The following is a 225982-nucleotide window of genomic DNA, read 5'->3' as shown; positions in this document are numbered from 1 at the left end:
GTGACGGAGGCGACGGCGGCGCCCTCGCTCCCCAGGACGGCCGGCACGTGCGGCACGGCCGCGGCGCCGTCGTCGGCGCGGCGGGGCCTGAGCCGGCGGCCGTCCAGCCGCGCCCCGCGGACCCCTGCGAACTCCCCGAGCGCCGTCTCCGGCAGGTGCGCGCCGCCCGGCCGGCTCGCGCAGCTCCATGTGCACCGCGTCGCCGCGCAGTTCGCCCTTGAGCCCGTCCGGGGAGCCCTCGGCGACGACCCGGCCGCGGTCGACGACGGCGATGCGCTCGGCGAGCCCGTCGGCCTCCTGCGGACAGTGGGTGGTGAGCAGGATGGTCAGGCCGTCGTCGCCCGCGAGGCGGGTGATCTCCTCCCGCATCGCGGTGCGCGCCTCGGGGTCGAGGCCGGTGGTCGGCTCGTCGAGGAAGAGCACCTCGGGGCGGTGGACCAGGCCGAGCGCGACGTCCAGGCGCCGCTGCATGCCGTCGGAACGGCCGGCGCTGCCACACTGACCCCTATGGCCGCAGCCGCACCCCCGCCCGAACCGTCCCCCCTCCCCGGCCTGGCGCCCGACGAGCAGCCGGCCGAGGAGCGCCCCCGCGTGCTCTGCGCCGACTGCCACCGGCCCCTGACCGCGCACGACGCCCGGCTGTGGGGCCGGGGCCGCGGCTGCCGGCGCAAACACGGGCTCGACGCGGCACCGCGGATCGGACGCTTCGACGTCGAACAGGACCGGCTGCCGGGGATCTGAACCCCCCACGGTTCAGCGCGTGAAGCCCACGCACGGGAACCGGATCATCGCCGCCGCCGTCGGTCTCGCCCCGGCGCGACAGGGCCCCTCCCCAACGTGGGCGTCAGCGCGGGAGGACCGACGGCCCCCTGGCGCCGGGGGTCCCGCCGACCCGGGCGGCCGGGGCCGTACCGGTCGCCCCGGCCGCGAGCCAGGCGGCGAAGGCCGGGACGAACACGCCCTCGACGGCGACCGACAGGGGGCCGTACGGGACCTCCCAGCCCTCCTCGCGACGGCCGGGCAGGCCGACCGTCCGGGCCAGCGCGAAGCCGGCGATCCTGGCGGCACTGACCGCCGCCCCGGCCGCCCAGGCGGTGAAGCACCGCGTTGGCGAGGGCGCAGATCGCCCCGACCCCGTCAGCACGGTCCGATGCGTGCGGGACATGATGACTCCAAGGGGCGGTGCACGGTCCCGGTGTACGCCGCCGGGCGCCCGGATGTTCACCGATGCCCCGTTTCTTGGTGAATTCATTGAGGTCTCATGGCAGGGGCGGGTTTGTGACACAGCGTGGGGAACGCGCCGCGGGCGCGATCGTCGGATCGGCCGTCGGCGACGCGCTCGGCGCGCCCTTCGAGTTCGGCCCGGAGGGCGCGTTCTCCGCGCGCTTCCCGGAACCGGGCGCGGGTGGCGAGATGTGCGGGGGCGGCGGCTGGGATCCCGGGGAGGCCACCGACGACACGCAGATGGCGGTGCTCGTCGCCGACTCCCTTCTGGAACGGGGCACGCTGGACCTGCCCGACGTCTTCGCGCGCTTCGTGCGCTGGGCGGCCGCCGATCCCAAGGACATCGGTCTGCAGACCGAGGCGGTGCTCACCTCCGGCGACCCCTGGGACCTGGCCGCGGCACTGCACTTCCAGACGCATCACCGCGCCGCGGGCAACGGCGCCCTGATGCGGGCCGCGCCCGCCGCCGTCCACTTCGCCGGACACGGACGCCCGGCCTCGCTCGACGCCGCACGCAGGATCGCCGCTCTCACCCACGGCGACCGCGCCGCCTGGGAGGGCAGCGCGATCCTCCACGACCTCGTACGGGTCGCCCTCGACGGCGGCGACCCCGTCGCGCCGGCGGTCGTGTCCGACGCCCTGGCGCAGGTGCCCGAGCCCTTCCACGAGCGCTGGGCCGCCGTCCTCGCGCCCGACTGGCACCCGGGCCTGGCCACGGAGTTCAACGGCGCGGTCTGGCCCTGCCTCGGCTCCGCGGTCTGGGCCGTGCGGACCACCGGAGGCTTCGAGGCCGCGCTGCGCACCGCGGTCGACCTGGGCGGCGACACGGACACCGTCGCCGCCGTCACGGGCACCCTCGCCGGCGCGGCGTACGGCCTCGCCGCCGTACCGGTCCGCTGGACGGCCGCACTGCACGTGCCGATGCCCGGCACCCCGGGTCGCGTGCTGCGCCTGGCGGACCTGGCCGCCCTGGCCGCCCGGCTCACCGGGGACTGACCCCGGGGCCCCGTCACACCGCCGGCAGCGCCTCGGCTGCGCGGCGCAGGCCGGCCAGGTCGCCGTCCGGGCAGCCGGCGACGCGCAGCGCCGCGTCGGCGGTCGCGGCGGCGAAGGCGGCCGCGTCGGGGATCGGGCTGTCGCGCCGGATGAGGATGACGCCCTCGATGAGGCCGAAGACGAGGTCGGCGCGGACCGCGAGACCGGCGGCGGGCAGCGCGGCGCCCGGGGCCGTCGCGGCCAGCAGGGCGGCGTACGCGGCCTTCAGTTCGTCCCGGACGGCACGGAAGCCGCCGAAGCGCCCGGCGCGGACCTCGGGGAGCAGATAGAGCACGCCGAGGTTGTGCGCGCCGCCGCACAGCAGGGCGACGTCCGCCCGGCACAGCGCCCACAGCCGGGCCTCCGCGGGGGCGTCCGTGCGGGCGACGAGCGAGTGCGCGAGGTCGAGGGACGGGCGGACGGTGCCCTCCAGGAGCGCGGCGAGGAGGTCTTCCTTGCCGCCGAAGTAGTGGTACATCGAGGCCTGCCGCATCCCGGCGCGCTCGGCGACGGCGCGGGTCGTGGTGGCCGCGTACCCCTGCGTGGTGAAGAGTTCGGCCGCGGCGGTCAGCAGCTCCTCGCGGGCCGTCAGGCCGCTGTCCGGCCGCGCCTGCGCACGCGGGCGCCCGACACGCCGTCCCGTGGTGGTCACGCCCCGATCCTCGCACAACCGCCCCGGCGCGGTCGGCGACCGGGCGCGCCGCGCGAAGGCGGCGCGCCGCGGTCGTCAGCCCACCGAGGAGTACGCGACGACGCCGCGCAGCAGTCCGTCGACGGCCTTGCGGGCGTTGCGGCGCACCGGGCTGCCCTCGGGGGCGGCACCGGCGATCTGGCCGAGGACGTCGATGAGCTGCTTCGTCCAGCGCACGAAGTCGCCGGCCGGCATGTCGACGTCGCGCAGCACCGCGTCCAGGCCGTGCCCGGAGGCCCAGCGGTGGGCGGCCCAGGCGAAGCCGAGGTCGGGTTCGCGCTGACCGACGCCTTCGGCCTGGTTGATGCGGTGCTCCTCCTCCAGGGCGTCGAGGCGGCCCCAGATGCGGACCATCTCGCCGAGCGCCTGCTGGGCGCCGCCCGACGGCAGCCGCGGCGCCATGGCGTCGTCCGCGGAGCGGGACTCGTAGACCAGCGCCGAGGCGCAGGCGGCGAGGTCCGCGGGACCGAGGTCGTCCCACACGCCGTCGCGGAGGCACTCGCTGGCCAGGAGGTCGAGCTCGCCGTAGAGCCGGGCCAGCCGGCGGCCGTCCGCGGTGACCTTGTCGGCCTCGAGATAGCCGAGGTCGGTGAGCAGGGCGCAGATGCGGTCGAAGGTGCGGGCGATGGTGTTGGTGCGGCCTTCGATGCGGCGCTCGAGCTGCTTGGTGTCGCGCTGCAGCCGCTGGTAGCGCTCGGCCCAGCGGGCGTGGTCCTCGCGCTCGTCGCAGCCGTGGCAGGGGTGCGAGCGGATCTCGGTGCGCAGCCGGGCGATCTCGGTGTCGTCCGCGGCGGCCGAGCGCTGGCGGCGCTGCCGCTGCGGCGCGATGCCGGCCGTACCGGCCTTGGAGCGCATGGCGGAGGCCAGGTCGCGCCGGGACTGGGGACTGCGCGGGTTGAAGGACTTGGGGATGCGCATCCGGTCCAGCGCCTCGACCGGCACCGGGAAGTCGATCTGTGCGAGCCGCTTGACCTGCCGCTCCGCCGTGAGCACCAGCGGGCGGGGGCCGTCGTGGTGGAACTGGTCGTGCCGGTTGTGGTGACCGGGGCTGCGGCCGGCGGGCACGCCCGGGTCGAGGACCAGGGCCAGGCCGGCGAACTTGCCGGCCGGGACGTGGATGATGTCGCCCGGGCGGAGCTTCTCCAGCGCTTCGGCGGCGGCCGCCCGGCGCTGGTTGGCGCCCTGCCGGGACAGGTCGGCCTCGCGGTCCTTCAGCTGCCTGCGCAGCGACATGTACTCGTCGAAGTCACCGAGGTGGCAGGTCATGGAGGCGCGGTAGCCGTCCAGGCCCTCCTCGTTGCGCTGCACCTGGCGGGAGATGCCGACCACCGAGCGGTCGGCCTGGAACTGCGCGAACGAGGTCTCCAGCAGCTCCCGCGAGCGGTGCCGCCCGAACTGGCCGACGAGGTTGACGGCCATGTTGTACGAGGGCTTGAAGGAGGACCGCAGCGGATAGGTGCGCGTGCCGGCCAGCCCCGCCAGGTGGACGGGGTCGAAGCCGCGCTGCCACAGCACGACCGCGTGGCCCTCCACGTCGATGCCGCGCCGTCCGGCACGGCCGGTGAGCTGCGTGTACTCACCGGGGGTGACGTCGGCGTGGGTCTCGCCGTTCCACTTGACGAGCTTCTCCAGCACCACGGAGCGGGCGGGCATGTTGATGCCCAGCGCCAGCGTCTCCGTGGCGAAGACGGCCTTGACCAGGCCCTTCACGAAGAGCTCCTCGACGACCTCCTTGAAGGTCGGCAGCATGCCGGCGTGGTGCGCGGCGATGCCCCGCTCCAGACCCTCCAGCCACTCGAAGTAGCCGAGGACGTTCAGGTCCTCGTCGGGGATGGACTTGGTGCGCTCCTCGACGATGGCGCGGACCTTGGCCCGGTTCTCCTCGTTGTTGAGCCGCAGGCCCGCGTAGAGGCACTGCTGAACCGCCGACTCGCAGCCGGCGCGGCTGAAGATGAACGTGATCGCGGGCAGCAGCCCTTCCGCGTCCAGCCGCTCGATGACCTCGACGCGGCTGGGCGTCCAGATCCGGCGCTGCTGGCGGCGCTCCCGCTCGCGGTCGGCCTCGCGCACCTTTCCGCCGCGCCGGTCGCGGCCGTTGAAGGAGCGCTGGTTCTCCATCCGGGCCAGCCGCACCAGGTCGGGGTTGACGGCGCGCTGCGCGCCCGGGCCGGCGCCCCGCCTCTCCTCGAACAGGTCGTACATCCGGCGGCTCGCCAGGACGTGCTGCCACAGCGGCACCGGGCGGTGCTCGGAGACGATGACCTGGGTGTCGCCGCGGACGGTGTCGAGCCAGTCGCCGAACTCCTCGGCGTTGGAGACGGTCGCGGAGAGCGAGACCAGGGTCACGGACTGCGGGAGGTGGATGATGACCTCCTCCCAGACCGCGCCGCGGAAGCGGTCGGAGAGGTAGTGCACCTCGTCCATGACCACGTAGCCGAGGCCGTCGAGGGCCTGGGAGCCCGCGTACAGCATGTTGCGGAGCACCTCGGTGGTCATGACCACGATCGGCGCGTCCCCGTTGACGCTGTTGTCGCCGGTCAGCAGACCGACCCGCTCGGCGCCGTAGCGCTTGACGAGGTCGGTGAACTTCTGGTTCGACAGCGCCTTGATGGGGGTGGTGTAGAAGCACTTGCGGCCCTCGCCGAGGGCCAGGTGGACGGCGAACTCGCCCACGATGGTCTTGCCGGAGCCGGTGGGTGCCGCCACCAGCACGCCCTTGCCGGCCTCGAGGGCCTGACAGGCCTCGATCTGGAAGGGGTCCAGCCCGAAGTCGTACAGCTCGCGGAAGCCCGCGAGTGCGGTGGCCTGCTCAGCGGCGCGCAGCCGGGACGCGGCGTAACGCTCGGCGGGAGACATCTCGTCGTTCATCTTGAAAACGAGACTACCGGGCCGCACTGACAGTCGACATGATCTTTTTGCCGAAGCAAAACCCACGGCGCGGGAACCGGGCGTGTCGCGGGGACCCGCACCCGCGACACGCCCCGCACCCGCGCCCTGCGGGCGGCTCAGATCATGACGGCGATGTACTCCTCCACCAACGGGACCTTGAAGGCGTCCTTCACCCCGGCCAGGCCGCCGGGCACGCCCTGCTCGGGCTTGACGATGTAGCTCTGGGTGGCGCTGGGCTGCCACGGGTCGGAGAAGTCGAGGGCCGGGCCCAGCCCGGGGTCGTACTCCTTCTGCCGGCGGTGCGCCTCGATGATGCCCGTCCTGCTGAGGTCCTTGGCCCCGCAGGCCGACTTCAGGTCCTGGACGGCCACGGCCATCGTGTTGTGCCCGGTCACCAGGCCCTGGTCCAGCGAGGCCCCCGGGTAGCGGCGCCGGTAGTCCGCGACGAGCTTCCCGGCCTCGGGGGCGTCGCTGCTCAGCGCCGGGGTGGGGGCGACGAGCTCCAGCATCTTCAGCAGCGCGGGCGCCGCGGGGGTCTTCAACAGCCGCGGGTCAAAGCCGACGGCGCTGCCGAGGAACGGCACGTCGAGACCGATCGCGGCGGCGGCGCCGACCGCCGAGGCGGTCTGCGGGGGGCTGGTGCTGATCAGGACGGCCTTCACACCGGACTCGCCGAGTTCCCGCACCTCCTTCGACAGGTCCTGGCGGGTGTCGCCGACCTTCTTCTCGACGAGGGTCATGCCGCGCTTGTCGGCGACGAACCGGGCCCCGCGCCGCGCGTTGTTGCCGTAGTCGCCGTCGAGGTAGAGGTAGCCGATCCGGTCGCCGGGCCCGAGGCCCCGGGTTTCGGCGAGGTACTCGAAGCCGTTGACCATGTCGACGTCGTACGTGGAGTTGATCGTCGTCAGGGTGTGCTGGCCGAGCAGGTTCGAGGAGTAGCCCAGCGACGTCGTCATCACGTCGTCGTTCGTGATGTTGTCGAGCAGGACGTTGATGATCGACGAGCCGAGCAGACCCGGCATCGCGGCGATCCTCGGTTCCATCTCGTTGTACTGGACGACGGCCTTCTCGACGTCGTAGCCGTGGTCGCGGACGAGCAGCTTCAGCTTGCGGCCGCACACACCGCCCTTGGCGTTGACCTGGTCGACGTACAGCTTCTCGGCCTGCAGCACGGAGCGGCCCAGGGGGCCGTACGGGCCGGACAGGTCGGTGAGGACGCCCAGGGTGATGGTGGAGTCGGTGACGCCGGGCCCGGTCGTCACACCGTTCGCGTCGACCGGGCCGTCGTCCGCGGTGGTACCGGTGTCCCCGCCGCAGGCCGTGAGGACGCAGGTGAGGGCGGCGGCGAGGACGACGGTGGACCTGAGGCGCTGTTTCCGGGTCACGGTGTGCTTGCTCCTGGAGGGGTGGGACCGCGGGCGGCCGCCGCGGGCGCGGAGGCCGCCACCGCCGCGGGGCCGGTGGTGCGGAGCTCCATGGGAAGAGACCGCGGCCGGTTCGGCGAGGGGCGGGGGCGTTTCTGGTCGCGGTTCCCAACGGCGGCGGGGCCCGGCTGTGCAGCGGCACCGTCCGCGCTGTCCCGTACGACCGCGTGTTCGGTGATGTGTGGGTTCTGTCCGGATGTCGGTCACGTTTGCGTCACCCGTCTTCCGGGCCGGGCTACCAGCCGGTAGGAATGCCGGAGCGGGCAACCGCCCACCCCGCGCCCGGAGAGCCGAGAGGAAGGTCGGATGGCCAGCCCCGCGCCGACGCGTCCGATGCTCACCGCGGGCGTCACGGGCGCCTCGGGACGGGAGCACCACGACGTGCTGAGAGCCGCCGCGCTGCAGGTGCGCGGACAGGTGGCACCGGTGGCGGCGCACATCGTCGAGCGGATCCGGGACCGGCACCCGGCCTACCGGGAGCCCGCGCTGGCCCCGTCCGGTTTGCCGGAGGAGACCGAGGGGTCGGTCGCCGCCGTCCTCGACTCGCTCGCCGATCCGGGGCGTTCCGCGGTGTCCGCCGAGTACCTGTCGTGGGTGGGGGAACGCCGGGCCTGGCAGGGCTTCCCGCTGGAGCCGATGATGGGCGCCTGCCGTACGGCCGGTGACGCGCTGTGGCTCGCGCTGGTCCGGGCCGGGGAGGGCCAGGGGCCCGAGGGGACGCAGCTGATCGCCCGCGCGGCCGCGGAGGTCTGGGACCTGTTCGAGCGGGACAGCCGGCTGATGGCCGACGCCTACCTGCGCGCCCGCGGCGAGGTGACCTTCCACCGGCAGCGCGGCCGCAGGGCGCTGGAAGGGCTGCTCGCCGGGCGGGTGGACGCCACCGGCCTCGCCGAGGCCGCGGACGCTCTGGGCCTGCCCGAGCACGGCCGCTTCGCGGTCGCGGTCGTCCGCGGCGCCGCCGGGACCTCCGTGCCCGTACGGCGACGGAGCGCGGTGGCCGCCCGGGTGCGGGTGCACCGGGCGTTCCCGCTCGGCGGCGAGGTGCTCCTCGCCGACCTGGGCGTGGGCGACCTGACGCTCGGCGACTTCGCGGCCGCGCTTCAGGTGCCCGCCGGGACGCGGGCCGGGCTGAGCCCGGAGGTGGACCGGCTGGGCGCGGTCGGCCACGCCAGGGAACTCGCCGAACTCGCGCTGCGCACCTGCACCCGGGACGGCGAGGTGGCCGTCCTCGACCGCCGCTACCCGGCCGGGCTGCTCGCCCGCCGCCCGGACGTCGCGAGCGAGGTCGCCGCCGCGGTGCTGGGCGGGCTGCGGGAGGTGGCGGCCGCAGAGGCCGGCGCGCTCCTGGAGACCCTGGAGGCGTGGCTGGACGCCGACGGCTCCGTCGAGAGGGCCTCGGCCGCCCTGTTCTGCCACGCCAACACCGTGCGCCGGCGGCTGCGGCGGCTGGACGAGCTCACCGGCCGCTCCGTGGCCCGGCCGCGCGACGTGGTGCACCTGGCGCTCGCCCTGGACGCCGAGCGGATCTCCGCGGCGCACGGCCTCCGGGGGCCCCGGTGACGGCGCGTCCGCAGACGCAGGACGAGGCGGCCAGGGAGCTGCTGCGGACGGCGGCGCTGCGCATGAAGGAACGCGTCGGCGAGCTCTCGGAGCAGGTCATGGCGCGGCTGCACACCGAGGTCCCCGGCTTTGTGGACCACGTCGACGACCCCGACTGCTCCCTCGACGGCTTCGCGACGATGATCACCATGCATCTGGACCGGCTCGTCGACCCGGAGCGCGACGCGGACGCGGCCCGGTACCTGCGCGAGGCCGGTCGGCGCCAGGCCGCGCAGGGCATGCCGCCGGAACTGCTGACGCACGTCTTCGCCGTGGGCGGCGCGGTCGTGTGGCAGGGGCTCGTCGACACCGTCGCCGCGCACCACCCCGGCGGCATCCCGCTCATGGTGCACATCGCCCCCCGGATGTGGGGGTTCCGCGAGCGCACGACCGCGATCCTGGCCGACGCCTACCGGGAGACCCTGGGCGACGGCACGGCCGGCGGCGGCAGAAGGGCCGCCCGCGTGCTGGAGGCGCTGCTCGACGGGCGTACCGACAGCCTCGGCGTACGCGCCGCCGCCCAGGCGCTGGGCGTGCCGGGCGACGGCCGTTTCGTCGTGGCGGTGACCAGCGTGCGGGCCTCGGCCTCCGGCACGCCCGGCGACGACGCCTTCCCGGTGGGCGCCGGCAGCCGGGTGCTGCGGGTGCCCCGCGGCGCGGGCGAGGTCCTGGTCGTCCTGCTCGGCGACCGCTCGCCCGGGGCGCTCGCCGCGCTCCTGGGCGCGGTCCCCGGACTGCGTGCGGGGGTCAGCCCGGTCGTACACGGCCTGGCCGGACTGCACCGGGCCCTGACGCTCGCCGAACTCGCCCTGCCCACGTGCGCCTTCGACGGCGAGGTGGCGCTGTGGGAGGACCGGATGCCGACGGTCGTGGCCGCCGCGGACCGGCGGCTCGCCGGCGAGCTGGCCGAGCGCGTCCTCGGCCCGCTGCGGGAACTGCCCGACGAGGAACGGGAGTCCCTGCTGGTCACCTTCGCCACATGGATGGAGTGCGACGGCTCCCCCCGCGCCGCGGCCGAACGCATGGACTGCCACCGCAACACGGTCCTCAACCGCCTGCGCCGCCTCGAACTCCTCACCGGGCGCCGCCTCGCCCACCCCCGCGAACTCGTCGACCTCGCCCTCGCCGTCGACGTCCTGCGCTCCGCCCCCGCCGCCTGAACCGGCCCGCCGTCCCCTCGGCCGGAGCTACGGCGCCGCCAGCAGTCGCAGCGCCCGCGGGACGGTCCGCGCGGTCAGCGGCAGGGGGCCGAGGGGCTCTCCGTCGGCGTAGCCGGTGATGCCGTCGGCGGCGAGCGTGATGGCGGCGGCGCGGTGCACGGTCACCACGGGGTGGCCGAGGTGGGTGCCGCGGTAGACCCGGGGGAAGACACGCAGCAGTGTGCCGCGGCTGCACGGGCCCACCACGCAGATGTCGAAGCGCCCGTCGTCGAGTTCGGCGCCGGCACAGATCCGCATGCCGCCGCCGTACGAGGTGCCGTTGCCGACGGCGACGAGGGTGGCCTCGATCTCCTGCTCGGCGCCGTCGTCGAGGGTGATGCGGTACGGGATGGGGCGCAGTGCGGCCAGTTCGGCCAGCATCGCGATGTCGTAGCGGAGCCGCCCGCTGGGCCGCCGCATCCGGTTGCCGCGGTCGTTGACCCGGGAGTCGAAGCCGGAGGCGAGGACCGTGCCGAACCACCGTTCGCCCGCGCGGCCGAGGTCGATCTCGCGGACCGACTCCTCCTTCAGGGCCCGGGCGATCGCCTCCCCGGCGGCCGCGGGCTCGCGTATCGGAAGCCCGGTCGCCCGCGCGAAGTCGTTGCCCGTGCCGACGGCGACGACGCCGAGCGGCGTGCCGGTTCCCGCCACGGCCTGGAGGGCGAGCGACACCATGCCGTCGCCGCCGACCGCGACCAGGGCCCCGGTGCCGTCCGCCACGGCCTCGCGGGCCCGCGCGAGGGCGTCCGCCGCGTCGGTGCCGACGACGGTGCGCACGCCGAAGCCCGCACGGCGCAGTGCGTCGGCGGCCGGTCCCACGGCGCCGGCGCCCCGTCCGCGGCCCGCGGTGGGGTTGGAGACGATGGTGATCTCGCTGGTCACGCGCGGACCCTACCCTGCGGTAGCCGAGCCGTCGAGGTGACCGGCGCCCCCTTCTTGCGCAGGGGCGACCACGGCCGGCGCCCGCCCGCGCGCCCCATGACGAGGGGCCCCGCCCGGATGTCCGGGCGGGGCCCCTTCGGGGTTCCGCGGCGTCAGGTCGCGTCGTCGAAGTCGCCGGAACGGCGTCCGTCCTCGACGGGTCCGGGCTGCTCGGGAACGGAGGCCGAGACACGCTCACCGGGGCCGACCGCCTCCGGGGTGAGGTCCAGCTCGGAGGCCTCGTCGTCGGAGAGATCGGCGTCGGGGTTGCGCCAGCGCCGGCGCCGGTCGTTGAACAGCGAGAAGGCGACCGCGCAGAAGTAGAGGACGACGATCGGACCGGACAGGGCGATCATGCTGACCGGGTCGGTGGTCGGCGTCGCGACGGCGCCGAAGACGAAGACGCCCATGACCACACCGCGCCACCAGCCCGCCATGCGGCGGCCGCTGACCATGCCGACCAGATTGAGCATGACCAGGAGCAGCGGGAGTTCGAAGGCGATGCCGAAGACCAGCACCATGCGGATGGTGAAGTCCAGCACACCGTCCAGCTTCAGCAGGTTGGACGAGCCCTCGGGCGTGAAGCTGATCAGCACCTTGATGCTGACCGGCATGATCTTGTAGGCGAGGAGGGCGCCGCCCAGGAAGAGCGGGAGCGCCGCGCCCACGAACATGTAGGTGTACTTGCGCTCGTGCCGGTGCAGGCCGGGGGCGATGAAGGCCCACAGCTGGTACAGCCACACCGGGCTGGCGCCGATGACGCCTGCCATGAAGCAGACCTGCATCGTGAGGGCGAACGGCGCCGTCAGGGAGTCGAACGTGACGATGGCGCAGTTGCCGCCGCTGCTGACGACCCCGGGGCCGCACTTGGGTACCGGGGAGGCCAGGAACTCCAGGAGCTGCTGACTGTAGAAGGCGGCGACGATCGCCACCACAACGATCGCGAGCACACTCTTGGCGAGCCGGTTGCGCAGCTCACGCAGGTGCTCCACGAGCGGCATGCGCCCGTCGGGGTCCTTCGACGGCTTTTCGCGGGCAGACTTGAGCAACCCAGGTCCTCATCTCACGCGGTGGCCGGCGTCCCCGCCGGCGGCCCGTACCTGTGCCGTCGTGTCAGCTCTGCGTCTGGCGGGGCTGCTGGGTGTCGGAGACCGGGCGGGCGCTGTTGACGTCACCGGGCGCGGCCTGGATGGTCCTCGGCGCGGCCTGGGCGTCGGCGGGCGCGTCGGCCGGGGCTGCAGCCGGGGCGGCCGAGTCGTCCGACTTCATCGCCTTCGCCTCGCTCTTCAGGATGCGCATCGACTTCCCAAGGCCGCGGGCCATGTCCGGGAGACGCTTGGCCCCGAACAGCAGCAGAACGACGACAAGGATGAGGATGATCTCAGGGGCGCCGAGCCTGCCGAACATAAGCTTTACCTTCTCACCGAGGCGGCATGGGTTCTTGAGCAGCGGGCTCCGGGTCCGTGGACACGGTGTCCGCTCTGCCAGCGATCGTAACGTGCGGGGGTAAACGCCTGGCAATCCCCCGGCGTCCTTGCCGTTGCCGCCCCCGCCGCGCTCATCCGGGGCAACCTCAGCAGCGTACCTTCCTGGACGAGGAAGGACGAGAGTGCTCCGTACAGCGCTTTCCCGGTGTTTCCGGGCGCCTCCGGCGGCACCGCTGCGGCGGCGGGGCCGTCGTCAGCGGGACAGTTCGCCGGCGCCGCGCGCCAGCGGCTCCGCGGCGCGCCGCAGGTCCTCGGAGGCCTGCAGCAGCCGGTCGCTGCTGCGCCCCACCTGCCGGGCGAGGCCGCGCACCTCGGCGTACACACGAAGAGCGAGGACACCGAGCACGAGCAGGCCGGCGGTCGCGAGGCCGACGTACAGGTAGAGCCACCACATGGCAGCCGAGCGTAGCGGCTCAGCCGGTGTGCAGCCGCATCGTGCGGACACCGCCGTCGGTGAGGAGCTCCACGATGCGGTCGCCCGCCGGCTTGCGGACGGAGGAGCCGCAGTCGGGGCAGGTGAAGGAGTAGAAGGTGGTGCGGTGGCTGCCGCCGATGGCCAGCCGCAGGGCGTCGGCCGACAACTCGAAGCTGGTGCGGCACTCCGGGCACGAGGCCCGGAAGATCACCTCGGGCGGGGTCGCGGCGGGGTCGCCGAGGCGGCTGACGGTACCGAGGGTGTCGAGCGTGTCGAGGTCGTCCATGCCGGCGCTTCCCTCACTCGCCGTAGGCCGCGAGGGCGCGGGCCGCGGCGTCGCGGGCACTGCCGGCGAGGTCGGCCGGGGACACGATGCGCCCGTCGCGGCCGAGCCGCAGCGCGAGACGGCGCAGCGATCCCGGGTCGGGGGTGCGCAGGGTGATCCGGAGCCCGCCGTCGGGAAGCTCCTCGGCGAGGTCGTGCGGGTAGTACTCGGCGACCCACCGGCCACCGGGGCCGACCTCGATCACGACCTCCGGGTCGTCGCCGGCCGGCTGCACCAGCCCCTGCGACAGGTCGCGCGGCTCGATGCGCGGCGGGTCGCTGGGCGTGTCCAGCAGCCGGATCTCGGCGACCCGGTCGAGCCGGAAGGTGCGCCGGTCCTCCGACAGGTAGCACCAGCCCTCGAAGTAGGTGTGGCCGACCGCGAACAGGCGGATCGGGTCGACCTCGCGCTCGGTGAGTTCGTCCCGGGACGGCGAGTAGTAGCGGATCCACAGGCGCCGGCGCTCGGCGATGGCGCGGTCGACGTCGGCGAAGACACTGCCCTCGGACTCGAAGGTGACCGACAGCCGGGAGGACGCGCCGGCGGCCTCACCCGCCGCGCCCTCGATCTTGGCGGTGGCCCGCAGCAGCGCCTGCCGGTCGCTCTCGCGCAGTCCGGGCAGGTTGGCGACGGCGCGGGCGGCGACCAGCAGCGCGGCGGCCTCGTCGGCGGCCAGCCGCAGCGGCTGCGCGACGTCGTCCACGTTGTGCCACCAGATCCGCTCGCCGTCGGTGTCGATGTCGAGCAGGTCGCCGCCCCGGAAACTCGTGCCGCACAGCGGCAGCACGTTCAGGTCGCCGATCAGCTCGGCCTCGGTGACCCCGAACGCCCGGGCCACATCGCTCACGCGGGCGCCGGGGCGCTCACGCAGGTAGGTGACCAGGGACAGCATCCGGCGCGTCTGGTCGATCGCGTTGGCCATCTCTCCGTACTCCCCCGCTCAGCCCTTGGCGACGGCGCGCAGCCGGTCCACGACATCGGCCCGCAACTCGTCGGGCCCCAGTACGACCACGTCCGGGCCGAACTCCACCAGCCAGGCGTCCAGTCCGTGCCCGTACGGGATCTCCAGCTCGTCCCAGTCGGCGTCGACCGGGAGTGTCTCCACCGCGCGGGCCCGCAGCGGGTACCCGGAGTCGCGGCGCAGCCGGATCCTGGCGGTCGCGGTCGCGCCCTCGCCGGCCCAGCTGGCGACGGCGGCGCGGACGTCGACGTGGTCGGGCACCTCGGTGGTGAAGGCGCCGCCGCGGGTGCGGACCCGGCCGGTGATCCGGGAGAGCCGGAAGACACGCACGGCCGTCCGGTCGCGGTCCCAGCCGGCCAGGTACCAGTGGCCGCGCCAGCACTCCAGCGCCCAGGGCTCGACCTGGCGGGGCTCGGGGCGCACGGCGTTGGCCTTGCGGTAGTCGAAGGCGACCGGGCGGCGCTCCCGGGTGGCGACCATCAGCGGCTCGAACGCCGGCTCGGGGGTGGGGATGCGGGGTTCCAGGGCACTGTGCCCGGACGGCTCCCGTACGCCCTCGTCGCCGTCACCCTCGTCGTGGAAGGGGACGCCCGCGGCCCGCAGCTTCTGCAGGGCGCCGCTGGCCGCCTCGGCGAAGCGCGCCTGCTGCCAGACCTTGGCAGCCAGGCTCAGCGCGGCGGCCTCCTCGGCGTCGAGGGCGATCTCGGGGAGGCGGTTGCGGTCGCGGCGGGCGAGGTAGCCGATCTCGCCGTCGAGGCTCTCCACCGTCTCGATGACCATGCCGAGCTCACGCAGGTCGTCCTTGTCCCGCTCGAACATGCGGTTGAACGCCTCGTCGGAGCCGATCTCGTGGTACGCCTCGATGGACGCCCGCAGCTCCCGCTTGCTGACCGGGCGCCGGGTGTTCATCAGGCACAGCGCCAGGTTCATCAGCCGCTCGGCCTTGGCAATCGCCACTCGACGCAACCTTCTTCCTTCTTCAGCTCTCCGTCGAGACCCTATCGCGACCGGGCCGCGCGCCTGAAGCGAAGGCCGGTTCCGGTGACCGCCCCCGCCGGTTCGGCTGCGTCCCCCCGCACGACGGAGCCCCCGCCGGGCCGGCGATGCCGGTCGGCGGGGGCTCCGGGGCGTGGTCCTGCCGGACGTGCCGGTCAGACGGACAGCAGGTCCACCACGAAGATCAGCGTCTCGCCCGCCTTGATCAGCGGGCTCGGGCTCTGGTTGCCGTAGGCGAGGTGCGCGGGGATGGTCAGCTCACGGCGGCCGCCGACCTTCATCCCCTGCACGCCCTGGTCCCAGCCCTTGATGACCCGGCCGCCGCCCAGCGGGAAGGTGAAGGGCGAGTTGCGGTTCCAGCTGGCGTCGAACTCCTCGCCGGTGCCGAAGGCGACACCGACGTAGTGGACGGTGACGTTCTGCCCCGCCTTCGCCTCGGCGCCCTCGCCTTCCCAGATGTCCCTGATCACCAGTTCGGCCGGCGGCTCACCGCCGGGGAAGTCGATCTCGGGCTTCTCGATGCTCACGTACGTGCTCCTAAAGAGGTGCGGACAACCTGCCTAGTCTTACATCACCGCGAGGATGTCGAGGCTGAACACCAGCGTGGACTTGGCCGGGATGCCCGGCTGCGCCTTGTCGCCGTAGCCGAGCTCCGGCGGCACCACGAGCATCACGCGGCTGCCGACCTTCTTGCCCGCCAGGCCCTCCTGCCAGCCCTTGATCAGCTGCTGCAGCGGGAACTGGGCCAACTGGCCGTTCTTGTAGCTGGAGTCGAACTCCTTGCCGCCGTCCCACACCACACCCTTGTACTGCAGCAGCAGGGTGTCGGTGGGCTTGACCGGGCGGCCGTCGCCCTCCAGCACGTAGTTGGCGACCAGCTTGGTCGGCGCGGCGGTCTTGGGCACCTCGATGGAGGGCGCCTTGCCGTCGGTGTTGGTGCCGACCTTGGGCAGCTTGGCGTCGTTCTGCGCGACGGCCTTGCCCTTGGCGGAGCTCTTGCCGCTGAAGGTGTCCACCACGTCGACGACGAACACCAGCGTGTCGGTGCCCTTGATGCCGGCGTCCGGCTGGCCCTGCTCGCCGTAGCCCAGGTTCGGGGGGATCGCCAGCTCGACCCGGTCGCCGACCTTCTTGCCCACCAGGGCCTTGTCCCAGCCCGGGATGACCCGGCCGACGCCGATCGGGAAGATGGCCGGCGCGCCCCGGTCCCAGGAGTTGTCGAAGACCTTCGCCGTGTCCCAGACCTGGCCGAGGTAGTTCGCCTGGAGGTAGTCGCCCTCGGCGACGGTGGTGCCGCTGCCCTGGATCACCGTCTTGACGGCCAGATCCTTGCTCGGCGCGCCCGAACCCTTGGCGACCGTCGGCTTCTCGCCGAACTTCGTGCCCGCGGTGATGTCCGGCAGCGGACCGTCCACGATCTTCACCGGCGCGGACGAGGACGCGGAACCCGATGGGCTGGCGCTGGCCGCCGGCTTGCCGGACTTGTCGTCACCGCAGCCTGCGAGGGTGAGCAGTCCGGCAGGGACGGCGAGGAGAAGAGAGCGTCGGCGCACGGGGATCCCCATCAGGTCGATCTTGCGTTGTCTGGCGTGCGCGCCACTCTACGGCGTGGGCGGGGCCCCGTACGAACACGTACGGGGCCCCGCGTCGTCCACGCCACCGCCGCTACATACCGGCGATGAGCTTCTCCACCCGGTCGTCCACCGACCGGAAGGGGTCCTTGCACAGCACGGTGCGCTGCGCCTGGTCGTTGAGCTTCAGGTGCACCCAGTCGACGGTGAAGTCGCGCCGCTGCTCCTGCGCGCGGCGGATGAAATCGCCGCGCAGCCGTGCCCGCGTCGTCTGCGGCGGCACGGACTTGGCCTCGAAGATCTTCAGGTCGTTGCAGATCCGCTTGGCCTGGCCCCGCTTCTCCAGCAGGTAGTACAACCCGCGACGGCGGTGGATGTCGTGGTACGCGAGGTCTATCTGCGCGATGCGCGGGTGCGACATCGTGATGTTGTCGCGCGCCCGGTACCGCTCGATCAGGCGGTACTTCATCACCCAGTCGATCTCGGTGCCGATCTTGTCCAGGTCACCGCTGGAGATGGACTCCAGGGTCCGGCCCCACAGTTCGAGGACCTGCTCGATGACACCGCTGCGGATGCCGCGCCGGTCGCAGAAGTCCACCGCCTTGGAGTAGTACTCCTCCTGGATCTCCAGGGCCGAGGCCTCCCGGCCGGAGGCGAGGCGGACCTTGCGCTGGCCCGTTATGTCGTGCGACACCTCGCGGATCGCCCGGATCGGGTTCTCCAGCGTCAGGTCCCGCATCACGGTGCCCGCCTCGATCATGCGCAGCACCAGGTCGGTCGCTCCGACCTTCAGCAGCATGGTCGTCTCGGACATGTTGGAGTCGCCCACGATGACGTGCAGCCGCCGGTAGCGCTCGGCGTCCGCGTGCGGCTCGTCCCGGGTGTTGATGATGGGCCGGGAACGGGTGGTGGCGGAGCTGACGCCCTCCCAGATGTGCTCCGCGCGCTGGCTGACGCAGTAGACCGCGCCACGCGGGGTCTGCAGCACCTTGCCCGCACCGCACAGCAACTGCCGGGTCACCAGGAAGGGGATCAGGATGTCCGCGAGCCGGGAGAACTCGCCGTGCCGGGCGACGAGGTAGTTCTCGTGGCACCCGTAGGAGTTCCCCGCGGAGTCGGTGTTGTTCTTGAAGAGGTAGACGTCACCCGCGATGCCCTCCTCGTGCAGACGCCGTTCGGCGTCCACCAGAAGGCCCTCGAGGATGCGCTCCCCCGCCTTGTCGTGGGTGACGAGTTCCGTCACGTCGTCGCACTCGGGAGTGGCGTACTCCGGGTGCGAACCCACGTCGAGGTAGAGACGGGCGCCATTGCGAAGGAAGACGTTGCTGCTGCGACCCCATGACACGACACGGCGGAAGAGGTACCGCGCCACCTCGTCCGGGGACAGACGCCGCTGTCCCCTGAACGTGCACGTGACGCCGTACTCGTTCTCCAGCCCGAAAATGCGGCGGTCCATGATGAGACCTTACGCCTGATGCGTGGACCTCAAACCGGGTTCGACCGCGGCGATTCGATCTTTTTCCGTCCCGGTTGCCGGCTGCGGGGGCATGAGGTAACGCCCACTGGCCAGGAGAACGGCCAGCGCCACCACCCCGCCGGCCCCCGCCACACCGAAGGCCGCCGCCGCCCCGCCGTACTGCGCGGCCGGCCCCGCGACCGCCGTGCCGAGCGCCGCACCCACCCCGAACGTGGTGACGATCCATGAGAACGCCTCCGTCACCGTGCCCACCGGGGCATGCCGGTCGACCACCACGAACGCGCAGGCCAGCGAGGGCGCCAGGAACAAGCCCGCCAGCACCGCCAGACCGGACATCAGCGGGACGCCCGGCACCAGCGCCAGCGGCAGATACCCCACGGCCAGCCCCGCCATCAGCAGCCGCAGCCGCCGCTCGGGGACCCCCGCCCACTGGCGCGCCCCGTAGAAGACCCCGCCCGCCAGCGCCCCGGCGCCGATCCCCGACAGCACATAGCTGGAGACCATCCCGCCCCCGTACCCGTCGGCGTACGCCACCGCCGCCACCGCGATCGAGCCCAGCGCCAGCCCCACGAAGAAGAACGAACCGACCAGCGCCCGCAGACCCGGCGCGCGCAGCGGCCCCAGCCAGTCCGGCGTGCGCGGCTGCGTCCGCCACGCCCGCGACGGCGGCGAGGTGACCACACTCAGCGCCCCCGCCACACCGACCGCCGCGATCCACAGCAGCGCCGCCGTCTCCGAGAACGCCGCCACGAGCAGCGTCACCAGCAGCGGCCCGACCGCGAACATGACCTCCTGAGCGGCCGCGTCCAGCGCGTAGGCGGCATGGATCCGGTCCTCCCGCCTCAGCACGCCCGGCCACAGCGCCCGCAGCCCGCCCTCCAGGGGCGGGGTGAAGAAACCCGCCACGAGCATCGCGGCGTACGCCAGGGGCAGCGGACGGGGCCCGCAGAGCGCGAAGACGGCCATGCCCACGGCGGAGGCCACCGCCGCCGGGAACATCACCCGCGGCTGCCCCAGACGGTCCACCGCCCGGCCCAGCAGCGGCTGCCCCACGGCGTTGGCCAGGCCGTAGACGGCCGACAGCGCCCCCGCGAGGGCGAAGTCGCCGCCCTGCGCCCGCGTGAGCAGCACGATGCCCAGGGCCGCCGTCGCGTTCGGCAGCCGGCCGACCAGCGTGCCGGTGAGCAGCCGCGCTGCGTGCCGGGCCCGCAACAGGTCCGCGTAACCGGTCCCCATGCCCGCCCCTTCGGAAGTTGTACGTATAACGTCGTGGGTCATACGTACCATGAGCCCAGTCCACCGGTCCAGCCGCACGACCGCGTGCCGACACCCCCCGACCACCCGAGAGAGGCCCCCACGGTGACCGACACAGCGCGCCCGACCTCACGCGACGTCGCACGCGCCGCCGGCGTCTCCCAGGCCACCGTCTCCCTCGTCCTCGGCGACAAATGGCGCGGCCGAGTCTCCGAACGCACCGCCGACACCGTCCGCACCGCCGCCCGCGACCTCGGCTACCGGCCCAACCTCGCCGCCCGCAACCTCCGCCTCGGCCGCACCCGCACCGCGCTCCTGGTCGTACCCACCCTCACCAACGAGTACTTCGCCCGCGTCTACACCGGCGCCGCCCGCGTCGCCGACGACCACGGCTTCGGCGTCGTCCTCTACCCCTCCCCCGAAGGCGTCGGCCCCGCCCGCGACCCCTTCGGCTCGGCCCGCGCAGCCCTCGACGGCATCATCGCCTCCTCCATGGCCGCCGACGCCCTCGCCGCCATCGGCGACGGCGGACTCCCCCTCGTCATGCTCGACGCCGACCCCGCGGAACCCGGCCCCGCCGCCACCGTCAACCTCGCCATCGCCGACGGCATGCACCAGATCACCCGGCACGTCCTCGGCCTCGGCCACCACCCCGGCGACATCGCCCACCTCGCCGCCGACATCGACACCTGGACCTTCCGCGAACGAGCCCAGGCCCTCGCCGACACCCTCGGCACCACCCCGCCCACCGAACGCTCCCCCCTCACCTACCAGGACGCCCGCCGGGCCACCGAACGCCTCCTCGACCGCCCCGGCCCACCCCCCACCGCCCTGATCTGCGACGACGACGTCCTCGCCGTCGGCGCCTGCAAGGCACTGCGCAGCCACGGACTCCGCGTCCCCGACGACGTCTCCGTCACCGGCTACGACGACTCCGCCCTCGCCACCGCCGTCGAACCCGAACTCACCACCATCGCCCTCCCCGCCGACGCCGTCGGCGCCGAAGGCATGACCGCACTCCTCGACACCCTCGCCGGCCGCCCCGCCACCGGCACCGAACTCCCCGTCCGGCTCGTCGTACGCGGCTCCACAGCCCCACCACGCCGCGCCTGAGACGACCGACGCCCCGGCCGCCGAAAAGGCGACCGGGGCGTCGGGAACGGGCCCGAACCCGTCACACGTCCTCGTCGAGCTCCGGAAGGTCGTCGTCCCCCTCGGCCGGAGCAGCGGACGGAGCGGGCTTCTCCGCCTTCTCCGCCGACGACGCCACCCCCTCCCCCTCCAGCAACCGCGACAACTGCCGGCCCAGGATCCGCTTGAACTTGCGCTGCTGCGGCCGCGTACGGTCCAGCACCGCGACCTCCAACTGCTCCGCCGTCAGCTGCCGGTCACTGCCGTTGCTGTCCCGGCTCAACGACTCCACCGCCAGCTTCAGCGCCTCCGCCAGCGTCATACCGTCACGGTGCCGCTGATCCAGGTAACTGCCGATCTGGTCGGAGTTGCCGCCGACCGCCACCGCACCGTGCTCGTCCACGATCGAACCATCGTGCGGCAGCCGGTAGATCTGGTCCTCCGAGGGGTCCGCACCCACCTCCGCGACGATCAGCTCCACCTCGTAGGGCTTCTCCCCCACACTCGAGAAGATCGTGCCCAGCGTCTGCGCGTACACGTTCGCCAGGCCACGCGCCGTCACGTCGTTCCGGTCATAGGTGTAACCCCGCAGATCGGCGTAACGCACCCCGCCGATCCGCAGGTTCTCGAACTCGTTGTACTTGCCCACCGCCGCGAAAGCGATCCGGTCGTAGATCTCACTGACCTTGTGCAGGGCGCGGGACGGGTTCTCGGCGATGAAGACGATGCCGTCGGTGTACTGCAGCACGACGACGCTGCGCCCGCGCGCGATGCCCTTGCGGGCGAACTCGGCACGGTCGGCCATGGCCTGCTGGGGTGAGACATAGAACGGCGTCGACACCGGCTATCCGTCCCTTTCTGTCAGTAGCGAGTGCATCTCGGGCGACCAGCTCAGAGCAACTCGGCCCGCGGGCCGTCCGGCAGCTCCAGCCGCCGCTCGTGGACGGCCCGGACGATCTCCGACGACTCGGCCTCGGTCAGCTTGCGGAAGCCCTCGTCGGTGATGACCGTGACGATCGGATAGATCCGCCGCCCCAGATCCGGGCCACCGGTCGCCGAGTCGTCGTCCGCCGCGTCGTACAGCGCCTGGATCACCAGCGTCGTCGCCTGCGACTCCGTGAGATCCGGCTTGTACAGCTTCTTCATCGAACCCCGCGCGAACACCGAGCCCGAACCCGTCGCCGCGAAGCCGTACTCCTCGGAACGGCCGCCCGTCACGTCGTAGGAGAAGATCCGCCCCTTCTCCCGGTCCGTGTCGTAGCCGGCGAACAGCGGCACCACCGCCAGCCCCTGCAGCGCCATCCCCAGGTTCCCCCGGATCATGGTCGACAGGCGGTTCGCCTTGCCCTCCAGCGAGAGCGTGGCGCCCTCGATCTTCTCGTAGTGCTCCAGCTCCAGCTGGAACAGTTTGACCATCTCCACCGCCAGGCCCGCCGTGCCCGCGATGCCGACCGCCGAGTACTCGTCGGCCGGGAAGACCTTCTCGATGTCCCGCTGCGCGATGACGTTGCCCATCGTGGCCCGCCGGTCACCGGCGAGCACCACGCCGCCGGGGAAGGCCGCGGCCACGATCGTCGTCCCGTGCGGCAGCTCGACGGCCCCCTTCACGGCGGGCAGGGTGCGATTGCCCGGGAGCATGTCCGGCGCGTGCGCCCCCAGGAAGTCCACGAACGAGGACGAGCCAGGCGTCAGGAAGGGAGCTGGTAGACGCCCGGTGCTACGAGTGTTGGCTTCCACACGTTTCCTTCCACGTAGGCGGCCGCCCGCCGTATGACGTCGGGCCGATCCTTGAACTGCCCCAGCGCGGCGTTGCAGCTGAAGCACAGTACGCCACGGACCCTACCCGTCCCGTGGTCGTGATCCACATGTTCGGCCGGGGCGTCCAAACAAATGCAGCAGATACCGAACCGCTCCCCGACCATGGCGTCGCGCTCGGCCTCGGTCATTCCGTACTTGTTCCTGAGGTGACGCGCCCGACCCTCCACTGCACGGCACGTCTTGCAGTAGGTGGTCAAGCCGTCAGCCGCGCTGCTGTTGCGAGTCCACTCCGAGTGCGGCTTGATCTCCCCGCACCGGGGACATCGCTTATGGCCCGGCGGCACCTTGTGCTTCTCGCGAACGGTGCGGCCCCGGGCCTCCTGGCGCTGCCGGTAGTACTCGGCTGAGCACTCCCGGCAGTACGCCTGGAGTCCGTCCCGCATAGACCTATTGCCGGCGAAGGCTTCCCCGGGCAATGTCCGCTTGCATCGAGAGCATTTTTCACTTGATGCAATTCGGACATTTAGGGACTACTCGCCGCCTTTCTGGACAAAGCTTCGAACGAAATCCTCGGCATTCTCTTCGAGGACGTCATCGATCTCGTCCAGCACGGAGTCCACGTCGTCCGACAGCTTCTCCTGCCGCTCCTTGAGGTCGGAGGCGTCCTGCGCGTCCTGCGCGGTCTCCTCGACCTCCTCGGTCGAACGCGTGGCCTTCTGCTGCCCGCCGCCGGTGTCCTTGGTAGCCATGTGTCCCTCACCCCGCTCGGTGTCCATGTCCTACAAGATCAGACCCTACAAGGAGGGTCTGACTTCGGCCCCCGGTATTGCCCAACGTCCGGGGGCCACCCCGATGATTCCCGGTTCGGACGGATTTCAGCCCTGCTCAGCCGCCCGACAGGATCCGCACCAGCTCCTCGGCCGTGCGGCAGCGGTCCAGCAGCTCCTTGACGTGGTTGCGGGTGCCCCGCAGCGGCTCCAGCGTGGGGACGCGCTGCAGGGAGTCCCGGCCGGGGAGGTCGAAGATCACGGAGTCCCAGGAGGCCGCCGCGACGTCGTCCGCGTACTGCTCCAGGCAGCGGCCGCGGAAGTAGGCGCGGGTGTCCTCCGGGGGCTTGCTCACGGCCCGTGACACCTCTTCCTCGGTCACCAGCCGCTGGATGCGGCCACGGGCCTCCAGGCGGTTGTACAGGCCCTTCTCGGGGCGTACGTCCGCGTACTGGAGGTCGACGAGGTGGAGGCGGGCGGCGTCCCAGTCCAGCGAGTCGCGGCGCCGGTAGCCCTCGAGCAGTTCGCGCTTGGCGATCCAGTCCAGTTCGCCGGCGAGGCTCATGGGGTCGCCCTCGAGGCGGTTGAGCACGTCCTCCCAGCGTCCGAGGACGTCCTTGGTCTGGTCGTCGGCGTCGGTGCCGAAGCGGTCCTCGACGTACTTGCGGGCCAGCTCGCAGTACTCCATCTGGAGCTGGACGGCGGTCAGCGTCCGCCCGCTGCGCAGCGTGATGAGCCGTCGCAGTGTGGGGTCGTGGCTGACCTGGTGGAGGGTGCGTACGGGCTGGTCGACGGCGAGGTCGACGTTGATGAAGCCGTCCTCGATCATCGACAGCACGAGGGCGGTGGTGCCGAGCTTGAGGTAGGTGGAGATCTCGGAGAGGTTCGCGTCGCCGATGATCACGTGCAGCCGGCGGTACTTCTCGGCGTCGGCGTGCGGCTCGTCGCGGGTGTTGATGATGGGCCGCTTGAGGGTGGTCTCGAGTCCGACCTCGACCTCGAAGTAGTCGGCGCGCTGGCTGATCTGGAAGCCGTGCTCGTGGCCGTCCTGGCCGATTCCGACGCGGCCGGCGCCGGTGACGACCTGGCGGCTGACGAAGAAGGGCGTGAGGTGGCGCACGATGTCCGAGAAGGGGGTCTCCCGCTTCATCAGGTAGTTCTCGTGGGTGCCGTAGGACGCGCCCTTGTTGTCGGTGTTGTTCTTGTACAGGTGGATCGGCTGGGCCCCGGGGAGCTGGGCGGCGCGCTCGGCGGCCTCGGCCATGATGCGCTCGCCGGCCTTGTCCCACAGGACGGCGTCGCGGGGGTTGGTGACCTCCGGGGCGCTGTACTCGGGGTGGGCGTGGTCGACGTAGAGCCGGGCTCCGTTGGTGAGGATGACATTGGCCAGGCCGATGTCCTCGTCGGTGAGCTGGCTGGTGTCCGCGGCCTCGCGGGCGAGGTCGAAGCCACGGGCGTCCCGCAGTGGGTTCTCCTCCTCGAAGTCCCAGCGGGCGCGGCGCGCCCGGTGCATCGCCGCCGCGTAGGCGTTGACGACCTGGGACGAGGTGAGCATGGCATTGGCGTTCGGGTGGCCCGGGACGGAGATCCCGTACTCCGTCTCGATGCCCATTACTCGCCGTACGGTCATGCGGCCCTCCTTGCCCGGCTGCGGCCCGTGCTGGGCCGGTCGCTCAAGTACCGCTTCGCGACCGGCCCTCGTGCGGTACCGCTGAGCCTAGAACGCGATGGCGGTGGTGGGGAGATCATTACGCGCTTTCCTGGGTGATGCCGGGTGAAATGCTCCGGCTGCGGGTGCCCCTGCGTGGGCACCCGCAGCCGGAGGGTGGTCGCGTGTTACAGGTATTGGCCCGTGTTGGCGACGGTGTCGATGGAGCGACCGGTGTCGGCACCCTGCTTTCCGGTGACGAGGGTGCGGATGAACACGATCCGCTCGCCCTTCTTGCCGGAGATGCGGGCCCAGTCGTCCGGGTTGGTGGTGTTGGGCAGGTCCTCGTTCTCCTTGAACTCGTCCACGCAAGCGGCGAGCAGGTGGGAGACGCGCAGACCGCGCTGGTTGTGGTCGAGGAAGGCCTTGATCGCCATCTTCTTGGCCCGGTCCACGATGTTCTGGATCATGGCGCCGGAGTTGAAGTCCTTGAAGTAGAGGACTTCCTTGTCACCGTTGGCGTAGGTGACCTCCAGGAAGCGGTTCTCCTCGGACTCGGAGTACATGCGCTCGACCACGGACTGGATCATGGCCTCGACGGTGGCCCCGGGCGACCCGCCGTGCTCGGAGAGGTCCTCGCCGTGCAGCGGGAGGGTCGTCACCAGGTACTTGGAGAAGATGTCCTTGGCCGCCTCGGCGTCCGGCCGCTCGATCTTGATCTTCACGTCCAGGCGGCCGGGCCGCAGGATCGCGGGGTCGATCATGTCCTCGCGGTTGGAGGCGCCGATCACGATGACGTTCTCCAGGCCCTCGACGCCGTCGATCTCGGCGAGCAGCTGGGGGACGATGGTGTTCTCCACGTCCGAGCTGACGCCGGAGCCGCGGGTCCGGAAGAGGGACTCCATCTCGTCGAAGAAGACGATGACGGGGGTGCCCTCGCTGGCCTTCTCGCGGGCGCGCTGGAAGACCAGGCGGATCTGCCGCTCGGTCTCGCCGACGTACTTGTTGAGCAGCTCGGGGCCCTTGATGTTCAGGAAGTAGCTCTTGCCCTGGGGCTGCCCGGTGACCTCGGCGACCTTCTTCGCAAGGGAGTTGGCGACGGCCTTGGCGATAAGTGTCTTGCCGCAGCCGGGGGGGCCGTAGAGGAGCACGCCCTTGGGCGGGCGGAGCTCGTACTCCTTGAACAGCTCGGCGTGCAGGTAGGGCAGTTCGACCGCGTCGCGGATCTGCTCGATCTGGTTGCTGAGGCCGCCGATCTGGCGGTAGTCGATGTCGGGGACCTCTTCGAGGACGAGCTCCTCGACCTCGCTCTTGGGGACCCGTTCGTAGACGTATCCGGAGCGCGGTTCGAGCAGCAGCGCGTCGCCGGCGCGGAGGGTGCCGTCCAGCAGCGGCTCGGCGAGCCGCACCACCCGCTCCTCGTCCGTGTGCCCGATAACGAGGGCCCGCTCGCCGTCCTCGAGGATCTCCTTGAGGGTGACGATGTCTCCGATGCGCTCGAACTCCATGGCCTCGACCACGTTGAGCGCCTCGTTGAGCATGACTTCCTGGCCGCGCCGGAGGTCGTCCAGCTCGACGGACGGGCTGACGTTCACGCGCAGCTTGCGGCCGCCGGTGAAGATGTCGGACGTTCCGTCCTCGTTCGCCTGCAGGAACACACCGAATCCGGCAGGGGGCTGTGCGAGCCGGTCCACTTCCTCCTTGAGGGCCACGATCTGGTCGCGGGCCTCGCGGAGGGTGTTCGCCAGCCGCTCGTTCTGAGCGGACACGCCTGCCAGGTTGGTCTGCAGCTCGACGATCCGCTCCTCGAGAATCCTCGTGTGCCGCGGAGAGTCGGCGAGCTTACGTCGCAGGACGGCGATCTCCTGCTCAAGAAAGGCGACCTGGCTCATGGGGTCTTCCGATCCACGAGCGGGTCGGCCGCCACGGTTGATGTCGTCGTCGTGGGCCGCCACGGTCCTCACCTCCTCCAAGGGGAGCTGGACGCTTCCAGACCCTACCTGGGCCAGTAGGGGTTGAAACCCCTAGATCACAAAGACGTCCTGGGTGTGTCCGATCTTCACCCTTGCGCACGTCCTCCCGCCAGGGAGATACCCAGCCATCACCATCCGAAAGCGGCCGGTTGTATCGTCGGTTCGGTCAACGCCCGTCAAGGGCTGTCCCTTCCCGAACGATGAACGGCAGGCGAGGTACCGGTGAGCAACGAAGTCGTCGAGGCGCTAGAGGTCTGGATCGATCAGGACCTGTGCACCGGGGACGGCATCTGTGTGCAGTACGCGCCCGAGGTCTTCGAGCTGGACATCGACGGGCTCGCCTATGTGAAGGGCGACGACGCCGAACTCCGTCAGGCACCCGGGGCGACCGTCCCGGTTCCTCTGCCGCTGTTGACCGATGTGGTGGATTCGGCCAGGGACTGCCCTGGCGACTGTATTCACGTGCGTCGGGTTTCGGACAGTGTAGAGCTGTACGGACCCGACGCGGAGTGATCTGTCACACGCTGTTCGCGAGCGGTCCGGGGATCTCGTAGTAGGTGCCGGACCGCCATTCCCAGCTGTAGTCGCGCTGCTGGTCCGGGCAGCATCGGGGCACGTCGTCGGTGGAGTAGCCGAGGACGGTGGCCCGTACGGTACGGCCGTCGATCCGCAGCCCCTTGAAGCTGCGCTGCTCCTTGGGGTCGACGAGCGTCTCGACGATGCGGGGGTCGGCGCCGGCGGCCGGATCGGCCGACAGCACGTACAGGCCACTGGGCGGGGTGCCGGTCTCGGAGTGGCAGCGGGCGACGGCGACGGTCTCGGGGCGGCCGTCCCCGTCGAGGTCCGCCGAGGCCCGGTCCACGACGTCGACGGGGGCGCCGGCGCATTCCAGGGGGAAGAAGTGGGCGGCGCGGGGGTCCGGGGGCGCGACGGCGGCAGGTGCGGCCTTGCCGGCCTTGGCGTCGGCGGGGCTGCCCGTGGAGGCGCCGGCGGGCTGCACGAGTGCGGCGCTGCCTATGACGGCGGCGATCACCGCGGCGGTCGTGATCCAGTGCACCGAGCGGGCTCGGGTGTGCGGGAGGGCCGGCCCTGCGGATGGCTGCACGCGCCTGTCTCCTGTGGAGTTGGTCGAGCGGGGTGGCCAGCATCGTGCCACAGGTCACAGTCAGTTGGTACGACCGGGGCCCGTGTTTCGGGAGATGTCCGCGGGGTGTGACGAAGCGCCGCCGCCGGTGTGTCCGGCGACGGCGCTTCGGGGTCGGGTGGTTACGCTCCGCCGGTGGCCGGCTTGCCGCCGCCCGGGCCGGTGTAGTCCTCGCCGTACGCGCCGGGCGCCGGGCGCCTGCGCCGCAGGGGGGCCTCGACGCCGTCGGCGAGACGGCGGGCGGTGAGCAGGAACCCGGTGTGCCCGATCATGCGGTGGTCGGGGCGCACGGCCAGGCCCTCGATGTGCCAGGTGCGGACCATCGTCTCCCAGGCGGACGGCTCGTTGAACGTGCCGTGCTCGCGGATCGCCTCGACGGTGCGGGCGAGCTGGGTGGTGGTGGCCACGTAGGCGCAGAGGATGCCGCCGGGGACCAGCGCCTTGGAGACGGCCTCCAGGCACTCCCAGGGGGCGAGCATGTCGAGGATGACCCGGTCGACCTCGGTGTCGCTGAGGTTGTCCTGCAGGTCGCCGACGGTGAGCTGCCACGCGGGGTGCGGGCCGCCGAAGTACCGTTCGACGTTCTGGGTGGCGATCTCGGCGAAGTCGGCGCGGCGCTCGTAGGAGTGCAGCATCCCCTGGTCGCCGACGGCGCGCAGCAGGAACATGCTGAGCGAGCCGGAGCCGACGCCTGCCTCCACGACGCGTGCGCCGGGGAAGATGTCGGCCATCGACAGGATCTGCCCCGCGTCCTTGGGGTAGACCACGGCGGCGCCGCGGGGCATGGACAGGACGTAGTCGGGGAGCAGGGGGCGCAGCGCGAGGTAGGCGACGTTTCCCGTGGTTCGGACAACACTGCCCTCGGGGGCGCCGATCAGCTCGTCGTGGGGGAAGGAACCCTTGTGGGTGTGGAAGTTCTTCCCGGCCTCGAGCGTGAACGTGTAGTGGCGTCCCTTGGGATCGGTGAGCTGGACCTGGTCCCCGACCTTGAAGGGCCCGCGTCGGCGGGCGGCACCGGTCGGTTCGGACATGCGGACAAGCCTACCGTTCATTTTTAAGGGCTCGGTTCGCCTCCGGGGCGCCCTCTGCGCCTGTCGACAGTCGACCATGCTCGGCTACTCGTTCCTCAGAGCCTCCGCGTGCTCTCCCTTTCGACGGGCGCGCGCCCCCTTCGGCTCACTCGCCGCGGCATGCAAGGGCGGCGTCCAGGCCGTCGCGCCCACGGCTGACGGGCCTGCGGTTCATGCCGGGGCACATCGGACTGCCGCCTCGGCGAGTGAGCCGAAGGGGCGCGGACGGTGTCGGTGGGGGCACCGCCCGGCGGTAGCCGGGGGAGCGCGGAGGTCGCGAGGAACGAGTGACCGAGCACGGTCGACTGTCGACACCGTCTTGAGCGCCCCGGAGGCAACCCGAGTCCTCAGGAAGAAGGCCTCGCCATGGCGGCGAGGAAGGCCTTCTCCACGTCGGCGGTGGACAGGACGCCGTAGACCTCACCGGAGTTCTCGACGACGAGGTACTCCGTGGCGGGGGTGGCGCGCAGGGTGTCCAGGAGGTCCTCGCCGGCGAGTTCCGCGGAGAGCTTCATGCCGGGCTTGAGGTCCTGGGCGAGGCCGGAGACGGCGACCCAGGGGCGGCGGTGCTCGGGGACGCCGACGATGGCGGCCTCGCGGACCAAGGCGGTGGGGGTGCCCTGGCCGTCGACGACGACGAGGGCGCGGGCGCCCGCCTCGTTGGCGCGGCGCAGGGCCTCGGACAGCGGGGTGTCGGAGGCGACCGGGAGGGCGCGCCGGGTGAGTGTGCGGGCCTGGAGTTCGGGCAGGTGCTCGCGCAGCCGCGCCATGCGCAGGCTGTTGCCGGCGCCGGTCCAGATGATGGCGGCGAGGATGGCCGCGAGCAGGGCGTCGGTGAGGGAGTCGAAGCCGGTGGCGCCGTCGCCGCCGTCGTTCATGCCGCCGGCGTACGACAGCAGGGGCAGGCCGACGAGGACGGCGATGGCCAGGGCCCTCCCGGTCCATGCGGCGGCGACGGTGCCGGTCATGGCCTTGCCGCTGATCTTCCAGATGACGGCGCGGAGCATCCGGCCGCCGTCGAGCGGGAGGCCGGGCAGGAGGTTGAAGACGGCCACGAGCAGGTTGCTGATCATGAGTCCGGCGAGCAGGACGCCGGGGACGGTGTCGGGGTCGACGCCGTACATGCCGAGGTAGAAGACCCCGGCGAGGACGAGCGAGAGCAGGGGGCCGACGAAGGCGAGGACGAATTCGCGCCCGGGGGTCTCGGACTCCTTCTCGATCTCGGAGACGCCGCCGAAGAACTGCAGCTGGATGCGGCGCACCGGGAGCTCGAAGCGGAGGGCGGCCACGGTGTGGGCGAGTTCGTGGACGAGCACGGAGGCGTAGAAGGCGACCGCGAAGAAGAGCGAGACGAGGTAGCGGGCGCCGCCGAGCTCGGGCAGGACGCGGTCGAGCTGTCCGCCGAACACCCAGGTGATGAGGGCGGCGACGAGGAACCAGCTGGGCGCGACGTAGACGGGGACGCCGAAGAAGCGGCCCATCAGGATGCCGCCGCCGGGTCCCGGGGGACGTTTGGCGGGCCCGTCGTCGGGTCCGGGAGTCCTCTCGCCGCCCGGCGGCGGCTGCTGGCTCTCGCTCACTGGTTCCCCTCGTGTCGCTGACGCTCCGACGTCGATGGTATTGCCCGGTTGCGGGGACCCGACACCGGCTGTCGGCGCCACCCCGTAGGGTCCTGCCATGGGCACCAGCACCGAAGCCGTTCCTCCGAGGCCGCCGTCCTCCCTGTCGCCGTCGCGCGCGGCCGACTTCATGCGCTGCCCGCTGCTGTACCGGCTGCGGGTGATCGACAAACTGCCGGAGAAGCCGAGCCAGGCCGCGACGCGGGGCACCGTGGTGCACGCGGTGCTGGAGCGCCTCTTCGACGTGCCGGCGGCGGAGCGGACGGCGGACCGGGCGCGGGCGATGGTGCCGGGGCAGTGGCAGCGGCTGCTGGAGGAGCGCCCGGAGCTGTCGGAGCTGTTCGCCGCGGAGGACGGTCAGGGCCTGGCGCTGTGGTTGGAGGAGGCGGCCCGGCTGGTCGAGCGGTGGTTCTCGCTGGAGGATCCGACGCGGCTGGAGCCGGCCGAGCGTGAGCTGTACGTGGAGACGGAGCTGGAGTCGGGGCTGACGCTGCGCGGTTACATCGACCGTCTGGACGTCGCGGCGGCCTCCGGTGACCTGCGGGTGGTGGACTACAAGACCGGCAAGGCGCCGCGACCGGAGTACGCGGACGAGGCGCTGTTCCAGATGAAGTTCTACGCGTTGGTGCTGTGGCGGCTGCGGGGGGTGGTGCCGCGCCGGCTGCAGTTGGTCTATCTGGGCAGCGGTGAGGTGCTGACGTACGACCCGTCGGAGGGTGAGCTGCGGGCGGTGGGCCGGAAGCTGGAGGCGCTGTGGGAGGCGATCAGGCGGGCCACGGAGTCGGGTGACTGGCGGCCGCGGCCGAGCCGGCTGTGCGACTGGTGCGACCACCAGGCGGTGTGCCCCTCGTTCGGGGGGACTCCCCCACCGTATCCGCTGTCCGTCGTGGGGAAGAATGGGGAGTCCTGAGGGCGAAGGAGATCTTGTGGCTATTCGCGTCCTGTTGGTGGACGACCAGCCGCTGCTGCGCACGGGCTTCCGGATGATCCTGGAGGCCGAGGGCGACCTTGCGGTGGTCGGCGAGGCGGGGGACGGCCAGCAGGCCCTGGAGCAGGTGCGGGTGCTGCAGCCCGATGTGGTGCTGATGGACATCCGCATGCCGCGGATGGACGGGGTGGAGGCGACCCGGCAGATCACCGGGCCGGGCCGGGACGGTCCGGCGAAGGTGCTGGTGCTGACCACGTTCGATCTCGACGAGTACGTGGTGGAGGCGCTGCGTGCGGGCGCGAGCGGCTTCCTGCTGAAGGACGCCCCGGCGCACGAGCTGGTGCAGGCGATCCGGGTGGTCGCGGCGGGTGAGGCGATGCTCGCGCCGAGCGTCACGCGGCGGCTGCTGGACAAGTACGCGGGGCGGCTGCCGTCGGGCGAGGAGCCGGTGCCGCAGGCGCTGCACACCCTCACCGACCGGGAGGTCGAGGTGCTGAAGCTGGTGGCGCGGGGCATGTCGAACGCGGAGATCGCGGCTGAGCTGTTCGTGAGCGAGACGACGGTGAAGACCCATGTGGGTCATGTGCTGACGAAGCTGGCGCTGCGCGACCGGGTGCAGGCGGCGGTGTACGCGTACGAGAGCGGACTGGTGCGCCCCGGGGCGCAGTAGCGTCCCGGGGCGTGTGTTCGCGTCGTGGCGGGGCCGGGACGGCCGGCCCCAGGAACCCTAGGAGTTCGAGGCGCCCTTCTGGATCTCCCAGAAGCGGAAGACGGTGGAGGGGTCGAGGGTCCATTCCAGGCCGTTGATGTTGTCCCTGGAGACGACGTACTGCTTGCCCTGCCACAGCGGGATGATCGGCACGTCGTCGGCGACCATGTTCTGCAGGTCCTCGAAGTCGGCGGAGGTGGCGGCGCGGCCGGCCTCGGCGGCGGTGCGCGGAAGCAGCTCGCCGGTGATCTTCTTGTTGACGTAGTTGTTGCCCAGGACGTTGCCGTCGCCGAAGAAGGGGGCGGTGAAGTTGTCCGGGTCCGGGTAGTCCGGGACCCAGCCGCGTACGTACACCGCGTACTTGCCGGCTTCGATGTCCTTGGCGTACTGGTCGGCGTCGGTGGTCTTGACGTCCACGTCGAACAGGCCGCTGTCGTTGAGCTGCTTGGCGATCGCCTTCAGCTCCGCCACCGTGCCCGGGCCGAAGCGCACCGGCGTCGCCCACAGCGTGAAGGAGACCTTGTCGGTGATCCCGGCCTGCGTCAGAGCGGCCTGCGCCCCGGCGGTGTCGCCGCCCTCGCCGTAGCGGTCGAAGAACGCGGTGTTGTGACCGGTGATGCCCGCCGGCACGATCGAGTACAGCGGGCTCGCGGTGCGCTGGTACACGTCGCGGATGAACGCCTTGCGGTCGATCAGATAGGCCACCGCGCGCCGCACGGCCTTGTTGCCCACCACCGGGTCCTCGAGGTTGAACACCAGGTGCTGGACCTCGGCGCCGGTGCCCTCCACGACCTGGATCCCGGTGTCGCCGGCTATCGAACTGCTCTGCAGCGAGGCGATGTCGGCCGAGTCCAGACCACGGTAGGCCAGGTCCACCGACCCGTCCTCCACCGCCTTCTTCAGCGTCGGCTCGTCACCGAAGAACTTCATCGTCATACCGGAGTTGCGGATCTCCGCCGACCCCTGGTAATCCCCGTTGACCGAGAACACCGCTTCCTTGCCGGCCTCGTAGGAGTCCAGCTTGTACGGGCCCGAACCCGTCGCCTTGCTGTCGCTGCGCAGCTTGTCCGCCGGGTACTGCGTGTGGTCCACGATCGAGCCCGCGCCCGAGGCGATCTTCATCGGGAACGTGGCGTCGGAGTACTTCAGATGGAAGACCACGCGCTCCGGCGAGGGCGTGTCGATCGTCTTGATCGAGTCCAGCAGGACCGCCGGGCCGTTCTCGTCGTTGATCTTGATGGTGCGCTCGAAGGAGAACTTCACGTCCTCCGAGGTGAGCGCCTCACCATTGCTGAACTTCAGGCCCCCGCGCAGCGTGCAGTCGAAGGTCTTGCTCGCCTCGTCGGTGAACTTGCAGCTCTCCGCAGCCTCCGGCTCGGGCTTGGTGGCGCCCTTGGGGAAGCTGAGCAGCGACTGGAAGACATTGTTGAACACGATCCAGGAGCCGACGTCGTAACCGGCGGCCGGATCGACCGCGGTCACCTTGTCCGTGATGCCCATCGTGAGGGGGTCCCCGGTGGCCTCGCCGTCCGACCCTCCCGTACCACAGCCGGCGACCACGACTGCCGTCAAGGTCGCGGAGAGCGGGAGCGCAAGTCGTTGGACTCGATTCCTCACGAGACTTCCCTCACTGCTTCGTGGTACGGGGCAGGCCCGTGCCGGCCGGACCGCGGGAAATTCCCGGGCCCGGCCGACCGGTGGCTCATCCTGTCACACCGCGACCAATCTCCCAGAACTGGGCGCTGGAAGAGGAGTTGAGGAACCATTCGGCTCCCGTGATGCCGTCGCGGCTGGCGACGAACTGCTTGTCCTGGTACAGCGGGATCATCGGGAGGTCCTGCGAAAGGATCTCCTGCATCTTCCCGAAGTCCTTGTCCGTCTTGCCGCGGTCCGCGGACCGGCGGGTGGACGGCAGGAGCTGGTTCTTGATGGTCTCGCCCTTGTAGTTGAGGTCGAGGAATCCGTCGTCCGCGAAGAAGGGCGCGATGTAGGTCTCGGCGTCCGGGAAGTCGGGGAGCCAGCTGAGCGAGTAGGCGGCGAACTGCCCGGTGGCGGCGCCCTTCAGGAACTTCTTCCAGGTGATCGGCTGGAGGCTCACGTCGAACAGCCCGGTGGCCTCGAGCTGCTTCTTCAGGTTCTCGGCCTCCTCCTTGTCCGGCGTGGAGGGGTGCTCGGTCGGGTAGGTCCAGGTGAACTTGACCGGGGTGCTGATGCCCGCGCCGGACAGCACCTCGGCGGCCTTGTCGCGGTTGGGCTCGCCGTAGGCGTTGAAGTACGAGTTGGTGTGGCCGGTGATGCCGGTCGGGACGGCACCGAACAGCGGGGACGCGGTGCGGCCGGTCACGTCGCGCGTGAGGCTGTCGCGGTCGAGGAGGCGGGCGATGGCCTCACGGACGGCCTTGTCCTTCACCGAGGGGTCCTCGACGTTGAAGAACATGTAGCGGGCCGCAAGACCCGGGGTCTCGGTCAGCTTGACGTTCTCGACGGAGCCCTGCTCGATCTCGTGGATCTGGCCCGACTCGAGGGTGCGGTTCACCAGGTCGACGTCACCGGCGGCGAGCGCCTTCATCATCTCGGTGGCCGAGGGGAAGAAGTGGACCTCGACCTTCTCGTTGTTGCGCTTGCCGATCAGGCCCGTGTAGTTCGGGTTCGCGCTGAGGACGGCCTTGCCGTCCTTCCACGAGTCCAGCTTGTACGGGCCGGAGCCCTCCATCTTCAGGCCCTTGAGCGGCTCGGTGGCGCTGTAGACCTCGCTGTCGACGATGGCCGCGGCCGGGGTCGCCAGCTTGTAGGGGAAGGTGGCGTCGGAGGTCTTGAGGTGGAAGACGACGGTCTTCGGGTCCGGAGCCTCGACGCTGTCGATGTTCACCAGGAGGCTCGCCGGGCCGATGTCGCTGTTGATCTTCAGTACGCGGTCGACCGAGAACTTGACGTCCTCCGAGGTGAGCGCGTGGCCGTTGGCGAACTTCAGGTTGTCCCGGAGCGTGCAGCGGTATGTCTCCGACTTGGTGTCGGAGAAGGTGCACGACTTGGCGGCGTCGGGCTCGGGGGTGGAGGAGCTGCGGGTGTAACCGAGCAGCATCTGGAAGGTGTTGTTCAGGAAGCTGTACGTGCCGCCGTCGTACGCCGTGGCCGGGTCGAGGGGGGAAGGCTGGTCCGCGGACATCTCGAGGGGGTCCGTGGAGCCGATGACGATCGCGTCACCGCCACCGCCACCACCGGTCGAGTCGCCGCATCCGGCGAGTACGGGCGCGGCGAGGCCCAGCAGCGCCGGCAGCACCAGTAGCTTGCGATTCATCCTCGTTGTTCTCCCTCTTCCGGCCCTTGGCCGCGCAGTGTTGAGCGGGGCGACGATACCTGTAATTGCCGGGCACCGGCATTCCGGCGGACCGCCCCCGAACACGAAGAAGTTGAGCCCACGTCACGGGCGGATAACAGGGCGTGGCGCACCGAAATCCGGACAGCGGAACGAACAGCGCGCGGCTCCTCAATCCGGACACAACCCCACCGACTTCACCGCATTTTGACGGACCGAAGCACGCATGGCGCGCGCTGTCGACACCCGCGGATGTGAAAAGTGTCACGCCCCGCCGTACTGGCCGGTAAACAATTCGGCGCTCCGAATCGTCACGGAAAATAGCCGGGCAAACGCCCAGAGTTTCCGTTCAATTCACGGCGACGCTCAGTGAACGGTTGTAATCAGAGAGCGGAGAAAGGGCACGTCGACGCGTTCCAGGGAGGTCACCACGGTCCGCCCGGGGGCCGGTGCGATGGCGGCGATGGACGGTACGGCCACGACCCGGCAACCGGCGGCCTCGGCGGCCGCGACCCCGGTGGGGGTGTCCTCGACGACCACGCACCGTGTGGGGTCGGCGCCGAGCCGCGCGGCGGCGAGCAGGTAGGGGTCGGGGTGCGGCTTGGTCCGCTCGATCTCGTCCCCGGCGAGGGAGAAGGCGAAGTGCCGGGAGCCGAGGGAGAGCATGACGGCGTCGATGATGCGCCGGTGGGAGGCGGAGACCAGGGCGGCGGGCACGCCGTGGGCGGCCAGGTCGGTGAGCAGCCGCCGGGCGCCCGGCATCAGCGGTACGCCGCGGCCGATGAGCTCGACGAAACGCAGGTTGATCAGGGTGGACAGCTCGGCGAGCGTGGCGTCCGCCCCGGTGACCGAGATGAGGTGTCCCAGGCTGCGGGCCATGGGACCGCCGACGACGACCTCGCGGTGGGTGTCGTCCAGGACGTGGCCGAGCTCCGCGAAGACCTCGACCTCCGCGTTCCACCAGAAGCCCTCGGTGTCGACCAGCGTGCCGTCCATGTCCAGGAGCACGGCCTGCAGGCCTGCCTCCCGGGCCGGCCGGATCTCGGTGGCGGGAATACCGCTCGTCATGCGCCCACTCCTCTGCTGCCGGGGGGCACAAAGGCCGGTCGCCTCGCGCCCGGGTGGTGGGGGCGTGCGACCGGCCAGGTGCCGTATCGGACCGTCCAGTGTACGACGTACGTCGGACTACCGCGCGTTGAAGTACTTGGCCTCCGGGTGATGGATGACGATCGCGTCGGTGGACTGCTCCGGATGGAGCTGGAACTCCTCCGAGAGGCGGACCCCGATCCGCTCGGGCTCCAGCAGCTCCGCGATCTTGGCGCGGTCCTCCAGGTCGGGGCAGGCGCCGTAGCCCAGCGAGAAGCGGGCGCCCCGGTACTTCAGGGCGAACATGTCCTCCATCGCGCCCGGGTCCTCCCCTGCGAAGCCGAGCTCCGCGCGGACCCGGGCGTGCCAGTACTCGGCCAGCGCCTCGGCGAGCTGGACGGACAGGCCGTGCAGCTCGAGGTAGTCGCGGTAGGCGTCGGCGGCGAAGAGCTCGTTGGCCGCCTCGGAGATCCGGTTGCCGACGGTGACGACCTGCAGGCCGACCACGTCGGTCTCGCCGGACTCCTCGGGGCGGAAGAAGTCGGCCAGGCACAGCCGGCGGCCGCGGCGCTGGCGCGGGAAGGTGAAGCGGGTCCGCTCGGTGCCGTCCTCGTGGAGGATGATCAGGTCGTCGCCCTTGGAGACGCAGGGGAAGTAGCCCTGGACGACGGCGGCCTCGAGCAGCCCCTCGCTCTGCAGACGGTCCAGCAGCCCGCGCAGCCGCGGGCGGCCCTCGGTCTCCACCAGTTCCTCGTACGTGGGGCCGCCGGCCCGGGACTGCTTCAGCCCCCACTGGCCCTTGAAGAGGGCGCCCTCGTCCAGCCAGGACGCGTAGTCCTTGAGCGGGATGCCCTTGACGACGCGGGAGCCCCAGAACGGCGGGGCGGGCACCGGGTTGTCGACGGCGACGTCGGAGCGGATCTGGCCCCGGTTCTCCTCGGGCTCGGGTACGACGCTCTCGCGTGCGGCCACGCGGCGCTGCTTGAGTTCGGGGAGGGTGGCGCCGGGCACGCCGCGCTTGACGGCGATGAGGGCGTCCATCAGGCGCAGTCCCTCGAAGGCGTCGCGGGCATAGCGGACCTCGCCCGCGTAGAGCTCGTGGAGGTCCTGCTCGACATAGGCCCGGGTGAGCGCGGCGCCGCCGAGGATGACGGGGTAGCGGGCGGCGAGGCCGCGCTGGTTCAGCTCCTCCAGGTTCTCCTTCATGATCACCGTGGACTTGACCAGCAGGCCGGACATGCCGATGACGTCGGCGGAGTGCTCGTCGGCGGCGTCGAGGATCGCCGAGACGGGCTGCTTGATGCCGAGGTTGACGACGTTGTAGCCGTTGTTGGACAGGATGATGTCCACGAGGTTCTTGCCGATGTCGTGGACGTCGCCGCGTACGGTGGCCAGCACGATGGTGCCCTTGCCGGAGGCGTCGGACTTCTCCATGTGCGGTTCGAGGTGGGCGACGGCCGTCTTCATCACCTCGGCCGACTGCAGGACGAACGGCAGCTGCATCTGGCCGGAGCCGAAGAGCTCGCCGACGACCTTCATGCCCTCCAGGAGGGTGTCGTTGACGATCTCGAGGGCGGGCCGCGTCGTCAGGGCCTCGTCGAGGTCCGCCTCCAGGCCGTTCTTCTCGCCGTCGATGATGCGCCGCTGCAGGCGCTCCTCCAGCGGCAGCGCGGCCAGTTCCTCGGCGCGGCTCGCCCGGACGGACTTGGTGTCGACCCCCTCGAAGAGCTCCAGGAAGCGCTGCAGCGGGTCGTAGCCCTCGCGGCGCCGGTCGTGCACCAGGTCCAGGGCGACCTCGCGCTGCTCCTCGGGGATGCGGGCGATCGGCAGGATCTTGGAGGCGTGCACGATCGCCGAGTCCAGGCCGGCCTCGACGCATTCGTGGAGGAAGACCGAGTTCAGCACCATGCGGGCGGCCGGGTTGAGGCCGAAGGAGATGTTGGACAGGCCGAGCGTGGTCTGCACGTCCGGGTGGCGGCGCTTGAGCTCGCGGATCGCCTCGATGGTGGCGATGCCGTCCTTGCGGGACTCCTCCTGCCCGGTGGCGATGGTGAAGGTCAGGCAGTCGACGATGATGTCGCTCTCGGCGATGCCCCAGTTGCCGGTCAGGTCCGCGATGAGCCGCTCGGCCACGGCCACCTTGGCCTGCGGGGTGCGGGCCTGGCCCTCCTCGTCGATGGTGAGGGCGATCAGCGCGGCGCCGTGCTCCGCCGCGAGACGGGTGGTGCGGGCGAAGCGGGAGTCGGGGCCGTCGCCGTCCTCGTAGTTGACGGAGTTGATCACGGCGCGGCCGCCGAGCTTCTCCAGGCCGGCGCGGAGCACCTCGGGCTCGGTGGAGTCCAGCACGATCGGCAGGGTGGAGGCGGTGGCCAGCCGTCCGGCGATCTCGTTCATGTCGGCGACGCCGTCCCGGCCGACGTAGTCGACGCACAGGTCGAGCAGGTGGGCGCCCTCGCGGATCTGGTCGCGGGCCATCTCCACGCAGTCGTCCCAGCGGCCGTCGAGCATGGCCTCGCGGAACTTCTTGGAGCCGTTGGCGTTGGTCCGCTCGCCGATGGCCAGGTAGGAGGTGTCCTGGCGGAAGGGGACGGTCTGGTAGAGCGAGGAGGCGCCCGGCTCGGGGCGCGGCGTCCGGGCGGTGACCTCGTGGCCGCGGACGCGTTCGACGACCTGGCGCAGGTGCTCGGGGGTGGTGCCGCAGCAGCCGCCGACCAGGGAGAGCCCGTACTCGCGGACGAAGGCCTCCTGGGCGTCGGCGAGGCCTTCGGGGCCGAGCGGGAAGTGGGCGCCGTCCTTGCCGAGGATGGGCAGTCCCGCGTTCGGCATGCAGGAGATCCCGACGCGGGCGTGGCGGGCGAGGTAGCGCAGGTGCTCGCTCATCTCGGCGGGGCCGGTGGAGCAGTTCAGGCCGATGGTGTCGATGCCGAGCGGTTCGAGCGCGGTCAGCGCGGCGCCGATCTCGGAGCCCAGCAGCATGGTGCCGGTGGTCTCGACGGCGACCTGGACGAAGAGCGGCAGGTCGAGTCCGGCCTCGGCGAGTGCCTCCTTGGTGCCGAGCACGGCGGCCTTGATCTGCAGCAGGTCCTGGCAGGTCTCGACGAGCAGGGCGTCGGCGCCGCCGGCGACGAGACCGGCGGCGTTCTGCCGGAAGCCCTCCTTGAGGACGGCGTAGTCGACGTGACCGAGCGTCGGCAGCTTGGTGCCGGGCCCGATGGAGCCGATGACCCAGCGCTGGCGGCCGTCCCGGGCGGCGAACTCGTCGGCGACCTCGCGGGCGATGCGGGCGCCGGCCTCGGACAGCTCGACGATGCGGTCGGCGATGTCGTACTCGCCGAGGGCGGAGAAGTTCGCGCCGAAGGTGTTGGTCTCCACGCAGTCCACGCCGACGGCGAAGTACTCGCGGTGGACGGAGGCGACGATGTCGGGGCGGGAGACGTTCAGGATCTCGTTGCAGCCCTCGTGTCCCTCGAAGTCGTCGAGGGTGGGATTCTGCGCCTGGAGCATCGTGCCCATCGCCCCGTCGGCGACGACCACCCGGGTCGCCAGGGCCTCTCGCAGTGCTGCGCCTCGGGCACCGCTCGTGGACGGAAGGGACGGCTGGGCCATGGGTGTGCTCCCTGGAGTGCGACGGCTGTCGGCTTGGTGTGCGCCGGTCCTACTGGTACACACCAGGCCAGCGTAGCCAAGACCCCGGATTCCGCCGCAGGGCATTCCGAGGGGCGGACGGCGGTGCCACACTCTTCTCTGGGATGATGACGGTCGGCATCGTCTGCCATCGTTCAGCATTGTCGAATCATTAATGTCGGCGCGTGGTCGTTTCCTTACGGAGGGGTTGTTCATGCCAGGTCCCATCCAGTCGCTCGCCAGGGCGGCCGCGATCCTGCGCCTGCTGGCCGGCGGAGAGCGCAGGCTCGGCCTGTCGGACGTGGCCTCCTCCCTGGGTCTGGCGAAGGGCACCGCGCACGGCATCCTGCGCACGCTGCAGCAGGAGGGCTTCGTCGAGCAGGATCCGGTCTCCGGCCGCTACCAGCTGGGGGCCGAGCTGCTGCGGCTGGGCAACAGCTACCTGGACGTGCACGAGCTGCGGGCCCGCGCCCTGGTGTGGACCGACGACCTGGCGCGCTCCAGCGGCGAGGCCGTCTACCTGGGCGTGCTGCACCAGCAGGGGGTGCTCATCGTCCACCACGTCTTCCGTCCCGACGACAGCCGGCAGGTGCTGGAGGTCGGGGCCATGCACCCGCTGCACAGCAGCGCGCTGGGCAAGGTGCTGTCGGCCTACGACCCGGTCGCGCACAGCGAGGCGGCCGAGTTGAAGCGCGAGCCGCTGACCGCGCGCACCGTCACCGACGACGCGGCGTTCGAGGGTGTGCTGGATCTCACCCGCGCCCGCGGCTGGAGCGCCGACCTGGAGGAGACGTGGGACGGCGTGGCGTCCATCGCCGCCCCCATCCACGACCGGCACCGCATGACCGTGGGGGCGGTGGCCGTCACCGGCGCGGTCGAACGGGTCTGCGCGGACGGCGAGATCAGGCCCCAACTGGTCGCGGCGGTACGGGACTGCGCGAGGGCGGTCTCCCGCGACCTGGGCGCCGGCCGCTTCTGACGACCGGCCGGACGCGCCGACTCGGAGACCTTTCCGCAACCTGACGAACCCTTGACGGGTCCGGTCACGCAGGAGAACACTCTCGTTCGACGGTCGACATTGTCGAACACCAGCCGACGGAGTCGGTAAGGTGTACGTAACCGTGGGACCGCCGAGGGCCTGGTGACAGGCCCACGGACTCCGGAACGGGACCGGGGTCCGCCTTCCCCTGGACGAAGGACAAAGGAGTCGCGAGTGTCCAGCGACCACATCTTCATCGGCGAGACCATCGGTACCGCTGTTCTGATCCTCCTCGGCGGCGGCGTCTGCGCGGCTGTCACCCTCAAGAGTTCCAAGGCCCGTAACGCCGGCTGGGTGGCCATCACCTTCGGTTGGGGCTTCGCGGTCCTGGCCGGCGCCTACATCTCGGGTTCCCTCTCGGGCGCCCATCTGAACCCCGCCGTCACGATCGGTCTCGCGATCGACAGCGGCGAGTGGAGCAAGGTCCCGGTCTACCTGGCCGGCCAGATGCTCGGCGCGATGATCGGCGCGACCCTGGTGTGGATCACCTACTACGGCCAGTTCCAGGCCCATCTGACCGACGCCGAGATCACCGGCGGTCCGGGGGCGCAGGCCACCGCGGCGGCCGAGAAGCAGACCACGGGCCCCGGCCCGGTGCTCGGCATATTCTCCACCGGCCCCGAGATCCGCAACGTCGCGCAGAACCTCGCCACGGAGATCATCGGCACCTTCGTCCTGGTGCTCTTCATCCTGTCCCTCGGCCTCACCAAGGGTCTCGCGGTCTCCGGTACCGGCACCCTGATGGTCGCACTGGTCGTGGTCGGCATCGGCCTCTCGCTGGGCGGGCCGACCGGATACGCCATCAACCCCGCACGCGACCTCGGTCCGCGCATCGTGCACGCCCTGCTGCCGCTGCCCAACAAGGGCGGCTCCGACTGGCGCTACGCCTGGATACCCGTCGTCGGCCCGATCGTGGGTTCGGTCCTCGCGGCCGGCCTCTACAAGATCGCATTCTGAGAAGCAGCCCCCGACATCCCAAGGACCTGAGGAGCACACCGTGACCGACGCCCACACCGCAGGCCCGTTCATCGCGGCCATCGACCAGGGCACCACGTCCTCGCGCTGCATCATCTTCGACAAGGACGGCCGGATCGTCTCGGTCGGCCAGAAGGAGCACGAGCAGATCTTCCCCAAGCCGGGGTGGGTCGAGCACGACGCGGCCGAGATCTGGACCAACGTGCAGGAGGTCGTCGAGGAGGCGGTCAGCAAGGCCGGCATCACCTCCGCCGACGTCAAGGCGATCGGCATCACCAACCAGCGCGAGACCACCGTCCTGTGGGACAAGAACACCGGCGAGCCGGTGCACAACGCCCTGGTCTGGCAGGACACCCGTACGGACGCCCTGTGCAAGGAGCTCGGCCGCAACGTCGGGCAGGACCGCTTCCGCCGCGAGACCGGCCTGCCGCTGGCCTCCTACTTCGCCGGGCCGAAGATCCGCTGGCTGCTCGACAACGTCGAGGGCCTGCGCGAGCGCGCCGAGGCCGGCGAGATCCTCTTCGGCACCATGGACAGCTGGGTGATCTGGAACCTCACCGGCGGTGTCGACGGCGGGCACCACGTCACCGACGTGACCAACGCCTCCCGCACGCTGCTGATGAACCTGCACACCCTCGACTGGGACCACAAGATCCTGGAGTCGATCGGCGTCCCCGCCGCGGTGCTGCCGGAGATCCGCTCCTCGGCCGAGGTGTACGGCTCCGCCGCCTCCGGAGCCCTGGCCGGCGTGCCGGTGGCCTCCGCGCTCGGCGACCAGCAGGCGGCCCTGTTCGGCCAGACCTGCTTCTCCGAGGGCGAGGCCAAGTCCACCTACGGCACCGGCACCTTCCTGCTGATGAACACCGGCGAGAAGCCGATCAACAGCTACAACGGCCTGATCACGACCGTCGGTTACCGTATCGGCGACCAGAAGCCGGTGTACGCCCTGGAGGGCTCGATCGCGGTCACCGGTTCGCTGGTGCAGTGGATGCGCGACCAGATGGGCCTGATCAAGACCGCGGCCGAGATCGAGACCCTCGCCCTGTCGGTCGAGGACAACGGCGGCGCCTATTTCGTGCCGGCCTTCTCCGGTCTGTTCGCCCCGTACTGGCGCTCCGACGCCCGCGGTGTGATGACCGGCCTCACCCGCTACGTCACCAAGGCGCACATCGCCCGCGCGGTGCTGGAGGCGACCGCCTGGCAGACCCGCGAGATCGTCGACGCGATGACCAAGGACTCGGGCGTGGAGCTCACCGCGCTCAAGGTCGACGGCGGCATGACGGCGAACAACCTGCTGATGCAGACCCTCGCCGACTTCCTGGACGCCCCCGTCGTGCGCCCGCTGGTCGCCGAGACCACGTGCCTGGGCGCGGCCTACGCCGCCGGTCTGGCCGTGGGCTTCTGGTCGGACACCGACGAACTGCGCGCCAACTGGCGCCGGGCCGCCGAATGGACCCCCCGTATGGACGAGGACGCCCGCGACCGGGAGTACAAGAACTGGCTCAAGGCCGTCGAGCGCACCATGGGCTGGATCGAAGAGGAGAAGTGAACCGATCATGACCACCCTGCAGCGCGTCCCGGCTCTCGGGACGCATCCGACCGCCGGCCGCAACCCGGGCCGCGCCGAGACCCGGGAACTGCTGAGCCGCGCCACCTACGACCTGCTGGTCGTCGGCGGCGGCATCCTGGGCACCTCCGTGGCATGGCACGCCGCGCAGTCGGGGCTGCGGGTCGCGATGGTGGACGCCGGCGACTTCGCCGGCGCCACCAGCTCCGCCTCCTCCAAGCTCGTGCACGGCGGCCTGCGCTACCTGCAGACCGGCGCGGTCAAGCTGGTGGCGGAGAACCACATGGAACGGCGGGTCCTGGCCAGGGACGTGGCTCCGCACCTGGTCAACCCGCTCACCTTCCACCTGCCGGTCTACCGGGGAGGGCCGGTCGGGGCCGCCAGGCTCGGGGCGGGCGTCTTCGCCTACTCGGCGCTGTCCGCCTTCGGCGACGGGGTCGGCAGGGTCATCTCCCCGGCCAGGGCGGCGGCCGCCAACCCCGCCCTGCGCACGGAGAACCTCAAGGCCGTCGCCGTCTACTACGACCACCAGATGAACGACTCGCGGATGGCGGTCATGACGGTGCGCGCCGCCGTCGAGGCGGGTGCCGTCGTCCTCAACCACGCCGAGGTCACCGGCCTGCGCTTCACGCACGGCCGGGTCACCGGCGCCGACCTGAAGGACCGCCTGGACGGCACCGAGTTCGGCGTCGACGCGCGGCTGGTGCTCAACGCGACCGGCCCGTGGGTCGACCACCTGCGGCGGATGGAGGACAAGGGCGCCGCTCCCAGCATCCGGCTCTCCAAGGGCGCCCACGTCGTCCTGAAGCGCAAGGCGCCGTGGCGGGCCGCCATGGCCACCCCGATCGACAAGTACCGCATCACCTTCGCCCTGCCCTGGGAGGACCAGCTCCTGCTGGGCACCACCGACGAGGAGTACACCGGCGACCCGGCCGACGTGCGGGCCACCGAGGCCGACATCAGCCAGATCCTGGACGAGGCCGCCCATTCGGTGCGGGACGAGCACCTGTCCCGCGACCTGATCACCTACGCCTTCGCGGGCCTGCGGGTACTGCCCGGCGGCCCCGGCGGCGTGGAGAAGGCCAAGCGCGAGACCGTCGTCAGCGAGGGCAGCGGCGGCATGCTGTCGGTGGCGGGCGGCAAGTGGACGACGTACCGGCACATCGGCCGCACCGTGACGGCCAAGCTCGCCAAGCTGCCCGGCGGTCCGCTCACCGAGGACATGGAACCGCTGGACCGCCTGCCCAGGCGGGTGCCGCTGCCGGGCGTCGCCAACCCCAACGCGGTCGCCCACCGGCTGCTGGTGGACCGCGAGCCGGGTCAGCGCCTCGACCCGCTGACGGCCCGCCATCTGGCCACCCACTACGGCGCGCTGTCCTTCGACATCGCCCGGCTGGCCAACGAGGACCCCGCGCTCGGCGAGCGGATCCACCCGGACGGCCCGGAGATCTGGGCCCAGGTCGTGTACGCCCGCGACCACGAGTGGGCGCAGACGGCGGACGACGTGCTGCGTCGCCGCACCACCCTGACGGTGCGCGGCCTGGACACCGCCGACGTCCGGGAGCGGGTCGAGTCGCTGCTGGCCGGCCGGCGCGACTGACACCCCCGACCCGTGGGCCCGGGCGTCCGGGGTGAGCGGAAGGACCTCCCCGCTCACCCCGGACGCCCGGGCCGCCGCGTTTCCGGCGGGGCGTAGGCGGCCGCCAGATCCTGGGCTTCGGCGTACGAGGGCAGGCCCGCCGGGAGCGGTGCGCCCTCCAGGGCGCGGCAGGCGGTGTCCACGGCGGCGTGGAGCGCGGCGCGGAAGAGCAGCGAGCCGGTACTGACGCGGCTCACCCCGAGGGCGGCGAGGCGGGACAGCCCCGGGCCGCCCGGCGGGAGCAGGACGTTGAGCGGGGCACCGAGGCCGTCGGCGAGCGCGGCGATGGCGCCCTCGTCGGCCAGGCCGGGCACGAAGATCCCGTCGGCGCCGGCCGCGAGGTAGGCGGCGGCGCGGCGGCGGGTCTCCTCCGCCCGCTCCTCCGTCCGCTCCTCCACCGGGTCGTCCTCGGCGGTGCCCAGCCAGTGGGTGTCGGTGCGGGCGTTGACGAAGAGCCCGGGAGCGGTGCGCTTCATCGCTGTGATCAGCTCGCACTGCAGGGCGGGGTCGGCCAGGCCCGCTCCCCCGGGGCGGCCGTCCTCGATGTTGACGCCGGCGACGCCCAGCCGTTCGAGATCGGCGGCGAGTTCGGCGACGTCCTCGGGCGTCGGGCCGAAGCCGCCCTCGATGTCGACGCTGACCAGCACGGGCAGCCGGACGAGGTCGCGGGCGAGCCACAGGGTCGTCTCCCGGGTGGCGCCGGCCGCGTCCGGCAGGCCCGCCGCGGCGGCCACGCCCAGGCTGGTGGTGCCGATCGCGGGGAAGCCGCGGGCGGCGAGGGCGGCCGCGGAGGCGCGGTCCCAGGCATTGGGCAGGAAGAGCGGGCGGCCGGCCCGGTGGAGGGCGCGGAAGGCCTCGAAGCGGTTCATGCGGTGGGTGCCTCCAAGGCGTCGGGCGCGATGCCCAGATGGGTGTGGAGGGCCGTACGGCCCCGCGCGGTGAGCTTCAGGGCCCGGCCGCTGCCGATGCGTACGCACCAGCCCGACGCGAGGGCGTGTCCGCACAGCGCGGCCCCGGCGACACCCGCGAGGTGCGGGCGGCGCTCCGTCCAGTCCAGGCAGGGCCGGGCGAGCGGACGGCGGCCGGTGCGTGCGGCGGCCAGGTCGACACCGAGCCCGGCGAACCACTCCATGCCCCCGTCGGTGAGGGCGAAGCCGGTGCTCTGATCGAGCAGTCCGCGCCGGGTCAGGGCGTCGGTGACGAGGATGCCCAGGCGTCCCGCGAGGTGGTCGTAGCAGGTCCGGGCGCGGGCCATGGCGCTTCCGGCGCCCGCCTGGGCGAGGGTGCGGGGCGCGGCGGGCGGTGGCCCGGCGTGCGCGGCGAGGTCCTCGACGAGCTGCGCGGTACGGGCGTCGGCGAGGCGTACGTAGCGGTGCCGGCCCTGGCGTTCCTCGGCGAGCAGCCCGCCCGTGACCAGCCGGCCGAGGTGCTCGCTGGCGGTCGAGGGCGCCACTCCCGCGTGCCGGGCCAGCTCCCCCGCGGTCCAGGCCCGGCCGTCGAGCAGCGCCAGGCACATCGCCGCCCGTGTCTCGTCCGCGAGGAGTGCCGCGAGGGCGGCGAGGGCACGTCCCGCGTGGTCGTCTCGCACCATGTCCCCAGGATGCGCCCCGGACGTTTCGGCGCGCGCCGAAGTGTCGCGGGCGACCCTGCCGCCGCCCGCGGCTTGACAGGACGTCAGCCGAGACCCCACCCTTTCACCACTTGCTTAGTGAAAGGGTGTTTAGCGCATGGTCGAGTTCCGCATCGACCGCCGCAGCGGTGTCGCCACGTACCTCCAGATCGTCCAGCAGACCAAACAGGCCCTGCGGCTGGGGCTCCTGGAGCCCGGCGACCGGCTGCCGACGGCCCGCGAGGTCGTCGAGGCGACCGCCGTCAACCCCAACACCGTGCTCAAGGCGTACCGCGAACTGGAGCGCGAGGGCCTGGTGGAGGCGCGCCGCGGCCTGGGCACCTTCGTCCAGAGGTCGCTGGGCGCCGGCCCGGCCGACTCGCCGCTCGCGGGCGAACTGACCGACTGGATGCGCCGGGCGCGCACCGCGGGGCTCGACCGCGAGGACGCCGCGGCGTTGTTCCAATCCGTGCTGGACCAGGAGTTCTCCGAGGGAGAGAGATGAACCAGGAAGCGGCCGCCGTCGAGGCGGCCGGCACCGGCTGGCTCCTTCGCGCCCTGTGGCTGAGCGCCGGGGACGAACGGTACGACCCCGCCTGCGCTCCGCGCTGCATCGACCCGGAACTCTTCGACGCCTACGTTCCCCTCCACCTGCAGGGTCGCGCGATGGCGCTGCTTCCCCTCGCGGTCGCGGTGTTCGCCGGTGGCGCCCTTGTCGGCCGGGAACTGGAGCGGGGGACCGCCGCGCTCGCGTGGGTCCAGTCGGTCACCCCCACGCGCTGGCTCGCCGCCAAGCTCGCCGTACCGGCCCTGCTCCTGACCGGCGGCACGACCGGCCTGACGCTGCTCTTCCGCCGGGTGTGGAGCACGGGCCACCCCGAGGACCGCCCCGGCTGGTACGAGAACGACATCTTCCTCTCCACCGGCCCGGCCCTGGTCGCGCACGTGCTGCTCGCCCTGGTTCTGGGCGCCCTGGCCGGGATGCTGATGCGGCGCACGCTCAGCGGACTGGGCCTGGCCTTCTTCGGCACCTCCCTCGTGCTCGTCACGGCGGGGCTCTACCGCTCCGCGCTGTGGCCGAGGGTCAGGACCGGGCTCGCGCACGTCGGTGCCACGGACTGGGCAAAGGAACGCGTGGCCAAGCCCGCGGACGGCGTGGGGTTCGGCGATGCCGAGGCGCTGGTCCACCCCGCCTCGCACTACTGGCCGCTGCAGCTCGTCGGGACCGGCATCGTGCTGGCCCTCGCCGCCCTCGCCTGCTGGGCCGCCTTCGCGCTGCTCCGCCGCCGGACGGCCTGAGCCGGGGCCATAGGGTGATCCGCACAGCATCGTCCCGCCCGGCCCGGAGGCCCGATGACCACGGATCACCTGCCCATCTCCCGCATCCCGCGCACCGGGCTGCCCGCGCACGCGGTCGTCGTGGGCGATCCGGCGCGCTCGGCGGAGGTCGCCGCCCTGCTCACGGACCCACGTGAGGTGTCGCACCACCGCGAGTACCGCACCTTCACCGGTGCCTGGAAGGGCACCCCCGTCGTGGTGTCCTCGCACGGGGTCGGCGGGCCGGGCGCCATGTGCCTGTTCCAGGAGCTGGCGGAGGCCGGCGTCGGCACGATCCTGCGCCTCGGCACGGCCGGCGCCATCCGCGCCGGCATAGGCGACGGCGACCTGGTGATCGCCGAGGCCGCGGTGCGGGACGACGGCGTGACGCAGCAGCTGCTGCCGCCGGAGTACCCGGCGTTCGCCGCGCCGGAGGCGGTGCTGGCGCTGCAGCGGGCGGCGCGGGCGGCGGGGGCGCCGCACCACCGGGGCGTGGTGTGGACGCGTGCGGCCTTCCAGCCGGGCTTCCTGCCGCTGCCCGGCGCGGCGTACGCGGCGGCCGGGATCGCCGCGATCGAGATGGAGCTGTCGGCGCTGCTGGTGCTGGCCTCGACGCGCGGCCTGGTGGCCGGCGGGGCGCTCGTCGTCGACGGCGCCAACGCCGACGACCTGGTCGACGTGGAGGCCACCGGCGGCTACGACCCGCACCGGGCGGTGGTCGCCGAGGGGGTCGCCCGCGGCAGCCGGGTAACGTTGGACGCCTTGCATCTGCTGGCCACCGAGTACGGAAGCGACGAGAAGTGAGCGCTCAGGACGCCGATCTGCTGGTGCACGGCGGCGATGTGCTGACCGTCGACGCGGCGGGCACCGTCGTCACCGACGGCGCGGTCGCCGTACGCGACGGCGAGATCATCGCCGTCGGCCCTGCGGAGGAGGTGCGCGCGGCCCACCGCGCCGCCGAGGAGATCGACGCCTCGGGGTGCCTGGTGCTCCCCGGGCTGGTCAACACCCACACCCATCTGGCGATGACCCTGCTGCGGGGCTGCGCCGACGACGTCGACCTGCAGGAGTTCCTGGCCCGGGTGATCCCCCGCGAGGCCGAGCTGCTCTCGCCCCGGGCGGTGGCCGCGGGCGTGCGGGTCGCCGTGGCGGAGAGCGTACGGGCCGGGGTCACCACGGGCCTGGACATGTACTGGTTCCACGAGGCCGCCGAGGAGGCCGCGCGGGCGGCGGGCTGGCGGCTGCTGGCCGGTCCGACCTTCATGGACGTGCCCGGGCCGCCGGACGGCCGCCCGTACGGCGACCGCATGGCCTGGGCCGCGGCCGACCTGGCCGCGCGCACCGCCCCCGTGCCGGGCACCCGTCCGGTGGTCTTCGCGCACAGCGCCTACACCCTCGACCCCGAGCAGCTCGTCGCGATCACCTCGCTCGCCCGCGAGCACGGCGCGCTGCTGCACGTCCACGCGGCGGAGAACGCGGCCGAGGTCGCGATGGTGGTCGAGGCGCACGGCAAGCGGCCGGTCGAGCTGCTGGACTCGCTCGGCGTCCTCGGGCCCGACGTGCTGCTGGCGCACGCCGTGGACCTGACCGACGGCGAGATAGCCGCCCTGGCCAGGACCGGCACGTCCGTCGCGCACTGCCCGGTCTCCAACCTCAAGCTGGGCTGCGGCATCGCCCGCGTGCCCGAGCTGCTGGCCGCGGGCGTCACCGTCGGCCTCGGTACGGACGGCGTGGTGAGCTCCAACACCCTCGACGTCCTGGGCGCGGTGCGGGCCGCCGCGCTGGTACACAAGGCCGCCGGCGACCCGACCGCCGTCGGCGCGGAACAGGCAGTGCGGATGGCGACGATCGAGGCCGCCCGAGCGCTGGGCCTCGCCGACCAGCTGGGCTCCCTGGAGCCGGGCAAGCGCGCCGACCTGGCCGTCCTGGACCTCGGCGGGCCGCACCTCGCGCCGCGCCACGACCCCTGGTCGATGCTGGCGTACGCGGCCGCGGCGGCGGACGTACGGGACACCGTCGTCGACGGCCGGGTCCTGATGCGCGACCGGGTGCTGCTGACCCTCGACGAACCGGCCGCCCTGCGCGAGCTGGAGGCACTGGAGCGGGAGCATCCCGCATGACCTCCGCCGTCGAACCCACCCGCGGCTTCACCGGGCGCAGCCGTGCCGCCGACCGCGACCCGCGGCTGCCTCCCGGCCAGTACGACGCCCGCGACACATGGCCGGTCCTGTCCGCCGAGGTCACGCCCACGATCACCACCGGGGACTGGACGTTCCGGGTGGACGGCCTGGTGGACGGCCCGCGCACCTGGGACTGGGACGCGGCGCACGCGCTGCCCGGCTCCGGGTACCGGGGCGACATCCACTGCGTGACCGGCTGGTCCAAGTTCGGCGTGCGCTTCGACGGGGTGTCGGTCGACGCCTTCCTCGAGGCCGCGCGCCCCTCCCCCGCCGCCACGCACGTCGTCGCCTGGTCCCACACCGGCTACGCCGCCAACCTGCCGCTCGCGGACGTCACCGGCGGCCGCGCCTGGATCGTCTGGGAGTACGACGGCGCGCCGCTCGCGCCCGAGCACGGCGGCCCGGCCCGGCTGATCGTCCCGCACCTGTACTTCTGGAAGAGCACCAAGTGGATCGCGGGGCTGCGCCTGCTCGACCACGACGAGTCCGGCTTCTGGGAGCAGAACGGCTACCACCACCGGGGCAACCCCTGGCAGGAGCAGCGCTACGCCCATGACTGACCTCGTCGCCCCCGCGCCCGCCCCGGCGTTCGTCCCGCCGGCCCGGTTCGCCGTCCCCGGCCGGATCGCCGTGCCCGAGGCCGCGTCCTCGGTCTGGCGGCGCGCGGTGATCACGGCGATCCGCCGGGAGACCCCGCGCGCCGCCACCTTCCGGCTCGCGGTGCCCGGCTGGGCGGGCCATCTGCCCGGCCAGTACCTGACGCTGCGCCTCACCGCCCCCGACGGCTACACGGCGCAGCGCAACTACTCGGTCGCCACCGCCCCCGACGCCTCCGGCCACATCGAGCTGACCCTCGACCACGTGGCCGGCGGCGAGGTCTCCGGACACCTGCACACCGTCGCCCGGCCGGGTGACGCCGTCGAGGTCCGCGGCCCGCACAGCGGCTTCTTCGCCTGGACCGGGGACCACCCGGCGCTGCTGCTGGGCGCCGGATCGGGCGTCGTCCCGCTGATGTCGATGGTGCGCCACCACCGGCTGCGCGGTCTGGACGTGCCACTGCGGCTGATCGTCTCGGCCCGCACCCGCGAGGACCTGATCTACGCCGCCGAGTACGGCCCGGAGACGAGCGTGCTGCTCACCCGCGCCGAGGGCCGCCTCACCGCCGCCCATCTGGCCCCGCTGCTGGCCGATCCGCCACCGGGCGGCTGGGAGGCGTACGTGTGCGGCGGCAACGGTTTCGCCGAGCACGCCTCGCGCCTGCTGGCGGCGGCCGGGCAGCCGCCGGACCGGATCCGGATCGAGCGATTCGGCTGATCAGCGAGGTTCGGGTATTCTCCTCTTTACCTGATCTTCCGGGGCACCGCTCCGGGGGACCTCACCGGGACGTGGCGCAGCTTGGTAGCGCACTTGACTGGGGGTCAAGGGGTCGCAGGTTCAAATCCTGTCGTCCCGACGGTGATTTCACAGGTCACAGGCCGTGTCCGCAGCAGCGGGCACGGCCTTTGCGTGCCCGGCGTGCCCGGCGTGCCCAGGGCCATCACCGGAGCTGGTTCGTGGTGCCGTTGCGGTGCCACACGTGGGTGTGGCTGCCGTTGCCGATGCCGCGGTCGGCCGCGTCGAGCGAGCCGCCGTCGAACCCGTTCTGCCACCCGTAGGCGTGGTGCCTCCGTCTTCCGCTCGCCGGTCTCCGCGGGTGCCGGCGGGTGCGCATCGCCCCGCCCTCGTCCCGTGCCGGCCCGGCGGCGGGATCCCTTTCCCGCGGAAGGTCACCGGCCCCGGGCGGTGCGGGCATAATGGCCCGATACATCGGATGTCCGGGGAGGCAAGGGGCTCATGGCGGTCACCGACGAGGCGATCGAGAAGATCAAGGAGATGATCGTCTCCGGCGCGCTGCGCCCCGGCGACCGGCTCCCCAAGGAGAGCGAACTCGCCGCGGATCTCGGGCTGTCGCGCAATTCCCTGCGCGAGGCGGTCCGCGCGCTGTCCCTGATCAGGATCCTGGACGTACGCCAGGGCGACGGCACCTATGTCACCAGCCTGGACCCGCAGTTGCTGCTGGAGGCGCTGAGCTTCGTGGTGGACTTCCACCGCGACGACACCGTCCTGGAGTTCCTCGCGGTGCGCCGCATCCTGGAGCCCGCGGCCACGGCGATGGCGGCCGCCCGCATCGCCGAGTCCCAGCTGGAGGCCCTGACCGAGCAGCTGGAGGCGCTGGGGACGTCGCCGTCGGTGGAGGAACTGGTCGCGTGCGACCTGGAGTTCCACCGGGGCATCGTGCAGGCCTCGGGCAACTCGGTGCTGTGCTCGCTGCTGGACGGGCTGTCCGGGCCGACCACGCGGGCGCGGATCTGGCGCGGGCTGACGCAGGAGGACGCGGTGAGCCGCACCCTGCACGAGCACCGGGCCATCCTGGCGGCCCTGCGCGACCGGGACGCCGAGGCCGCGCGGTCCTGGGCGACGGTGCACATCGCCAGCGTGGAGCAGTGGCTGCGCTCCACGCTCTGAGACCCGGCGGGTCCCCGCCGGATCCCGACGGCGGGCGAACCGCGCCGTGCCCGGGTGCGTCCGGTCCTTCGTAAGAGTGATCGAAAAGAGGGATCGGATGAATCCACGCTTCAGGCTGCGCCTGCGCCGCCCCTCGGCCCGTACGCTGCGCCGCGGCGCACTGCTGGTCGTACTCGCCGTCCTCCTCCCGGTGCTCGCCGCCGGGGTCGCCCTGCGCCTGGAGTACACAGGCGACGCCTCCGGCGCCGGCGGCAACCGCGACCGGAACGCGGTGTGGCTGGGGCACGCCTGGATCGACGGGGAGCGCGACGGGGCCGACCTCCAGGCGCTGGCCCGGGAGTTGCGCGGCAGCGGCACCCGGGACCTGTACGTGCACACCGGGCCCCTGGAGTTCGACGGCAGCCTCGACGCCGGCCTGTACCCGGGCGCGCAGGACATGATCGACCGGATGCACACGGTGCTGCCGGGGGTCCGCGTCCAGGCGTGGCTCGGCCAGGTCCTGTCGCACGACGGTTCCGAGGGCCTGCACCTGGACGATCCGGCGACCCGCGCCCGGGTACGGGACAGCGCCGCCCAGGTCCTGGCGGCCGGGTTCGACGGGGTGCACCTGGACCTGGAGCCGATGTACTCCGACGACCGCGGCTTCCTCGCGCTGCTGGACTCGGTGCACCGGCTCACCGCCGCCCGCGGCCTGCCGCTGTCGGTCGCGACCCACCAGATCGACCCGCTGCCCTCCCTGCACTCGGTGAGCGGCCCGCTGTTCAACCACCCCAAGTGGTGGTCCCAGCGCTACTTCGGGGAGGTGGCCCGGCGCGTGGACCAGGTCGCGATGATGACCTACGACACCGCCCTGCCCCTGGAGGGCCTGTACGGCGGCTACGTGGCCCAGCAGACCGCGCTCGCCCTGGAGGTGACGCCGCCGGATACCGACCTGCTCGTCGGGCTGCCCGGGTACCACACGAACAATCTCGGCCGCCATGCCTGGGCGGAGACCGTCACTGCCGCCGTGCGCGGCGCCCGGCTCGGCCTCGCCCGCGAGGCGCCCTCCCGCGAGCGCTTCGGTCTCGCGCTGTACGTCGACTTCGCCGCGACCCCGGCCGACTGGGCCGCGTACCGCTCGGCGTGGAGCGGTGGCTGACCGGACGCGTACCTCCGATGACTCTGGGGATCATCCCCCTACGAAGGCGGCGGCACCTGTCTCGCGAAGCCGTAGGCTGGTGCAGCACGCGAAGGAACGGCAGCCGGCGGGGGTGGCACCATCCCCCTTCCGGCCGGAAGGAGGCGCTGGGTGATCGAGCTCGAGGGGGTTCCCGAGCTGATCGACCCGGTCATGGTGGCCGCGTTCGAGGGCTGGAACGACGCCGGGGACGCCGCCTCCGCCGCGGTCGGGCATCTGGACCGGGAGTTCAAGGGCGAGGTGTTCGCCGCGCTGGACGCCGAGGACTACTACGACTTCCAGGTGAACCGCCCCACGGTCTGGATGGACGGCGGATCACGGCGGATCACCTGGCCCACCACGCGGTTGTCCGTCATCCGCATCGAGACCCCCAAGCCACGTGACCTCGTCCTCGTACGGGGTATCGAGCCCAGCATGCGCTGGCGCTCGTTCTGCAACGAGATCCTGGGCTTCGCCCATGAGCTCGGCATCGAGATGGTGGTGGTGATGGGCGCCCTCCTGGGCGACACCCCGCACACCCGTCCGGTGCCGGTCACGGCCGTCACCTCCGACCCGGACCTGGCGACCGCGCTCAGCCTGGAGGAGTCCCGCTACGAGGGCCCCACCGGTATCGTCGGCATCCTCCAGGAAGCCTGCACCCATGCCGGCATCCCGGCGGTCAGCCTGTGGGCGGCCGTGCCGCACTACGTGTCGCAGCCGCCGAACCCGAAGGCGACCCTGGCGCTGCTCAACCGTCTGGAGGACCTGCTGGACCTGCGCATCCCGCTCGGCGAGCTGCCGGAGGACGCGCGTGCCTGGCAGGTCGGCGTGGACCAGCTCGCGGCCGAGGACAGCGAGGTCGCGGAGTACGTCCAGACGCTGGAGGAGGCCCGCGACACGGCGGAGCTTCCGGAGGCCTCGGGCGAGGCCATCGCCCGCGAGTTCGAGCGCTATCTGCGGCGCCGCGACCCGCAGGCGGGCGAGTCCGACGCGGGCCCCTACCTGCGGGACATGTCGCAGAAGCCCAAGGACGACCGGGACGACAAGGAGGACGGCGCCGACGGGGAGTGACCCGCGCGACGCCGCCCCGAAGAATTGGACAAACCGAAGAAGCCGGAGAAACCTGCAGAACGGCCCGGCCGCCGCCCCGCACAGGGGGCGGCGGCCGGGCCGTTCCACGGGAGGGTCAGAGGGCGACGCCGAGCAGCGCGTCCACGGCGCGGGAGACCAGGCCGGGGGCGCCGGTGTCCGTACCGCCCTCGGTCGCCTGCCGGGCGGCCCAGCGGTCCACGGCGGTGAGCGCGGCGGGGGCGTCCAGGTCGTCGGCGAGCGCCTCGCGGATCTCCTCCACCAGCGCCTCGGCCGACGGGCCGTCGGGACGCGAGACGGCGGCGCGCCAGCGGGCCAGCCGCTCCACCGCGTCGGCGAGCACCGCGTCGGTCCACTCCCAGTCCTCGCGGTAGTGGTGGGCGAGCAGGCTGAGCCGTATGGCCGCCGCGTCCACCCCGTCGCGGCGCAGCTGGGAGACGAAGACGAGGTTGCCCTTGGACTTGGACATCTTCTCGCCGTGCAGCGCGACCATGCCGGCGTGCACATAGGCCTTCGCCATGGGGAACTCGCCGGTGAGCACCTGGGCGTGCGAGGCGCCCATCTCGTGGTGCGGGAAGGCGAGGTCGGAGCCGCCGCCCTGCACGTCGAAGCCCATGCCGAGGTGGTCCAGGGCGATGGCGACGCACTCGATGTGCCAGCCGGGGCGGCCCCGGCCCAGGCTGCCGCCGTCCCAGCTGGGCTCCCCCTCGCGGGCGGCGAGCCACAGGACCGGGTCGACGGGGTTCTTCTTGCCCGGGCGGTCCGGGTCGCCGCCGCGCTCGGCCGACAGCGCGCGCATCGCGGCCGCGTCCAGGTGGGAGACGCTGCCGAAGTGCGGGTCGGAGTCGACGTGGAAGTAGATGTCGCCGTCCAGTTCGTACGCGGCGCCGGCCTGGCGCAGCCGCTCGACCAGCGGGACGATCCCCGGGATGGCCTCGACCGCGCCGATGTAGTGGGCGGGCGGCAGCATCCGCAGGGCGGTCATGTCCTCGCGGAACAGCGTCGTCTCGCGCTCGGCGAGGGCCGTCCAGTCCTCACCGGTCTTGTCGGCGCGCTCCAGCAGCGGGTCGTCGACGTCGGTGACGTTCTGGACGTACTGGACCTGGCGCTTCGTGTCGAGCCACACCCGCTGCACGAGGTCGAACGCGTTGTAGGTGGCCGCGTGACCCATGTGGGTGGCGTCGTAGGGGGTGATCCCGCACACGTAGATGCGGGCGACCGGACCGGGGCTCAGGGTTACCGGGCCACCGGTCGCGGTGTCGTGGAGGCGGAGGTCGCGCCCGGTGCCCGGGAGGGCAGGGACGTCGGAAGCGGGCCAGGCATGCATGTCATGAGATTAACCGCCCGCGTGATCCACAAACGACCGGTGGGTTCACTCGCGACGACGGGCCCGGACCTTCAGATGGGCGGCCAGGGGATGGCGGGCCACTCCCCCGAGGGCTCCGGGTGACGTCCGGAGGCCAGCATCTCGGCGACACGGGTCCGGAGCGCGTCCAGCTCGGCAGGCGTGATGAGTTCCGCCAGCCGGGCGCCGAGGCCTCCGTCGGCGAGCTCCGCGGAAAGCTTGCCGAGGACCTCGGCGGTCTCGTCGGTGAGCGGTTCGCCGGCCCAGCCCCACAGGAGGGTGCGCAGCTTGTTCTCCGTGTTGAAGGTCACGCCGTGGTCGATCGCGTACAGCTGCCCGTCGGCGGCCGGCAGCAGGTGGCCGCCCTTGCGGTCGGCGTTGTTGATCACGGCGTCCAGGACGGCCAGCCGGCGCAGCCGGTCGTCGTCGGCGTGCACCAGCAGCGCGGTGCGGCCCTCGCCGACCTCGGCGAAGCCGACCGCCTTCCAGCCCTCTCCGGGTTCCTCGCCCTCGACGAGGGCGAGGAGGCCTTCGCCGCCCTCCTCCGGGGTCTCGATCCACAGCTGCACCATGCCCTCGCCGTACGGCCCGTCCCGCAGCACGGTCGGTGGCACCAGGCCCCAGCCGGTGGCCTCGGAGACCAGGTAGGCGGCGACCTCGCGCTGGGCGAGCGTCCCGTCGGGGAAGTCCCACAGCGGCCGCTCGCCGGCCACCGGCTTGTACACGCAGTGGGCGCGCACGCCGTCGTGCTCGACCGCGCAGTAGAGGACCGCGTTGGAGGCGTCCCGCAGCCGCCCGCGCACGGTCAGTTCACCGTGCGCCAGCAGCTCGGCGGCTATGTCCCCGTTCAGGCCGTCGCCGACCGCCGGTACCCGTTCTGACGCGGGCATACGTGTCCTTCCGGATCCAGGGGCAGGCTGCACAGCGGGCAGGGCGGGCGGCCGGCCGCGACGACGTCGAGGGCGCGCTTGGCGAAGGAGCGGGCCTGGGCGCCGGTCAGGCGCACCCGCAGCAGCGGGGGTCCGTTCTCGTCGTCCTGCAGGAGCATCTCCTCGGCCGCCTCGAGGTCCTCCTCGTCCTCCGCCTCGATCTCGACCAGCGCCTGGGCCTCCAGGATCATCCGTTCCTCGGCGCCGTCCCAGGCCAGGGCCATGGTGCCGACCCGGAACTCCTCGTCGACGGGGACCTCGAGCGGCTTGTTGTCGAGCAGCTCCGTGGGGGCCACGGCGGGCACGGGGGCGGCGCCGCCGGTGCGGCGCACGACCTCGTCCAGCAGCTCGTCGATGCGCTCGGCGAGTGCCTCGACCTGGGTCTTCTCCAGCGCGACACTGGTCGTCCGGCCGGCGGCGCTCGCCTGCAGGAAGAAGGTGCGTTGGCCCGGTTGGCCCACGGTGCCGGCGACGAAGCGTTCGGGCTTGTCGTAGAGGAACACCTGACGAGGCACGTCCTGCTCCGTTAGTTCGGTGTCTTCGGGGTTCGGTCCACCCTACTGCGGAAGCTGATCACGGTGCGCCCGCACCGCCCCCGACCTCCGCGTCGCCCGGGGCCGCGGTGGGCCGCTCCCTCGGACGCAGGCTTTCCAGGCTGCCGGTGTCGCCGAGCCGGAGCAGGAAGGGCCGCTCCGGGGTGTAGCGGATCGCGGTGACCGAGCAGGGGTCGACGGCGATGCGCTGGAAGAGGTCGAGGTGCATGCCGAGGGCGTCGGCGACGACGGACTTGATGATGTCGCCGTGGGAGCACACCACGTAGAGGGCGTCGGGTCCGTGGCTCTCCTCGATGCGGGCGTTCCACTCGCGCACCGCGTCGACGGCGCGGGCCTGCATCGCGCGCACCGACTCGCCCCCCTCGCCGGGGAAGACGGCGGCCGAGGGGTAGCGCTGGACGACGCCCCACAGCGGCTCGTCGGCCAGCTCGGCGATCTTGCGGCCGCTCCAGTCGCCGTAGGCGCACTCGGAGATCCGCTCCTCGACGTGGAGCGGCACGTCGGGCAGTGCGTCCAGCAGCGGCTGCACGGTCTCACGGCACCGCTGCAGGGGGCTGGTGACGACGGCCGCGGGCGGCAGTCCCGCCAACCGGGCCGCAAGCGCGGCGGCCTGGTCACGTCCGGTCTCGTCGAGGGCGACTCCGGGGAGCCGTCCGGCCAGCACTTTCTCCGCGTTGGCGGTGGACCGGCCGTGCCGGACCAGGATCACGGTGGGCATGACCGCAACCATACGACCACCGGTTGTCCGGTGTGGCGCCGACGTAACGCGGAAGAAGACAGGTGTGATCGTCGACTGCGCCATTTACCGCGACGGGGAGCGCACTGCAGCCCCCGACGACCTCTCCGACGCGCTCGAGGCGGCACGGTCGACGGAGGGGGGTTTCGTGTGGATCGGCCTGTACGAGCCGACGGAGAAGGAGTTCGACCTCGTCAGCCGCGAGTTCGGGCTGCACCCGCTGGCCGTGGAGGACGCGCTCTGCGCCCACCAGCGGCCCAAGCTGGAGGTGTACGAGGGCTCGCTGTTCCTGGTGCTCAAGCCGGTCTCGTACGACGACGAGCAGGACACGGTCACCGCGGGCGAGCTGATGATCTTCGTCGGGGAGGGCTTCGTCGTCACCGTGCGCCATGGCGAGGCGATCGCCCCGGGTGAGATCCGCCACCGCCTGGAGGCGGAGCACGAGGTCCTCAAGCATGGGCCGACCGCGGTGATGTACGCCATCAGCGACACCGTGGTGGACGACTACATGGTGGTCGCGGCCGATCTCCAGGCCGACCTGGAGGACCTGGAGACGGAGGTCTTCGCCCCGGAGGGCCGCAGGTCCGTCGCGCGCCGGGGCGCCGAGAGCACGGCGAGCCGGATCTACGGGTTCAAGCGCCAGCTGCTGGAGTTCCGGCGGGCGACCGCGCCGCTGATGCAGCCGATGATCCGGCTCTCGACGGGCACGGTGCCGCATGTGGCGGCCGGCACACAGCCCTTCTTCCGCGATGTGGCCGACCACCTGACCCGGGCCAACGAGCAGGTGGACAGCCTCGACCGGCTGCTCAGCGATGTGCTGAGCTCCCATCTGACCCAGGTGGGGGTGCGGCAGAACGACGACATGCGCAAGATCTCGTCGTGGGCCGCCATGGCGGCGGTGCCCACCATGATCGCGGGCATCTACGGCATGAACTTCCGCTACATGCCCGAACTCCACCAGGTGTGGGGCTATCCCGCGGTCCTGGCGGTCATCGCCGTGTCCGAGATCCTGCTGTACCGGATGTTCAAACGGCACGGCTGGCTCTGAGCGGCCTCCCGGCCCCGCGCGGGACGCGGGCGCGGGGCCGGGAGGCCGCTCAGACCGCCGGTTCCGCCGCGGGTTCGGGACCACCGAGGGCGTCGCGGCGCTGGGGCATGACGAGCCTGACCATCCGCCGCCAGCCGCCCAGGCGTTCGTACGCGTGGACTCCGTGGATGCCGGCCCGCAGCACCGCGGCCTTCGCCCCGGACCAGCCGAGGATCCGGCCCATGTGGTCCATGACGGCGAGGCTGACGTCGCGGTAGATGCGGATCTCGGCGCGGGCGCACTCGCGAAGGACGCGCTCGATGGCGGCGCCGTGCCCGGCCTCGGCGAACCTCAGCAGTTCCTCGTGGCAGTAGGCGAGGTGGTTGTCCTCGTCGGCGGAGATCATGCGGACCGCCCTGCCGATGTCGGCGTGGCCGGCGAAGTGCCTCGTGAGCAGGGCCATCTGCTCGGAGGCACGCTGTTCGGTGACCCGGCTGTGGGCGAGGTAGGTGACGACGTCCGGCACGGTCAGGGGCTCGTCGCGGCGCAGCTTGTCGTGGGCGAGGCCGATGCCGCCGCGCTCGAGGAGCATGGTGTAGTCGGTGTCCGGGGGGACCGGGACGGGTTCGAGGCCGCGCTTGCGCATCAGGGCGTGGAAGATCCGGCCGTGCTTGTCCTCGTCGGCGCCGTGCCGGGCGATCTTGGGGGCCAGTTCACGCTGGGACTCGGGGACCAGCGCGGCGATCCTGCCGTTCTCCCAGCCGCCCTGCGACTCACCGCTGGCGGCGATCGAGCAGAACAGGCGGAAGGAGTCGTCGTTGTCGAGGATCTCCTGGAACAGACTCCGGGCGGAGAGCATGACGTAACCTCCTGCGCGAATCGGGCATACGCAAAAGACGAGTCAAGTCGCCCGCAAAGCATGCGGCAACAGGCCCGGGCGTCAACTCGGCCGAACGGATGAGGGCCGTACGGGAGCGGAGACGTAACCCCTGGGGCTTCCGGGCGTTGTGTTTGGTGACGGCCGTGGCGGGGAAGACCCCCGAGCCCCCACCACGGCCGCGGAAACCGAGGGGCCCCGCCGCCGGCCGAAGTGCCCGTGATTTCATAGCCCCTCGGAGGGGTTACGACCAAGACATGTTCAGCAAGGCGACGCGCAGCCGGACGACGGCACGCCCCGGAGGCCCGGCGGGATCGGACTGGGCCCCTTACCCACGCCTTGACGACGCGGCACGCGCCTACTTCCTGCACGCCGACGTGGCCCTCGAGGCGATCGACGGCGTCCTGGGCCGGCGGCGGGTCCGCGGTTTCACCCTCGAACGCGTCGTCGACCTGACGGAGGCCGGCACCTCGGTGTGGCAGGAGGCCGCGGTCTGCGACGGGCGGCGGCTCGTCCTGTGGCACAGCGAGGAGGTCGCGGACGAGGACGCCCCGGGCGGGCGGGTGGTGGACTCCTCCGTGCAGGTGCTGCCCCTGGAGGCGATCGGCCACGTCGGCATGCGCACCCTGGTGGGCCGCGACGAGCAGGGCCGGCGGATCGACCGCGGGGTGTACGTGGTGCTGGCCACCGCCATGCCGCACGAAATGAGCGCGGTGCGCGGGGACGCCGACGGCACGGTCGCCTCCGCCCGCTTCCGCCCGGAGTCCTTCCGCTTCAGCAAGTCCCTCGACGACGGCGGGGCCGGCCAGATAGCGCGCCTGATCGCCTTCGGGCGGATGATGGGGCGCCTGGTCCCGGGCTGAGCCGGGACCGGCACCGAAGGCCCGCCGCCGCCGCGGCGGTCCGGCTACTGCGCGAGTCCGGCACGCTCCAGCGCCTCGACGCCCGCACGCAGCGCGGCGACCCGCTCGTCCAGGGTGAACCCGGCCGGGGCCAGGGTCAGCGTGGTGACACCTGCCGTCGCGTAGGCCTGCATCCGGTCGGCGATCCGCTCCACGGAGCCCAGCAGGGTGGTGGAGTCGATGAGTTCGCGCGGGATCGCGGCGGCGGCGCCGTCCTTGTCGCCGGACAGGTACTTGTCCTGGATCTCGGCGGCCTCCTTCTCGTACCCCATGCGCTGCGCGAGCCGGTTGTAGAAGTTCTGGCTGCGGCTGCCCATGCCGCCGACGTACAGGGCGGTGTAGGGACGGAAGATGTCGGCCAGCGCGTCGATGTCCTCGCCGACCGCGAGCGGCACCGTCGGGCAGACGTCGAAGCCGTCCATGGTCTTCCCGGCCTTCTCGCGGCCCGCCCGGATGTGGCGGATCGCGGTGTCCTCCAAGTGGGCGGCGGAGGGGAAGATCAGCAGCGCGCCGTCGGCGATCTCGCCGGTCTGCTCCAGGTTCTTCGGGCCGATCGCGGCGATGTACAGCGGGATGTGCTCGCGCACCGGGTGCACCGTCAGCTTCAGCGCCTTGCCGGGGCCGCCGGGCAGCGGCAGCGTCCAGTGCTCGCCCTCGTGGCTCAGCCGCTCCCGGGACATCGCCTTGCGGACGATCTCGACGTACTCGCGCGTACGGGCCAGCGGCTTGTCGAATGTGACGCCGTACCAGCCCTCGGAGACCTGCGGGCCGGAGACGCCCAGGCCGAGCCGGAAGCGGCCGCCGGACAGGGAGTCGAGGGTGGCGGCGGTCATCGCCGTCATCGCGGGGGTACGGGCCGGGATCTGGAAGATGGCCGAACCGACGTCGATGCGCTCGGTCTGCGCGGCCACCCAGGACAGCACGGTGGGCGCGTCCGAGCCGTAGGCCTCGGCCGCCCAGCACACGGAGTAGCCGAGGCGGTCCGCCTCCTGCGCCACGGCGAGGTTGTCGGCGTCCATCCCGGCGCCCCAGTAGCCGAGGTTGATCCCGAGCCGCATGGCGATCCCCTTACCGATGAGTAACGTCCTTGTTCCCCGGACCCTATCGCTCCGGGCGCGCGCCGGCGCCTGTCGGGTACGTCACTCCTGCCCAAAGCTCCCGGACGACCAGTAATCTCACCCCTCATGGAGCAAAGGCACCTCGGCCGTACGGGACTGCGCGTGTCCAGGCTCGGGCTCGGCACGCTGACCTGGGGGCGCGACACCGGCGAACTCGACGCCGCCGACCAGCTCAAGGCCTTCTGGGAGGCCGGGGGCACGCTCGTGGACACCGCCGACGTGTACGGGGACGGCGGCGCCGAGTACCTCCTCGGCCGGCTGGTGGAGGACCTGGTGCCGCGCTCGGACCTGGTGATCGCCACCAAGGCCGGCAGCGTCCCCGACCCCTACCGCCGCTTCGACGCCTCGCGCGGCCATCTGCTGACCGCCCTGGACGCCTCCCTGCAGCGGCTCGGCACGGACTACGTCGACCTGTGGCAGGTGCACGCGTACGACACGACCACCCCGCTGGACGAGACGCTGCAGGCCCTCGACCTCGCCGTCAGCTCCGGCCGGGCCCGCTACGTCGGGGTGTCCAACTTCTGCGGCTGGCAGCTGGCCAAGGCCGCCACCTGGCAGCAGGCCGTGCCGGCGCGCACGCCGCTGGCCAGCACGCAGATGGAGTACTCGCTGCTCCAGCGCGGCATCGAGCGCGAGGTGCTGCCCGCCGCGCTGGACCTGGGGGTGGGACTGCTGCCCTCCTCGCCGCTGGGCCGCGGGGTGCTGACCGGCAAGTACCGGCACGGGACCCCCCAGGACTCCCGCGGCGGCTCCGAGGACATGGCGCCCTTCGTCGCCCCCTACCTCGACGAGACGGCCCGGCTCATCGTGGACGCGCTGGCCATAGCGGCCGACGGGCTGGCCGCCAGCCCGCTGCAGGTGGCGCTCGCCTGGGTGCGGGACCGCCCCGGCGTCACCGCGCCGATCGTCGGGGCGCGCAACGCCCGGCAGCTCGCTGCGGCACTGTCAGTGGAGACCCTTAGTCTTCCGGATGAGATCTGCCAGGCGCTGGACGACGTCTCTGCGCCGGTGCACCGCTATCCGGACCACGACTGGAGCACGCTGTGATCGGGCCCCGACCGTAGTCCGCCGTACAACGGAGGCCACCGTGACCGAGGACCGCGAAGACCGCGACCGCGAGGACCGCGCCGAGCCGGAGGAGACCGCCGGCGAGGAGACCGCGGCCCCCCGGCGGCCCCGGCCGTCGACCGAGGGCGTCGGTTCGCAGCTCCCCGCCGAACTCACGGACCTGGCCGCGGCGGTGCGGGCCATCGAGCGCGGGGAGCGCCCCGCGGTGCCCGCGAAGAGCGCCGGGCCCGCGCGTCCCGCGGTGTCGCGGCCCGCGGCCGCCCCCTCCCCCGCCCCGGCGCCGGCCGCCGTGGCGCGGCCCGCGCTGCCCGCGCAGCTCAGCGGTGACGCCGTGGCGGCCGCGCGGACGGTGCTCGCGGCGGGCGGGGCTCCGGAGAGCCTGGCCGAGGCCGCCGTGGCGGCGCTGGGCGAGCGGGCCGGGGAGGCGCTGCGCGAGGATCCGTGGCAGATCCTGGCGCTCGCCGGGATCCGGGTGGAGCAGGCCGACGGCTTCGCCAAGACGCTGCTCGGCGGCGAGGGCGGCCCCGGCGACGAGCGGCGCGTGCGCGCGCTGGTCGTCTGGCTTCTGGAGCGGGCGGCCGAGCGGGGCCACACCGCGCTCGAGTGGGGCACGCTCGGCGCGGCGCTCGGGCAGAACGGGGTCGCCGACGCCGAGGAGACCCTGAAGGCCGCCGTCGCCGACGGCCTGGTGCTGGTCTTCCATGTCCCGGACGAGAGCGCCGGCGCCCGTGCGGCGGCCGACGACGAGGACGAGGAGGCCCCGGTGCGGCTGCTCCTCGGCCTGGACCGCTACGCGCTGGCCGAGGAGAGCCTCGCGGACGGCCTGAGCAGGCTCCTCAACACCTTCGACGCGGACGGCTCGCAGGACTGGGAAGGCGCGGCCGGCGCGGCCCCGTCCCCCTCCGCCGCGGCGCTGGTCCGCGCGGCCGCCGGGAGCGGGCTGGTCGCCCACATGGGCGCGGAGGCGGCCCGGACGGAACCGGCGGCGCTCGTTGCGGCCGCCCGCTCCCTGGGACTGCGGGCCTGGGCCGTTACGGCCACCGAGGACGGCAGGCGGCGGCTGGCCGGTGCCGTGGACGCGGAGGCGACCGCCACCCTCGCCGGGCTGCTCTCGGGCCACGAGGGCCCCGGGCGGGACGAGGACGGCGCCCTGGCGCTGGATCTGCTGGCGGTGCTGGACGCGCCGCAGCTCGACGTGGAGACGGCCGCGACCCTGGTCGAGTCCGTGCCCGACGGGGCGCGCCTGGTGCTCTCCGGCGACCCGGCGGTGCTGTGGTCCCCCGGGCCCGGCCGGGTCTTCGCCGACCTGCTGGCGGCGAAGGTGTGCCCGCAGGTCGCCTCGCGCACGCCCGACCCCGGCCCGGTCGGCGAGCTGGTCTCCGGGATCGGCTTCGGCGAGCTGGCCGAGGTCGACGCCCCCGGGAAGGAGGTCGTGATCGTCCCGGTGCGGGACGCCGGCGAGGCCGTGCACCGCACGGTCCAGCTCGTCGCGGACTCCGTCCCCCGGGTCATCGGTGTGCCCCCGGAGCACACCCAGGTGATCACCCCGGGCCACGGCGGCGCCGCCGGCACCCGGGCGCTCAACGCCGCGCTCAAGGAGCGTCTCAACCCCGGGCCCGGCCGCTTCGGCGGCTTCGACCCGGGTGACCGGATCGTGCACGCCCCGGCCGCCGGGACGGCCGTGCCGGGCACCGTCGTCTCCGCCGACGCGCAGGGGCTGCGGCTCGACTGCGGGGGCACGCCCGTGGTGGTCGCGCCCGACGCCGTGCCCGCCGAGGTACGGCACGGCTGGGCCGTCACGGCGCACCAGGCGGCGGGCCGCCGCTGGCCGGCCGCGGTCGTGGTCCTGCCGGGGGACGCCGCACAGGCCCTGACCCGCGCCTGGGTCTACACCGCGTTCAGCCGCGGGGAGCGCCATCTGTCCGTGGTGCAGGGCGTCGAGCAGGCGCTGCCCCGGGTCGTGGCGGAGGTCCCCGCCCGGGACCGGACGACCCGCCTGCGCGACATCCTGCGCGAGCAGGCTGCCGCCGCCGCGGCGGAGTGATCCACGGCGCGGGCCCGGGGCTGCTCCCCCGGCCCGCGGCGAAGCGGCGCCGGCGCCGGATCAGGCCAGCCGGTCCAGCTCGTCCGCGTCGGCCTCTTCGTCGTAGACCGCGCTGACGTCGAAGCGGCAGAGCAGATGCCGCGGGTCCGCCTGGTCGAAGGGCGCGGAGAGCCACTCGCCCGGCTCGGCGGGCCCCGCCGCGGTGACCCAGAGCGTGGAGTCGCCCTCCTCCAGACCGAACTCCTTGTGGCGCTCGGCGATCTCGTCGGGCTCGTACTCCCCGAAGAGGGCACCCACCGCCGCGCCGACGTCGCCGCCTTCGGCCGCGGCGGAGTCGGAGATCCGTTCCGCCTGGCGGCGCAGCCGCTGCGGGTCGGCCACCGTGTAGTCCCGGCGGATCAGGACGCTGATCGCGCCCGGTTCCTCGGGCCCGGAGTACTCGGGGAGGGTGTCCCCGAGTGGCACCTCGAACGGCGTGACCTCGTCATAGGTGTCGTAGAGCAGCTCGTCGTAGGCCTCGGCAGCCGAGGCGAGAGCTTCGAAGGCCCCGTAGACCGCGGGATCGTCCTCCCCGGTGCGGTTCTCGATCGCGTCCAGGTGGCGGTCCAGCGCGGCTTTGACCGCCTCGACGGCGGCTCGTACCTCGGCAACGGTGGGCTGCGCGGCATCAGACATGCAGAAGACGCTATCCGTACCGAGGCGTTCCCCGCACAATAGATGCGATGCCTGAATACGAATTCAGAGATGTGTACGTGCCTCGGGGAGTCTCCCGCAAGGAGGCCCAACGCCTGCTGACCGACCACGCCGAGTACGGTCACTGGGAGCTCGACCGGCTCCGCCTCTACCCGGACGGCAGCCGCCGGGTACGGCTGCGCCGCCGGATCATCCGGCAGATACGCGCCACCTGGTGAGATCGCCCTGTACGCGGAACGGGGCCCCGCGAAACGCGGGGCCCCGCTCGAAGGGGTGAGACCGTGACGCTCAGTTCTTGACCGCGCGGGCGCGGCGGAAGAGCACCGCACCGCCCAGCAGAAGACCGGCGCTGGTCAGCAGACCCGTGGCGATGTCACCGGCACCCGTGCGGGCCAGGGACGGACCGCCGCCGTGGCCCATGGACTGCGGCTGGTTGCCACCGCCGCCGCCACCGCCACCGCCGCCACCGCCACCGCCGCCCTTGCCGCCACCGTTGTTCTCCTTGCCCGGCTTGTGGCGGTTGCCGTGGTGCTCGGGCTTGTGGTGGTGACCCTTGCCCCCGTGGTGGTAGCCACCACCGGTGTTGGCGCAGGTGTTGCCCGCCGCCGGGTTCAGGATCCCGATGACGTCGATGGTGTTGCCGCAGACGTTGACCGGGATGTTGATCGGCGCCTGGATCACGTTGCCGGACAGAACGCCCGGGGAGCCGACCGCCGCGGCACGCGCCGAGGCGCCGCCACCGCTGTGGCCGTAGCCGTCGTCGCCGTAGCCCTTGCCGCCGCCCTTGCCGCCGCCGTAGCCCTTGCTGCCGCCCTGGCCGTAGCCCTTGCCGCCGCCGTAGCCACCCTTGCCGCCGGACTTGCCGCCGTAGCCGCCGGACTTGCCGCCGTAGCCGCCGCTCTCCTTCTTCCCGTAGCCCTTGCCCTGGCCGTAGCCGTGGCCCTTGCCTTGGTCGATGGAGCCGTTGACGCAGGTGTTGCCCGCCGCCGGGTTGAGGAGCCCGACAACGTTGACGGTGTTACCGCAGGCGTTGATCGGAATGTTCACCGGCGCCTGGATGGTGTTGCCGGACAGAACGCCCGGTGAACCGGCGGCGACCCCGGACGCGTGGGAGTCCGCGTAGGCCATGCCGCCGGTGACGGCGAGCACGCCGCCTGTCGCGACTGCCGTGAGCAGCCCCTTTTTCGCGACTTGTCGCATTGAATGTCCCTGCCTCTTGCTTTTTCCGATACGGAAACCGGCGGACTGTCGCCCGCCGGGGGAATGAATGACCCCCCGGGGCCGGATGACCGGTGTCCCACCCCTAGCCGGTGCGGCGGCCCCGGAACGCGGAGATGGCGCATCCGGGACCGCCGGGATCAGGCCTGCAGCAGTGCGGCCCGCCGCGGCGTCAGTTGTTGAAGCAGGCGTTGCCCAGGGCCGGGTTCAGCAGCCCCACGATGTTGATCGTGTTGCCGCACAGGTTGACCGGGATGTTGACGGGCACCTGGATCACATTGCCGGAGAGGACCCCCGGGGAACCGACAGCGGCGGCCTGAGCGCCGGAGTCGGCGACGGCCACGCCGGCACCCGCAGCCACGAGCCCTCCGGTGACAGCGGCAGCAGCGACGACCTTCTTGATCATTTTTCCTCCTTGTTGGCAAAACGGCCCCAACCTCGGACCGCACACGAACCAACGAGCAGGGAGAAGGCGCGCTACTGCCGCCGGGATTCATTCACTCTTTTCGGCTAAGCGGCAAGAAATGTCGATGATGCGAGCGTCGTTTCAGCAGTTCGCGAGAAAACGGTCGAGAACGCGCACGCCGAACTTCAGTCCGTCGACCGGTACGCGCTCGTCCACGCCGTGGAACATCCCCGCGAAATCGAGTTCCGGGGGCAGTTGCAGCGGAGCGAATCCGAAGCAGCGGATCCCCAGGTCGTCGAAGGACTTGGCGTCGGTCCCGCCCGACAGGCAGTACGGCACGGCCCGGGCGATCGGGTCCTCGGCCTTCAGCGCCGCCTGCATGGCCTCGACCAGGGCACCGTCGAAGCTGGTCTCCAGCGCCTTGTCGGAGTGCACGTCCTCGCGCTTGACCCGGGGGCCGAGGATCCGGTCGAGGTCGGCCAGGAACTCCTCCTCGTGCCCGGGCAGGAAGCGCCCGTCGACGTGCGCCGTGGCCTGGCCGGGGATGACGTTCACCTTGTAGCCGGCGCCCAGCATCGTGGGGGCGGCGGTGTTGCGCAGCGTGGCCCCGATGATCTTCGCGATGCCGCCCAGCTTGGCCAGCGTCACCTCCATGTCCTCCGGGTCGAGCTCGGTACCGAGGGCGTCGCCCAGTTCGTCCAGGAAACCGCGGACGGACTTGGTCACCCGCACCGGGAACTCGTACCGGCCGAGCCGGCCGACCGCCTCGCAGAGCTCTGTGATGGCGTTGTCGGTGTTGGTCATGGAGCCGTGGCCGGCGGTGCCGTCCACGGTCAGCCGCATCCAGTGCATGCCCTTCTGGGCGGTCTCGATCAGGTACAGGCGGACGTCCTCGTTGACGGTGAAGGAGAAGCCGCCGACCTCGCCGATGGCCTCGGTCACCCCCTCGAAGAGCCCGGGGTGCCGGTCGACCAGGTGCCGCGCCCCGTAGACGCCGCCCGCCTCCTCGTCGGCGAGGAAGGCCAGCACGATGTCGCGGGGCGGACGGCGGCCGCTGCGCAGCATGTCGCGCACGACGGCCAGGGTCATGGCGTCCATGTCCTTCATGTCGACCGCGCCGCGCCCCCACACGCACCCGTCGGCGATCTCGCCGGAGAAGGGGTGGTGGGTCCAGTCGTCCGCGTTCGCGGGGACGACGTCGGTGTGGCCGTGGATCAGCAGGGCCGGACGGGAGGGGTCCTCGCCGGCGATGCGGGCGACGGTGGAGGCCCGCCCCTTGTGCGACTCGAAGATCTGCGGCTCCAGGCCGACCTCGGCGAGCTTCTCCGCCACGTACTCGGCGGCGGCCCGCTCACCCGGCCCGGAGTGGTCGCCGTAGTTGCTGGTGTCGATCCGGATGAGGTCCCGGCAGAGGTCGACGACCTCGTCCTCTCCGGTGGTCGTCAGGGCGGCCGAGCTCGACTCACTCACGCTGTCTCCTTCGTTCGTCGGTCCCGGCCATCCTCCCCCGCGCCCTCCGCGGCCCGCGAGGGCCCCGGGGCGGCCGTCACGTTCCCGCCACGGGAAGCGTGTGATCGGGGACCTCCGGATGTTTGCTATTGTTTTCCACGTCGCCGGGCCGAGTGCCGGGCGGCGAACACCTTGTCCGGGTGGCGGAATGGCAGACGCGCTAGCTTGAGGTGCTAGTGCCCTTTATCGGGCGTGGGGGTTCAAGTCCCCCCTCGGACACCATGCAGACGCCTGTGGGCGGCACGACCGGGAGACCGGCGGTGCCGCCCACAGGCGTCTGTGGCGTCTGGGCGTCCTCCGCTGTGCTTCGGCTTCGGCTTCCGGAGGCCGGGGCCGTCAGCCGCCGAGGATGGCGCGTTTCTGCGTCTGGAACTCCTCCTCGGTGAGGATTCCCTGCTCCTTCAGTTCGCCGAGCTGCTTGAGCTGCTCCAGCTTGCCCGCCATGTCGCCCGTGGGGGCGGGCGGCGGCGGGGCTGCGGGAGGCGCGGTGGCGGGCGGCGGGGCGGGCGCGGGCTCCTGGACCGGGGCCTGTCCGTAGTCCTGCTGGGCCCATCGGCCTTGCTGCCGTCGCGCCACACGCTGTGAGACCGCGGTGGCCGTGCCCGCGACGACGGCCGTGCGTACCGCTCCACGCAGTAGACCGGGCATGATGCCGTCCCTTCGATGGCTCCTGGGCCTCCATTCGACCACCGTGCCGGGAGTGCCGCACGCCGTGCCGGGGCCGGTGCGCCGCTCCGTTCGGCCGGGCCGTCCGCGAGAGATCGCGGACCTGCGCGTGCCCCTCCCCCAAGACCGGAAGCCCTGGTGACGGGCGCGAGGCCGGGCTTCGGGGAGGCCACCGCGAGCGGGAGGGAGTGACGGGCGATTGCGCCGACTGGTCGCGCCCCGCATGACAGGGCCGGCGCTTCGGGGCAGCGTTGCCTTCGCACCGCTCTCCGCACAGACGAGGACGCTCACCATGGCAGATCTCCGGCGGCACGGCATCCGCGCCGGCGCCCTGTTCCTTCTGCTCGGCGCCGCGGGCTGCTCCGGCCTGACCCCCACAGCGGTGGGCTCGTTGGTGTACACCACCCCCGACAACAAGGTGGTGCAGCTCGACAGCCCGTCGGTGGACGGCTGCCACCATCTGCCGCCCACGGGTGCCAGGTCCGTCGCCAACAACACGCTCAACGACGTGATCCTGCACACCGGCCCCGGCTGCAAGAACCTGGAGGGCACGGAGAGCTACTACCTGGCGACGAAGACCAGCAACCCCGGTATGCCCGACGCGGAGCCGTGGATGAGCTTCACCGTCGTCGGCGGCAACGCCTGACCGGAGGTCATCAGGGGCCGGGCTCCCCGGCGTCCAGGGAGGCCAGCACGGCCTGCACGGGGATCCTGCCACTGGCGACGAGCCTGCCCCCGCCCCGGCGTACCGCGACCGCGAGGGGTGCGGCCCACAGGTTCTCGTAGACCAGGACGGCGGCGGAGCTGCCCGGTTCGAGGACGGCGGCGGCGTCCGCGAGGTCGTCCTCGCCGAGCAGGCCGGAGGAGGCGCCCTGGAACACCTCGAGTTCACCGAGTCCCTCGGCGGTGAGGTCGGCGATCTCCAGGCCGGCGAGGCTCCCGTCCGCGTCCTTGCGGACGAAGGTCAGGTCGAGGATGCGGACGAGCCCGCGGTCCACCAGGTCGAGCAGGAGGGGGAAGGCCTCGCCGGTCATGCGGTTGCCGGGGAACTCGATCACCACGTAGTCGATGGGGCCCATCTCGTCGATTGGGTCGCTCACGGCACTGCTCCCTTCCCCCGTGCGATCCCCCGTGCCATTGGACCACCGGGACGGGGCCGGCGCACCTCGGCCCGGGCCCTGCCCGGGAGCTGATGCGCCGCCAGTCGGCGCGCGCCCTCGGGCTCAGGCGGTGAGCTGGTACAGACTCTTGGAGACCAGCACCAGCCCGATGACCAGGCACAGCCCGATGATCGCCTGGTCCTGGTGGCCGTCGAGCCAGGTGCGCAGGGCGCGCAGCCGGACGCGGGCGGATTGCGGGGCGAACAGGGCGTAGACCTCCATCGTCAGCAGGCCGGCGCTGGCGATCAGGCAGTAGGCCAGCAGCGCCAGACAGGACTCGAGGTGGGACAGGTCGGCCTCGACGACGGTCGCGGCGCCCGCCGCCACCAGGCCCCACGGCTGGAGGAGCACGGCGAGGCCCGCGGACGACCAGGCCGAGACCCGCTCCAGGCGGTTCGCCACCCGGGACGGCCGGTGGGGACGTGCCGCGCGGCGCCTGCGGTGCTCGGCGTAGCCCACCAGCCCGACGCCGACGGCGAGTTTGCCGGCGAGGGCGGCCGTCGAAGGAGCGGACTTCGGCTCCGGGGGCTCTCCTCCCGTCAGCAGCAGCACCGCCGCGACGACCGCGACCAGGCAGGCCAGCCAGGCCACGATGAAGGCCAGGCCCTTCCACACGCCGCCGCGGGTGCTCAGCACCAGTACGAACGCCATCAGCGGGAACGGGAACAAGGTGACGGCCAGCCCGATCAGGACGAGGTCAAGGACCATCGCCGCCCCCCGCCGGGGGCCGGGGGTACGGGGGAACGGCCGGCCGCTTCCATGCGGTCATGGTCACCGGGGCCGCCCGCGGGCACAACTCCACGGCCCCGGGTCCGACTCGCCGGGCCCATGGGCCGGGCTTACGTTTGAGGTGGCCGGCGCACCCGCTCACTCCCGGCGGGGCCGTGCGGCCCGGAGGACGGTGACCGCCATGACCGTGGACGCCCGGTGGCGATCCCCCGGGGAGCGGGCCGCGCACGGCAAGGCGGCCCGCAAGAGGGCGCCGCGTTCCGCGCACGCCGGGTACGAGCCCGCGGCCGACCGGGCCGATCCGGTGGACGTCGTGGCGGAGCAGTCGGAGCGGCGCGTGCCGGAGCTGGTGCCGATCCGCTACGGCCGCATGATCGAGTCGCCGTTCCGCTTCTACCGCGGGGCGGCCGCGGTCATGGCCGGGGACCTGGCGCACACGCCCCGCTCGGGGCTGCGGGCCCAGCTGTGCGGGGACGCGCACATGCTGAACTTCCGGCTGCTGGCCTCGCCGGAGCGGCGGCTGATGTTCGACATCAACGACTTCGACGAGACCCTGCCGGGCCCCTGGGAGTGGGACGTCAAGCGCCTGGCCGCCAGTCTGGTCATCGCGGGCCGCGCGAACGGCTTCTCGGCGGACGAGCGCGCGGGGGTGGTGCGTGCTGCCGTCGGCGCCTACCGCCGCCGGATGCGCGGCTTCGCGGGGATGGGCAACCTGCAGGTCTGGTACACGCGTTTCGAGGCGGACCAGTTGCAGCAGCAGTTCGCGCCGATGCTGGGCGGCGAGGACGTGGCGCGCTGGGAGCGTGCCCGCGCCCGGGCCCGGGCGCACGACACACTGCAGGCCTTCGACAAGCTGACGCGGGTGATCGGCGGCAGACGTCTGATCGCCCCCGATCCCCCGCTGTTGCTGCCGCTGCGCGACCTGCTCGACGGCGACGCCCGCGCCGCCCTGGAGAAGGAGATCGCCCGGCTCGTCGAACGGTACGGCCACACCCTGCAGCCCGACCGCCGCTTCCTGCTGGAGCAGTACCGGCTCGCCGACTGCGCGCGCAAGGTCGTCGGGGTCGGCAGTGTGGGTACCCGCTGCTGGATCCTGCTCCTGCTCGGCAAGGACGACGAGGATCCGCTGTTCCTGCAGGCGAAGGAGGCCGAGGAGTCGGTCCTGGCCCCGTACGCGGGGGCGGGGCCGTACCGTTCGCAGGGCGAGCGGGTGGTCGCCGGGCAGCGCCTGATGCAGGCGACCAGCGACATCTTCCTCGGCTGGGAGCGCCTGTACGGCGTCGACGGGCGTCAGCGCGACTTCTACGTGCGGCAGTTGCGCGACTGGAAGGGCATCGTGGTGGCCGAGAACCTGACCCCCGGCACGATGACGCTCTTCGGTGAGGTGTGCGGCGCCACGCTGGCCAGGGCGCACGCGCGGTCCGGTGACCGGATCGCGATCGCCGCGTACCTGGGGGGTTCGGACGTCTTCGACCGGGCGGTCGCCGGGTTCGCCGAGGCGTACGCGGACCAGAACGAGCGGGACCACCGGGCGCTCGTGGAGGCCGTCCGCGACGGACGCCTCCGGGCGGAGAGCGCCTGACGCCCTCAAGGAGACGCGGGCCCGGGGGCGTTCGCGTCTGCGGCGCTCGTCACGGCCGCGACGACGCGGGACGAGGCGCTCGCCCGGGCGGCGGCAGAGGTGGGATGTCCGGGCCCTGCGGCAGCAGTTCGGCCGCCACGAAGGCGACGACCACCGCGAGCACCACGACCGGCACCGACTCGACGTTGCCGAGCAGGAGCACCACGAGCACCACGCTGCTCACCGGCAGGCGCATCGCGGCGGCGGTGGCCGCCGCCATACCCGCCGCCATCGCCGGTACGACCCCGAAACCCGGCAGCGGGGCGGCCAGGAGACCGGCGGCGCCGCCGAGGAAGAGCGAGGGGAAGATCGGGCCGCCGCGCAGGCTGCCCAGGCACAGCGCGTAGCCGGCGCCCTTGCAGAGCAGCACCGCGACCAGGGCTCCGGCCGGCCAGAGGTGCGGGTCGGCGGCCATCTGCGCCAGCGCCGTCTGCCCGGAGGATGCGACCTCCTCCGGTGTGCGGCCGGTGGCCAGCGCGTACACGGCGGCGCAGGCGCCGGCGGCGAGCGCGCAGAGCACGGTGTGCGGCAGCGGCCGGCGGGAGACGAACACCGCTGCGGCCTTGCCGCCGGTGACGATCAGATGCACGGCCAGCCCGACCACGAGGCCGAGCAGGACGCCCCACACCACGTCGCCCGCGTCGAGCGTGGGCGGGCGGGGCAGGCCGATGTCGAGGTGGGACGTCTTCAGTCCCGTCCAGCGGCCGAAGCCGGTGAACACGATGTCGCCCACGCCGCTGGCGAGCAGGGCCGGCAGCATCACGGCGAACAGCTGCGGCCCACCGACCCCGGCCACCTCCATCAGGAGCACTCCGGCCACCACCGGGTTGCCGAAGATCGTGGCGATCGCCGCCGCGGAACCGGCCGCGCCCACCAGGGCGTTGCTCTGCGGCGGGGTGGCCGGCGTGCGGACCAGGTCGCGGAAGAGCAGCGCCAGTCCGCCGCCGAAGGCGATGAGCGGGGCTTCGGGGCCGAGCACCGCGCCCAGCGGCAGTGCCGCCAGGGCGGCGAGGACCACGCCGGGCAGGGCGGAGGGGGTGAGCCCTCCGGTGTGCAGACCGCCCGCCGGGACGTGGCCGCCGCGGCCGGGCAGGCGGGTGACGACCAGGCCCACGATCGCACCGGCGAGGGTGAGCAGCGGCAGCGGCCACCACCACGGAGGCGCCTGCAGGCCGAACTGCCCCGGCAGCACCTGCCACAGCAGCCGCTGCAGTTCGTGCAGCGCGACGAGGAACCAGAAGGCCAGGAAGGACACCGGGATGCCGATCACCGCGGAGAACACGAGCGTCCTGCGGTACGCCGGACGGCGCAGCAGTTCGCGCAGCTCGTCGGCTTCCTGGGGCTGGCTCCCGGGGTGGCTGATCGCCGGCCTCCTCGCTCGCGAATGGGGCGGAACGGGTGATGTCCGGCGAGACTACCGACGCGGGGCCGCACGGCGGCGCAGGCCACGCTGGACGTTAGGGTGAGCCGACCGCGCGAGGAAGCGCGGCCCCGACGTATCTGGAGGTGCCATGGCCGCCCCCACCTGGGTCGCCGTGCCGGACGACTCCCCCTTCGGCGTCCACAATCTGCCGTACGGGGTGTTCACCACCGCGGACCGTCCGCAGGAACGCCGGATCGGCGTCGCCATCGGAGACCACGTGCTCGACGCGGGCGCCGTCGCCCGCGCCGCCGGAGCGGGAACGGCCGGGCCGGAGGCCGGGCTGCTGACGGCTCCGACGCTCAACCCGCTGCTGACGGCGGGGCGTTCCGCCTGGACGGCGGTGCGGTCGCTGATCACCGCGTGGCTCACCGACGAGGCCCACCGGGCGGCCGTCGAGCCGCACCTGCTGCCGCGCGGCTCCGTCACGCTTCATCTCGCGTTCGACGTCGCCGACTACGTCGACTTCTACGCCTCGGAGCACCACGCCACCAACGTCGGCCGGATCTTCCGCCCGGACGGGGAGCCGCTGCCACCCAACTGGAAGCACCTGCCGATCGGTTACCACGGCCGCAGCGGCACGATCGTCGTGTCGGGGACGCCGGTGGTGCGCCCCAACGGGCAGCGCAGGGGCGCCGGTCTGTCCGCCCCGTCCTTCGGGCCGTGCGAACGGCTGGACTTCGAGGCCGAGCTCGGTTTCGTCGTCGGCGGTCCGACGGCGCAGGGCGAGCCGGTGCCGCTGGCGGAGGCCGAAAGCCACGTCTTCGGGGTCTGCCTGCTCAACGACTGGTCCGCCCGCGACATCCAGGCCTGGGAGACCGTGCCGCTCGGCCCGTTCCTCGGGAAGTCCTTCGCGACCTCCGTCTCCCCCTGGATCGTGCCGCTCGACGCGCTGTCGGCGGCGCGCGTCGACCCGCCGCCGCACGACGTGGGGATCCTGCCCTACCTGGACGACCGGGACGCCGGGACGCCGCCGCGCGGGCTCGACATCGCCGTGGAGGTCCGGCTGCGGGGCGAGGTCGTCTCCCGTCCGCCGTTCTCCACCATGTACTGGACGTACGCCCAGATGCTCACCCACATGACCGTGAACGGCGCCTCGTTGCGGGCGGGCGACCTCTTCGCCTCGGGCACCGTCAGCGGCCCGCGGCGCGCGCAGCGGGGCGCGCTGATCGAGCTGACGTGGAACGGCGAGGAACCGCTCGTTCTGGCGGACGGCACGAAGCGGACGTTCCTGGAGGACGGTGACGAGCTGGTCATCTCGGCGACCGCCCCGGGGCCGGACGGCACCCGCATCGGCTTCGGCGAGGTCGCGGGCCGGGTGGTGGCGGGACCGGTGCTCGCGTGAATTGACCTGCTCACGGGTCTGTCCGAGTCCCGGGTCGGCGTGATCTCCTACGCCTGACGGCGCGGCGTCCGGCCACGGCGCGCCGCGCCGTCGCGTAGGTACGCACGCCCGCACCGAGACGACCCGGACCCGCAGGGGAGCCATGTCCGAGACGCTGCCCTCCGCACCCGCCGAGGACGCCGGCCGCGCGTCCGCACCGCCGCTGCCCCGGCAGGTGCGGATCGGCTACGGCCTGGGGTCGCTGGGCACCGGCACCTTCGGCACGGTGCCGGGGCTGATCCTGCTCTACTACCTCACCAATGTGCTGGCCGTCCCGGCGGCCGTGGCGGGCGCGGCCGTCTTCCTCCCCAAGGCGTGGGACGTGCTGATCAACCCCCTGGTGGGCGCGGCGGCCGACCGCAGCCGGCTGCAGGGCGGTTCACGACGGCCGTTCCTGCTGGCCGGGGCGCTGACGCTGCCGCCGCTGTTCGCGCTGGTCTTCGCGGCGCCGCCGCTGCGCGGTGCCGCGGCCGCCGGCTACGTGGCGGTGCTCTTCCTGCTGGCCGCCACCGCCTACGCGGTCTTCCAGGTGCCGTACGTGACGATGCCCGCGGAGATGACGGAGGACCCGGACGAGCGCGCCCGGATGCTGGGCTGGCGCGTGGGGTTCCTCGGGGTGGCGATCCTGCTGTCGGGGGCGCTGGCACCGGCGGTCGCCCACGAGAACGGCGACACCCCCGCGAGCTACCGGCTGATGGGGGCGGTCGTGGCGGTGCTGCTGCTGGCCGGAATGCTGGGCGCCTGGCACTTCACCCGGCGCGCCCCGTCGGTCGCCCGCAGCGAGCCGGAACCCTCGCTGCGGGCGCAGTTGGCGGCGGCCCGGGACAACCGGCCGTTCCTCTTCCTGGTGGGGATGTGGACGCTGCAGGCACTCGCCGTGGGGATCATGCTGGCCGGGGTGCAGTACTACGCGACGTACACCCTGGGCGCGGCCGGGGCCGTCACCCCGCTGTTCGTCTGCATGATCGGCCCGCTGGTGCTGGTGATGCCGCTGTGGAACCGGCTGGCCCGGGCCCGCGGCGTGAAGTACGCGCAGTGGTGCGCCTCGCTGCTCTTCGTCGTCGCCGCCGCCCTGCTGGCCCTCACCCCGTACGCGGGGCCGGGCCTCGGCTACCCGGCGGTCGCGGCCGTCGGGATCGCCTACGCGGGGCTGCAGTTGCTGCCGCTGACGATGCTCGCCGACACCCTGGCCGCGGACGCGGTCCGCACGGGCCGGCGGCGGGCGGCCACCTTCACGGGGCTGTGGACGGCGGCCGAGACGCTGGCGTTCGCGCTGGGCGCCGGGGCGTTCGCACTGGTGCTGGCGGTGAGCGGGTTCCGTTCCTCGGACGCCGCGCACCACGCCGACCAGCCTGGCTCGGCCCTGACCGGCATCAACGCCGGCATGAGCGTGCTGCCCGCGGTGCTCGCCGCCGCGAGCCTGTGGCTGCTCCACCACTACCGGGAGGACCCCGCCGGTCCCGCCCCGCAGACCCCTGTCCGCACCGACCCGCCCGAGGACACCGACGACCATGCCCAGTGAGCCCGTTCCCTCTCCCGCCCTCCCGCAGGCCAGCCCCGCCGGCGAGGTGCTGGCGCGGCTGGCCGATCTGCGCGCGCAGGACGCCCCCACCCGCGGCGGCCGCACCTTCGCGTACGTCTACGACTCCGGGCTGTCCGGCGTCGACGAGCTGGCCGCTTCGGCGTACACGGAGTTCGCCACCGTCAACGGGCTGGACATGACGGTCTTCCCCAGCGTCGCGCGGCTGGAGAACGACCTGGTCGCCGCCGCCGTGGCGCTGCTGGGCACGCCCGGCGCCCAGGGCACCTTCACCAGCGGCGGCACCGAGTCGATCCTGCTGGCCGTGAAGACCGCCCGGGACCACGCCCGCGCGGTGCGCGGGGTGACCGCGCCCCAGCTGGTCCTGCCCTCCACCGCGCACGCCGCCTTCCACAAGGCCGCCGCCTACCTGGGTCTGGAGACCGTGGTGGTGCCGGTGGACCGGGACACGCTGCGGGCCGACGCGGCGGCGACGGCGGCCGCGATCACCGACCGCACGGCGCTGGTGGTGGCCTCGGCGCCCTCGTACGCCCACGGGGTGGTCGACCCGGTCGCGGAGATCGCCGCCTCGGCGGCCGCCCGCGGTGTGCTGTGCCACGTCGACGCCTGCATCGGCGGCTGGCTCCTGCCCTACCTGCGGCGCGCCGGGCGGGACGTGCCGGACTTCGACCTGTCGGTGCCCGGGGTGACCTCGCTCTCGGTGGACCTGCACAAGTACGGGTACGCCGACAAGGGCGCCTCCGTGGTGCTCTACCGGGACGCCGCGCTCCGCCGCCACCAGTACTTCGCGCACGCGGGCTGGCCGGGCTATCCCGTGGTCAACCCCACCGCGCAGGGCACCAAGTCGGCCGGACTGCTCGCCCAGGCGTGGGCGGTGCAGCGGCACATCGGCGAGGACGGCTACCGGGCGCTCGCCGAGCGCACCGCCGCGGCGGCCGACCGGCTGCTGCCGGGACTGCGTGCCGTCGAGGGCGTGCGGGTACTCGGCGATCCGCAGGCCGGGCTCGTCGCGTTCACCCTGCTCGGCGCCGACGGCGCGCCGGATCTGAGCCTGCTGCTCCACCTCGCCGACGAGATGCGCGAACGCGGCTGGTACCTGCAGCCGCAGCTGTCCTTCGACGGGCTGCCGCCCAACCTGCACCTGACCCTGACCCCCGCGGCGGCCGGGCTGGTCGACGCGCTCCTCACCGACCTGGACGCGGCGCTGAAGGCGGCGCGCGCCCTGGAGCCGGTGACGGTGGACCCGGCGATCGCGGAGTTCGCGGCGGGGCTCGACCCGGACACCCTGGGGCCGGAGGAGGTGGAGGCGGTGCTGGCCTTCGCTGGTATGGGCGGAGGCGCCGCGCTGCCGCGCCGGATGGCCCCGGTGCTCGCACTGCTCGACGCGCTGCCCGTCCCGCTCAAGGAGCGGCTGCTCACGGAGTTCGTCGGGGCGGTCTTCCGCGTCTGACGGCACGGGCGCGTGTCGGCGGGCGGCGCGGGACCCCCGGCGCCTCGCGGCCGTGACGACCGGACGGCGCCCACCGGCCGCCCGGTGCGGTCCGCGTGTGCACACGGCGCCTCCGCGTCGGGGGGCCTCGAACCCGGCCGGTCCGGACCCCATGGCCACTGCCGGGCGATCCGCGATGTCGGCGTGGGAGCCGGCGCGGGAACCGAGTCCTCGGGCACCTCACAGCCGAAGACCCCCGGATGAACAGCACCTGGGAAGGCCGCGCGGTGGGCGAGTTCGCGTGACACGCACGCCTCGGCGGGACCCACGGATCCGACCGGGCCAGGCGTGCGGCGCAGCACCAAGGCCGCACGGATCGCGAGGGGGACGCCAGGGGCCTCAGGTCTCCGCGGCAGAGCAGCACGACGCGCCCGCACCCCCCGCGGGGGCGCCGGCCCTCCAAGAGGTCGAGGCCGGCCACAGCCGCGCAGGCCGCAAGATCGGCGCGGGTCCCTGTCGGCCGGGCGACGCCACCGCAAACCGGGCGCGCCAGGAGACCGGCCCGGTGGACGGGTTCGCGCACGCCTCGGGGGCCCCTTGGAACCGCCCAGGGCGACAGCGCGGCGCACCTCCGCGCAGGGCCGCGACGGCGACGCAGAGGACTGCGGGCCCCTCACGGCCGGGCAGTATCCGGAGTACGTCCGCCGCCGCGAGCGGGGCATCGGCGTGCCGGACGCCCCAGGACGCCGAGACGGTGGGCGAGTTCGCGGAGCGCATACGGCCGGTCAGTGCCCAGCGGGCGTCTGCCGCCGCCGCGCGCGGACCTCGGGAAACCGAACGCGCCCAGAAGGCCTGCCCGGCAAGCGAGTTCACACGGCCGCACGCCTCGGCGCGCCCCATGCAACCGGCCAGGGCGACGCCAAGGGACGCAGGCCACGCGGTCGGCACAGCGCTTACGCACCCGCAAGGTGCGCGGAGGCGACGCGGGTGCGACGCGGGCCCATCGCGGCCGGGCAACGCCCCCACGAACCGGGCGCACCCGGGAGGTCGGCCACGGAACCGGCCCGCCGCGCGGCGCGTCAGCGTTCGCGGCCGCGTGGCTTCAGGGGTGTCGCGGGCATTTCCGGGGCCGGCAGGCGGTCGCCGTCGTAGCCGTGCACGGTGCCGAAGGCGCTCCCGGAGTTCCACTCCTCGCGTGCGCGGGCGATCTCCTCTCCGCTGCGGGCGACGAAGTTCCACCACATGACGAGCTTGTCCTCGAACGGCTCGCCTCCCAGCAGCATCAGGCCCGCGTCGGAGTCCGCGCGCAACGGCAGTGCGGTCCGGCCGCAGCCCAGGTAGAGCATCGAACCGGCCTCCACGGGCACGCCGTCCACGTCGGCCCGGCCGGACATCGACAGCACCGCGTACTCGAAGTCCCGCTCCAGCGGCAGCGTCACGTCCGTGCCGGCGGCCAGGGCGAGGTCGGCGCCGACGATGGGGGTGTGCACGGTGCCGGGCGAGGCCGCGCCGTCCAGCCCGCCGAGGATCACCGTGGCGGTGAGGCCGCCGCCGCCCCGCAGCACCGGCAGGTCGGCGTGGTGCTCGAAGGCGGGCTCGCCGTGCCGTGCGGCCTCCGGGAGGGCGACCCACAGCTGGGCGCCGTGCAGGAGGCGGGCGTGCTCGCGCGGGGACTCCTCCGAGTGGGCGATGCCCCGGCCCGAGGTCATCAGGCCCAGTTCCCGCGGGCGCACGGTCTGCAGGCTGCCGAGGGTGTCGCGGTGCAGCACCTCGCCCTCGTGCAGCCAGCTGACGGTCTGCAGCCCGATGTGCGGGTGCGGGGGGACCTGCATACCGGGCCGGCCGGCGATGTCGTCGGGACCGTAGTGGTCGACGAAGCACCAGGCGCCGACCATGCGGCGGCCGAGGTTGGGCAGCAGGCGCCGTACGGCGGTGCTCTCGCCGAGCGGCACGAGGCGTCCGGTGAGCAGGTCGTGGACGGGCTTGGCGGACACGTCCTCGCGCCCGCCGCACGTGGCGGGCACGGGATGGACATCGAGGTTGCTCATGGCGCGATCATGCCTCGCGGCGCTGCTCGGGGACGAGCACCGCGGGGATGTCGGTCTCCAGCCCGCGCAGGTACTCGCCGAGTCCCTTGGCCTGCGGGTCGGGGCGCGTGGAGGCGGCGACGCCTTCGCCGAGCAGGCCGTGGACGACGAAGTTCAGGGCGCGCAGGTTGGGCAGCTCGTAGCGGCTGACGGGGAGTTTCGCGGCCTCCGGCAGCAGCGCGCGCAGCCGTTCGACGTCGAGCCAGTCGCGCAGCCAGGTGTAGGCGGCGTCGTCACGGGCCCAGAGGCCGACGTTGGCGTCGCCGCCCTTGTCGCCGGAGCGGGCGCCGACGAGCAGGCCCAGCGGGGCGCGCACGGTGGGGCCCTCGGCCGGCCGGCCGGGCGGGGCCGGGGGCTGCGCGGGGACGCGTGCCGACGTGGCGGGCGGGCGCGGCACGGGGATGCGGGTGCCGTCCTGGAGCACGACCTCGGGGTGGACGAGGGCGGCGGGCACGAGGGCCGGCCAGTGCACGCCGTACTCGGTGGGCCTGGGCGAGAAGTGCTCCATGTGCAGACCGGGCGCGGTGGACAGGCCCGTTCCGACGACGGCGCCGAACAGGGCGCGGCCGACCTTGTCCTTGTCGGGGTCCTTGACGGTGAGGGTGAGCCGGGCGCCGGTGGCGGTGGGCTCGGTGCGGAGGTCGTACGTCCCGAAGCCGGACGGGCCGCCGGTCGCGTCGAGCAGGGATGCCTCGGCGAACCGGGCCTTGGCCTCGATGTCGGGGCCGGCGAGCACGAAGGTGGCCGAATTGCGGTAGCCGCCGTGGTGGTTGAGGCACACCTTGAGGGTGTCGGGGGCGGGTTCGCCCCGGGCTCCGGTGACCAGGACGCGGTCGGTGCCCTCCTGTTCCAGGGTCACGGTGTCGAAGCGGGTGACGACGTCGGGGTTGAGGTAGGCGGGGCGGTCGATCTCGTACAGCAGTTGGGCGGTGACGGTGTCGACGGTGACCGCTCCCGCGGTGCCCTCGTGCTTGGTGATGACGCTGGAGCCGTCGGGCCGCAGTTCGGCGATGGGGAATCCGGGGCGCACGGGCCGCTCGATCTCGGTGAAGAAGGAGTAGTTGCCGCCGGTGGCCTGGGCTCCGCACTCGATGATGTGCCCGGCGGTGACCGCGCCGGCGAGCCGGTCCCAGTCGTCCGTGGCCCAGTCGAAGGCCCACGCGGCGGGGCCGACGACGAGGGAGGCGTCGGTGACGCGGCCGCAGATGACGACGTCGGCCCCGGCGCGCAGGGCCTCGGTGATTCCCCAGGCGCCGAGGTAGGCGTTGGCGGTGAGCGGGCGCACGCCCGCGTCGGCGAGCGGGAGTCCGGTGGCCAGGTGGGTGAACGGGTGGCCCTCGCGCTGGAGTCCGGGCAGCCGGTCGAGCAGGTCGTCGCCCTCCAGGTGGGCGACCGACGGGTTCAGCCCCGCCAGGGCGGCCAGTTCGCGGAGTTTGGCGGCCAGCCCGGCGGGGTTCAGCCCGCCCGCGTTGACGACGATCCTGATGCCGCGGTCCAGGCAGGTGCCCAGGACGTCGCCCATCTGGGCGAGGAAGGAGAGGGCGTAGCCGGCCTCGGGGTCGCGCTGCCGGGCCTTCCAGAGCAGCAGCATCGTCAGTTCGGCGAGGTAGTCGCCGGTCAGTACGTCGATCGGGCCGCCCTCGACCATCTCGCGGGCGGCCGAGAGGCGGTCGCCGTAGAAGCCGGAGCAGTTGGCGATGCGCAGGGTCTCACGTCGCTGGGTCATGTCCCTCGCCGTCAGCGGTGTCGGTGTTCAGATGTGGGTGGGGTGGTGCGCGTGTGGGGGGTCAGGCGGCCGTCGCGCGCAGCGACTCGACGTGGCGGCGGATCTCCTGCGGTGAGAGGTAGATGTCGGTGACCTCGAAGTCCTTCAGCGCGGCCGGCCTGCGGGCCTGGAACCCGGTGCGGACGAAGTCGTCGCCGGCGACGGCGTTGAGGAACCACCCCGCGGCGACGCGGAAGCGCGCGGGGAAGGTGCGCAGGGCGCCGAGGTGGTAGCCGCGGGCGACGACCTGGGCGGGGAGGCCGCTGAGCGGGACGCCGAGGGGCTTGGAGACCGCCTCGATCCCGCCGAGGTCCACCACCAGCCCGAGGTCCCGGTGCCGGTAGGGCTGCGGGGGACGGCCGCGCAGCTCGGCGACCACGTTCTCGGCGACGGCCTTGCCCTGCCGCATGGCGTGCTGGGCGGTGGGCGGGCAGACCGCGCCGCCGCCCACGTCGAGATCGGGGACCGCGGCGGCGTCGCCGAGGGCGAAGACCCCGTCGGCGCCGGGGATGCGCATCTCGGCGTCGGTGACGAGCCGGCCCTTGACGGTCTCGGTGCCGAGGGTGGTCACCAGCGGGCTGGACGCGACGCCGGCGGTCCAGATCAGGGTGCGGCAGGGCAGTTTGCGGCCGTCGGTGAAGGTGACCGTGTCGGGGGTGGCCTCGGCGACGGAGACGCCGAGCGAGACCTCCACGCCGCGCTCGCGGACGATCTGCAGTGCCTTGAGGCCGAGCTTCTCGCCGAGTTCCGGCATCAGGCGGGGAGCGATGTCGATCAGGTGCCACTTGATGAGGGCCGGGTCGAGGCGCGGGTAGCGCTTGACCGCCGCGGTCGTCAGGCGCTGCAGCACGGCGGCCGTCTCGGTGCCCGCGTAGCCGCCGCCGACCACCACGAACTGCAGCCGCGACTCCCGCTCGGCCCGGTCCGTGGTGGCGGACGCCAGGTCGAGCTGCGCGATCACGTGGTCGCGGATGTACGCCGCCTCCGCCAGGGTCTTCATGCCGCGGCCGTACTCGGTGAGGCCCGGGATGTCGAAGGTGCGGGTCACGCTGCCGGGGGCCAGCACGAGGTAGTCGTACCGCTCCGCGGTCTCCTCGTCGGTGATCTTCTTGATCACGACGGCCTTGGCGGCCGGGTCGACCCCGATCGCCCGGCCGGGTATGACCGTGGTGCGGTGCAGCATCCGGCGCAGCGGGACCGCGACCGCCTGCGGGGTGAGCACCCCGGCGGCGACGTGGGGCAGCAGGGGCAGGTAGAGCTGGTGGCTCCAGGGCGTGACCAGGTGGATCTCGGCCTCGTCGTGGTCCAGCCGCCGCTCCAGCCGGTGCGCGCACTCCATGCCCGCGAAGCCGCCGCCGACGACCAGGATCCTGGGTCGCTTCATCACTCGCCTCCCGTAGGACCGTTCGGGGCCCGATTCCCTACCCGCGGCGTGTGCGGATACGCCTCCGGCCACGCTCGCACACGCCTCGTCGCGGCGCGAACGGAGCGGGGGCGGCCGCGAGCGGCACGCTACCGGCCCCGGCGTGCGGAGATGAAGGGTTCGGCGGGACCCGGCCCGGGGGCCGGACGCGGGTCAGCCCGCCGGTCGCACCGAGGCACGGGGCGTGACGCGGCAGCGGGCCGGTCCGCGGGCCTGGAGGGTGATGCCGGCGCCGAGCGGTACGTCCTGGTCGACGGCGGTCAGTTCGTGGCCGCGCAGCAGGACGGCGAGGGCGAGCACGGACTCCAGCAGGGAGAAGTGCTTGCCGATGCAGGCGCGGGGGCCGCCGCCGAAGGGCAGCCAGGCGTAGCGGTGGCGGGCTGCCTCCGCCTGCGGGGTGAAGCGGCCGGGGTCGAAGCGGTCGGGCTCCGTCCAGTGGCCGGGGTGGCGGTGGATCACCCAGGGGACGACGATGACGTCGGCGCCGGCCGGGACGGGGTGGCCGCCGATGCGGGTGGCGGCGACCGAGCGGCGACCGATGACGGGCGCGGCCGGGTAGAGGCGCATGGCCTCCTTGAGGACCGCCGTGAGGTGGGGCAGGGCGTCGAGGTCCGCGGCGCCCGGGAGGCGTCCGCCGAGGACGCGGTCGATCTCGTCCCTGGCCCGGGACTGCGCCTCGGGGTGACGGGCGAGCAGGTGCAGGGCGAAGGCGAGCGAGGTGGCGGTCGTCTCGTGCCCGGCGAGCAGGAAGATCAGCACCTGGTCGCGGATCTCGGCGGGGTCCAGGGGACGGCCGTCCTCGTCCCGGGCCGAGGCGAGCAGGGAGAGCAGGTCCTGGCCGTCGCCGCCCTCCGCGCGACGGCGCTCGATGATCTCGTCGCAGACCGCGTACAGCTCGGCGGTGGCGGTCGCCGCCCTCCGGTTGCCGGGGGTCGGCCAGTGGCGGGGTGTCCGCACCGGGGCGAAGCCGCGCCGCCGGACGTGGTCGTTGACGACCGGCATGCAGCGGCCGACAGCCTCCACGGCCGGTTCCACGGCGCCGCCGAACAGCACGCGGGCGATCGTGCGGAGGGTGAGGCCGTGCATCGCCTCCAGGACGTCGACGGTGCCGTCGGGCGCGGCGTGCCAGGCCGCGGCGAGGGCGGTCGCCTCGGTGGTGACGGCGGTCGCGTAGCCGTCGACGCGGCGCGGGGTGAACAGCGGCTGCAGCAGTCTGCGCTGCCGCTGGTAGTCGGCGTCCTGGCTGGTGAGGAGCCCGTTGCCGAGGGACTGCCGGACCTCCTCGTAGAACGGGTTGTCCTTGCGGAAGCCCGCCGCCTCGGTCGCCAGCACCTGCTGGGCGCCCTCGGGCGAGAACACCGCGTGCACCTCGGCGCGGAGCCCCGGCGGGCCGACGATGAAGCGGACGAGGTCGCCGTGGTCGCGCCGCGCGCGCTCGTAGGTGTCGAGGGGATCGCGCAGCAGGTCGAGCATCGACCCGAGCAGCGGTGCGCCCGCCGGGCCCGGCACCTTCGTGTGAGCGGTCGTCATGATTCGATTCTGCGCGCGGTGCGCCGGCGACGGGGTCCCAGCCCGGGAGCTTGGCCGGAACCCGCCCCGGGGCCGATCATGGGGCGCTGTGGACACCACGGGCACCACGGGGCCCGGAACGGACGGGAGACACCATGGAGGACGCTCCGCTCTCGGCGGACGAACTGCTGGACATCGTGGACGAGCAGGACCGGGTGGTCGGCCGGACGACGCGCGGCGAGGCCACCGCGCGCGGCCTGCGTCACCGCTGCGTCTTCATCCTGGCCAGGGACGGCGAGGGGCGGGTGTTCGTGCACCGCCGCACCGCGCAGAAGCTGGTCTTCCCCTCCCTCCACGACATGTTCGTGGGCGGTGTGGTGGGCGCGGGCGAGGCGTACGACGACGCGGCGCTGCGTGAGGCGGAGGAGGAGCTGGGGGTCTCGGGTCTGCCGCGTCCGACGGCGCTGTTCAGCTTTCTCTACGAGGGGACGGGGGCGGCGGCGGGTCACACCTGGTGGTCCCGGGTCTACGAGGTGCGCTGCGACCTGCCGGTCGCGCCGCAGGCCGAGGAGGTCGCCTGGCACGACTTCGTGACGGAGGAGGAACTGGAACGCCTCCTGCCGGAGCGGGAATGGGTGCCCGACGGTCTGGAGGCCTGGGAGCGGCTGCGCGACTGGCGACGACGAAGGTGACGCTGATCAGCAGCGCCCAGGCGCCGAACTTGGCGAGGGAGACCGGCACCCAGCCGTGCTCCTGGTCGGGGTAGCGCCAGGCGCCCACGTAGGTGGCGGCGTTCTCCGCGACCCACAGGAAGAAGCCGATGAGGACGAAGGAGAGCGCCAGCGGCATCCGCAGGCGCATCCCGTCGACCGTGAAGTGCACCCAGGTGCCCGCGGTGGTCCACAACAGCAGGACGGCCAGCAGCCACCGCGCGTCGGGCAGCCAGTGGTGGGTGAAGAAGTTGAGGTACACCGCCGCGGCCAGGATCGTCATGGCCCGGCGGCGGTAGCCGGTCAGGCCCAGTTCGAACAGCCGCCAGGCGGCGCACACGTAGCTGCCGACGGCCGCGTAGAGGAAGCCCCCGTACAGCGGGACGCCGCCGAACTTGGTGAGCGCGGGTTCGGGGTAGCTCCAGGAGCCCAGGTGCACCTTGACGAGTTCGAAGAGCAGCCCGACGGCGTGGCACACCGCGATGACGGCGACGTCGCGGCCGCGCTCCCAGCCGCAGACCCAGAACAGCGCGCTGAGCGCCACCCCGTAGCAGAGCAGCAGGTCGTAGCGGGCGACGGGCAGCGGGGGCAGCAGCCGCGAGCCGGCCACACCCGCCATCAGCGCGACCGCGAAGGCGCAGCAGCGCGCCTCCGTCCAGCCGAAGAGCACGAGTCCGCGGATGCCGGTGACGATCGGTCCCATGGGGAGGGGGACACCATCGGGCGCCGCCCTGGTTCCGCCCCGGTCGCAGGCGGGGCCAGGGGCTGTGCGGGGCGTCAGTCCAGGGAGCGCAGGGCGGTGTCGACGGCGTCCTCGACGAAGGCCCGGCCGAGGCGGGCCCGGCCGACGACGCGCAGGCCCTGGACGAAGGTGGTGAGGAAGCGGGCGAGTGCGACCGGTTCCTTGTCGGCGGACAGCTCCCCGCGGGCCTTCGCCTTCTCCAGCGCCGCCGCGAGGGAGGACTCCAGCAGACGGAGGGTGATCGCGACGCGGTCCACGGTGCCGGGGTCGTCACCGCGCTCGGTGGCGGCGTTGACCAGCAGGCAGCCCCGTTCCGGGTCCTCCAGGTCGGCCTCGACCATCTGCGTCAGGGCGGCGCGGACGACGGGGCGGATCTCGTCCGCGTTCTCCAGCAGTTCGACGATTCCGCCGGCGTACTGGGAGCAGTAGCGCTCGAGGGCGCGCGCGTAGAGCTTGTCCTTCGAGCCGAAGGCGGCGTACAGGCTGCCGCTGCCGATGGAGAGCTCGGTCAGCAGGTCCTGGAGGGACGTCGCCGCGTAGCCGCGGCGCCAGAACAGGTCCATCGCACGGTCGAGGGCCTGGTCGAGGTCGAACTCCCTGGTGCGCGCCATGGCGCGAGCATACCATTTCTGGATCAATTGATACACTATGGCTCCCGCGGACCACCCGCCCACGGCGCGCCCGGCCGGAGGCCGCTCGGTACTGTGGGGCCGTGATCAAGCATGTGCGGGCCGCGGCCGGGGCGGTCGCCCTGTGGTTCGCCCCGGCACGGGTGCGGGCCGAGGGGACGACGCCCGACTACCGCTTCTCGCTCGCCAACGAGCGGACCTTCCTCGCCTGGCTGCGCACCGCGCTCGCACTGGTCGGCGGCGGCTTCGCGGTCGACCAGTTCCTCCGGGACCTGCGCCGGCCGGTCCGGGTGACGCTCGCGGTGGTACTGGTGGTCGGCGGCGCGATGTGCGCGGTCCGCGCGGTGAACCACTGGGTGCGCTGCGAGCGGGCGATGCGCCGCGGGGACGATCTGCCGGTCTCGCGCTTCCCCGCCGCGCTGGCCGTGCTGGTTGCCCTGGTGGCGGTGGCGATGCTGCTCACGGTGACGCTGGGGTGGGCGGGCTGATGACGGCCCCGGTCGGTGGCACGCCCCGGGATCCGGGGCTGCAGCCGGAGCGGACCCGGCTGGCCTGGCGGCGGACCACGCTGGCCTTCGCGGTGGCGGCGCTGCTGGCCGGGCGCGAGGCGGTGCTGCACGGGGGGTCGCCGGCCGGACTGCTGGGGCTGTCGCTCTGCGCGTCGGCGTGGCTGGCGTTCACCGTCGCCGCCCAGCGGCGGATCGCCGCCCTCGGCTCGGCACGGCCCGCCGCGATGACGGCGGGGACGGCGGCCCGGGCGGTGCTGTGCGTGCTGGTGCCGGCCGTCGCGGGCGCGCTGCTGGTCTTCCTCGGCCCGCGCTGAGCCGAGGGCACTGACACTTGAAGACTTCAAGCTAATGATTTACCATCTCAAGCTTTTGAGTACACTCGCAGACATGAGCGCCCCGACCGCCGCGACGACCACGCAGCCCGCCAAGATCGAACTGCTGGAGCTGCTCGCCGCCATCGGCACCGCCCAGTGGCAGGACTTCGCCGCCGCTGCCGCCCGGCACGGGCTGACCTCCATGCAGGCCAAGGTGCTCGCCCAGCTGGGCGGCCCGGTGCCCATGCGCGGCCTGGCCGAGCGGCTGGTGTGCGACGCGTCCAACATCACCGGCATCGTCGACCGGCTGGAGGCGCACGGCTTTGTCCGCCGCGAGGTGAGCGCTGCCGACCGCCGGGTCAAGAACGTCGTGGCCACCGACCTCGGACGCGAGACCATCCGCCGCGTCCGCGACGAGATGCAGGCCACCCACGGGGCGCTGGACACCCTGGACGAGAGCGAGCAGGCGGCCCTCTACGCGCTGCTGGAGCGGCTGCGCCCGGTCATGGAGGCCCGCGGCAAGGAGCGCTGACGCGAGCCGGACCGGCCGCGGGAGACGGCACCGGCACGGGAGCGGGCCGGCGCCAGGCCGCGCAGCGGGGCGACGAGGGCGCGGACCTCGCGCTCCGCGAAACCGGGCTCCCGCGCGATCACCCGCACCAACTCCCCGCGCACGGGCCGGCCGCGCCCCGCCTCGACCAGGGCCAGCGACTCGGCCAGCGCCGCGGGGAGGTCCGGTCCGCGCCAGGGTTCCGCGGCGTACGCGTCGAACCAGCGCGGCGGCGGGAAGGACGGCTGCAGCTTGGCCTGTTCGTCGCCGAAGTACGACCACACCCCCGGATGCAGGGACACCCCGGCGACGTGCCCCGACGGCAGGGACCGCGCCCAGCCGCCCGCGGTGTTCTGCTGCCAGCGCCAGGTGTTCGGGCTGGTCCGCCGGCGGTGCGTGACGCCCACGAAGCGCAGCTTGCGGCGGATCACCGGCCACGGCTCGCGGCTCTCGCGCACCCAGTCGGCGAGGGCCGCGAACAGCGTGTCGTAGGTACCGCCCTCGGCGACCAGGTCGACCAGTGCCACCGGACGGGTACGGCGGGCCAGAGCGTGCGGCGCGAGTCCGGCCGCGGCGAGGTGCTCGCGCAGGCGGGCCGTGTGCGCGGGCGCCGGGTGCGGGCGCAGACGCAGCGACAGCGGCAGGCGCAGCAGCCGCCCTTCCCGGGAGGAGCCCTCGAAGGCGCCGGTCAGCAGGTCGTACATGCTGTCCAGGGAGCGGCCGACGAAGCACAGGTCGGCGCCGCCCGAGCGGGCGAGCACCTTGCCGGTGCACACGGTCAGTTCGGGCAGGTACCACAGGCTGGGGCGCGCGGCGCCCCCGGTCAGGGTGCCCAGCCGGTCCGGCGGCGCTCCTCCTCGGGCACGCGACAGCGCCCAGCGGTACGGCTGGGGCGGCGCGGCCGCCGGTCCGGTCGTCATGATCCCCAGTGCAGCATCCCGGCTCCGCGCCGGTCACCTGGTTTTCGGTCCGCCGAAACGTTCCGCTTGACGTGTCTCGAACATAGAGTCGCCCTGGGCGCCGCGCGGTGCCCGGCGGGGTGAGGAAAGGGCACACGCGGTGAGGTGCGAGCGATGTTCCTGATCACCGGGATCCCCGCGTCGGGGAAGTCGACCGTGGCGCAGGCACTGGCCGAGCGGCTGCCCCGCTCGGCGCACGTCCGGGGCGACGCGTTCCGGCGGATGATCGTCGGCGGGCGGGCCGAGGCACTGCCCGGCGACGGCACGGGGGACGTCGCGGGGCTGACGGAGGAGGCGTTGCGGCAACTGCGGCTGCGACACTCCCTGGCGGCGGCGAGCGCGGACGCGTACGCGGCGTCCGGGTTCACCCCCGTCCTGCAGGACGTCATCCTCGGTGACGAACTGCCGCGCACGATCGCCCTGTTGCGCACCCGGCCGCTGCACGTCGTGGTCCTCGTCCCCTCCCCCGAGGCGATCGCCGCCCGCGAGGCCGGCCGGAAGAAGCGGGCCTACGGCGCGTGGACGCCCGCCGACCTCGACCGCGCCCTGCGGGCGGGCACCCCGCGGATAGGTCTCTGGCTGGACACCTCCCGCCAGACCCCGCAGGAGACCGTGGACGTGATCCTCCGCCACGCCGGACCCACCGGCTGACCCCGTGGCGCCGCCCCCGCCCCCGCCCCGGCCGTGCGGGGGGGCGCGGTCAGGGGGCCAGGACGTCGAGTTCGCGCAGCGCGCCGACGCAGATCTCGCGCATCAGGCGCTCCGCGGACTCCGCGTCGCGGGCGCGGACGGCCTCGGCGACGCGGACGTGGAGGGTGACCGCCTCGGGGTCGGGGGCGCTGAACATGACGTGGTGCTCGGTGCGCCCGGTCAGCACCTCCGCGACGACCTCGCCGAGGCGGGCGAACATCTCGTTGCCGGAGGCGGTCAGCATCGCGCGGTGGAAGGCCACGTCGTGCACCAGGTACTCGTCGAGGTCCGCTGCCCGGCCGGCGGCGGCCATCTCGGCGGCGAGGACGGTCAGTTCGCGGCACTGCTCCGGGGTCGCGGCCACCGCCGCCAGACCGGCGGCCACGGGCTCGACCGCGGTCCGGAGCGTGGTGAGCGAACGCAGCTGCCGGGGCCGGTCCGCGCCGGCGAGGCGCCAGCGGATGACGGCCGGGTCGAAGACGTTCCACTCCTCGGTGCGGCGCACCGTGATGCCGACACGGCGCCGGGACTCGACGAGGTGCATGGCCTCCAGGACGCGTACGGCCTCACGGACGACGGTGCGGGAGACGCCGTACCGCCGCTCCAGCTCGTCGATGCGCAGCACCGTGCCGGGCGGGTGCGCGCCCGAGGCGATGGCGGGGCCGAGTTCCGCCAGGACACGGGCGTGCAGGCCGCCGTGCTCTCCCTGTCGATCCATGGGCCGATCCATGGGCGACAGCCTATGCGGGAATCGCTTCGTATGACGATTTCATTTCGGGCCCTTGAATAAGTAGTACCTATGGCGTTTCCTGGGTCGGTCACGAAGCAAGGCCAGGCACGCGCACGAGGAGGTACCCGTGGTGACCGAGGCAGGCCCGGAGGGCCCGCACCACCCCCTGGTGGTGGTGATGGGCGTGTCCGGCTCGGGCAAGTCCACCGTCGGGGGGCTGCTCGCCGAGCGGCTGGACGTCCCCTACGCCGAGGCGGACGACTTCCACCCGCCCGCCAACATCGCCAAGATGTCGGCCGGGCACCCGCTGGACGACGAGGACCGGGCACCCTGGCTGGACGCCATCGCGGCATGGATCGCCGAGCGCGGCGACCGCGGTGGCGTGGTCAGCTGCTCGGCGCTGCGGCGCCGCTACCGTGACCGGCTCCGGCGGGACACCCCCGGGCTGTTCTTCGTCCACCTCGACGGGTCCGAGGAGCTGATCGCCTCGCGCCTGGCGGCGCGGATGCAGCACTTCATGCCCGCCGGGCTGCTGCGCTCGCAGTTCGAGGCGCTCGAACCGCTGGAGTCCGACGAGGCCGGTGCCGTCGTCGCGATCGACGGCGGCCCCCGCCAGATCACCGAACGCGCTCTGGCCGCGCTCCCGCACTGAGCCCGCCTTCCCTCCTCCCCCACCCCCCACGCACAGTCCCCCACCCCCTCCCCCCACGGAGTAGAACGTGTCTGCACTCAGCGCCGAGTTGCTGGCCGCGGCCCCCGCGGCGACGGAACCGATCACCAGCGCGGGCGACACCCAGCTCGCCCTCGCCGCGCTCGCCGGCATCGCGGTGATCGTGCTGCTGATCACCCGCTGGAAGATGCACGCCTTCCTCGCCCTCACCATCGGCACCGGAGTCCTCGGTGCCGTCGCGGGCGCGCCCCTCGCCAGGACCATCGCCAGTTTCACCACCGGCCTCGGCACGACCGTCGCGGGTGTGGGCGTCCTCATCGCGCTCGGCGCGATCCTCGGCAAACTGCTCGCCGACTCCGGCGGTGCCGACCAGATCGTCGACACGGTCCTCGCCAGGACGAGTGAACGGCGGCTGCCGTGGGCGATGGCGCTCATCGCCGGCCTGATCGGGCTCCCGCTCTTCTTCGAGGTCGGCATCGTGCTGCTGATCCCGGTCGTGCTGCTGGTGGCCCGGCGCGGCAACCACTCCCTGATCCGGATCGGCGTCCCGGCGCTGGCCGGTCTGTCCGTGATGCACGGCCTGGTGCCGCCGCACCCCGGCCCGCTCGCCGCGATCGACTCCATCCACGCCGACCTCGGCACCACCCTCGCGCTCGGCGTGCTCGTCGCGCTGCCCACCGTCGCGATAGCCGGCCCGCTCTTCGGGCGGTTCGCCGACCGCTGGGTGAAGGTCACCCCGCCCGAGCACCTCACCCCCGCCCGGGCCTCGGACGACCTGGAGAAGCGTCCGGGCTTCACCGCCACGGTGGCCACGATGCTGCTGCCGGTGGTGCTGATGCTCGGCAAGGCGCTCGTGGACGTCCTCGTCGACGACCAGGGCAGCCTGGTCTTCCGGGTCTTCGACGTCATCGGCTCGCCGCTGATCGCCCTGCTGTCGGCCGTGGTCCTGGGCATGTTCACCCTGGGCAGGGCGGCCGGCTTCACCAAGGAGCGGATCTCCACGACGGTGGAGAAGTCCCTCGGCCCGATCGCCGGCATCCTGCTGATCGTCGGCGCGGGCGGCGGCTTCAAGCAGACCCTCATCGACGCCGGCATCGGCAACATGATCCTCGGCTGGTCGGACGGCTGGAACATCTCGCCGCTGCTCCTGGCCTGGCTGATCGCCGTCCTCATCCGGGTCGCGACCGGCTCCGCCACCGTGGCCACCATCTCCGCCGCGGGCCTGGTCGCACCACTGGCCGAGGGCATGACCCCCACGCACGCCTCACTGCTGGTGCTCGCCGTCGGCGCCGGTTCGCTGTTCTTCTCGCACGTCAACGACGCGGGCTTCTGGCTGGTGAAGGAGTACTTCGGGATGAACGTCCCGCAGACCCTGAAGTCCTGGTCCGCCATGGAGACCGTGATCTCCGTGGTCGGGATCGTCTTCGTCCTGCTGCTCTCGCTCGTCTTGTAGGCGACGCCCCCGCTTCGTCGCCCGTACGCCCTTCCCTGGTACGTTCCATGCGTCTGACCAGGGAAGGGCGTCAAAATGTCACAGCTGCACACCGAGCACCCGTTCACCGAGGAGGTCGCTCCCGGGGTCCACGCCTACGTCCAGCCGGACGGGGGCTGGTGCCTCAACAACGCGGGCTGGGTGACCGACGGGAGCAGCACGCTGCTGATCGACACCGCCGCCACCGAGCGCCGGGCGCTGATGCTGCGCGAGGCCCTCGTCGGCTCCGGCGCGCCGCTGCCCGCACACGTGGTCAACACCCACCACCACGGCGACCACACCTATGGCAACAGCGTCTTCGCGGACGGGGCCCGGATCGTCGGCCACTCCGCGTGCGTCACCGAGCAGGTCGCGGCCGGGCACCAACTGCACGCGATCTGGCCGGACGTGGAGTACGGCGAGGTGCCGGTGGTCCCGGCGACGGTCACCTACGAGGACCGCCTCACCCTCCACGTCGGCGAGGAGGAGGTGCAGCTCCTGCACCCCGGGGTGGCCCACACCCTCGGCGACACGATCGTCTGGCTGCCGGGGCGCCGGGTCGTCTTCACCGGCGACCTGGTCTTCAACGGCGGCGCGCCGTTCGTCCCCATGGGATCGCTCCAGGGCTCGCTGCGCGCCCTGGAGGTGCTGCGTTCGCTCGACGCCGAGGTCGTCGTCCCGGGGCACGGCGGCATCTGCGACCCCGCGGTGTACGCCACCGTCGAGGGCTACCTGCGCTTCGTGACCGAGCTGGCGGCCGAGGGCCACAAGGCGGGCCGGACCCCGATGGAGGTGGCGCGGGCGGCCGACCTCGGCGAGTTCGCGACGCTGCGCGAGCCGGAGCGGCTGGTCGCCAATCTGCACCGCGCGTACGCGGAACTGGACGGCCTGCCGCTCGGCTCGCCGCTGGACCTGCTCCCCGTGATCACCGACATGGCCGTGCTCAACGGCGGCCGGATCCCGGAGTGCCTGGCCTGAGGGCCGGCCGGGTCACCAGCGGCGGGTGACCCAGCCGGGCTCGGCCTTGCGCATGGCGGCGGCGTCGTCCCGCTCGTGGAAGGTGCCGTCGTCCTCCAGCCAGCGCCGGTGCAGCGCGTCCAGCGCCGCCCGGTCGAGTTCCACCCCCAGGCCCGGGGCGTCGGAAACGTTCAGCCGGCCGCCCCGGAACTCGTGGCGGCGGGTGATGACGTCCTCGGCCTGCCAGGGGTAGTGCGAGTCGCAGGCGTGGTGCAGGCCGGGCACCGTGGCGGCGACGTGCGTCATGGCGGCCAGGCTGATGCCCAGGTGGGTGTTGGAGTGCATCGACAGGCCGACCCCGAAGGTGCGGCAGATCGCGGCCAGTTCGCGGGTGTTGCGCAGCCCGCCCCAGTAGTGGTGGTCGGAGAGCACGATCTGGACCGCGTCCTTGGCGAAGGCCTCCGCGATCTCCGGGAAGGTCGTCACGCACATGTTGGTGGCGAGCGGTACGTCCGTGCCGGCGGACACCTCGGCCATCAGGGCGGTGCCCGCGGCCGGGTCCTCCAGGTACTCCAGGACGTCGCCGAGTTCCCGCGCCACGTGCAGCGAGGTCTCCACCGACCAGGCGCCGTTGGGGTCCAGCCGCAGCGGCTGCTCGGGGAAGGCAGCCGCCAGGGCCCGTACGGCGGCGATCTCCTGCTCCGGCGCGAACACCCCGCCCTTCAGCTTGAACGAGGTGAAGCCGTGCTCGCGCACCAGCCTGCGGGCCTGCGCGACCACCCCGGCCGGGTCCAGCGCGTCGCCCCAGTCGTCCTTCTCGCCCTGGTCGCCGGGGTGTTCGGCCCAGCGGTAGAAGAGGTAGGCGCTGTAGTCGACGGTGTCGCGGACCTTCCCGCCGAGCAGGGCGTGCACGGGCAGCCCGAGTGTCTTGCCGAGGGCGTCCAGGCAGGCCACCTCGAAGGCCGAGACCACGGAGAGCAGCAGCTTGTCGGCGGTCTGGACGCCGCGCAGGCCGCCGGCGTCCACCGCGTCGGTGGTCTCCTCGGGCACCGCGCAGACCAGCGCCGCGAGGGTCGGCAGGTTGTTGAGGTCGTCGACGCGGCAGCCCTGCAGGGCGTCCGCCAGCGGCCTCGCGAGTTCCAGGTAGCGGGTGTCGCCGTAGGTCTCCCCGACGCCGCTCACGCCGCCCGCGGTGGTCACCTCGACGATCAGGCGAGGGGTGTACGGCTGGTGCACGCCCTGGGTGTTGAGCAGCGGCGGGTCGGAGATGAGAACGGGGGTGAGTCTCACCCCGGTGATCGTCAGATCCCTCTGCTGTGCCACTGCACGCCACCCTTCGCGTTCACATATGTGAATTCCATACGTCCACCAGAACGCGACCCTAGGTGGCGTCCGGATGCCCGTCAAGAACGCGCAGGTCGGCGGCGCTACGCCGGTCCGCCGGAGGGCGCCGGGACCCAGTCGGGCAGCGGCTCCAACGCCGCGCGCCAGGCGGGCGGCAGCTCGTCGATCCCGGTACGGGCGGCGATGACCCCGCCTGCGATGGCACAGGTGGTGTCCATGTCGCCGAGCCCGGCGACGGTCTCCCACAGACCGCCCTCCAGGTCGTCCAGGTGCCGCGCGGCGCACCACAGGGCGAAGGGGACGGTGTCCTGCGCGGAGACCCCGTAGCCGGAGCCCAGGACCTCGGCCGCGTGCCGGACCGAGGTGCCCTCGGGGAAGCGGCCCGCGGTGCGCAGCCCGGAGCGCACGTCACTGCCGGGGAGCCGGTCGGCCACCCGCGCCAGCAGGTCCCGCGGGGCCGGGCCGCCGCGGCTGCGGGCCGCGAAGGCGGCGGCGAGCGCAACGGCGACCGCTCCGGCCGCGGCCTCGGGGTGGTGGTGGGACACGGCGGCCTGCGCGGCGGCGGCCTCGGCGGCACCCTCCAGGTCGGCGGCGAGCCACGCGCCCAGCGGCGCCACCCGCATCGCGGCGCCGTTGCCGTACGAGCCCTGCCCGCCGAACTGCCCGGCCACGACGCCCGCCCAGGGCTCCCCGTCGCCGATGCGGCGCAGGACGTCGTGCATGGAGGGGCCGTACTTGCGGTAGGGGTCGGCGGCGTAGGCCCCGGCGAGGCCGGCGGCGAGGGCGTCCTGCCCGACGGAACCGCCGTTCGCCGTCAGGTGCCCGAAGAGCGCCAGCGCCTGGGCGGTGTCGTCGGTCCAGTACCAGGGAACGTCCTCGGGGGTGATCCGGTGCGCGATGGCACCCTCCCGCTCCTCCCGTGGGGCGAAGAACCAGCGGTCGCCGAAGGCGTCGCCGTGGGCCAGTCCGTAGAGCGAGTCGAGGGCGGCGGGCGGGATCATGGGGTCAGTCTCGCAGCGCCGCGAACACCGGTCACCTGCTTTTCCGGCGGCGGGCGGGGCGGCGGACTGGACGACATACCGACTGGTCGGCATGATAGCCGGGACAGCTACGGCGGCGGCGAGGAGCAAGGATGAGCGGGACGGAGAACCCACCGGGACTCGACCTGGAGCGGCTGCGGCGGCACCTCGACGCCGAGCGGCCCGGACTGCCGGCGGGCGCGCTTCAGGGTGAGCTCATCGAGGGCGGCCGGTCGAACCTGACCTACGCGGTGACCGACGGCGTCTCCCGCTGGGTCGTCCGGCGTCCCCCGCTCGGCCACGTCCTGGCGACGGCGCACGACATGGCCCGCGAGCACCGCGTCATCAGCGCCCTGCGCGACACCCCCGTCCCCGTCCCCGGGGCCGTGCTGCTCTGCGAGGACCCCGAGGTCATCGGCGCGCCCTTCTACGTCATGGACTTCGTCGAGGGCACGCCCTACCGCACCGAGCGGCAGCTCACGGAGCTCGGGCCGGAGCGCACCCGGGACATCGTGCTGCGGCTGGTGGACACCCTGGTCGCGCTGCACGCCGTGGACCCGCGGGCGGTGGGACTGGACGACTTCGGCAGGCCCGAGGGCTTCCTGGAACGGCAACTGCGCCGCTGGGGCAAGCAGCTCGACGCCTCGCGCAGCCGCGAACTGGCCGGGATCGACGAACTCGCGGCGCTGCTCGGCACGCGCCTGCCCGCCTCCGCGCCCGCGGCGGTCGTGCACGGCGACTACCGGCTCGACAACGTCCTCATCGGCGCCGACGACACCGTCCGGGCCATCCTCGACTGGGAGATGTCCACCCTCGGCGACCCGCTCACCGACCTCGGGCTGCTGCTCATGTACGGCGAGCTGCGCCCCACCCCGGGCACGCCCGTCTCCGTCACCGGGGGCGCGCCCGGCCACCCCTCCCCCGCCGAGCTGATCGAGCGCTACGCGGCGGGCTCCGGCCGCGACGTGTCCTCGGTCGCCTGGTACACCGCCTTCGCCTACTTCAAGCTCGCGGTGATCCTCGAGGGCATCCACTACCGCTACACCCTCGGCCAGACCCTCGGCGCCGGATTCGACCGGATCGGCGCCATGGTCCCGGCCTTCATCGACAACGGCCTGCGGACGCTTCAGGAAGGCTGAGCCATGGATTTCGCGTACGACGCCAGGACCGAGGAACTGCGCGGGCGGCTGCTCGCGTTCATGGACGAGCACGTGTACCCCGCGGAAGCCGTCTTCCACCGGCAGCGCGAGGCGGCGGAGGGCGAGGCCGTGTGGTCCGCGCCGCCGGTCGTCGAGGACCTGAAGGCGAAGGCACGCGAGCGCGGGCTGTGGAACCTCTTCCTCCCCGGTGAGCGCGGCGCCGGGCTGACCAACCTGCAGTACGCGCCGCTGGCCGAGATCACCGGCCGCAGCCCGCACCTCGCCCCGCCGGCCCTCAACTGCGCCGCGCCGGACACCGGGAACATGGAGGTGCTGGGCGAGTTCGGCAGCGAGCAGCAGCGCAAGACCTGGCTGGAGCCGCTGCTCGCGGGCGAGATCCGCTCGGCCTTCGCGATGACCGAACCCGATGTCGCGTCCTCCGACGCGACCAACATCGAGACACGGATCGAGCGCGTCGGCGACGAGTACGTCGTCAACGGCCGCAAGTGGTACATCTCCGGGGCGATGAACCCGCGGTGCCGGATCTTCATCGTCATGGGCAAGACCGACCCGGTCGCGGAGCGCCACCGCCAGCAGAGCATGCTCCTGGTGCCGCGCGACACCCCCGGTCTCGAAGTACGCCGCGGCATGAGGGTGTTCGGCTACGACGACGGGGACCACGGCGGCCACGCCGAGGTCGTCTTCCACGACGTGCGGGTCCCCGCGGAGAACCTGGTCGGCGAGGAGGGCGGCGGCTTCGCCATCGCCCAGGCCCGCCTGGGGCCGGGCCGCATCCACCACTGCATGCGGCTGATCGGCATGGCCGAGCGGGCGGTGGAGCTGATGTGCCGGCGCGCCACGGGACGGGTCGCCTTCGGCAAGCCGCTGGCGGAGCAGGGTGTCGTCCAGCAGTGGATCGCCGAGGCCCGGGTGGAGATCGAGCAGTTGCGGCTGCTGGTGCTCAAGACCGCCTGGCTGATGGACACCGTCGGCAACCGGGGCGCCCACACGGAGATCCAGGCCATCAAGATCGCGACTCCGGAGAAGGTCGGGCTGATCCTCGACCGCGCCATCCAGTTGCACGGCGCCGGCGGCGTCAGCCAGGACTTCCCACTGGCGGAGCTGTACGCGGCGGCCCGCACGCTGCGGCTGGCCGACGGCCCCGACGAGGTCCACAAGCGCTCCCTGGCACGGCGTGAACTGAAGCGGTACACCCGGGAGGGCTGACGCGGCACGGATGACCGCGGCTCCCCCGGGCTCCTGCCCGGGGGAGCCGCCCTCGCGCACGGCCGGTGTCGCGGGCGTGGCCAAGGTGGTCATGTCGCGGGGCCCGGCACCGGTTGTCCGCGCGGTGTGGATTCCGCGCGACCGGCGGCACGTGACGTCGGGGGTGAGGACCCGCGCCCAACGGCGGGCACGCCGGTCGCCGCGCCGAGCGGGTGACGGGGAGTCGGAATCGTCCGCATGCACGGGGCTTCGCGGGCCGATCTCCCGTGCGGCGCTCCGCGGGTCCGGGTCCGCGGGCGAGGTGCCCCCGGACCCGGATGCCACCGCGGTGGCGATGCCGGCCCTTGACCGCGGGCGCGGCGGCGGCGCTCCGGCTCCGCGCCGTACGCGGGACGCGGTCAGCCGGGCACGACCACCAGGCGGCCGGTCGTCGTGCCGTCGGCGACGCGCTGTACGGCGTCGGCGGCGCCCTCCAGCGGAACGCGCTCGCTGACGAGGGGCCTGATCGCACCCTCCGCGGCGAGGCGGGTGAGCTCCTCGTGGCAGCGGCGCACAGCGGCGGGGTCGTGGGTGTTGTACAGGCCCCAGTGCAGGCCGACGACGGAGTAGTTCTTGACCAGGGCGTGGTTGAGGCCGGGGCTGGGTATCGTGCCGCTGGTGAAGCCGACAACCAGGATGCGGCCCTCGAAGGCGACGCACTTGGTGGACCGGGTGTAGGCGTCGCCGCCCACCGGGTCGTAGACGACGTCGGCGCCGCGCCCGCCGGTGGCCTCCTTGACGACGGCCACGAAGTCCTCGGAGGTCCGGTCGACCACGACGTCGGCGCCCAGCTCCCGCGCCGTCTTCGCCTTGTCGGGCCCGCCGACGACGCCGATCACCGTGGCGCCCGCCGCCTTGCCGAGCTGGACGGCGGCGCTGCCGACACCGCCCGCCGCGGCGTGCACGAGCAGGGTCTCGCCCTCGCCGAGCCCCGCCCGCCGGTGCAGCCCGAACCAGCCGGTCTGGTAGCCGATGTGGAGGGCGGCGGCCTCGGCGTCGTCCAGCGCGGGGGGAGCGGGCAGCACGCCCGCCGCGGGGACGACGGCGAGTTCGGCGAAGGCGCCGCCGGGCAGCGCGGCCGGGGAGATGACCCGGTCGCCCGCCGCGGGCCCGGTGACCCCCTCGCCGAGCGCGACGACCTCGCCGCAGAACTCGACACCCGGGGTGAACGGCAGGGGCGGCCGCACCTGGTAGTGCCCGCGGCACAGCAGCGCGTCGGGGAAGTTGACGTTCGCGGCGCGGACCTTCAGGAGCAGCTCACCGGGGCCCGGCTGCGGGTCGGGGACCTCGTCCAGGCGCATCGCCGCGCGCGGCTCCCCGTTCTCGTGCACTCGCCATGCCTTCATGCGGTCTGCTCCCGGTTCGGTTCAGGGCTGCCGCACGGAGTGCAGCAGCATGTCTGCGAAGTCGGCGGCGACCTGGCCGGCGGACAGCGGCCCGTCCTCCCGGTACCAGGTGCCGAGGTGGTGGACGGCGCCGAAGAAGAAGTCGACGACGAGGTCTGGCCGGAGCTCCTGCCGGAACACGCCCTCGCGCTGCCCCTCCTCGACCAGGGCGCGGAACTTCTCGTGGTAGCGGCGGCGGTCGGCCCGCACCGCCTTCTGCTTCTCCGGGCTGAGCTGGTGCATCGACCGGAAGAAGATCTTGGTGTCGTCGAGGTTGCCGATGCTGGTGACGACGACGTCGGCGGCGGCCTCGACCAGGCGCTCCGCCACCGACGTCGCCTCCTTGCCGGCGATCGCCTCCAGGCGCTGCATCTGCAGCCGCAGCACGCGCCCGTAGATCTCGTGCAGGAGGTCGTCCTTGCTGCCGAAGTAGTGGTAGAGCGCGCCCTTGGTGACGCCGGCGGCCTCGACGATCTCCTGCACCGACGTCCGGTCGTATCCGCGCTCGGCGAAGAGGCGGGTGGCCTCGGCGAGCAGCCGCTGGGGTACCGCGGCCGCGGTCGCCTTGGGTGGGGTGGTGCTCCGTGCCATGGCCTGCCCTCTCTCCGTACCGGTGCGCCCGGACAGCATACCGACCGGTATGTGACTCAATCCCGCCGTGTGCGCAGCTCCCTGCGGAGGATCTTGCCGCTGGACGTCTTCGGCAGCTCGGGCAGGACCTCGATCTCGCGCGGGAACTTGTATGCCGCGAGGCGTTCCCTGCAGTGCCCGATCAGCTCGGCCGGGTCCGCCGCGGCTCCCGGCCGCAGGCTGACGAAGGCCTTCACCGACTCCCCTCGGTAGGCGTCGGGGACCCCGACCACGGCGGCCTCGCGTACGGCGGGGTGCGTGTACAGGACGTCCTCGACCTCGCGCGGCCACACCTTGAAGCCGGACGCGTTGATCATGTCCTTCTTGCGGTCGACGACGTAGAGCCAGCCCTGCTCGTCCATGAAGCCGATGTCGCCGGTGCGCAGCTCGCCGCCGGGCAGCGCCTCCTCGGAGGCTTCGGGCCTGTTCCAGTAGCCGGGCACCACCATGGGCCCGCGGACGGCGATCTCGCCGTGCTCGCCGAAGGGCACGTCGGCGCCCTTGTCGTCCACGATGCGCACCATCGTGCCGGGGCCGGGGACGCCGACCGAGAGCGTTCCGGAGACGGGGTCGACCGGGGCCTCCAGCCCGGCGGGGACGGCGGCGCAGGGCGCGGTGCACTCGGTGAGGCCGTAGCCGTTGCGCAGGTAGTGGCCGAAGCGCTCACGGAAGGCGGCGACCAGCGCGGGGGGAACGGGCGCGCCGCCGGAGTAGAGCAGACGGAACGAGGAGAAGTCCTCGGCGGTGGCGTCCGGCCGGGCCATGAGCGCCATGTAGGCGGTCGAGGGGCCGACCATGTACGCCGGGCGGTGCTCGCGCAGCGCGTCGAGGACGACGCCCGGCTCGAAGCGGTACGCGAGCGCCACGGTGGAGCCCGCGACGATGCCGGCGGCCAACTGGCAGACCATGCCGGTGATGTGGAACAGCGGGGCGAGCGCGAAGAGCGTGGCACCGTCGGGCAGGACGCTGTGCGCGCGCTGCCGGTCGGCGTTGTAGCTGATGTTGCCGTGGGTGTTCATCGCGCCCTTGGGAACGCCGCTGGTGCCCGAGGTGTAGCTGATCAGCGCGATGTCGTCGGCGGTCAGGCCGGGATCGGGCAGCGGCGGGCCGGGGGTGCCCGCACGGGCGGCGGCCAGCAGGTCGTCCGCGTCCTCGTGCGGGGTGCGCCGCCCGGCCAGCACACGCTCGTCGTCCCTGGTCTGCAGGTCGAGTCCACTGGTCGTCAGCGGGATCCGCACCGGCGACCCGGCCGCGGTCGCACGGATGTGCGCGTCCCAGTCCCGGTCGGAGCAGACCAGGGCGGTGACCCCGGCGTCCGCCAGCACGTGGGCGAGTTCGCGCTCCTTGTACATGGGGTTGACCGGCACGACCGTGCCGCCGGCCTTCCAGGCGCCGAGCAGCGCGACCGCGAACTGCGGCACGTTCTGCAGGACGATCGCCAGCCGGTCGCCGCGCGCGAAGCCGCGGGCGGCGAGGTACCGGGCGAGCCCGTCGGACAGCTCGTCGAGCTCGCGGTAGCCCACGCGGCCGTCGAAGTACGCGAGCGCGGTGCGGTCGGGCACGCGGGCGACGACCTCGCGGAACGCGTGCAGGAGGGTGACCGGCGGGTCGGGGAGGGTGTGCAGCTCCTCGTCGAAATGCCGCAGCCACGGTTTGCTCTCGTACGAACTCACGCGCCGGACCCCTCCTCCAGCTTCCGCTGCACCCGGTTCATGCCGCCGATCCAGCGGTCGGTGTCCCCGGCGCGGGCGGTGTAGTAGGCGCCCGTCCCGGGGTGCGGCAGGATCAGGAAACGCTCGTCGGCGATGCCCTGGAACACGGCCTCGGCGACGTCCTCCGGCTCGATGGCGGTGGGGGCGAGCACGAGGTCGCCCGCGGGCCCCGCCCCGCGCAGCATGTCGGTGCGCACGCCCTCCGGGCAGACGGCGTGCACGCGCACGCCCCGGTGGCGGTAGGTGACGGCGAGCCACTCGGCGAAGGCCAGGGCGCCGTGCTTGGTGACCGAGTACGGGGCGTCGCCGACCATGGTCAGCAGCCCGGCGGCGGAGACGGTGGCGACGAAGCGGCCCTCGCCGCGCTCCAGCCACTCCGGGAGCAGTGCGCGGGCGGCGCGCACGTGCGCCATGACGTTGACGTCCCAGACCCGCTCCCAGACGGCGTCCTCGGCCTCGGCCCCGGCCATGGCGCCGATGCCGGCGTTGGCGCAGAACACGTCGACGCCCCCGCCGAGTGCCGCGCGGGCCGGCTCGACGACCGCCGAGGCGTCGCCCGGGACGCAGATGCCCCCGATCTCGTCCGCGACGGTCTTGGCGGCGTCCTCGTCCAGGTCGTTGACGACGACGCGCGCGCCCTGCGCCGCGAATCTCCGGGCCAGCGCCGCGCCGATCCCGCCTCCGGCACCGGTGACGACCACCCGGGCATCGCGCAGCGCTTCCATCGCGTCTCCTTCGGCTCGGAACGGGCTCCCGTCGGCATACTAAGCAGTCGGTCAGAGGTTGGGAAGGGACACCGGGGAGGCGGCGGAATTCCCCCCGCGCGGTGTATGGCCGCATCCGCGCCGGATTGGGATGATGCGACGGCATCGGTCCGGGAGAACCAGGGGGACGGTCATGCCGGGGATGAGTGTCGAGCCGTACTGGGAGATCACCTTCGACGCGGACGGCGACCCCGACCGGGCGCAGCACGACCGGCTCACGGCGGGCGTCGGCGCGAAGGGAGTCACCGACCTGCTGGTCTTCTCCCACGGCTGGAACAGCGACCGCTCCGGCGCGACCGCCCTGTACGACCGTTTCCTCGCCCCCGTCCCCGGACTGCTCGCCGGGCGCGCCCGTCCCGGCACGGTCATGGGCTACGCGGGGGTGCTGTGGCCCTCCATGCGCTTCTCGGACGAGCCGATCCCCGACTTCGGGACGCTCCTGCCCGGCCCGGAGCCGCTGCGGCCCGATCCGGCGCTCGACGCGGTCACCCGTGACGCCCTCGTGGCGGTCTTCCCCGGGCACGCGGACGACATCCGCCGGATCGCAGAGCTGCTGGAGGAACGCCCGGACGGCGAGGAGCCGTTCGCGGAGTTCGCCGCCCTCGTTCGACGGCTGACCGGGGTGCCGCCGGAGGCCGTGGCCGGGCTGTGCGCGGACGACACCTCCGACGCGGCGCCGGGGGCGGAACCGGCCGTCCTGTGCGGCGACCCCGTGGCCGCCTGCGAGGAGTACGCGGCGGCCCTGGAGGGCGGCACCGGGCTGCCGCTGGCGGGCGGCGGCTGGACCCGGCTGTGGAACGGCGCCAAGGAGATGCTGCGCCAGGCGACGTACTACGCGATGAAGCGGCGGGCCGGTGCGGTCGGTGAGCGGGGACTCGGCCCCCTCCTCGGCCGGCTCGCCCGCGCCCACCCCTCGCTCTCCGTCCACCTGGTCGGGCACAGTTTCGGCGGCCGGCTGGTCTCCTACGCGCTGCTCGGACTGCCCGACGGGGTGCGCGCCGTGAAGTCGGTGACCCTGCTCCAGGGCGCCTTCTCGCACTACGCGTTCGCGTCCCGGCTGCCCCACGACGGTGCGCACGGCGGTTCGTTGAGCACCGCCCGGCTCAAGGTGGCGGGCCCGGTGGTGTCCTGCTACTCCCGCCACGACACGGCACTCGGCACGATGTACCCGATCGCCTCCCGGCTGGCGGGCGACGACCGCGGCTTTGGAGCGGACCTCGGCGACCGCTGGGGGGCGGTGGGCCACGACGGCATCAAGGCGGTCGGCGACACCATGGACGTGCCGCTGGCCGAGGCGCTGCGCGGGGCGTTCCCCCGGGCCGGGTGCGTGAGCGTGGACGCCTCGGCCGTGGTGTCCCGCGGGGGGCCGCCCTCCGGGGCGCACAGCGACATCTGCCACCCCGAACTGGCGCGGATCGTGTTGCGCGCGGGCCGGCTCCTGGCCTGAGGCCGTAGGCCGGCAGCCGGCCCGCGCGGGCCGTGCACGACGGGTCAGCGGTGGGCGGGGAACTCCACGACCTGCTGGTAGGTCGGGCGGTTCTGCCAGCTGATCTTGCCGTGCTTGATGCCGCCGAGGGTGCGGTGGATGACCGTGTCGGCGCACCACTGGTCGCCGGCCGAGCAGTTCTCGTCACCCGGGTACACCTGCGCGGGCGTCCGCGCGGCGGCCTGCTTGAGGGTGCCGGTCAGCACATCCCGGCAGGCCGCGAGGTCGCCGCCGCCGCAGTAGGTGCGGGCCAGGCCGCCCCGCACGGGTTCGCCGAGCACCGCCCGTATGTCCTTGTCGACATAGGACCACCAGCCGTACTGGAAGGCGCTGCCGGCGTGCGAGCCGGTCGGGCCGTGCCCGGCCGAGGGCGCCTCGTCCACGGTGAGGTTGGCGGTCAGCGCCCCGTACAGCTCGCTCCCCAGGCCCGGTTCGAACTGGGCCTTGACCAGCAGCGGCCACCACGCGTCCATGATCCGCACCGCGTCGGCGTCGGCGTAGGTGTGCGAACCCGGCGAGGTCTCCCGGCGCTTGGCACCGGCGGTCACCCAGTCGGAGAGCTTGGTGACGGCCGCGGACACCGCGGGATCGGAGACCGTACCGCTGCGCAGCACCTTGAGCAGGTCGGGCAGCACGTCCTCGCCCCGCAGGTCGGTCAGCGCCGCGTCGGCCATCGCCTTGGTGAGCTGCGCCCGTGTGACGCCGCCCGCCGCGACCAGCTTCTTCACCCGGTCGTCCAGGAGGTTGCCGCGGTGCACCGAGCCGTTGCCGAACCCGGCCGCGTCGTAGTCCTTCGCCTGCCGGTTGTTCCAGGACACGTAGTAGTCCTGGCCGACGGACTGCGGGTGCTCCGAGGCGGGCGTGTAGTCGGCGGTGTTGTGGGCGGGGTCGAAGCCGCTCCACTCGTAGGCGGGCTCGGCCCGCACCGGGAAGGTCGGGTCGACGTCGGCGGCCCGCACCGGGTTGGCGCCGCTGTTGAAGTAGGCGGCCTCCCTGGAGTCGGCGTAGAACCAGTTGAAGGTGTAGTTGATGTGCTGGACGGCCTGCTGGAAGGAGGCCGCGTCGGTGACGGCGGACGGGTCGTTGAGCATCTGGAAGCCGACGACCGAGTCGGCCTCGTGCATGTAGGAGCTGCGCAGCGCCACGTAGGCGACCTTCTTGCCGCCGATCGTGGCGCGGTGCGTCACCGGGCCGTACTTGGTGCGGTGGATCTGCATCCGGTAGGAGCCAGCGGCGGTGCCGTCGGCGGTGGTGGGCTTCCAGGAGTTGCTGCGCTCCAGCTTCTCCATGGCCGTGCAGGTGCCGCGGTAGAGGTAGTGCACGTCGTCCTGGCAGAGCTCCACCGTGTAGGTGTCGGTGATGTCCTGGGCCGAGGTGGTCGCGCTCCACGCGTAGTCCTGGCCGCGGCCCAGCTCCACGTACATGCTCAGTCCGGCGAAGGAGGCGCCGCGGGCGCTGATCCCGGGGCCCTGGATCTCCTGGAGCATCAGCAGCTGTGGCGCGAAGTAGCCGGTCTGCGGGCCGAAGACGGCGATCGGGTGGCCGCTCGCGGTGTGCGCGCCGCTCACCAGCAGGGCGTTGGACATGCCGCGGGTGTTCGCGGAGAGGGCGCCCGTGGTGGCGCTCTTCGAGGCCGCGGACGCCTTCGCGGTGCCGGCGCTGCCGGTGCGGTCGTGGACCAGCGGCTCCACCGTCACGCTCCCGGCGTCGGGCAGTGCCCGCCCCTGCGGGTTCTCCGGCCGGACGGCGTAGGGGAAGCTCTCGCCGTCGTGGACGGTCAGGACCGCCTCGGGGTCGTTGCGCTCACGGAAGGACTCCCAGACCCTGGTGCCCTCGGAGACCCCGTACTTCTGCTGGGCGGCCAGCAGGGACAGCGCGTTGGTCACCTCGCCGCCGCCCCCGGTGCCGAACAGCGCGCCGATCACGGAGGCCAGCGCGATCAGGTCGGTGGACTTGAACCTCTCGATGGTGCCGGCGTTGGTGATGGCGTCCTTGTGGCCGGTCAGCACGTACTCACCGGGGAAGTAGCGGCCGCTGTCGGAGGCCGCGATGTAGGCGTTGATCCCGTCGACGTAGGCGTTGACGTCGGCGAGCGCCTGCCGGCCGCGCTCCCCGTTCTGCGTGGCGATCCAGTCGATCTGGGCCAGCAGGTCCTCCTCGGTGTACGGCGCGGCGCGCCAGAACTCCTGCTCCAGCCCCTGGTTGGCGGGGGCGCCGCCGGCGAACGAGGTCAACTGGCCGCGTCCCACGTGCCGGAACAGGTCCATCAGCCACAGCCGGTCCTGCGCCGCGGCGTACCCGGCGCCGAACTCCGTCCCGTACCGGGTCGTGCCGGAGATGTGCGGCACGCCGGTCTTCTTGTCCCGGGTGATCGTCACGTCGCTGCGAGGGGAGGTCGTCGAGGCGACCTGCCCGGCCGGGACCCCGAAGGAGGCGTCGTTGAAGAAGTTGTTGATCGTGGCGTCGGTGAGGTTCTGGTACCCGCCGGCCAGGTTCGCGTACGGCCCGAGCTGGTCCTCCGCGTGCTCCGGCTGGGTGCCGAAGATCTGGTTCAGCAGGATCTGGGCGAGGGTGGCGTTGCCGTTCTCGCCCGGCGGCAGGATGTCCGAGCACCGCCCCTGGCAGTAGTCGGTGACGGGGGCGGCGTGCGCCGCCATGGGCAGCGGCGCGACGAGGCTCGCCCCCAGCGCGAGGACGGCCGCCGCGGCGGCCGTCCTCATTTTTGTTCTGAACCTGCCAAACCTGGATCGCATGACCACTCCTCCCGAAGCGCGGTGTGACGCAGGTTACTTCGAAATATGACCGCCGAGTAAGGTGAACATGCGTCACGTTTCAGCTACGCCATCCCGGCTGGAACTCGCCGCCCCGGGGATGGATCCGGAACGCCGTCCGTTACGTCCATTCGAGAGCGATGCGACACCGACGACGGAGGTGGCACACCATGGCCGGATTCCGGAGCCTCGCCAGACAGGTGCGCGATCCCCGGCGCTCCCCCACCCAGCGCCGCACCTACCTGCGCAGGTGCCTCGAGCGCTTCGCGCCGTACGGGCACCGCGCGACCTGGGACCACCTGTGCACCGGCGCGGGGATCGCGCCCGACGACCGCGAGCCGGACCCGGTCCGGCTCGTCACGGCCCTCGCGGAACTGGAGGAGGCGCGGGCGGTCTGGCTCACCTACGAGCGGGAGTTCGCGGCCCGCCGCAAGGAGGAGAAGTTCTACGGCATCCGGCAGCCCGGCGCCCTCGACGACTGGCACCGGCGCACCTGGGGCGGCAACGGGGTCGCCTGGTGCGAGGACCCCCGCGTCCACCCGGACGACCGGCTGGCGGACGTGCTGCGGCGCCTCATCGCGGCGATCGACGCGGGGCCCGGGGCGGGGTGCCCGGTCTGCGGCGAGGAACGGCTGCGGTGGCGGAACGGGCTCAACCACTACCCCGGGGCGGGGCCCGTGTGCGGGCGGTGCGGGATCGTCGTGCCGGTGCCGGTGCTCGGCGAGTCCGCCTTGGCGGAGGCGCGGGGGGCGCTTGTCCCTTCGGGGTGAGCCTTCGGGGGGCGCCCGTTGTGTGCGGCGCCGTTGTGGTTGCGGTTCGTTGTTGTGTCCGGGTTGTTTGCGCCTGCGGCGGGCGGTTCTCCCGCCCTCCCTCCCGATTGCCCGGCGCGGTTGGTGCGGGCCTGCGCGCGTGCGTGGTGGGCCGGGGGCGGGGCCTCCGGGGCTGCACGTCCTGGACTGGGTTATTTACGTGCATGGCGGGCGGTCCAATTGGTGCCGTCTGTGCCGCACACAAATATCCCGCAGCGTCCAGAACATCCACCCCTACGACCCCGCCCCCTCCGTTTCGTTGGGCGGCCAACGGCCGGTGGGGGGTGATGGGGGGCGCCCCTACCCGCACGGTTGGGAGCTGCCCTCAGCAGGGGTCCTCTGGCCGCAGGCCGAGCAGGGGTGCACGCACCGCTGGCCGAGGGCACCTCCCACGGGACGAGTGACGCACCTCACCCACCGGCGCTCCAGGGCATTGCCTATGTCACGGCGATGCCGAAGGTCGCCAGGCGGCAGATCACGACGATTGCCGATGTAGGCACGCACCCTGACCTCCGGCGGGCGGCCGACCCGCAACCAGATTCAGCCTTGGAACCACACCGACCGCACCGAACCAGCGCGCCCCTGGCCGAAGGCCGAAAAGGGCGGGAACACGCACACGACAACGGGCCGCTCAGCAGGGCGCCATACCGCCGGGCATCAGCCCGAGCACTCCCTTCCGGTCCGATCGCGCCGGAGCCGGCGCGGGCCTCAGCCACCACCCCCATGACCGTGGGCGTTCAGTAAGACGCGTGCGGCAACCCCGGACCGCCCTGTACCACCCTCCGGCCGTCAGTCGCCCGCGATACGGAGGGGGCGGGGTCGTAGGGGTGGATGTTCTGGACGCTGCGGGATATTTGTGTGCGGCACAGACGGCACAACTGGTACCGCCCGCCATGCACGTAAATAACCCAGTCCAGGACGTGCAGCCCCGGAGGCCCCGCCCCCGGCCCACCGCGCACGCGCGAGGCGGTCACTGACCGCGCCGGGCAATCGGGAGGGCGGGCGGGAGAACCGCCCGCCGCAGGCGCAAACAACCCGCACACGACAACCGGCCACAAGGGGCACCCGGCCCGCAGGCGCAACCAACCCGCACACAACAACCGGGCAGCCCGGCGCAGCCGCCCGCAGGCGCAAACAACCCGCACACAACAACCGGGCAGCCCGGCGCAGCCGCCCGCAGGCGCAAACAACCCGCACACAACAACCAGGCAGCCCGGCGCAGCCGCCCGCAGGCGCAACCAACCCGCACACAACAACCGGCCGCAACCACAACCCACCCCGGACCGACAAGCGCACCGCGCGCCACCGTACTGACACCCCCGTCGCCGTGGTGCGACGATGCCACCTCAGGCAACGCACACCCTCGCGCGAAGGGGACGGGACCGGCCCATGGCGGAGCTGCACGATCTGACGGCGCTGGAGCAGGGGAAGGCGATCAGGGCCGGGGAGGTCTCCCCGACGGAACTCGCCGAGCACTATCTGGACCGCGTCGACCGGCACAACGACACCCTGGGGGCGTTCATCACCGTCACCCCGGAGATCGCCCGCAAGCAGGCCGCCGACGCCGAGGCGGAGGCGCTCGCGGCCCGGCGCGACGACCGCCGGCGGCACCTGTCGCCGCTGCACGGCGTCCCGGTCCCGGTCAAGGACCTCAATTTCGTGGCCGGCGTGCGCTGCACCCTGGGCTCGCAGGCGTACGCCGACCACGTGCCGGATGTCGACGACCACGTCGCCGCCAAGCTGCGCGCGGCCGGCACGGTGCTGCTGGGCAAGACCAACACCCCGGAGTTCGGGCTGCCCTGCTACACCGAGAACAAGCTGGCCCCGCCCGCCCGCACCCCGTGGGACCTGGAGCGTTCCGCCGGCGGCTCCAGCGGCGGGGCCGCGGCCGCGGTGGCCGGGGGGCTCGCCCCCCTCGCGCAGGGCAGCGACGGCGGCGGCTCGATCCGCATCCCCGCGTCCGTGTGCGGCCTGTTCGGCATCAAGCCCAGCCGGGGAAGGGTGAGCGCGGGCCCGGTGCAGCACGACGTGAGCGGCCTGAGCGGCAGCGGCCCGATCGCCCGTACGGTCGCGGACGCGGCGGCCCTGCTCGACGTCCTCGCGGGCCCGATGCCGGGCGACCCGTACAGCGCGCCCTCGCTGCCGCAGGGCGAGTCCTTCTCCTCTTACGTCGGCCGCGATCCGGGGACACTGCGCGTGGTCGGGCTGCCCCAGCCCCCCGTGCCCGGGGTCGAGCTGCACCCGGACTGCCGTGCCGCGTACGACGGCGCCGCCGAACTGCTGCGCGGACTGGGCCACCAGGTGGACGAGGTCGAACTGCCCGTGGACGACGCGATCCTGCACGCCTTCACCCGGGTGTGGGGCGTGATGGCCACCGTCTACCCGGTGGCGCCGGAGCAGGAGGAGCTGCTGATGCCGCTCACCCGGCACCTGCGCGCCGAGGGCGGCAAGGTGAGCGGCCCCGACTTCGCCGCGTCGCTGTACGCGTTCCGGGCGCTGGGGCAGCTCATCGCCGACGCGCTGCTGTCCTCGTACGACCTGGTGCTGACCCCGACGCTGGCGCGGCCCCCGGCCTTCGTGGGGAGCGCGGGCCTGCGGAACGACGCGGATCCGGCGGCGGAGTTCGCGGGGCTGGCCGGTTACACGCCGTTCACGCCGATCTCCAACGCCACCGGGCAGCCGGCCGTGAACGTGCCGCTGCACTGGACGGAGGAGGGGCTGCCGATCGGTGTGATGTTCGGCGGCCGCTACGGGGACGAGGCGATGCTCATCTCGCTGTCGGCGCAGCTGGAGTCGGCCCGTCCGTGGGCCGGCCGCAGGCCCGCGATCTGGTAGCGGCTGCGGGGCGCGGCGGCTCCGTGCCGAGCAGCCGCCGCGCGCCGGGCCCCTGGTCGCCGAGGGCGTCGCCGGGATTGGACAGGGCGCAGCGGTCCAGGGAGAGGCAGCCGCAGCCGATGCAGTCGTCCAGGCTGTCGCGGAGCGCGGTGAGCCGGTCGATGCGGGCGTCGAGTTCGGCCCGCCATCCTGCGGAGAGCCGGGCCCAGTCGGACCTGTCCGGGGTGCGGCCCTCGGGCAGGCCGTCCAGTGCCTCACGGATCGCGGCGAGCGGCATGCCGACCCGCTGGGAGGCCCGGATGAAGGCGACGCGGCGCAGGGTGTCGCGGGTGTAGCGGCGCTGGTTGCCGGCGGTGCGGCGGCTGCGGATCAGGCCCTGGGCCTCGTAGTAGTGAAGCGCCGAGACGGCGGCGCCGCTGCGCCCGCTCAGCTGGCCGACGGTCAGTTCACGGTGCTCGCCGGGGATCCTCGCCACGTCCCGACTCTACGGGAGGTCGACGAGCCGTTTGCGGCGCGGGACGCTCGTGCGCCACAACCGGACGCACGAGACGAGCGCGGCGGCGACCAGCAGCGCGTTGCGGACGGCGACGATGGCGGCGCCCTGCCAGGTGGCGGCGGTGACGTCCGCGAAGAACAGCGGGTAGTCGACCGTGGTGACTGCGGTGGCGAGCAGCACCAGCGCGGCGACCGGCCGCTGGGTGGTCTGCCGCATGGTCAGGCAGACCGCGCCGAGGCCGATCAGCCACACAAGGTACTGGGGACTGATGACCCGGCTGGTGACGGTGAACAGGAGCACGGCGGCCAGCGCGGCGTCGTACGGCGTGGCCGGGGTCCAACGGGCCGCCTTCATGCGCCAGATCAGCAGCCACAGCAGACAGGTCCCGGTGAGCAGCAGGGAGGCGGTGGCGATCTCGGCGACGTAGGGGCCGGTGAACTCCAGTGAGCCGTAGTGCGCGACCACGCGCCCCTGCCAGCCGAACATCTCCGCGACGTGCAGGAAGGTGCCGCCGAGGGACTCGATCTCGACCCCGCGGTGGTGCTGCGCGGACAGGAAGCCGAAGGCGCCGCGGAAGGCGGTGCACAGCACCAGCAGCAGCCCGCCGGCGGACAGGGCGAGCGCCGTCCAGGTCTGCCGGGTGGTCCGGCCGCGCGGGGTGCCGAGCACGGTCAGCACCGGCCAGAGCTTGATCAGGGCGGCGATCCCGGCGAGCGCGCCGCCGAGCCGCGGGCGCGCGGGCAGCGCGAGCAGTGCGCCGACGGCGATCACGGTGACCATCAGGTCGTACCGGGCGTAGGGCAGGTGCATCAGCAGCGGCAGGGCGAGCGCCCACAGCCAGGCGCCGGCGGTGCTGCGGCCGGGCCGGGCGGTCCCGGCCCGCAGCAGGAGGAGCAGGACGACGGCGTCGGCGGCGAGCGACAGCAGGACGAAGCCCTGGAAGTAGCTGAGCCCGGGCAGCAGCACCGGGGCGAGCATCACCAGCGCGGCGCCGGGCGGGTACTGCCAGGTCACGTCGCCGACGGGGAAGTCCCCGTGCGTGAACCCCTCGCTCCAGTGGCGGTAGAGGAAGTGCACCTCGCGGGCGATGTCGCCCTGCCCGCTGCGCAGCAGGGCCAGCATGACGACGCGACTGGCGAGCCAGTAGACGCCGAGGGCGAGCCAGGCCTGGGGCCAGGTCGCGGGGCGCAGCAGGGCCGTGCGGGGGGTGGCCGGGGAGGGGGTGCCGCCGCCGTGCCGGACCTCCACCGTGTGCCAGTCGGACGGGCTGGTCTCCGTGGGGGCCTCGGCCACTTCCGTCTCCTCCACCAGCGCTGACAGGGACATACGGAGATGAAAGATAGTCACAAACCGGACGAATGGCCGTTGATACGCGCCGGGTGCGGGGCGTTGACAGGGGTCCGCCGCGGACACCATGCTGAGCAAGCGCTTGGACAGTACGGGAGGCATCACATGGCTCAGCCCAGGATCTTCACCTCGGTCGGCGAACTGAAGGCCGCCATCGGGGAGGACCTCGGCACGACCGGCTGGCTGGAGGTCGACCAGAAGCGGATCGACCTGTTCGCGGACGCCACCGGGGACCACCAGTGGATCCACGTTGATCCGGAGAAGGCGGCCCAGGGCCCCTTCGGCACCACCATCGCGCACGGCTACCTGACGCTGTCGCTGATCCCGTCCTTCACCCCGGAGCTGCTGCGGGTCGAGGGCGTGAAGATGGGCGTCAACTACGGGGTGAACAAGGTCCGTTTCCCCTCCCCCGTGCCCGTCGGCTCCCGCCTGCGGGCCACCGGCCGGATCGCCGAGGTGAGCGAGGTGCCCGGCGGCGCCCAGCTCGTCGTGGCGATCGCCGTGGAGCGCGAGGGCGCCGACAAGCCGGTGTGCGTGGCCGAGACGGTCGTCCGCTTCTACCTCTGACCGGGCGCGTACCCGACCATGCGCAGGGCGAGATCGGCGTACAGCGCGCCGATCCCGTCCGGCGTCCGGCGCCCGCCGGGGTTGAACCAGCGGGCCACGTCGATGCAGAGCGACAGCAGCGCGACGGTGGTCCCCGGGACGTCCGGCACGTCGAACTCCCCGGCCCGCACGCCGTCGTGGATCACCGAGCGGACCGCGGCCTCGCTCTCCCGGCGCAGCTCCACCACCTCGGTGTAGTGCTCGGGGCCGAGCGCGCCGAGTTCGTACTGCACGACGCGGCCCGTGGTGTGGTGCTCCGCGTGCCAGCGGACGAAGGAGCGCACGGCCGCCGCCAGCCGGTCGGCCGGGCCGCCGTCGCCGTTCGCGGCGTCCTGGAGCAGCCCGAGGGAGAGCCGGTGCCCGACGACGCTGATCTGGTAGAGCAGCTCTTCCTTGGTCTTGTAGTGGATGTACAGAGCCGCGGGGCTCATGCCCGCCCGGCCGGCGATGTCGCGCGTGGTCGTCGCGTGGTAGCCGCGCTCCGCGAACGCCTCGACCGCGGCGATCACCAGCCGCCGGGCGGCATCGGGGGTGATGCCGCTCCACGCCTCGGTCCGCTCCGACTGCCCCGCCTCCACGTCCATGGCGGACACCCTACATGGGCACTGAGCAAGCGCTTAGATACCGAGCGGTCGGTCGGTGCCGGCCGGCCCCGTCAGAAGGCCGAGACCCCCGTCAGCTCCCGGCCGATCAGCAGCTTCTGGATCTGGCTCGTCCCCTCGTAGAGGGTCATCACGCGGGCGTCCCGCAGCAGCTTGCCCACGGGGTACTCGTCGATGTAGCCGTAGCCGCCGAAGACCTGCAGCGCATTGTTGGCGCAGCGCACCGCCGCCTCGCTGGCGAAGAGCTTCGCCTTGGACGACTCCGCCGCGAAGGGCAGGCCCCGGTCGATGAGGTCGGCGACCCGCCAGGTCAGCAGCCGCGCGGCGTCGACGTCCAGGGCGATGTCCGCGAGCAGCTCCTGCACCAGCTGGTGCGAGGCGATCGGCCTGCCGAACTGCTCGCGCTCCTTGGCGTAGCCCACGGCCGCGTCCAGCGCCGCCTGCGCGATGCCCACACATCCGGCGGCCACCGACATCCGGCCCTTGGCCAGGGCGGACATCGCGACCGAGAAGCCCTTCCCCTCGGGCCCGAGCATCGCCGAGGCCGGCACGCGCACTTCCTCCAGCACCAGCTCCGCCGTGGCCTGGCCGCGCAGGCCGAGCTTCCCGTGCACCTCGCGCCGGGCCAGACCGGGGCTGCCGGCGGGCACGAGGAAGGCGCTGACGCCCTTGTGTCCCGGGATGTCGTTGGTGCGGGCGAAGAGCAGGACGACGTCCGCCCAGGTGCCGTTCGTGATGAACATCTTGGCGCCGTTGATCACGTAGTCCCCGCCGTCCCGCCGGGCACGCGTGGTCAGGTTGCCGGCGTCCGAGCCGGTGCCGGGCTCGGTCAGCCCGAAGCAGCCCACCGCCTCGCCGGAGGCCAGCCGGGGCAGCCAGTCCCGCTTCTGCTCCTCCGTGCCCCAGTGGGCGACGGACTTCGCCACGAGCCCGAGCGAGACGGAGACGATCCCGCGCACCGAGGAGTCACCGCGCCCCAGCTCCTCGGTGACCAGGCAGTACGCCAGGTGGTCGCCGCCGGAGCCGCCGTACTCCTCGGGAATGGTCAGCCCGAGGAAGCCCACGGCGCCCAGCTTCTCGACGATGCCACGGTCCACGCTCTCCGCCCGGTCCCACGCGGCCGCGTGCGGCGCGATCTCGCGCTCGGTGAACCCGGCGGCCAGCGCACGGACCGCGGCCTGCTCCTCGGACAGCTCAAGATTCACGGCGCACCTCGGTTCGGCTTTAAATTATCACTGCTAGTTTCTTGTGGGCAGCCTCTACTATGTGCCGCATGGCCCGTCCCCGCAAGCCCCTGCTCAGCCGCGAACGCATCGTCGCCACGGCGCTCGCGCTCGTGGACGGGGAGGGGCTGCAGGCCGTCTCCACGCGCCGCCTCGCGGCCGAGCTCGGCGTCAGCGGGCCGAGCCTCTACAACCACTTCACGACCAAGGACGACATCCTGGACGCGGTCGCCGACGCGGTCGTCGGCGAGGTCGACCTGTCCGTGTTCCACGACGGCCGCAACTGGCGGGACGCCCTCGTCGCCTGGGCCCGCTCCTACCGCGCCGCGCTCGCGGCCCACCCCCACATCGTCCCGTTCCTCGCCCAGGGCCCGGGCCGCCGTCCGGCCGGCCTGCGCATGGCCGACGCGGTCTTCGGCGGCATGACCGCCGCCGGCTGGCCCCCGGCCCACGCCACCCGCGTGGGCGCGCTCATGCGCTACTTCGTGGCCGGGTCCGCCCTGGGCTCCTTCGCGCGGGGCTTCGTCGACGACCCCTCGGCGTACGACCCGGCGGACTACCCGCACCTCGGTCAGGCCCACCTGCTCGCGGAACGGCAGCAACAGGTGGACGAGGGCGCCTTCGAGACGGGCCTGCGCGCCCTCGTCGACGGGCTCGCCGTGCAGTTCGCCGCGCTGGGCACCGACCACTGAGGTCCGGGACTCACAACTCACAGGGAGCGGCGAAGCAGACGGGATGCGTGCGCCAGTCCCCGCCGCGGCCGTCCCCGTCGCGGTCACCGCGGCCCGGGTCCGCGTGGTCGGTCCGGATCCTGCCACCGGACCCGTCCTGGCTCATGTCGTCGGTGTACAGCAGCGTCGAGTACGTCGCGGTGTCATCGGCCACGGGGGCGGCGGCGAACGCGGTCGCGGGCAGGAGCGCTCCCCCGGCCACGACGGCGGAGGCGGCGGAAAGCGCGAAGAAGCGGCGGGTCAGGATCATGGGAGTTCTCCTCGGGCGATGGGCCTGAGCGGCCCGTGTGCGGACTCCCTCCAGTAAGCCGCGCGACCCCCTCCGCGTCATGACCCGGCATCGCGTGGCTTGACATGCGCGGGCGGCAGTGGGCTCACCACCTGCGCGACCCCGCCGAGCAGCGCCACGGGCTCCCGGCAGTCGCTCCGCACGCGGAAGGCCCGGCGCCGTCGACACGACGTCCGCCGGGCCTTCGCGCGGAGGTCAGCCCGCGGGGGTGGACTCCACCGGGGCGGCGGGAGCGGGGGCCGGGGCCTCCGCCGGAGCGGCGGGGGCGGGGGCGGGGGCGGCAGGAGCAGCGGCCTCGACCGGGGCGGCGGCGGGGGCCTGCGCCGGAACCGCGGGAGCCACGAGGGGGGGCGCGGGAGCGGCCACGGGCGCGGCGGGCGCCGCAGGAGTCACGGCGGCGGCCGCGGCGGCAGCGGCGGCGGCCTTGGCCTCCTCGACGGCCTTGGCCTCGGCGGCCTCCTCAGCCTCGATCTCCGCGGTGTGCTTGGCCACGAACGCCTCGCCCAGGACCTCGCGGGCCTCCTTGAGGTGGTCGAGCTCCACCTCGCCGTTCTCGGCGACGTGGCCCTCCAGGGCCTCGAACATCTTCTCCACCGGCTCGTGCGAGCCGCCGAGGCGCTGCTCGGCGTAGACCGCGACACCCAGCTTCAGGAAGAGCTCGGCCGTGCGGCGGTTGACGGTGAAGTCGTGGAGGGCGTCACCGCCCGCGTCGAAGCCCTTCTCGATGACTTCGAATGCCTTCTTGATGAGACTCACGCTGTGCTCCCCTGCACGTGCCTGTCGGACGACCGCCCGACTGCGACCTGATCTGACCTGAACTGATTTGAACTGAACTGCCCTGTACCGCAAATGGCCGAGCGAGCCGGTCCGCGCCGAACCCTATGGCAGTTTCCCGGCCGATGCGCAGCCGCCCCGCCGCCAATCCGTGCCCGGCGGGCGGGGCTTGGCGTGTCCGCGGAACCGTTTCACCGGGCGTCCGTGTCCTCCTTCACACGTGGTTCCACACCGCGGAGACCACACGCGAAGGGGGATGGCGATGGGGCAGGTGCGCGAGGGGGCACGGTTGGGGACCTGGGCCGTCGGCGGGGTCATCGGCCTGGCGGTGCTGTACGTGATCGGGGTGTTCGCCTTCGGCGGCGCGGGGTGGATCACCGCCCCGTTCCGCGGCGAGGCGGAAGAGCGCGGGAACACCGTCGGTTCCGGCGAGTTCCGGCAGGCCACGTACGAGGAGTTCTTCGACCTGTGCGAGGCCGTGCAGAACGCCGAGGGGACGATCCAGGCGCTCCGGGAGGAGCGGAAGGCCGCTTCGGAGATTCGCACGACGCAGATCGACCAGTCGATCACCGCACTGAAGGCCACGCGGATCGAGTCGGTCAACGCCTACAACTCGAAGGCCGCCCAGGAGCACCGCGCGCCCTTCCGTGACAAGGACCTGCCGTACCGGCTGGACGCCGCGGCCGAGCGCACGACGTGCACCAACTGATCCCCATCTCGTCCCGGGAAGAGGGCAGCACCGCATGAGGAATTTCGCACGCATGGCCCTGGCCGCCGTTGTCGCGCTCGTCGTGGGCCTCGCCCTGACGTCCTGCACCGACTCCAGCCAGGACAAGGAGAACAGGGCCAAGCAGGACAACTACGACCATCTCGTGGCCCAGCAGCCGGCGGGCCGCATGGAGTACTCACCGACCCGCGAGGCGATCAACCAGTGGATCAAGACGTGGGGGAAGCGGGGCAAACTCTCGTACGTCTACATCCAGAACGCCAACGGCGAGTACGGGTACTTCATCATGAAGGGCCTTCCGGTGCCGCGCTGCAAGATGCTCACTCCGACGGAGCGGGTGGAGACCACCAACCACGGCGTCGGCGTCCTCGCACAGCCCGGCATGGACGGCACCTACACGTCGGGTTCCACCTGCAACGCCTACTACGGTTTCGACGCGACGACGGGCGCGTACATGGAGTTCACGGTCGGCACGAACCAGTCGTTCTTCCTGTTCGACAAGCCCATGACCATGCCGGAGTACGCCAGCGCCAGGCAGTTGGGGCCGACGTCGGTGAAGGACGTCGCCAACCGACCCTGAGCGGGGGCCGGCAGTCACGGCACGTGCGGCGCACCCGGCCGAAGGCCGGGCCGGGCGGGCGGGGTGACCGCCCGCCGCGGGCGCGAACGACCCGTGCGAAGCGCGGCGCCGCGCACCGCAACGACCCGCTCAGAAGACGACCAGCGCCCGCCCGCCCCTTCCGCCCTGCATCGCCTCGAACGCCCCGGGAATCCCCTCCAGCCCGATCCGCCCCGTGACCATCGCCGACAGGTCGAGCCGCCCGGTCCGCACGTGCTCCGCCAGCACCGGCAGGTCCCGCGCCGGGTCGCTGTTCCCGTACACGCACCCGGACAGCGTCCGGCCGAAGTGGAAGAGCTCCAGCGCGGAGAAGGAGACCAGGTCGCCCTTCCCGCCGATGCCCACCACGGTCGTACGGCCGCCGCGCCGCGTCGAGGACCACGCGGCGCGGATCGTCTCGGCGCGCCCGACGCACTCGATGGCGACGTCCGCCCCGTGCCCGCCGGTCAGCGCGCGGATGCGCTTCGCGACGTCCTCCCCCGCGAGGAGGAACTCCGTGGCGCCCGCGGCCCGCGCCAGGGCCTCCTTCTCCGGGGAGACGTCGACGGCCACGACGGCGCCCGCCCCCGCGATGCGGGCGGACTGGAGGACGGCGAGGCCGACGCCCCCGACACCGAAGACGGCGACGGACTCCCCGGGGCGCACCGCGGCGCTGTGGTGGACCGCCCCGTACCCGGTGAGGACGGCGCACCCCAGGAGCGCGGCCTCGATCAGGGGGACCCCGTCCGGGAGCGGCAGGACGGCGCCGGCCGCGACCACGGTCTCCTCGGCGAACGCGGCCGTCCCGAGACCCGGGTAGAGCTCGGTGCCGCCGCCCGCGAGCTTGGCGTAGGGCACGCCCGCCGCCGCGCCCGCGCCCGCGCACAGCCAGGGCTCGCCGAGCCCGCAGTAGTGGCAGGTGCCGCAGGAGGGCGCCCAGTTGAGGACGACGCGGTCGCCGGGGGCCACGCCCGCGACGCCCTCACCCACGGACACGACCGTGCCGGCGCCCTCGTGCCCGAGGACGGCGGGTGCCGGCTGCCGCAGCGTCCCGTTGGACAGCGACAGGTCGGAGTGGCAGACCCCCGCCGCGGCGAGCCTGACCCGTACCTGGCCCGGCCCGGGTTCGGGCAGGTCGATCTCGGTGAGGGTGAGGGGCGCGTTGACGGCGGGCAGTACGGCGGCGCGGACCACGGTGTTTTCTCCTGCGCTCAGGGCTGTCGAAACCAGCGGAACCGGTCAGAACTGGAGGGACTTGGTCTGGAGGTACTCGGCGAGCCCGTGCGGGCCGAGCTCGCGCCCGACCCCGGACTGCTTGTAGCCGCCGAAGGGCGCCAGCGGGTTGAAGCGGCCGCCGTTGATGTCGACCTGGCCGGTGTCCATGCGGCGGGCGAAGGCGACGGCCGCGGCGTCGTCGCCCGCCCAGACCGCCCCGGCGAGGCCGTAGACGGTGCCGTTGGCGATGCGCAGCGCGTCCTCCTCGTCCTCGTACGCCAGGATCGACAGCACGGGGCCGAAGATCTCCTCCTGGGCGATCGTCATCTCCGGGGTGACGTCGGCGAAGACGGTGGGGCTGACCCAGTAGCCCCGCGTCCGCGGCACCTCTTTGCCGCCGGCGACGAGACGGGCGCCCTCCTCGACGCCCTTGGCGATGTAGCCGCGGACGCGCTCGTGCTGCCTGGCGTTGACGACGGGGCCGATGCGCTCGCCGGGCACGTACTTGGCGGCGGCCGTCACGGCGAGGGCCACGGCCTCCTCGTACCGGTCCCGGTGGACGAGCATGCGGGTCCAGGCGCTGCACGTCTGCCCGGTGTTGGACATGACGTTGGCGACGCCGACGCCCACGGCCTTGGCGAGGTCCGCGCCGGGGAGGATGACGTTGGCGGACTTGCCGCCGAGTTCCAGGGCGACGCGCTTGACGGCGGCGCCCGCGGTCGCGGCGATCTGCCGGCCGACGGCGGTGGAGCCGGTGAAGGAGACCAGGTCGACGTCCTCGTGCGCGGCCAGGGCCTGTCCGGCGACCGGGCCGAGACCGGTGACGAGGTTGAACACGCCTGCGGGCAGGCCCGCTTCGTGGGCGGCCTCGGCGAAGAGCTGGGCGACCAGCGGGGTGTCCTCGGCGGGCTTGAGCACGACCGTGCAGCCGGCGGCGAGCGCGGGGGCGACCTTGGCGACGATCTGGTGGAGCGGGTAGTTCCAGGGGGTGATCGCGCCGACCACGCCGACGGGCTCGTGGAGGACGGTGGAGTTGCCGATCCGCTCCTCGAAGGGGTGGGTGGCGGCGAGTTCCGCGTACGAGCCCGCGACCGCGATCGGGAGCCCCGCGTGGACGGCCCGGCTGAAGGCGAGCGGCGCGCCCAGTTCGGCGGTGACCGTCTCGGCGATCTCCTCGCTTCGGGCGGCGAGGACGTCGCGCAGCGCTGCGATACGGGCGGCCCGCTCGGCGGGCGGGGTGGCCGCCCAGCCGCGGAAGGCCGCGCGGGCGGCGCGGACGGCGGCGTCGACGTCGTCGGCGGTGCCGGCGGGCACGGTGGCGAACACCTGCTCGTCCGCGGGGTTGACGACGTCGATCGTCCCCGTGCCGGCGGCGGGCCGCCAGTCGCCGTCGATGTACATCCCGTCGTGCGGCTTCATCCCTTGTCCTCCCGGGCGGACCTGCCGTGGAACGCCCAAACTAGCGCCGATAGTTTTCCGTTTCCAGAGCCGTGCCCCGTGCGGTGGATCACGCCGGGGTGACCTGGACGGGGAATCCGTTCAGGACCGCGGTGCCCGACAGGGGGTCGAGCAGGGTGCCGTCGAGCAACTGGTTCAGGTTGGCGCCCGGTTCGCGGGCCGCGACCGTCAGCCGGGTGCCCGCACGGTCGTGGCCCCAGCCGTGCGGCAGGCTCACCACGCCCGGCCGAACGGCGTCCGTGACCTCGACCGGGGCCTCGATCTCGCCGCCGTCGCCCTTGATCCGGGCGGGGGCCGCGTCGACGAGGCCGAGGCGGGTGGCGTCCTCGGGGTGCACCTGGAGGGTGCAGCGGTTGCTCCCGCCGGTGAGCGCCGGCACGTTGTGCATCCAGCTGTTGTTGGAGCGCAGGTGGCGGCGGCCGATGAGGACCAGCCCGGCCCCGGACGGGCCGGTGACCGCCGCCAGCAGCCGGGGCACGTCGGCGGTGAGCGGCGCGGGCGCCAGCTCGATCGTGCCGGAGGCGGTGCGCAGCACCTCGGGGACGCGCGGGCGCAGCGGGCCGAGGTCGATGCCGTGGGGGTGGTCGAGGAGGCGGCGCAGGGTGAGGCCGCCGGGGTCGGCGCCGAAGCCGTCGCCGTAAGGGCCGAGCCGCAGCATCATGTCGAGCCGCCGCTCGTATCCGGTCCCCCCGGTGAGCGCGGCGGCCAGTTCGGCGGGGTCGCGGCCGTGGACCGCGGAGTGCGGGTCGGCGGTCTCCTTGGTCAGGCGGTGGGTGACGGCCTGCTCGTCGACGAGGGCGGGGTCGGCGTCCGGGCCGAAGCCGCCGACGAGGAGGGCGAGCCGGGCGAGGATCTCCGGTTCGCCGGGCCGGCCGTCCTCCAGGGGGATCGCGGGCGGGCTGTAGCGGGCGTTGTTGCGCACGGCGAAGTTGCCGAACGCGAGGTCGTAGTGGGCGCCACGGGAGGGCGGGGGCGGCGGCAGGACGACGTCCGCGTGGCGGGTCGTCTCGTTGAGGTAGGGATCCACGCTGACCATGAAGTCCAGCCCCGCCAGGGCGCGGTCGAGGCGGGCTCCGTCGGGGGCGGACAGCACGGGGTTGCCGGCGATGGTGACCAGGGCGCGGATCCGTCCTTCGCCGGGGGTGTCGATCTCCTCGGCGAGGGCGGCGGCGGGCAGTTCGGAGGCGACCTCGGGGTGGCCGGAGACCCGGCTGTGCCAGCGGCCGGTGGTGAAGCCGCGTCCGGGTCCGGCCGGGCGGGGGGCGCGCGCGGTGGCCGGCAGCGGGAACATCGCGCCGCCGGGCCGGTCGAGGTTGCCGGTGAGGATGTTCAGCACGTCGATCAGCCAGCTGGCGAGGGTGCCGAAGCGTACGGCGGTGCTGCCCAGGCGCCCGTAGACGGCGGCGCTAGGGGCGGCGGCCAGGTCGCGGGCGAGGGTGCGGATCCGCTCGGCGGGGACGTCGCAGTACGGCGCGACGGCCTCGGGGGTGAAGTCGCGGGCCAGCGCCCGGACCTCGTCGACGCCGGTGACGTGCCCTTCGAGGTGACCGAGGCCGGTGAGTCCCTCGTCGAACAGCACGTGGACGACGGCGAAGAGCAGCGCGGCGTCGGTGCCGGGGCGCGGGGCGATGTGGAGGTCGGCGAGTTCGGCGGTGCGGGTGCGCTTGGGGTCGATGACGGTGAGCCTGCCGCCGCGGCGGCGCAGCGCCTTGAGCTTGCCGGGGAAGTCGGCGGCGGTGGCGAGGCTGCCGTTGGACACCAGGGGGTTGCCGCCGATGACGACCAGGTGGTCGGTGCGGTCCAGGTCGGGCACGGGGACGGCGAGCGCGTCGCCGTAGAGGTGGCCGCACGCCGCCTGCTTGGGCATCTGGTCCAGGGTGCTGGCCGAGAACAGCGCGCGGGTGCCGAGGGCGCGGACGACCATCGGCGGGTAGAGGCCGCCTGCGATGGTGTGCACGTTGGGGTTGCCCAGGTAGACGCCGGTCGCCGCGGCGCCGTGGGCCGCGCGGACGCGGGCCGCGCCCTCGGCGACGGCGGCGTACGCCTCGGCCCAGGTCGCCTCGGCGAGCACGCCGTCGCGGCGCACGAGCGGGCGGGTGAGCCGGTCGGGGTCACCGTCGACCTGGCCGAAGGCGGCGCCCTTCGGGCAGATGAAACCCGCGCTGAAGACGTCGTCGCGGTCGCCGCGGGCGCCGGTGACCCGGTCCGCGTCGATGGTCAGGGTCAGTCCGCACGTGGCCTCGCACAGCGGACAGATACGCAGGGCGGTACGACTGCTGGCCATCGGGCCTCCCGGGGGCAGGGCGCTTCCTCGTGTGCGGTCACCATACCGACCGGTATGCATGTCGGGATAGCACTTGCGGGGACGGCGCCCGCGGCCTACGGCTCCAGAACGCCCGCGAGGTAGGCGCGGAGCAGCACCTTCGTCTCTGCGATGAGCGCGGCCTCGCCCTGCGGGTCGGCGCGGAAGGCCATCTTGAGCAGCGCGTCGGCGGCCTCCACGCCCACCACGAAGGCGGTCCGCAGCCGCCGGTCGTCGGTCACGGCCACGCCGGCGGCGCCGAGCGGGGCGATGAGCAGGGCCCGGAGCCGGTCGGCGACGAGGTGGTTGGCCAGGTCGTTCACCGCCGGGCCGGGGGCCGGGCCGGCGAAGCTGACGAGGGCGAAGCCCGGCACGGTGCGCCGCATGGCGACGTACTGGTCGACGACGACGTCGATCAGCCGGCGCCAGTCCCCGGCGCCGCCTCGGTCCGCACCGAGGGCGTCGAGGCGGTCCGTGACCCCGGCGAGGTACTTGTCGAGGTTGCGGCGGGCGAGGGCGTCGGCCATGGCGCGCTTGTTCGAGAAGAAGCGGTAGACCGACCCGATCGGCACGCCCGCGCGGGCGGCCACCTCGCGCGTGCTCAGCTCCTCGTAGCCGCCCTCGTCGAGGATCGACGCGGCCGCGTCGAGGATCCGGGCGAAGCGTTCGGCGCTGCGCTGCTGGACGGGTACGCGCCGGAGACCGTTGCCGCTGCTGTGCACAAGGTCCATCATGCCGGTTTTCCACAGGGACCGGCCGGTCCCTTGCGGGGTTGATTCCTATGGACAACCATAGGAATCGTGACCAGCACAGAGATCACCAGCACCGACATCCCGGACGGCAAGGACCTCGCCCACCTCTCCGGCTTCGGCAACGAGCACATGAGCGAGGCGGTCCCCGGAGCGGTTCCGGCCGGCCGCAACTCACCGCAGCGCGCCCCGCTCGGCCTGTACGCGGAGCAGCTGAGCGGCACCGCCTTCACCGAGCCGCGGCATCACAACCGCCGTTCGTGGCTGTACCGCATCCGCCCCTCGGCGGCCCACCCGCCGTTCCGCCGGATCGCCAACGGGCGGCTGCGCAGCGCGCCCTTCACGCAGGCCGAGCCCGATCCCAACCGGCTGCGCTGGAGCCCGCTGCCGCTGCCGCAGGAGCCGGCCGACTTCGTGGACGGCCTGGTCACCGTCGGCGGCAACGGTGACGTGCTGCGCCGCGAGGGCATCGGCATCCACTGGTACGCGGCCAACCGCTCCATGGACGGCCGGGTGTTCTCCTCCTCCGACGGCGAGCTGCTGATCGTGCCGGAGCGCGGCCGGCTGCTGCTCCGCACCGAATTCGGCGTCCTGGTGGCCGGGCCGGGCCACATGGCGCTGGTCCCGCGCGGGGTGCGCTTCCGCGTCGAGCTGCCGGACGGCGACGCGCGCGGCTACGTCTGCGAGAACTACGGCCAGTCCTTCCGGCTGCCCGACCTCGGCCCGATCGGCGCCAACGGCCTGGCCAACGCGCGGGACTTCATGGCGCCCGTGGCGGCGTACGAGGACCGCGAGGAGCCGGTGGAGGTGGTGAACAAGTTCGGCGGCAACCTGTGGGCCGCCGAGTACGGCCACTCGCCGCTGGACGTCGTCGGCTGGCACGGCAACCTGGTGCCGTACGTGTACGACCTGCGGCGCTTCAATGTGCTGGGCAGCGTGAGCTACGACCACCCGGACCCGTCGATCTACACCGTGCTGACCTCGCCCTCCGACACCCCGGGGCTGGCCAACGCCGACTTCGTGGTCTTCGCGCCGCGCTGGCTGGTCGGGGAGGACACCTTCCGCCCGCCGTACTTCCACCGGAACGTGATGAGCGAGTTCATGGGGCTCGTCGAGGGCGCGTACGACGCCAAGGCGGAGGGCTTCGTCCCCGGCGGGGCCTCGCTGCACAACATGATGTCGGCGCACGGCCCGGACCGGACGACCTTCGACCGGGCGAGCGCGGCCGAGCTGGTCCCCCAGAAGGTGGACGACGGGCTGGCCTTCATGTTCGAGACCCGCTGGCCGGTGGTGGCGACCCCGGAGGCGCTGGGGGCCGAGCACCTGCAGCGGGACTACGACGGCGTGTGGCGGGGGCTGGAGCGACACTTCAGGCCATGACGACGAGCCCGAGCAGCACCTTCGCCCCCGACTCGCTGGTCCTGAACCGCAAGCTCCCCCTGTGGTACCAGGTCTCGCAGTCCCTGCGCGCCTCGATACTCGGCCGGCGTCCGGACGCTCCGCTGCGGCTGCCGACCGAGGACGCGCTGGCGGGGCACTACGGCGTCAGCGTGCTCACGATGCGGCAGGCGCTGAAGGAGCTGGAGGAGGAGGGGCTGATCAGCCGCCACCGGCGGCGGGGCACGTTCATCGAACCCACCGCGCTGCGCGGGGCGCCGGTGCGGCTGCTGGGCTCGGTCGACGCGATCGTCGCCCAGCAGTCCGGGGACCGCACCAGCGTGCTCAGCCACGGCCCGGCGCCCGTGCCGCCGGAGTTCGCCGAGTACTTCCCCGGGCGGGCGGACACCGTCGCCTACCGCCGGCTGCGCTGCGACGAGTCGGGTGAGCCGACCAACTGGGCGGAGAACTTCGTCCTGCCGGAGCTGGCCGCCCGGATCGACCTGGCGGACCTGGCGCGCTGGCCGATGACGAAGGTGCTCCGGGACGCCCTCGGCGTACGGATCAGCCGCATCACCGACACCGTCGAGGCGCGGCTGGCCGACCCGGACACCGCCCGCCTGCTGCAGGTGCCCCTGCTCAGCCCGATCCTGCACTACACGGGGGTGACCTACGACGACACCGGCCGCACGGTGGACGTCGTGCGCATCCACTACCGGGGCGACCGCTTCTCCTTCACCGTGACCATGGAGGCGCCCTGAGGGCCTCAGTAGCATGCTCACAGTGAGCGATGAAGCGCCGACGCTGGCCGACCTGATGCCGTGGTCCGTCCCGCCCCTGCGCCTGGGGCGGAGCTGGGTGATGGCCCCCGAGGCCGCGACCCTCGCCGCGCGCTGGGACCGGCTGGTGAAGGCCGGGGGCGCCGAGCGCGAGCGGCTGTTCCACCCCACCCGGGCGCGCACCCCGCACACCGCCGTCGCCCAGCTGCCGGGGCACCCCGCGCCCACCACCCGGCTGCAGCGGGAGGACGGCCCGATCGCGGAGCCGGTGCGGGTGCTGCACGGCCCGTACGACGAGCAGTGGCTCATCCCCGACCAGCGGCTGATCGACGCCGCCCGCCCCGAGTTGTGGCGGGTCGCCGACGAGGACCGGCAGCTGTACGCGGTGGAACTCCCGCGCCTGCCGCAGGTCCCGGGGCCGCCGCTGGTCTTCTCCGCACTGCTCCCCGACGGCCACTCCCCCGCCGGCCGGCCGGGCCGGATCCGGCCGCTGTTCCGCCGCCCCGGCGGCGCGGACCCCAACCTCGCGCCGGGTCTCCTGGACCGCCTCGCCGAGCGGCTCGGCACCCCGGTCGACGCGGAGGACGTGCTCGCCTGGATCGCCGCGCTCGCCACGGGCTCGCCCGCCGAGGTCCCGCTCACCGCCGATCCGGCGCTGTGGGCGGAGGGCGTCGCGCTGGGCCGCCGGATGCTGTGGCTGCACACCCGGGGCGCCCGTTTCTCCGATCCGGCGCAGGACCGCCCCGCCGGGCACCCCCGGCTGCCGGGCGGGCGGCGCCCCTACGTCCGGGCGGCGCTCCCCGACGTGCCGCGGGAGGCACCGTCGTACGACCCGGAGGACGAGGCGCTGATGCTGGGGAGCGGGCGGGTGGCGCCGGTGCCGGAGGCGGTGTGGGAGTTCCACGCCGCGGGGACGCGGGTGCTGGAGACCTGGTTCGAGCGGCGGATCCCCGACGGGGCGGCGGAGGGCCTCGACGCGATCCGGCCCGCCGCCTGGCCCCGGGCCAGGACGACCGAACTGCTGGAGCTGATCAGTGTGCTGGCCCTGCTGGCGGAGCTGCGGCCGTCACGCCGCGCGCTCGCCGCCCGGGTCGCGACGGGACCGCGGATCGGCGCCGCCGAGCTGCGCGCCGCGCACGTCCTGCCGGTGCCGGGGACGGCGCGCCGTCCGGCTTCCGTGCTGGACCACCACGAGGAGGGACCGGACGGGCAGTTCGTCCTGCTGTGACCACAAGTCGACATGACAACAGGCCCGGACGGAGTACACCGACGCGCCGCATGAAGCAGCGCGGTGCCGGGACGGTGTACTGCGCCCGAGCCTGTCCGCTGAGGGAACGCCGAGAACGCCTCCGGTCAGCCGCGGCTGCCGAAGAGCGAACGGCGCAGCCGCCGCAGCGGTGCGAACAGCGACACACGCGCCCCGCGGCTGGCGTTCGCGCGCACGTGGTCGCGCGAGGTCAGCTCGCGCATCAACAGCGTGGCCTCCTCCGCCTCCCGCTGCGGCGCGGCAGGGCCGGCCAGCACCGAGAGATGACGGTCGAGACGCGCACTGGACGCGCTGCTCCCGCACGTGACAGCAGGCACTCGCGGCCTGCTCCGCATTGCTATCTGATCCATGACACTCCCCACCCTTTCGAGGGCACCCGGCACCGGGCAGGGTAACCCTATCGTCCTGCGGCGTCACCTATGCATCCGCGTTCCCGGATTCACCTTCCCGTCAAGGGGGTTGACGTCACGAGCCGATCCCCAGTGCGAGCAGGGGAAGTTGGACCACGGTGTCCGAGCTCGGCACCGGGGATCCGCCAGTCGGCTCAACCGTGACGGTGAAGGCGTACGACCACTCGTCCAGCCCACCGGTCACGACCGGCCCGGGCGTGCCGTCCGCCGCCGCATCGGCGCCCAGCACGCCGAGGGAGCGGAAGGACGTCGGGCGCTCGCTCACCAGCCACAACTGGTAGACGCTGCGGCCCTCCAGCCGGGGCAGCCCGTGCACCGTCACCACGGCGCGGCGCATCCGCCGTGACACCACGGCGGTCACCCCCCGTCCGTGGTCGTCGCTGGCGTAGACGGGGCGGGCGTCGGCGGCCGTCAGCACCTCGTTCACCGCACGCGCGTCCCCGCGCTCCCGGTCCAGTTGCGCGGCGGTCCGCAGCAGCAGGGCGCCCAGCACCGCGCAGGCCAGGAGGGCCGCCCCGGCGCCCGCCCCGGCCAGGCGCGTCGCGGACGGCCGGCGCCACGCCTCCCACCACCGGCCCGGCGCCCGACCGTCGCGGGCGTCCTCGCCGGCGGGGCCCTCCGGTCCGTCCCGGTCGTCCGGCGCACCGTCCGCCGGCAGCGGCACCGACGAAGGCGGCGGCACCGGAGGCGGCGCCGCCACGGCGGAACCCCCGGCACCGAGCCGCACGGTGTCCCCGGCCAGTCGCCGCACCCGGTCCGCGCACGCGTCGCAGCGCATCAGATGCCGTTCGAATCGGCGCAGTTCCCGCGGCGCGAGGGTGTCGAGCGCGTACGCCGCGGCCAGTTCGTGCACGGAACCTCTCATGGGTCGCCCCGCTTCCCTCCGCGGTGCGCGCACCGTCCGGCCGGGCCAATATCACGTTACAGCCCTGTGACACAAATTCACCCCGGTCCGCCAATCCGCCGTCCGCACGGCCACGAACAACCCACGCAGGACCTCTTCCAAGGGGGAGGGGCCAGACTCGCGAAGGACCGACGCGATGACCGCACACAGCAGGAACAGGCTCAGGGCCCGCTTCGGGCGATCGCGCACGATCGCCCTGCTGGCCGTGGGTGCAGTGGCCGCGGGGGGACTCGCCGCCGTGGGCGTCACCGGACTGGAGCCGGGGACGGCACAGGCGTCCAGCCACCGGGAGGCGCCGCTGATCTCGGGGCAGCCGCAGTACGACACCACGGACGTCTACGCGTTCGTCAGCCCCGACCGCCCGGACACCACCACCCTGGTGGCGAACTGGATCCCGTTCGAGGACCCGGCCGGCGGCCCGAACTTCTACAAGTTCGCCGACGACGCCCAGTACGACATCCACATCGACAGCGACGGCGACGCGCAGGGCGACTACCTCTACCGGTGGACGTTCCAGGACCACTTCCGCAACAAGAAGACCTTCCTGTACAACACCGGCCCGGTCACGAGCCTCGACGACCCGGACCTGAACTTCCGCCAGACCTACGACATCGACCTGTTCCGGCTGCACGACCAGCAGGTCACCGGCCGCTACAAGGTCGCGAACGACGTGCCGGTCGCGCCGTCGAACGTCGGCAAGGCCTCGATGCCGGACTACAACGTGCTGCGCCGGCAGGCCGTCAAGCACCTCGGCCGCGGCACCACGGCCTTCGCCGGCCAGGCCGACGACCCGTTCTTCCTGGACCTGCGGGTCTTCGACCTGCTCTACGGCGGCAACCTCTCCGAGGTCGGCGACGACACCCTCAAGGGCTACAACGTCAACACCATAGCCCTGCAGGTCCCGACGGCCTCGATCCGCCAGTCGGCGAAGCAGCCGGTGATCGGCATCTGGTCCACCACGCAGCGACGGACCGCGAACGGCGACTGGGCGCAGGTCTCCCGCCTCGGCATGCCGCTGGTGAACGAGGTGGTCAACCCGCTCAAGGACAAGGACCGGTTCAACGCGTCCTCGCCCTGGAACGACGGCCAGTTCCTCAAGAACGTGACGCACCCCGAACTGCCCAAGCTCATCGAGGGCATCTACAAGATCAAGGCCCCGGCCACCCCGCGCAACGACCTCGTCCAGGTGTTCCTGACGGGCGTGCCCAAGCTCAACCAGCCGCCGCACGTCCGCCCGTCGGAGATGCTGCGGCTGAACACGGCCGTGCCGCCGGCCGCCGAGCCCAAGCGGCTCGGCGTCCTGGACGGCGACACCGCGGGCTTCCCCAACGGCCGCAGGCTGGGCGACGACGTCGTCGACATCGCGCTGCAGGTGGTGGAGGGCGAACTGGTCGGGTCGAAGAACGACCTGGGCGACGCCGTCGACGCCAACGACCGGACCTTCGGCGCCGGCTTCCCGTACGTGGCCCTGCCGGCCTCCGGCTCGGACGGCCCACTGGCCAAGCCGGCCACCGAATCGGCGCAGACCGACGGGGTCACCCAGCTCAACGCGGACGGCCTGCTCACCGGCGGCGGTGACGACGACACCGTGCTGATCGCCTCCGCGGCCTCCGGCGGCGCGGGCGTGCTGCTGATCGGTGCGGCGCTGCTGTGGTGGCGGACGCGCCGCCGCCCCTCCGGCCGCGGGGCGCACGGCCGGGCCTGAGGCCCGGCCACCGGCCACCCGGCCAACGGCCACCGCAGGAAGCACACCGCACGGCACCCGGCCGGGGCGCACCGCGAGCGTCCCGGCCGGGCTCCACCCCATCATCCCGAAAGGCAGCAGCCATGGACGTACCGGCCCCGGGCCGACTGCGCGCCGCCGCCCTGTACGCGGCGCTGGTACTGGGCCTCGCGCTGGCGCTCACCGCGGGCGCGCTGGTCCTCGGCGGGCCCTCCGCCCCGCGGGACACCGCGCGGGCCGCGGCGCCCGCCGCCGACGCCCCCCTGGACCGCCTCGCCGAGGGCGACCTCGCGGGCGGCATCGCGGCCCTGCAGACGCATCTGCGGGCCCAGCCCAAGGACGCCGCGGGGTGGGCCGCGCTCGGCGCCGCCTACGTCGAGCAGGCCAGGACCAGCGGCGACCCGACCCGCTACCCGCAGGCGCAGGCGGCGTTCAGCCGCTCGCTGCGGATCTCCCCGCGCGGCAACGACGCGGCTCTCGCCGGGCGTGCCGCGCTCGCCGCCGCGCGCCACGACTTCCGCACCGCCCTCACCGAGGCGGACCGGGCGCTGAAGGTCAACCCCTACGGAGAGCGCGCCCTCGCCGTCCGGGTCGACGCCCTGGTCGAACTCGGCCGCTACGACGAGGCGCTGCGCGCCGCCGAGCACGCCGACGCGGTGCGCCCCGGCATCCCGGTCTTCACCCGCCTCGCCTATGTCCACGAACTGCGCGGCGACCCGGCCGGCGCCCGCCGCATCCTGACCCGCGCCCTGGACTCCGCCGCGACCCCGGGCGACACCGCCTACGTCGCCACGGCTCTGGGCCAGCTCGCCTGGAGCCAGGGCCGGTACCCGGCCGCGCTGCGGCACTTCGCCACCGCGCTGCGGGCCGACCCCGGCTACCTGCCGGCGGTCGAGGGCCGCGGCCGTACGTACGCGGCGCGCGGCGACCGGGAGAAGGCCCTGCGCGACCTGGGCCGGGTCGTCGACCGCCACCCGCTGCCCGCGCAACTCGCGGAACTGGGCGAGCTGTACGAGGCCGCGGGGCAGAAGGAGCGGGCGGAGCAGCAGTACGCGGTGGTCGGCACCTGGATCGCCCTCGCCAGGGCGAACGGCGTCGCCACCGACCTGGACGCGGCGCTGGTCGCGGCCGACCACGGGGACGCGGCGGAGGCGCTGCGCGCGGCGCGGGCCGAATGGTCGCGCCGGCGGACCGTCCACACCGCCGACGCGCTCGCCTGGGCCCTGCACGTCAACGGCCGCGACCGCGAGGCCCTGGCGTACGCCGAGCGCTCCTCGGCCCCGGGCTACCGCAACGCGGCCTTCCTCTACCACCGAGGGGTCATCGAGGCGGCCCTCGGGAAGCACGAGGCGGCCAGGACGTCGCTGACCGCGGCGCTCCGCCTCAACCCCGGCTTCTCCCCCACCGCGGCCCCCGCCGCCCGCCGCGCGCTGGCCCGCATCGAAGGAGACCCGTCGTGATCCGACGCAGGACGGCCGCCGTGGCGGCCGCGGCAGCGGTGGGAGCGGCCCTCGCGCTGCTGCCCGCGGGGCAGGCGCAGGCGCATCCGCTGGGCAACTTCACCGTCAACCGCTACGACGGCCTGGTCGCCGCCCCCGGCGTGCTGCGGATCGACCACGTCGAGGACCTCGCCGAGATCCCCGCGGCGCAGGCCGTGCCCGCGATCGACCGGGACGGCGACCGGGCGCTGGACCGCGCCGAGTTGGCGGACTGGGCGGAGGCGCGCTGCGACGCCGCCGCCAAGGGCGCGCGGGCCGCCGTCGGCGGGCGCCGCGAACCGGTCGCGGTGCGCCGGGCCACGGCGGCCGTACGGCCCGGGCAGGCGGGGCTGACGACGCTGCGCGTCGAGTGCCGGATGACGGCGCGGCTGCCGTCCGGGGAGCCGACGTCCCTGGAGTACCGTCCGGCGGACGTCGCCACCGGACCGGGCTGGCGGGAGATCACCGCGCGCGGCGACCGCGTGACCCTCCACGACGCCGATGTGTCAGGGGAGTCGGTGTCGCGGCGGCTCACCGCGTACCCGAAGGACCTGCTCTCCTCGCCCGCCGACGAACGGGCGGCCGGCTTCCGGCTGACCCCGGGCGGCCCCGCGCTGGTGGCGGAGGAGGACTCCCCCGCCACCGCCGGTGTGCTGCCGCGCGGCGCGGACCGCTGGACGCGGGCCCTCACCGACCTGGTGTCGCGGCACGCGCTCACCCCGGGCTTCGCCGCCCTGGCGCTGCTGACGGCGCTGGCACTGGGCGCGATGCACGCGCTCGCGCCCGGGCACGGCAAGACGCTGATGGCCGCCGCGGCCGCGGCGGGCGGGCGGCGGTCGCGCCGGGACATGGTCGCGCTGGGCGCGTCGGTGACGGTCACCCACACGCTGGGGGTGTTCGCGCTCGGCCTGCTGGTGACGAGCGGTTCGGCCGCGGCACCCTCGGTCATCGGCTGGCTCGGCGTCGCGAGCGGCGTGCTCGTCGCCGGCGCCGGGGCGGCGCTGCTGCGCCGCGCGTGGCGGCTGCGGGACCGGGAGCACGGTCATGGGCACGGCCACGGGGACGGGGACGGTCCCCACGACCGCGGCCCCCACCACCACGGACACGGACACCCGCACCACCACCCCGCGCCCTCCTCCGGGACGGCGGCACAGGCCGCGCCCGCCGCCGTCCTCACCGCCGAACGCCCCGCGCCGCGGCCCCCCGTCCACGCCCACCCGCACCCACACACCCACACCCACGAGCCGCGGCCCACCCTGCGGGGCACGATCCTGCTGGGCTTCGCGGGTGGTCTCGTCCCCAGTCCCTCCGCGGTCGTCGTCCTGGTGGGCGCGGCGGCGCTGGGCCAGGCCTGGTTCGGCTTCCTGCTGGTCCTCGCGTACGGCGCGGGGCTGGCGATCACGCTCACGGCCGCCGGTTTCGCGGTCGTCCGCCTCGGGCGGCTGGCCGGGAAGGCGTCGGCGCTGCGGGTGCGCGGCGGGCCGTTCACGGCGGCGCGCCGGCTCGCGCCCCTGGCCACCGCGTCCGTGGTGCTGGTGCTGGGCTGCGGCCTGGTACTCAGGGCGGCGCTGGCGATGGCCGGTTGAGGGAGCTTTCCGTCGAAAGGGTCCGTTCGGGAGGAAGTTCGGTCATGCTGGGCTGCGGGCGGCACGAAGGGGGGACACGCCGATGACACGGCTCGTGGCGGGGCGCTACCGGCTGATCAGCGAGCTGGGCCGGGGCGGCATGGGTGTGGTGTGGCTGGCCCGGGACGAACTGCTGGGCCGCGAGGTGGCCGTCAAGGAGGTCAAGGCCCCGCCGGGCCTGGAGGACCGGGAGGTCGAGCGCCTGTACGCCCGGCTGCAGCAGGAGGGGATCGCGGCCGCGCGGGTCGAGCACCCCAACGTCATCAAGGTGTACGACGTGGCCATGGCCGAGGGCAGTCCGTGGATCGTCATGGAGCTCGTCCGGGGCGTGACGCTCGACGACGTCCTCGACGCGGAGGGCCCCATGGACCCGCGCCGCGCCGCGGGGATCGGCGGCAAGGTGCTGGAGGCGCTGCGCGCCGGCCATGCCGCCGGGGTGCTGCACCGCGACGTGAAGCCGGGCAACGTGCTGATCGGCAACGACGGCCGGGTCGTGCTCACCGACTTCGGCATCGCCATGATCGAGGGCTCCTCGGCGATCACCCGCACGGGCGAACTGGTCGGCTCACCCGAGTACCTGGCCCCCGAGCGGGCGCTCGGCCGCCGCCCCGGACCGGAGTCGGACCTGTGGTCGCTCGGGGTGCTGCTCTACGTGGCGGCGGAGGGCGGGTCGCCGTTCCGCCGCGAGACGGCGCTGAGCACGATGCGCGCGGTGGTGGACGAGGAACTGCCCGCGCCGCGCCGGGCGGGACCCCTCGCCCCGGTGATCACGGGACTGCTGCAGAAGGACCCGGCGGTCCGGCCCCCGGGCGAGGAGGTGCAGCGGCGGCTGGACGCCCTCGCCGCCGGGCGCACCCCGCCCGGGGCCGGAACGGCCTACGCCACCACCCAGGCCGCCGTGCCGCTGCCGCCGGGGCCGGACGGCACACCGTTCCGGTCGGCCCCGGTCTCCTCGACCCCCGTCTCCTCGACACCGCTCGGGCCGACGGCCCCCGTGGGCCCCGGATACGGCGCCGCGCCCGCGGGCGGTCGCCAGGCCCGGCCGCGCCGCGCGGCGGTGGCGATGGCGGCGGGCGTGCTCGCCCTCGCCCTGGGCATCGGGGGCGTTGCCTACGCCCTCCTCGACGACGACCCGGCCGGCGGTTCCGGCCGCGGCACCACCGCCGGGAACACCCCGGGCGGCGGCCGCACCCCGTCCGCCACCGGCTCGCAGGAGGACGACGGCGACGCGGACGCCAGCGGTTACGAGGCGACGGCCGGGGGCGGTTCGGGGTCCCCGCACACCTCTGCGCCGCACACCACGCCGGCGCAGGTGAACGTCCATGTCACGGTGTCGGCCGTGCGCGACACCTACACCGGGAGCTGCCCGCCGCCCGCCGAGCAGGCACCGTCCTTCTCCGCGGTCGTCACGGTCGACCGCACTCCGGTGACGGTCTCCTACCGCTGGACGTCGAGCGCCGGCGGTTCCGGCCACGCCTGGCAGAGCCTCGACTTCCCCGCGGGGGGCCCGAAGAGCCGCACGGTCCCGTACACGGAGCCGTCCTACGAGCCGGAGGGCACGATCGAGGGCTGGGTCGCGCTCGCCGTTCGCAGCCCGGTGCGGACGGAGTCCGGGCACGTCCCGTTCACGGTCACGTGCCAGGCGCCGAGCCCGTCGCCGAGCGTCTCGGACGAGACGGCTCCGACCCCCTGAGGCCGCCCCGGCACGGGCGAGGGGTGCCGGGCGGTGGCCCGGCACCCCTCGTCTCACGTCGTGCGGGTGCTCCGTACCGTCGTCGTGCCGCGCGTCACGCGGCGGAGGTGAACACCGGCAGGTAGCCGCCCGACTGGCCGGAGGCGGTGGGGTGGTACGACTCGTAGACGGGGAGGGTGAGGCTGTGCAGCCACGCCGAGCCCGAGCAGAGCTCGTGCCCGGTGAAGGTGCCCCGGACGTCGGCGAAGGCGAAGCCGTGGTCGGCCGCGCGCTTGGCGGTGACGGTGTCGAGGAGGTCGGCCGCGTCGTTGATGGCCCTGCGCTTGGTCTCGCTGAGGCCGATGCAGGTGGTGCCCAGCTTGTAGAAGCGCGGGTAGCCGAGGACGACGACACGGGCCGAGGGGGACCGGGTGCTGATGGCGTTGTAGACGGAGTCGAGCCGCGCGGGCAGCTGGTTGTTGGCGAAGTCCCTGGCCTGGTTGATACGGCTGAGGCAGGTGCTGTCGGAGCTGAGGACACAGGTGGTCATCACGTCGGCGAAGCCGGCGTCGTTGCCGCCGATGCTGATACTGACCAGGGTCGTCGAGGAGTTGAGCGGACCGAGCTGGTTGTTGAGCACGTCGGTGGTGGTCGCTCCGGAACACGCGGTGAAAGAGAACCCGGACGGGCTATGCGCGTTCGCCCACAGCCGGGGGAACGCCTTGCTGCTGCGGTAGCAGCTGCCGCTCGCGCTGTCGTAGCTGCCGGCCCCGACTCCGGCGGAGTACGAGTCGCCGAGGGCCGCGTAGACGGGGCCGGCGGCGTGGGCGGAACCGGCACCGAACAGGGCGAGTGCGGTGGTAAGGAGAAGTGCGGATGCGGCTGACACGAAACGGGACAGTCTCATGGAACCTCCCTTAGCAGGATCTCTGCCGCATCTTTCGTACCGCGCGGTAACACGTTCGGGAAGTGTCCATGCCAAGATTTCTTGACATGGACATTTCTGTCAGTCGAGCGATCACCGCCGTGTGCGCCGAATGTGACGCCGCCTCGACCCAGGGGCTGGTCCCCCAGACGGAGCGCGCCCGCGGGGCACCGGCGGCAACTCCGCCCGAACACGACTCCGTTCGAACACAGCACCCCCTCGGGGCGAACAGTTCGACGGAAATCGCCCACATTATGAGGGCCCGTCACCCCTTCGTGGACGGCGGCTGCTTCTGTTCGCCCCTTCCTTGACGCCCGCGCCCGAATTGAGCGACATTGAACTTCTGCATCCGGCGTTTTGGGGGGCAAAGTCGCCAATGCAACCAACGCGTAGAGACAACGCATCCGGTCACCCGATCGGCAACGAATCACTTCCCTTGCTGGCGGGCGCCGCCGTGGGAGTCGGCGGGGTCGGCGCGGTGCTCGCGCTGGCGGACATCGCCTCGCCCGTCAGGGCACCTTTCACCTTCTTCTTCCTGCTGGCCGCCCCGGCGGCAGCGCTCGCCGGGGCTCTGCGCTCCCTCGACCCGCTGAGCCGGGCGGTGGTGGCGGCCGGCGGCACGATCGTGATCGACCTGCTGGTGGCGCAGGGCCTGCTGGCCCTGCACCTGTGGTCGGTCCGCGGGGGTGTCGCGGTGATCGCGGCGCTGAGCGCCGCACTGTTCCTGCTGCCGCTGCTGCGGCACTCCCTTGCCCGGGCCGAGAGAAGGCGGACTCCGTAAAGTGGACATCACCGTGTACCGCCCCGGCGAGCTCACCGCCGCCGACCGGGCGGAGTGGACCCGCGTGCAGGACCAGGCCGTCGCCTCGGGCAGCCCGCAGTTGGGGAACCCCTTCCTGTCACCCGAGTTCACGCTCGCCGTGGCGCACCACCACCGGGGCGTGCGCATCGCCGTGGTCCGCGAGGACGGCGTCCCGGTCGCCTTCTTCCCGTACCAGCGCTCGGCGGCCGGCGTGGGCCGGGCCGTCGGGCTCGGGCTGTCGGACTGCCAGGGGCTCGTGCACCGGCCGGGCTTCCAGTGGGACGCGCGGGAGCTGCTGCGCGCCTGCGGCCTGGCCGTCTGGGAGTTCGACCACCTGATGGAGGGCCAGAAGCCCTTCGAGGAGGGCGCGACCGGGACGTACCCCTCACCCGTCATGGACGTGGAACACGGGTACGAGGCGTATCTCGGCCATCTTCGCGCGCACTCGCCCAAGTTCCTGCGGACCACGCTCGCCAAGGAGCGCAAACTCGGCCGGGACGTCGGCGAGGTGCGCTACGTGCACGACGAGCGGGACGTCGCGGCGCTGCGGCGGCTGATGGCGTGGAAGTCCGCGCAGTACCGAAGAACCGGGCGCAGCGACCGCTTCGCCCGGCCGTGGATCGTCGAGTTGGTGGAGCACCTCTTCCACACCCGCGCCGAGGGCTTCGCGGGGCAGCTTTCGGTGCTGTACGCGGGAGAGCGGCCGGTCGCGGCGCACTTCGGGATGCGTTCGCCCGCCGTGCTGGCCTGCTGGTTCCCGGCGTACGACACCGAGTTCTCGAAGTTCTCGCCGGGTCTGGTGCTGCACCTGCGGATGGCGGAGGGAGCCGCCGCCGACGGGGTGGCCCAGCTCGACCTGGGCCGCGGCCACAAGGAGTACAAGGAGTCGCTCAAGACGCGGGATCTGGCGGTCTCCGAGGGGTGGGTGACCCGCCGGCATCCGGTCGCGCTCGGACACCGCGCCCGGCGCGCGCCGGTGCGCGCGCTGCGCAACGCGGTGACGGCCCGGCCCGCGCTGCGGGAGCCCGCGGACCGATTCCTCAAGCGTGTGGGACGGTTGCGCGCCGGCGCTCAATAACGGACATTGCCGTACAGGCATGATCAATCAGACGACTCCACGGCAATTTCTTAAAACGGTATTCACTCTGTCAGGTATTGCCATAGGGTCTCAATCCTCAATATTGTCGTACATCCACCCGCGGCGACCTGTCATGCACAGCGGCTCAAGGGGAGGGCCAGAGAGTCGCGACAGGACAACCGCGGGGCGCGGTAGGGGGGTGCCGTGCTCGGTCACCGTCACACGTGTGCCGAGCCGCGAACCGCGCGGCCGGTCACGCATGCCCGTTCACCCGGCCGGCCTGCGCTCGGGACACCGACATGCCTGCCATGCGCGGGGTCCCGGGCGGGGTGAGACCAACCCCCCTTTCGAACCGGACACGCCACAGGGCCGCCCGTGCGGGCGGCCCACCGGACGAGAGGGAAACACGACTCATGAGCTCCTTCCTGCGCCCGGCAGCCACCGGGCAGGCGCAGACCGCCGCGGTCCTGGCGCCTGACCATTTCACGCCGGTCTCCACGCACTTGGCCATCGCTCCGCTGGTCAGCGTGGTCATCCCGGCGATGAACGAGGCGGAGAACCTGCCGCACGTGTTCGCCACCCTGCCGTCCTGGATCCACGAAGTGGTCCTGGTCGACGGGAACTCCACCGACGACACCGTCCGCGTCGCCCGAGAACTGCGGCCCGACGTGCGGATCGTCCCGCAGACCGGCAAGGGCAAGGGGGACGCCCTGATCGCCGGCTTCACCGCCTGCACCGGTGAGATCATCGTCATGGTCGACGCCGACGGGTCGGCGGACGGCTCCGAGATCGTCTCCTACGTCTCCGCCCTGGTCGCCGGCGCGGACTTCGCCAAGGGCTCGCGCTTCGCCAACGGCGGGGGCACCGACGACATGACCCCCATCCGCAAGCTGGGCAACCGCGTGCTGTGCGCCGCCGTCAACGCCAAGTTCGGGGCCCGGTACACCGATCTGTGCTACGGGTACAACGCCTTCTGGCGGCACTGCCTGGACAAGATCACCCTGGACTGCACCGGCTTCGAGGTGGAGACCCTGATGAACATCAGAGTGGTCACGGCCGGTCTGAAGGTCCAGGAGATCCCCAGCCACGAGTACGTGCGCATCCACGGCGCCAGCAACCTGCGCGCGGTCCGCGACGGGTTACGGGTCCTCAAGGTCATCCTCCGGGAGAAGAACGAGCGCCGGGCGGCCCGCCGCGAGGGGGCCCGGTGACCCACGAGGACCTCCTCCGGGTGTCCGTGGTCGTCTGCGCGTACACCGAGGACCGCTGGGAGGACATCCTCGCCGCGGTGGCCTCGGTGCACGCGCAACGCCTCCCGGCCCATGAGGTGCTGCTGGTGGTCGACCACAACCCCGTCCTGCTGGCCCGGCTGACCCGCCGCTACGAGGGCACGGCCGTGCGGGTGCTGCCCAACGCCGGGCCCCGCGGCCTGTCCGCCGGCCGCAACACCGGTATCGCCGCGTCGCGGGGCGAGGTCGTCGCGTTCCTCGACGACGACGCCGTCGCCGAACGCGACTGGCTGCACTGGTTCGCCGACGCCTACCGGGACCCGCTGGTCATGGGCGTCGGAGGGCGCACCCGCCCGGTGTGGGCCTCGGGGCGCCGGCCGCGCTGGTTCCCCGAGGAGTTCGACTGGGTGGTCGGCGCCTCCTACCGCGGGCAGCCCGCCGGCCGCGCCAGGGTCCGCAACGTGCTCGGCGGCAACGCCTCGTTCCGGCGGATCGCCTTCGACATCGCCGGGGGCTTCGCCACCGGCATCGGCCGGGACGGCGACCGGCGCCCACTGGGCTGCGAGGAGACCGAGTTCTGCATCCGGCTCGCCCAGGCCAAGCCGGGCAGCGTGCTGCTCGTCGACGACCGCGCCGTGATCTGGCACCGCGTCCCCGAGGCCCGGGAGCGCTTCGGCTACTTCCGCACCCGCTGCTACGCCGAGGGCCTGTCGAAGGCCCTGGTCACCCGGAGCGTCGGCACGGACGCCGGACTCGAGACCGAACGGCGGTACGCCACCCGTGTCCTGCCCGCCGGTGCGGCCCGCGGGCTGCGCGACGCCCTCCGCGGGCGTCCCGGCGGCGCGGGCCGGGCAGGCGCGATCGTCGCCGGCGTCGCGACGACGGCGACGGGCTACGCCGTCGCCAGGTTCCGCACCCGAGGGGAGGCCGGCCCGGCATGAGACCGAGCGCCGCGTCCCCGTCCGACCACAACGCACCGGGAGGTGCCGTCGCATGACCGAGCCGGCCGGGCAGGGGAGCGGTCCCGTGCCGATCCTGATGTACCACGCCGTCACCGACACGCCCGCGCCCGCCACACGCGGGCTGTCGGTGACCCCCGCCGCCCTCGCCGGGCAGATGACGCTGCTCGGCGCACGCGGCTTCACCCCACTCGGCACGGCGGAGCTGGCCGAGGCGTGGCGCACGGGGCGGCCGCTGCCGCGCCGCCCCGTGCTGATCACCTTCGACGACGGCTACGAGGGCGTGCACCGGCACGCCCTCCCGGTGCTGAAGGGCCTCGGCTTCCCGGCGACGCTCTTCGTCTCCACCGGCTGGCTGCGCGGGCCGTACGAGCTGCCGGGCGCCGCGCCGGACGCCATGCTCGATTGGGACCAGGTGCGCGAACTGGCCGCCACCGGCGTGGAGATCGGGGGCCACAGCCACTCCCATCCCCAGCTGGACCAGCTCGGCGACGAACGCCTCTGGTTCGAGGTGCTGCGCTGCAAGGAGGTCCTCCGCGACGAACTCGGCGCGGCGCCGGTGTCCTTCGCCTACCCGTACGGCTACTCCAGCCGTCGCGTACGGCGTGCCGTGCGCTTCGCGGGGTTCACCTCGGCCCTCGCCGTCGGCAACGCCCTCGCGGACCGCCGCCGCCAGGCGCCGTACGCCCTGGCCCGGGTGACCGTGCGCCGCAGCACCGGGATCGAGGAGTTCGAGCGGCTGGTCGAGGGCCGGGCCGTCGCACGCAACTTCGCCGGGGACCGGGCGCTGACCAAGGGGTACGCCCTGGTCCGCAGAGCCCGCCGGTGCCTGCGGAAGGTGCACGAGACCCGTGTCTGAGACGACCGCCACCACGAGCACGACCCCCGCAAACCCCGAGGCCACCGCCCCGCCGCCGCCCGCCGCCACCGGCGGCGGCCCCGTCGGCGGCGGCGCGGGCGGCGGCGCGTCCGCCCGGCGCGGCGGCAACCAGCTGTTCCGCAACGCGTACGCGCTGATGCTCAACACCGGTGTCTCCGCGGTCCTGGGCCTGGGCTACTGGCTCGTCGCCGCGCGCTACTACACCGAGGACGCGGTCGGCCAGGGCTCGGCGGCGATCGCCGCGATGAAGTTCCTCGCCGGGCTCACCGCCGTGACGCTCACCGGGGCGCTGGCCCGCTACATCCCGGTCTCGGGGCGCCGCACCGGCCGGCTGATCTTCGGTACGTACGCCGGGAGTTCGGCCGTCGTGGCCCTCGCGGCGGCGGTCTTCCTGCTGACCCTGGACTTCTGGGGCCCCTCGTACCGGTTCCTGCACGGGCCCGTCAACGGGCTCGGCTTCCTCGCGGCGGTCGTCGGCTGGTCGCTGCTGACCCTGCAGGACGGGGTGCTGACCGGACTGCGCAGCGCGGTGTGGGTGCCGGTGGGCAACACCGTGTTCTCGGCGGCCAAGCTGGCGCTGCTGGTGGGCATCGCCGCGGCCGTGCCGACGGCGGGGGTCTTCGTCTCGTGGGTCGCCGCGATCGCCCTGTCGGTCGTGCCGCTCGGCTGGCTGGTCTTCCGGCGGCTGGTGCCCCGGCACGTCAAGGCCACCGAGGGCAGCACCGAACCGCCCCGGCCGCGCGAGATGCGGCGCTTCGTCGCGGGGGACGCGACCGGCTCCTTCTTCGCCCTCGCCGTGGTGTACCTGGTGCCGGTGATCGTGGCCTCGCAGATCAGCTCCGCGGACAACGCGTACTTCTACATCACGATGACGATAGGCGGCACGATCGACCTGCTGGCGATCAACATGGGTTCCTCGCTGACCGTCGAGGGCGCGCACGACCCCTCGCGGATCGCCGAGAACTGCCGGGCCGCCCTGCGCCGGATGGCCAGGATCATGGTCCCGATCGCCCTGTTCATGCTCGTCTTCGCCCCGCAGATCCTCGGCGTCTTCGGCGAGGGCTACGCGCGGGAGGGCGCGCCGCTGCTGCGGCTGCTGGCGCTCTGCTCGCTGACCCGGGTCCTGATCGAGGTCTACTTCGGCATCCTGCGCGCCCAGAGCCGCACCGGCCTGCTCGCCCTCCTGCAGGGCCTGCTGTGCGTCCTGGTGCTGGGGCTCACCCTCGCGCTGCTGGGCCCGCTGGGCATCACCGGCGCTGGCTGGGCCGAGCTGGGCAGCCTGGTCGTCATCGCGGTGGTCTCGCTGGTCGGGCTGCGCAGGCTGATGTCCGGAGCGTCCGGCGCCACCGCCGGAACCGGGACCCCGCCGGACGGACCGGCCGGCACCGCACCGCAGGCGGCCACGGCTGCGAAGGCGGCGAAGGCGGCCGAGGCGGAGGGCGCCGGTGAGGACCTGGAGATCGTCTACGGCACGCGCTGGGCGCGCGCCGCCGCCCTGGACAGCGACACGCTGCGGCTCGGCGTGCGCATGGACTTCGACCATCCCGAACGGCGCCCGTACGTGACGCCGCCGCAGGGCACCGCCGTACCACCGGCTTTGCCACCGGCCGCGACGGCGCTCCCGGGGCCGTCGTCGTCCGCCGGGCCGCGGGATCCGGGCCCGCCGGCGCTGCCGCCGCCGGAGGAGGGACGGCGCGGCCGCGCCATGCTGCTCGAACTCGGGGTGTGGGGGCTGCTGCTGGGCGCGCTCGGGCTGTACTGGCTTCCCCTGCGTGGCATGGACGACGCCTCGCTGGACGCCATGAACGGACTCGGCCTGATCTCCGTCCTGCCACCTGCGACACTGGCCGGCGCTGCGCTGCTCGTCCTGACGTTCGTCTGCGGCCTGTGGCTGCCGGGGCGCCGGCCGTGGCTCCTGGCCGCCGTCCTGCTGGCGACCGTGGCGTCCCTGCACGCCGTCCCGGCCGTGCTGGAGGAACAGCCGCGGTTCGCGACGGCCTGGCAGCACGCGGGCTTCATCGACTACATCGGCCGGACCGGGGACGCCGCGCCCGACATGGACGCCCGGTTCTCGTGGCCCGGCTTCTTCGCGGCGGTCACGCTCGTCGCCTCGGCCTGCGGGGTCACCGACCTCACCGAGGTGCTGCGCTGGTGGCCCACGGCCGTCCAGTTGCTCTCCCTGGCCCCGCTGGCGCTGCTGCTGCGCTCGGTGCGGGCCGGCCGGCGGGCCAAGTGGTGCGCGGCGTGGCTGTTCGCGCTGTGCGGCTGGGTGGGGCAGGACTACTTCTCCCCGCAGTCCGCCAACTATCTGCTGTACCTGACGTTCGTCGCCGTGCTCCTGGTGTGGTTCCGTGCCGCCGGCCCGCCCGCGGGAAGGCTCATCCCCGGCGAGGCCGACGTACCGCCGGTGGGCCGGAGCGACCGGGCGCTGCTGCTGGCACTGCTGGTGGGGCTGTTCGCCGCCTCCGTCGTCAGCCACCAGCTCACTCCGTTCGTCATGCTCGGCGTGCTCACGGTGCTGGTGCTCGTCCGCCGCTCGACGCCGCGCGGGCTGCCGCTGTTGTGCGGGGTACTGCTGCTCGGGTGGATCTGCTTCGTCGCCGAACCGTACTGGTCGGGTCACTTCGACGAGCTGTTCGGCGGCATGGGCTCGCTCGGCGGCAACGTCTCCTCCAGCGTGTCCGGGCGCATCGAGGGCGGCAGCACCGTCCACAAGCTGGTGCTGTACGTGCGGGTGGCCCTGGCCGGCGCGGTCATGGCGCTGGCGGTGCTGGGATGGCTGCGCCGCCGCTGGGCGGGGATCGGCGACCGGGCGCTGCTGGTGCTGCTGGTCGTGCCCTTCCTGGGCTTCGGCATGCAGTCCTACGGCGGCGAAATGGCGCTGCGGGTGTTCCTCTTCGCCCTGCCCGGAGCCTGTGTGCTCGGGGCGCTGGCGATCTTCCCGCGCAGCTCCTCGGACCGCGGTTGGCGCGGGCCCGTCGCCGCGCTGCTCGCCGGCTGGGTGCTCATCGCGGGCTTCCTCGTGGCGCGCTGGGGCAACGAGTCCTTCGAGCGGGTCCGCACGGGCGAGGTCGCGGCCATGGAGTACGTGTACGAGCACGACAGGCCCACGGCGCGGGTGGTCTGGCTCAGCACCGACCCCGTGGACGACGTCACGCCCAGCCTGCCGTGGAACGCCCGCGACATGGAGCGCGTGACATACGTGCCGGTGCTCGCCCCGCGCGACCCGGTGCTGGTCGGTCCGCTGGTCGAGGCGCTGCGCGACGCCGGGCCCAACTCCTACCTGATGGTGTCGCGCGGGCAGAACACCTATCTGCAGCTCGACGCGGGCTTCTCGGCGACCTGGCCGGACAAGCTGCTGCGCTCCCTCGACACGCGCCCCGAGCTTCGGCCGGTGCTGCGCGACGAGGACGCGACGCTCTACGAGCTGCGGGAGCAGCCCAGCGACTGGGCGGTACCGGAGCCACGGCCGGGACGCGTCTTCCCGGTCGTCACCTGGAACACCTGGACGGCGGCGGGCGTGCTGGCCGGGGTGGCGCTGCTGGTGCTGCTCGGCGCCCGCGAGCTGGCCCGTGCCACGGTGCCCGAGGTGCTGCGGCGGCGCGGCATGCGGATCTCGCTGCTCGCGGCGGTGCCGCTGCTGCTGGTGTTCCTGGCGGCCACGGTCGTGAGGTTCCTGACCCTGCACTGACCGGACGTGCCCCCGCCGGCAGCGGCGGGGGCACGCCGGGGGAACACCTGTCCGGGCTGCCGCGTTCTCGTGGCAGGAGTGAAGGAGGTGGCCCGATGACCGAGGACCAGCGCCCCGACGAGGCCGCACAGGACGAGGCCGCGCAGTCCCGCCGTGCCCGGTTCGGGAAGCTGCCGGACCGGATACGCCCGGAGGACACCTTCGTGGAGACCCCGGCCACTGCCCCGGCCACCGCGAGGGACACCTTCAACCCGGACGAGTGGCTGATCCGCAACGTGGGCTGACCGTGGCGTTCCGCGTGTCCCGGGGCTGTCGCGCCGTCTCACGCCCGGAGGGCGCGAGACGGCGCGACAGCCGAACCACCCACGCCACCGCCACCAACCCCACCCGCCGACTAACCGCGGCGCAGCCAGCGGATGCCGTACGCGGGGAGGTCGAAGGAGCGGCCGTCGACCTCGGCGCCGATCGTGCGGCCGAGGGTGTTGACGACCAGGACGGTGCGGTCGTCGGCGAGGACGCGGACGTTGGGCCGGTCCTCGTCCGCGACGGGGACGTCACGGAAGCGGGTGCCCGGCGGGAAGGCGGCGGCGAAGCGCCGGAGCAGGTCCATCATCGGCAGTTGCTCACCTCCGCCCGAGGCGAGTTCGGTGCTGGTCCACAGGCAGCCGGGGCAGGTGCGGCCGCGTTCCTGGGGGTTCCAGTAGAAGGCGGTGTCGGCGCCGCCGCGGGCGAGCTCCATCATCGCGGTGGCCTGCACGGCGGTGCGGTGGCGCTCGTCCCAGCCGGCGGTGCCGTCGTCGGGCTCCACGTACCACTCGGCCCACCACAGGGGCAGCCCGCCGCTGCGTTCCCTGAGCCAGCGGCCGACCGCCGCGAACTTCTCGGTGGCGGCGAACTCGTCGGGCCGCATGCGGTCGTCGCGGCTGGTGCTGGAGCCGTCGGCGACGATGAAGTCGGCGCCGGCCTTGTGCTCCAGCCAGTAGTCGACGGCGTCCAGGACCCGACGGTCGGCGGCGCCCCAGGGGCCCTTGAGGGTGGCGGAGGCGTCGCCGTTGCCGTCGTCGCCCGGGGCGAAGCTGTCCATGACGAGGTAGGGGCCGCCGACGAGGTTGCCGGGGTTCACCTGCTTCAGGGCCCGGAAGACCCGGTTGTAGAGGTCGGTGTAGCCCTCGTAGTCCCAGCGCTGCCGCCCGTCGTTCCAGAAGCCCTTGAACTCGTTCCAGACGATGAAGTGCCGCACGTCCGGGTAGCGGCGGGCCACGGTGGCCGCGAGCGCGGCGAAGTCGTCGAAGTGCGCGCGGTCGGGGGCCACCTCGAGCCGCGACCAGTCCGTCGTCCCGGCCTTGCCGCCCTTCATCCAGTCCGGGGCGCAGCACAGGGTGATGACGGGCGTGCCGCCGCTGGCGCGGACCAGGTCGACACGGTCGTCGAGCTCCCCGAAGTCGTAGGTCCCGGGCGAGGGTTCGGGGTTGTCGGCGCCCCAGCCCATGATCGCCTGGTTCTGCGGCAGCGGGCGCGTCGACAGCAGCCGCTCCGCGGACCGCTTGGCCGTGCTGCCGCCGTGGTCCGCGCTGTACTCGGTGTGGGTCAGTCCGAAGCCCAGCCCGGTCGTGGGCCTGCCGGTGGGCACGGTCGAGGGACCGTGCACTCCGCCCCCCGCGCCGCCGCTGCCGCGCGCGGTGCTGCCCGCGCCGCCCCCGAGATCGCACATCGCCAGCAGGAGGACCAGGGCGGCCACACCGATGCCCAGGAGCACGGTGACCCCTCGCCGCCCCGCCCCCGGCAACCCCATACGCACGTTCGCATGACGTCCCATCACCCGCCAGGGTAACCGCCCTGATGCCCGGATCGGGCCGGTTTCACCGGCCGTTCAGGGTTTCCGGAGGATTCCGCCACTCCGCAAAAACCCGGTGCGAATGCGGACCTTGTGCCGGATCATGAGCGGCATGCCCGACGCAACGCCCCCGCATCGCGCCCTGTCCATCCGTCTCGGCATGAACGACGACGACTCGCCGTCCGACGCCGTCGACGCCCTGTTCCTCAGCCGCTTCGTCACCGGCGAGCAGCCCTACTCGTGCGGTGCCTCCCTCGACCGGGTCAAGTCGGGGCTGACGCTCGTCCCGGGCGGCGGATCGGTGCTGCGCTCCGCGCGGGACAAGGACCGCGGCGCGACCCTCGCCGAGGGTGAGGGCTGGACGATCCTCGTCTCGCGCTGGCACCGCCGGGCCGACGTGACGGTGACGGCGGTCAGCGAGGAGCTGGCGCAGCGCGTCCTGGCCGAGGCCGTCGAGGACGCCGAGGACCAGCCGGAAGCGCAGCCCGACGACGTGACCATGGGTTTCTGGTACGTCGCCCCGCGCCGCGGGCCGCACCGCATCACGCGGCAGATCAGCGCCGCCCCCTGGGACGACGTACGGGGCAACTACACGGCGCCGGTGGCCGATGCCATGGACGGGCTGATGAAGCTCACCGCCGACGACGTCAGCGGCCGGCTGCTGCTCCTGCACGGCCCGCCCGGCACCGGCAAGACCTCCGCGCTGCGCACGCTGGCCCGTGCGTGGCGCGACTGGTGCCAGGTGGACTGCGTCCTCGACCCCGAGGTGCTCTTCAACGACGTCGGCTACCTGATGGAGATCGCCATCGGCGAGGACGATGCCGAAGGGCCGGGCCGCTGGCGGCTGCTGCTCCTGGAGGATTGCGACGAGCTCATCCGCGGCCAGGCCAAGCACCAGACCGGCCAGGCGCTGTCCCGGCTGCTCAACCTCACCGACGGCCTGCTCGGCCAGGGCCGCAACGTCCTGGTCGGCATCACCACCAACGAGGACCTGGAGCGGCTGCACCCGGCGGTGGTCCGCCCCGGCCGCTGCCTGGCCCGGATCGAGGTGGGCCCGCTGACCCGCGCCGAGGCGACCGGCTGGCTCGGCACGTCCGAGGGCATCGGCCGGGACGGCGCCACGCTCGCCGAGTTGTACGCGCTGCGCCGCGCCGCCTCCTCCTCCGGCGGCACCGCGCTCCCCCACCAGACGACCCCGGCCTCCGCCTCCGGAGGCCTCTACCTCTGATGGCCGGGGGTCCCCCGGCGCGAGGGGGAGGATACGCACCCGCGCCCCGGCCGAAGTACGGCGCGGCCGCCGCCCGCGGTCGCACGGCTGCTGGGACCACCTGTACGCGGCGACACTGTGGCCGCTGCACGGCGCCGACCTGGGGACGCTGCTGCGTACCTGCCACGCGGCCGGCGCGTGCCTGGTCGTCCCCCGCTTCCCCTGGGTGCCGGAGGCGCTCGCTCGCGGCAACGCCCTGCGGCGGCCCGCCTGCGTCCACCGGACTCGGCGATCCTCCGGGCCCGCTGCGGCGGCAGCGCGAGCGCGGGGCGCACGTCGTCGGCGTCGAACTGGCCGACGAGGCCGTACGGCTGGCGGACCTGCCGGCCGCGCGGCGCGCCACGGTCGTCGTGCCGGGGCACGAGCAGCAGGGCATCCCGCCGGAGGCACTCGACCTGCTCGACCTCGCCGTCGAGATCCCCATGGTGGGCACGGGCGCCGGCCTCAACGTCGCGGTAGCCGGCTCGCCGGCGCTCTACAAGCCGGCCGGACTGCTGTGAGCGGGGCGGGCTACGCCTCGTACGCGGCGCGCAGGGCCTCCCCTACGGCGGCCTCGGCGGCGGTCCGGTCGAGACCGAGGCGCCGGACGCGCTGGGCGTAGGCGGACGCGGCGGCGGCCGCCTCCCGGGCGGCGGCGTCGCCCGCGGCCGCGACGAAGGTGCCGTTGCGGCCGCGGGTCTCGATCACGCCGTCCGTCTCCAGGGCGCGGTAGGCCTTGGCCACGGTGTTCGCCGCCAGCCCGAGGTCGTCGGCGAGCCCGCGGACGGTCGGCAGCCGGTAGCCGACCGGGAGGGCGCCGGAACGCGCCTGGTCCGCGATCTGCTCGCGCAGTTGCTCGTAGGGCGCGGTGGCCGCGTCGGGCCTGACGGTGATCTTGAGGCTCACGGTGAGTCGTCCTCCCGGCGGGACGGATCGGCGCTGTTTGTCGCGGCCATTGTGCTGCACGCGCCGGCCGCGAGGGTGACGGCGCGGCCGGGCCCCGCCGGGTCGTGGGCGATCGTGTCGCCGGGCTCGTGCAGGTGCAGCACGAAGCGCTCGCCCGCCCGGTACGCCTCCAGGCCGGCCCTGCAGTAGGCCACCATGTCGTCCGGCAGCGCCTCCAGGGGGAACCAGCCGAGCTCCGAGCACTTCTCCGGCTCGCGGTTGACCGGTTCGTGGACCCCGCCGTCCGCCTCGAAGAACCAGCCGATGCGCTCGCCCCCGCCGGGCGCGCGGTGCTGCATGACGAGGGCGACGGAGAGGTCCGCCGGCCGCAACGCGACACCCACCTCCTCGTGGGCCTCGCGGATAACGGCGGTCAGGACGTCCTCGCCGTCCTCGACGTGGCCGGAGGGGGCGTGCAGCAGACCGTCGGCGTATCCGGTGTCGAGCCGGCGGCCGAGCAGGACCTCGTCGCCGCGGCGCAGGACGAGGTGGACGTCGACGATCTCCGTGTGCCTGCGGGGCTGCTTGATCCGCACGACCGCGGCGTAGCGCTCGTCGTGTACCGGGCGGCCCCACAGCGCGGTGTCGTGGGCGAGCTGCTCGACCTGGGTGTGCTCGGCGAGCGGCCGTACCATCACGGCCAGTTCGGCGGCGCCGATGCCCACGGGCTCCGACTCCCCCCAGCGGCCCTCGACCAGCACCAGGCGTCCGCCGCGGCGCAGCAGCCGGGCCCAGCGTCGCAGCGCCGCCACCGGGTCGGGGAGCGCCCACAGCAGGTGCCGGACGAGCACCACGTCGAACCGGCCCTCCGCGACGGGCGGTTCGGCCGCGTCCCCGAGCAGGACGCGGGCCCCGGTACCGGCCAGCTTCGCGCGGGCCAGCGCGGCCATCCGCGGTGAACGGTCGACGGCGGTCACCCGGTGCCCCTGCTCGGCGGCGAGCCGCGCGAGGCTGCCCGTACCGCAGCCGAGGTCGAGCACGTCCGCCGGGGCGCCCGGCAGCCACCCCCGCAGCCGCGCCCCCCACGCCTCCCGCACGGCGGGCTCCCGCAGGCCGTGGTCCGGCTCCTCGTCGAAGCGGTCGGCCACGGTGTCCCAGTACACGTCACTGCTGAGTTCGCCCACCCCGTGATCCTTCCACCCCCCACTGACAACGCCCCGCGTCTCCCCGTGCGGGACCCGGTGGGCGCGGCCCGCGTGCGGCGCGGGACGCGGCTCGCGGGGGGCGTCAGCTCAGGCCCAGGTTCCGGTAGCGGGTGCGGCGGGCCGCGAGGCGGACGGCACGGGGCCGGGTGCGGAGGGCCGCGAGTTCCGCGCCCAGGACGGCGCCGAGGCGGCCGAGGAACGCCTCGGACTCGTCCGCCGCGTCGGGCGCCTCCTCCACCACGCGGTCGACGATCCCGTGCGCGGCCAGGTCCGCCGAGCGCACCCCCTGGCGCCCGGCCACCTCGTACGCCCGCTCCGTCGTCCGGTACAGGATCGCGGAGGCCCCTTCGGGCGGCAGCGGGGAGAGCCACGCGTGCCGCGCCGCGACCACCCGGTCCGCGGGCAGCAGCGCGAGCGCGCCCCCGCCGGCGCCCTGCCCGAGCAGCAGGCACAGCGTGGGCGCGGGCACGGTCATCAGGTCGGCGAGGGAGCGGGCGATCTCGCCCGCCAGGCCGCCCTCCTCGGCCTCCCGGGACAGCGCGGCACCCGCGGTGTCGACGACGGACAGCAGGGGCAGGTCCAGTTCCGCCGCGATGCCCATGCCGCGGCGGGCGACCCGCAGGCCGGCCGGGCCGAGCGCGGGAGGGCGCCCGTCGCCGGTCTCCCGCCGGTCGTGGCCGAGGACGACGCAGGGCGTGCCGCCGATCCGGGCGAGCGCGAGCAGGAGTCCGGGGTCCCGCTCCCCCGCGCCGGTGCCGCTGAGCGGGGTCACGTCGCGGGCGGCCACGGCCAGCAGGGCGCGCAGCCCGGGCCGTTCGGGCCGCCGGGAGCGCCGGATGGACTCCTCGGCCGTGGGGACGGGCACGGCCGGGGCGTGCACGGGCTCGGCCCCTGCGGGGTCCGGAGCGCCCGCCGTGTCGCCGCACAGCACCCCGAGGGCGCGTGCCGCGGCGTCCGCGAGCCCCCCGGAGGGCAGGACCGCGTCGACGATGCCGTTGGCCAGCAGGTTCTCCGCGACCTGGACGCCGGGCGGGAACTCCTCGCCGTACAGGGCCTCGTGGACCCGGGGGCCGAGGAAGCCGATGAGCGCGCCGGGTTCGGCGGCGGTGACGTGCCCGAGGGAACCCCAGGAGGCGAGGACCCCGCCCGTGGTCGGGTGCCGCAGATGGACCAGGTACGGCAGGCCCGCGGCCTTGTGGTCGGTGATGGCCGCCGTGACCTTGACCATCTGCAGGAACGCGATGGTGCCCTCCTGCATCCGCGTCCCGCCCGAGGCGGGCGAGGCCAGCAGCGGCAGCCGGTCGCGGGTGGCCCGTTCGACGGCCCGTACGAGGCGTTCGCCCGCGGCGACGCCGATCGAGCCGCCCAGGAAGCGGAACTCGCCCGCGACGACGGCGACCCGGCGGCCGCGGATCCGGCCCTCGCCGGTGACGACCGACTCGTCGAGCCCGGTGCGCTCACGTGCCCGGGCGAGGTCGGCGCGGTACCCGGGGTCGTCGAGATACCCGGGCAGAGCGGTCACGGGCTCGTCCCAGCCGTGCCAGGTGCCGGGGTCGACGACGGCGTCGATGAGCTCCAGGGCGGCCGCGCGGCGGCGCGTCGGTTCGGTCATGGCGTCACCCTAGGCTGCCCGCCGAGGCCCGTGGCCAGGGCCAACACCTCACGGAACACGGGGCGGAGGTCACTCGAACGGCCCAACTCCATCACGGCCCGGGGGTCGTTGTGGGGATGTGGTCACAGTCGATCCCCAGAACGCGCCGGGTGCGCCGTCCGGGAGTGAGGTCCCCCGGACGGTCCCGGCGCCCATCCGCCGCAGCCGTCCGTACCGCCCGATGGAGGGCGTCCCCCTCGGGGAATGGGTCTTCGTCCCGGGAACGGCGGGATTCTTCGGTCGGAGTTCGGACGCCTACATCGAGCGCGGCGAGGAGCACATTCCACTCGTGTACTGCTCTTCGGAACTGGAACAGTTCGCCGACGAAATGCTCGGGATCGAGGGGGATTTCACCCGCCGCTGCTCCGGTATCGATCTGGATGCGAGGTATTAGGGCGTGCATTCCCCGTATCCCCCGCCCACGCCCGGCCCCGACAGGAATTCCTTCATGCCGCCTTTGCAGGACCGTTTCCGCTTCGAGAACGACGTGCCGTACGAGGACCACCTCAACGGACAGACCATTTACAGTCCCCGCCAGGCCCCGGACGACACCTCGGGGAACGGCGTCTTCTCCGCCCCGGACTACGAGGTCCTGAACGGGGTGTGGACGTCCGAGGAGGAATTGGCCCAGCTCCTCGAACCCCCTTTGCTGGACGACGTGGACGAGGACGAGGAGGACGACGTCTTCGCCGCGCCCTCCCCGGAGGCCGCGACCCACGAACTGCCGCTCACCCGGCACCGGCACCGCAGGATCCGCCGGGCGGCGCTGCGGCAGAAGGCGGCCCGGACCCAGACGCTCAGCTTCGTCGTCGCGGCGGTCGCGGCCACCATCGTGGCCATGGTGAGCGTGCTCGGCGGGATGGTCGCCCACGACCCGTTGCGCCACATCGCCGCCACCAACGGGGCGTCGGGGCTGGCGGGCTGGTGGCCGCTGCTGGTCTACGGCCCCTGGATGGTGGCCTCGTTGTCGATCCTGCGGGCCGCGCTGCACCAGCGCCGCGCCCCGCACTCCTGGGCGGTCGTGCTGCTCTTCTCGGCCTTCGCGATCCTGTTCTGCGTCGCCTCCGCCCCCCGGACGATCACCGACTGGACCGTCGCCAGCCTCCCCGCCATCGCGGCGCTGTCCTGCTTCCACCAGCTCGTGCGGCAGATCACCCTCACCCACCCGCCGCGCCGCACCTCCCGCAGCCGGCACTCCTCCTGACGCGGCGCCCCCTCCCCGGCCCGTCGACCGGGCCGGGGCCGTGGCGGGCCGGCCGCCCCCGGGTCCGGTGGGGTCCGCGCTCCGGCGGCGCGCCCCGCATCCTCAGCTCCTGCTTAGCGATGCCTTAACGCCGCCATAAAGATCGCCCGCAGGTCCTCCGAACAGGGGTTCCGCCCCGGCGGCGCGGCTAGCGTGCTGGTTCGCCGATGCCCGTCGGCGCCGCGCACGGGGGCGGCTCCGACGGGGTCCCGGCACGCCACGCCCGGGCCACCGCCGAAGGAGAACCCCACCATGACCGCACGCCGCAGGGCCGCCCTGGCCGCCGTCCTCGGGATCGGACCGCTCGCACTGACCGGACTGGCAGCGGGACCGGCGGGCGCGCACGGCACCATGGGCGGCCCGGTCAGCCGGGTGCTGACCTGCTACGCGGAGAACCCCGAGAACCCGGCGTCGGCGGCCTGCCGGGCGGCGGTCGCGGCGGGCGGCACGCAGGCCTTCTACGACTGGAACGGGGTGCGCATCGGCGACGCGGCCGGGCGGCACCGTCAGCTGATACCGGACGGCAGGCTCTGCAGCGCGGGCGACGAGGAGTTCAAGGCGCTGGACCTGGCACGGGCCGACTGGCCGGCGACGCGGATGGCGCCGGGACGGCAGGACCTGGCGTACCGCGTGACGGCCCGCCACAAGGGCTCGTTCGAGCTGTACATGACGAAGGCGGGGTACGACCCGTCGAGGCCGCTGACGTGGTCGGACCTGGACGCGCGGCCCTTCGCGAAGGTCACCGACCCTCAGGTACGGGACGGCAGTTACGTCCTGCCGGTGGACGTGCCGGCCAGGGCGGGGCGCCAGCTGATCTACACGATCTGGCAGCGCTCGGACAGCCCGGAGGCCTTCTACTCCTGCTCGGACGTGGTCTTCGGCGCGGACACCGGCAAGGCCCCCAAAACGCCCGCCGCGCCCGCGACCTCGGCCCCCGCCACGACAGGGGCCCCCGACGCGGCCACGACCGCCCCCGCGCCCACCGCCTCCGTGCCGGACGACGCGCGGATCGCCGCCGGGGCGGACCGGTCGACAGTGCGCCACCACCACGCGCAGACCGCCGCGGACGGCTCGGCGAGCCCGCTCGCGGAGCCGTCCGCGACGGCGGAGACGTCCCCGTCCGGCGCGGACCTCGCGGAGACCGGGAGCAGCAGCACCGGCACGACCTCGCTGATGGCGGCGGGGGCCGCCGCCGTCTCGCTCGGTGCGTCGGTGCTGCTGCTCGTCGCCCGCAGGCGCCGGGCGGGGAACGTCAGCTGAGGCCGTTCGGCTGCGGGTAACGTCAGCTGAAGACGTCCCCGCAGTCGGTCGCCTTGGCGTGCGCCGGGTCGAGGGCGTTGGCCGTCTCGTGGAACACGATGCGGTCGGTCAGCCCGGCGAGGACGTGCTCGGACAGGTCGAGCGGGCACAGGTCCTGCAGCACCACGTTGCGGACGTCGGGGCCGGACAGGAACTGCGAGGTGTACGGCGTCACGACCTCGTCGTACTTGGTCGCGATCACCGTGTAGCGGACGCCGGGCAGGGTGTCGCCGCCGGCGTTCAGCTGGGTGAGGAAGGCCGATCCGGCCATCTGGTCGGTCAGTCCCTGCGGGCTGAGGCGCTCGATGGCCTCGGCCGCCCCGGGGAAGTAGGGCAGCAGCTTGAGCAGCCCGCCCAGGTCGGTCCCGTGGTTGCTGGGCGCGATGCCGACGAGCGCGTTCACCTTGGGGGCACCGCCCAGGAACTTCATGTAGTAGCGCGGCATCATGCCGCCCTGGGAGTGCCCGACGATGTCGACCTTGCCCGCGCCGGTGGACGCGAGGACCCGGTCGACGTAGTCGGCGAGCTGCCGGGAGGACGCGGTGATGGGGCCGAGCCCGTGGAAGAAGGGCACACCGGGCAGTTGGCCGTAGTCGAGGGAGTAGACGCAGTAGCCCCGCTTGACCAGGTAGGGCGCGAGGCCGAGCCAGTTGTCGATGGAGTTGCCGAGGGTGCCGTGGACGAGGACGACGGGCCGCGGGTGGGCGGCGGACGGCTTGCAGGACCAGTTGTTCCAGCCGCTGCTCGCGGTGGCGGTGGTCGAGGCGTTGACGGTCGCGGCGGCCTTGGCGCCGGACGCGGGGGCCTTCGCCAGTGCGGTGGTGGTGGTGTCCGCCAGGACGGGGGTGGCGAAGAGGGCGGCGGTGAGAGTCAGCGCGGAGAGGAGCCGGAGCGCTGATCGCGGTCTGATGGGCAGCATCGAGCGATCTCCTCGCAGGTGGGGGAAGGACTGGCTCCCGTGCACCCTGTGATCCGGATCACTGGATTGCTGAGCTGCCGTCAATTTACGGAGGAGTAACAAACGTCGCCAGCTACCGGTCGGTAAAGAATTCATCACGTCGGCTTCACGCCGATGTGGTAATGGGGCGTCAGGCCGCACCCGACAGCGCCGCGGGCATCAGTGCCCGCGGGCCGAAGCGGGCCCGCGCCCGGTCCGCGACCGCCTCGATCCGGCGCGCCTTCTCGTCCCCCGGGTCCAGGCTGAGCTGCAGCGTCGCGAGGCCGGCGTCCGTCAGCCCCTCCGCGCGCAGCGCGAGTCCGCGCACCCGGGCGCGCTGCAGGCCCAGCCCCTCGTAGAGCCGGTACGCGGCATCGGCGAGGGCGGCGCCGTGGCCGCTCGGTTCGGCCAGCGCGCGGGTGCGGGTGGTCGTGGAGCGGTCCGCGTAGCGGACGGTGAGGGTCAGTGAGCGCGCGACCCGGCCCGACGCGCGCAGCGAGGAGCCCAGTTCCTCGGTGAGCGACAGCAGGGCGCGGCGGTGCCGCACCGGGTCCAGCTCGTCGTGCCCGAAGCGGCGTTCGGCTCCGGCCGAGCGGGCAGGGGCGTTCGGGACCACCGGGGCCGGGTCGATGCCGCGGGCCCGCTCGTGCGTCCTGCGGCCCACCGCGGCGCCCAGGATCCGCTGCAGGGTGCTCAGGGGCGCGGCCGCCACCCGTCCCACGGTGTCCAGGCCGTACGTGCCCAACTGCCGCGCCGTCGCGGGGCCGACGCCGTACAGCGCCGCCACCGGGCGCTCGGCGAGGAAGGCCGCCACGGCCGCGGGGTCGGTGGGCGCCGCGCGCACCGCGCCCTCCGGTCCGCCCTGTGCCGCCATCCGGGCGAGCAGCGGGTTCGGTCCTACGCCGATCGTGCAGTCCACGCCGTGGAGCGCGAGCAGCCGCACCCGCAGCAGCGTGGCCAGTTCCGCGGCGTCGCGCCCGAAGTAGCGCAGCGCCCCGCGGACGTCGGCGAGCGCGGCGTCGGGCGGCAGCGCTTGGACGACGGGGGTGAAGCCGCCGAGCAGCGCGAGGAGTCGCCCGTACAGCGCCTCGGCGGCGTGGAAGTGCACGTACAGCACGTGCAGGTCGTCCGTCATCGTCCCGCGCTCCCCGGGCTGGAGTGCCACAGCTTGCGGCCGGTCGGAGCGCCCTCGCCCGCGGGCCGCAGATCGGCCCAGGGGTGCATCTCGTAACCGGTGGACATCCGGACCCGGCGGCCCTCGGGCGGGGGCGCGGGGAGGCCGGCGGGTTCGCCCGGGGTGTTCGCCAGGCGTGCCGCGACCGCCTCCAGGCCGCCCTCCTTGCGCAGTTCGACCAGCTCGGCCAGGTTCCATGCGGCGGCGCCGACGACGGACAGGCTCTGCGGTCCGCGGCGCTGGACCACCCCGCGGACCAGCAGCAGCCAGGAGTGGAAGACGGTGTGGGCGCAGGCCTCGTGGCTGTCGTCGAAGAAGGCGAGGTCGACCAGGCCGGTGCCGTCGTCGAGGGTGGTGAAGACGACGCGGCGCCCGGAGCGGATGGGCGGGGTCTGGGTGGCCGCCTTGGCCCCGGCCACCAGCACGGTCTCGCCGTGCCGCACCTCGCGCAGCCGGTTCGCCGGGATCGCGCCCAGCTCCTCCAGGAAGGCGAGGTGGTCGTCCATCAGGTGGCGGGAGGCGTCCATGCCGAGGACGCCGAGTTCGGCGCCGAGCCGTTCGCCGTCGTCCATGTCGGGCAGGCCGATCGGCGCGAACGCCGGCTCGCCCGCCCCCGCGGTCAGGGTGAGCTGGCCGTCGTACGCGGAGGCCCGGCCCTGCCGGTGCACTTCGGCGACCTGGAGCAGCATGTCGCGGCGGTTGTCCCCGAAGGGGTCCAGCGCGCCGACCTGGACCAGGCGTTCGGCGGCGGCGCGGCCCGGGCGGGCACGCTCCCACAGGTCCTGGAGGGAGGAGTAGGGCTGTCCGGCGGTGATCCGGGCGACCTCGGCCTCGCTGATGCCGTGGACCTCGGAGAGCGCGAGCCGCAGCCCCCACACCTCCGCACCGTCCCCCTCTCCGGACACCGGTTCGACTCGATAGGTCGCGCCCGACCGGTTGACGTCCAGCGGCAGCACCGGCACCCCGCGCCGCCGGGCGTCCGCGAGCAGCAGCCGCTTGGGGTACATCCCGGGGTCGTGGGTGAGCACCCCGGCGTAGAAGGCCGCCGGGTGGTGCGCCTTGAGCCAGGCGGACTGGTAGGTCGGCACGGCGAAGGCGACGGCGTGCGCCTTGCAGAAGCCGTACGCGCCGAAGGCCGAGACGATCTCCCAGGTGCGCCGGATGACCTCGCGGGAGTAGCCGCGTTCCCGGGCCGCGTCCGCGAACCAGGCCCGCAGCCGCCCCTGCCGGGTCTCGTCCGACAGCGCCCGCCGGGCCTCGTCGGCGAAGCCCCGGTCGCAGCCGGTCATGACGCACATGATGCCGATGAGCTGTTCGTGGAAGACGACGACCCCGTGGGTCTCGCGCAGCACGGGCTCCAGGTCGGGATGCGGGTAGTGGACGGGCGTGCGGCCGTGCCGGGCCTCGATGAAGGGCCGCACCATGTCGGCGGCGACCGGCCCGGGTCGGAAGAGGGAGATGTCCACGACCAGGTCGTGGAAGGTGGCCGGCTGCAGCCGCCCCACCAGGTCGCGCTGGCCCGGGGACTCGATCTGGAAGCAGCCCAGCGTCTCGGCGGAGCGGACCAGTTCGTACGTCGCGGGGTCGCCCTGCGGTATCCGGTCCAGGTCGATCCGGCCGCCGCCGGTCCGTTCCACCTCGTCCAGGGTGTGCGCCATCGCGGACTGCATGCGCACCCCGAGCACGTCGAGCTTGAGCAGCCCGAGGTCCTCGACGTCGTCCTTGTCGAACTGCGACATGGGGAAGCCCTCGCCGCTGGTCGGCACGACCGGTGTGCGGTCCAGCAGCCCGGCGTCCGACAGCAGCACCCCGCAGGGGTGCATGGCGACCCCGCGCGGCAGCGCGTCCAGCGCCTCGACCAGCTCCCACAGCCGGCCGTGGTCCTCCCCCGCCACCTGCCGCAGCTCGGGCAGTTCGGCGAGCGCGGCCCGCGCGTCGCGGGCCCGGATGTGCGGGAAGGCCTTGGCCAGCCGGTCGGTCTGCTCCGGGTCCATCCCGAGGGCGGCGCCCACGTCGCGCACCGCGTGCCGGACGCGGTAGGTCTCGGGCATGGCGACGGTGGCGACCCGCTCACCGCCGAAGCGGTCCAGGATGCGCCGGTAGACCTCCAGCCGGCGGGCGGACTCCACGTCGATGTCGATGTCGGGCAGGGAGGCGCGCCTGCCGGACAGGAAGCGTTCCATGAGCAGGTCGTGCTCGACGGGGTCGGCGGCGGCGATGCCCAGCAGGTGGTTGACGAGCGAGCCGGCGCCCGAGCCGCGCGCGGCCACCCTGATGCCCATCTCCCGCACGTCGGCGACCACCTGGCCGACGGTGAGGAAGTACGAGGCGAAGCCGAGCCCCTCGATGATCCGCAGTTCGTGGTCGAGCCGCGCCCAGTACTCCGGGTCCCGGTCGTGGCCCTCCCGGACCATCCCGGCGGCGCAGTGGGAGCGCAGCACGCGGTCGGCGGTGCGTGCGCCGGCGCCGACGACCTCCGGTTCGGGGAAGTGCACCTGCCCGAGCCCCAGGTCCTCCTCCGGGTCGACGGCGCAGCCCGCGGCGGTCTCCTCGGTGGCCCGCAGCAGCCGGCGGGCGTCGCCTCGGGTGTAACCGGCCGCCTCCATGACCCGCTCGGCGGTGCGCGCCATGTCACCGGAGTCCTTCAGCCAGCGCTCGCCGCTGTCCAGGCCCCCCGCGTCGCGCACGTCGACGGGCACCAGGCGGCGTGCCGAGTCCAGGACGTCGGCCACCTCCCCCTGGCCGGGGTCGGCATAGCGGACGGCATTGGTCAGCACCGGGACGACGCCCTGCTCGACGGCGAAACCGACGGTGCGGGCGGCGAGTCGCAGCGAGCCGTACCCGGTGCCGGTGCGGCCGTGGTGCACGGCCTCCAGGCGCAGCGCGTCCCCGTACACCTCGCGCCAGGGGCGCAGCAGCCTGGCGGCCCGGTCGGGACGTCCGGCCGCCAGCGCGCGGCCGACCTCGGAGTCCGCGCCGAGCAGCACGTACAGCCCCTCCCGCCCCAGGTCCTCCCAGCCGATGCCGCCGTCGGTGTGGGCGGCGCTGACCAGCCGGCACAGCGCGCCCCAGCCCCGGCCGTCCCGGGCGAGGAACACCGCCCGGTCGGTCGCCTCCGGCACGAAGGCCCCGCCGCGCACCGGGGTACGCCGGCGGGCGGGCGGCGGGCCGGCCTGCGGGACGGCGCCCTCCCCCGCGTACGCCGCAGGCACCGCCAGGGAGGCCCCGAACAGCGGCCGCACCCCGGCCCGCGCGCACGCCTTGGCGAAGCGCACCACCCCGGCGACCGTGTCCCGGTCGGTCAGCGCCAGCGCGTCCATCCCCCGTTCGGCGGCGCGCTCGGCGAGCCGCTCGGGGTGCGAGGCCCCGTACCGCAGCGAGAAGCCGGAGACGGTGTGCAGGTGCGTGAATCCCGCCATACGCACCTCCGACCGCTCACGCCTCCCCCGTTCCGAACCCTCTGCCACCCACCATAGACCACTTGTCGAACACATGTACGAAGACGCGCCGGATCCCTGTCCTCCGCCACCCTCCGCGTGGTTTCATGCACACGACGTCACCGACGCTCGCACCCCGACGGGGAGTCGCCATGCCGATGCTGCTGGTCAAGGGCTCTTTCCAGATAAAGAACACCGAGCCGGACGGGGACACCGTGGGCTTCGTCCCCACCCGCCACTCCGACTGGAACCGGGTCAGGGGCGGCCTCGGGCTCGACCTCACCAACTCCTGCCGGGGCAAGCTGCGGCTGGACGCCGTCGACGCGCTGGAGACCCACTACGGGCCCACCTCCGCCCCGGCCCACCAGCCGCTGCCCTTCGCCCACGCGGCCCGGGACGAACTGCTGCGCCGGCTCGGCTTCACCGCCGTGGAGCGCGGGCCCGGCGGCGAGAGGGTCGTCGCCGCCAGTCCCGAGAGCGTCCCCGGCTGGATCCTCACCGGCGGGGTGGACGTGCACGGCCGCTGCGTCGCCCTGGCCGGCCGGGGCGCGCTGCCGGAGGGCACGAAGAGCGGCCAGGAGGTCACGGTCGGCGTGCCGCTGCTGCGCGCCACCGTCAACCACCACCTGGTCGCCGAGGGCCTGGCCTACCCGACCTTCTACAGCAACCTCTACGAGGACCTGCGCCGGGAGCTGACCGACGTCGCCCGGCAGGCCCGGGACGCGGGCAGGGGGCTGTGGCCGGACGACGTGAGCACCACCGGCGCGAAGGTCACCGGACTCTCCTCGCTCACCGACGACGCGGTGCTCGTCCCCAAGCTCTTCCGGCGGCTCTTCGACTACCTCGCGCTCGGCGAGCCCTCCCTCAGCGCCTTCCGCGCCTTTCTGGCCGGGGCGGCCGACACCTACCGGATCCTGTCCTCGGACACCCCGCGCGCGCAGGTGCGGGGACTGCACCACGTCGTCGAGGTGACCGGCGGCCACACCGTGCGGATGACCGTCCCGGTCGAGGACCTGGTCTTCACCGAGGCCTGACGACCGGGGCGAACGCCGCCGCCCACCGCAGCAGTTCCTCGTCCTCGCCGGGGCGCCCGACGGCCTGCAGGCCGAGCGGCAGCCCGTTGGCGGCGAACCCGGCGGGCAGGCTCACCGAGGGGAGGCCCGCGTTGCTCCACGGCAGGCACATCACCGAGTCGCCGGTGCTGCCCAGCCCGAACGGGGCGGGGCCGGTGGCGGACGGTGCCAGCCAGACGTCGACCTCCCCCATGGCCGCCAGCAGCCGCTCGCGGAGGACCCGGCGCTCGCCCACGGCCCGCTTGTAGTCGTCGCGGCCGACGGCGTGGCCCTCGCGGATGGCGGCGACCGTCTGCTCGCGGTACAGCCGGCCGTGCCGGGGGAACCAGTCGGCGTGCGTACGGGCCACCTCGTAGCGGTTCATCACGTACAACTGCCGTACGACCGCGTCGAACTCGCCCGGGCCGGCCATCAGCGGCACCTCGCGCACCGTCCAGCCCGCCGACTCCAGCCGCTTGACCTGTGCCGCGAAGGCCTCCCGGGCCTCCGCCCCGGCCCGCTCCAGGTAGGGGCCGGCGGGTATGCCGAGCACCGGCCGGCCATCGCCCGCCGGCGGCTCCCGCCAGTCGTCGCACAGGACGGACGCGCCGCGCGCCGCCATCGCGACGTCCGCGGCGAGCACCCCGACCGTGTCGAAGCTCGGGGCGTTGGCGATCACCCCGTCCACCGGGACGCGCCCGAAGGTCGGCTTGAAGCCCACCACCCCGCAGTAGGCCGCGGGCCGGACCACCGAGCCGACGGTCTGCGTCCCGACCGCCAGCGGCACCATGCCCGCCGCCACCGCGGCCGCCGAGCCGCTGCTCGAACCACCCGGCGTGTGGGCGGTGTTGTGCGGATTACGGGTCGGCCCCGGCGCGGTCACCGCGAACTCGGCCGTCACCGTCTTCCCCGCGACCAGCGCCCCGGCCGCCCGCAGCCGGTCCACCAGGGGTGCCTGCGGCCCGGCCAGCACCTCCGGCGGCACCGCGGACCCGGCCCTGGTCTCCATCCCGTCGATCCGGACGATGTCCTTGACACCCACCATCACCCCGGACAGCACTCCCGGCGGCGCCTCGGCCGCCTCCGCCGCCAGCCGGCCCCGCCGGTCCGGCTCCCGCACGAACGCCTTGATCCGGGCGTCGAGCCGGTCGATACGGTCACAAGTCCGTGCCACCAGATCCGTCACGGCGGCCACGCTACGCCGAAAAGCCCCTCCCTTCCCCGGGCACGGCGTCATCGCCCCGCCCGCCGGGGCCCGCGGGCGGGGAGGGCGGGCCCGGGGCTCGGGAGGGGTGCGAGGGTACGCGCCCTCCCGGACGACCCAAACACCGCATCGGTGCGAGATTCGTCACGTCCCGGTGTCACGCGGATGCTCCCACGCCCCAGGCGTCAACCCGCGTCACGCGTACGTCACCCCGGTGGCTACTCGGGGGTTGCGTAGGCAAGGGGACGGCACGATTTACTGACCGCCATGACCGCGACCGACACCGTCTCCAGACCCGTGGCGCACCCCGGCCGGCTGCGCATCGTGAGCCACCTGCGCCGCCTCGCGGCCGCCGGTCTGGTGGAGCCGCCGTGCGGCGCGCGGCCCCCGCGGTACCCGGAGGACGAGGACGCCGAGGTCTGGGACGACTTCCGGCACCGGCTGGCGGCCCTGCTGGTCGGCCTGCACGAGGAGGCCAAGGCGCCGCGCCCGGCGCACCGGGCCGTGCACGTCGGCGCGACGGTCATGGCCTTCCCCCTGCACCGCCGGTTCCGCTGACCCCCCGATCCCGGCATCCGCTGACCCGCCGCTCCCGGCCGCCCGGCCCCCGGTGCGGGCCCCCCGGCCGCACACGGCCGGGCCCCGGGCTCCGCCGCAGCCCGGGGCCCGCCTGAACACGTGGACGTCAGCCGAGTCGCGCCCCGACCGCGGCCAGCGCCGTGGTCACCGGCTGGAAGAAGGTCTCCCCGCCCACCTGGCAGTCCCCGCTGCCGCCGGAGGTGAGGCCGATCGCGCTGCCGTCACGGGTGAACAGCGCGCCACCGCTGTCGCCCGGCTCGGCGCAGACGTCGGTCTGGATCAGCCCGGTGACGGTGCCCTCCGGGTAGTTGACCGTCGCGTCGAGCCCGAGGACCGTGCCCCCGTTCAGCCCCGTGGTACTGCCCATCCGGAACACCTCCTGGCCCACGGCGGCCTCCGCGGCCCCGTTGACGGCCAGGGCCCGGCCGTTGCCGAGGTTCACCTGACTGGGCGCCTGGGTGTTCGGGTCGTCGTACGTCACGAGCGCGAAGTCGCCGTCGCCCGGGAAGGTCGCCTGCCGCACGGTCGCGACGGGCGCCCCGCCCTGGCTGTCCGACCAGTTCGCGAAGGCGACCCCGCAGTGGCCCGCGGTGAGGAAGGCCGGGGCGCCGTCCTTGACGACGTTGAAGCCCAGCGAACAGCGCGCCCCGTCGGCGAAAATGGCGTCCCCGCCGGCCAGGAGGGGCTTGAACTCGCCCGCGGACTTCTGGATCCGGGCCATACCGCCGCCCAGGGACCGCACGGTGGACTCCAGGGTGTCCCATCTGCCACCGGTGACGGTGCTGTCCGCGGTGACCAGGATCTGGTTCGTCCGGGGGTCGACGGCCCAGGCGGTACCGGGGATCGTGGCGCGCTGCTTCAAGGTCTGCGCGGCGGAGGTCAGTTCGGCGGCACTGTTCTCGACCGTCCGGGTCGCGGCGCCGGCCTTCGCGGCCTGCGCGGCCGCGTCGCCGCCGTCCCCGGCGACCACGTTCACCACGAGCCGCCCGCTCCCCGCGTCGTAGTACGCCCCCGCGATGGACGGGCCGAACTCCGCGCCGAGTCGTGAGGCGAGTTCCGCGGCGGCCGCGGCGCCGAGCCGCTTCGGCGCGGGGGCTTCCGGGCCCTGCTCGGCGGACTGCGAGGCGTTGGCGTTGGGCAGCAGTACGGCCGCTGCCGCGATGGCGGCGGCACCGGCCGTGGCGAACACGATCTTCCTCTTGGCTATCTGTTTGTGCTTCAACTCGTGACCTCCTGTGGGGGGATACAGGCCGGATCGTCGGGCGCAGGGGGAAGCGTCGTTCCGCCTGACATACGCGGCCCCGCCCCGTTGCGTTCACCGCTGCCGATCCGCTCGCGTCCGGGGTCACGGTTGTGGTGGAATCCGCCCGATGAGCACTTTCGACCCCTCCCTCGTGGCGCTGGAGTACCGCGCCGCCTACGACCGGCAGTTGCGCGCCCGTGTGCCCGCCGACCTCTCGCGGTTCCGCTCGGTGGAACGCGACGGACCGCTGCTGCGCAAGACCTACGAGCACGGGGAGACGGGGTTCCTGGACTACCGCGACCTCGGCGGACTGGACGGCCCCGGGCTCGACGCCCTGATCGCCCGGCAGCGGGACCACTACGCCGCGCTGGGCATGCCGGTGGAGTGGAAGTACCACGCCCACGACCTGCCCGCGGGGCTGCCGGACCGGCTGGTCGCGGCCGGCTTCGTGCCGGAGGAACCGGAGACGGTGCTGGTCGGCGAGGCGGCGGCGCTGACGGCCGCCCCGGTGCTGCCGGAGGCTCTGGCGCTGCGGGAGGTCACGTCACGAGCGGACTTCGAGCGCATCCGGCAGATGGAGGAGACGGTCTGGGGCGTGCCCCACGACTGGCTGCCGGGGATGCTGGAGAGCGAGGTGTCGGGGCCCGGCGACCCCTGCGTGGTGGTCGTCGCCGAGACCGCCGACGGCACGGTGGTCTGCGCCGGCTGGGCCCGCTTCCACGAGGGCACCGACTTCGTGTCGCTGTGGGGCGGTTCCACCCTGCCGCAGTGGCGGGGACGCGGCGCCTACCGGGCGACGGTGGCGCACCGGGCCCGGCTGGCGGTCGCGGCGGGTCACCGCTTCGTGCAGGTCGACGCGTCCCCGGACAGCGCCCCGATCCTGGCCCGGCTGGGGCTGCTGCCGGTGGCGGTGACCGTGCCGTACGTGTGGCGGCCGGACATGCCCCGGGCGGAGGGCGGGCTCAGCTGACCTCGGGGGGCCGCTGCGGCCGGACGGTCTCCAGCAGCGGGTCCGCCGCGAGGGTCTCGCGCAGGCCTGTGGGGAGCTCCTCGGCGGGCTCCGCCGACGGAACGCCGGACTCGGGCAGGTCGGCGGCGACCCTCGGCGCGGGCCCGCGGGGAGGCGCGGCCGCCGCGCGGGGTGCGGACGCCGGTTGCTGTTCGACCGCCGGGTACGGGCCCTGCTGGGCGCGCTCGAGGAAGCGCAGCAGCTCCACCGGGAAGGGCAGCACGAGCGTGGAGTTCTTCTCCGCGGCGACGGCGACGACCGTCTGCAGCAGGCGGAGCTGGAGCGCGGCGGGAGTGTCGCTCATGACCGCCGCGGCGTCGGCGAGCTTCTTGGAGGCCTGGAACTCGGCGTCCGCGTTGATGATCCGCGCCCGGCGCTCCCGCTCGGACTCGGCCTGGCGGGCCATCGAGCGCTTCATCGTCTCCGGCAGCGAGACGTCCTTGATCTCCACGCGGTCGATCTGCACGCCCCACCCGATGGCCGGGCTGTCGATCATCAGCTCCAGCCCCTGGTTGAGCTTCTCGCGGTTGGAGAGCAGGTCGTCCAGGTCGCTCTTGCCGATGATCGACCGCAGCGAGGTCTGCGCCATCTGCGAGACGGCGAACCGGTAGTCCTCGACGTTGATGATCGCGTCGGTGGCGTTGACGACCTTGAAGTACACCACCGCGTCCACCTTGACCGTGACGTTGTCGCGGGTGATGCCCTCCTGGGCGGGCACCGGCATCGTCACGATCTGCAGGTTCACCTTCCGCATCCGGTCGACGACCGGCACGATCATGGTGAATCCGGGGGTCCGCACCCCGCCCCTGACCCGGCCGAGCCGGAACACCACGCCCCGCTCGAACTGCTGCACCACACGGGCCCCGGCCACGAAGTACAACGCTCCTGCCGAGAGCACGGCGGCTATCAACTCGACGACCATCACGGCCCCCTGGGGTCCGGAATCGCAGTACTTCCACGGTACCTCGCGGGTAACCCGCCGGATACGGGCCGGGATGCCCCGTTACGGGTTGGGCGGCGGCCTACCGCGGCGCACCCGCCGCCCGGGCGAGCCGGTCCGCGACAACCCGCAGCCGTTCGGCCAGCTCAGGGGGCTCCCGCACCTCGAAGTCGACGCCGAGCATGCCGATGTAGACGGCGAGCGCGTCGAGGGACTCGGAACCGGTGCGCAGCACGCAGCTGTCCGGCCCGGCGGACTCCACGGTCGCGTACCCGGCGTACTCGGCCACGGCCTCGGCGGGGGCGTGCACGACGACGACGGCCTGGTGGCGGTACGCCCGCGAGGTGACCCCCCGGGCGACGTACGACGCGGCGTCCGCCGGGGGCCGCCGGGGCGCGAAGCGGGGGCCGGTGGGAGACCTGGGGTCGATCCGGTCCACACGGAAGGTGCGCCAGTCCTGCCGGTCGGTGTCCCAGGCGAGCAGATACCAGCGGCGGCCGTGGTGGACCAGGCTGTGCGGCTCCACCGTGCGGCGGCTCGCGGTGCCGCCGTGCGCCCGGTAGTCGAAGCGCAGCCGTTCGTGGTCGCGGCAGGCGGCGCCGATCGCGGTCAGCACGTCCTGGGCGACGGTGCCCGGCAGGGACGCGGGCCGGGCGACCGCGACGGCCTCCATGGCCTGCGCCCGGCGGCGCAGCCGGGAGGGCAGCACCTGCTCCAGCTTGGCCAGTGCGCGCAGCGAGGTCTCCTCGATGCCCTCGACGCTGCCGCCGGCGCCGGTGCGCAGGCACAGCGCGACCGCGATCGCCTCGTCGTCGTCGAGCAGCAGCGGGGGCAGCGCTGCGCCCGCGCCCAGCCGGTAGCCGCCGGCGGTGCCGGGGGTGGCGTGCACGGGGTAGCCGAGGGCGCGCAGGCGCTCCACGTCGCGGCGCACCGTCCGGGCGGTGACCTCGAGGCGCTCGGCGAGTTCGGGCCCCGTCCAGTCGCGCCGGGACTGGAGCAGGGACAGCAGGCGCAGCAGTCGGGCGGAGGTTTCCAGCACGGCAGCAGTCTGACAGGCGTCGCGGACGGTTCCTGACCGCATTCCGGCCTACCGTGACGCCCATGGAGACGATCCCCGAGGGCACCGTCCTGGACCGTCGGACGCTCAACCGCTCCCTGCTGGCCCGGCAGTCGCTGCTGGGCCGGGTGCCCACCGGTGCCGCGGACATGGTCGAGCGTCTGGTGGGACTGCAGGCGCAGGAGCCGCAGGACCCGTACGTGGCACTGTGGTCCCGGATCGAGGCCTTCGCGCCGCAGGAGCTGTCCGGGATGCTCGCGGACCGGCGGGCGGTGCGGATGTCGCTGCTGCGGTGGACGGTGCACCTGGTGACGGCGCGGGACTGCATGGCGCTGCGCCCGGTGGTGCAGGACGTGCTCGAACGGCGCCTGCTCGGGCAGTTCCGGCGGCAGCTGGCCGGGCTGGACCTGGCGGAGGTGGCCGGGGCGGGCCGGGCGCTCCTCGAGGACGGCCCGCTGCCCCCGAGCCGGCTCGGGGACACCTTGCGGGAGCGCTGGCCGGACCGCGAGCGGCTGCCGCTCGCGCTGGCCGTCACGGCGCGGGTGCCGACCGTGCAGCCGCCGCCGCGCGGCCTGTGGCGCACCTCCGGCGCGGCCCTGCAGACCCCGGCCGACCGGTGGCTCGGCCGGGACTTCGCCCTGGCGGAAGGCGCCGCGCCGGACGCGGCTGTCCTGCGCTACCTCGCCGCCTTCGGCCCCGCGTCGGCCGGGGACGTCGCCGTCTGGTCGGGGCTGACCGGGCTCCGCGCGGTCATGGACCGGCTCCGCCCGGGGCTGCGGGTCTACCGCGACGAGAAGGGCACCGCCCTGTACGACGTCCCCGGCGCGCCCTTCCCCGGCCCCGGGACGCCGGCGCCGCCGCGGTTCCTGCCGCAGTACGACAACATCGCCCTCTCGCACGCCGACCGGGCACGGATCGTGCCGCGCGATCCCCACGCCGGGCAGCCGCTGCCCGGCAGCGGCAGCAACCGCGGCTTCTTCCTGCACGACGGCTTCGTCCACGGGCTGTGGCGGATCCGGTCCGCCCGCGACGCGGCCGTGCTCCACGTCCAGCCGCACGCGCCGCTTGCCGCGGGGGCGCGGAAGGCGCTCGCGGCGGAGGGCGAGCGGCTGCTGGGGTTCGCGGTGCCGGAGGCCGCCGCCCGGGAGGTGCGCTTCACGGGGTGACCGGGGCACACGTCCCGGGGGCGGTGGCCGGGGCCGGCTCAGTACACGCCGACCCCGTACGCCTTGAGGACCGCGGGCAGCGGCTGGAAGAAGGTGGTGCCCCCCTCGGTGCAGTCGCCGCTGCCGCCGGACAGCAGTCCCAGGGCCTTGGTCCCGTCGTACAACGGGCCCCCGGAGTCGCCGGGTTCGGCGCACAGGTCGGTGCGGATCAGGCCGCGGACGATGTCGCCGTCGCCGTAGTTGACGGTGTAGCCGAGCCCGGTGACCGTGCCGCTGCGGACGCCCGTGGTGGAACCGTCCCGCTTCACCGCCTCCCCGACACGGGCCCGCGCGGCCTTCGTGATGTCCTGCCGGCCGACCTTGCCGGGCCGCGCGACGGAGTCGCCGTAGCGCACCAGGGCGTAGTCGTTGTACGGGTAGCTGAAGGCCGTGGTGGTGCCCAGCGTCCTGGTCCGGGCGGCATCGCCGTACCAGGTCGTGGCGGCGCGGCCGCAGTGACCGGCCGTCAGGAAGTAGTAGCTTCCGGCGGCGCGGACGTTGAAGCCGACCGAGCAGCGGAAGCCGCCGCCGTGGACGGCGTCGCCGCCGGCGGCCATCCGTTCGAAGGAGCCGCCGACGCGCTCGAAGCGGACCGTTCCGCCGTACCGTCCGGCGGCCTGCCGCAACGCGGTGAGCCCGGTGCGCGTGACGGTGTCGTCGGTGGCGATGACCAGCGCGCCGCTCTCCGGGTCGACCGCCCAGGCACTGCCCGCGACGTCCGCCGACTCGGCCGCCAGGCCCGCCGCGGCCACGTGTGCGGCCGAGGCCCCGTGGGCGGTGGCGGCCCGTGCGTCCGGCACGGCCACCGCGGTCGCGGCCAGCAGGCCGAGGAGCGCCGCTCCGGGCAGCGCGGCGCGCGAGGCGAGGCCGCTGCGCGGAGTGGTGCGCTTGTTCCTCATATGTTCCCCCCTACGAGGTTATGCGGTGCCTCGCGGAGTATTGCGACGATCAGCCCGGCGGACAAGAGGGCCATACGGGACGTGCCCGGCGGCCGTGGGGCCGCCGGGCACATCCGTGACGGAAGGGAGGGCGTGGACCTCCCGGAAGGTCAGAAGACGCTGACGCCGTAGACGCTGAGCGCCTCCGTCACCGGCTGGAAGAAGGTCGTCCCGCCGGTGCTGCAGTTGCCGCTGCCGCCGGAGGTCAGACCCAGCGCGATGCCGCCGGAGGTGTACAGCGCGCCACCGGAGTCGCCGCCCTCGGCGCACACGTTGGTGCGGATCATCTGGTAGACCACGTCGCCGCCGCCGTAGTTGACGGTGGCGTTGAGGCCGGTGACCGAACCGCTGTGGATGCCGGTGGTGGAGCCGTCGCGCAGGACGGCCTGGCCCACGAAGGCGTTGCCGGCGCTGGTGATGTCGGTGTTGCCGGCCGTGCCGCCCTTGGCGATCGAGGTGTTGGTGTACCGGACCAGCGCGTAGTCGTTGGTCGGGAAGCTGTAGCCGGCGTTCGGGCCCAGCACCGTGGACTGGCTGGAGTTGGAGTACCAGGTGGACGCCACCTCGGCGCAGTGCCCGGCGGTCAGGAAGTAGTTGGTGCTGCCGCTGCGCACGTTGAAGCCGAGCGAGCAGCGGTATCCGCCGCCGTAGATGGCGTCGCCGCCGGCGATCAGCCGCTTGAAGGTGCCGGCCGTGCGCCGGAAGGTGACCGCGTCGCCGTAGGAGGCGGTGGCCTCCTGCAGCTTGGTGAGTTCGGCGCCGGTGACGGTGCTGTCGGCGGTGATCTCCAGCCGGTTGGACTTCGGGTCGACGACCCACGACGTGCCCGAGACGTCCGCGGCGAGGGTGGCCTTCCCGGCCTTCTCCAGCTGGGCGGTGCTGTGCGCCACGAACTTCGGGACCGCGCCGGCCGCGCTGACGGCCTGGGCCGCCCTGTCGTTCGTGACGTTGACGACCATGGCCTTGGCCTTGGCGTCGTAGTACGAACCGGCGGTGGAGGCGGTGCCGAGGGACGTGGTGAGCGCGGCCGCGGCCTCGGGGGAGGCCTTGGACGCGGGAGCGGCCTGGGCGGCGGGCAGGGTGAGCGCGGTGGCCGCCAGCAGACCGGACGCCACGGCGATCAGCCGTGCACGTCTCGGGACGGGGGTGTGGGTGGTGCGCTTGATCCTCACGCGTTTTCCTCCTGTGGGGGAACGGAAGTTGACCCGCGTAGCGCGGGCCGGTGAGGCGCAGCGAGGGCGCCGCCGTACTGTGGGGGTGGCGTGCCCCTGACAAATGCTGCGCACACGGGAGTATTCAGAGTCACGCACAAGCGCACAAGGGCGGGTTTCGGCCTCGTCACGCCCCCGAAACGCCCCGACGCCGCCCCCGCGCCCACCGCTGTGACGGTGTATCAGCTGGTGAGCCCGCCACCCCCGCCACCCGTCGGCCGCCCCCGCTCCCCACCCCCGGTTTGGCGCGAACGGGCGGCCCGCACCAGGTCTGACGCCGCCGGGACGCCGCACGCCACCGCGGTGCGCGGCCACGCGATCCGTGTCCGGGGCCCCACAACGACCGCCCCAAGCGGCGTCGAACGGCCTCACCGGGCACGCGCGCCCCGACGCCGCGCAGCCCCCGGCGCAAGCCCACCGCTCGCGCGGGAACACGCCTCCGCAGCGCCGCACGACGCGCCTTCCCCGCACATGACGAGGCGCCGCCACCCCGACCCACCGCACAAGGGCCTTCCCCGACCCCGGCCACACCGAGCACGCCCCGTGGACTGCGCCGCACGACGCGCCTTCCCCGCACATGACGAGGCGCCGCCACCCCGACCCACCGCACAAGGGCCTTCCCCGACCCCGGCCACACCGAGCACGCCCCGTGGACTGCGCCGCACGACGCCGCCGTCCCTTCACGCCGCCCCAGCCCGCCTCCGACCCGTGGTCGAGCGCCCGCGGGAGAGCGACTGCAGCCTGTGGCGAAGACGCGGCCGCTCGCGCGGCCTGCCCCCCCGAGCGCCGAGGCCGCACGGTCCCCGGCCGCGCAGGGCCCGTCGGCCCCACCGGGCACCTCACCCAGCCACGGGCGCCGGGCCGCAGGACATCGCGCCCGCGCCCCGGCGTCGCCGTCGCCCTCGCGGGAACGGGCCGCACGGCCCCTCAGCAGTCGCAGCCGCAGCAGTCGCAGTCGCAGCAGCAGCCGTCACCGCAGCCGCAGTCGCACCCGGAGCAGTCGCAGTTGGAGCACCAGCCTTCGCGCCGTCTGCCGCTCCAGGGGTCGTCGTAGTGGTCCCGGCAGCAGATCTGGCAGGTGCAGCAGAGCCCCGCGAACACCGCGCATCCCGCGAGCAGGCCGCGGCGGGGGCCCTGCTGGTGCGGGGGGCCGGGGGTCAGCCAGGGTGACTGCACCGGCCCGCCGGGGCCGCCCGGGCCCGGGTGGTGGGCGCACGAGGCGCCGAACGCGCGGTCCACGGACCGCCGTAGCTCGTGGGCGAGCAGGACGTGGGCGAGGGCGCCGTCGGTGAACTCGACGTCCCGCAGCGCCAGCCTGACCCCGTGCACGGCGTCGTCGCACAGCCGCCGCGCCTCGTCCAGGCTCGTCCCGGTGGCGGTCAGCGGGTTCCACGCGCCCGCCGCGGCGTCGGCGTCCAGGTCCTCCACGGCGTCCAGCAGGTGGGCGAGGCGGCCGAAGAGCCGGCCCGCCTCCTCCAGCGGGGCGCGGTTGCCCGGGCGCCCGGCCAGCACCGCCGTGTGGCCGAACGCGGCGGCGGTGGCGGTCTCGGTGGGCTCGGTGACGGTCAGCAGGGACGTGCCGGGCCCGGCGGCCGCCTCGACGGCGGTCTGCCGGCCGACGGCGTCGACCAGCACCGCGGTGTCGAAGCCGAGCACCGAACCCGTCACGGCGCCCGCGCGGTCCCAGCGGCCGGCCACCGTGCGCGCCGCCGCGGCGACCGGACGGCGCGCCAGCAGCCCGTCGCCGTCCGCCATGTGGTCGCGCACCTTCGCGGAGGCCAGCACCAGCGAGACCGCCGCGGCCAGCCGTGCGCCCTCCCCCTGGGCGACCGGCGCGGTCCGCATCGCCCGCAGCGGGCACGGCCCGGCGGTGCGGCGTCCGTCCCGCGTCCGCCCGGCCTGGTCCTCGACCAGCACCGAGACGATGAGTCCGTCGTAATTCGTGGCGACCCTGGCCAGTTGCCCGTGGTCATCCCTCAGGGCGAGGCAGAGACCGCACAGATGGGCCGTCCACGATATGGCCAGCTTCTCCGGCAGACGGTGCCTGCACGGTCTGACGATTCCGAACATCGCAATCCCCCGTACGTCATTCGCAGCAATGGAGCACGTCATCGGCTGGTCGTTCTGTACGCCGCCCGTTCGGCTGTCCGGCGGTGCGGCATCACTCTACCGAGCGGGACTCTTTCCGATGATCCGTCAGGAGCCGTATTCCATGGGGCGACTGGGGGCCACTAGTGCGATTTATGCACCAGGTCTGTCACGAATCCACCCCACGGTGGGTATCCGCTTGGCGCATCATCCGCATCATGGACGACCATAGGGGTGCGGACGGCAAACTGACCGCGTGCGAGAGGAGGCGTCCATGGGATCGGTACGACGGGCGAGCGCCTGGCTGGGACTCGTCGACGACAACAGCGCCGAGGAGTACTACGACGAGGACTACGCCGATTACGGCGACGGCGCCGAGACGTCCTCCCCCGACTCCTGGGTCACGGACCCCCGCGTGCGCGTGGCCTCCGATTCGGCGGAGGAGCAGGGCCGCCGGATCGCCACGGTCACCCCGGACGGCTTCCGGGACGCCCGCGGCATCGGCGAGCTGTTCCGGGACGGCGTCCCGGTCATCGTCAACCTGACGGCCATGGAGTCCTCCGACGCCAAGCGCGTCGTCGACTTCGCGGCCGGCCTCACCTTCGGCCTGCGCGGTTCCATCGACCGCGTGGCGAACCGCGTCTTCCTGCTGACCCCGCCCGACTACCTGGTCGTCAACGCGGACAGCAAGCGCGGCGGCGACGGCTTCTTCAACCAGAACTGAACCGCGGCGTCGGCGCCGGGACCCGGCGCCGACGGCCGCGGCTACCGGAAGGCGTCGAGCCCGGTGAGCGCCTTGCCGAGCACGAGCTGGTGCATCTCGACGGTGCCCTCGTAGGTGAGCACGGACTCCAGGTTGGTCGCGTGCCGCATCACGGGGTACTCCAGGGAGATGCCGTTCGCGCCCAGCACGGTCCGGGCCGTGCGGCAGATCTCGATCGCCTCGCGCACGTTGTTGAGCTTGCCGAAGCTGACCTGCTCGGGACGGAGCGTGCCCGCGTCCATGCGCCGCCCGAGGTGGTGGGCGAGGAGGATCCCCTTGTGCAGTTCCAGCGCCATGTCGGCGAGCTTGGCCTGGGTCAGCTGGAAGCCGCCGATGGGCCGGCCGAACTGCTCACGGGTACGGGAGTACTCCAGGGCGGCCTCGAAACTGCTGCGCGCGGCGCCCATGGCGCCCCAGACGATGCCGTAGCGGGCGTGGTTCAGGCAGCTGAGCGGGCCGCGCAGACCGGTGACCTCGGGGAGGACGGCGTCGGCGGGCAGGCGCACGTCGTCCATCACCAGTTCGCTGGTGACGGAGGCGCGCAGCGACCACTTGTGCTTGATCTCGGGGGCGGAGAACCCGGGGGTGCCGGTGGGCACGGCGAAGCCGCGGATGCCCTCGTCGGTGCGGGCCCACACCACGGCGACGCCGGCGACGGAGCCGTTGGTGATCCACATCTTGCGGCCGTTCAGGATCCAGTCGGACCCGTCCCGCTTGGCGTGGGTGCGCATGCCCGCCGGGTCGGAGCCGTGGTCGGGCTCGGTGAGCCCGAAGCAGCCGATGACCTCGCCGGCGGCCATCCGCGGCAGCCAGCGCTGCTTCTGCTCCTCGGAGCCGTACCGGTGGATGGCGTACATCGCCAGCGAGCCCTGGACGGAGACGAGCGAGCGGATGCCGGAGTCGGCGGCCTCCAGCTCCAGGCAGGCCAGGCCGTACTGGACGGCGGAGGCGCCCGCGCAGCCGTAGCCGGTCAGCGACATGCCCAGCGCGCCGATCGAGCCGAGTTCCCTGGCCAGCTCGCGGATCCCGGGCAGCTCGCCGCGCTCGTACCACTCCGCCACGTGCGGCAGCACGCGGTCGGCGGCCCAGCCGCGGACGGTGTCCCGCACCGCGCGGTCCTCGTCGTCCAGCAGGTCGTCGATGCCGAGCGGGTCGTACGGGTCGAACTGCGGCTTTCCAGCGGACATCGTCGTCCTCTCCGGTGATCACTGCGCTTCGCCGACGAAGCTACTTCCGTGGCGGGGGCGGGTAAAGCCCCCGACGGTGTGCTCAGCGCGACACGTCGGCCCCGGCCAGGGCGTGCTCGCGCGGGGACGGGATGCCGGGGACGGCGGGCCGCTGGGCCGCCGTGCCGCACTCCATGCGGCGGGGCAGCCGCAGCGCGGCGACCGCGCCGAGCAGCAGCAGGCCCGCGCTGACCACCAGGGTGATGTGCATGCCGTGGACGAAGGCGTGCCGTGCGGCGTGCCGCAGCGAGGCCCCGGCGGAACCGCCGAGGTGGTCGGAGACCTCGTAGGCCTCGCCGAGCGACTTGCCGGCCGAGGCGCCGGCGTCCGCCGGCACCCCGGGGACCCGGGCGACGCCGGGGGCGTAGGCGGCGTTCATGACGCTGCCCAGCAAAGCGATGCCGAGGCCGGCGCCCAGCTGGTAGGAGGTCTCGCCGATCGCGGCGGCGCCGCCCGCCTGTTCGGCGGGGGCGTCGCTCAGCATGGACTCGTACGCCCCGAAGAGCGTGGTCTCCAGCCCGAAGCCGAGCAGGACGAAGCCCGCGGTGAGCACGCCCGGGCGGTCGTGCTGGCCCATGAGGGTCAGCACGAGCACCGCGCACGCGGTGAGGACGAAACCGGAGCTCACCATGGCTCGCGGCCCGAAGCTGCCGAGCATCCGGGAGCCCAGGAGGCCGGCGCCCATGGCGGCGAGGGTGAGCGGCAGCAGCCGCAGCCCCGTCTGCAGGGGGCTCAGGCCGAGGACCAGCTGCAGGTACTGGACGGCGATCAGTTCGAGGCCGACGAGGGCGAGCAGCGCCAGCACGATGCAGCCCACGGAGGTGCCGAAGGCGGGCCTGACGAACATGCCTATGTCGATGAGCGGGTGCTCGCGCCTCCGCTGCCGGCGCACGAACAGCACCAGCAGGACCAGGCCCACGAGCAGCGGGACCAGCGCGGAGGGCTCGTAAGGGGCCGCGCCGCCGCCGATCCGCTTGACGCCGAGGATGGCGCCGAGGATGCCCAGCGCGGCCATCACCGCGCCCAGGACGTCCCAGGGGCCGTCCAGCTCACCGCGGGACTCCGGCAGCAGCCAGCGGGCCACCGGAAGGATGACGGCCATCAGCGGGATGTTGATCAGGAAGACCGAGCCCCACCAGAAGTGCTCCACGAGGAAGCCGCCGAGGACCGGCCCGACGGCGGCGCCGACGGCCGCGACGGCGCTCCACACGCCGATGGCGACGGCCCGCTCCCGGCGGTCGGGGAAGACCTGCCGGAGGATCGACAGCGTGGCCGGCATGATCATCGCGCCGCCGACGCCGAGCAGGGCGCGGGCGGCGATGAGGACGCGTGGGTCGGGCGCGAAGGCCGCCACCGCAGAGGCGGCCGCGAAGATCGTGTAGCCGAGCAGCAGGATCCGGCGTCTTCCGACGCGGTCGCCGAGGGTGCCGAAGAGGATGAGCAGGGACGCGGCGACGAGCGGGTAGGCGTCGACGATCCACAGCAGTGCTATCGCGCCGGGGCGCAGGTCCTCGCTCACCGCGGGAACGGCGACGTGCAGCACGGTCGCGTCGAGGGCGACGAGCAGCAGGCTGACGCAGAGGACGATCAGCACGGTCCAGCGGTTGACCGGCCGAGTGTGCCGCGGGACGGCGGCCGGCCCGGAAATGCCGGCCGAGGACGTCCCTGTCATGTCCGTACCTCCCAGCGGTGCGCTCGCGGTGTCCCTGGGCAGGACGAGGGGGACGGTCCCGGGGGAACCCAGTGAGACGGGGCGAGTGAAGTCGTCAGACTACGCGAGTCCGCGCCGATGGTGGGTGGCGCAGGTCACGTTCCCACGTGGCCGTGGTCACGTGACGGCCATGCGCCGGAGATGTGCCGGACATTTCCGGTGCCCGCGGGGCGGTCGTCGGGGCGTCCACGCGATGGCGTGTACCCGCCCGCTCCGGTCGTACGCACGGCGGACGCGGGGCGCGCGGATCAACACGTACCCCTGCCGGGTGCGTTCACGCGCCCGCCGATCGGGAATCCGCCCAGGTCACCGGCGTGCGTCCGGACCCGCGACGGGCGGCCGCACGGAACCGGGACGGGCCGGCCCAAGGCTGGGCGAACTCCGGGAGAAGTAACGGCTAATCAAAGATAAACGGGGCGCGCGGAAATCGAACATGCGATTTTCCAAGATCCTCCGGAAGCACTTCGAAACATAAAATCAAGGAGTTCCCGCATTCGGCTCAATGCGCACGTCGGCGCTACCTCCATTGGGCGGAGTGAGACGCAGTCCACATCACATCGTCATTACGAACCCGTCCTTCCGGCCGAACTCCGCCATCACACGCTGTAACGTCGATTGAGTGCGTACCGATGACAAGCTTCGCCTCATGGAGGAGCCCGCGACAGCCCAGGCTCCCCCGGGCATGAGCCGGACACGCGTGCTGCTGTTCGGCTCGACGCTCGTGGCCTATGTGGCCATCGTCGTAGCCGTCCTGACGACGTCCAAGCTCGTGACCCTGGACTGGCAGGTCATGATGTGGCGGCCGTACAAGCAGTGGCCACAGATCCACGCGTTCCTGGACTACTTCGTGGTCCTGGGCCAACGCGGCCCGACGGCCGTGATCGTGGCCTCCTGGCTGGGCTGGCGCGCCTGGCGCCAGCGCACCCTGCACCCGCTGCTCGTGCTGGGCACGTCGCTGCTGCTGCTGAACGTCACCGTGGGTTCGGTGAAGTACGGCCTGGGCAGGCTCGGCCCGCACTACGCGACCAGCGCCGGATCGGCCGAACTCTTCGCCGGCGGCGATATATTTCCCTCCGGTCACACCGCGAACGCCGTGGTGACCTGGGGGGTCCTGGCCTATCTGGCCACCACCCCGTGGGTCCGCCGGGTCACCTCCGTGATCGCGGCGCTGCTGGCGCTGGGCGTCGGCATGACCACCATCTACCTCGGCACCCACTGGGTCAGCGACGTCCTGCTCGGCTGGGCGGCCGGCCTGCTGATCCTGCTGGCACTGCCCTGGTTCGAGCCCCTGATGGCCTCGGCCGAGCAACGGATCACGGCCGCCTGGGCGCGCCGCCGCGGCACCCGCCGGGCGCCGGCCGCGGCCCCCGCCGCGAACACGGCGATGGCCTCCGCGCAGCTCTCCGACAACCCGGACGGCGTACTCGAGCCCGTCGTTCTCAGCGGCCGCGCGACGACGCCCGCGTCGGGGATACCGCACCACCCGGCGCGTCCCCACACCGCCCGCCACGAGCGCACCCCGGTGACCCCGGCCGGCAGCCGCCGCCCGCCCGCCGACCGGCCGGGCCGTCCGGCGGCCGTCGGCCAGGCCGGCGTCACTCGCGGCCGCGGTACCCCCGGCTGACCGCCCGCGGGGCAGGTACGCACGCCTCCCGCCCCGTCCGCACCCGCAGGAAGGCCCCCGCCGCACCCGAGAGGTGCGGCGGGGGCCTTCGTCGTGCCGGGGCCGTGCGGAGGGACCTCAGCCGCTCCAGCAGCGGGTCACCCGGCCGCCCTCGACGGTGAAGTTGAGCCGGCCCACCCGGTACTCCATGGTGATGACGGCGCCCGGCGGCAGGGCGCGCACCGTGCTCCAGCCCTGCTCGGTGGCCCGGCGTTCGGCCTCGTCGGCGGAGAGGCCGACGTAGCTGTCCGGTTCGTCCTGCGGTTGCCGTGCGGCGGTCGGATCGGTTGCCATGTGAGCAACCGTAGGCGCACACGAGCCGTGACGGAAGGCGCGGCCGACTTGATCGTCACACTTCTGTCACAGAATCCCGGACAGTGTTTGGCGTGCACCGTTCACTCTTTGGGGGCGACTTTTCCAATCGCCCGCCGAATTCGCGGACACGACCGGCGAAAACCGGCCGGGCCGGCCGCGGCGGAATTCCGGGAAACGGTCCACACACATCCCTCACATCACGTCCCCAGCGTCGACAGCTCTTCGTCCGTCAGCAGCCGGGACCGAATCAGAAACCGGTTGCCCGTCGGCGCTTCCAGCGAGAAGCCGCTGCCGCGCCCCGGCACCACGTCTATCGTCAGATGCGTGTGGCTCCAGTAGGCGAACTGGTCGCGCGACATCCACACCGGCACCGGGTCGACGCCCGGCACGTCGAGATCGCCGAGGTGCACGTCGGAGTCCCCGGTGAGGAACTCCCCCAGCGGATAGCACATGGGCGAGCTGCCGTCGCAGCAGCCGCCGGACTGGTGGAACATCAACGGGCCGTGCTGGTCGGCGAGACGCCGCAGCAACTCCGCGGCCTCCTCGGTGACGGCGACCCGGTCGGCCCTCGGTGCGGTTGAGGTCATGGGGTCAGAGTGCCCCCGCCGAGCGCCGCCCGCCAGACCCCCCGAGGACATGCCGGCGGGCGGATCCCACCGTCGACTCCGCCTCGCGTTGCGACAGTCCCGTGCTGACGGCGGCTCCGACCATCTCCTCGGCCACCCGGTCCCCGTGCCCGTTCTCGAACGCCCGGCAGGCGGCCCAGAAGAGCCGCTCGTTGCGCTCCCCCACGGACGAGCCGAGCACGAAGCGGATCAGCGGCCCGGCCGTGCTCCCGCCCGCCCCCGGACCCGCCGCCGCGCGCACGGCCCGGCGCTGCGGGGTCGTCAGCAGCAGCCGCAGCAGCCGCTTGGGCACGGCGGCCGGCGGCATCGAGGCCGTCGGCGGGTCCCAGCGGTAGAGGCCGGCCGTGGTGACGGAACCCGGTCCCACGAGGTAGCCGCCGCTGCCGCGCACGTCGATGCCGTTGCCGAGCCGGCGCACGGAGTTGGGCACGACCGCCTCCGCCGGGCCGCGCAGCCACAGGTGCCGGCCGCCGCTCGGAGTGATCACCGTGCGCGTCCACGGCACGGCGAAACCCCACCGGGCGGCCAGGTCCACCAGGTCGGTCACGCCGTCGACGCCGTCCTTGCGGTCCAGGTCGAGGCCGATCAGATAGTGCGGCGAGCGCCCGCACGCGATCCCGTACCCACACGCCCAGGGGGCCGCCGCGAACAGCTCGGCTATCCGGGCGGGCTCGGTGGCGGCGTCGTGCACACCGTGGCCGAGCCGTCCGCACTGGCCGCGGCACATCCCGCGGGCGGTCTCCCCCCGGTGCGGTGAACGGACCGCCGGGAGTTTGGTCCGCGACAGCGGGATGACGGGGAAGCCGCGCCGCGCGGCGGCGAGCGCGCACTCCAGCGCGCGGTCGTGGTCCGGATGCGTCACGGGGTGCCCCCTCGATGCGCTACGGCATGGCCCCTTTATCGTACTTTCGTTCGACGGTCTCCTCAATGCCGCCTCGAACGGCCCGGACGGGCTCCCGGCCCGTCCGGCACCCGGTGCCTGACGCGCCCTCACGCACGTGTTCCCGCAGGGCCGGCCACCCCCATGGTGGCGCGTCCGGCCTCGCCCGTCGACGACGCGTCACGGCCGTCCCGTCCCGTTCCGGCACATGATGGGCCGTCTGCCCGAGACTGTACGGAAGATCGAGTACGGAAGACCGGGTGCCGGCACGATCTCCTACCGCGAGGGAGCGTGCCGATGGGGACCTACGCAACGCAGACCACGACCGGGCGGGCGGCGGCGCCCCGGCGGCCGGGGCGGCTGCTGGTGGACTGGCTGACCACCACCGACCACAAGAAGATCGGCCACCTCTACCTGATCACGTCCTTCGGCTTCTTCCTCGCCGCCGGGTTCATGGCGCTGCTGATGCGCGCCGAGCTCGCCCGCCCCGGTCTGCAGCTGATGACGAACGACCAGTTCAACCAGTTGTTCACGATGCACGGCACGATCATGCTGCTGCTCTTCGCCACCCCGACCTTCGCCGGGTTCGCGAACGAGATCATGCCGCTGCAGATCGGCTCGCCCGACGTCGCCTTCCCGCGGTTGAACATGCTGTCGTACTGGCTGTTCCTCTTCGGCGGGCTCATCGTGCTGGGCAGCTTCCTGACCCCCACCGGCGGGGCGTCCTTCGGCTGGTTCGCCTACGCACCGCTGAACAGCCTGACCCGGTCGCCCGGGATCGGCGCCGACATGTGGATCATGGGGCTGGCGCTGGCGGGCTTCGGCACCATCCTCGGCGCGGTCAACTTCGTCACCACCATCGTGGGGATGCGGGCGCCGGGCATGACCATGTTCCGGATGCCGATCTTCACGTGGAACGTGCTCTTCACCTCGGTCCTGGTGCTGATGGCCTTCCCGGTGCTGGCGGCGACACTGCTGGTGCTGGAGGCGGACCGGCGCTTCGGCTCGGTGGTCTTCGAGCCGGAAAGCGGCGGGGCGCTGCTGTGGCAGCACCTGTTCTGGTTCTTCGGCCACCCGGAGGTGTACATCATCGCGCTGCCGTTCTTCGGCATCATCACCGAGATCATCCCGGTGTTCTCGCGCAAGCCGGTCTTCGGCTACACGACGCTGGTCGGCGCGACGATGGCCATCACCGGACTGTCGATGGTGGTGTGGGCGCACCACATGTTCGTCACCGGCGCCGTGCTGCTGCCGTTCTTCTCGCTGCTGTCGTTCCTGATCGCGGTGCCGACCGGGGTGAAGTTCTTCAACTGGATCGGCACGATGCTGCACGGCTCGCTGTCCTTCGAGACCCCGATGCTGTGGGCCGTCGGCTTCCTGGTGAGCTTCCTGTTCGGCGGCCTCACCGGGGTGGTCCTCGCCTCGCCCCCGCTGGACTTCCAGGTCAGCGACTCGTACTTCGTGGTGGCCCACTTCCACTACGTGGTCTTCGGGACGGTGGTCTTCGCCATGTTCGCCGGCTTCTACTTCTGGTGGCCGAAGTTCACCGGGAAGATGCTCGACGAGCGGCTGGGGAGGATCCAGTTCTGGACGCTCTTCATCGGCTTCCACACCACCTTCCTCGTCCAGCACTGGCTGGGCGTGGAGGGCATGCCCCGGCGGTACGCGGACTACCTGGCGGCGGACGGCTTCACCGTGCTCAACACGATCTCGACGATCGGGGCGTTCCTGCTGGGGCTGTCGACCCTGCCGTTCCTCTGCAACGTGTGGCGGACCGCCCGGCACGGCCGGCGGGTGGAGGCCGACGACCCCTGGGGCTTCGGCCGTTCCCTCGAATGGGCGACCTCCTGCCCGCCGCCGCGGCACAACTTCACGACGCTGCCGCGGATCCGCTCCGAGTCCCCCGCCTTCGACCTGCACCACCCGGAGGTCGCCGCCCTCGACCAGGCGCGGTCCACGGGGCGCCGTGACGCCGTCGAGCCCGGTGCCGGGGGCCACGACTGACGGCGACAAGGCGGGGGCGGTACGACGTCGTACCGCCCCCGCAGCGTCCCGCGTCAGCCCGCCTTCTGCCCGCGCGCCGGGGATCCGGCCTTGCCGCCGCCTCCGCGGAGCCTCGCCCGCACCTTGTTCCGCAGCTTCTTGCGCAGCCGGCGGGCCCGCCGCTTGGCCGCCCGGGCGATGTCCTTGCCCGAGTACGCGGCGCCCACGCCCAGGCCGCCGACGTGGCGTCCGGCCGCGCGCAGCCGGCCCGCGGCGCCCGCCCGGCGGGCGATGAGCTCCTCCAGCAGGGCCTCGCAGGCGTCGGCGATCTTCGCGGGGTCGTACTGGGCGCCCTTCTTCAAGGCCGCCTCGCCCATCCGGTGGCGCAGTTCGTCGTCGTTGATCAGCCGGAGCATCGCCGCGGCCAGCGCGTCCACGTCCCGCGGGGGCACCAGCAGGCCGTCCACCCCGTCGCTGATGATCTCGCCGGGACCGAGCGGGCAGTCGGTACTGACCACCGGCAGGCCCACCCGCATCGCCTCGACGATGGTCATGCCGAAGGACTCCATGCTGGAGGAGACCGCGAGCATCGACCCCTTGGCCATCTCCGGCTCGATCGGCGAGGCGGTGCCCATCATGGTCACCCGGTCCCCGATGTCCAGGCGCGCGATGAGCCGCTCCAGCTTCTCCTGCTGCGCACCCGAGCCGTACAGCCGCAGACCCCAGTCCGGCCGTTCCGCCGCGACCTTGACGAAGGCCCTGATGAGGTCTCCGTAACGTTTCACCGGGGCCAGCCGGCCGGCCGCGACGACGTACTTGGCGTCCAGGGTGCTGGGGGCGACGCCCGGGTCGGGCACGCTGTTCGGCAGGGTGACCACCCGCACCCCGGGCAGCCGCAGCCTGCGCCGGTAGGCGGCGGCGTCGGCCTCGGTGGTCGTGGTGACCGCGTCCAGCCGGGGGTACAGCCGGCGCAGCGTGAGGAGGAGCTGTACGGAGTGGGTCTCCAGCGTCAGGTGCTCCTGCGCGATCCGGACCATGTGGCGCGGGGCCTGCAGGGCGATGTGGACGTTCAGCCCGGGACGCGTGCCGATGACGACGTCGGCGTCGAGCGACGTCAGATGGGCCTTGATCCTCCGGTCGCTGAGCACGCTGTACTGCTCGTAGCGGTTCTCGCCCTTGGGGAAAACCAAGGAGGGCGTCCTGTACAGCGGGTCCTTCAGGTCGCAGGTGTCGCTGTCCGGGCGCAGGTCCACCAGGTGGCGCAGGCCGACACGCGGGTCGAGGGTGAAGGTGGGTTCCTCACGGTGGCGGAAAACGGAGACGATCTCCACCTCGTGCCGCTCGGCCAGGGCTCCCGCCAGGTTGAAAGTCGTGCGGATGGTGCCACCGACTCCGTACGCGTTCTGGATCAGTATGGAAATGCGCATGCGTCCCTGCGTTCTCCTGCTTCCCGCGGACCGGTGTCCGTCCTGGTGCTGGCAAGACCGCCCCCGAGACCCACAGGTTGCCCCCGTTCACCTTCCCGTTTCCTCGTTGTATCCCCGCTGTGATGTTCATGTGAGGCCTCGGGGCATCCTCCCCGGATCCCGTGCCATCAGGCACGGAGCCCCGGCGCGGCGCGGAGGGGCGATCGCGCCCCACACTGCATTCCCCGGATGGCCCGGTCGCCCGAGCCCCCGTTCACGGTGTCACCCCACCGGGCTACGCACGGAGGGCCCACCGGGTGACGGAGGGGCAGTGGACGCGGGCGCCGGGCGGCGGGCCGGGGAGCGGGCCGGGGAAGGGCGCGCTCACGGCGTGCCCGGCGGGCTCACTTCGGCAGGCGCAGCAGTGTCCCGGGGGTGAGCTGCCGGGTCGGGTCGGAGCCGATGACGTCCTGGTTGAGCCGGTACAGCTCGGCCGCGCCGCCGCTGACGTCGAAGCGCCGGGCCAAGGTCTCCAGGGTCTCGCCGGACCGGACGGCGTGCGCCCGGCCGGACAGCCGCAGGCGCTGCGCGCAGGTGGGCCAGGCCTCCCAGCCCTGGTCGCGGAGGATCTCCTCGGCGACGGTCACCTGCTGGTCGGGGGTGGCGCGGTCGGGCCTGGAGGCCATGTCGAGACCGCCGTGCTCGACCCAGGTGGGCTGGTAGATCTGCAGCCCACCGTAGAAGCCGTTGCCGGTGTTGGTCTTCCAGCGGTTGCTGCTCTCGCAGTGCGCCAGTTCCAGCCAGACGGGTGCGTGCCCGTCGGCCTGCGCGACCCCGGGAGCGAGGGCCGCCCACGTGGCGAGCAGAGTGAGCGCGGTCACCGCGAGACGGCGGGGACGGAACATGCGGGCCAGGTTAGGCACGGCGCGGCGGGCGTCGTCGCCCGCCGCGCCGTGTGCGTGCCCGGGCCCACCCGGTCGGAGCACGGCCGCCGGGTGGGCCGGGGAGCGCGGTGGGTCAGACCGACAGCCGCTGCCCCGGAAGGATCAGGTTGGGGTCGGCGCCGATCACGGACCGGTTGACGGCGTACAGCTTCTTCCAGGTCGTCCCGTGGGCGGCCGCGATGCCGCTCAGGGTGTCGCCGCCGCGGACGCTGTAGTTTCCGTGCCCCTCCGCCCGGCTCTGGCCGCGGTCGGGGTGGCCGCCGGTGCCGCGCGACTGCTTCGCCGGCGCCGGTGCGGTGTGCCGCTTCGCCTTCGGCGCGGCCGGGGCGGTGCCGCGGCCGGGCGCGCTCCCGTTGGCGCCGGCGCGGACGGAGCAGGTGGGCCAGGCGCCCCAGCCCTGCGCCCGCTGCACCTTGGTGGCGACGGCGATCTGCTGCTCACGGCTCGCCCGGTCGGCGGTCGCCGCGTACGCGGTGCCGCCGTAGGCGCGCCAGGTCCCGGCCGAGAACTGGAGTCCTCCGTAGTACCCGTTGCCGGTGTTGATGTGCCAGTTCCCGCCGCTCTCGCAGCCGGCGATGCGGTCCCAGACCCCGTTGTCGACGGCCTTCGCGGGCCCCGCGACGGCCATGAGGGCCAGCGGGGTCAGAACGGTGACGCCGGCTACGACTGCGGACCGACGGTACTTGGCTGATACGGCCATGGAATCCCTCTCCACGGACCCGGGGTTCCCCCATGGCGCCGTACCCCTGGTACGGCACCCGACGGACGGGGTCCCCGCGCATCGGGCGCGGTCCCCGCCCCCTTCGCTCGCCGGCCGATGGCGTTCCGATCCTCGGCCGTCCTCCGTGCGAGCCCTCCCGGGCGGTGCTCTCTGCACACGGCGGGCAAATCTAGGCAGGGTCGCGCTCGGTCACCAAACAAATCCCCTACGCTGCAGGCCAGTTGCAGGTTACCGGGAGTAAAGACCTATTTAGGACACCGGATTGATGGTGTTTTTTGCGGCATATACCTACAGCGCATATGCGCCATGTGACCCGTCTCATAGGCGCGGAGGCGTCCGGGGGTGAAAGGTAGGACGAGGAGTGACCGGCTCCGCACGTCCGATCACACTCCGCACGCGGACGCGCGAGCACGCACCAAGAAGGCCGTGACTCCCGCCACAGATCGGCCGTTGTCACTATGTGCCGGGCGAGGCCCGGCAAAGGAGCCCGTAGCCGTACATTTCCAAGGAGGCTTCAGTGCCGCCCATGCTCGACGTCAGCGACGAGGTACGAGCCGAGATCGGCGATGAGGAGGCGGCACGCCTGCTGGCCGGCGACAGCGCGCCCGGCACGTACGACTGCACCTCCTGTCGCACGCCCGGGGACACCGCCATGGAGCGCACCAGCACGGTGCTCTTCGTCGGCGAGGAGACCGCCGTGCTCGCCTTCGCCCATGCGACGTGCATCCCCTCCCAGGTCGTGCCGGTCTCGGAGGAGCAACTGCAGGGCGCGGTGCAGAGCATCGCCGGCGAGGAGACGGCCGGCGCCACGGCGACGGCCGCGCCACGGCAGGCGGTGCTCGGCATCACCTGCGGCCTCGTCCTGGTCAAGGACGAGGTGTGCCCGGCCCTGGTCATCGAACCCACCGGGCCGATCGCCCGCCCCGGTGACAGCGGTCCGGACGACGATTTCCTGCCGATCCTCATCGAGCAGGGCTTCCTCCCCGTGAACGACCTCTCCACGCCGCCGTCCCCGCTGCCCGGCTGGTCCGTGCTGCTGGCCATGGGCCAGCTGCACGCCATCCTCCAGCCCGGCTCCGCCGGCGCGTGGTGGCAGGCTCACCAGCCGCTCGCGGTGAGCGAGGGCTGGCGCCAGGCCGTCCACAAGTCCAACGAGGTGTACGTGTACGCCGCCCCGCACGGCACCATCGGCCAGCAGCCCCGCGAGGACCTGCTGCGCGACTCCCTCGAGCGCGCTTGCGGGCGCGGACTCCTCGTCGCGGCGACGATGCCCCTCTCCGGCACCTGATCCACCGGCTCCGGCCAAAGGCGCGTACGGCCCGCCGTACGCGCCTTTGGCCTATGGCAGTGCATATGCGTGATTCATCCGTACGCCCCGCATCCCTGCAGTTGAGCCGCTCGTTGCCACGACGTGCACACCTTTGACGCTTCCTCACGAGCCCAGTACCGAAGCCCCATTCCCCCCATGCGCACCGCGCAGGATGCGTCCGTGAGTGAGGGCACGCCGATCTACGACGCGCTCTACTCGGAGTACCGCAGGCTCTTCCGCACCCTTCCCGGCGACCGTACCGGCGAGGAGGACCTGCAGTTCAACGGTTTCGCCGACCGCGGTGGCGCCAACTCCCCCTACCGCGTCGCGGGCCGCCATCGCGGCGACCTCCCCGCCCTCCCGCCGGGCCTCGCCGAGAACCGCATGCACGGCGGACTCTGACCCGCCCCGCACGACGAACCGCCCGCCCGATCGCCCCGTGGAGGCGACCCGGCGGGCGGCGCCATGTCCGGCCCCGGCAGGGCCACTTCGCGCGGCCGCGGCCCGCTGCCGCGACTCTCCGGGAAGCGCCCCCGTACCCCACGAAAAACCGCCCGCCCGGCCGCCCCCGCGGGGACGACCGGACGAGCGGCTGCACGCGACCTGCCCGCGCAGGGGCTACTTCTTGCGTCCGCGCTTCTCCCGGACCCGCACCGACACCTGGATCGGCGTCCCCTCGAACCCGAACTCCTCACGCAACCGGCGCTCGATGAAGCGGCGGTAGCCGGCCTCCAGGAAGCCGGAGGCGAAGAGCACGAAGCGCGGGGGCTTGGTGCCGGCCTGGGTGCCGAAGAGGATGCGGGGCTGCTTGCCGCCACGGATCGGGTGGGGGTGGGCGGCGACGAGCTCGCCCAGGAAGGCGTTGAGGCGGCCGGTGGGGACCCGGGTCTCCCAGCCCGCCAGCGCGGTCTCGATGGCCGGGACGAGCTTCTCCATGTGGCGGCCGGTACGGGCGGAGACGTTCACCCGGGGCGCCCACTGGATCTGCACGAGGTCCTTCTCGATCTCGCGCTCGAGGTAGTAGCGCCGCTCCTCGTCCAGCACGTCCCACTTGTTGTAGGCGATGACGAGGGCCCGGCCCGCCTCGACGGCCAGCGAGATGATGCGGGTGTCCTGCTCGGCGAGGGACTCGCCGGCGTCGATCAGGACGACGGCGACCTCCGCCTTCTCCAGGGCGGCCGCGGTGCGCAGCGAGGCGTAGTAGTCCGCGCCCTCCTGGAGATGGACGCGGCGGCGGATGCCCGCGGTGTCCACGAACTTCCAGGTCTTGCCGCCGAGCTCGATGAGCTCGTCGACCGGGTCGCGGGTCGTGCCGGCCATCTCGTTGACGACGACGCGCTCCTCACCGGCCACCTTGTTCAGCAGCGAGGACTTGCCGACGTTCGGGCGGCCGATGAGCGCCACCCGGCGGGGGCCGCCGACGGCGTTGCCGAAGGACTGCATCGGCGCCTCGGGGAGCGCCTCCAGCACCGCGTCCAGCAGGTCGCCCGTACCGCGGCCGTGCAGCGACGAGACCGGGTAGGGCTCGCCGAGGCCGAGGTTCCACAGCATGGCGGCGTCCGCCTCGCCCGAAGGCCCGTCGACCTTGTTGGCGCACAGCACGACCGGCTTGCCGGCCCTGCGGAGCAGCTTGACCACGGCCTCGTCGGTGTCCGTGGAACCGACCTTGGCGTCGACCACGAAGACCACGGCGTCGGCGGCCTCGATCGCGAACTCGGCCTGCGCGGCGACGGACGCGTCGATGCCGAGCACGTCCTGCTCCCAGCCGCCGGTGTCGACGACCTTGAAGCGGCGGCCGTTCCAGTCGGCCTCGTAGGTGACGCGGTCACGGGTGACGCCGGGGCGGTCCTCGACGACCGCCTCACGGCGGCCGATGATCCGGTTCACCAGGGTCGACTTGCCGACGTTCGGGCGGCCGACGACCGCGAGGACCGGCAGCGGGCCGTGGCCCGCCGCCGCGAGGTCGCCCGCGACCTCGTCGAGGTCGAACCCCTCCTCGGCGGCGAGCTCCATGAACTCGGCGTAATCGGCGTCGTCGAGCGCGCCGACTTCGCCGTACTCGTTCTCGATGTCCATGAAAGCTTCTCCGTCGATCGTCAAATGTGCGGGGGCTTGCACGCCCCAGTGTGGGTCAGGCCGGCGCTAGGAGGCGCGGCCCGAGGTACGCCGGGCGTACTCGAGGTGGCCGGTCAGGTGCTTCTGGATGCGCACGGTGGCGGCGTCCAGTGCCGTACGGGTACGGCGCCCGGACCCGTCACCGGCGTCGAAGGGGTCGCCGAAGACGACGTCGACCCGGCCGCGCACCGGCGGCAGGCCGCGGATCAGCCGTCCCGGCCGGGACGTGCCGAGGACCGCGACCGGCACTATGGGCGCGCCGGAACGCACCGCGAAGTAGGCCAGGCCCGCCCGCAGGTCGGCGAAGTCGCCCTCGCCCCGGGTGCCCTCGGGGAAGATCCCGAGGACCCCGCCGCGCTCCAGCACGCCGAGCGCGCCGGTCACCGCGGTGCGGTCGGTGCTGTGGCGGTCCACCGGGAGCTGGCCGATCCCTCGCAGGAACGGGTCCAGCGGCCCGATGAAGGCCTCCTTCTTGATCAGGAAGTGCACCGGGCGCGGGCAGGTGCCCATGAGCACCGGCCCGTCCACGTAGTGCGAGTGGTTCACGGCCAGGATCACCGGCCCCGTGGCGGGCAGGCGCCAGCCCCCGAGCACCCGGGGGCGCCAGAGGCTGTTGATGATCCCGATGCCGAGGCGGCGGCCGACCGCCACGCCCTTCGGCCCCGGAACCGCGGATGTGTCCCTCACGAAGCGGCCCGCTTCTCCTCGATCAGGGTGACGACGCACTCGATGACCTGGTCGAGGGTGAGCTCGCTGGTGTCGACCTCTATGGCGTCGTCCGCCTTCGCCAGCGGGGAGGTCTTGCGGCCGGAGTCGGCCGCGTCACGCCGCACCAGGGCCTCGCGGGTCGCCGCCAGGTCGACCTGGGCGCTGCCGGTGGCCTTCAGCTCGCCTCCGCGGCGGGCGGCGCGGGCCTCCGCGGAGGCGGTGAGGAAGATCTTGACGGTGGCGTCGGGCAGCACGGTGGTGCCGATGTCCCGGCCTTCGACGACGATGCCGCCCGGCGCGCCGGCGGCCGCGTCGCGCTGCAGCCCGACCAGACGGGTGCGCACCTCCGGCACCGCGCTGACGGCGCTGACGGCCGCGGTGACCTCCTGGGTGCGGATGGGGCCGGAGGCGTCCACACCGTCCACCGTGATCGTGGGTGCAGCCGGGTCGGCCCCGGAGAGGATCACCGGCTTCTCGGCGGCGGTCGCCACGGCGGCCGCGTCGTTCACGTCGACGCCGTTGCTCAGCATCCACCAGGTCATCGCCCGGTACTGCGCGCCGGTGTCCAGGTAGCTCAGGCCGAGCTTGGCCGCGACCGCCTTCGAAGTGCTGGACTTGCCAGTGCCCGAGGGGCCGTCGATCGCGACGATCACCGGATTCGACACAGTCGGGGGACCTTCCTTGTGCGTGGAGCAGGTACACGGCTGGCGCAATGCCATCCCCACAAGGTTACCGGCCCACCCATTCGGCTCCGTACCACGAATTCCCCGGCCCCCGCCGCACCCGCCGCGAGCGCCTCCGCGGACAGCCTCGCGAGCTCCCCGGGCTGGACCCGATCCCAGACGCCGCCTTCGCACCGCTCGGCCCCGAGGGTGCCTACCGGGCTTCGCACGGCCGCGCCGGGCTCCGTCCGCCGACCCGCTCAGGCGCGCAGCGACCAGCCGCGCTCCCGCAACGACGCCGACAACCGCGCCGCCGCGGCCGGCTCCACCATCAGCTGCGCCAGACCCGCCTGCTGCCCCGTCGAATGCTCGATCCGCACATCCTCGATGTTGACCCCCGCCGCCCCGGCCTCCGCGAACAGCCTCGCGAGCTCCCCGGGCTGGTCGCCGATGAGGACGGCGACGACGTCGTACGCCTTGGGGGCGGAGCCGTGCTTGCCGGGGACCTTGGCCCGGCCGGCGTTGCCGCGGCGCAGGAGGTCCTCGATACCGGCGGCGCCGTCGCGGCGCTTGGCGTCGTCCGCGGACTGCAGGGCCCGCAGGGACTCGACGGTCTCCGTCAGGTCGGCGGCGAGGTCGGCGAGGACGTCGGCGACCGGACCGGGGTTGGCGGAGAGGATGTCGATCCACATGCCGGGCTGGGAGCCGGCGACCCGGGTGACGTCGCGGATGCCCTGGCCGCACAGGCGCACCGCGCTGTCCTCGGCGTGCTGCAGGCGCGCCGCGACCATGCTGGAGACGAGCTGCGGGGTGTGCGAGACGAGGGCGACGGCGCGGTCGTGGGCCTCGGCGTCCATGACGACCGGGACGGCGCGGCAGAGGGCGACCAGCTCCAGGGCGAGGTTGAGCACCTCGGTCTCGGTGACCGGGGTCGGGGTGAGCACCCAGGGGCGGCCCTCGAAGAGGTCGGCGGTCGCGGCCAGCGGGCCCGAGCGCTCGCGGCCGGACATGGGGTGGGTGCCGATGTACGAGGTCAGGTCGCAGCCGAGCGCCTCCAGGTCGCGGCGCGGCCCGGACTTCACACTGGCGACGTCGAGGTAGCCGCGGGCGAGCCCACGCCGCTGGGCCTCGGCGACGGTCGCGGCGACGTGGGCCGGCGGCACGGCGACGATCGCGAGGTCGACCCTGCCGGACGGGGGCTCGTCGGTGCCCGCGCCGAGCGCGGCGGCCGTGCGCACCATGGAGGGGTCGTGGTCCTCCAGGTGGACCTCGACGCCGCGCGAGGCGAGCGCGAGGGCGGCGGAGGTGCCGATGAGGCCGGTGCCGATGACGAGGGCGGTCCTCACTGGGCGATGTCCTTGCGGAGGGCGGCCGCGGCGCCGAGGTAGACGTGGGAGATCTCGCCCTTGGACAGGCCGGACTCCACGTGGGCGAGGATCCGCACGACCCGGGGCATGGCACCGGCGACGTCGAGTTCCTGCGCGCAGATCAGCGGCACGTCGGTGATGCCGAGCTTGCGCGCGGCGACCGCCGGGAAGTCGCTGTGGAGGTCCGGGGTGGCGGTGAACCAGACGCTGATCAGGTCGTCCACCGCGATGCCGTTGCGTTCCAGGATGGCGGTGAGCAGCTCGGCGACCTGCCCGTGCATGTGCTCCGCCTCGTCCCGCTCCAGCTGGACGGCTCCGCGGACCGCTCGTACCGCCACGTCATCGCTCCCTGTGTTGCTGCGCGCACGTACCTGGTCAGCGTAGTCGCGGTGGACGGGGAGCGGCGGACACGCCCGCCCTGCGAGACGCGGGAGGTGCTGCGGTACACCATGAAGCATGATCTTCCACCTGGTTCCGCTGGACGACTGGCTGCGCGACCCGGACCGTCCGTACGCGCCCTCGTCGCTCGCCGAGGACGGGTTCGTGCACTGCGCGCCCGACGAGGCGGTGGCGCTCGCGGTCGCCGACGCCTTCTACCGGGGCACCCCGGGCCCGCTGATGGTGCTGCTGATCGACGAGGAGGCCCTGGAGGCCCGTGTGCTGTGGGAGGACGCCGATCCGGTGCCGCCGCCGGGGGTACCGCAGGAGACGCGCTTCCCGCACGTGTACGGGCGGGTCAACCGCAGCGCGGTGGTCGGGATGCTGGAGGTGCAGCGGGACGCGGAGGGCCGCGCGGTGGCGCTGGCGGTGTGGTCGTAAGCGCCGCTTCGTCCCGACACGCCCCTGGACGGCGGGGCGGCCGTCCGGTTCGATGGTGACCCGACCGTGCGGCCTCGGGGGAGACGGACATGCAGCGTTCCGGACCGCTCCACACGCTCCTCGCGGGGCTGGTACTCGCTCTGATCATGCTGTCGCTCAACGCGACGACGGAACCGCCGGCGGCGGACGCGAAGGGGGGCGCCCCGCCGTCCTCGGCGGCTCCCTCCGCGCCCCCCTCCTCGGCTCCCCCGGCGCCGCGGTCGCCCGCCCCCTCCGGCACGGCCACGACCACCGCCCCACGCCCCGACGCCGACTACGCGGGCCGCACCGGCGACGGCGCGGCGAGCGTCGCGATCGCGCTGCGCGACGACGGCAAGGCCGTCGCGTACGTCTGCGACGGGCGCGCCAAGGAGGCCTGGCTGCGCGGCGACGTCGGGGACGACGGCGGCATGCGCCTGACCGGTGACCGCGGCGCCCTGCTGGAGGGCACCCTGGAGGGCGGGCGCGTCACCGGCGAGGTGCGGCTGACGGGGCTGGAGCAGCCCTTCACGGCGCAGCGCGCGGTCAAGCCGTCCGGTCTGTACCGGGCGACGGCCTCGGTACGCGGCGCGCGGGTCGTCGGCGGCTGGATCGTGCTGCCGAACGGCAAGCAGGTGGGGATCGTCTCACGCGACGGCGAACCGTCGGCCGCCCCGGCCATCGACCCCGCCACCGGTGCCGTGACCGTCGACGGCACGCAGCTCACCGCACGGCCGATCCCCTGACCGTCCGCCCGCAGGCAGGAGCAGGAGCGCCCCATGAACGTGGACCCGAACGCCGCCACCACGTCCTTCCCGGCACCGCCGCCCCGCCCCGGGCCGCGGGCGGCCGTGTTCCTCGTCCCCGCGCTCGCCGCCGCGGCGGTCGCCGTCGCCCTCGGCGCGTACGGCAGGGTGCACGACCCGGCCGGCACCGCCTTCAACCTCGCCGGCTTCTCCAGCACGGGCGCGGTCAAGTCCTGGCTCGCCACGGCCGCCCTCGCCTTCGCCCTGGTGCAGATCGCCTCGGCGCTGGTGATGTACGGCAAGGTGCCGGGCGTCCGCGCCCCCTCCTGGAGCAGCGGGCTGCACCGCTGGTCGGGCCGCGTCGCGTTCCTGCTGAGCGTCCCGGTCGCCGTGCACTGCCTGTACGCGTTGGGCTATCAGACGTACAGCAGCCGCGTGATGTGGCACTCGCTGCTCGGGTGCTTCTTTTTCGGGGCATTCACGGCAAAGATGCTGCTGCTGCGGGCCGAGCGACTGCCGGACCGGCTGCTGCCGGTCGTCGGCGGGCTGGTCTTCACGGCGTTGACGGTGCTGTGGCTCACGTCAGCGTTGTGGTTCTTCCGAACGGTCGGGGTGACGACATGAAGCGACGCATGGTGCTGCTGTCCACGGCGGCGCTCGCGGGATGCAGCAAGTACGGCGAGCAGAGCGCGCCGCAGGCCGCGGCGACCTCGGCGCCACCGGCCTCGGAGCCCGCCTCCGCGCCGGCGACGGCGTCGGCCACGGCGTCGCCGCCCCCGCAGGGCGAGGTGCTGGTGAAGGCCGCCGACGTGCCGGTGGGCGGCGGCACGGTGATCACGGACAAGAAGGTCGTGGTGACCCAGCCCAAGGCCGGCGAGTTCAAGGCCTTCTCCGCCGTCTGCACCCATCAGGGCTGCCTGGTGAACAGCGTCTCCGACGGCACCATCAACTGCCCTTGCCACGGCAGCAAGTTCCGCATCACCGACGCCTCGGTGGCCCACGGACCGGCCAAGAAGCCGCTTCCCCCCGAGGAGATCACCGAAAAAGACGGCGAGATCTTCCTCGTGTAGCCCGTACGATCCCGGTCCATGCGCGACCACGACCTCGTACGCCGGCACACCGTCTACGCCTGTGTGATGGGCTCGCGCGCCTTCGGGCTGGCCACGGACGGCAGCGACATCGATCGCCGCGGGGTGTACGTCGCGCCCACCCCGCTCTTCTGGCGCTTCGACAAGCCGCCCCGGCACGTGGACGGCCCGGAGCACGAGCAGTTCTCCTGGGAACTGGAGCGGTTCTGCGAGCTGGCGCTGCGCGCCAACCCCAACATCCTGGAGTGCCTCCACTCCCCGCTCGTCGAGCACGTGGACGACACCGGGAAGGAGCTCCTCGCCCTGCGCGGCGCCTTCCTGTCCCGGCACGTCCACGAGAGCTTCGCGCGCTACGCCACCGGCCAGCTGCGGAAGCTGGAGGCCGACGTCCGCACGCACGGCGCGCCCCGCTGGAAGCACGCCATGCACCTGCTGCGCCTGCTGATCAGCTCCCGCGACCTGCTCCGCAGCGGCGAACTGCGCATCGAGGTCGGCGACCACCGCGAGCGGCTGCTGGCGGTCAAGCGGGGCGAGGCCGGCTGGGCGGAGACGGAGTCCTGGATGCTCCGGCTGCGCGAGGAGGCCGACGCCGCCGCCCCGCGCAGCCCCCTCCCGGACGAGCCGGACCGGGCCCGCGTCGAGGACTTCCTGTTCCGGGTCCGGCGGGCGTCAGCCGCCGTCGCCGTCCCAGAGGGCACCGAGGGCGAGTAGTTCGTCGCGGTGCTCGAGCCGCTCCACCCAGGCGTCCGGCCAGGCCGCCAGGCCGTGGTGCGCGCCGGCGAAGGCGCCCGCCAGGCAGGCGATGGAGTCGGAGTCCCCGGAGGAGCACGCCGCCCGGCGGACCGCGGTGACGGGCTCGTCCGGGAAGAGCAGGAAGCACAGCAGGCCGGTCGCCAGCGCCTCCTCGGCGATCCATCCGGCGCCGGTGGCCAGGCACGGGTCGGCCTCCCGGTCCGGGGCCGCCAGCGCCGCGTCGAGGCGGTCGAGCACCCCGAGGCACTCGTCCCAGCCGCGGCGGACGAAGGACACCGGGCCGTGGTCGTGGGCACGCAGCCACAGGTCCCCGAGCCACCACTCGTGGTACGTGTCGCGCTGCTCCGCCGCGTAGCCGCGCAGCAGGCCGGTCAGTTCCGCCGGGGCCGCGCCCTGCGCGAGCAGGTGCACGGCGTGCGCGGTGAGGTCGGAGGCCGCGAGCGCCGTGGGGTGGCCGTGGGTGAGCGCGGACTGCAACTGCGCCGCCCCCGCCCGTTCGTCGGGGCGCAGCCCGGGGACGAGTCCGACCGGGGCGACCCGCATGTTCGCGCCGCAGCCCTTGGAGCCGGTCTGGCTGGCCTCCTGCCAGGGCCGGTCCGGGTGGTCCAGCTTCTCGCAGGCGACCAGGCAGGTGCGGCCGGGGGCGCGGTTGTTGTCGGGCGAGTGGTACCAGCCGACGTACTCCTCGCGCACCGGGCGGGCGAGCCGGGACGGCGTGAGGGGGCCGCGCTCCGTCGCCGTGCGCAGCCCACGCGCGAGGGCGAGGGTCATCTGCGTGTCGTCGGTGACGAAGGCCGGGCGGGGCAGTTCCATCTCCCGCCACGGGCCGCACTTGGCGAGGATCGACGGGATGTCGTTGAACTCCGTGGGGAAGCCGAGCGCGTCACCGATCGCCAGGCCCGCCATCGCCCCCGAGGCCGCGCGGCGCCCGGTCACGGCGGGGCTCACGCGGCGGCCACCCGGGTGCGGACGACCAGGTCGTGGAGGGTGTCGTAGGCCGTCGGCTCGCCGGGCAGCCGGGTGTCGCGCTGCGCGTCGTCCAGGACCTCGTGGAGGGCCTCGACGTCGGCGCGGACGCGGCGCGGGTCGAGGTCCATGGCGAGACCGTGCTCGGCGACCGCCTTCTCGTGGATGAGTTCGCGGACGTACCCCGGGGCGGTGACGTGCTCCAGCAGTGTCGGCAGGTGCGCCTCGACGGTGCCGGTGCGCATCAGGTGGATGCCGGTCAGCAGCACCCTGAAGGTGTAGAGCAGCGGCTTGAGTTCACCGGTCTTCTCGTACAGCTCCCACTGCGTCCGGGCGAAACCCCGGTAGTGGTGGGCGTGGTGGCCGGTGATGACGCCGGGCGCCAGGTCGACGAGTTGGGCGTGGACGCCGCTGGTGTGCACCACGAGCGGGGACAGCAGCTGCTCCAGGACATAGCCGTTGCGCCGCAGCATGAGCCGGGCGAACTTCAGCAGGTCGTGGGTGACCAGGTCGAGCTCGAGGCCGTCCTGCTCCCACATGCGGGTCTGGGTCTCCTCGCCCTCCCGCAGCCCGATCAGGTCGGCCAGCGGGAGGAGGTGGACGCCGCGCAGGTCCACGTCCGAGTCACGGGACGGGAAGCCGTACAGGTGCGCACCGGAGACGGTGGCGAACAGCAACGGTTGTCCCCGCTGGGCGAGGGCCGGGGTGAGTTCGGGCAGCCCGGCCCCGCGCAGGCGTTCGGCGTGGATGGTCATTGCGCCATCCTTCCCGGAACGGCGGCCTCCGGGAAAGTCCTTATCCGTCGGCAGCCCGCTCGGGACACCCTCCGCGGAGCCGACCCGAGCCGGTCCGGTACGGGACGCGTAGCGGACCCGTACCGGCGGGGACCGGACGGCTCAGAGGTCGACCTCGCGCATGAGCATGCCCACCTCGGTGTTGGTGAGCCGCCGCAGCCAGCCCGACTTCTGGTCGCCGAGCGCGATCGGGCCGAAGCTGGTGCGGACCAGCTTGTCGACCGGGAAGCCCGCCTCGGCCAGCATGCGCCGCACGATGTGCTTGCGGCCCTCGTGCAGGGTGACCTCGACCAGGTAGTTCTTGCCCGTCTGCTGCACGACGCGGAAGCTGTCGGCGCGTGCGTAGCCGTCCTCGAGCTGGATGCCGTTCTTCAGCTGCTTGCCGATGTCGCGCGGCAGCACACCGTTGATCGCGGCGAGGTACGTCTTCTGCACGCCGTAGCGGGGGTGGGTGAGACGGTGGGCCAGCTCGCCGTGGTTGGTGAGCAGGATGATGCCCTCGGTCTCGGTGTCCAGCCGCCCCACGTGGAAGAGCCGGGTCTCGCGGTTGGTGACGTAGTCGCCGAGGCACTGGCGGCCCTCGGGGTCCTCCATCGTGGAGACGACGCCTGCCGGCTTGTTCAGGGCGAAGAACAGGTACGACTGCGTGGCGACGGTCAGTCCGTCGACGCGCACCTCGTCCTTGTCGGGGTCCACGCGCAGGCCCTGCTCGGTGACGATCTTGCCGTTCACCTCGACACGGCGCTGCTCGATCAGCTCCTCGCACGCGCGGCGCGAGCCCATGCCCGCCCGGGCCAGCACCTTCTGCAGGCGCTCGCCCTCCTGCTCGGCCCCGGGGAAGGTCTTGGGCAGGTTCAGCTTGGGCTTGCTGTGCCGCTCCCGGTTGCGCTCCTCGATCTGGGCGTCCAGCTCGCGGGGGCGTGCGGGGGCGGACTTGCGGGGCTTGCCGGACGCGCCGCCCGGCTTCCCGCCGGTGCCGCGCCTGGCGCCACCGCCCGCTCCGCCGGGCCCGCCGGAGCCGCCGGAGCCGCCGCCGACGTCGTAACGGCGCTCCTCCGGACGGGGCCGGCCCGCGCGCTTCTGCTGGTCGTCGCGCTGTCCCCCGGTCCTCGACCGGGAGCTGCCCCCATCGGCACCCCGGGGATTCCGGTTGCCGCCACTGTTCCTGCCGCTGCCGCTACTGCTTCGCATCAACTATCCGTCGTCGAGTCCGGGTCGAATGAGGGGACGCCCTCCAGGGAGTCCGCCTCGACGGCGTCCGCCTCCGGGAGGAACGGGGCGAGCTCGGGCAGCTCGTCCAGGCCGCGCAGGCCCATCCGCTCCAGGAAGTAGTTCGTCGTCCTGTACAGGATCGCACCTGTCTCGGCTTCCGTCCCACACTCTTCCACCAGACCCCGCTGGAGGAGGGTGCGCATCACGCCGTCACAGTTGACTCCGCGCACCGCGGAGACCCGGGACCGGCTGACCGGCTGCCGGTACGCGACGACCGCCAGGGTCTCCAGCGCTGCCTGGGTGAGGCGGGCCTGCTGGCCGTCCAGGACGAACTTCTCGACGGCCGCGGCGTAGGCGGGCCGGGTGTAGAAGCGCCAGCCGCCCGCGATCAGGCGCAGGTCGAAGCCGCGGCCCTGGGCGGCGTACTCCTGCGCCAGGTCGTGGAGGGCGGTGGCGATCTCCCGGCGCGGGCGCTCCAGCACCTTCGACAGGGTCTCCTCGGTGACGGGCTCGTCCACGACCATCAGGACGGCCTCCAGGGCGGGGCGCAGCTCCAGCTCCGCCACGGAGAGCAGCCCCGCGGGCGCGCCCTCCGCCGCCCGCGCGGTCCCCTCGACCGTCTCGGACGCCTCGGATGCCACCTCGGTCACTCCGGTCACCTCCGTCACGTCAGCCATCCTTCCCGTCCTTCCCGGCGGCGGGCACCTGGTCGAATTCGTCGGTGACCAGCGGCTGGTCCGGCGCCCCGGCGCCGCCCGTCCAGCGGACCTGGAGCGTACCGAGGGCCTCCTCCTGGTCGAGCGCGACCGCCTTCTCCCGGTACAGCTCCAGCAGGGCCAGGAAGCGTGCCACGACCGTCAGGGTGTCGGGGGCGTCGAAGGTGAGCTCCCGGAAGCTCGCCTCGCCGCGTTCGCGCAGCATCGCGATGACGTGCTCTGCCTGCTCTCGGACGCTCACCAGCGGCGCGTGGATGTGGTCCACGTACACCTGGGGCTTCGGTTTCGGCTGCATCGCCTTGACGGCGAGCTGTGCGAAGCGCTCCGGCCCGATGCTCAGCACCACCTCGGGCAGCAGCTCTGCGTGCTGCGGCTCCAGCCCCACGGTGCGGGGGTGGTGCAGCGCCTCGGCCTCCAGGCGCTCGGCGAAGATCGCGGCGATCTGCTTGTACGCGCGGTACTGGAGCAGGCGGGCGAAGAGCAGGTCCCGGGCCTCCAGCAGGGCGAGGTCCTCCTCGTCCTCCACCTCGGCGGCGGGCAGCAGGCGCGCGGCCTTCAGGTCCAGCAGCGTCGCCGCGACGACCAGGAACTCCGTGGTCTGGTCCAGGTCCCAGTCCGGTCCCATGGCGCGGATGTGGGCCATGAACTCGTCCGTCACCTTGGACAGGGCGACCTCGGTGACGTCGAGCTTGTGCTTGGAGATCAGCTGGAGCAGCAGGTCGAAGGGGCCTTCGAAGTTCGCCAGCCGGACGGTGAACCGGCCGTCGTTCGCGGCGGCGGCGTCCTCGCTGCCCGGCTCGTCGGCGGGCTGCGTCTCGGGCACGGGAGCGGCCCCGTCGTCGTCCACCGCCTGCGGTGCGGGCGGCGGGTCCGCGACGAGCAGTCGCCCCTCGGGCTCCGGGGCGGCCTGCGCCACGGCTTCGGCGGCGGGCGCGGTGTGGCCGAACTCACCCACCGCGTCGCTCGCACCCGGTCCCTCCACGCCCTCGTCGGCCGGGGGCGGCGCGGGGCTCGCGCCGGGGCCGCGGCCGAGGAGGCGGCGGGAGCGCTGCGGGTTTGCGGTGTCGTCGGGGGGCATGGGGGTCCAGATGGTGCTGACGGGGCCGTGCGGAGGACGGCACCGTATCGCGCGGATCGCGTCAGCGGCCGCGCAGGCGGCGTACGAGGATGCTCGCGTCGCCGCGGGACTCGAGGTCGGCCAGGACCACCGCGACCGCCTCGCGGACGATCCGCCCGCGGTCCACGGCGAGCCCGTGCTCCCCGCGCAGGACGAGGCGGGCGTGCTCGAGGTCCATGAGCTCCTCGGCGGAGACGTAGACGGTGATCTTCTCGTCGTGGCGCTCGCGCCCGCTGGGCCGCCTGGGGGCCCGTCCGGACTTGCGGCGCGGTTGCGGGGGCTGCGGCGGCTGCGGGGCCGCCTGGGGGCCTGCGGAGCCCGTTCCGGGGGCCTGCGGGCCGCGCCGCACGGGCGGACCCGCCTGTTCGGGGACGGAGCGGGCCGCGGGGGACGGCGAGGCGCCGGGGTCGGCGCCGGTGTCCCGTCCGCCGTGCTCGGCCGCCTCGGAGGGCGCCGCGGACTCGCGGACGGGCGCCTCCTCCGGCGCCGGCTCCTCGGCGGGGGCCGGCACGGGCCGCAGCGGGCGTTCGCCGGGGGCTCCGGGGTCGGTGCCCGGGCCGCCGCCCGGGCCCGCGCCGGGAGTCTCGCCGTTGGCGTGCTGCCGCGGCGTCTGGAGCCCGCGCCCCCCTGTCGTACGGAACAGTTCGTCGGCCCCCGGGAGACTCACTCGGCGTGACACCGGGCGAGCACCTCCCTGGCGAGCTGGCGATAGGCGGCGGCACCCACCGAGTTGGAGGCGTAGGTGGTGATCGGCTCACCGGCGACCGTGGTCTCCGGGAAGCGGACGGTCCGTCCGATGACGGTGTGGAAGACGTGGTCGTCGAAGGCCTCGACGACACGCGCCAGCACCTCGCGGCTGTGTACCGTGCGCGAGTCGTACATCGTGGCGAGGATGCCGTCCAGCTCCAGCTCGGGGTTGAGCCGTTCCCTGACCTTCTCGATGGTCTCGGTCAGCAGGGCGACACCGCGCAGCGCGAAGAACTCGCACTCCAGCGGCACTATCACCTGGTGGGCCGCCGTCAGGGCGTTGACGGTCAGCAGGCCGAGCGACGGCTGGCAGTCGATGATGACGTAGTCGTAGTCGGGCAGCAGCGGCTTCAACGCCCGCTGCAGCGAGGACTCGCGGGCCACCTCGCTGACCAACTGGACTTCCGCGGCCGACAGGTCGATGTTGCTGGGAAGCAGGTCCATGCCGGGCACCGCGGTCTTCAGCAGCACCTCGTCGGCCGAGAGCCCGCGCTCCATCAGCAAGTTGTAGACGGTGACGTCCAGTTCCATCGGGTTGACGCCGAGTCCGACCGAGAGGGCGCCCTGCGGGTCGAAGTCGACCAGGAGGACGCGGCGGCCGTACTCGGCGAGCGCGGCACCCAGGTTGATGGTGGACGTCGTCTTGCCGACGCCGCCCTTCTGGTTGCACATCGCGATGATCTTCGCCGGGCCGTGGTCCGTCAGCGGGCCGGGGATGGGGAAGTACGGCAACGGGCGGCCGGTGGGACCGACGCGCTCGCGGCGCTGGCGCGCCGCGTCGGGCGCGAGGGTGGCCGCGTACTCGGGGTCGGGTTCGTACTCCGCGTCGGGGTCGTAGAACTGACCGTCCTGCAGCTCTTCTTCGTATTGCGCCATGGGGTTCGCGTAACGCGTCTCGTTGTCTGTGCCGGCCCTGCGCGCCTCGAAGGTCCGGACGGCCACGGAGGCCACCGGTCCGAGTCGTGCGGAACCGTCGGTCTGCACGGTCATTCCTGGCTGACCACCCCCGGGAGCAAATGTCGACTCATTCACAAGTCGTCTTACCTCCTTGGTGACCAGGAAACTTCTCAATAGGTCAGCGTTGCAGCATGCCGACGGTTGGCGACTCTATGGCGTGTCGGTGGTTCACAGCAACACAATCCACCGGACACGGCACGATGTGTCGGCAACCGAACGTCTCGCTGTCAAGGGTGTAACGACGACGCCGGGGATGTTTCGCGGGGGGACGAATCGGCAAAACAGTATGGTTCCACGCGAACGGCCGGGTCTTGGGACTCAAGACCCGGCCGTGCGTACCGGATTGGCGACAAGTTGACGCCGACGCGGAAAATCGATCAATCGACGAGGCGGCCGTCAGCCGAGAACGGCGGCGAGGTCCACCGTGTCCAGGCCGTGCGCCTCGGCGACCGGGCCGTAGACGACCTGGCCCTCATGGGTGTTGAGGCCCTTGGCGAGCGCGGCGTCACGGCGCAGCGCCTCGCGCCAGCCGCGGTTGGCCAGTTCGACGATGTAGGGCAGCGTCGCGTTGGTCAGCGCGTAGGTGGAGGTGTTCGGCACCGCGCCCGGCATGTTGGCGACGCAGTAGAAGACCGAGTTGTGCACCGTGAAGGTCGGGTCGGCGTGCGTGGTGGGACGGGAGTCCTCGAAGCAGCCGCCCTGGTCGATGGCGATGTCGACGAGCACCGAGCCCGGCTTCATCCGGGAGACCAGCTCGTTGGTGACGAGCTTGGGGGCCTTGGCGCCCGGGATCAGGACCGCGCCGATGACGAGGTCGGCGTCGAGGACCGCCTTCTCCAGCTCGAAGGCGTTGGAGACGATGGTCTGCACCCTGGTGCCGAAGATCTTGTCGGCCTCGCGCAGCTTGTTGATGTCCCGGTCGAGCAGGGTGACGTGGAAGCCCATGCCGACGGCGATCTGCGCGGCGTTCCAGCCGGAGACACCGCCGCCGATGACGACGGCCTTGGCCGGGGCCACGCCCGGGACGCCGCCGGGGAGCACGCCGCGACCGCCGGCCGAGCGCATCAGGTGGTACGCGCCGACCTGCGGGGCGAGCCGGCCGGCCACCTCGGACATCGGGGCGAGCAGCGGCAGCTGGCGGTTGGCGAGCTCGACGGTCTCGTACGCGATCGCGGTGGTGCCGGACTCCAGCAGCGCGTCGGTGCACTCGCGGGACGCGGCCAGGTGCAGGTAGGTGAAGAGGGTCTGGTCCTTGCGGAGCCGGTGGTACTCCTCCGCGATCGGCTCCTTGACCTTCAGCACCAGGTCGGCGACGGCCCACACCTCGTCGGCGGTGGGGAGGATGGTCGCACCGGCGGAGACGTACTCCTCGTTCGGGATGGACGAGCCGAGGCCGGCGTCCTGCTCGACGAACACCTCGTGGCCGCCTCGGACGAGCTCGTGCACGCCGGCGGGGGTGATGGCCACGCGGAACTCGTTGTTCTTGACCTCGCGGGGGATGCCGACCTTCACGTCGATCACGGTCCTGTTCACGGGAGTGGAGGGTTTTGGCAGGTCTCCGGACATGTCACCCGATCACGGGGTACGTCGGACCTGACCGCGATGTTCTGCGGTGCGACCAAGTGTAGTGAAGGAAGAGTCACTGTCCAGCCTTACAAAGTGACTACTTTCAGCGAAGGTATTGGCAGTTTCGTAGGTACAGCCCACTTACGGCGCGATCTGAGGGTCCCCCGTGGCCTCTTGGCCCCGGAAACAGGGGCCCTCAGTCCTCCTCGGGCTGCGGAATCTCGTCGGCGGGCAGCAGCCGGCGCGCCGCGGCCCGCTGCAACCGGGCTCCCGCCGGGTCCCCCAGTCGGTCCAGGGTGTCGGCCATGCGCAGCAGCACCGCGCCCTCCAGGCGCCGCTCCTTCGCCTGCCGGGCCCAGTACAGGGCGTCGCGGCAGGTCCGCAGGGCGTCCTCCGGATGCCCCGCGTACTCCTGGACCCGCGCCACCTCGCTGAGCGCGCGGGCCTGCGCGGGCAGGTCCTTCAGCCGGCGGTGCGCGGCGGCCGCGGCACGCCACTCGCGCAGCGCGTGGCCGTAGCGTCCGGCGTAGGTGAACAGGGCGCCGAGCCGGGAGTGCAGCCGCGCCTGGTGGACCAGCTCGCCGCGGGCCTGCCGCAGGGCCAGCGCCCTGCCGTACCAGTCGGAGGCCCGCTGCGGGTCGTCCAGCTCCAGGTACGTCCCGGCGATGGCCTCCAGCGCGCGTCCCTCGGCGTCCCCGTCGTAGGCCTCCCGGGAGGCGACCAGCGCTGCCCGGTAGCGGTCGAGGGCGTCCAGCGGCCGGGCCGCCTCCACGTCCAGGTCGCCGATGTTCAGCAGGGCCGCCGCCTTCTCACGGTGCAGTCCGCGCCGCTCGGCCACGTCCAGCACCAGGTGGTGGAGCCGGTAGCGCTCGGGCGCCGTCGCGCCGCCGTCGGGGTCCGCGGCCAGGGCCCGTACGAGCGCGGCCATGAGGCGGCGGGCCAGGGTGTCGAGTTCGCCGTCCGCGACCGCCAGCCGCGCGGCGGCCAGCAGGACCGGCAGCCGTACCCGCAGCCACCCGGCCGCGACCGGACGGCTGGGGAAGCGCAGCGACTTGGGCAGCCCGTCGGGTTCCGTCTCGCCCTCCAGGCACATCCGGCACGCGTGCAGCAGCCGTACCGTGCGCTCCAGCATCCGGGCGCGGGCGAGCTGCGCCTCGGACGGCTTCTCCGTGCTCTCCAGCAGCGCCCGCAGCGGCGGGGTCAGCCAGCCCGGCACGCGGTACTGCGCCGGCAGGTCGCCGGCCGCCGGCTCGGGGTGGAGCAGCCCGCAGGCGGCCAGGTCCGCCAGCGTGGCCTGCGCGGCCTCGACCGAGCAGCCGCCCAGCGCGGAGGCGGTCTGCGCGTCGGTCAGGCCCGAAGGGGCGAGCGCGAGCAGCCGCAGCATGCGGGCCACGGCGGGCGAGAGCGCCCCGTACACGAAGCGGAAGGCGCGCAGCAGCTCCGGCGCGGGGGTGGCCCGCGGGGTGGGCGGTGGGGTGCTGCTCCCCTTCTCCTTCACCGCCCCGGAGGCCTCGGGGCCGCCGGCCGTCCTCGCGTCCGGGTCGGCGACGGCGCCCGCCCGGCGCAGCACACGTGCCTGCCCGTCCGCGGCGGCCAGGCCGCGCAGCGCCTCCGGAAGCGGGCCGCTGCCCGTGCGGTGCCCGACGTCGGCGCGGAGCATGCCGTTGCCCCGGGTGGCCGCGCCGCCCTCCGAGACCGCGGCGGCGGCCGGTCCCGCCGCGGGCCCGGCGGCCTCGGCGTGCAGCCGGCGGGTGGCCTCGGCGACGGAGGTGCGGGGCTGGGCGGCGAGCCACGCGGCGACGAGCCGCAGCGCCGCGGGGTGGCCCCCGCACTCCTGGGCCAGGCCGTCCGCGGCCCGGGGGTCGTTGGTGATCCGCACCCGCCCCACGGCCTCGGCCAGCAGGTCGACGCACGCCGCCGGGTCGAGCCCGCCCAGGGTGCAGGGGCGTACGTCGTGGACGCCGGGCAGCGGCCCCTCGGCCGTGGCGACGATCAGATTGCCCGAGTCCTTGGGCATCAGGTCCAGCAGCTGCCGGGAGTCGACGACGTCGTCCAGGACGACGACGGCCTTGCGTCCGTTCAGGGCGGTGCGCAGCGCGGCGAGCAGTTCCTCGCGCTCCGCGGCCGGCTCGGCCTCGACGTCCATCGCGCGCAGCAGGGCGCGGGCGGACTGCTCGGGCGGCACGGGACGGCCGTCGTTCTCGCTGAGCCGTACGTAGAACTGGCCGCCGGGGTAGCGGTCGGCCACCTCGTGGGCGAGCCGCACGGCCAGCGCCGTGCGTCCCGAGCCCGGCCGGCCGGCCACGAGGAGCACGCGGCTCCCGTCGGGCGTCTGGCCGCGCAGCGCCGCCAGGCCCGGCCGGTCGATGTCGGCGCGCAGTTCCTCGAGCTCTCGGCGGCGGCCGAAGAATCCCGGCAGGCCGGGGGGCAACGTGCCGTGTGCCGGGGTCTGCGACGCCGGCTCCCACGGGCCGTCGTCAGAGGCCGCCGCCGATGCGTCGGCGTCCAGCACGTGATCCGCCACGGGCCCACTCCCGTTCTCCTACGAACGGCATGAGCCTAGTTCACGCCGGGGGTCCAACCCCCGTACGCGACGCGGTGGATCCAGCCAATGATCACCCTCTCGGACGATCGGATGGTCAGACCGAACGGGTCACGCGGAGAACGGACGCGCCGGCCACTCGGCCTCGGCCTGGCGCAGCGACTCCAGGCCGTCACCGGCCCGGGCGGCCTGCAGCGAGAGCACGCCGACCACGAGGCAGTTGTTGTGCAGCTCCCCCGCGAGGACGCCGCGGACCAGCTCGTCCACCGGGACCCGGGCGAACTCCATGTCGGCCTCTTCCTCCGACACCTCGAAGCGCTCGCCCTCCACCTCGGACAGGCCCCGGGCCAGGAAGATCCGCACGGCCTCGTCGCAGCCGCCCGGCGTGGTGTACACGTCGGTGAGCACCCGCCAGTCCTCCGCCTTGACGTGCGCCTCCTCGTACAGCTCGCGCTGGGCGGCGTGCAGCGGGTTCTCACCGGGGACGTCGAGCAGCCCGGCGGGGATCTCCCAGAGCTTCATCCGCACGGGGTGGCGGTACTGCTTGAGGACCAGGACCCGGTCCCGGTCGTCGAGGGCGAGCACGGCCACCGAACCGGGGTGGACCTGGTAGTCGCGCCGGGCCACGCTGCCGTCGGGCATGACGACGTCATCGGTGCGGACGCTGGTCTTCTTCCCGGTGAAGGGGGTGGCGGTGGCGGTGACCCGCCACTCCTCGGGAGTGTCCTTCAGCATGGTGCCCTCCGTACGCGGTGCGGGGGCGGGCCGTACGCCGGCCCGCCCCCGCAACCGTATCGATCAACCCTTGAGGCGCTCGACCGCGGCCGCGACCAGACCCGCGAACAGGGGGTGCGGACGGGTCGGGCGCGACTTGAGCTCGGGGTGCGCCTGGGTGGCCACCAGGTAGGGGTGCACGTCGCGGGGGTACTCGACGTACTCGACCAGCGTGTTGTCCGGGGAGGTGCCGGAGAACTGCAGACCGGCCTTCTTCTCCAGCTCGCCGCGGTAGGCGTTGTTCACCTCGTAGCGGTGGCGGTGCCGCTCCTCGACGTAGGGCTCGCCGCCGTAGACCTCGCGGACGATGGATCCCTCGGCGAGCTTCGCCGGGTACAGGCCCAGCCGCATGGTGCCGCCGAGGTCGCCCTGGCCGGCGACGATGTCGAGCTGCTCGGCCATGGTGGAGATCACCGGGTGCGCGGTCGCCGGGTCGAACTCGGTGGAGTTGGCGTCCGGGATGCCGGCCAGGCTGCGGGCCGCCTCGATGACCACGCACTGCAGGCCCAGGCACAGGCCCAGCAGCGGGATGCGGTTCTCCCGGGCGTAGGTGATCGCCGAGACCTTGCCCTCCACGCCGCGGTCGCCGAAGCCGCCGGGCACGCAGACCGCGTCGACGTCCCCGAGCTGACGGGCCGCGCCGGCCGGGGTCTTGCAGTCGTCCGAGGTCACCCACTTGATGTTGACCTTGGCGTTGTTGGCGAAGCCGCCGGCGCGCAGCGCCTCGGTCACCGACAGGTAGGCGTCGGGCAGGTCGATGTACTTGCCGACGAGGGCGACCTTCACCTCGTGCTCGGGCTGGTGGACCCGCTTGAGCAGGTCGTCCCACTGCGCCCAGTCGACGTCCCTGAAGGGCAGGTTCAGCTTGCGGACGACGTACGCGTCCAGGCCCTCGGTGTGCAGCACCTTGGGGATGTCGTAGATCGACGGGGCGTCGATCGCGGCGACCACGGCCTCCTCGTCGACGTCGCACATCAGCGAGATCTTGCGCTTGATGGAGGTCGGCACGTCGCGGTCGGCGCGCAGCACGATCGCGTCGGGCTGGATGCCGATGCTGCGCAGCGCCGCCACCGAGTGCTGGGTCGGCTTGGTCTTCAGCTCGCCGGAGGGGCCGATGTACGGGAGCAGCGAGATGTGCATCACAAAGACGTTGTCCCGGCCGACCTCGTGCCGGACCTGCCGCACGGACTCCAGGAAGGGCAGCGACTCGATGTCGCCGACGGTGCCGCCGACCTCCGTGATCACCACGTCCACGTCCTCGGTCGCCATGCGCCGGATGCGGGACTTGATCTCGTTGGTGATGTGCGGGATGACCTGCACGGTGTCGCCGAGGTACTCGCCGCGCCGCTCCTTGGCGATCACCGAGGAGTAGACCTGGCCGGTCGTGACGTTGGCCGAGCCGGCGAGGTTCACGTCCAGGAAGCGCTCGTAGTGGCCGATGTCCAGATCGGTCTCGGCGCCGTCGTCCGTGACGAACACCTCACCGTGCTGGAAGGGGTTCATCGTGCCCGGGTCCACGTTGAGGTACGGGTCGAGCTTCTGCATGGTGACGCGGAGACCCCGGGCCTTGAGCAGTGCGCCGAGGCTCGACGCGGTCAGACCCTTGCCGAGCGAGGAGGCGACACCCCCCGTGACGAAGAGGTGCTTGGTCGTCGTGGATTTGGGCGGCAGTGCCAACAGGGGGCTCCCGTGGTCGCGAGGTGGTGGTCGGGACGGCACCATGGTGGTGAAGAGGGGTGTCGTCGCGGCGGTTCAGTGGTTCAGGCCACCGGCCCACGGGCTACCAGGGTATCAGTGACGCGCACCAGACGGCGCGGACGGCTCTCTGCCGAAAAAAGCGGTCACCGGGAGTTTGGTACGACAAAATGCACCCGACCGGCCCAGCGGGGCGGTCAGGTCTTCCGCACAGCTCGCGTTGACGTCGTATCCTGCTCGGACACATCGATTCGATGCGAGTGAACCGGCACGGCACTACCCCGCCCGCTCCCGGGAAAGAGCTCGTCGACAGATCCACAGACCGCAATCACCGCCCCAGTCCCAAGGGGCGCCGCCGTCGTTCGACTGGGAGACCTACGTGGCCGGGCGTATCGAGGATTACGCACTCATCGGCGATATGCAGACCGCCGCCCTGGTGTGCCGGGACGGCACGGTCGACTGGCTGTGCCTGCCCCGCTTCGACTCCCCCGCGATCTTCGCGGGCCTGCTCGGCACGGAGGAGCACGGCTACTGGCGGCTCGGCCCCGCCCACGCGAACGGCACCCCTGCCCCGGCCGCCACCCGGCGCCGCTACCGGGGCGACTCCCTGGTGCTGGAGTCCGAGTGGGACACCCCCCGCGGCACGGTCCGTGTGATCGACTTCATGCCGCCGCGTGACGGCGCCCCCCAGCTGATCCGGATCGTCGAGGGCGTCAGCGGCCGGGTCCCGATGCGGTCCGCGCTGCGCATGCGCTTCAGCTACGGCTGGGTCGTGCCCTGGGTGCACAAGGTGGGCGAGCGCACCGTCGCCGTCGCCGGCCCCGACTCCGTCTGGCACGACACCGATGTCGAGACGTACGGCAAGGACCTCACCACCTACGCGGACTTCACGGTGTCGCCCGGCGACCGCATCGCCTTCACCATCAGCTGGCAGCCCTCGCACAAGGAGCCGCCCCCGCTCGCCGAGCCCGAGGCGTCGCTGGAGGCCACCGAGGACTTCTGGCGCGAGTGGGTCGCCCAGTGCACCTACCACGGCCCCTACCGGGACGCCGTGGTCCGCTCCCTGATCACGCTCAAGGCCCTGACGTACGGGCCGACCGGCGGCATCGTCGCCGCCCCCACCACCTCGCTGCCCGAGGACATCGGCGGCGTCCGCAACTGGGACTACCGCTTCACCTGGCTGCGCGACGCGGCGATCACCCTGTCCTCCCTGCTGCGCACCGGCTACCGCGACGAGGCCCGCGCCTGGCGCGAGTGGCTGCTGCGCGCGGTCGCCGGCGACCCGGAGAACCTGCAGATCATGTACGGCATCGCCGGTGAGCGCGAGCTCGGCGAGACCGAGCTGGACTGGCTGCCCGGCTACGAGGGCTCGATCCCGGTCCGGGTCGGCAACGGCGCGGCCCACCAACTGCAGCTCGACGTCTACGGCGAGGTCACCGAGGCCCTGCACCTGGCGCACATGACCGGCCTGGCCCGCAACGACTACGCCTCGCTGCTGCAGATCCGGCTCATCCAGTACCTGGAGGACCACTGGGACGAGCCGGACGAGGGCATCTGGGAGGTCCGCGGCCCGCGCCGGCACTTCGTCCACTCCAAGGTCATGGCCTGGGTCGCCGTCGACCGCACCGTCAAGCTCATCGAGTCCGGCGAGGTCGACGGCCCGCTGGAGCGCTGGCGCGACCTGCGCGACGAGATCCACCGCGACGTGTGCGAGAAGGGCTACGACAAGGAACGCAACACCTTCACGCAGTCCTACGGCTCGCGCGAGCTGGACGCCTCGCTGCTGCTCATCCCGCAGGTCGGCTTCCTGCCGCCGGACGACAAGCGCGTCATCGGCACCATCGAGGCGATCCAGCGGGAACTGTCCACCGAGGACGGCTTCGTGCTGCGTTACCCGACCGACGCCCCGCCCGGCGGCGAGAACCTGGACGGCCTCCCCGGCGACGAGGGCGCCTTCCTCGCGTGCTCCTTCTGGCTCGCCGACGACCTCGCCATGATCGGCCGGGTCGACGAGGCCCGCAGGCTCTTCGAGAAGCTGCTGGCGCTCCGCAACGACCTCGGCCTGCTGGCCGAGGAGTGGGATCCGCGGCTGCAGCGGCAGGTCGGCAACTTCCCGCAGGCCTTCAGTCATGTGCCGCTGATCGACACGGCGCTGCGGCTCACGGCGAGCGGCGCGTACGGGGGCTGACCTCGGGGCCGTCGTACGCGGCGGCCTTCAGTAGGAGATCAACTCGTCGTAGATGCTGAGCACTTGGGCGACCGTTTCATCATCGGTCGGCCAAGTGGCGGCCTGTACGGGACCGGCCGCGGCCAGCCCCGCACGCCGTGCCGGGTCCCGCAGCAGACGCGTGACCGTGTCGGCGAGCGTCTTCGGGTTGCCGTACGGCACCAGCACCGCCGCCTCTCCGACGAGTTCGGGCGTACCGCCGACGGAGGTCGCCACCAGCGGTGCCCCTGCGTGCAGCGCCTCCTGCGCGATCAGCGAGCGCCCCTCCCAGCGCGACGGCAGCACCACCACATCGGCGGCGGCGAGGAGTTCGGGCACGTCGTCACGGCGGCCGAGCAGCCGCACCGGCAGCTCCTCGGTGTCGATCCGCTCCTGGAGCTCCGTACGCAGCGAGCCCTCGCCCGCGACGACCAGCAACGGCGCCGGAGCCGGCCCCGCCCAGCCGTGGGCCGCGTCCAGCAACAGGTGGTACCCCTTGCGCGGCTCCAGACGGCCCACGGCGAGCAGCAACGGCCGCTCGCCCACGCCGAATTCGTCCCGGGTCTTCTGCCGGCGCCGCTCCGCCTCCGCCACCGCCTCCACGGACGGCGCGACCCTCGGCGGCGCCGGCACCCCGATCGGCCCGAGCCGGGCGTCCCGGGCCCCGGCCGAACGGGCCCGGTCCACCAGGTCCGACGACGCGCCCAGCACGACCTCCGCCGCCCGGGCCACCCGGCGCTCCAGCAGCCGCAGCACCCGCCCCCGCGCCCCCTCGGCCAGCACCGCGCCGTGCCAGGTCACCACGAGCGGTGTACGGCGCCCGCTCAGCGCCATCGTGGCGAGCAGTCCGGCCCGCAGCCCGTGCGCGTGCACCACGTCCGCGCCGGCGCAGGCCGCCCGCAGTGCCGTCACCACGGCCGCGTCGGCCCTCGGCTGCGAGCGCCGCGTGATCTCGACGGGCGCGAACCGCGCCCCCGCCGCCCCGAATCCGTACCGCTCCTCGGCCTCGCCCGGCCCGCAGACCGTCACCTGCACGCCGCGCGCCACCAACCCACCCGCCACGGAGGCGACATGGGCCCGCGCCGTCTCGCCCAGGACGTGGACGGCGTGCAGCTGCCCGTGCAAGGGGCTCGGTGAACTGCTCACGCGGGGTAGGGCTCCTGACTCGGCATCGTGCGGAGGGCGGCGGGTCTGCTCCCTCAAGGATGCCAGGCCGATAGGCCATCCAGGGAGCGATGCCCCACCCCCACCCGGCCACACGTACGCGGGACCACCCTTACGAGTGCCCCCACTCCCCCATCACGCCGACCCCGTACCCGTAAGCCGGGGTACGCGCCGTCGGGCGTGGCACGCGCGGGCGCACGGCCGCGTCTCGGGACGGCGGTGCCAGCGGCGGACCGGCCACGGACCGACCGGCGGCATCGACGACCGCCTCCCCGCAGCCGTCGGAACCGCGGCGACGACGGCACCCGGAACGCGCTCCGAGTGCGGTGGGCGGAAACCCCCTCCCGGGGCCCGCCGGACGGTGGTCGGCAGGCGGGACAGGCACCCCCGTCACGCCGGGGACTGTGGTCGGCCACCCGCCGCGGCGAAGCCGGACGCCCCCCGGCAACGCACCGCGCCGCCGGGCACACGGGCAGGGCGGCACGCCGCGTACCCCGGTCCCGGCGCGCGTCAGCGTGCTTCGCGGGCGGCGGCCAGCAGTTCCTCGGCGTGGGCACGGCCGAGTTCCGAGTCCTCCAGGCCGGCGAGCATCCGGGAGAGCTCCCGCACGCGTTCCTCGCCCTCCAGGACGCGCACCCCGCTGCGCGTGACGGACCCGTCGTTGGTCTTCTCGACCAGCAGTTGCCGGTCCGCGAACGCGGCCACCTGGGGCAGGTGCGTGACGACCACGACCTGCGCGGTCCGCGCCAGGCGCGCCAGGCGCCGGCCGACCTCGACCGCCGCCTTGCCGCCGACGCCCGCGTCGACCTCGTCGAACAGGTACGTCGGCACCGGGTCCGACCCGGCGAAGACGACCTCGACGGCGAGCATCACGCGGGACAGCTCACCGCCGGACGCGCCCTTGGCGATGGGCCGGGGCGGGGCGCCGGGGTGGGGTGCGAGCTGCAGCTCGACCTCGTCCGCGCCGGTCGCGCCGAAGGCGACCCGGCGGCCGCCGACCTCGATGCCCTCCTCGTCCCCCGTCTGCCGGAGGGCGACGCCGACGCGGGCGTGCGGCATCGCGAGCTGCGCGAGTTCCGCCGTGACGGCCGCGGCGAAGCGTTCCGCCGCCTCCGCGCGCGCGTCGGTGAGGGCCTGGCCGAGGTCGCCGAGCTCGGCGCGCAGCGCGTCGCGCTCCGCCGTGAGCTCCTCGATCCGCTCGTCGTCGCCGTCCAGCTCGCCCAGCCGGGCCGCGCCCTGCTCGGCCCACGCCAGGACGGCGTCGATCGTGTCCCCGTACTTGCGGGTGAGGTGGGCGAGGACGGACCGCCGCTCCTCCACGGCCGCCAGCCGCCGCGGATCGGCGTCCAGGTCGTCGGCGTACCCGGCGAGCTCACCGGCGACGTCGCCGAGAAGGATGCCGATCTCGCCGATCCGGTCCGAGAGCGCGGCCAGCGCCGGATCGTGGGAGCGCACGGCCTCCAGGGCGCGCTGGGCGCCCGCGACCAGCATCCCGGCGTCCACGCCCTCCGGGTCCTCGGGGTTCCCCGCGAGCGCGGCGTGCGCCAGTGCCGCGGCCGACGCGAGCGCCTCGGCGTGGCCGAGACGTTCCGCCTCGGCGGCCAGGTCGGCGTCCTCGCCGGGCAGCGGCTCGGCGGCTGCGACCTCCTCAAGGCCGAAGCGCAGCAGGTCCGCCTCCTGGGCCCGCTCGCGGGCCCGCGTGGTCAGCTCGTCCAGCTCGCCCGCGACCTCGCGCACACGCCGGTAGGCGGCCGCGTACTTGGCCAGCGGCACGGCGACGGCGTCGCCCGCGTACCGGTCCAGCGCCTCCCGCTGGCGGGCCGGCCGCAGCAGGCCCTGCTGGTCGGTCTGGCCGTGGACGGCCACCAGCTCGTCCGCCAGCTCGCCCAGCAGCCCCACGGGGACCGAGCGCCCGCCCACGAAGGCCCTGGAACGGCCCTCCGCCGAGACGGTACGGCTGATCAGCAGCGCACCGTCGTCCAGCTCGGCGCCCGCCTCCTCGGCCCGCACCGCGGCGGGCGCGTCGGCCCCCAGCGTGATCCGTCCCTCGACGGACGCCGATTTCGTCCCGATCCGGACCAGACCGGGATCGGCACGGCCGCCCAGCAGCAGCCCGAGGCTCGTGACGACCATGGTCTTGCCCGCGCCGGTCTCACCGGTCACCGCCGTGAAGCCGGGCGACAGCTCCACCACGGCGTCCTCGATGACTCCCAGCGACCGGATCCGCATTTCCTCCAACACGGATACGACCATACGAGGTTTGCGGGCCGCCGCGCGACGGGCCTCACCCCTGAGGGGAAACTCAGTGCGGCGCGCCCCGCCAGCCCGCCACCGGCAGCGCGAACTTCGCGACCAGCCGATCGGTGAAGGAGGCGTGGTGGAGCCGCGCCAGCCGGACCGGCACCGCCCCCCGCCGGACCTCCACGCGGGCCCCGGCCGGCAGGTCCACCGAGCGCCGCCCGTCGCACCACAGCACGCCGTGCGGGGTCTTCGGCTGCACCTCCACAGCCAGCACCGACCTCGGCGAGGTCACCAGCGGCTTCGCGAAGAGCGCGTGCGCGCTGATCGGCACCATCAGCAGCGCCTCGACCTCCGGCCAGACCACCGGCCCGCCGGCCGAGAAGGCGTACGCGGTCGAACCGGTCGGGGTCGCCATCACCACCCCGTCGCCGCCGAAGCGGGAGACCGGACGGCCGTCGACCTCGGTGACGACCTCCAGCAGCCGCTCGCGCGCCTGCTTCTCCACCGACGCCTCGTTCAGCGCCCAGTCGGTGTGGACGACCCGGCCGTCGTTGCGCACCAGGACGTCGATCGTCATGCGCTCCTCGACCTCGTAGTCGCGGGTGACCACGCGGTCGACGACCTTGTCCAGGTCGTCGCGCTCGGCCTCCGCGAGGAAGCCGACCCGGCCCAGGTTGACCCCGAGCATCGGCACCCCGGAGGCCCGCGCGAACTCCGCGCCCCGCAGCAGCGTGCCGTCACCGCCCAGGACGATGATCAGCTCGCAGTCCGCGACGGTCTCCGGGCCGATCTCCTGCACGCGCTGCACCGCGCCGTTGCCCGGCAGCGTCAGGTCCTCGGCCTCCTCGGCCAGCACCCGGACCCCGATGCCGCAGCGCTGCAGTCCCTGGACCACCCGCTCGGCGCTGCGGATGGCCGCCGGCCGCCCGGTGTGCGCGAGGAGGAAGACGGTGCGGCCGGACGTCCCGTGCACCTCGTGTGTCTCGTGCGTCTCACTCAACGGGGCCCCTCCGCCACAGCGCGTTCGACATCCGCCGGGTCGAGCTCGGGCGCCCCGGCGCGCAGCCACAGAAAGTACTCCACATTCCCCGACGGTCCCGGCAACGGGCTCGCGGTCACGCCCAGCACCCCCAGTCCCAGTGCGGCCGCCTGCCCGGCGACCTGTCGTACGGCCTCGGCTCGCAGCTGAGGGCTGCGGACGACACCGCCGCTGCCCAGTCGCTCCTTGCCCACCTCGAACTGCGGCTTGACCATCAGGACCAGGTCCGCGTCGGGCGCGGCGCAGCGTACGAGGGCGGGCAGGACGAGCCCGAGCGGGATGAAGGACAGGTCGCCGACCACAAGGTCCACCGGCCGGCTGTCGATCTGCTCGAGCGTCAACTCGCGGACGTTGGTACGGTCCTTCACGGTGACGCGTTCATCGCTCTGCAGCGACCACGCGAGCTGCCCGTAGCCGACGTCGACCGCGACGACGCGCGCCGCGCCGTTGCGGAGCAGGACGTCGGTGAAGCCGCCCGTGGACGCCCCGGCGTCCAGCGCGCGGCGCCCCTCCACGCGCAGCCCCAGGGGCACGAACGCCGCCAGCGCCCCCGCCAGCTTGTGCCCGCCGCGGGATACGTAGTCCGGGTCCGAGGCGTCCTCGGCCACGACGACCGCGGCGCTGGTCTCCACCTGCGTCGCGGACTTCGTCGCGGTCGTCCCGCCCACGGTCACCCGCCCGTCGGCGATCAGCTGCCCGGCGTGCTCCCGCGAGCGGGCGAGGTTCCGGCGCACCAGCTCGGCGTCGAGTCGGCGTCGTGCCACGTGAGGTTCAGCTCCTGTTGTCGTCGTCGAGTCTCGTGAGCGTGTCGCGCAGCCCACGGTGTACATCCTCGTACACCTCGACGTGGTCCTCGGTGGGAAGCAGGTCGGCATCCTGCAGGCGGACAAGGACGGCGTCCACCTCGGTATTCCCCGTGGCGTCCAGGACGACGCCCAGCGGGCGCGGCCCCGCGTCGGCGACCGCCTGCGCCGGGGCGGGCGCCCCGGCGGCTGTCCCGGCTTCCGGTCCGAGTGCCGGGACCACGCCCTCGAGCCCGGTCTCAGTCACGTCCCTTCGCCTCCTGCGGGCGGGCCGCCGCCTTCCTGGCGGTCGCGGCCTTCTTGGCCGGGGTTGCCTTCTCGGCCGGGGCCGCCTTCTTGGCCGGGGCCTTCGCGGCGGGCGTCTTCTTGGCGGGCGCGGCCGCAGCGGTGCGGGACGCCGCCGCGGTCTTCTTGGCGGGGGTGGCCGGGGTGGCCTTCTTCGCCGCGGGCGCCGCCTTCTTCGCCGGCGCGACCGCAGCGGTCTTCTTGGCCGCGGCTGTGGTCTTCCTGGCGGGAGTGGCCTTCTTCGCCGCGGAGTCGGTGCCGGAGGCCGCCGCCTTCTTCGCCGGCGCCGTGGTTTTGGCCGGGGCGGCCTTCTTGGCGGGGGCGGTCTTCCTCGCGGCAGGCGCCGCCTTCTTCGGCGCGGGCGCCTTGGCCGGGGCGGCGTTCTTGCGCGCGACCGGTACGGCCCCGGCACCCTCGGTCCTGACCGGCTCCGGAGCCGCAGGCGCCACAGACGCCTCAGGCGTCGTGGGAGGGTGCGCCGGCGCGGCGTTCTTGCGCGCCACCGGGGTGGCCCCCGTGGCGCCCGTCCGCTCGGGCCTCCTCGCGGGCGCGGGCGCCGACGTGTGCCCGTCGACCGGTGCGTGCTCCACCGGCGGCTGCGGCGGCACGTACAGGCCGGGGTCCGGCTCCTCGTCCGCCGCGTCGGCCCAGGCCGGCTCCCGGTCGTCGTCCTCCAGGTTGCGGATGCGGCGTTCCAGGGCCTCCAGGACGACACCGACCTTGGTGACCTCGTCCGCGAGCCGCCCGACCCGGCTCATCGCCTTGTCGATCTCCTCCCGGATGAGCCCCACGAGCAGGTCGCGGTTGGCCCGTCCCGATGCCATCAGCTCGTCCGCGAGCGTCTGTACCTCGGGCGGGATCCGCTCGCCGATGCTCCGCTGTACCGCGTCGACGTCTATCCCGGTCTGGTCGAGCAGTTCCTTCGCCGCACCGACCGCCCGTCGCCGGGTGGCCTCGGTCAGGCCGCCCGCGATCTGCAGACAGGTCCGCAACGCGTCCCGCATACGCCCTCACTCCTCGCCTTCGCCAGTTCCCCAGACTTCGTCGGTCACGACGCTACCGCCTATGGCGCCGCATCTCCCCGACGGTCCGCTGCGGTACGGTCGATCAGCACCAGCACGAGCCGACGTCCGAACGGGAGACGCACAGCCCATGGCGACCATCGAGGAGTGCCGCAGCGCGCTCGAGCGGCTGTCCGAGAACCTCGCCAGGACCGAGGGCGACCTGCACAGCGCGGCCGCGCTCGACCGCTCGCTCAGCTGCCGCATCACCGATCTCGACGTGACCTTCGTGGGACGTCTCGTGGACGGCCGTATCCAGGACGTGGTCACCGTGCAGGGCCCGCCGGCCGAGCGCGCCGAGATAAGGCTCACCATGACCGGTGACGACCTCGTCGCGCTCGTCGACGGCAGGCTGCACTTCGCGAAGGCGTGGGGCAGCGGCAGGGTCAAGCTGGAGGCGGGCTTCCGCGACCTGCTGCGGCTGCGCAAGCTCCTCTAGAACCCCAGCCGGTCCAGCGCCTTCCCCGCGTCCAGGTCGCAGGTGCCGTCCCCGGCCTGGGTCCAGGCCGCCGCGCACAGCGCCCGCAGCCCGTCCATGGGTTGGCCTTCGCCTTCGTCGTCACGGTGCAGCACCAGCGCCCCGTCGCCCACCGAGGCGGTCCAGTCCCCGCAGCGGTACGCGCCCTCGCCGGCGTCCACGACCTCGGGCTGCGGGGTGAGCAGGCCGCGCAGGTCGGCGTCCACATAGGTGGGCCGGTGCTCGGGCGGGGCGGCGAGCAGCAGCGCGGCGGTGGTGACCCCGGTGAGCACCAGCAGCGAGTCGACGCCGCCCGCGTGGGCGCCCTCGATGTCCGTGTCGAGCCGGTCGCCGACCACCAGCGGCCGCCGCGCGCCGGTCCTGATCACCGTCTCGCGGTGCATGGGCGGCAGCGGCTTGCCCGCGATCTGCGGGTCGCCGCCCGCCGCGATCCGGACGACCTCGACGAGCGCGCCGTTCCCCGGTGCCGTGCCGCGCGCGGTCGGGATGGTCAGGTCGGTGTTGGACGCGAACCACGGCACGCCGCGGTTGACCGCGTACGCCGCCTCGGCGAGCTGCCCCCAGCCCACCTCCGGCGAGTAGCCCTGCACGACCGCGGCGGGGTCGTCGTCGGCCGAGTCGACCGGCTGGAGCCCGCGTTCGCGCAACGCCTCCATGAGTCCCTCGCCGCCGATCGCGAGCACCCGCGCGCCCGCCGGGACCTGATCCGCGATCAGCCGGGCCACCGCCTGGGCGGAGGTGATGACCTCCCCGGCCTCGGCCGGCACCCCGAGCCGCGTCAGGTGCTCCGCGACGGTCCGCGGGGTGCGGGCGGCGTTGTTGGTGACGTACGCCAGGCGCATGCCGTGCGCCCGCGCCACGCCGAGCGACTCGACGGCGTGCGCGATCGCGTCACCACCCGCATAGACCACTCCGTCGAGGTCGAGCAGAGCCGTGTCGTACGCCTGGTCAAGAGGCCTTTCACTGCCGGCCGGGCCGGTCCGGTGGTTCATCGGGCGGTCGCTCCTCGTATGTCGTCGATCACTCGGCACACTTCGCGGACATGACCCGCGTAGCATGCCCGGATGAACAATTCCGGACCCGCTGTACGGGGCTTGCGGCTGGCGCCGTTCCGCGCGCTCCGCTACGTCCCCGAGCGGGTCGGCAGCCTGGCCGCGGTCACCTCGCCACCGTACGACGTCGTCGTCCGGCCCGAGGGACAGCGGCACCTGGAGACAGCCGACCCGCACAACGTCGTGCGGCTCATCCTGCCCACCGCCGAGCCCCCGGACGGCCGGCACCGCAAGGCCGCCTGGGCGCTGTTCCAATGGCAGGAGGAGGGCGTCCTGGCCCTCGACCCCAAGCCCGCCCTGTACGTGTACGAGCAGCGCGAGGGCGATCAGGTGCAGCGCGGCCTCATCGGCGCCCTGCGGCTGACCCCGCCCGAGGAACGGATCGTGCTGCCGCACGAGGACGTGATGCCCGGCCCGGTCGCGGACCGCGCGGCCCTCATGCGCGCCACGGCCGCCAACCTCGAACCGCTGCTGCTGGCGTACCGGGGCGACGACGGGGAGGCGGCCGAGGTCGTCGAACGCACCGTCGCGGGCCCGCCCTTGCTGGCCACGACGACCGAGGACGGCATCCACCACCGGCTGTGGGCGATCACCGATCCGCAGGCGATCGCGGCGGTCGACGCCGACCTGTCCCGGCACCAGGCCGTCATCGCCGACGGCCACCACCGCTGGGCCACCTACCTGTTGCTGCAGGCCGAGCACGAGGCGCCGAGCCCGTGGGACTACGGCCTGGTGCTGCTCGTCGACACCACCCGATACCCGCTGCGGGTCCGCGCCATCCACCGCGTACTGCCGCAACTGCCCGTCGCGCGGGCCGTCGAGGCGGTCCGCGACGCCTTCCGCGTACAGGAGCTGCCCGGCCCCCTGCCGGAGGCCCTCGCCGCCCTGGAGGCCGCGGCCGCCGAGGGCAACGCGTTCCTGCTCACCGGCGACGGCCGCTTCCACCTCCTGGACCGGCCGGACCCCGGGGCCCTCGCCCGGGCCATCCCGGGGGACCGCCCCGACGAATGGCGGCAACTGGACGCCACCGTGCTGCACAGCCTGCTCCTGGACCGTATCTGGGAAGTGCCCGACGCCCCCGAGCACATCCACTACATCCACGACACGGAGGCCGCGGTCGAACACGCCGAGCAGTTCGGCGGCACGGCCGTGCTCATCCACCCCGTGCGCGAGAGCGTCGTCCACGACCTCGCCAAACAGGGCGTGACGATGCCGCGCAAGTCGACGTCGTTCGGCCCGAAACCGGCGACCGGCCTGGTGCTGCGGAGCCTGGAACTCGACGGCACCTCCGCCTGACCCCGCACAACGCGAGGGGCGGCATCCGCATGACGCGGATGCCGCCCCTCGTACCGGCGATCAGCCCTCGGTGTTCTTGGAGGGCTCCTTGAACGGGTCGTCGAGGAACGCCGTCGGGTCGGCCTCGTCGGTCAGGTCGACGTCCGGCTCCCCGGCGTCACCGGCCTCGCGGTCCTTGCGGCCCTCGCCGTCCCGGTGCTCGTCGTCCTCGCCGTCGCCGTTCTCGCCCTCGGCGACCCCGGCATCCGCAGTGTTCCCGGTGTCCGCGGTGTCCGCGACGTCGTCGCGATCCACCGCGGCGGCCTCATCCGCCGCCGGCTGCTCGTCGTCGGCGTCGTCCAGCGCGTCCACGAAGGCCACGCCGTCCAGCTGCGCCAGCCGGTCGGACGCGTCCGTGCTGCCGCTCTGGTCGGCCTCGAGCGACTTGGCGAACCACTCGCGCGCATCGTCACCACGACCCGCCGCGAGCAGCGCGTCGGCGTACGCGTAGCGCAGCCGCGCGGTCCACGGGTGCACGGCGTTGGACGCCAGCTCGGGGCTCTGCAGGGTGACGACGGCGGCGTCGTTCTGGCCCATGTCACGCCGGGCACCAGCGGCCACCAGGCGCATCTCCACCTGACCCGCGCGGTCCAGCTTGTGCACCTCGGGAGCGCCCGCCATCTCCAGCGCGCGCTCCGGACGGCCCATGCCGCGCTCGCAGTCCGCCATGACCGGCCACAGGTCGACCGTGCCCGTCATCCGGCGGCAGGCACGGAACTCGGCCAGCGCCTCGGCATACCGCTCCGTGGCGTACGAGGCGAACCCGGCCGCCTCACGCACGGCGGCGACACGGGACGCGAGCCGCAGCGCGACCCTGGAGTAGCCGTACGCCAGTTCCGGATCCTCGTCCAGCAGCCGGGCCACCATGACGAGGTTCCGCGCGACGTCCTCGGCGAGCGTCTTCGGCAGGCTCATGAGCTCCTGACGCACGCTGGGGTCGATCTCCTGACCCGTGACGTCGTCCGGGATCGGCAGCCGCTTGACGGGCTCCCGCTCCTCGCGGCGCTCGTCGCGGCCCCGGGTGTTCTCGAACCGCCCACGCCCCTGCACGTACGGCCGGCGGCCGCCCTGGCCCCGATCGTCCTCACGACGCGGGCCGCGGGGACGCTCGTCCCGGCGGTCGTCGCGCCGGTAACCCCCACGGTCGTCGTCCCGCCGCGGCCCACGGGGCGGGCCGTCACGCCGGTCGTCACGCGGACGATCGTCGCGGGGGCGGTCGTAGCGCGGCCGGTCATCGCGGCGGAACCCACCACGATCGTCACGCCGGTCGTCACGGGGACGGTCCTCACGAGGCCGGTCGTAGCGCGGACGGTCGTCACGGCGGAACCCACCACGGTCATCACGCGAACGATCGTCGCGGGGACGGTCGTACCGCGGCCGGTCGTCACGGCGGAACCCACCACGATCGTCACGGCGATCATCGCGCGGACGGTCCTCACGAGGCCGGTCGAAGCGCGGACGGTCCTCACGAGGCCGGTCAGAACGCGGACGATCGTCACGGCGGAACCCACCACGATCGTCACGGCGATCATCGCGCGGACGGTCCTCACGAGGCCGGTCGAAGCGCGGACGGTCCTCACGAGGCCGGTCAGAACGCGGACGATCGTCACGGCGGAACCCACCACGATCGTCACGCCGATCATCGCGCGGACGGTCCTCACGAGGCCGGTCGAAGCGCGGACGGTCCTCACGAGGCCGGTCAGAACGCGGACGATCGTCACGGCGGAACCCACCACGATCGTCACGCCGATCATCGCGCGGACGGTCCTCACGCGGCCGGTCGAAGCGCGGACGGTCCTCACGAGGCCGGTCAGAACGCGGCCGGTCGTCACGGCGGAACCCACCACGATCGTCACGCCGGTCGTCACGGGGACGGTCCTCACGCGGCCGGTCGTAGCGCGGACGGTCATCGCGACGGAACCCACCACGATCGTCACGCCGGTCATCGCGCGGACGATCCTCACGGGGGCGGTCGGAACGCGGACGGTCATCGCGACGGAAACCGCCGCGGTCATCACGCCGGTCATCGCGACCCCGGTCCTCGTACCGCCCCCGCGGACGGTCGTCGGGCCGGCGGTAACCGCCGCCGGCTCGGTCGCCTTCGCGCCGGGGGCCGCTGCTGCGGTTTTCACCCCGGTCGCCGCCCTGGCGCGGAGCGCGCCGCTCAGGCCGATCCGGCCGTTCCTCGGGCGAGTTGGACATCGACGTGACTCCTGTCGTTCGTACTGCTGTAGTGCCAGTCTCTCGTACCCGTCCGCGAGTTGCGCACCACGCCAAAAACAAAAAGACCCTCGGTCCCAGCGCTTTGGCCAGGACCGAGGGTCCATAAAGATTGTTCGGCGGCGTCCTACTCTCCCACAGGGTCCCCCCTGCAGTACCATCGGCGCTGAAAGGCTTAGCTTCCGGGTTCGAAATGTAACCGGGCGTTTCCCTAACGCTATGACCACCGAAACACCATCGGGTGTTAGGCGAACAAGCACACTTTTCAGTTAAGTGACTGGTTCAACCGGTGCGACCTTTCGCAACCCGGGAACCAAACAGTGGACGCGAGCAATCTGAGGACAAGCCCTCGGCTTATTAGTACCGGTCAGCTCCACCCATTACTGGGCTTCCACATCCGGCCTATCAACCCAGTCGTCTACTGGGAGCCTTAACCCCTCAAGGGGGTGGGAGTCCTCATCTCGAAGCAGGCTTCCCGCTTAGATGCTTTCAGCGGTTATCCCTCCCGAACGTAGCCAACCAGCCATGCCCTTGGCAGGACAACTGGCACACCAGAGGTTCGTCCGTCCCGGTCCTCTCGTACTAGGGACAGCCCTTCTCAAGACTCCTACGCGCACAGCGGATAGGGACCGAACTGTCTCACGACGTTCTAAACCCAGCTCGCGTACCGCTTTAATGGGCGAACAGCCCAACCCTTGGGACCGACTCCAGCCCCAGGATGCGACGAGCCGACATCGAGGTGCCAAACCATCCCGTCGATATGGACTCTTGGGGAAGATCAGCCTGTTATCCCCGGGGTACCTTTTATCCGTTGAGCGACGGCGCTTCCACAAGCCACCGCCGGATCACTAGTCCCTACTTTCGTACCTGCTCGACCCGTCAGTCTCACAGTCAAGCTCCCTTGTGCACTTACACTCAACACCTGATTGCCAACCAGGCTGAGGGAACCTTTGGGCGCCTCCGTTACTCTTTAGGAGGCAACCGCCCCAGTTAAACTACCCACCAGACACTGTCCCTGATCCGGATCACGGACCGAGGTTAGACATCCAGCACGACCAGAGTGGTATTTCAACGACGACTCCACAATGGCTGGCGCCACCGCTTCACAGTCTCCCACCTATCCTACACAAGCCGAACCGAACACCAATATCAAGCTATAGTAAAGGTCCCGGGGTCTTTCCGTCCTGCTGCGCGAAACGAGCATCTTTACTCGTAGTGCAATTTCACCGGGCCTATGGTTGAGACAGTCGAGAAGTCGTTACGCCATTCGTGCAGGTCGGAACTTACCCGACAAGGAATTTCGCTACCTTAGGATGGTTATAGTTACCACCGCCGTTTACTGGCGCTTAAGTTCTCAGCTTCGCCCCACCGAAATGGAGCTAACCGGTCCCCTTAACGTTCCAGCACCGGGCAGGCGTCAGTCCGTATACATCGCCTTACGGCTTCGCACGGACCTGTGTTTTTAGTAAACAGTCGCTTCTCGCTGGTCTCTGCGGCCACCACCAGCTCAGGAAGTAAATCCCCTCACCAGCAATGGCCCCCCTTCTCCCGAAGTTACGGGGGCATTTTGCCGAGTTCCTTAACCATAGTTCACCCGAACGCCTCGGTATTCTCTACCTGACCACCTGAGTCGGTTTAGGGTACGGGCCGCCATGAAACTCGCTAGAGGCTTTTCTCGACAGCATAGGATCATCCACTTCACCACAATCGGCTCGGCATCAGGTCTCAGCCTCAATGAGTGGCGGATTTGCCTACCACTCGGCCTACACCCTTACCCCGGGACAACCACCGCCCGGGCTGGACTACCTTCCTGCGTCACCCCATCGCTCACCTACTACCACCTCGGGTCACCGGCTCGACCACTCCCCATCACTCCGAAGAGATCAAGGGCGGCTTCACGGGCTTAGCATCAGAGGGTTCAGCGCTGGCGCTTCAAAGCGGGTACCGGAATATCAACCGGTTGTCCATCGACTACGCCTGTCGGCCTCGCCTTAGGTCCCGACTTACCCTGGGCAGATCAGCTTGACCCAGGAACCCTTAGTCAATCGGCGCAAGAGTTTCCCACTCTTGTATCGCTACTCATGCCTGCATTCTCACTCGTGAACCGTCCACGACTCCCTTACAGGGCCGCTTCACCCGGCACACGACGCTCCCCTACCCATCACAGCCTCCGTTGGGAGTAATGCTGCAATGACACGACTTCGGCGGTACGCTTGAGCCCCGCTACATTGTCGGCGCGGAATCACTTGACCAGTGAGCTATTACGCACTCTTTCAAGGGTGGCTGCTTCTAAGCCAACCTCCTGGTTGTCTGTGCGACTCCACATCCTTTCCCACTTAGCGTACGCTTAGGGGCCTTAGTCGATGCTCTGGGCTGTTTCCCTCTCGACCACGGAGCTTATCCCCCGCAGTCTCACTGCCGCGCTCTCACTTACCGGCATTCGGAGTTTGGCTAAGGTCAGTAACCCGGTAGGGCCCATCGCCTATCCAGTGCTCTACCTCCGGCAAGAAACACACGACGCTGCACCTAAATGCATTTCGGGGAGAACCAGCTATCACGGAGTTTGATTGGCCTTTCACCCCTAACCACAGGTCATCCCCCAGGTTTTCAACCCTGGTGGGTTCGGTCCTCCACGCGGTCTTACCCACGCTTCAACCTGCCCATGGCTAGATCACTCCGCTTCGGGTCTTGGGCATGCGACTCAAACGCCCTATTCGGACTCGCTTTCGCTACGGCTACCCCACACGGGTTAACCTCGCCACACACCGCAAACTCGCAGGCTCATTCTTCAAAAGGCACGCAGTCACGAGACACCAGCAAGCTGATGTCCGACGCTCCCACGGCTTGTAGGCACACGGTTTCAGGTACTATTTCACTCCGCTCCCGCGGTACTTTTCACCATTCCCTCACGGTACTATCCGCTATCGGTCACCAGGGAATATTTAGGCTTAGCGGGTGGTCCCGCCAGATTCACACGGGATTTCTCGGGCCCCGTGCTACTTGGGTGTCGTACAAGCAAGCCGCTAATGTTTCAGCTACGGGGGTCTTACCCTCTACGCCGGACCTTTCGCATGTCCTTCGCCTACATCAACGGTTTCTGACTCGCCCAGCCGCCGGCAGACGACTGAAGTACGATCCCACAACCCCACATGCGCAACCCCTGCCGGGTATCACACGCATACGGTTTGGCCTCATCCGGTTTCGCTCGCCACTACTCCCGGAATCACGGTTGTTTTCTCTTCCTGCGGGTACTGAGATGTTTCACTTCC

At 73.1% G+C, this 225982-nt stretch carries 203 protein-coding genes, 2 tRNA genes, 2 rRNA genes and 2 pseudogenes (2 of these 209 cut by a window edge); 86 read left to right on the top strand and 123 right to left on the bottom strand.

Translation table 11 applies throughout. From position 1 onward, the window contains the following. Positions 1-486: pseudogene (locus OIE69_RS31395) on the bottom strand (AAA family ATPase); its annotated part reaches 161 nt to the left of the window's first position; the annotation flags it as partial. A gap of 21 nt (positions 487-507) precedes the next feature. On the opposite strand from OIE69_RS31395, the gene OIE69_RS31390 reads away from it, so the two are divergent. After that, positions 508-741, top strand: coding sequence for a DUF6011 domain-containing protein (locus OIE69_RS31390; protein ID WP_326577521.1), 234 nt, complete (start codon positions 508-510; stop codon positions 739-741). A 103-nt stretch (positions 742-844) separates the two neighbouring features. Here the strand turns inward: OIE69_RS31390 and OIE69_RS31385 are convergent, their stop codons facing one another. Further along, entirely contained in the window at positions 845-1165 is a 321-nt protein-coding gene (locus tag OIE69_RS31385; protein WP_326577519.1) for a hypothetical protein, read from the bottom strand. A gap of 113 nt (positions 1166-1278) precedes the next feature. Between OIE69_RS31385 and OIE69_RS31380 the strand changes: the two genes are divergently transcribed. After that, on the top strand, positions 1279-2220 hold the full coding sequence (locus OIE69_RS31380; protein WP_326577517.1) for an ADP-ribosylglycohydrolase family protein: 942 nt from the start codon (positions 1279-1281) through the stop codon (positions 2218-2220). Between the two features lie 13 nt (positions 2221-2233). Here the strand turns inward: OIE69_RS31380 and OIE69_RS31375 are convergent, their stop codons facing one another. From OIE69_RS31375 to OIE69_RS31365, 3 genes are all read right to left on the bottom strand, one after another. Further along, positions 2234-2911: a TetR/AcrR family transcriptional regulator gene (locus OIE69_RS31375; protein WP_326577515.1), complete on the bottom strand. Its 678-nt coding sequence runs from the start codon at positions 2909-2911 to the stop codon at positions 2234-2236. A 75-nt stretch (positions 2912-2986) separates the two neighbouring features. Continuing rightward, a complete protein-coding gene (locus tag OIE69_RS31370; RefSeq protein WP_326577513.1) occupies positions 2987-5818 on the bottom strand; it encodes a DEAD/DEAH box helicase in 2832 nt (943 codons plus the stop codon). 137 nt (positions 5819-5955) lie between these two features. Further along, positions 5956-7224 carry an ABC transporter substrate-binding protein gene (locus tag OIE69_RS31365; protein ID WP_326577511.1) on the bottom strand — a complete coding sequence of 423 codons (1269 nt, stop codon included), beginning with the start codon at positions 7222-7224 and terminating at the stop codon, positions 5956-5958. A gap of 345 nt (positions 7225-7569) precedes the next feature. Between OIE69_RS31365 and OIE69_RS31360 the strand changes: the two genes are divergently transcribed. Next, positions 7570-8823 (top strand): PucR family transcriptional regulator, encoded by a 1254-nt coding sequence (locus tag OIE69_RS31360; RefSeq protein ID WP_326577509.1) that lies wholly within the window; start codon positions 7570-7572, stop codon positions 8821-8823. Further along, on the top strand, positions 8820-10022 hold the full coding sequence (locus OIE69_RS31355) for a PucR family transcriptional regulator (RefSeq protein WP_326577507.1): 1203 nt from the start codon (positions 8820-8822) through the stop codon (positions 10020-10022). Before OIE69_RS31360 ends, OIE69_RS31355 begins: the two co-directional genes overlap by 4 nt. Before the next feature lie 27 nt (positions 10023-10049). On the opposite strand, the gene OIE69_RS31350 is transcribed toward OIE69_RS31355, so the two are convergent. From OIE69_RS31350 to OIE69_RS31300, 11 genes are all read right to left on the bottom strand, one after another. Continuing rightward, the gene (locus tag OIE69_RS31350; protein WP_326577505.1) at positions 10050-10943 is read right to left on the bottom strand and encodes a diacylglycerol kinase; all 894 of its coding nucleotides are present in this window, start codon (positions 10941-10943) and stop codon (positions 10050-10052) included. Positions 10944-11095: 152 nt separating this feature from the next. Then, on the bottom strand, positions 11096-11983 hold the full coding sequence (gene tatC / locus OIE69_RS31345) for a twin-arginine translocase subunit TatC (RefSeq protein WP_326581469.1): 888 nt from the start codon (positions 11981-11983) through the stop codon (positions 11096-11098). Positions 11984-12095: 112 nt separating this feature from the next. Beyond that, positions 12096-12389, bottom strand: a complete 294-nt coding sequence (tatA, locus tag OIE69_RS31340) for a Sec-independent protein translocase subunit TatA (RefSeq protein ID WP_089229034.1) — start codon at positions 12387-12389, stop codon at positions 12096-12098. Between the two features lie 273 nt (positions 12390-12662). Then, positions 12663-12863, bottom strand: a complete 201-nt coding sequence (locus OIE69_RS31335; protein WP_089229035.1) for a hypothetical protein — start codon at positions 12861-12863, stop codon at positions 12663-12665. A 19-nt stretch (positions 12864-12882) separates the two neighbouring features. Next, the gene (locus OIE69_RS31330) at positions 12883-13170 is read right to left on the bottom strand and encodes a CpXC domain-containing protein (protein WP_326577502.1); all 288 of its coding nucleotides are present in this window, start codon (positions 13168-13170) and stop codon (positions 12883-12885) included. A 13-nt stretch (positions 13171-13183) separates the two neighbouring features. After that, a complete protein-coding gene (locus OIE69_RS31325; RefSeq protein ID WP_326577500.1) occupies positions 13184-14131 on the bottom strand; it encodes a helix-turn-helix transcriptional regulator in 948 nt (315 codons plus the stop codon). Between the two features lie 18 nt (positions 14132-14149). Further along, positions 14150-15127, bottom strand: a complete 978-nt coding sequence (locus tag OIE69_RS31320) for a helix-turn-helix transcriptional regulator (protein ID WP_326577498.1) — start codon at positions 15125-15127, stop codon at positions 14150-14152. 194 nt (positions 15128-15321) lie between these two features. Next, positions 15322-15693: an FKBP-type peptidyl-prolyl cis-trans isomerase gene (locus OIE69_RS31315; RefSeq protein WP_326577496.1), complete on the bottom strand. Its 372-nt coding sequence runs from the start codon at positions 15691-15693 to the stop codon at positions 15322-15324. Between the two features lie 39 nt (positions 15694-15732). Then, on the bottom strand, positions 15733-16719 hold the full coding sequence (locus OIE69_RS31310; RefSeq protein WP_326581468.1) for an FKBP-type peptidyl-prolyl cis-trans isomerase: 987 nt from the start codon (positions 16717-16719) through the stop codon (positions 15733-15735). Positions 16720-16831: 112 nt separating this feature from the next. After that, positions 16832-18193, bottom strand: a complete 1362-nt coding sequence (gene pafA, locus OIE69_RS31305; protein WP_018564343.1) for a Pup--protein ligase — start codon at positions 18191-18193, stop codon at positions 16832-16834. Positions 18194-18202: 9 nt separating this feature from the next. Continuing rightward, a complete protein-coding gene (locus tag OIE69_RS31300) occupies positions 18203-19450 on the bottom strand; it encodes an MFS transporter (protein ID WP_326577492.1) in 1248 nt (415 codons plus the stop codon). Between the two features lie 123 nt (positions 19451-19573). Here OIE69_RS31300 and OIE69_RS31295 point away from each other — a divergent pair, with 123 nt between their 5' ends. Continuing rightward, complete coding sequence (locus OIE69_RS31295; RefSeq protein WP_326577490.1) at positions 19574-20581, top strand: LacI family DNA-binding transcriptional regulator; 1008 nt, start codon at positions 19574-19576, stop codon at positions 20579-20581. A 61-nt stretch (positions 20582-20642) separates the two neighbouring features. On the opposite strand, the gene prcA is transcribed toward OIE69_RS31295, so the two are convergent. The 6 genes from prcA to arc form a co-directional block, all read right to left on the bottom strand. Next, complete coding sequence (gene prcA / locus OIE69_RS31290) at positions 20643-21440, bottom strand: proteasome subunit alpha (protein WP_326577488.1); 798 nt, start codon at positions 21438-21440, stop codon at positions 20643-20645. A gap of 50 nt (positions 21441-21490) precedes the next feature. Next, positions 21491-22336 (bottom strand): proteasome subunit beta, encoded by an 846-nt coding sequence (gene prcB, locus OIE69_RS31285; protein WP_326577486.1) that lies wholly within the window; start codon positions 22334-22336, stop codon positions 21491-21493. After that, entirely contained in the window at positions 22288-22800 is a 513-nt protein-coding gene (locus tag OIE69_RS44795) for an endonuclease VII domain-containing protein (protein ID WP_392567592.1), read from the bottom strand. Before OIE69_RS44795 ends, prcB begins: the two co-directional genes overlap by 49 nt. Before the next feature lie 87 nt (positions 22801-22887). Beyond that, positions 22888-23106 (bottom strand): ubiquitin-like protein Pup, encoded by a 219-nt coding sequence (locus OIE69_RS31275; protein ID WP_326581466.1) that lies wholly within the window; start codon positions 23104-23106, stop codon positions 22888-22890. 136 nt (positions 23107-23242) lie between these two features. Beyond that, on the bottom strand, positions 23243-24754 hold the full coding sequence (gene dop / locus OIE69_RS31270; RefSeq protein ID WP_392567591.1) for a depupylase/deamidase Dop: 1512 nt from the start codon (positions 24752-24754) through the stop codon (positions 23243-23245). 206 nt (positions 24755-24960) lie between these two features. Further along, a complete protein-coding gene (gene arc, locus OIE69_RS31265) occupies positions 24961-26727 on the bottom strand; it encodes a proteasome ATPase (protein ID WP_326577483.1) in 1767 nt (588 codons plus the stop codon). Positions 26728-26967: 240 nt separating this feature from the next. On the opposite strand from arc, the gene OIE69_RS31260 reads away from it, so the two are divergent. Then, on the top strand, positions 26968-27258 hold the full coding sequence (locus OIE69_RS31260; RefSeq protein ID WP_089229046.1) for a ferredoxin: 291 nt from the start codon (positions 26968-26970) through the stop codon (positions 27256-27258). 4 nt (positions 27259-27262) lie between these two features. On the opposite strand, the gene OIE69_RS31255 is transcribed toward OIE69_RS31260, so the two are convergent. The 3 genes from OIE69_RS31255 to OIE69_RS31245 all read right to left on the bottom strand — a co-directional run bounded on the left by OIE69_RS31255 (position 27263) and on the right by OIE69_RS31245 (position 30638). Then, complete coding sequence (locus OIE69_RS31255; protein WP_326577480.1) at positions 27263-27850, bottom strand: hypothetical protein; 588 nt, start codon at positions 27848-27850, stop codon at positions 27263-27265. A 161-nt stretch (positions 27851-28011) separates the two neighbouring features. After that, on the bottom strand, positions 28012-28920 hold the full coding sequence (locus OIE69_RS31250; RefSeq protein WP_089229048.1) for a tRNA (adenine-N1)-methyltransferase: 909 nt from the start codon (positions 28918-28920) through the stop codon (positions 28012-28014). 386 nt (positions 28921-29306) lie between these two features. After that, complete coding sequence (locus OIE69_RS31245) at positions 29307-30638, bottom strand: site-2 protease family protein (protein ID WP_405765888.1); 1332 nt, start codon at positions 30636-30638, stop codon at positions 29307-29309. On the opposite strand from OIE69_RS31245, the gene OIE69_RS31240 reads away from it, so the two are divergent. Next, complete coding sequence (locus OIE69_RS31240) at positions 30637-31488, top strand: RecB family exonuclease (RefSeq protein ID WP_326577475.1); 852 nt, start codon at positions 30637-30639, stop codon at positions 31486-31488. The two genes, OIE69_RS31245 and OIE69_RS31240, sit on opposite strands and share 2 nt — an antisense overlap. A gap of 16 nt (positions 31489-31504) precedes the next feature. Further along, positions 31505-32176: a response regulator transcription factor gene (locus OIE69_RS31235; RefSeq protein WP_326577473.1), complete on the top strand. Its 672-nt coding sequence runs from the start codon at positions 31505-31507 to the stop codon at positions 32174-32176. Between the two features lie 57 nt (positions 32177-32233). Here the strand turns inward: OIE69_RS31235 and OIE69_RS31230 are convergent, their stop codons facing one another. The 4 genes from OIE69_RS31230 to metH all read right to left on the bottom strand — a co-directional run bounded on the left by OIE69_RS31230 (position 32234) and on the right by metH (position 40223). Beyond that, positions 32234-33832 carry an ABC transporter substrate-binding protein gene (locus OIE69_RS31230; protein WP_326577471.1) on the bottom strand — a complete coding sequence of 533 codons (1599 nt, stop codon included), beginning with the start codon at positions 33830-33832 and terminating at the stop codon, positions 32234-32236. A gap of 85 nt (positions 33833-33917) precedes the next feature. Next, complete coding sequence (locus OIE69_RS31225; protein WP_326577469.1) at positions 33918-35513, bottom strand: ABC transporter substrate-binding protein; 1596 nt, start codon at positions 35511-35513, stop codon at positions 33918-33920. A 384-nt stretch (positions 35514-35897) separates the two neighbouring features. Continuing rightward, positions 35898-36599, bottom strand: a complete 702-nt coding sequence (locus OIE69_RS31220; RefSeq protein WP_326577467.1) for an HAD family hydrolase — start codon at positions 36597-36599, stop codon at positions 35898-35900. A gap of 117 nt (positions 36600-36716) precedes the next feature. Then, a complete protein-coding gene (metH, locus tag OIE69_RS31215) occupies positions 36717-40223 on the bottom strand; it encodes a methionine synthase (RefSeq protein WP_326577465.1) in 3507 nt (1168 codons plus the stop codon). A gap of 232 nt (positions 40224-40455) precedes the next feature. Here metH and OIE69_RS31210 point away from each other — a divergent pair, with 232 nt between their 5' ends. The 4 genes from OIE69_RS31210 (at position 40456) to OIE69_RS31195 (ending at position 45422) form a co-directional block, all read left to right on the top strand. Next, entirely contained in the window at positions 40456-41220 is a 765-nt protein-coding gene (locus tag OIE69_RS31210; RefSeq protein ID WP_326577464.1) for an IclR family transcriptional regulator, read from the top strand. A 234-nt stretch (positions 41221-41454) separates the two neighbouring features. Then, positions 41455-42237 carry an MIP/aquaporin family protein gene (locus tag OIE69_RS31205; protein WP_089226143.1) on the top strand — a complete coding sequence of 261 codons (783 nt, stop codon included), beginning with the start codon at positions 41455-41457 and terminating at the stop codon, positions 42235-42237. A 40-nt stretch (positions 42238-42277) separates the two neighbouring features. Next, positions 42278-43804 carry a glycerol kinase GlpK gene (glpK, locus tag OIE69_RS31200; RefSeq protein ID WP_326577461.1) on the top strand — a complete coding sequence of 509 codons (1527 nt, stop codon included), beginning with the start codon at positions 42278-42280 and terminating at the stop codon, positions 43802-43804. A gap of 7 nt (positions 43805-43811) precedes the next feature. Continuing rightward, positions 43812-45422 (top strand): glycerol-3-phosphate dehydrogenase/oxidase, encoded by a 1611-nt coding sequence (locus OIE69_RS31195; RefSeq protein ID WP_326577460.1) that lies wholly within the window; start codon positions 43812-43814, stop codon positions 45420-45422. 53 nt (positions 45423-45475) lie between these two features. On the opposite strand, the gene OIE69_RS31190 is transcribed toward OIE69_RS31195, so the two are convergent. Together OIE69_RS31190 and OIE69_RS31185 are read right to left on the bottom strand one after the other, a co-directional pair. Beyond that, complete coding sequence (locus tag OIE69_RS31190) at positions 45476-46330, bottom strand: isocitrate lyase/PEP mutase family protein (RefSeq protein WP_326577459.1); 855 nt, start codon at positions 46328-46330, stop codon at positions 45476-45478. Next, positions 46327-47052: an ArsR/SmtB family transcription factor gene (locus OIE69_RS31185; RefSeq protein ID WP_326577458.1), complete on the bottom strand. Its 726-nt coding sequence runs from the start codon at positions 47050-47052 to the stop codon at positions 46327-46329. The genes OIE69_RS31190 and OIE69_RS31185 overlap by 4 nt, the downstream gene beginning before the upstream one ends. Positions 47053-47188: 136 nt before the next feature. Between OIE69_RS31185 and OIE69_RS31180 the strand changes: the two genes are divergently transcribed. The 7 genes from OIE69_RS31180 to OIE69_RS31150 all read left to right on the top strand — a co-directional run bounded on the left by OIE69_RS31180 (position 47189) and on the right by OIE69_RS31150 (position 52020). Beyond that, positions 47189-47575, top strand: a complete 387-nt coding sequence (locus OIE69_RS31180; protein WP_326577456.1) for a GntR family transcriptional regulator — start codon at positions 47189-47191, stop codon at positions 47573-47575. Beyond that, complete coding sequence (locus OIE69_RS31175; RefSeq protein ID WP_326577454.1) at positions 47572-48369, top strand: hypothetical protein; 798 nt, start codon at positions 47572-47574, stop codon at positions 48367-48369. Before OIE69_RS31180 ends, OIE69_RS31175 begins: the two co-directional genes overlap by 4 nt. Positions 48370-48423: 54 nt before the next feature. Continuing rightward, on the top strand, positions 48424-49191 hold the full coding sequence (locus tag OIE69_RS31170) for a phosphorylase family protein (RefSeq protein ID WP_326577452.1): 768 nt from the start codon (positions 48424-48426) through the stop codon (positions 49189-49191). Beyond that, positions 49188-50507 carry an amidohydrolase gene (locus OIE69_RS31165; RefSeq protein WP_326577450.1) on the top strand — a complete coding sequence of 440 codons (1320 nt, stop codon included), beginning with the start codon at positions 49188-49190 and terminating at the stop codon, positions 50505-50507. The genes OIE69_RS31170 and OIE69_RS31165 overlap by 4 nt, the downstream gene beginning before the upstream one ends. Further along, a complete protein-coding gene (locus OIE69_RS31160; RefSeq protein ID WP_326577448.1) occupies positions 50504-51127 on the top strand; it encodes a sulfite oxidase-like oxidoreductase in 624 nt (207 codons plus the stop codon). Before OIE69_RS31165 ends, OIE69_RS31160 begins: the two co-directional genes overlap by 4 nt. Continuing rightward, positions 51120-51881 (top strand): ferredoxin reductase, encoded by a 762-nt coding sequence (locus tag OIE69_RS31155; RefSeq protein ID WP_326577447.1) that lies wholly within the window; start codon positions 51120-51122, stop codon positions 51879-51881. Before OIE69_RS31160 ends, OIE69_RS31155 begins: the two co-directional genes overlap by 8 nt. 65 nt (positions 51882-51946) lie before the next feature. Beyond that, positions 51947-52020, top strand: a tRNA-Pro gene (locus tag OIE69_RS31150). Between the two features lie 84 nt (positions 52021-52104). Here the strand turns inward: OIE69_RS31150 and OIE69_RS31145 are convergent. Next, positions 52105-52278, bottom strand: coding sequence for a hypothetical protein (locus OIE69_RS31145; protein WP_326577445.1), 174 nt, complete (start codon positions 52276-52278; stop codon positions 52105-52107). 122 nt (positions 52279-52400) lie between these two features. Between OIE69_RS31145 and OIE69_RS31140 the strand changes: the two genes are divergently transcribed. The 3 genes from OIE69_RS31140 (at position 52401) to OIE69_RS31130 (ending at position 55299) form a co-directional block, all read left to right on the top strand. Next, a complete protein-coding gene (locus tag OIE69_RS31140) occupies positions 52401-53072 on the top strand; it encodes a FadR/GntR family transcriptional regulator (protein WP_326577443.1) in 672 nt (223 codons plus the stop codon). A gap of 97 nt (positions 53073-53169) precedes the next feature. Continuing rightward, complete coding sequence (locus OIE69_RS31135; RefSeq protein ID WP_326577441.1) at positions 53170-54210, top strand: glycoside hydrolase family 18 protein; 1041 nt, start codon at positions 53170-53172, stop codon at positions 54208-54210. A 150-nt stretch (positions 54211-54360) separates the two neighbouring features. Continuing rightward, positions 54361-55299: a PAC2 family protein gene (locus tag OIE69_RS31130; protein WP_326577439.1), complete on the top strand. Its 939-nt coding sequence runs from the start codon at positions 54361-54363 to the stop codon at positions 55297-55299. Positions 55300-55414: 115 nt separating this feature from the next. Here the strand turns inward: OIE69_RS31130 and mshC are convergent, their stop codons facing one another. The 4 genes from mshC to OIE69_RS31110 all read right to left on the bottom strand — a co-directional run bounded on the left by mshC (position 55415) and on the right by OIE69_RS31110 (position 58863). Next, complete coding sequence (gene mshC / locus OIE69_RS31125; protein WP_326577437.1) at positions 55415-56644, bottom strand: cysteine--1-D-myo-inosityl 2-amino-2-deoxy-alpha-D-glucopyranoside ligase; 1230 nt, start codon at positions 56642-56644, stop codon at positions 55415-55417. Between the two features lie 71 nt (positions 56645-56715). Next, the gene (locus OIE69_RS31120; RefSeq protein WP_326577435.1) at positions 56716-57552 is read right to left on the bottom strand and encodes an SCO1664 family protein; all 837 of its coding nucleotides are present in this window, start codon (positions 57550-57552) and stop codon (positions 56716-56718) included. Further along, positions 57510-58106, bottom strand: a complete 597-nt coding sequence (locus OIE69_RS31115) for a DUF3090 domain-containing protein (protein WP_078619872.1) — start codon at positions 58104-58106, stop codon at positions 57510-57512. Before OIE69_RS31115 ends, OIE69_RS31120 begins: the two co-directional genes overlap by 43 nt. 58 nt (positions 58107-58164) lie before the next feature. Continuing rightward, positions 58165-58863 (bottom strand): histidine phosphatase family protein, encoded by a 699-nt coding sequence (locus OIE69_RS31110; RefSeq protein ID WP_326577433.1) that lies wholly within the window; start codon positions 58861-58863, stop codon positions 58165-58167. A gap of 64 nt (positions 58864-58927) precedes the next feature. Between OIE69_RS31110 and corA the strand changes: the two genes are divergently transcribed. Next, positions 58928-59929, top strand: coding sequence for a magnesium/cobalt transporter CorA (corA, locus tag OIE69_RS31105; RefSeq protein ID WP_326577431.1), 1002 nt, complete (start codon positions 58928-58930; stop codon positions 59927-59929). A 49-nt stretch (positions 59930-59978) separates the two neighbouring features. Here corA and OIE69_RS31100 read toward each other — a convergent pair whose 3' ends face one another. Beyond that, positions 59979-60767, bottom strand: coding sequence for a ferritin-like domain-containing protein (locus OIE69_RS31100; RefSeq protein ID WP_326577429.1), 789 nt, complete (start codon positions 60765-60767; stop codon positions 59979-59981). Positions 60768-61042: 275 nt separating this feature from the next. Here OIE69_RS31100 and OIE69_RS31095 point away from each other — a divergent pair, with 275 nt between their 5' ends. Then, positions 61043-61648 carry a hypothetical protein gene (locus OIE69_RS31095; RefSeq protein WP_326577427.1) on the top strand — a complete coding sequence of 202 codons (606 nt, stop codon included), beginning with the start codon at positions 61043-61045 and terminating at the stop codon, positions 61646-61648. Positions 61649-61692: 44 nt separating this feature from the next. Here the strand turns inward: OIE69_RS31095 and OIE69_RS31090 are convergent, their stop codons facing one another. After that, entirely contained in the window at positions 61693-62745 is a 1053-nt protein-coding gene (locus OIE69_RS31090; RefSeq protein WP_326577425.1) for an LLM class F420-dependent oxidoreductase, read from the bottom strand. 126 nt (positions 62746-62871) lie between these two features. Between OIE69_RS31090 and OIE69_RS31085 the strand changes: the two genes are divergently transcribed. Next, entirely contained in the window at positions 62872-63852 is a 981-nt protein-coding gene (locus tag OIE69_RS31085) for an aldo/keto reductase (protein ID WP_326577424.1), read from the top strand. A gap of 40 nt (positions 63853-63892) precedes the next feature. Beyond that, positions 63893-65917 (top strand): helix-hairpin-helix domain-containing protein, encoded by a 2025-nt coding sequence (locus OIE69_RS31080; RefSeq protein WP_326577423.1) that lies wholly within the window; start codon positions 63893-63895, stop codon positions 65915-65917. Positions 65918-65977: 60 nt separating this feature from the next. On the opposite strand, the gene OIE69_RS31075 is transcribed toward OIE69_RS31080, so the two are convergent. Further along, positions 65978-66592 (bottom strand): hypothetical protein, encoded by a 615-nt coding sequence (locus OIE69_RS31075; protein WP_326577421.1) that lies wholly within the window; start codon positions 66590-66592, stop codon positions 65978-65980. 47 nt (positions 66593-66639) lie between these two features. On the opposite strand from OIE69_RS31075, the gene OIE69_RS31070 reads away from it, so the two are divergent. After that, positions 66640-66828, top strand: a complete 189-nt coding sequence (locus OIE69_RS31070; RefSeq protein ID WP_026250995.1) for a DUF5703 family protein — start codon at positions 66640-66642, stop codon at positions 66826-66828. Between the two features lie 70 nt (positions 66829-66898). Here OIE69_RS31070 and OIE69_RS31065 read toward each other — a convergent pair whose 3' ends face one another. The 3 genes from OIE69_RS31065 to OIE69_RS31055 form a co-directional block, all read right to left on the bottom strand. After that, positions 66899-67810, bottom strand: a complete 912-nt coding sequence (locus tag OIE69_RS31065; protein ID WP_326577419.1) for a chaplin — start codon at positions 67808-67810, stop codon at positions 66899-66901. Between the two features lie 190 nt (positions 67811-68000). After that, positions 68001-68234: a chaplin gene (locus OIE69_RS31060; protein WP_018559022.1), complete on the bottom strand. Its 234-nt coding sequence runs from the start codon at positions 68232-68234 to the stop codon at positions 68001-68003. A gap of 141 nt (positions 68235-68375) precedes the next feature. Further along, positions 68376-69704: a M20/M25/M40 family metallo-hydrolase gene (locus OIE69_RS31055; RefSeq protein WP_326577417.1), complete on the bottom strand. Its 1329-nt coding sequence runs from the start codon at positions 69702-69704 to the stop codon at positions 68376-68378. Positions 69705-69877: 173 nt separating this feature from the next. Between OIE69_RS31055 and OIE69_RS31050 the strand changes: the two genes are divergently transcribed. After that, positions 69878-69965, top strand: a tRNA-Leu gene (locus OIE69_RS31050). 114 nt (positions 69966-70079) lie between these two features. Here OIE69_RS31050 and OIE69_RS31045 read toward each other — a convergent pair. Then, positions 70080-70391: an SHOCT domain-containing protein gene (locus OIE69_RS31045; RefSeq protein ID WP_326577412.1), complete on the bottom strand. Its 312-nt coding sequence runs from the start codon at positions 70389-70391 to the stop codon at positions 70080-70082. 310 nt (positions 70392-70701) lie between these two features. Between OIE69_RS31045 and OIE69_RS31040 the strand changes: the two genes are divergently transcribed. Then, positions 70702-71055 carry a hypothetical protein gene (locus OIE69_RS31040; protein WP_326577411.1) on the top strand — a complete coding sequence of 118 codons (354 nt, stop codon included), beginning with the start codon at positions 70702-70704 and terminating at the stop codon, positions 71053-71055. A gap of 10 nt (positions 71056-71065) precedes the next feature. On the opposite strand, the gene OIE69_RS31035 is transcribed toward OIE69_RS31040, so the two are convergent. Then, complete coding sequence (locus tag OIE69_RS31035) at positions 71066-71488, bottom strand: DUF6325 family protein (protein WP_392567689.1); 423 nt, start codon at positions 71486-71488, stop codon at positions 71066-71068. Positions 71489-71632: 144 nt separating this feature from the next. Beyond that, the gene (locus OIE69_RS31030; protein WP_326577408.1) at positions 71633-72277 is read right to left on the bottom strand and encodes a GAP family protein; all 645 of its coding nucleotides are present in this window, start codon (positions 72275-72277) and stop codon (positions 71633-71635) included. A gap of 202 nt (positions 72278-72479) precedes the next feature. Between OIE69_RS31030 and OIE69_RS31025 the strand changes: the two genes are divergently transcribed. Then, positions 72480-73880 carry a DUF2252 domain-containing protein gene (locus OIE69_RS31025; protein ID WP_326577407.1) on the top strand — a complete coding sequence of 467 codons (1401 nt, stop codon included), beginning with the start codon at positions 72480-72482 and terminating at the stop codon, positions 73878-73880. A gap of 49 nt (positions 73881-73929) precedes the next feature. Here the strand turns inward: OIE69_RS31025 and OIE69_RS31020 are convergent, their stop codons facing one another. Then, positions 73930-75201, bottom strand: coding sequence for a chloride channel protein (locus tag OIE69_RS31020; RefSeq protein ID WP_326577406.1), 1272 nt, complete (start codon positions 75199-75201; stop codon positions 73930-73932). Positions 75202-75430: 229 nt separating this feature from the next. Here OIE69_RS31020 and fahA point away from each other — a divergent pair, with 229 nt between their 5' ends. From fahA to OIE69_RS31005, 3 genes are all read left to right on the top strand, one after another. Then, entirely contained in the window at positions 75431-76684 is a 1254-nt protein-coding gene (fahA, locus tag OIE69_RS31015) for a fumarylacetoacetase (protein WP_326577404.1), read from the top strand. Positions 76685-76826: 142 nt separating this feature from the next. Then, positions 76827-78245 carry an MFS transporter gene (locus OIE69_RS31010; RefSeq protein ID WP_326577402.1) on the top strand — a complete coding sequence of 473 codons (1419 nt, stop codon included), beginning with the start codon at positions 76827-76829 and terminating at the stop codon, positions 78243-78245. Further along, positions 78235-79713, top strand: a complete 1479-nt coding sequence (locus tag OIE69_RS31005) for a pyridoxal phosphate-dependent decarboxylase family protein (RefSeq protein WP_326577400.1) — start codon at positions 78235-78237, stop codon at positions 79711-79713. The genes OIE69_RS31010 and OIE69_RS31005 overlap by 11 nt, the downstream gene beginning before the upstream one ends. A gap of 1058 nt (positions 79714-80771) precedes the next feature. Here the strand turns inward: OIE69_RS31005 and OIE69_RS31000 are convergent. The 4 genes from OIE69_RS31000 to OIE69_RS30985 form a co-directional block, all read right to left on the bottom strand. Beyond that, positions 80772-81740, bottom strand: a complete 969-nt coding sequence (locus OIE69_RS31000) for a pirin family protein (RefSeq protein ID WP_326577398.1) — start codon at positions 81738-81740, stop codon at positions 80772-80774. A gap of 7 nt (positions 81741-81747) precedes the next feature. After that, positions 81748-83505 (bottom strand): acyclic terpene utilization AtuA family protein, encoded by a 1758-nt coding sequence (locus OIE69_RS30995; RefSeq protein ID WP_326577396.1) that lies wholly within the window; start codon positions 83503-83505, stop codon positions 81748-81750. A gap of 61 nt (positions 83506-83566) precedes the next feature. After that, complete coding sequence (locus OIE69_RS30990) at positions 83567-84928, bottom strand: NAD(P)/FAD-dependent oxidoreductase (RefSeq protein WP_326577394.1); 1362 nt, start codon at positions 84926-84928, stop codon at positions 83567-83569. A 192-nt stretch (positions 84929-85120) separates the two neighbouring features. Next, positions 85121-86497, bottom strand: a complete 1377-nt coding sequence (locus OIE69_RS30985; RefSeq protein WP_326577392.1) for a cytochrome P450 — start codon at positions 86495-86497, stop codon at positions 85121-85123. 134 nt (positions 86498-86631) lie between these two features. On the opposite strand from OIE69_RS30985, the gene OIE69_RS30980 reads away from it, so the two are divergent. Continuing rightward, a complete protein-coding gene (locus OIE69_RS30980; protein ID WP_326577390.1) occupies positions 86632-87168 on the top strand; it encodes an NUDIX hydrolase in 537 nt (178 codons plus the stop codon). Positions 87169-87220: 52 nt separating this feature from the next. On the opposite strand, the pseudogene OIE69_RS30975 reads toward OIE69_RS30980, so the two are convergent. After that, positions 87221-87805 (bottom strand): annotated as a pseudogene (locus OIE69_RS30975) (DUF817 family protein); the annotation flags it as partial. Positions 87806-87963: 158 nt separating this feature from the next. Continuing rightward, entirely contained in the window at positions 87964-88539 is a 576-nt protein-coding gene (locus OIE69_RS30970) for a TetR/AcrR family transcriptional regulator (RefSeq protein ID WP_326577388.1), read from the bottom strand. Positions 88540-88640: 101 nt separating this feature from the next. On the opposite strand from OIE69_RS30970, the gene OIE69_RS30965 reads away from it, so the two are divergent. The 3 genes from OIE69_RS30965 (at position 88641) to OIE69_RS30955 (ending at position 89912) form a co-directional block, all read left to right on the top strand. Further along, positions 88641-89045, top strand: a complete 405-nt coding sequence (locus OIE69_RS30965) for a YidH family protein (protein WP_326577386.1) — start codon at positions 88641-88643, stop codon at positions 89043-89045. Further along, positions 89045-89380 carry a DUF202 domain-containing protein gene (locus tag OIE69_RS30960; protein ID WP_326577384.1) on the top strand — a complete coding sequence of 112 codons (336 nt, stop codon included), beginning with the start codon at positions 89045-89047 and terminating at the stop codon, positions 89378-89380. Before OIE69_RS30965 ends, OIE69_RS30960 begins: the two co-directional genes overlap by 1 nt. Positions 89381-89453: 73 nt before the next feature. Continuing rightward, positions 89454-89912, top strand: a complete 459-nt coding sequence (locus OIE69_RS30955; protein ID WP_326577382.1) for a MarR family winged helix-turn-helix transcriptional regulator — start codon at positions 89454-89456, stop codon at positions 89910-89912. Here OIE69_RS30955 and OIE69_RS30950 read toward each other — a convergent pair. Continuing rightward, positions 89855-90850: a hypothetical protein gene (locus OIE69_RS30950; protein ID WP_326577381.1), complete on the bottom strand. Its 996-nt coding sequence runs from the start codon at positions 90848-90850 to the stop codon at positions 89855-89857. The two genes, OIE69_RS30955 and OIE69_RS30950, sit on opposite strands and share 58 nt — an antisense overlap. Before the next feature lie 153 nt (positions 90851-91003). On the opposite strand from OIE69_RS30950, the gene OIE69_RS30945 reads away from it, so the two are divergent. Then, a complete protein-coding gene (locus tag OIE69_RS30945) occupies positions 91004-91540 on the top strand; it encodes an AAA family ATPase (protein ID WP_326577380.1) in 537 nt (178 codons plus the stop codon). 49 nt (positions 91541-91589) lie between these two features. On the opposite strand, the gene OIE69_RS30940 is transcribed toward OIE69_RS30945, so the two are convergent. Continuing rightward, positions 91590-92297 carry a FadR/GntR family transcriptional regulator gene (locus OIE69_RS30940; RefSeq protein ID WP_326577379.1) on the bottom strand — a complete coding sequence of 236 codons (708 nt, stop codon included), beginning with the start codon at positions 92295-92297 and terminating at the stop codon, positions 91590-91592. Between the two features lie 190 nt (positions 92298-92487). On the opposite strand from OIE69_RS30940, the gene OIE69_RS30935 reads away from it, so the two are divergent. The 3 genes from OIE69_RS30935 to OIE69_RS30925 all read left to right on the top strand — a co-directional run bounded on the left by OIE69_RS30935 (position 92488) and on the right by OIE69_RS30925 (position 95428). Further along, complete coding sequence (locus OIE69_RS30935) at positions 92488-92961, top strand: gluconokinase (RefSeq protein ID WP_326581464.1); 474 nt, start codon at positions 92488-92490, stop codon at positions 92959-92961. Between the two features lie 67 nt (positions 92962-93028). After that, the gene (locus OIE69_RS30930; protein WP_326577377.1) at positions 93029-94432 is read left to right on the top strand and encodes a GntP family permease; all 1404 of its coding nucleotides are present in this window, start codon (positions 93029-93031) and stop codon (positions 94430-94432) included. Positions 94433-94507: 75 nt separating this feature from the next. Then, positions 94508-95428 (top strand): MBL fold metallo-hydrolase, encoded by a 921-nt coding sequence (locus tag OIE69_RS30925; protein WP_326577375.1) that lies wholly within the window; start codon positions 94508-94510, stop codon positions 95426-95428. Between the two features lie 12 nt (positions 95429-95440). On the opposite strand, the gene OIE69_RS30920 is transcribed toward OIE69_RS30925, so the two are convergent. Then, positions 95441-96730 carry a glucarate dehydratase family protein gene (locus OIE69_RS30920; protein WP_326577374.1) on the bottom strand — a complete coding sequence of 430 codons (1290 nt, stop codon included), beginning with the start codon at positions 96728-96730 and terminating at the stop codon, positions 95441-95443. Between the two features lie 104 nt (positions 96731-96834). Beyond that, positions 96835-97752: an ADP-ribosylglycohydrolase family protein gene (locus tag OIE69_RS30915; protein ID WP_326577373.1), complete on the bottom strand. Its 918-nt coding sequence runs from the start codon at positions 97750-97752 to the stop codon at positions 96835-96837. 131 nt (positions 97753-97883) lie between these two features. Between OIE69_RS30915 and OIE69_RS30910 the strand changes: the two genes are divergently transcribed. Beyond that, positions 97884-98909, top strand: a complete 1026-nt coding sequence (locus OIE69_RS30910; RefSeq protein ID WP_326577372.1) for a phosphotransferase family protein — start codon at positions 97884-97886, stop codon at positions 98907-98909. A gap of 3 nt (positions 98910-98912) precedes the next feature. Further along, entirely contained in the window at positions 98913-100136 is a 1224-nt protein-coding gene (locus tag OIE69_RS30905) for an acyl-CoA dehydrogenase family protein (protein WP_326577371.1), read from the top strand. A gap of 398 nt (positions 100137-100534) precedes the next feature. On the opposite strand, the gene OIE69_RS30900 is transcribed toward OIE69_RS30905, so the two are convergent. The 4 genes from OIE69_RS30900 to OIE69_RS30885 are packed head-to-tail and all read right to left on the bottom strand — an operon-like array spanning position 100535 to position 104627. Beyond that, positions 100535-101521: an NADPH:quinone oxidoreductase family protein gene (locus OIE69_RS30900; RefSeq protein ID WP_326577369.1), complete on the bottom strand. Its 987-nt coding sequence runs from the start codon at positions 101519-101521 to the stop codon at positions 100535-100537. Between the two features lie 21 nt (positions 101522-101542). Beyond that, entirely contained in the window at positions 101543-102151 is a 609-nt protein-coding gene (locus OIE69_RS30895) for a TetR/AcrR family transcriptional regulator (RefSeq protein ID WP_326577367.1), read from the bottom strand. A 56-nt stretch (positions 102152-102207) separates the two neighbouring features. Continuing rightward, positions 102208-103863: a long-chain-fatty-acid--CoA ligase gene (locus tag OIE69_RS30890; RefSeq protein ID WP_392567590.1), complete on the bottom strand. Its 1656-nt coding sequence runs from the start codon at positions 103861-103863 to the stop codon at positions 102208-102210. Then, entirely contained in the window at positions 103860-104627 is a 768-nt protein-coding gene (locus OIE69_RS30885; RefSeq protein ID WP_326577365.1) for an SDR family oxidoreductase, read from the bottom strand. The genes OIE69_RS30890 and OIE69_RS30885 overlap by 4 nt, the downstream gene beginning before the upstream one ends. Positions 104628-104808: 181 nt before the next feature. Between OIE69_RS30885 and OIE69_RS30880 the strand changes: the two genes are divergently transcribed. Continuing rightward, a complete protein-coding gene (locus OIE69_RS30880) occupies positions 104809-106113 on the top strand; it encodes a lipase family protein (RefSeq protein ID WP_326577364.1) in 1305 nt (434 codons plus the stop codon). A gap of 44 nt (positions 106114-106157) precedes the next feature. On the opposite strand, the gene OIE69_RS30875 is transcribed toward OIE69_RS30880, so the two are convergent. Continuing rightward, entirely contained in the window at positions 106158-108872 is a 2715-nt protein-coding gene (locus OIE69_RS30875; protein WP_392567589.1) for a penicillin acylase family protein, read from the bottom strand. 221 nt (positions 108873-109093) lie between these two features. Between OIE69_RS30875 and OIE69_RS30870 the strand changes: the two genes are divergently transcribed. Further along, entirely contained in the window at positions 109094-109693 is a 600-nt protein-coding gene (locus OIE69_RS30870) for a hypothetical protein (RefSeq protein WP_326577362.1), read from the top strand. Positions 109694-111121: 1428 nt separating this feature from the next. Then, positions 111122-112567 carry an amidase gene (locus OIE69_RS30865; protein ID WP_326577360.1) on the top strand — a complete coding sequence of 482 codons (1446 nt, stop codon included), beginning with the start codon at positions 111122-111124 and terminating at the stop codon, positions 112565-112567. Here the strand turns inward: OIE69_RS30865 and soxR are convergent. Both soxR and OIE69_RS30855 read right to left on the bottom strand, forming a co-directional pair. Beyond that, positions 112500-113042, bottom strand: coding sequence for a redox-sensitive transcriptional activator SoxR (soxR, locus tag OIE69_RS30860; protein WP_326577358.1), 543 nt, complete (start codon positions 113040-113042; stop codon positions 112500-112502). The genes OIE69_RS30865 and soxR overlap by 68 nt on opposite strands. Before the next feature lie 9 nt (positions 113043-113051). Then, positions 113052-114389 (bottom strand): glycosyltransferase family 87 protein, encoded by a 1338-nt coding sequence (locus OIE69_RS30855; protein ID WP_326577356.1) that lies wholly within the window; start codon positions 114387-114389, stop codon positions 113052-113054. A 126-nt stretch (positions 114390-114515) separates the two neighbouring features. Between OIE69_RS30855 and OIE69_RS30850 the strand changes: the two genes are divergently transcribed. Next, complete coding sequence (locus OIE69_RS30850; RefSeq protein WP_326577354.1) at positions 114516-114977, top strand: MaoC family dehydratase; 462 nt, start codon at positions 114516-114518, stop codon at positions 114975-114977. On the opposite strand, the gene OIE69_RS30845 is transcribed toward OIE69_RS30850, so the two are convergent. Then, entirely contained in the window at positions 114968-115600 is a 633-nt protein-coding gene (locus OIE69_RS30845) for a TetR/AcrR family transcriptional regulator (protein WP_326577352.1), read from the bottom strand. The two genes, OIE69_RS30850 and OIE69_RS30845, sit on opposite strands and share 10 nt — an antisense overlap. A gap of 71 nt (positions 115601-115671) precedes the next feature. Further along, positions 115672-116823 carry an acyl-CoA dehydrogenase family protein gene (locus OIE69_RS30840; protein WP_326577350.1) on the bottom strand — a complete coding sequence of 384 codons (1152 nt, stop codon included), beginning with the start codon at positions 116821-116823 and terminating at the stop codon, positions 115672-115674. 68 nt (positions 116824-116891) lie between these two features. Between OIE69_RS30840 and OIE69_RS30835 the strand changes: the two genes are divergently transcribed. Continuing rightward, on the top strand, positions 116892-117533 hold the full coding sequence (locus OIE69_RS30835) for a TetR/AcrR family transcriptional regulator (RefSeq protein WP_326577348.1): 642 nt from the start codon (positions 116892-116894) through the stop codon (positions 117531-117533). Between the two features lie 10 nt (positions 117534-117543). Here OIE69_RS30835 and OIE69_RS30830 read toward each other — a convergent pair whose 3' ends face one another. Both OIE69_RS30830 and OIE69_RS30825 read right to left on the bottom strand, forming a co-directional pair. Next, entirely contained in the window at positions 117544-117822 is a 279-nt protein-coding gene (locus OIE69_RS30830) for a hypothetical protein (protein WP_326577346.1), read from the bottom strand. 234 nt (positions 117823-118056) lie between these two features. Continuing rightward, positions 118057-118617: a hypothetical protein gene (locus OIE69_RS30825; RefSeq protein ID WP_326577344.1), complete on the bottom strand. Its 561-nt coding sequence runs from the start codon at positions 118615-118617 to the stop codon at positions 118057-118059. A 274-nt stretch (positions 118618-118891) separates the two neighbouring features. Here OIE69_RS30825 and OIE69_RS30820 point away from each other — a divergent pair, with 274 nt between their 5' ends. Together OIE69_RS30820 and OIE69_RS30815 are read left to right on the top strand one after the other, a co-directional pair. Continuing rightward, positions 118892-119344, top strand: a complete 453-nt coding sequence (locus OIE69_RS30820) for a hypothetical protein (protein ID WP_326577342.1) — start codon at positions 118892-118894, stop codon at positions 119342-119344. 34 nt (positions 119345-119378) lie between these two features. Then, positions 119379-119942: a hypothetical protein gene (locus tag OIE69_RS30815; RefSeq protein WP_326577340.1), complete on the top strand. Its 564-nt coding sequence runs from the start codon at positions 119379-119381 to the stop codon at positions 119940-119942. Positions 119943-120071: 129 nt separating this feature from the next. Here OIE69_RS30815 and OIE69_RS30810 read toward each other — a convergent pair whose 3' ends face one another. From OIE69_RS30810 to OIE69_RS30795, 4 genes are all read right to left on the bottom strand, one after another. Beyond that, the gene (locus OIE69_RS30810) at positions 120072-121154 is read right to left on the bottom strand and encodes a zinc-binding dehydrogenase (RefSeq protein ID WP_326577338.1); all 1083 of its coding nucleotides are present in this window, start codon (positions 121152-121154) and stop codon (positions 120072-120074) included. A gap of 45 nt (positions 121155-121199) precedes the next feature. Then, positions 121200-122594, bottom strand: coding sequence for an aldehyde dehydrogenase family protein (locus OIE69_RS30805; protein ID WP_326577337.1), 1395 nt, complete (start codon positions 122592-122594; stop codon positions 121200-121202). Between the two features lie 88 nt (positions 122595-122682). Further along, positions 122683-124917, bottom strand: coding sequence for a molybdopterin-dependent oxidoreductase (locus tag OIE69_RS30800; protein ID WP_326577336.1), 2235 nt, complete (start codon positions 124915-124917; stop codon positions 122683-122685). A 95-nt stretch (positions 124918-125012) separates the two neighbouring features. Next, on the bottom strand, positions 125013-125669 hold the full coding sequence (locus tag OIE69_RS30795) for a TetR/AcrR family transcriptional regulator (RefSeq protein ID WP_326577334.1): 657 nt from the start codon (positions 125667-125669) through the stop codon (positions 125013-125015). 66 nt (positions 125670-125735) lie between these two features. Between OIE69_RS30795 and hmgA the strand changes: the two genes are divergently transcribed. From hmgA to OIE69_RS30780, 3 genes are read left to right on the top strand one after another with little or no spacing between them, the layout of a single operon-like run. After that, positions 125736-127064, top strand: coding sequence for a homogentisate 1,2-dioxygenase (hmgA, locus tag OIE69_RS30790; RefSeq protein ID WP_326577332.1), 1329 nt, complete (start codon positions 125736-125738; stop codon positions 127062-127064). Next, positions 127061-127822 carry a GntR family transcriptional regulator gene (locus tag OIE69_RS30785; protein ID WP_089226210.1) on the top strand — a complete coding sequence of 254 codons (762 nt, stop codon included), beginning with the start codon at positions 127061-127063 and terminating at the stop codon, positions 127820-127822. Before hmgA ends, OIE69_RS30785 begins: the two co-directional genes overlap by 4 nt. Before the next feature lie 13 nt (positions 127823-127835). Continuing rightward, entirely contained in the window at positions 127836-129068 is a 1233-nt protein-coding gene (locus OIE69_RS30780) for a type ISP restriction/modification enzyme (protein WP_326577329.1), read from the top strand. Positions 129069-129193: 125 nt separating this feature from the next. On the opposite strand, the gene OIE69_RS30775 is transcribed toward OIE69_RS30780, so the two are convergent. Beyond that, on the bottom strand, positions 129194-129457 hold the full coding sequence (locus tag OIE69_RS30775; RefSeq protein ID WP_026250983.1) for a hypothetical protein: 264 nt from the start codon (positions 129455-129457) through the stop codon (positions 129194-129196). Positions 129458-129572: 115 nt separating this feature from the next. Further along, entirely contained in the window at positions 129573-130382 is an 810-nt protein-coding gene (locus OIE69_RS30770; protein WP_326577327.1) for an anti-sigma factor, read from the bottom strand. 175 nt (positions 130383-130557) lie between these two features. Here OIE69_RS30770 and OIE69_RS30765 point away from each other — a divergent pair, with 175 nt between their 5' ends. The 4 genes from OIE69_RS30765 (at position 130558) to OIE69_RS30750 (ending at position 136940) form a co-directional block, all read left to right on the top strand. Then, the gene (locus tag OIE69_RS30765; protein ID WP_326577325.1) at positions 130558-132126 is read left to right on the top strand and encodes a DUF4331 domain-containing protein; all 1569 of its coding nucleotides are present in this window, start codon (positions 130558-130560) and stop codon (positions 132124-132126) included. A gap of 122 nt (positions 132127-132248) precedes the next feature. Beyond that, positions 132249-133604 carry a tetratricopeptide repeat protein gene (locus OIE69_RS30760; RefSeq protein WP_326577323.1) on the top strand — a complete coding sequence of 452 codons (1356 nt, stop codon included), beginning with the start codon at positions 132249-132251 and terminating at the stop codon, positions 133602-133604. After that, positions 133601-135208: a HoxN/HupN/NixA family nickel/cobalt transporter gene (locus OIE69_RS30755; RefSeq protein WP_326577321.1), complete on the top strand. Its 1608-nt coding sequence runs from the start codon at positions 133601-133603 to the stop codon at positions 135206-135208. The genes OIE69_RS30760 and OIE69_RS30755 overlap by 4 nt, the downstream gene beginning before the upstream one ends. 82 nt (positions 135209-135290) lie before the next feature. Further along, entirely contained in the window at positions 135291-136940 is a 1650-nt protein-coding gene (locus OIE69_RS30750; protein ID WP_326577319.1) for a serine/threonine-protein kinase, read from the top strand. A 94-nt stretch (positions 136941-137034) separates the two neighbouring features. Here the strand turns inward: OIE69_RS30750 and OIE69_RS30745 are convergent, their stop codons facing one another. Continuing rightward, positions 137035-137826, bottom strand: a complete 792-nt coding sequence (locus OIE69_RS30745; protein WP_326577317.1) for an SGNH/GDSL hydrolase family protein — start codon at positions 137824-137826, stop codon at positions 137035-137037. Between the two features lie 454 nt (positions 137827-138280). Here OIE69_RS30745 and OIE69_RS30740 point away from each other — a divergent pair, with 454 nt between their 5' ends. The 7 genes from OIE69_RS30740 to OIE69_RS30710 all read left to right on the top strand — a co-directional run bounded on the left by OIE69_RS30740 (position 138281) and on the right by OIE69_RS30710 (position 146767). Continuing rightward, a complete protein-coding gene (locus tag OIE69_RS30740; protein ID WP_326577315.1) occupies positions 138281-138625 on the top strand; it encodes a hypothetical protein in 345 nt (114 codons plus the stop codon). A gap of 1 nt (position 138626) precedes the next feature. Next, positions 138627-139724, top strand: coding sequence for a GNAT family N-acetyltransferase (locus OIE69_RS30735; RefSeq protein WP_326577313.1), 1098 nt, complete (start codon positions 138627-138629; stop codon positions 139722-139724). A 413-nt stretch (positions 139725-140137) separates the two neighbouring features. Beyond that, the gene (locus OIE69_RS30730) at positions 140138-140935 is read left to right on the top strand and encodes a glycosyltransferase family 2 protein (protein WP_326577311.1); all 798 of its coding nucleotides are present in this window, start codon (positions 140138-140140) and stop codon (positions 140933-140935) included. Next, positions 140932-141894, top strand: coding sequence for a glycosyltransferase family 2 protein (locus tag OIE69_RS30725; protein ID WP_326577309.1), 963 nt, complete (start codon positions 140932-140934; stop codon positions 141892-141894). The genes OIE69_RS30730 and OIE69_RS30725 overlap by 4 nt, the downstream gene beginning before the upstream one ends. 52 nt (positions 141895-141946) lie before the next feature. Beyond that, positions 141947-142771: a polysaccharide deacetylase family protein gene (locus OIE69_RS30720; protein ID WP_326577307.1), complete on the top strand. Its 825-nt coding sequence runs from the start codon at positions 141947-141949 to the stop codon at positions 142769-142771. Continuing rightward, complete coding sequence (locus tag OIE69_RS30715; protein ID WP_392567588.1) at positions 142764-146483, top strand: lipopolysaccharide biosynthesis protein; 3720 nt, start codon at positions 142764-142766, stop codon at positions 146481-146483. The genes OIE69_RS30720 and OIE69_RS30715 overlap by 8 nt, the downstream gene beginning before the upstream one ends. A 95-nt stretch (positions 146484-146578) precedes the next feature. After that, entirely contained in the window at positions 146579-146767 is a 189-nt protein-coding gene (locus OIE69_RS30710; protein WP_326577305.1) for a hypothetical protein, read from the top strand. Positions 146768-146877: 110 nt separating this feature from the next. On the opposite strand, the gene OIE69_RS30705 is transcribed toward OIE69_RS30710, so the two are convergent. Further along, on the bottom strand, positions 146878-148299 hold the full coding sequence (locus OIE69_RS30705; protein ID WP_392567587.1) for a xylan 1,4-beta-xylosidase: 1422 nt from the start codon (positions 148297-148299) through the stop codon (positions 146878-146880). Positions 148300-148429: 130 nt separating this feature from the next. Here OIE69_RS30705 and OIE69_RS30700 point away from each other — a divergent pair, with 130 nt between their 5' ends. Then, positions 148430-149545, top strand: a complete 1116-nt coding sequence (locus tag OIE69_RS30700) for a DUF5925 domain-containing protein (protein WP_018558960.1) — start codon at positions 148430-148432, stop codon at positions 149543-149545. Continuing rightward, positions 149545-150084, top strand: a complete 540-nt coding sequence (locus tag OIE69_RS30695) for a TrmH family RNA methyltransferase (RefSeq protein WP_326577302.1) — start codon at positions 149545-149547, stop codon at positions 150082-150084. Before OIE69_RS30700 ends, OIE69_RS30695 begins: the two co-directional genes overlap by 1 nt. Positions 150085-150094: 10 nt before the next feature. On the opposite strand, the gene OIE69_RS30690 is transcribed toward OIE69_RS30695, so the two are convergent. The 3 genes from OIE69_RS30690 to OIE69_RS30680 all read right to left on the bottom strand — a co-directional run bounded on the left by OIE69_RS30690 (position 150095) and on the right by OIE69_RS30680 (position 153265). After that, positions 150095-150469 (bottom strand): GntR family transcriptional regulator, encoded by a 375-nt coding sequence (locus tag OIE69_RS30690; RefSeq protein ID WP_326577300.1) that lies wholly within the window; start codon positions 150467-150469, stop codon positions 150095-150097. Continuing rightward, on the bottom strand, positions 150466-151632 hold the full coding sequence (locus tag OIE69_RS30685; RefSeq protein ID WP_326577298.1) for a methyltransferase domain-containing protein: 1167 nt from the start codon (positions 151630-151632) through the stop codon (positions 150466-150468). Before OIE69_RS30685 ends, OIE69_RS30690 begins: the two co-directional genes overlap by 4 nt. A 103-nt stretch (positions 151633-151735) precedes the next feature. Next, positions 151736-153265 carry a carboxyl transferase domain-containing protein gene (locus tag OIE69_RS30680; RefSeq protein ID WP_326577296.1) on the bottom strand — a complete coding sequence of 510 codons (1530 nt, stop codon included), beginning with the start codon at positions 153263-153265 and terminating at the stop codon, positions 151736-151738. A 220-nt stretch (positions 153266-153485) separates the two neighbouring features. On the opposite strand from OIE69_RS30680, the gene OIE69_RS30675 reads away from it, so the two are divergent. From OIE69_RS30675 to OIE69_RS30665, 3 genes are all read left to right on the top strand, one after another. Continuing rightward, positions 153486-153698: a hypothetical protein gene (locus tag OIE69_RS30675; RefSeq protein WP_326577294.1), complete on the top strand. Its 213-nt coding sequence runs from the start codon at positions 153486-153488 to the stop codon at positions 153696-153698. A gap of 54 nt (positions 153699-153752) precedes the next feature. Further along, positions 153753-154508 carry a DUF2637 domain-containing protein gene (locus OIE69_RS30670; RefSeq protein ID WP_326577292.1) on the top strand — a complete coding sequence of 252 codons (756 nt, stop codon included), beginning with the start codon at positions 153753-153755 and terminating at the stop codon, positions 154506-154508. A 291-nt stretch (positions 154509-154799) separates the two neighbouring features. Then, a complete protein-coding gene (locus OIE69_RS30665) occupies positions 154800-155807 on the top strand; it encodes a lytic polysaccharide monooxygenase auxiliary activity family 9 protein (RefSeq protein ID WP_326577290.1) in 1008 nt (335 codons plus the stop codon). A 22-nt stretch (positions 155808-155829) separates the two neighbouring features. On the opposite strand, the gene OIE69_RS30660 is transcribed toward OIE69_RS30665, so the two are convergent. The 3 genes from OIE69_RS30660 to OIE69_RS30650 form a co-directional block, all read right to left on the bottom strand. Further along, the gene (locus OIE69_RS30660) at positions 155830-156765 is read right to left on the bottom strand and encodes an esterase/lipase family protein (RefSeq protein WP_326577288.1); all 936 of its coding nucleotides are present in this window, start codon (positions 156763-156765) and stop codon (positions 155830-155832) included. A gap of 169 nt (positions 156766-156934) precedes the next feature. Further along, positions 156935-157918, bottom strand: a complete 984-nt coding sequence (locus OIE69_RS30655) for a DNA polymerase Y family protein (RefSeq protein ID WP_326577286.1) — start codon at positions 157916-157918, stop codon at positions 156935-156937. Then, positions 157915-161376, bottom strand: coding sequence for a DNA polymerase III subunit alpha (locus OIE69_RS30650; RefSeq protein WP_326577285.1), 3462 nt, complete (start codon positions 161374-161376; stop codon positions 157915-157917). The genes OIE69_RS30655 and OIE69_RS30650 overlap by 4 nt, the downstream gene beginning before the upstream one ends. A 170-nt stretch (positions 161377-161546) precedes the next feature. Here OIE69_RS30650 and OIE69_RS30645 point away from each other — a divergent pair, with 170 nt between their 5' ends. After that, positions 161547-162428, top strand: coding sequence for a nuclease (locus OIE69_RS30645; protein WP_326577284.1), 882 nt, complete (start codon positions 161547-161549; stop codon positions 162426-162428). Here OIE69_RS30645 and OIE69_RS30640 read toward each other — a convergent pair. Then, a complete protein-coding gene (locus OIE69_RS30640) occupies positions 162415-163632 on the bottom strand; it encodes an amidase (RefSeq protein ID WP_326577283.1) in 1218 nt (405 codons plus the stop codon). The genes OIE69_RS30645 and OIE69_RS30640 overlap by 14 nt on opposite strands. A 285-nt stretch (positions 163633-163917) precedes the next feature. On the opposite strand from OIE69_RS30640, the gene OIE69_RS30635 reads away from it, so the two are divergent. Then, positions 163918-164208 carry a hypothetical protein gene (locus OIE69_RS30635; protein ID WP_326577281.1) on the top strand — a complete coding sequence of 97 codons (291 nt, stop codon included), beginning with the start codon at positions 163918-163920 and terminating at the stop codon, positions 164206-164208. A 127-nt stretch (positions 164209-164335) separates the two neighbouring features. Here OIE69_RS30635 and OIE69_RS30630 read toward each other — a convergent pair whose 3' ends face one another. Further along, positions 164336-165451 (bottom strand): S1 family peptidase, encoded by a 1116-nt coding sequence (locus OIE69_RS30630; RefSeq protein WP_326577279.1) that lies wholly within the window; start codon positions 165449-165451, stop codon positions 164336-164338. 148 nt (positions 165452-165599) lie between these two features. Here OIE69_RS30630 and OIE69_RS30625 point away from each other — a divergent pair, with 148 nt between their 5' ends. Then, positions 165600-166442 carry a GNAT family N-acetyltransferase gene (locus OIE69_RS30625; RefSeq protein WP_326577277.1) on the top strand — a complete coding sequence of 281 codons (843 nt, stop codon included), beginning with the start codon at positions 165600-165602 and terminating at the stop codon, positions 166440-166442. On the opposite strand, the gene OIE69_RS30620 is transcribed toward OIE69_RS30625, so the two are convergent. After that, complete coding sequence (locus tag OIE69_RS30620) at positions 166435-167403, bottom strand: slipin family protein (RefSeq protein ID WP_326577275.1); 969 nt, start codon at positions 167401-167403, stop codon at positions 166435-166437. The genes OIE69_RS30625 and OIE69_RS30620 overlap by 8 nt on opposite strands. Positions 167404-167503: 100 nt before the next feature. Further along, complete coding sequence (locus OIE69_RS30615; protein WP_326577273.1) at positions 167504-168460, bottom strand: helix-turn-helix transcriptional regulator; 957 nt, start codon at positions 168458-168460, stop codon at positions 167504-167506. 62 nt (positions 168461-168522) lie between these two features. On the opposite strand from OIE69_RS30615, the gene OIE69_RS30610 reads away from it, so the two are divergent. Beyond that, a complete protein-coding gene (locus OIE69_RS30610) occupies positions 168523-169644 on the top strand; it encodes a winged helix DNA-binding domain-containing protein (RefSeq protein ID WP_326577271.1) in 1122 nt (373 codons plus the stop codon). 38 nt (positions 169645-169682) lie between these two features. On the opposite strand, the gene OIE69_RS30605 is transcribed toward OIE69_RS30610, so the two are convergent. From OIE69_RS30605 to OIE69_RS30595, 3 genes are all read right to left on the bottom strand, one after another. Next, positions 169683-170582 carry a S1 family peptidase gene (locus OIE69_RS30605; RefSeq protein ID WP_326577269.1) on the bottom strand — a complete coding sequence of 300 codons (900 nt, stop codon included), beginning with the start codon at positions 170580-170582 and terminating at the stop codon, positions 169683-169685. A gap of 149 nt (positions 170583-170731) precedes the next feature. Then, a complete protein-coding gene (locus OIE69_RS30600; RefSeq protein ID WP_326577267.1) occupies positions 170732-171793 on the bottom strand; it encodes a S1 family peptidase in 1062 nt (353 codons plus the stop codon). A gap of 966 nt (positions 171794-172759) precedes the next feature. Then, positions 172760-173902 carry a DUF5685 family protein gene (locus OIE69_RS30595; RefSeq protein WP_326577265.1) on the bottom strand — a complete coding sequence of 381 codons (1143 nt, stop codon included), beginning with the start codon at positions 173900-173902 and terminating at the stop codon, positions 172760-172762. Between the two features lie 292 nt (positions 173903-174194). Between OIE69_RS30595 and OIE69_RS30590 the strand changes: the two genes are divergently transcribed. Further along, entirely contained in the window at positions 174195-174644 is a 450-nt protein-coding gene (locus OIE69_RS30590) for a cell division protein SepF (RefSeq protein WP_326577263.1), read from the top strand. Between the two features lie 41 nt (positions 174645-174685). On the opposite strand, the gene OIE69_RS30585 is transcribed toward OIE69_RS30590, so the two are convergent. Beyond that, on the bottom strand, positions 174686-175870 hold the full coding sequence (locus OIE69_RS30585) for an acyl-CoA dehydrogenase family protein (RefSeq protein ID WP_326577261.1): 1185 nt from the start codon (positions 175868-175870) through the stop codon (positions 174686-174688). An 82-nt stretch (positions 175871-175952) separates the two neighbouring features. Beyond that, positions 175953-177581 (bottom strand): MFS transporter, encoded by a 1629-nt coding sequence (locus OIE69_RS30580; RefSeq protein WP_326577259.1) that lies wholly within the window; start codon positions 177579-177581, stop codon positions 175953-175955. Positions 177582-178239: 658 nt separating this feature from the next. Between OIE69_RS30580 and OIE69_RS30575 the strand changes: the two genes are divergently transcribed. Beyond that, positions 178240-179244, top strand: coding sequence for a phosphatase PAP2 family protein (locus tag OIE69_RS30575; protein WP_392567586.1), 1005 nt, complete (start codon positions 178240-178242; stop codon positions 179242-179244). A gap of 117 nt (positions 179245-179361) precedes the next feature. On the opposite strand, the gene OIE69_RS30570 is transcribed toward OIE69_RS30575, so the two are convergent. From OIE69_RS30570 to OIE69_RS30560, 3 genes are all read right to left on the bottom strand, one after another. Beyond that, positions 179362-179577: an I78 family peptidase inhibitor gene (locus OIE69_RS30570; RefSeq protein WP_326577255.1), complete on the bottom strand. Its 216-nt coding sequence runs from the start codon at positions 179575-179577 to the stop codon at positions 179362-179364. 218 nt (positions 179578-179795) lie between these two features. Beyond that, complete coding sequence (locus tag OIE69_RS30565; protein ID WP_326577253.1) at positions 179796-180185, bottom strand: DUF779 domain-containing protein; 390 nt, start codon at positions 180183-180185, stop codon at positions 179796-179798. A gap of 4 nt (positions 180186-180189) precedes the next feature. Next, positions 180190-181086, bottom strand: a complete 897-nt coding sequence (locus OIE69_RS30560; RefSeq protein ID WP_326577251.1) for a bifunctional DNA primase/polymerase — start codon at positions 181084-181086, stop codon at positions 180190-180192. 315 nt (positions 181087-181401) lie between these two features. Between OIE69_RS30560 and ctaD the strand changes: the two genes are divergently transcribed. Further along, positions 181402-183108 (top strand): aa3-type cytochrome oxidase subunit I, encoded by a 1707-nt coding sequence (ctaD, locus tag OIE69_RS30555; RefSeq protein WP_326577249.1) that lies wholly within the window; start codon positions 181402-181404, stop codon positions 183106-183108. A 53-nt stretch (positions 183109-183161) separates the two neighbouring features. Here the strand turns inward: ctaD and OIE69_RS30550 are convergent, their stop codons facing one another. The 3 genes from OIE69_RS30550 to OIE69_RS30540 all read right to left on the bottom strand — a co-directional run bounded on the left by OIE69_RS30550 (position 183162) and on the right by OIE69_RS30540 (position 186137). Continuing rightward, the gene (locus OIE69_RS30550; RefSeq protein WP_326577247.1) at positions 183162-184514 is read right to left on the bottom strand and encodes a glycosyltransferase family 4 protein; all 1353 of its coding nucleotides are present in this window, start codon (positions 184512-184514) and stop codon (positions 183162-183164) included. Positions 184515-184897: 383 nt separating this feature from the next. Next, entirely contained in the window at positions 184898-185398 is a 501-nt protein-coding gene (locus OIE69_RS30545) for a transglycosylase family protein (protein WP_326577244.1), read from the bottom strand. Positions 185399-185510: 112 nt separating this feature from the next. Beyond that, positions 185511-186137, bottom strand: a complete 627-nt coding sequence (locus OIE69_RS30540; protein ID WP_326577242.1) for a LysM peptidoglycan-binding domain-containing protein — start codon at positions 186135-186137, stop codon at positions 185511-185513. Between the two features lie 538 nt (positions 186138-186675). Between OIE69_RS30540 and OIE69_RS30535 the strand changes: the two genes are divergently transcribed. Next, the gene (locus OIE69_RS30535) at positions 186676-187446 is read left to right on the top strand and encodes a hypothetical protein (RefSeq protein WP_326577240.1); all 771 of its coding nucleotides are present in this window, start codon (positions 186676-186678) and stop codon (positions 187444-187446) included. Between the two features lie 201 nt (positions 187447-187647). Next, positions 187648-187869, top strand: a complete 222-nt coding sequence (locus OIE69_RS30530) for a hypothetical protein (protein ID WP_326577239.1) — start codon at positions 187648-187650, stop codon at positions 187867-187869. Between the two features lie 216 nt (positions 187870-188085). Here OIE69_RS30530 and der read toward each other — a convergent pair whose 3' ends face one another. The 5 genes from der to aroH all read right to left on the bottom strand — a co-directional run bounded on the left by der (position 188086) and on the right by aroH (position 192657). Next, on the bottom strand, positions 188086-189543 hold the full coding sequence (der, locus tag OIE69_RS30525) for a ribosome biogenesis GTPase Der (RefSeq protein ID WP_326577237.1): 1458 nt from the start codon (positions 189541-189543) through the stop codon (positions 188086-188088). Between the two features lie 66 nt (positions 189544-189609). Further along, positions 189610-190269, bottom strand: coding sequence for a lysophospholipid acyltransferase family protein (locus tag OIE69_RS30520; protein ID WP_326577235.1), 660 nt, complete (start codon positions 190267-190269; stop codon positions 189610-189612). After that, positions 190266-191009 (bottom strand): (d)CMP kinase, encoded by a 744-nt coding sequence (gene cmk, locus OIE69_RS30515; protein WP_392567585.1) that lies wholly within the window; start codon positions 191007-191009, stop codon positions 190266-190268. The genes OIE69_RS30520 and cmk overlap by 4 nt, the downstream gene beginning before the upstream one ends. 203 nt (positions 191010-191212) lie before the next feature. Continuing rightward, entirely contained in the window at positions 191213-192298 is a 1086-nt protein-coding gene (locus OIE69_RS30510) for a prephenate dehydrogenase (RefSeq protein ID WP_326577231.1), read from the bottom strand. Continuing rightward, positions 192295-192657 (bottom strand): chorismate mutase, encoded by a 363-nt coding sequence (aroH, locus tag OIE69_RS30505; protein WP_326577229.1) that lies wholly within the window; start codon positions 192655-192657, stop codon positions 192295-192297. Before aroH ends, OIE69_RS30510 begins: the two co-directional genes overlap by 4 nt. 118 nt (positions 192658-192775) lie before the next feature. Here aroH and OIE69_RS30500 point away from each other — a divergent pair, with 118 nt between their 5' ends. The 5 genes from OIE69_RS30500 (at position 192776) to OIE69_RS30480 (ending at position 195701) form a co-directional block, all read left to right on the top strand. Continuing rightward, the gene (locus OIE69_RS30500; RefSeq protein WP_089226263.1) at positions 192776-193138 is read left to right on the top strand and encodes a DUF952 domain-containing protein; all 363 of its coding nucleotides are present in this window, start codon (positions 192776-192778) and stop codon (positions 193136-193138) included. Positions 193139-193227: 89 nt separating this feature from the next. Then, positions 193228-193902: a hypothetical protein gene (locus tag OIE69_RS30495; protein WP_326577226.1), complete on the top strand. Its 675-nt coding sequence runs from the start codon at positions 193228-193230 to the stop codon at positions 193900-193902. A gap of 33 nt (positions 193903-193935) precedes the next feature. Beyond that, entirely contained in the window at positions 193936-194526 is a 591-nt protein-coding gene (locus OIE69_RS30490) for a DUF6529 family protein (RefSeq protein WP_326577224.1), read from the top strand. Continuing rightward, positions 194523-194972: a Rieske (2Fe-2S) protein gene (locus tag OIE69_RS30485; RefSeq protein WP_326577222.1), complete on the top strand. Its 450-nt coding sequence runs from the start codon at positions 194523-194525 to the stop codon at positions 194970-194972. Before OIE69_RS30490 ends, OIE69_RS30485 begins: the two co-directional genes overlap by 4 nt. An 18-nt stretch (positions 194973-194990) precedes the next feature. Then, positions 194991-195701, top strand: coding sequence for a nucleotidyltransferase domain-containing protein (locus tag OIE69_RS30480; RefSeq protein ID WP_326577220.1), 711 nt, complete (start codon positions 194991-194993; stop codon positions 195699-195701). On the opposite strand, the gene OIE69_RS30475 is transcribed toward OIE69_RS30480, so the two are convergent. The 11 genes from OIE69_RS30475 to OIE69_RS30425 all read right to left on the bottom strand — a co-directional run bounded on the left by OIE69_RS30475 (position 195660) and on the right by OIE69_RS30425 (position 208805). After that, on the bottom strand, positions 195660-196649 hold the full coding sequence (locus OIE69_RS30475) for an ADP-ribosylglycohydrolase family protein (RefSeq protein WP_326581459.1): 990 nt from the start codon (positions 196647-196649) through the stop codon (positions 195660-195662). The genes OIE69_RS30480 and OIE69_RS30475 overlap by 42 nt on opposite strands. A gap of 38 nt (positions 196650-196687) precedes the next feature. Continuing rightward, a complete protein-coding gene (locus OIE69_RS30470; RefSeq protein ID WP_326577218.1) occupies positions 196688-197464 on the bottom strand; it encodes a nucleotidyltransferase domain-containing protein in 777 nt (258 codons plus the stop codon). Between the two features lie 141 nt (positions 197465-197605). Then, positions 197606-198694 carry a pseudouridine synthase gene (locus tag OIE69_RS30465; protein ID WP_326577216.1) on the bottom strand — a complete coding sequence of 363 codons (1089 nt, stop codon included), beginning with the start codon at positions 198692-198694 and terminating at the stop codon, positions 197606-197608. Next, a complete protein-coding gene (gene scpB / locus OIE69_RS30460; protein ID WP_326577215.1) occupies positions 198694-199392 on the bottom strand; it encodes an SMC-Scp complex subunit ScpB in 699 nt (232 codons plus the stop codon). Before scpB ends, OIE69_RS30465 begins: the two co-directional genes overlap by 1 nt. Beyond that, on the bottom strand, positions 199385-200509 hold the full coding sequence (locus OIE69_RS30455) for a segregation and condensation protein A (protein ID WP_326577214.1): 1125 nt from the start codon (positions 200507-200509) through the stop codon (positions 199385-199387). The genes scpB and OIE69_RS30455 overlap by 8 nt, the downstream gene beginning before the upstream one ends. Positions 200510-200570: 61 nt before the next feature. After that, positions 200571-201227: a hypothetical protein gene (locus tag OIE69_RS30450; RefSeq protein ID WP_326577212.1), complete on the bottom strand. Its 657-nt coding sequence runs from the start codon at positions 201225-201227 to the stop codon at positions 200571-200573. Further along, positions 201212-202285: a ParA family protein gene (locus OIE69_RS30445; RefSeq protein ID WP_018558909.1), complete on the bottom strand. Its 1074-nt coding sequence runs from the start codon at positions 202283-202285 to the stop codon at positions 201212-201214. The genes OIE69_RS30450 and OIE69_RS30445 overlap by 16 nt, the downstream gene beginning before the upstream one ends. A gap of 363 nt (positions 202286-202648) precedes the next feature. Continuing rightward, entirely contained in the window at positions 202649-203764 is a 1116-nt protein-coding gene (gene ald, locus OIE69_RS30440; RefSeq protein WP_326581458.1) for an alanine dehydrogenase, read from the bottom strand. Between the two features lie 250 nt (positions 203765-204014). Further along, the gene (locus OIE69_RS30435; RefSeq protein WP_326577210.1) at positions 204015-206342 is read right to left on the bottom strand and encodes a tetratricopeptide repeat protein; all 2328 of its coding nucleotides are present in this window, start codon (positions 206340-206342) and stop codon (positions 204015-204017) included. Between the two features lie 129 nt (positions 206343-206471). After that, positions 206472-207095, bottom strand: a complete 624-nt coding sequence (locus OIE69_RS30430) for an NUDIX hydrolase (protein ID WP_326577208.1) — start codon at positions 207093-207095, stop codon at positions 206472-206474. A 63-nt stretch (positions 207096-207158) separates the two neighbouring features. Then, complete coding sequence (locus tag OIE69_RS30425) at positions 207159-208805, bottom strand: CTP synthase (protein ID WP_392567688.1); 1647 nt, start codon at positions 208803-208805, stop codon at positions 207159-207161. Positions 208806-209208: 403 nt separating this feature from the next. Between OIE69_RS30425 and OIE69_RS30420 the strand changes: the two genes are divergently transcribed. Further along, the gene (locus OIE69_RS30420) at positions 209209-211017 is read left to right on the top strand and encodes a glycoside hydrolase family 15 protein (protein ID WP_326577204.1); all 1809 of its coding nucleotides are present in this window, start codon (positions 209209-209211) and stop codon (positions 211015-211017) included. A 27-nt stretch (positions 211018-211044) separates the two neighbouring features. Here the strand turns inward: OIE69_RS30420 and OIE69_RS30415 are convergent, their stop codons facing one another. The 6 genes from OIE69_RS30415 to OIE69_RS30390 all read right to left on the bottom strand — a co-directional run bounded on the left by OIE69_RS30415 (position 211045) and on the right by OIE69_RS30390 (position 217571). After that, a complete protein-coding gene (locus OIE69_RS30415; protein ID WP_326577202.1) occupies positions 211045-212181 on the bottom strand; it encodes a glycosyltransferase family 4 protein in 1137 nt (378 codons plus the stop codon). 528 nt (positions 212182-212709) lie between these two features. Then, positions 212710-214452: a DNA repair protein RecN gene (recN, locus tag OIE69_RS30410; protein WP_326577200.1), complete on the bottom strand. Its 1743-nt coding sequence runs from the start codon at positions 214450-214452 to the stop codon at positions 212710-212712. Positions 214453-214501: 49 nt separating this feature from the next. Then, a complete protein-coding gene (locus OIE69_RS30405; RefSeq protein WP_245939045.1) occupies positions 214502-215440 on the bottom strand; it encodes an NAD kinase in 939 nt (312 codons plus the stop codon). Continuing rightward, the gene (locus OIE69_RS30400) at positions 215437-216243 is read right to left on the bottom strand and encodes a TlyA family RNA methyltransferase (protein WP_326577196.1); all 807 of its coding nucleotides are present in this window, start codon (positions 216241-216243) and stop codon (positions 215437-215439) included. Before OIE69_RS30400 ends, OIE69_RS30405 begins: the two co-directional genes overlap by 4 nt. Positions 216244-216250: 7 nt before the next feature. Continuing rightward, positions 216251-216529: a hypothetical protein gene (locus OIE69_RS30395; protein WP_326577194.1), complete on the bottom strand. Its 279-nt coding sequence runs from the start codon at positions 216527-216529 to the stop codon at positions 216251-216253. Further along, positions 216522-217571 carry a histone gene (locus OIE69_RS30390; RefSeq protein ID WP_326577192.1) on the bottom strand — a complete coding sequence of 350 codons (1050 nt, stop codon included), beginning with the start codon at positions 217569-217571 and terminating at the stop codon, positions 216522-216524. The genes OIE69_RS30395 and OIE69_RS30390 overlap by 8 nt, the downstream gene beginning before the upstream one ends. Positions 217572-217719: 148 nt before the next feature. Here OIE69_RS30390 and OIE69_RS30385 point away from each other — a divergent pair, with 148 nt between their 5' ends. Beyond that, positions 217720-218067, top strand: a complete 348-nt coding sequence (locus OIE69_RS30385) for a sterol-binding protein (protein WP_326577191.1) — start codon at positions 217720-217722, stop codon at positions 218065-218067. On the opposite strand, the gene OIE69_RS30380 is transcribed toward OIE69_RS30385, so the two are convergent. Continuing rightward, on the bottom strand, positions 218064-219098 hold the full coding sequence (locus OIE69_RS30380; protein ID WP_326577189.1) for an HAD-IIA family hydrolase: 1035 nt from the start codon (positions 219096-219098) through the stop codon (positions 218064-218066). The genes OIE69_RS30385 and OIE69_RS30380 overlap by 4 nt on opposite strands. 72 nt (positions 219099-219170) lie before the next feature. Between OIE69_RS30380 and OIE69_RS30375 the strand changes: the two genes are divergently transcribed. Beyond that, positions 219171-220454: a DUF1015 domain-containing protein gene (locus OIE69_RS30375; protein ID WP_326577187.1), complete on the top strand. Its 1284-nt coding sequence runs from the start codon at positions 219171-219173 to the stop codon at positions 220452-220454. Between the two features lie 60 nt (positions 220455-220514). Here the strand turns inward: OIE69_RS30375 and OIE69_RS30370 are convergent, their stop codons facing one another. The 4 genes from OIE69_RS30370 to OIE69_RS30355 form a co-directional block, all read right to left on the bottom strand. Further along, entirely contained in the window at positions 220515-221423 is a 909-nt protein-coding gene (locus tag OIE69_RS30370) for a hypothetical protein (protein ID WP_326577186.1), read from the bottom strand. Then, entirely contained in the window at positions 221405-222820 is a 1416-nt protein-coding gene (locus tag OIE69_RS30365) for a hypothetical protein (RefSeq protein WP_326577185.1), read from the bottom strand. Before OIE69_RS30365 ends, OIE69_RS30370 begins: the two co-directional genes overlap by 19 nt. 7 nt (positions 222821-222827) lie before the next feature. Continuing rightward, positions 222828-222944, bottom strand: a 5S ribosomal RNA gene (gene rrf, locus OIE69_RS30360). A gap of 106 nt (positions 222945-223050) precedes the next feature. Then, positions 223051-225982, bottom strand: a 23S ribosomal RNA gene (locus tag OIE69_RS30355) (it continues 190 nt past the right edge of the window).

It is taken from the genome of Actinacidiphila glaucinigra, from assembly GCF_035918135.1.
Classification (GTDB): Bacteria; Actinomycetota; Actinomycetes; order Streptomycetales; family Streptomycetaceae; genus Actinacidiphila; species Actinacidiphila glaucinigra.
Note: the sequence above shows the minus strand (reverse complement) of the source record. Positions and strands in the feature narration are given on the sequence as shown.

Coding starts and splice junctions, on each gene's coding strand:
- OIE69_RS31390 (WP_326577521.1), top strand. CDS start 508: ATGGCCGCAGCCGCACCCCCGCCCGAACCGTCCCCCCTCCCCGGCCTG.
- OIE69_RS31385 (WP_326577519.1), bottom strand. CDS start 1,165: ATGTCCCGCACGCATCGGACCGTGCTGACGGGGTCGGGGCGATCTGCG.
- OIE69_RS31370 (WP_326577513.1), bottom strand. CDS start 5,818: ATGAACGACGAGATGTCTCCCGCCGAGCGTTACGCCGCGTCCCGGCTG.
- OIE69_RS31360 (WP_326577509.1), top strand. CDS start 7,570: ATGGCCAGCCCCGCGCCGACGCGTCCGATGCTCACCGCGGGCGTCACG.
- tatC (WP_326581469.1), bottom strand. CDS start 11,983: ATGCCGCTCGTGGAGCACCTGCGTGAGCTGCGCAACCGGCTCGCCAAG.
- tatA (WP_089229034.1), bottom strand. CDS start 12,389: ATGTTCGGCAGGCTCGGCGCCCCTGAGATCATCCTCATCCTTGTCGTC.
- OIE69_RS31335 (WP_089229035.1), bottom strand. CDS start 12,863: ATGTGGTGGCTCTACCTGTACGTCGGCCTCGCGACCGCCGGCCTGCTC.
- OIE69_RS31330 (WP_326577502.1), bottom strand. CDS start 13,170: ATGGACGACCTCGACACGCTCGACACCCTCGGTACCGTCAGCCGCCTC.
- OIE69_RS31325 (WP_326577500.1), bottom strand. CDS start 14,131: ATGGCCAACGCGATCGACCAGACGCGCCGGATGCTGTCCCTGGTCACC.
- pafA (WP_018564343.1), bottom strand. CDS start 18,193: ATGGACCGCCGCATTTTCGGGCTGGAGAACGAGTACGGCGTCACGTGC.
- OIE69_RS31300 (WP_326577492.1), bottom strand. CDS start 19,450: ATGGGGACCGGTTACGCGGACCTGTTGCGGGCCCGGCACGCAGCGCGG.
- OIE69_RS44795 (WP_392567592.1), bottom strand. CDS start 22,800: ATGCGGGACGGACTCCAGGCGTACTGCCGGGAGTGCTCAGCCGAGTAC.
- OIE69_RS31275 (WP_326581466.1), bottom strand. CDS start 23,106: ATGGCTACCAAGGACACCGGCGGCGGGCAGCAGAAGGCCACGCGTTCG.
- dop (WP_392567591.1), bottom strand. CDS start 24,754: ATGACCGTACGGCGAGTAATGGGCATCGAGACGGAGTACGGGATCTCC.
- OIE69_RS31250 (WP_089229048.1), bottom strand. CDS start 28,920: ATGTCCGAACCGACCGGTGCCGCCCGCCGACGCGGGCCCTTCAAGGTC.
- OIE69_RS31240 (WP_326577475.1), top strand. CDS start 30,637: ATGGGCACCAGCACCGAAGCCGTTCCTCCGAGGCCGCCGTCCTCCCTG.
- OIE69_RS31245 (WP_405765888.1), bottom strand. CDS start 30,638: ATGGCAGGACCCTACGGGGTGGCGCCGACAGCCGGTGTCGGGTCCCCG.
- OIE69_RS31225 (WP_326577469.1), bottom strand. CDS start 35,513: ATGAATCGCAAGCTACTGGTGCTGCCGGCGCTGCTGGGCCTCGCCGCG.
- OIE69_RS31220 (WP_326577467.1), bottom strand. CDS start 36,599: ATGACGAGCGGTATTCCCGCCACCGAGATCCGGCCGGCCCGGGAGGCA.
- metH (WP_326577465.1), bottom strand. CDS start 40,223: ATGGCCCAGCCGTCCCTTCCGTCCACGAGCGGTGCCCGAGGCGCAGCA.
- OIE69_RS31210 (WP_326577464.1), top strand. CDS start 40,456: ATGCCAGGTCCCATCCAGTCGCTCGCCAGGGCGGCCGCGATCCTGCGC.
- OIE69_RS31195 (WP_326577460.1), top strand. CDS start 43,812: ATGACCACCCTGCAGCGCGTCCCGGCTCTCGGGACGCATCCGACCGCC.
- OIE69_RS31190 (WP_326577459.1), bottom strand. CDS start 46,330: ATGAACCGCTTCGAGGCCTTCCGCGCCCTCCACCGGGCCGGCCGCCCG.
- OIE69_RS31185 (WP_326577458.1), bottom strand. CDS start 47,052: ATGGTGCGAGACGACCACGCGGGACGTGCCCTCGCCGCCCTCGCGGCA.
- OIE69_RS31180 (WP_326577456.1), top strand. CDS start 47,189: ATGGTCGAGTTCCGCATCGACCGCCGCAGCGGTGTCGCCACGTACCTC.
- OIE69_RS31175 (WP_326577454.1), top strand. CDS start 47,572: ATGAACCAGGAAGCGGCCGCCGTCGAGGCGGCCGGCACCGGCTGGCTC.
- OIE69_RS31170 (WP_326577452.1), top strand. CDS start 48,424: ATGACCACGGATCACCTGCCCATCTCCCGCATCCCGCGCACCGGGCTG.
- OIE69_RS31160 (WP_326577448.1), top strand. CDS start 50,504: ATGACCTCCGCCGTCGAACCCACCCGCGGCTTCACCGGGCGCAGCCGT.
- OIE69_RS31155 (WP_326577447.1), top strand. CDS start 51,120: ATGACTGACCTCGTCGCCCCCGCGCCCGCCCCGGCGTTCGTCCCGCCG.
- OIE69_RS31145 (WP_326577445.1), bottom strand. CDS start 52,278: ATGCGCACCCGCCGGCACCCGCGGAGACCGGCGAGCGGAAGACGGAGG.
- OIE69_RS31140 (WP_326577443.1), top strand. CDS start 52,401: ATGGCGGTCACCGACGAGGCGATCGAGAAGATCAAGGAGATGATCGTC.
- OIE69_RS31135 (WP_326577441.1), top strand. CDS start 53,170: ATGAATCCACGCTTCAGGCTGCGCCTGCGCCGCCCCTCGGCCCGTACG.
- mshC (WP_326577437.1), bottom strand. CDS start 56,644: ATGCATGCCTGGCCCGCTTCCGACGTCCCTGCCCTCCCGGGCACCGGG.
- OIE69_RS31120 (WP_326577435.1), bottom strand. CDS start 57,552: ATGCCCGCGTCAGAACGGGTACCGGCGGTCGGCGACGGCCTGAACGGG.
- OIE69_RS31110 (WP_326577433.1), bottom strand. CDS start 58,863: ATGCCCACCGTGATCCTGGTCCGGCACGGCCGGTCCACCGCCAACGCG.
- OIE69_RS31100 (WP_326577429.1), bottom strand. CDS start 60,767: ATGCTCTCCGCCCGGAGTCTGTTCCAGGAGATCCTCGACAACGACGAC.
- OIE69_RS31095 (WP_326577427.1), top strand. CDS start 61,043: ATGTTCAGCAAGGCGACGCGCAGCCGGACGACGGCACGCCCCGGAGGC.
- OIE69_RS31090 (WP_326577425.1), bottom strand. CDS start 62,745: ATGCGGCTCGGGATCAACCTCGGCTACTGGGGCGCCGGGATGGACGCC.
- OIE69_RS31085 (WP_326577424.1), top strand. CDS start 62,872: ATGGAGCAAAGGCACCTCGGCCGTACGGGACTGCGCGTGTCCAGGCTC.
- OIE69_RS31075 (WP_326577421.1), bottom strand. CDS start 66,592: ATGTCTGATGCCGCGCAGCCCACCGTTGCCGAGGTACGAGCCGCCGTC.
- OIE69_RS31070 (WP_026250995.1), top strand. CDS start 66,640: ATGCCTGAATACGAATTCAGAGATGTGTACGTGCCTCGGGGAGTCTCC.
- OIE69_RS31065 (WP_326577419.1), bottom strand. CDS start 67,810: ATGCGACAAGTCGCGAAAAAGGGGCTGCTCACGGCAGTCGCGACAGGC.
- OIE69_RS31060 (WP_018559022.1), bottom strand. CDS start 68,234: ATGATCAAGAAGGTCGTCGCTGCTGCCGCTGTCACCGGAGGGCTCGTG.
- OIE69_RS31045 (WP_326577412.1), bottom strand. CDS start 70,391: ATGCCCGGTCTACTGCGTGGAGCGGTACGCACGGCCGTCGTCGCGGGC.
- OIE69_RS31040 (WP_326577411.1), top strand. CDS start 70,702: ATGGCAGATCTCCGGCGGCACGGCATCCGCGCCGGCGCCCTGTTCCTT.
- OIE69_RS31035 (WP_392567689.1), bottom strand. CDS start 71,488: ATGGGCCCCATCGACTACGTGGTGATCGAGTTCCCCGGCAACCGCATG.
- OIE69_RS31030 (WP_326577408.1), bottom strand. CDS start 72,277: ATGGTCCTTGACCTCGTCCTGATCGGGCTGGCCGTCACCTTGTTCCCG.
- OIE69_RS31025 (WP_326577407.1), top strand. CDS start 72,480: ATGACCGTGGACGCCCGGTGGCGATCCCCCGGGGAGCGGGCCGCGCAC.
- fahA (WP_326577404.1), top strand. CDS start 75,431: ATGGCCGCCCCCACCTGGGTCGCCGTGCCGGACGACTCCCCCTTCGGC.
- OIE69_RS31010 (WP_326577402.1), top strand. CDS start 76,827: ATGTCCGAGACGCTGCCCTCCGCACCCGCCGAGGACGCCGGCCGCGCG.
- OIE69_RS31005 (WP_326577400.1), top strand. CDS start 78,235: ATGCCCAGTGAGCCCGTTCCCTCTCCCGCCCTCCCGCAGGCCAGCCCC.
- OIE69_RS31000 (WP_326577398.1), bottom strand. CDS start 81,740: ATGAGCAACCTCGATGTCCATCCCGTGCCCGCCACGTGCGGCGGGCGC.
- OIE69_RS30995 (WP_326577396.1), bottom strand. CDS start 83,505: ATGACCCAGCGACGTGAGACCCTGCGCATCGCCAACTGCTCCGGCTTC.
- OIE69_RS30990 (WP_326577394.1), bottom strand. CDS start 84,928: ATGAAGCGACCCAGGATCCTGGTCGTCGGCGGCGGCTTCGCGGGCATG.
- OIE69_RS30985 (WP_326577392.1), bottom strand. CDS start 86,497: ATGACGACCGCTCACACGAAGGTGCCGGGCCCGGCGGGCGCACCGCTG.
- OIE69_RS30980 (WP_326577390.1), top strand. CDS start 86,632: ATGGAGGACGCTCCGCTCTCGGCGGACGAACTGCTGGACATCGTGGAC.
- OIE69_RS30970 (WP_326577388.1), bottom strand. CDS start 88,539: ATGGCGCGCACCAGGGAGTTCGACCTCGACCAGGCCCTCGACCGTGCG.
- OIE69_RS30960 (WP_326577384.1), top strand. CDS start 89,045: ATGACGGCCCCGGTCGGTGGCACGCCCCGGGATCCGGGGCTGCAGCCG.
- OIE69_RS30955 (WP_326577382.1), top strand. CDS start 89,454: ATGAGCGCCCCGACCGCCGCGACGACCACGCAGCCCGCCAAGATCGAA.
- OIE69_RS30950 (WP_326577381.1), bottom strand. CDS start 90,850: ATGACGACCGGACCGGCGGCCGCGCCGCCCCAGCCGTACCGCTGGGCG.
- OIE69_RS30945 (WP_326577380.1), top strand. CDS start 91,004: ATGTTCCTGATCACCGGGATCCCCGCGTCGGGGAAGTCGACCGTGGCG.
- OIE69_RS30940 (WP_326577379.1), bottom strand. CDS start 92,297: ATGGATCGACAGGGAGAGCACGGCGGCCTGCACGCCCGTGTCCTGGCG.
- OIE69_RS30935 (WP_326581464.1), top strand. CDS start 92,488: ATGGGCGTGTCCGGCTCGGGCAAGTCCACCGTCGGGGGGCTGCTCGCC.
- OIE69_RS30925 (WP_326577375.1), top strand. CDS start 94,508: ATGTCACAGCTGCACACCGAGCACCCGTTCACCGAGGAGGTCGCTCCC.
- OIE69_RS30915 (WP_326577373.1), bottom strand. CDS start 97,752: ATGATCCCGCCCGCCGCCCTCGACTCGCTCTACGGACTGGCCCACGGC.
- OIE69_RS30910 (WP_326577372.1), top strand. CDS start 97,884: ATGAGCGGGACGGAGAACCCACCGGGACTCGACCTGGAGCGGCTGCGG.
- OIE69_RS30905 (WP_326577371.1), top strand. CDS start 98,913: ATGGATTTCGCGTACGACGCCAGGACCGAGGAACTGCGCGGGCGGCTG.
- OIE69_RS30900 (WP_326577369.1), bottom strand. CDS start 101,521: ATGAAGGCATGGCGAGTGCACGAGAACGGGGAGCCGCGCGCGGCGATG.
- OIE69_RS30895 (WP_326577367.1), bottom strand. CDS start 102,151: ATGGCACGGAGCACCACCCCACCCAAGGCGACCGCGGCCGCGGTACCC.
- OIE69_RS30885 (WP_326577365.1), bottom strand. CDS start 104,627: ATGGAAGCGCTGCGCGATGCCCGGGTGGTCGTCACCGGTGCCGGAGGC.
- OIE69_RS30880 (WP_326577364.1), top strand. CDS start 104,809: ATGAGTGTCGAGCCGTACTGGGAGATCACCTTCGACGCGGACGGCGAC.
- OIE69_RS30875 (WP_392567589.1), bottom strand. CDS start 108,872: ATGAGGACGGCCGCCGCGGCGGCCGTCCTCGCGCTGGGGGCGAGCCTC.
- OIE69_RS30870 (WP_326577362.1), top strand. CDS start 109,094: ATGGCCGGATTCCGGAGCCTCGCCAGACAGGTGCGCGATCCCCGGCGC.
- OIE69_RS30865 (WP_326577360.1), top strand. CDS start 111,122: ATGGCGGAGCTGCACGATCTGACGGCGCTGGAGCAGGGGAAGGCGATC.
- OIE69_RS30855 (WP_326577356.1), bottom strand. CDS start 114,389: ATGTCCCTGTCAGCGCTGGTGGAGGAGACGGAAGTGGCCGAGGCCCCC.
- OIE69_RS30850 (WP_326577354.1), top strand. CDS start 114,516: ATGGCTCAGCCCAGGATCTTCACCTCGGTCGGCGAACTGAAGGCCGCC.
- OIE69_RS30845 (WP_326577352.1), bottom strand. CDS start 115,600: ATGGACGTGGAGGCGGGGCAGTCGGAGCGGACCGAGGCGTGGAGCGGC.
- OIE69_RS30835 (WP_326577348.1), top strand. CDS start 116,892: ATGGCCCGTCCCCGCAAGCCCCTGCTCAGCCGCGAACGCATCGTCGCC.
- OIE69_RS30830 (WP_326577346.1), bottom strand. CDS start 117,822: ATGATCCTGACCCGCCGCTTCTTCGCGCTTTCCGCCGCCTCCGCCGTC.
- OIE69_RS30820 (WP_326577342.1), top strand. CDS start 118,892: ATGGCGATGGGGCAGGTGCGCGAGGGGGCACGGTTGGGGACCTGGGCC.
- OIE69_RS30815 (WP_326577340.1), top strand. CDS start 119,379: ATGAGGAATTTCGCACGCATGGCCCTGGCCGCCGTTGTCGCGCTCGTC.
- OIE69_RS30805 (WP_326577337.1), bottom strand. CDS start 122,594: ATGAAGCCGCACGACGGGATGTACATCGACGGCGACTGGCGGCCCGCC.
- OIE69_RS30800 (WP_326577336.1), bottom strand. CDS start 124,917: ATGGCCAGCAGTCGTACCGCCCTGCGTATCTGTCCGCTGTGCGAGGCC.
- OIE69_RS30795 (WP_326577334.1), bottom strand. CDS start 125,669: ATGATGGACCTTGTGCACAGCAGCGGCAACGGTCTCCGGCGCGTACCC.
- OIE69_RS30785 (WP_089226210.1), top strand. CDS start 127,061: ATGACGACGAGCCCGAGCAGCACCTTCGCCCCCGACTCGCTGGTCCTG.
- OIE69_RS30780 (WP_326577329.1), top strand. CDS start 127,836: ATGCTCACAGTGAGCGATGAAGCGCCGACGCTGGCCGACCTGATGCCG.
- OIE69_RS30775 (WP_026250983.1), bottom strand. CDS start 129,457: ATGGATCAGATAGCAATGCGGAGCAGGCCGCGAGTGCCTGCTGTCACG.
- OIE69_RS30770 (WP_326577327.1), bottom strand. CDS start 130,382: ATGAGAGGTTCCGTGCACGAACTGGCCGCGGCGTACGCGCTCGACACC.
- OIE69_RS30765 (WP_326577325.1), top strand. CDS start 130,558: ATGACCGCACACAGCAGGAACAGGCTCAGGGCCCGCTTCGGGCGATCG.
- OIE69_RS30760 (WP_326577323.1), top strand. CDS start 132,249: ATGGACGTACCGGCCCCGGGCCGACTGCGCGCCGCCGCCCTGTACGCG.
- OIE69_RS30750 (WP_326577319.1), top strand. CDS start 135,291: ATGACACGGCTCGTGGCGGGGCGCTACCGGCTGATCAGCGAGCTGGGC.
- OIE69_RS30745 (WP_326577317.1), bottom strand. CDS start 137,826: ATGAGACTGTCCCGTTTCGTGTCAGCCGCATCCGCACTTCTCCTTACC.
- OIE69_RS30730 (WP_326577311.1), top strand. CDS start 140,138: ATGAGCTCCTTCCTGCGCCCGGCAGCCACCGGGCAGGCGCAGACCGCC.
- OIE69_RS30720 (WP_326577307.1), top strand. CDS start 141,947: ATGACCGAGCCGGCCGGGCAGGGGAGCGGTCCCGTGCCGATCCTGATG.
- OIE69_RS30710 (WP_326577305.1), top strand. CDS start 146,579: ATGACCGAGGACCAGCGCCCCGACGAGGCCGCACAGGACGAGGCCGCG.
- OIE69_RS30705 (WP_392567587.1), bottom strand. CDS start 148,299: ATGGGACGTCATGCGAACGTGCGTATGGGGTTGCCGGGGGCGGGGCGG.
- OIE69_RS30700 (WP_018558960.1), top strand. CDS start 148,430: ATGCCCGACGCAACGCCCCCGCATCGCGCCCTGTCCATCCGTCTCGGC.
- OIE69_RS30695 (WP_326577302.1), top strand. CDS start 149,545: ATGGCCGGGGGTCCCCCGGCGCGAGGGGGAGGATACGCACCCGCGCCC.
- OIE69_RS30680 (WP_326577296.1), bottom strand. CDS start 153,265: ATGACCGAACCGACGCGCCGCCGCGCGGCCGCCCTGGAGCTCATCGAC.
- OIE69_RS30675 (WP_326577294.1), top strand. CDS start 153,486: ATGGAGGGCGTCCCCCTCGGGGAATGGGTCTTCGTCCCGGGAACGGCG.
- OIE69_RS30670 (WP_326577292.1), top strand. CDS start 153,753: ATGCCGCCTTTGCAGGACCGTTTCCGCTTCGAGAACGACGTGCCGTAC.
- OIE69_RS30665 (WP_326577290.1), top strand. CDS start 154,800: ATGACCGCACGCCGCAGGGCCGCCCTGGCCGCCGTCCTCGGGATCGGA.
- OIE69_RS30660 (WP_326577288.1), bottom strand. CDS start 156,765: ATGCTGCCCATCAGACCGCGATCAGCGCTCCGGCTCCTCTCCGCGCTG.
- OIE69_RS30655 (WP_326577286.1), bottom strand. CDS start 157,918: ATGACGGACGACCTGCACGTGCTGTACGTGCACTTCCACGCCGCCGAG.
- OIE69_RS30650 (WP_326577285.1), bottom strand. CDS start 161,376: ATGGCGGGATTCACGCACCTGCACACCGTCTCCGGCTTCTCGCTGCGG.
- OIE69_RS30645 (WP_326577284.1), top strand. CDS start 161,547: ATGCCGATGCTGCTGGTCAAGGGCTCTTTCCAGATAAAGAACACCGAG.
- OIE69_RS30635 (WP_326577281.1), top strand. CDS start 163,918: ATGACCGCGACCGACACCGTCTCCAGACCCGTGGCGCACCCCGGCCGG.
- OIE69_RS30625 (WP_326577277.1), top strand. CDS start 165,600: ATGAGCACTTTCGACCCCTCCCTCGTGGCGCTGGAGTACCGCGCCGCC.
- OIE69_RS30620 (WP_326577275.1), bottom strand. CDS start 167,403: ATGGTCGTCGAGTTGATAGCCGCCGTGCTCTCGGCAGGAGCGTTGTAC.
- OIE69_RS30610 (WP_326577271.1), top strand. CDS start 168,523: ATGGAGACGATCCCCGAGGGCACCGTCCTGGACCGTCGGACGCTCAAC.
- OIE69_RS30605 (WP_326577269.1), bottom strand. CDS start 170,582: ATGAGGAACAAGCGCACCACTCCGCGCAGCGGCCTCGCCTCGCGCGCC.
- OIE69_RS30595 (WP_326577265.1), bottom strand. CDS start 173,902: ATGTTCGGAATCGTCAGACCGTGCAGGCACCGTCTGCCGGAGAAGCTG.
- OIE69_RS30590 (WP_326577263.1), top strand. CDS start 174,195: ATGGGATCGGTACGACGGGCGAGCGCCTGGCTGGGACTCGTCGACGAC.
- OIE69_RS30585 (WP_326577261.1), bottom strand. CDS start 175,870: ATGTCCGCTGGAAAGCCGCAGTTCGACCCGTACGACCCGCTCGGCATC.
- OIE69_RS30580 (WP_326577259.1), bottom strand. CDS start 177,581: ATGACAGGGACGTCCTCGGCCGGCATTTCCGGGCCGGCCGCCGTCCCG.
- OIE69_RS30570 (WP_326577255.1), bottom strand. CDS start 179,577: ATGGCAACCGATCCGACCGCCGCACGGCAACCGCAGGACGAACCGGAC.
- OIE69_RS30565 (WP_326577253.1), bottom strand. CDS start 180,185: ATGACCTCAACCGCACCGAGGGCCGACCGGGTCGCCGTCACCGAGGAG.
- ctaD (WP_326577249.1), top strand. CDS start 181,402: ATGGGGACCTACGCAACGCAGACCACGACCGGGCGGGCGGCGGCGCCC.
- OIE69_RS30550 (WP_326577247.1), bottom strand. CDS start 184,514: ATGCGCATTTCCATACTGATCCAGAACGCGTACGGAGTCGGTGGCACC.
- OIE69_RS30545 (WP_326577244.1), bottom strand. CDS start 185,398: ATGTTCCGTCCCCGCCGTCTCGCGGTGACCGCGCTCACTCTGCTCGCC.
- OIE69_RS30540 (WP_326577242.1), bottom strand. CDS start 186,137: ATGGCCGTATCAGCCAAGTACCGTCGGTCCGCAGTCGTAGCCGGCGTC.
- der (WP_326577237.1), bottom strand. CDS start 189,543: ATGGACATCGAGAACGAGTACGGCGAAGTCGGCGCGCTCGACGACGCC.
- cmk (WP_392567585.1), bottom strand. CDS start 191,009: ATGGCATTGCGCCAGCCGTGTACCTGCTCCACGCACAAGGAAGGTCCC.
- OIE69_RS30500 (WP_089226263.1), top strand. CDS start 192,776: ATGATCTTCCACCTGGTTCCGCTGGACGACTGGCTGCGCGACCCGGAC.
- OIE69_RS30495 (WP_326577226.1), top strand. CDS start 193,228: ATGCAGCGTTCCGGACCGCTCCACACGCTCCTCGCGGGGCTGGTACTC.
- OIE69_RS30490 (WP_326577224.1), top strand. CDS start 193,936: ATGAACGTGGACCCGAACGCCGCCACCACGTCCTTCCCGGCACCGCCG.
- OIE69_RS30485 (WP_326577222.1), top strand. CDS start 194,523: ATGAAGCGACGCATGGTGCTGCTGTCCACGGCGGCGCTCGCGGGATGC.
- OIE69_RS30480 (WP_326577220.1), top strand. CDS start 194,991: ATGCGCGACCACGACCTCGTACGCCGGCACACCGTCTACGCCTGTGTG.
- OIE69_RS30475 (WP_326581459.1), bottom strand. CDS start 196,649: ATGGCGGGCCTGGCGATCGGTGACGCGCTCGGCTTCCCCACGGAGTTC.
- OIE69_RS30470 (WP_326577218.1), bottom strand. CDS start 197,464: ATGACCATCCACGCCGAACGCCTGCGCGGGGCCGGGCTGCCCGAACTC.
- OIE69_RS30465 (WP_326577216.1), bottom strand. CDS start 198,694: ATGCGAAGCAGTAGCGGCAGCGGCAGGAACAGTGGCGGCAACCGGAAT.
- scpB (WP_326577215.1), bottom strand. CDS start 199,392: ATGGCTGACGTGACGGAGGTGACCGGAGTGACCGAGGTGGCATCCGAG.
- OIE69_RS30455 (WP_326577214.1), bottom strand. CDS start 200,509: ATGCCCCCCGACGACACCGCAAACCCGCAGCGCTCCCGCCGCCTCCTC.
- OIE69_RS30445 (WP_018558909.1), bottom strand. CDS start 202,285: ATGACCGTGCAGACCGACGGTTCCGCACGACTCGGACCGGTGGCCTCC.
- OIE69_RS30430 (WP_326577208.1), bottom strand. CDS start 207,095: ATGCTGAAGGACACTCCCGAGGAGTGGCGGGTCACCGCCACCGCCACC.
- recN (WP_326577200.1), bottom strand. CDS start 214,452: ATGGTCGTATCCGTGTTGGAGGAAATGCGGATCCGGTCGCTGGGAGTC.
- OIE69_RS30390 (WP_326577192.1), bottom strand. CDS start 217,571: ATGCGGGACGCGTTGCGGACCTGTCTGCAGATCGCGGGCGGCCTGACC.
- OIE69_RS30385 (WP_326577191.1), top strand. CDS start 217,720: ATGGCGACCATCGAGGAGTGCCGCAGCGCGCTCGAGCGGCTGTCCGAG.
- OIE69_RS30380 (WP_326577189.1), bottom strand. CDS start 219,098: ATGAACCACCGGACCGGCCCGGCCGGCAGTGAAAGGCCTCTTGACCAG.
- OIE69_RS30375 (WP_326577187.1), top strand. CDS start 219,171: ATGAACAATTCCGGACCCGCTGTACGGGGCTTGCGGCTGGCGCCGTTC.
- OIE69_RS30365 (WP_326577185.1), bottom strand. CDS start 222,820: ATGGACCCTCGGTCCTGGCCAAAGCGCTGGGACCGAGGGTCTTTTTGT.